The organism is Marinomonas gallaica, from assembly GCF_001639745.1.
Lineage (GTDB): Bacteria > Pseudomonadota > Gammaproteobacteria > Pseudomonadales > Marinomonadaceae > Marinomonas > Marinomonas gallaica.
In genome coordinates this window covers 1-230,686 of sequence record NZ_LTAX01000002.1, presented here as the reverse complement: position 1 = coordinate 230,686, position 230,686 = coordinate 1, and the positions used below count along the sequence as shown (strand labels likewise).

General features: G+C 46.7%; 217 protein-coding genes and 1 pseudogene (1 of these 218 cut by a window edge). 115 read left to right on the top strand and 103 right to left on the bottom strand.

The window, feature by feature from the left end:
* The 3 genes from AYW76_RS03215 to AYW76_RS03205 all read left to right on the top strand — a co-directional run.
* Positions 1–330, top strand: partial view of an AzlC family ABC transporter permease gene (locus AYW76_RS03215; RefSeq protein ID WP_067215675.1) — the 3' portion only. Its footprint begins 399 nt before the window's first position; 330 of the gene's 729 nt are visible here — the last part of the coding sequence; its start codon lies beyond the left edge, outside the window; the stop codon is at positions 328–330.
* On the top strand, positions 327–665 hold the full coding sequence (locus tag AYW76_RS03210; RefSeq protein WP_067215672.1) for an AzlD domain-containing protein: 339 nt from the start codon (positions 327–329) through the stop codon (positions 663–665). The genes AYW76_RS03215 and AYW76_RS03210 overlap by 4 nt, the downstream gene beginning before the upstream one ends.
* Before the next feature lie 138 nt (positions 666–803).
* Entirely contained in the window at positions 804–1,829 is a 1,026-nt protein-coding gene (locus tag AYW76_RS03205) for an alpha/beta hydrolase family protein (RefSeq protein WP_067215669.1), read from the top strand.
* A 92-nt stretch (positions 1,830–1,921) separates the two neighbouring features.
* Here the strand turns inward: AYW76_RS03205 and AYW76_RS03200 are convergent, their stop codons facing one another.
* Complete coding sequence (locus AYW76_RS03200; RefSeq protein ID WP_156489012.1) at positions 1,922–2,938, bottom strand: NAD-dependent epimerase/dehydratase family protein; 1,017 nt, start codon at positions 2,936–2,938, stop codon at positions 1,922–1,924.
* Between the two features lie 97 nt (positions 2,939–3,035).
* On the opposite strand from AYW76_RS03200, the gene AYW76_RS03195 reads away from it, so the two are divergent.
* The gene (locus tag AYW76_RS03195; RefSeq protein ID WP_067215666.1) at positions 3,036–3,929 is read left to right on the top strand and encodes a LysR family transcriptional regulator; all 894 of its coding nucleotides are present in this window, start codon (positions 3,036–3,038) and stop codon (positions 3,927–3,929) included.
* Positions 3,930–4,185: 256 nt separating this feature from the next.
* On the opposite strand, the gene AYW76_RS03190 is transcribed toward AYW76_RS03195, so the two are convergent.
* The 4 genes from AYW76_RS03190 to nhaR all read right to left on the bottom strand — a co-directional run bounded on the left by AYW76_RS03190 (position 4,186) and on the right by nhaR (position 8,711).
* A complete protein-coding gene (locus AYW76_RS03190; RefSeq protein ID WP_067215663.1) occupies positions 4,186–5,778 on the bottom strand; it encodes a response regulator in 1,593 nt (530 codons plus the stop codon).
* The gene (locus AYW76_RS03185) at positions 5,771–6,862 is read right to left on the bottom strand and encodes a cobalamin-independent methionine synthase II family protein (protein ID WP_197467752.1); all 1,092 of its coding nucleotides are present in this window, start codon (positions 6,860–6,862) and stop codon (positions 5,771–5,773) included. Before AYW76_RS03185 ends, AYW76_RS03190 begins: the two co-directional genes overlap by 8 nt.
* A 321-nt stretch (positions 6,863–7,183) precedes the next feature.
* A complete protein-coding gene (locus tag AYW76_RS03180) occupies positions 7,184–7,717 on the bottom strand; it encodes an RNA methyltransferase (RefSeq protein WP_067215659.1) in 534 nt (177 codons plus the stop codon).
* A 103-nt stretch (positions 7,718–7,820) separates the two neighbouring features.
* Entirely contained in the window at positions 7,821–8,711 is an 891-nt protein-coding gene (nhaR, locus tag AYW76_RS03175) for a transcriptional activator NhaR (protein ID WP_067215656.1), read from the bottom strand.
* Positions 8,712–8,837: 126 nt separating this feature from the next.
* Here nhaR and AYW76_RS03170 point away from each other — a divergent pair, with 126 nt between their 5' ends.
* Positions 8,838–9,251: an HPF/RaiA family ribosome-associated protein gene (locus AYW76_RS03170; protein ID WP_067215653.1), complete on the top strand. Its 414-nt coding sequence runs from the start codon at positions 8,838–8,840 to the stop codon at positions 9,249–9,251.
* A 170-nt stretch (positions 9,252–9,421) separates the two neighbouring features.
* Here AYW76_RS03170 and AYW76_RS03165 read toward each other — a convergent pair whose 3' ends face one another.
* On the bottom strand, positions 9,422–9,967 hold the full coding sequence (locus AYW76_RS03165; protein WP_067215651.1) for a hypothetical protein: 546 nt from the start codon (positions 9,965–9,967) through the stop codon (positions 9,422–9,424).
* A gap of 311 nt (positions 9,968–10,278) precedes the next feature.
* On the opposite strand from AYW76_RS03165, the gene AYW76_RS03160 reads away from it, so the two are divergent.
* Positions 10,279–11,097: an arylamine N-acetyltransferase family protein gene (locus AYW76_RS03160; protein ID WP_067215647.1), complete on the top strand. Its 819-nt coding sequence runs from the start codon at positions 10,279–10,281 to the stop codon at positions 11,095–11,097.
* A gap of 187 nt (positions 11,098–11,284) precedes the next feature.
* Here the strand turns inward: AYW76_RS03160 and AYW76_RS03155 are convergent, their stop codons facing one another.
* From AYW76_RS03155 to AYW76_RS03145, 3 genes are all read right to left on the bottom strand, one after another.
* Complete coding sequence (locus AYW76_RS03155) at positions 11,285–12,010, bottom strand: hypothetical protein (protein ID WP_067215642.1); 726 nt, start codon at positions 12,008–12,010, stop codon at positions 11,285–11,287.
* A 187-nt stretch (positions 12,011–12,197) separates the two neighbouring features.
* Positions 12,198–12,644, bottom strand: a complete 447-nt coding sequence (locus AYW76_RS03150; protein WP_082866078.1) for a DUF4174 domain-containing protein — start codon at positions 12,642–12,644, stop codon at positions 12,198–12,200.
* 86 nt (positions 12,645–12,730) lie between these two features.
* Positions 12,731–13,630, bottom strand: a complete 900-nt coding sequence (locus tag AYW76_RS03145; protein ID WP_067216079.1) for a LysR family transcriptional regulator — start codon at positions 13,628–13,630, stop codon at positions 12,731–12,733.
* Positions 13,631–13,727: 97 nt separating this feature from the next.
* Between AYW76_RS03145 and AYW76_RS03140 the strand changes: the two genes are divergently transcribed.
* From AYW76_RS03140 to AYW76_RS03130, 3 genes are all read left to right on the top strand, one after another.
* Positions 13,728–14,909, top strand: coding sequence for an MFS transporter (locus AYW76_RS03140; RefSeq protein WP_067215638.1), 1,182 nt, complete (start codon positions 13,728–13,730; stop codon positions 14,907–14,909).
* A gap of 30 nt (positions 14,910–14,939) precedes the next feature.
* Positions 14,940–15,743, top strand: a complete 804-nt coding sequence (dkgB, locus tag AYW76_RS03135) for a 2,5-didehydrogluconate reductase DkgB (RefSeq protein ID WP_067215635.1) — start codon at positions 14,940–14,942, stop codon at positions 15,741–15,743.
* 276 nt (positions 15,744–16,019) lie between these two features.
* Positions 16,020–16,718, top strand: coding sequence for a transposase (locus AYW76_RS03130; protein ID WP_067215631.1), 699 nt, complete (start codon positions 16,020–16,022; stop codon positions 16,716–16,718).
* 72 nt (positions 16,719–16,790) lie between these two features.
* Here AYW76_RS03130 and AYW76_RS03125 read toward each other — a convergent pair whose 3' ends face one another.
* On the bottom strand, positions 16,791–17,381 hold the full coding sequence (locus AYW76_RS03125; RefSeq protein WP_067215628.1) for a DUF1176 domain-containing protein: 591 nt from the start codon (positions 17,379–17,381) through the stop codon (positions 16,791–16,793).
* A 13-nt stretch (positions 17,382–17,394) separates the two neighbouring features.
* Positions 17,395–18,411, bottom strand: a complete 1,017-nt coding sequence (locus AYW76_RS03120) for a glycoside hydrolase family 19 protein (protein ID WP_067215625.1) — start codon at positions 18,409–18,411, stop codon at positions 17,395–17,397.
* 238 nt (positions 18,412–18,649) lie between these two features.
* Here AYW76_RS03120 and AYW76_RS03115 point away from each other — a divergent pair, with 238 nt between their 5' ends.
* Positions 18,650–18,862: a hypothetical protein gene (locus AYW76_RS03115; protein ID WP_067215623.1), complete on the top strand. Its 213-nt coding sequence runs from the start codon at positions 18,650–18,652 to the stop codon at positions 18,860–18,862.
* 180 nt (positions 18,863–19,042) lie between these two features.
* On the top strand, positions 19,043–19,447 hold the full coding sequence (locus tag AYW76_RS03110) for a hypothetical protein (protein WP_067215620.1): 405 nt from the start codon (positions 19,043–19,045) through the stop codon (positions 19,445–19,447).
* A gap of 4 nt (positions 19,448–19,451) precedes the next feature.
* On the opposite strand, the gene AYW76_RS03105 is transcribed toward AYW76_RS03110, so the two are convergent.
* The gene (locus AYW76_RS03105) at positions 19,452–19,643 is read right to left on the bottom strand and encodes a hypothetical protein (protein ID WP_067215617.1); all 192 of its coding nucleotides are present in this window, start codon (positions 19,641–19,643) and stop codon (positions 19,452–19,454) included.
* An 84-nt stretch (positions 19,644–19,727) separates the two neighbouring features.
* Here AYW76_RS03105 and AYW76_RS03100 point away from each other — a divergent pair, with 84 nt between their 5' ends.
* Both AYW76_RS03100 and AYW76_RS03095 read left to right on the top strand, forming a co-directional pair.
* Entirely contained in the window at positions 19,728–20,084 is a 357-nt protein-coding gene (locus AYW76_RS03100) for a hypothetical protein (RefSeq protein ID WP_067215614.1), read from the top strand.
* 507 nt (positions 20,085–20,591) lie between these two features.
* Positions 20,592–20,831: a hypothetical protein gene (locus tag AYW76_RS03095; protein ID WP_067215612.1), complete on the top strand. Its 240-nt coding sequence runs from the start codon at positions 20,592–20,594 to the stop codon at positions 20,829–20,831.
* 270 nt (positions 20,832–21,101) lie between these two features.
* On the opposite strand, the gene AYW76_RS03090 is transcribed toward AYW76_RS03095, so the two are convergent.
* The 5 genes from AYW76_RS03090 to polA all read right to left on the bottom strand — a co-directional run bounded on the left by AYW76_RS03090 (position 21,102) and on the right by polA (position 28,737).
* The gene (locus AYW76_RS03090; protein ID WP_067215609.1) at positions 21,102–22,562 is read right to left on the bottom strand and encodes a helicase-related protein; all 1,461 of its coding nucleotides are present in this window, start codon (positions 22,560–22,562) and stop codon (positions 21,102–21,104) included.
* A gap of 104 nt (positions 22,563–22,666) precedes the next feature.
* Positions 22,667–23,272, bottom strand: a complete 606-nt coding sequence (locus AYW76_RS03085) for a DEAD/DEAH box helicase (protein ID WP_067215606.1) — start codon at positions 23,270–23,272, stop codon at positions 22,667–22,669.
* Positions 23,269–24,717, bottom strand: coding sequence for a Hachiman antiphage defense system protein HamA (locus AYW76_RS03080; protein WP_067215603.1), 1,449 nt, complete (start codon positions 24,715–24,717; stop codon positions 23,269–23,271). Before AYW76_RS03080 ends, AYW76_RS03085 begins: the two co-directional genes overlap by 4 nt.
* Positions 24,714–25,844: a ComEC/Rec2 family competence protein gene (locus AYW76_RS03075; protein ID WP_067215600.1), complete on the bottom strand. Its 1,131-nt coding sequence runs from the start codon at positions 25,842–25,844 to the stop codon at positions 24,714–24,716. Before AYW76_RS03075 ends, AYW76_RS03080 begins: the two co-directional genes overlap by 4 nt.
* 163 nt (positions 25,845–26,007) lie before the next feature.
* Positions 26,008–28,737 (bottom strand): DNA polymerase I, encoded by a 2,730-nt coding sequence (polA, locus tag AYW76_RS03070; RefSeq protein WP_067215597.1) that lies wholly within the window; start codon positions 28,735–28,737, stop codon positions 26,008–26,010.
* Between the two features lie 350 nt (positions 28,738–29,087).
* On the opposite strand from polA, the gene AYW76_RS03065 reads away from it, so the two are divergent.
* The 8 genes from AYW76_RS03065 (at position 29,088) to znuB (ending at position 35,102) form a co-directional block, all read left to right on the top strand.
* A complete protein-coding gene (locus AYW76_RS03065; protein WP_067215595.1) occupies positions 29,088–30,050 on the top strand; it encodes a homoserine kinase in 963 nt (320 codons plus the stop codon).
* A gap of 3 nt (positions 30,051–30,053) precedes the next feature.
* Positions 30,054–30,626: a DUF1007 family protein gene (locus AYW76_RS03060; RefSeq protein WP_067215592.1), complete on the top strand. Its 573-nt coding sequence runs from the start codon at positions 30,054–30,056 to the stop codon at positions 30,624–30,626.
* A 41-nt stretch (positions 30,627–30,667) separates the two neighbouring features.
* Positions 30,668–31,300, top strand: coding sequence for a LysE family translocator (locus tag AYW76_RS03055; RefSeq protein ID WP_067033383.1), 633 nt, complete (start codon positions 30,668–30,670; stop codon positions 31,298–31,300).
* Positions 31,301–31,333: 33 nt separating this feature from the next.
* Complete coding sequence (locus AYW76_RS03050; protein ID WP_067215588.1) at positions 31,334–31,945, top strand: MarC family protein; 612 nt, start codon at positions 31,334–31,336, stop codon at positions 31,943–31,945.
* A 76-nt stretch (positions 31,946–32,021) separates the two neighbouring features.
* Positions 32,022–33,014 (top strand): nickel/cobalt transporter, encoded by a 993-nt coding sequence (locus AYW76_RS03045; protein ID WP_231872534.1) that lies wholly within the window; start codon positions 32,022–32,024, stop codon positions 33,012–33,014.
* A complete protein-coding gene (locus AYW76_RS03040) occupies positions 33,014–33,511 on the top strand; it encodes a Fur family transcriptional regulator (RefSeq protein WP_067094590.1) in 498 nt (165 codons plus the stop codon). Before AYW76_RS03045 ends, AYW76_RS03040 begins: the two co-directional genes overlap by 1 nt.
* On the top strand, positions 33,508–34,290 hold the full coding sequence (znuC, locus tag AYW76_RS03035; protein WP_067215585.1) for a zinc ABC transporter ATP-binding protein ZnuC: 783 nt from the start codon (positions 33,508–33,510) through the stop codon (positions 34,288–34,290). Before AYW76_RS03040 ends, znuC begins: the two co-directional genes overlap by 4 nt.
* 17 nt (positions 34,291–34,307) lie before the next feature.
* The gene (gene znuB, locus AYW76_RS03030) at positions 34,308–35,102 is read left to right on the top strand and encodes a zinc ABC transporter permease subunit ZnuB (protein WP_067033394.1); all 795 of its coding nucleotides are present in this window, start codon (positions 34,308–34,310) and stop codon (positions 35,100–35,102) included.
* An 81-nt stretch (positions 35,103–35,183) separates the two neighbouring features.
* On the opposite strand, the gene AYW76_RS03025 is transcribed toward znuB, so the two are convergent.
* From AYW76_RS03025 to AYW76_RS03010, 4 genes are read right to left on the bottom strand one after another with little or no spacing between them, the layout of a single operon-like run.
* Positions 35,184–35,648, bottom strand: coding sequence for a DoxX family protein (locus tag AYW76_RS03025; RefSeq protein ID WP_156489010.1), 465 nt, complete (start codon positions 35,646–35,648; stop codon positions 35,184–35,186).
* Positions 35,649–35,659: 11 nt separating this feature from the next.
* Positions 35,660–36,406 (bottom strand): HvfC/BufC N-terminal domain-containing protein, encoded by a 747-nt coding sequence (locus AYW76_RS03020; RefSeq protein ID WP_067215578.1) that lies wholly within the window; start codon positions 36,404–36,406, stop codon positions 35,660–35,662.
* Complete coding sequence (bufB, locus tag AYW76_RS03015) at positions 36,390–37,280, bottom strand: MNIO family bufferin maturase (RefSeq protein ID WP_067215574.1); 891 nt, start codon at positions 37,278–37,280, stop codon at positions 36,390–36,392. Before bufB ends, AYW76_RS03020 begins: the two co-directional genes overlap by 17 nt.
* Positions 37,281–37,288: 8 nt before the next feature.
* Entirely contained in the window at positions 37,289–37,564 is a 276-nt protein-coding gene (locus tag AYW76_RS03010; RefSeq protein ID WP_067215571.1) for a BufA1 family periplasmic bufferin-type metallophore, read from the bottom strand.
* Positions 37,565–37,798: 234 nt separating this feature from the next.
* Here AYW76_RS03010 and AYW76_RS03005 point away from each other — a divergent pair, with 234 nt between their 5' ends.
* On the top strand, positions 37,799–38,029 hold the full coding sequence (locus AYW76_RS03005) for a hypothetical protein (protein ID WP_067215568.1): 231 nt from the start codon (positions 37,799–37,801) through the stop codon (positions 38,027–38,029).
* 60 nt (positions 38,030–38,089) lie between these two features.
* Here the strand turns inward: AYW76_RS03005 and AYW76_RS03000 are convergent, their stop codons facing one another.
* From AYW76_RS03000 to AYW76_RS02985, 4 genes are all read right to left on the bottom strand, one after another.
* Positions 38,090–38,293: a zf-HC2 domain-containing protein gene (locus AYW76_RS03000; RefSeq protein ID WP_067215564.1), complete on the bottom strand. Its 204-nt coding sequence runs from the start codon at positions 38,291–38,293 to the stop codon at positions 38,090–38,092.
* Entirely contained in the window at positions 38,290–38,916 is a 627-nt protein-coding gene (locus AYW76_RS02995) for an RNA polymerase factor sigma-70 (RefSeq protein ID WP_067215561.1), read from the bottom strand. Before AYW76_RS02995 ends, AYW76_RS03000 begins: the two co-directional genes overlap by 4 nt.
* A gap of 92 nt (positions 38,917–39,008) precedes the next feature.
* The gene (locus AYW76_RS02990; RefSeq protein ID WP_067215558.1) at positions 39,009–39,461 is read right to left on the bottom strand and encodes a hypothetical protein; all 453 of its coding nucleotides are present in this window, start codon (positions 39,459–39,461) and stop codon (positions 39,009–39,011) included.
* Positions 39,458–40,015 (bottom strand): gamma carbonic anhydrase family protein, encoded by a 558-nt coding sequence (locus tag AYW76_RS02985; RefSeq protein ID WP_067215555.1) that lies wholly within the window; start codon positions 40,013–40,015, stop codon positions 39,458–39,460. Before AYW76_RS02985 ends, AYW76_RS02990 begins: the two co-directional genes overlap by 4 nt.
* 165 nt (positions 40,016–40,180) lie before the next feature.
* Here AYW76_RS02985 and prlC point away from each other — a divergent pair, with 165 nt between their 5' ends.
* From prlC to AYW76_RS02950, 7 genes are all read left to right on the top strand, one after another.
* On the top strand, positions 40,181–42,211 hold the full coding sequence (gene prlC / locus AYW76_RS02980) for an oligopeptidase A (RefSeq protein ID WP_067215552.1): 2,031 nt from the start codon (positions 40,181–40,183) through the stop codon (positions 42,209–42,211).
* Positions 42,212–42,423: 212 nt separating this feature from the next.
* Positions 42,424–42,684 carry a YheV family putative zinc ribbon protein gene (locus tag AYW76_RS02975; RefSeq protein WP_067029921.1) on the top strand — a complete coding sequence of 87 codons (261 nt, stop codon included), beginning with the start codon at positions 42,424–42,426 and terminating at the stop codon, positions 42,682–42,684.
* Positions 42,685–42,827: 143 nt separating this feature from the next.
* Complete coding sequence (locus AYW76_RS02970) at positions 42,828–43,769, top strand: ABC transporter substrate-binding protein (RefSeq protein WP_067215549.1); 942 nt, start codon at positions 42,828–42,830, stop codon at positions 43,767–43,769.
* Positions 43,770–43,771: 2 nt separating this feature from the next.
* Complete coding sequence (locus AYW76_RS02965) at positions 43,772–44,785, top strand: FecCD family ABC transporter permease (protein ID WP_067215545.1); 1,014 nt, start codon at positions 43,772–43,774, stop codon at positions 44,783–44,785.
* The gene (locus tag AYW76_RS02960) at positions 44,778–45,806 is read left to right on the top strand and encodes a FecCD family ABC transporter permease (RefSeq protein WP_067215542.1); all 1,029 of its coding nucleotides are present in this window, start codon (positions 44,778–44,780) and stop codon (positions 45,804–45,806) included. The genes AYW76_RS02965 and AYW76_RS02960 overlap by 8 nt, the downstream gene beginning before the upstream one ends.
* Before the next feature lie 14 nt (positions 45,807–45,820).
* Complete coding sequence (locus tag AYW76_RS02955) at positions 45,821–46,633, top strand: ABC transporter ATP-binding protein (protein WP_067215540.1); 813 nt, start codon at positions 45,821–45,823, stop codon at positions 46,631–46,633.
* A complete protein-coding gene (locus AYW76_RS02950) occupies positions 46,626–47,420 on the top strand; it encodes an IucA/IucC family C-terminal-domain containing protein (protein ID WP_082866077.1) in 795 nt (264 codons plus the stop codon). Before AYW76_RS02955 ends, AYW76_RS02950 begins: the two co-directional genes overlap by 8 nt.
* Positions 47,421–47,456: 36 nt before the next feature.
* Here AYW76_RS02950 and AYW76_RS02945 read toward each other — a convergent pair whose 3' ends face one another.
* The 5 genes from AYW76_RS02945 to AYW76_RS02925 all read right to left on the bottom strand — a co-directional run bounded on the left by AYW76_RS02945 (position 47,457) and on the right by AYW76_RS02925 (position 57,169).
* Positions 47,457–49,565 carry a TonB-dependent receptor gene (locus AYW76_RS02945; RefSeq protein WP_067215534.1) on the bottom strand — a complete coding sequence of 703 codons (2,109 nt, stop codon included), beginning with the start codon at positions 49,563–49,565 and terminating at the stop codon, positions 47,457–47,459.
* A 145-nt stretch (positions 49,566–49,710) separates the two neighbouring features.
* Entirely contained in the window at positions 49,711–50,241 is a 531-nt protein-coding gene (locus tag AYW76_RS02940) for a DUF3750 domain-containing protein (RefSeq protein WP_067215531.1), read from the bottom strand.
* 113 nt (positions 50,242–50,354) lie between these two features.
* Positions 50,355–52,268, bottom strand: a complete 1,914-nt coding sequence (locus tag AYW76_RS02935) for a putative bifunctional diguanylate cyclase/phosphodiesterase (RefSeq protein WP_067215529.1) — start codon at positions 52,266–52,268, stop codon at positions 50,355–50,357.
* A gap of 66 nt (positions 52,269–52,334) precedes the next feature.
* Entirely contained in the window at positions 52,335–55,358 is a 3,024-nt protein-coding gene (locus AYW76_RS02930; RefSeq protein WP_067215526.1) for a response regulator, read from the bottom strand.
* Entirely contained in the window at positions 55,340–57,169 is a 1,830-nt protein-coding gene (locus AYW76_RS02925) for a two-component system response regulator (protein WP_067215524.1), read from the bottom strand. The genes AYW76_RS02930 and AYW76_RS02925 overlap by 19 nt, the downstream gene beginning before the upstream one ends.
* Before the next feature lie 238 nt (positions 57,170–57,407).
* On the opposite strand from AYW76_RS02925, the gene AYW76_RS02920 reads away from it, so the two are divergent.
* Together AYW76_RS02920 and AYW76_RS02915 are read left to right on the top strand one after the other, a co-directional pair.
* Entirely contained in the window at positions 57,408–57,914 is a 507-nt protein-coding gene (locus AYW76_RS02920; RefSeq protein WP_067215521.1) for a glycine cleavage system protein R, read from the top strand.
* Positions 57,915–58,041: 127 nt separating this feature from the next.
* The gene (locus tag AYW76_RS02915) at positions 58,042–59,286 is read left to right on the top strand and encodes an MFS transporter (protein ID WP_067216073.1); all 1,245 of its coding nucleotides are present in this window, start codon (positions 58,042–58,044) and stop codon (positions 59,284–59,286) included.
* 38 nt (positions 59,287–59,324) lie between these two features.
* Here the strand turns inward: AYW76_RS02915 and AYW76_RS02910 are convergent, their stop codons facing one another.
* Both AYW76_RS02910 and AYW76_RS02905 read right to left on the bottom strand, forming a co-directional pair.
* Complete coding sequence (locus AYW76_RS02910) at positions 59,325–59,825, bottom strand: hypothetical protein (protein ID WP_067215518.1); 501 nt, start codon at positions 59,823–59,825, stop codon at positions 59,325–59,327.
* Positions 59,822–60,169, bottom strand: coding sequence for a DUF805 domain-containing protein (locus AYW76_RS02905; protein WP_067215516.1), 348 nt, complete (start codon positions 60,167–60,169; stop codon positions 59,822–59,824). The genes AYW76_RS02910 and AYW76_RS02905 overlap by 4 nt, the downstream gene beginning before the upstream one ends.
* Before the next feature lie 138 nt (positions 60,170–60,307).
* On the opposite strand from AYW76_RS02905, the gene AYW76_RS02900 reads away from it, so the two are divergent.
* Complete coding sequence (locus AYW76_RS02900; RefSeq protein ID WP_067215513.1) at positions 60,308–61,354, top strand: helix-turn-helix domain-containing protein; 1,047 nt, start codon at positions 60,308–60,310, stop codon at positions 61,352–61,354.
* On the opposite strand, the gene AYW76_RS02895 is transcribed toward AYW76_RS02900, so the two are convergent.
* Positions 61,351–62,247, bottom strand: a complete 897-nt coding sequence (locus AYW76_RS02895) for a DMT family transporter (protein WP_067215510.1) — start codon at positions 62,245–62,247, stop codon at positions 61,351–61,353. The two genes, AYW76_RS02900 and AYW76_RS02895, sit on opposite strands and share 4 nt — an antisense overlap.
* 192 nt (positions 62,248–62,439) lie before the next feature.
* Here AYW76_RS02895 and AYW76_RS02890 point away from each other — a divergent pair, with 192 nt between their 5' ends.
* Together AYW76_RS02890 and AYW76_RS02885 are read left to right on the top strand one after the other, a co-directional pair.
* Positions 62,440–62,721, top strand: a complete 282-nt coding sequence (locus tag AYW76_RS02890; RefSeq protein WP_067215507.1) for a hypothetical protein — start codon at positions 62,440–62,442, stop codon at positions 62,719–62,721.
* Positions 62,722–62,734: 13 nt separating this feature from the next.
* Positions 62,735–63,922 (top strand): leucine-rich repeat-containing protein kinase family protein, encoded by a 1,188-nt coding sequence (locus AYW76_RS02885; RefSeq protein WP_067215504.1) that lies wholly within the window; start codon positions 62,735–62,737, stop codon positions 63,920–63,922.
* 22 nt (positions 63,923–63,944) lie between these two features.
* Here the strand turns inward: AYW76_RS02885 and AYW76_RS02880 are convergent, their stop codons facing one another.
* The 5 genes from AYW76_RS02880 to AYW76_RS02860 all read right to left on the bottom strand — a co-directional run bounded on the left by AYW76_RS02880 (position 63,945) and on the right by AYW76_RS02860 (position 70,712).
* A complete protein-coding gene (locus tag AYW76_RS02880) occupies positions 63,945–65,267 on the bottom strand; it encodes an esterase-like activity of phytase family protein (protein WP_067215501.1) in 1,323 nt (440 codons plus the stop codon).
* Positions 65,268–65,464: 197 nt separating this feature from the next.
* Positions 65,465–66,775 (bottom strand): sensor domain-containing phosphodiesterase, encoded by a 1,311-nt coding sequence (locus AYW76_RS02875; protein WP_197467750.1) that lies wholly within the window; start codon positions 66,773–66,775, stop codon positions 65,465–65,467.
* Positions 66,776–66,902: 127 nt separating this feature from the next.
* Complete coding sequence (locus tag AYW76_RS02870) at positions 66,903–69,224, bottom strand: methyl-accepting chemotaxis protein (RefSeq protein ID WP_067215499.1); 2,322 nt, start codon at positions 69,222–69,224, stop codon at positions 66,903–66,905.
* A 163-nt stretch (positions 69,225–69,387) separates the two neighbouring features.
* Positions 69,388–69,783, bottom strand: a complete 396-nt coding sequence (locus tag AYW76_RS02865) for a DUF3465 domain-containing protein (protein WP_067216066.1) — start codon at positions 69,781–69,783, stop codon at positions 69,388–69,390.
* A gap of 92 nt (positions 69,784–69,875) precedes the next feature.
* A complete protein-coding gene (locus tag AYW76_RS02860; RefSeq protein ID WP_067215496.1) occupies positions 69,876–70,712 on the bottom strand; it encodes a phytanoyl-CoA dioxygenase family protein in 837 nt (278 codons plus the stop codon).
* An 82-nt stretch (positions 70,713–70,794) separates the two neighbouring features.
* On the opposite strand from AYW76_RS02860, the gene AYW76_RS02855 reads away from it, so the two are divergent.
* Positions 70,795–71,712, top strand: coding sequence for a LysR family transcriptional regulator (locus AYW76_RS02855; protein ID WP_067215493.1), 918 nt, complete (start codon positions 70,795–70,797; stop codon positions 71,710–71,712).
* A gap of 39 nt (positions 71,713–71,751) precedes the next feature.
* On the opposite strand, the gene AYW76_RS02850 is transcribed toward AYW76_RS02855, so the two are convergent.
* The 14 genes from AYW76_RS02850 to AYW76_RS02785 form a co-directional block, all read right to left on the bottom strand.
* Positions 71,752–72,132, bottom strand: a complete 381-nt coding sequence (locus AYW76_RS02850; protein WP_067215491.1) for an MAPEG family protein — start codon at positions 72,130–72,132, stop codon at positions 71,752–71,754.
* A 142-nt stretch (positions 72,133–72,274) separates the two neighbouring features.
* Complete coding sequence (gene ahpF / locus AYW76_RS02845; RefSeq protein ID WP_067215488.1) at positions 72,275–73,822, bottom strand: alkyl hydroperoxide reductase subunit F; 1,548 nt, start codon at positions 73,820–73,822, stop codon at positions 72,275–72,277.
* A gap of 202 nt (positions 73,823–74,024) precedes the next feature.
* The gene (ahpC, locus tag AYW76_RS02840) at positions 74,025–74,582 is read right to left on the bottom strand and encodes an alkyl hydroperoxide reductase subunit C (RefSeq protein WP_067215486.1); all 558 of its coding nucleotides are present in this window, start codon (positions 74,580–74,582) and stop codon (positions 74,025–74,027) included.
* Positions 74,583–74,716: 134 nt separating this feature from the next.
* Positions 74,717–75,784: a response regulator gene (locus AYW76_RS02835; protein WP_067215483.1), complete on the bottom strand. Its 1,068-nt coding sequence runs from the start codon at positions 75,782–75,784 to the stop codon at positions 74,717–74,719.
* Positions 75,785–75,798: 14 nt separating this feature from the next.
* A complete protein-coding gene (locus AYW76_RS02830; protein WP_067215481.1) occupies positions 75,799–79,650 on the bottom strand; it encodes a PAS domain-containing hybrid sensor histidine kinase/response regulator in 3,852 nt (1,283 codons plus the stop codon).
* On the bottom strand, positions 79,647–80,849 hold the full coding sequence (locus tag AYW76_RS02825; protein WP_067215478.1) for an ABC transporter substrate-binding protein: 1,203 nt from the start codon (positions 80,847–80,849) through the stop codon (positions 79,647–79,649). The genes AYW76_RS02830 and AYW76_RS02825 overlap by 4 nt, the downstream gene beginning before the upstream one ends.
* A gap of 171 nt (positions 80,850–81,020) precedes the next feature.
* Complete coding sequence (locus AYW76_RS02820) at positions 81,021–81,944, bottom strand: 5-oxoprolinase subunit C family protein (protein ID WP_067029999.1); 924 nt, start codon at positions 81,942–81,944, stop codon at positions 81,021–81,023.
* Positions 81,934–82,659, bottom strand: coding sequence for a 5-oxoprolinase subunit PxpB (gene pxpB, locus AYW76_RS02815; protein WP_231872533.1), 726 nt, complete (start codon positions 82,657–82,659; stop codon positions 81,934–81,936). Before pxpB ends, AYW76_RS02820 begins: the two co-directional genes overlap by 11 nt.
* Positions 82,656–83,399 (bottom strand): 5-oxoprolinase subunit PxpA, encoded by a 744-nt coding sequence (locus AYW76_RS02810; RefSeq protein ID WP_067030001.1) that lies wholly within the window; start codon positions 83,397–83,399, stop codon positions 82,656–82,658. The genes pxpB and AYW76_RS02810 overlap by 4 nt, the downstream gene beginning before the upstream one ends.
* Before the next feature lie 11 nt (positions 83,400–83,410).
* Positions 83,411–84,718: a TRAP transporter large permease gene (locus tag AYW76_RS02805; protein WP_067030002.1), complete on the bottom strand. Its 1,308-nt coding sequence runs from the start codon at positions 84,716–84,718 to the stop codon at positions 83,411–83,413.
* Positions 84,719–84,720: 2 nt separating this feature from the next.
* The gene (locus tag AYW76_RS02800) at positions 84,721–85,236 is read right to left on the bottom strand and encodes a TRAP transporter small permease (RefSeq protein ID WP_067215475.1); all 516 of its coding nucleotides are present in this window, start codon (positions 85,234–85,236) and stop codon (positions 84,721–84,723) included.
* A 68-nt stretch (positions 85,237–85,304) separates the two neighbouring features.
* A complete protein-coding gene (locus AYW76_RS02795; RefSeq protein ID WP_067030005.1) occupies positions 85,305–86,267 on the bottom strand; it encodes a TRAP transporter substrate-binding protein in 963 nt (320 codons plus the stop codon).
* Between the two features lie 94 nt (positions 86,268–86,361).
* Entirely contained in the window at positions 86,362–87,162 is an 801-nt protein-coding gene (locus tag AYW76_RS02790; protein WP_067215473.1) for a putative hydro-lyase, read from the bottom strand.
* Between the two features lie 106 nt (positions 87,163–87,268).
* Positions 87,269–88,171, bottom strand: a complete 903-nt coding sequence (locus AYW76_RS02785) for a LysR family transcriptional regulator (RefSeq protein WP_067030008.1) — start codon at positions 88,169–88,171, stop codon at positions 87,269–87,271.
* Positions 88,172–88,335: 164 nt separating this feature from the next.
* On the opposite strand from AYW76_RS02785, the gene AYW76_RS02780 reads away from it, so the two are divergent.
* The 9 genes and pseudogenes from AYW76_RS02780 to AYW76_RS02740 all read left to right on the top strand — a co-directional run bounded on the left by AYW76_RS02780 (position 88,336) and on the right by AYW76_RS02740 (position 95,966).
* The gene (locus AYW76_RS02780; protein ID WP_067215470.1) at positions 88,336–88,911 is read left to right on the top strand and encodes a DUF502 domain-containing protein; all 576 of its coding nucleotides are present in this window, start codon (positions 88,336–88,338) and stop codon (positions 88,909–88,911) included.
* Positions 88,912–88,914: 3 nt separating this feature from the next.
* Positions 88,915–89,253, top strand: coding sequence for a hypothetical protein (locus AYW76_RS02775; protein ID WP_067215468.1), 339 nt, complete (start codon positions 88,915–88,917; stop codon positions 89,251–89,253).
* Between the two features lie 216 nt (positions 89,254–89,469).
* Positions 89,470–90,785 (top strand): annotated as a pseudogene (ugpB, locus tag AYW76_RS02770) (sn-glycerol-3-phosphate ABC transporter substrate-binding protein UgpB).
* A gap of 89 nt (positions 90,786–90,874) precedes the next feature.
* Entirely contained in the window at positions 90,875–91,750 is an 876-nt protein-coding gene (gene ugpA / locus AYW76_RS02765; RefSeq protein WP_067215466.1) for a sn-glycerol-3-phosphate ABC transporter permease UgpA, read from the top strand.
* Positions 91,750–92,592 carry a sn-glycerol-3-phosphate ABC transporter permease UgpE gene (ugpE, locus tag AYW76_RS02760; RefSeq protein WP_067215464.1) on the top strand — a complete coding sequence of 281 codons (843 nt, stop codon included), beginning with the start codon at positions 91,750–91,752 and terminating at the stop codon, positions 92,590–92,592. The genes ugpA and ugpE overlap by 1 nt, the downstream gene beginning before the upstream one ends.
* 1 nt (position 92,593) lies before the next feature.
* Positions 92,594–93,670 carry a sn-glycerol-3-phosphate import ATP-binding protein UgpC gene (locus AYW76_RS02755; protein ID WP_067215462.1) on the top strand — a complete coding sequence of 359 codons (1,077 nt, stop codon included), beginning with the start codon at positions 92,594–92,596 and terminating at the stop codon, positions 93,668–93,670.
* The gene (locus AYW76_RS02750) at positions 93,667–94,395 is read left to right on the top strand and encodes a glycerophosphoryl diester phosphodiesterase (protein WP_067215461.1); all 729 of its coding nucleotides are present in this window, start codon (positions 93,667–93,669) and stop codon (positions 94,393–94,395) included. The genes AYW76_RS02755 and AYW76_RS02750 overlap by 4 nt, the downstream gene beginning before the upstream one ends.
* A 1-nt stretch (position 94,396) precedes the next feature.
* Positions 94,397–95,170, top strand: a complete 774-nt coding sequence (locus tag AYW76_RS02745) for a DeoR/GlpR family DNA-binding transcription regulator (RefSeq protein ID WP_067215459.1) — start codon at positions 94,397–94,399, stop codon at positions 95,168–95,170.
* Positions 95,163–95,966, top strand: a complete 804-nt coding sequence (locus tag AYW76_RS02740; protein WP_082866073.1) for an HAD-IIB family hydrolase — start codon at positions 95,163–95,165, stop codon at positions 95,964–95,966. The genes AYW76_RS02745 and AYW76_RS02740 overlap by 8 nt, the downstream gene beginning before the upstream one ends.
* A 52-nt stretch (positions 95,967–96,018) precedes the next feature.
* On the opposite strand, the gene AYW76_RS02735 is transcribed toward AYW76_RS02740, so the two are convergent.
* The gene (locus AYW76_RS02735) at positions 96,019–98,478 is read right to left on the bottom strand and encodes a penicillin-binding protein 1A (RefSeq protein WP_067215457.1); all 2,460 of its coding nucleotides are present in this window, start codon (positions 98,476–98,478) and stop codon (positions 96,019–96,021) included.
* A 184-nt stretch (positions 98,479–98,662) separates the two neighbouring features.
* On the opposite strand from AYW76_RS02735, the gene AYW76_RS02730 reads away from it, so the two are divergent.
* The 8 genes from AYW76_RS02730 to AYW76_RS02695 all read left to right on the top strand — a co-directional run bounded on the left by AYW76_RS02730 (position 98,663) and on the right by AYW76_RS02695 (position 111,059).
* Positions 98,663–99,541, top strand: coding sequence for a hypothetical protein (locus AYW76_RS02730; RefSeq protein ID WP_067215456.1), 879 nt, complete (start codon positions 98,663–98,665; stop codon positions 99,539–99,541).
* The gene (locus AYW76_RS02725; RefSeq protein WP_067215453.1) at positions 99,538–100,215 is read left to right on the top strand and encodes a hypothetical protein; all 678 of its coding nucleotides are present in this window, start codon (positions 99,538–99,540) and stop codon (positions 100,213–100,215) included. The genes AYW76_RS02730 and AYW76_RS02725 overlap by 4 nt, the downstream gene beginning before the upstream one ends.
* Positions 100,216–101,403, top strand: a complete 1,188-nt coding sequence (locus AYW76_RS02720) for a type II and III secretion system protein (protein WP_067215450.1) — start codon at positions 100,216–100,218, stop codon at positions 101,401–101,403.
* Positions 101,404–101,442: 39 nt separating this feature from the next.
* Positions 101,443–101,982, top strand: coding sequence for a shikimate kinase (locus tag AYW76_RS02715; protein ID WP_067030056.1), 540 nt, complete (start codon positions 101,443–101,445; stop codon positions 101,980–101,982).
* Positions 101,983–101,985: 3 nt separating this feature from the next.
* Entirely contained in the window at positions 101,986–103,083 is a 1,098-nt protein-coding gene (gene aroB, locus AYW76_RS02710) for a 3-dehydroquinate synthase (RefSeq protein ID WP_067215448.1), read from the top strand.
* Positions 103,084–103,108: 25 nt separating this feature from the next.
* The gene (locus AYW76_RS02705; RefSeq protein ID WP_067215445.1) at positions 103,109–104,701 is read left to right on the top strand and encodes an SPOR domain-containing protein; all 1,593 of its coding nucleotides are present in this window, start codon (positions 103,109–103,111) and stop codon (positions 104,699–104,701) included.
* Between the two features lie 397 nt (positions 104,702–105,098).
* Positions 105,099–109,550: a glutamate synthase large subunit gene (gene gltB / locus AYW76_RS02700; RefSeq protein ID WP_067215442.1), complete on the top strand. Its 4,452-nt coding sequence runs from the start codon at positions 105,099–105,101 to the stop codon at positions 109,548–109,550.
* An 87-nt stretch (positions 109,551–109,637) separates the two neighbouring features.
* Complete coding sequence (locus tag AYW76_RS02695; RefSeq protein ID WP_067215439.1) at positions 109,638–111,059, top strand: FAD-dependent oxidoreductase; 1,422 nt, start codon at positions 109,638–109,640, stop codon at positions 111,057–111,059.
* Positions 111,060–111,142: 83 nt separating this feature from the next.
* Here the strand turns inward: AYW76_RS02695 and AYW76_RS02690 are convergent, their stop codons facing one another.
* Positions 111,143–111,322 carry a DUF6435 family protein gene (locus AYW76_RS02690; RefSeq protein ID WP_067215437.1) on the bottom strand — a complete coding sequence of 60 codons (180 nt, stop codon included), beginning with the start codon at positions 111,320–111,322 and terminating at the stop codon, positions 111,143–111,145.
* 187 nt (positions 111,323–111,509) lie between these two features.
* Here AYW76_RS02690 and AYW76_RS02685 point away from each other — a divergent pair, with 187 nt between their 5' ends.
* Positions 111,510–111,818, top strand: a complete 309-nt coding sequence (locus AYW76_RS02685; protein WP_067215434.1) for a YrhK family protein — start codon at positions 111,510–111,512, stop codon at positions 111,816–111,818.
* A gap of 42 nt (positions 111,819–111,860) precedes the next feature.
* Here the strand turns inward: AYW76_RS02685 and AYW76_RS02680 are convergent, their stop codons facing one another.
* On the bottom strand, positions 111,861–112,640 hold the full coding sequence (locus AYW76_RS02680) for an SHOCT domain-containing protein (protein ID WP_067215431.1): 780 nt from the start codon (positions 112,638–112,640) through the stop codon (positions 111,861–111,863).
* Between the two features lie 362 nt (positions 112,641–113,002).
* Here AYW76_RS02680 and AYW76_RS02675 point away from each other — a divergent pair, with 362 nt between their 5' ends.
* The 7 genes from AYW76_RS02675 to dkgB (AYW76_RS02645) all read left to right on the top strand — a co-directional run bounded on the left by AYW76_RS02675 (position 113,003) and on the right by dkgB (AYW76_RS02645) (position 120,740).
* Positions 113,003–113,686: a P-loop NTPase family protein gene (locus tag AYW76_RS02675; protein ID WP_067215429.1), complete on the top strand. Its 684-nt coding sequence runs from the start codon at positions 113,003–113,005 to the stop codon at positions 113,684–113,686.
* Positions 113,687–113,857: 171 nt separating this feature from the next.
* Positions 113,858–114,397, top strand: coding sequence for a M23 family metallopeptidase (locus AYW76_RS02670; RefSeq protein ID WP_067215426.1), 540 nt, complete (start codon positions 113,858–113,860; stop codon positions 114,395–114,397).
* Positions 114,398–114,463: 66 nt separating this feature from the next.
* Positions 114,464–114,952 (top strand): DUF2059 domain-containing protein, encoded by a 489-nt coding sequence (locus AYW76_RS02665; RefSeq protein WP_067215423.1) that lies wholly within the window; start codon positions 114,464–114,466, stop codon positions 114,950–114,952.
* A gap of 228 nt (positions 114,953–115,180) precedes the next feature.
* Positions 115,181–116,623, top strand: a complete 1,443-nt coding sequence (xdhA, locus tag AYW76_RS02660; protein ID WP_067215420.1) for a xanthine dehydrogenase small subunit — start codon at positions 115,181–115,183, stop codon at positions 116,621–116,623.
* Positions 116,616–118,976 (top strand): xanthine dehydrogenase molybdopterin binding subunit, encoded by a 2,361-nt coding sequence (xdhB, locus tag AYW76_RS02655; protein WP_067215417.1) that lies wholly within the window; start codon positions 116,616–116,618, stop codon positions 118,974–118,976. The genes xdhA and xdhB overlap by 8 nt, the downstream gene beginning before the upstream one ends.
* Positions 118,973–119,815 (top strand): xanthine dehydrogenase accessory protein XdhC, encoded by an 843-nt coding sequence (xdhC, locus tag AYW76_RS02650; RefSeq protein WP_067215415.1) that lies wholly within the window; start codon positions 118,973–118,975, stop codon positions 119,813–119,815. Before xdhB ends, xdhC begins: the two co-directional genes overlap by 4 nt.
* Before the next feature lie 121 nt (positions 119,816–119,936).
* The gene (gene dkgB / locus AYW76_RS02645) at positions 119,937–120,740 is read left to right on the top strand and encodes a 2,5-didehydrogluconate reductase DkgB (protein WP_067215412.1); all 804 of its coding nucleotides are present in this window, start codon (positions 119,937–119,939) and stop codon (positions 120,738–120,740) included.
* 72 nt (positions 120,741–120,812) lie between these two features.
* Here dkgB (AYW76_RS02645) and AYW76_RS02640 read toward each other — a convergent pair whose 3' ends face one another.
* The 4 genes from AYW76_RS02640 to AYW76_RS02625 form a co-directional block, all read right to left on the bottom strand.
* Entirely contained in the window at positions 120,813–122,966 is a 2,154-nt protein-coding gene (locus AYW76_RS02640) for a TonB-dependent receptor domain-containing protein (protein WP_067215409.1), read from the bottom strand.
* A gap of 138 nt (positions 122,967–123,104) precedes the next feature.
* Entirely contained in the window at positions 123,105–124,445 is a 1,341-nt protein-coding gene (locus AYW76_RS02635; protein ID WP_067215407.1) for an efflux transporter outer membrane subunit, read from the bottom strand.
* A complete protein-coding gene (locus AYW76_RS02630) occupies positions 124,446–126,374 on the bottom strand; it encodes a MacB family efflux pump subunit (RefSeq protein ID WP_067215404.1) in 1,929 nt (642 codons plus the stop codon).
* Positions 126,364–127,536: an efflux RND transporter periplasmic adaptor subunit gene (locus AYW76_RS02625; protein WP_067215401.1), complete on the bottom strand. Its 1,173-nt coding sequence runs from the start codon at positions 127,534–127,536 to the stop codon at positions 126,364–126,366. The genes AYW76_RS02630 and AYW76_RS02625 overlap by 11 nt, the downstream gene beginning before the upstream one ends.
* A gap of 445 nt (positions 127,537–127,981) precedes the next feature.
* Between AYW76_RS02625 and AYW76_RS02620 the strand changes: the two genes are divergently transcribed.
* The 4 genes from AYW76_RS02620 to AYW76_RS02605 are packed head-to-tail and all read left to right on the top strand — an operon-like array spanning position 127,982 to position 131,313.
* On the top strand, positions 127,982–128,281 hold the full coding sequence (locus tag AYW76_RS02620) for a hypothetical protein (RefSeq protein ID WP_067215399.1): 300 nt from the start codon (positions 127,982–127,984) through the stop codon (positions 128,279–128,281).
* Positions 128,278–129,855, top strand: coding sequence for a PepSY-associated TM helix domain-containing protein (locus tag AYW76_RS02615; RefSeq protein ID WP_082866072.1), 1,578 nt, complete (start codon positions 128,278–128,280; stop codon positions 129,853–129,855). The genes AYW76_RS02620 and AYW76_RS02615 overlap by 4 nt, the downstream gene beginning before the upstream one ends.
* Positions 129,852–130,223, top strand: coding sequence for a DUF3325 domain-containing protein (locus AYW76_RS02610; protein WP_067215397.1), 372 nt, complete (start codon positions 129,852–129,854; stop codon positions 130,221–130,223). The genes AYW76_RS02615 and AYW76_RS02610 overlap by 4 nt, the downstream gene beginning before the upstream one ends.
* A gap of 13 nt (positions 130,224–130,236) precedes the next feature.
* Entirely contained in the window at positions 130,237–131,313 is a 1,077-nt protein-coding gene (locus tag AYW76_RS02605) for an alpha-hydroxy acid oxidase (protein WP_067215394.1), read from the top strand.
* A 35-nt stretch (positions 131,314–131,348) separates the two neighbouring features.
* Here the strand turns inward: AYW76_RS02605 and AYW76_RS02600 are convergent, their stop codons facing one another.
* The 11 genes from AYW76_RS02600 to AYW76_RS02555 all read right to left on the bottom strand — a co-directional run bounded on the left by AYW76_RS02600 (position 131,349) and on the right by AYW76_RS02555 (position 140,412).
* Complete coding sequence (locus AYW76_RS02600; protein WP_067215391.1) at positions 131,349–132,032, bottom strand: Fe2+-dependent dioxygenase; 684 nt, start codon at positions 132,030–132,032, stop codon at positions 131,349–131,351.
* A 132-nt stretch (positions 132,033–132,164) separates the two neighbouring features.
* Entirely contained in the window at positions 132,165–134,393 is a 2,229-nt protein-coding gene (locus tag AYW76_RS02595) for a TonB-dependent receptor (RefSeq protein ID WP_067215387.1), read from the bottom strand.
* Between the two features lie 183 nt (positions 134,394–134,576).
* On the bottom strand, positions 134,577–135,326 hold the full coding sequence (locus tag AYW76_RS02590; protein WP_067215385.1) for a TroA family protein: 750 nt from the start codon (positions 135,324–135,326) through the stop codon (positions 134,577–134,579).
* On the bottom strand, positions 135,317–136,213 hold the full coding sequence (locus AYW76_RS02585) for a metal ABC transporter permease (RefSeq protein ID WP_067215381.1): 897 nt from the start codon (positions 136,211–136,213) through the stop codon (positions 135,317–135,319). Before AYW76_RS02585 ends, AYW76_RS02590 begins: the two co-directional genes overlap by 10 nt.
* Positions 136,203–136,904 (bottom strand): metal ABC transporter ATP-binding protein, encoded by a 702-nt coding sequence (locus AYW76_RS18905; RefSeq protein WP_082866092.1) that lies wholly within the window; start codon positions 136,902–136,904, stop codon positions 136,203–136,205. The genes AYW76_RS02585 and AYW76_RS18905 overlap by 11 nt, the downstream gene beginning before the upstream one ends.
* Positions 136,901–137,749: a metal ABC transporter solute-binding protein, Zn/Mn family gene (locus AYW76_RS02580; protein ID WP_067030132.1), complete on the bottom strand. Its 849-nt coding sequence runs from the start codon at positions 137,747–137,749 to the stop codon at positions 136,901–136,903. Before AYW76_RS02580 ends, AYW76_RS18905 begins: the two co-directional genes overlap by 4 nt.
* Positions 137,750–137,757: 8 nt before the next feature.
* Complete coding sequence (locus AYW76_RS02575) at positions 137,758–138,198, bottom strand: hypothetical protein (RefSeq protein ID WP_067215378.1); 441 nt, start codon at positions 138,196–138,198, stop codon at positions 137,758–137,760.
* Positions 138,185–138,490 carry a hypothetical protein gene (locus AYW76_RS02570; RefSeq protein ID WP_067215374.1) on the bottom strand — a complete coding sequence of 102 codons (306 nt, stop codon included), beginning with the start codon at positions 138,488–138,490 and terminating at the stop codon, positions 138,185–138,187. The genes AYW76_RS02575 and AYW76_RS02570 overlap by 14 nt, the downstream gene beginning before the upstream one ends.
* Positions 138,490–139,299 carry a DUF4198 domain-containing protein gene (locus AYW76_RS02565; protein WP_067215372.1) on the bottom strand — a complete coding sequence of 270 codons (810 nt, stop codon included), beginning with the start codon at positions 139,297–139,299 and terminating at the stop codon, positions 138,490–138,492. Before AYW76_RS02565 ends, AYW76_RS02570 begins: the two co-directional genes overlap by 1 nt.
* Before the next feature lie 19 nt (positions 139,300–139,318).
* Positions 139,319–139,795, bottom strand: a complete 477-nt coding sequence (locus AYW76_RS02560; RefSeq protein WP_067215368.1) for a DUF2271 domain-containing protein — start codon at positions 139,793–139,795, stop codon at positions 139,319–139,321.
* Between the two features lie 11 nt (positions 139,796–139,806).
* Complete coding sequence (locus AYW76_RS02555) at positions 139,807–140,412, bottom strand: PepSY-associated TM helix domain-containing protein (RefSeq protein ID WP_067215365.1); 606 nt, start codon at positions 140,410–140,412, stop codon at positions 139,807–139,809.
* Between the two features lie 116 nt (positions 140,413–140,528).
* On the opposite strand from AYW76_RS02555, the gene AYW76_RS02550 reads away from it, so the two are divergent.
* Entirely contained in the window at positions 140,529–142,217 is a 1,689-nt protein-coding gene (locus AYW76_RS02550) for a flavodoxin domain-containing protein (protein WP_067215362.1), read from the top strand.
* 248 nt (positions 142,218–142,465) lie between these two features.
* Here the strand turns inward: AYW76_RS02550 and AYW76_RS02545 are convergent, their stop codons facing one another.
* Complete coding sequence (locus AYW76_RS02545; protein ID WP_231872532.1) at positions 142,466–144,859, bottom strand: YbcC family protein; 2,394 nt, start codon at positions 144,857–144,859, stop codon at positions 142,466–142,468.
* Positions 144,859–146,421, bottom strand: coding sequence for an NADH-quinone oxidoreductase subunit L (locus AYW76_RS02540; protein ID WP_067215359.1), 1,563 nt, complete (start codon positions 146,419–146,421; stop codon positions 144,859–144,861). The genes AYW76_RS02545 and AYW76_RS02540 overlap by 1 nt, the downstream gene beginning before the upstream one ends.
* A 133-nt stretch (positions 146,422–146,554) precedes the next feature.
* On the opposite strand from AYW76_RS02540, the gene AYW76_RS02535 reads away from it, so the two are divergent.
* The 5 genes from AYW76_RS02535 (at position 146,555) to AYW76_RS02520 (ending at position 152,312) form a co-directional block, all read left to right on the top strand.
* A complete protein-coding gene (locus AYW76_RS02535; protein ID WP_067215356.1) occupies positions 146,555–147,436 on the top strand; it encodes a LysR family transcriptional regulator in 882 nt (293 codons plus the stop codon).
* 87 nt (positions 147,437–147,523) lie between these two features.
* A complete protein-coding gene (locus tag AYW76_RS02530) occupies positions 147,524–149,107 on the top strand; it encodes an L-lactate permease (protein ID WP_067215353.1) in 1,584 nt (527 codons plus the stop codon).
* Positions 149,108–149,184: 77 nt separating this feature from the next.
* Positions 149,185–150,750: a cation:proton antiporter family protein gene (locus tag AYW76_RS02525; RefSeq protein WP_067215350.1), complete on the top strand. Its 1,566-nt coding sequence runs from the start codon at positions 149,185–149,187 to the stop codon at positions 150,748–150,750.
* Between the two features lie 19 nt (positions 150,751–150,769).
* Positions 150,770–150,934 carry a DUF2256 domain-containing protein gene (locus tag AYW76_RS18900; protein ID WP_082866070.1) on the top strand — a complete coding sequence of 55 codons (165 nt, stop codon included), beginning with the start codon at positions 150,770–150,772 and terminating at the stop codon, positions 150,932–150,934.
* 58 nt (positions 150,935–150,992) lie between these two features.
* Positions 150,993–152,312 carry an MATE family efflux transporter gene (locus AYW76_RS02520; RefSeq protein ID WP_067215346.1) on the top strand — a complete coding sequence of 440 codons (1,320 nt, stop codon included), beginning with the start codon at positions 150,993–150,995 and terminating at the stop codon, positions 152,310–152,312.
* A gap of 30 nt (positions 152,313–152,342) precedes the next feature.
* On the opposite strand, the gene AYW76_RS02515 is transcribed toward AYW76_RS02520, so the two are convergent.
* Genes AYW76_RS02515 through AYW76_RS02505 form a run of 3 tightly spaced genes read right to left on the bottom strand, consistent with a single transcriptional unit; the run spans position 152,343 to position 156,693 of the window.
* A complete protein-coding gene (locus tag AYW76_RS02515; RefSeq protein WP_067030168.1) occupies positions 152,343–153,893 on the bottom strand; it encodes a cryptochrome/photolyase family protein in 1,551 nt (516 codons plus the stop codon).
* The gene (locus AYW76_RS02510) at positions 153,890–155,377 is read right to left on the bottom strand and encodes an FAD-binding domain-containing protein (RefSeq protein ID WP_067215342.1); all 1,488 of its coding nucleotides are present in this window, start codon (positions 155,375–155,377) and stop codon (positions 153,890–153,892) included. The genes AYW76_RS02515 and AYW76_RS02510 overlap by 4 nt, the downstream gene beginning before the upstream one ends.
* A complete protein-coding gene (locus tag AYW76_RS02505) occupies positions 155,374–156,693 on the bottom strand; it encodes a DASH family cryptochrome (RefSeq protein WP_067030174.1) in 1,320 nt (439 codons plus the stop codon). Before AYW76_RS02505 ends, AYW76_RS02510 begins: the two co-directional genes overlap by 4 nt.
* 141 nt (positions 156,694–156,834) lie before the next feature.
* Here AYW76_RS02505 and AYW76_RS02500 point away from each other — a divergent pair, with 141 nt between their 5' ends.
* Genes AYW76_RS02500 through AYW76_RS02485 form a run of 4 tightly spaced genes read left to right on the top strand, consistent with a single transcriptional unit; the run spans position 156,835 to position 159,173 of the window.
* Positions 156,835–157,509 (top strand): MotA/TolQ/ExbB proton channel family protein, encoded by a 675-nt coding sequence (locus AYW76_RS02500; protein ID WP_067030177.1) that lies wholly within the window; start codon positions 156,835–156,837, stop codon positions 157,507–157,509.
* Positions 157,499–157,921, top strand: coding sequence for an ExbD/TolR family protein (locus AYW76_RS02495; RefSeq protein ID WP_067030180.1), 423 nt, complete (start codon positions 157,499–157,501; stop codon positions 157,919–157,921). The genes AYW76_RS02500 and AYW76_RS02495 overlap by 11 nt, the downstream gene beginning before the upstream one ends.
* Complete coding sequence (locus AYW76_RS02490) at positions 157,918–158,358, top strand: ExbD/TolR family protein (RefSeq protein ID WP_067215340.1); 441 nt, start codon at positions 157,918–157,920, stop codon at positions 158,356–158,358. The genes AYW76_RS02495 and AYW76_RS02490 overlap by 4 nt, the downstream gene beginning before the upstream one ends.
* Positions 158,355–159,173, top strand: coding sequence for an energy transducer TonB (locus tag AYW76_RS02485; protein WP_067215336.1), 819 nt, complete (start codon positions 158,355–158,357; stop codon positions 159,171–159,173). The genes AYW76_RS02490 and AYW76_RS02485 overlap by 4 nt, the downstream gene beginning before the upstream one ends.
* Here the strand turns inward: AYW76_RS02485 and mltA are convergent, their stop codons facing one another.
* Together mltA and AYW76_RS02475 are read right to left on the bottom strand one after the other, a co-directional pair.
* Positions 159,174–160,289 (bottom strand): murein transglycosylase A, encoded by a 1,116-nt coding sequence (gene mltA / locus AYW76_RS02480; protein WP_067215333.1) that lies wholly within the window; start codon positions 160,287–160,289, stop codon positions 159,174–159,176.
* 63 nt (positions 160,290–160,352) lie between these two features.
* Positions 160,353–160,937 (bottom strand): DNA-J related domain-containing protein, encoded by a 585-nt coding sequence (locus AYW76_RS02475; protein ID WP_067215331.1) that lies wholly within the window; start codon positions 160,935–160,937, stop codon positions 160,353–160,355.
* 88 nt (positions 160,938–161,025) lie between these two features.
* Between AYW76_RS02475 and AYW76_RS02470 the strand changes: the two genes are divergently transcribed.
* On the top strand, positions 161,026–161,706 hold the full coding sequence (locus tag AYW76_RS02470) for a zinc metallopeptidase (RefSeq protein ID WP_067216053.1): 681 nt from the start codon (positions 161,026–161,028) through the stop codon (positions 161,704–161,706).
* 43 nt (positions 161,707–161,749) lie between these two features.
* Here the strand turns inward: AYW76_RS02470 and AYW76_RS02465 are convergent, their stop codons facing one another.
* The 4 genes from AYW76_RS02465 to AYW76_RS02450 form a co-directional block, all read right to left on the bottom strand.
* On the bottom strand, positions 161,750–162,199 hold the full coding sequence (locus tag AYW76_RS02465; protein WP_067215327.1) for a GNAT family N-acetyltransferase: 450 nt from the start codon (positions 162,197–162,199) through the stop codon (positions 161,750–161,752).
* A 238-nt stretch (positions 162,200–162,437) separates the two neighbouring features.
* Complete coding sequence (gene betA, locus AYW76_RS02460) at positions 162,438–164,102, bottom strand: choline dehydrogenase (protein ID WP_067215324.1); 1,665 nt, start codon at positions 164,100–164,102, stop codon at positions 162,438–162,440.
* A 15-nt stretch (positions 164,103–164,117) separates the two neighbouring features.
* Positions 164,118–165,575, bottom strand: coding sequence for a betaine-aldehyde dehydrogenase (gene betB / locus AYW76_RS02455; protein WP_067215321.1), 1,458 nt, complete (start codon positions 165,573–165,575; stop codon positions 164,118–164,120).
* Between the two features lie 257 nt (positions 165,576–165,832).
* A complete protein-coding gene (locus AYW76_RS02450) occupies positions 165,833–166,138 on the bottom strand; it encodes an isoamylase early set domain-containing protein (RefSeq protein WP_067030215.1) in 306 nt (101 codons plus the stop codon).
* A gap of 248 nt (positions 166,139–166,386) precedes the next feature.
* Between AYW76_RS02450 and AYW76_RS19485 the strand changes: the two genes are divergently transcribed.
* A complete protein-coding gene (locus tag AYW76_RS19485) occupies positions 166,387–166,509 on the top strand; it encodes a hypothetical protein (RefSeq protein ID WP_269448090.1) in 123 nt (40 codons plus the stop codon).
* Here the strand turns inward: AYW76_RS19485 and AYW76_RS02445 are convergent.
* The 4 genes from AYW76_RS02445 to AYW76_RS02430 all read right to left on the bottom strand — a co-directional run bounded on the left by AYW76_RS02445 (position 166,506) and on the right by AYW76_RS02430 (position 169,919).
* Entirely contained in the window at positions 166,506–168,230 is a 1,725-nt protein-coding gene (locus AYW76_RS02445; RefSeq protein WP_067215317.1) for a GNAT family N-acyltransferase, read from the bottom strand. The two genes, AYW76_RS19485 and AYW76_RS02445, sit on opposite strands and share 4 nt — an antisense overlap.
* 144 nt (positions 168,231–168,374) lie before the next feature.
* Positions 168,375–168,557 (bottom strand): hypothetical protein, encoded by a 183-nt coding sequence (locus tag AYW76_RS02440; protein ID WP_067215314.1) that lies wholly within the window; start codon positions 168,555–168,557, stop codon positions 168,375–168,377.
* 84 nt (positions 168,558–168,641) lie between these two features.
* Positions 168,642–169,331, bottom strand: a complete 690-nt coding sequence (locus AYW76_RS02435; RefSeq protein ID WP_067030225.1) for a ChrR family anti-sigma-E factor — start codon at positions 169,329–169,331, stop codon at positions 168,642–168,644.
* Between the two features lie 6 nt (positions 169,332–169,337).
* Positions 169,338–169,919, bottom strand: coding sequence for a sigma-70 family RNA polymerase sigma factor (locus AYW76_RS02430; RefSeq protein ID WP_067030228.1), 582 nt, complete (start codon positions 169,917–169,919; stop codon positions 169,338–169,340).
* A gap of 175 nt (positions 169,920–170,094) precedes the next feature.
* Between AYW76_RS02430 and AYW76_RS02425 the strand changes: the two genes are divergently transcribed.
* From AYW76_RS02425 to AYW76_RS02385, 9 genes are all read left to right on the top strand, one after another.
* The gene (locus AYW76_RS02425; protein WP_067030231.1) at positions 170,095–170,544 is read left to right on the top strand and encodes a nuclear transport factor 2 family protein; all 450 of its coding nucleotides are present in this window, start codon (positions 170,095–170,097) and stop codon (positions 170,542–170,544) included.
* Between the two features lies 1 nt (position 170,545).
* On the top strand, positions 170,546–171,307 hold the full coding sequence (locus AYW76_RS02420; RefSeq protein WP_067215311.1) for an SDR family NAD(P)-dependent oxidoreductase: 762 nt from the start codon (positions 170,546–170,548) through the stop codon (positions 171,305–171,307).
* Between the two features lie 10 nt (positions 171,308–171,317).
* Entirely contained in the window at positions 171,318–172,571 is a 1,254-nt protein-coding gene (locus AYW76_RS02415; protein WP_067215308.1) for an NAD(P)/FAD-dependent oxidoreductase, read from the top strand.
* Positions 172,571–173,350 carry a DUF1365 domain-containing protein gene (locus AYW76_RS02410; protein WP_067215306.1) on the top strand — a complete coding sequence of 260 codons (780 nt, stop codon included), beginning with the start codon at positions 172,571–172,573 and terminating at the stop codon, positions 173,348–173,350. The genes AYW76_RS02415 and AYW76_RS02410 overlap by 1 nt, the downstream gene beginning before the upstream one ends.
* A 10-nt stretch (positions 173,351–173,360) precedes the next feature.
* Positions 173,361–174,623 carry an SAM-dependent methyltransferase gene (locus AYW76_RS02405; protein ID WP_067215303.1) on the top strand — a complete coding sequence of 421 codons (1,263 nt, stop codon included), beginning with the start codon at positions 173,361–173,363 and terminating at the stop codon, positions 174,621–174,623.
* A 26-nt stretch (positions 174,624–174,649) separates the two neighbouring features.
* Positions 174,650–175,174 carry a DUF2878 domain-containing protein gene (locus tag AYW76_RS02400; protein WP_067215301.1) on the top strand — a complete coding sequence of 175 codons (525 nt, stop codon included), beginning with the start codon at positions 174,650–174,652 and terminating at the stop codon, positions 175,172–175,174.
* On the top strand, positions 175,167–175,874 hold the full coding sequence (locus tag AYW76_RS02395) for a hypothetical protein (protein WP_067215297.1): 708 nt from the start codon (positions 175,167–175,169) through the stop codon (positions 175,872–175,874). The genes AYW76_RS02400 and AYW76_RS02395 overlap by 8 nt, the downstream gene beginning before the upstream one ends.
* Before the next feature lie 16 nt (positions 175,875–175,890).
* Entirely contained in the window at positions 175,891–176,430 is a 540-nt protein-coding gene (locus AYW76_RS02390; protein WP_067215295.1) for a DUF3833 domain-containing protein, read from the top strand.
* Between the two features lie 61 nt (positions 176,431–176,491).
* The gene (locus tag AYW76_RS02385; protein WP_067215292.1) at positions 176,492–176,854 is read left to right on the top strand and encodes a DUF6164 family protein; all 363 of its coding nucleotides are present in this window, start codon (positions 176,492–176,494) and stop codon (positions 176,852–176,854) included.
* A gap of 6 nt (positions 176,855–176,860) precedes the next feature.
* On the opposite strand, the gene AYW76_RS02380 is transcribed toward AYW76_RS02385, so the two are convergent.
* Positions 176,861–177,244 carry a CBS domain-containing protein gene (locus AYW76_RS02380; RefSeq protein ID WP_231872531.1) on the bottom strand — a complete coding sequence of 128 codons (384 nt, stop codon included), beginning with the start codon at positions 177,242–177,244 and terminating at the stop codon, positions 176,861–176,863.
* A gap of 96 nt (positions 177,245–177,340) precedes the next feature.
* A complete protein-coding gene (locus AYW76_RS02375) occupies positions 177,341–178,318 on the bottom strand; it encodes a DMT family transporter (protein WP_067215286.1) in 978 nt (325 codons plus the stop codon).
* Positions 178,319–178,428: 110 nt separating this feature from the next.
* On the opposite strand from AYW76_RS02375, the gene AYW76_RS02370 reads away from it, so the two are divergent.
* From AYW76_RS02370 to AYW76_RS02360, 3 genes are all read left to right on the top strand, one after another.
* Positions 178,429–179,364: a LysR family transcriptional regulator gene (locus tag AYW76_RS02370; RefSeq protein ID WP_067215283.1), complete on the top strand. Its 936-nt coding sequence runs from the start codon at positions 178,429–178,431 to the stop codon at positions 179,362–179,364.
* A 77-nt stretch (positions 179,365–179,441) separates the two neighbouring features.
* Positions 179,442–180,392, top strand: a complete 951-nt coding sequence (rlmF, locus tag AYW76_RS02365) for a 23S rRNA (adenine(1618)-N(6))-methyltransferase RlmF (RefSeq protein ID WP_067094865.1) — start codon at positions 179,442–179,444, stop codon at positions 180,390–180,392.
* A 74-nt stretch (positions 180,393–180,466) separates the two neighbouring features.
* Positions 180,467–181,186 carry a 1-acylglycerol-3-phosphate O-acyltransferase gene (locus AYW76_RS02360; RefSeq protein ID WP_067215279.1) on the top strand — a complete coding sequence of 240 codons (720 nt, stop codon included), beginning with the start codon at positions 180,467–180,469 and terminating at the stop codon, positions 181,184–181,186.
* On the opposite strand, the gene AYW76_RS02355 is transcribed toward AYW76_RS02360, so the two are convergent.
* Positions 181,183–182,550, bottom strand: a complete 1,368-nt coding sequence (locus AYW76_RS02355; RefSeq protein ID WP_067215276.1) for a DUF3482 domain-containing protein — start codon at positions 182,548–182,550, stop codon at positions 181,183–181,185. The genes AYW76_RS02360 and AYW76_RS02355 overlap by 4 nt on opposite strands.
* A 3-nt stretch (positions 182,551–182,553) precedes the next feature.
* Positions 182,554–183,780 (bottom strand): DUF2868 domain-containing protein, encoded by a 1,227-nt coding sequence (locus tag AYW76_RS02350; protein ID WP_067215274.1) that lies wholly within the window; start codon positions 183,778–183,780, stop codon positions 182,554–182,556.
* Positions 183,781–183,988: 208 nt separating this feature from the next.
* On the opposite strand from AYW76_RS02350, the gene AYW76_RS02345 reads away from it, so the two are divergent.
* Positions 183,989–185,602: a methyl-accepting chemotaxis protein gene (locus AYW76_RS02345; protein WP_067215270.1), complete on the top strand. Its 1,614-nt coding sequence runs from the start codon at positions 183,989–183,991 to the stop codon at positions 185,600–185,602.
* Between the two features lie 126 nt (positions 185,603–185,728).
* Here the strand turns inward: AYW76_RS02345 and AYW76_RS02340 are convergent, their stop codons facing one another.
* The gene (locus tag AYW76_RS02340) at positions 185,729–186,625 is read right to left on the bottom strand and encodes a LysR family transcriptional regulator (protein WP_067215267.1); all 897 of its coding nucleotides are present in this window, start codon (positions 186,623–186,625) and stop codon (positions 185,729–185,731) included.
* Positions 186,626–186,748: 123 nt separating this feature from the next.
* Here AYW76_RS02340 and AYW76_RS02335 point away from each other — a divergent pair, with 123 nt between their 5' ends.
* The gene (locus AYW76_RS02335; RefSeq protein WP_067215264.1) at positions 186,749–188,131 is read left to right on the top strand and encodes an MATE family efflux transporter; all 1,383 of its coding nucleotides are present in this window, start codon (positions 186,749–186,751) and stop codon (positions 188,129–188,131) included.
* Between the two features lie 77 nt (positions 188,132–188,208).
* On the opposite strand, the gene ettA is transcribed toward AYW76_RS02335, so the two are convergent.
* Together ettA and AYW76_RS02325 are read right to left on the bottom strand one after the other, a co-directional pair.
* Positions 188,209–189,870, bottom strand: a complete 1,662-nt coding sequence (gene ettA / locus AYW76_RS02330; protein ID WP_067094879.1) for an energy-dependent translational throttle protein EttA — start codon at positions 189,868–189,870, stop codon at positions 188,209–188,211.
* A gap of 121 nt (positions 189,871–189,991) precedes the next feature.
* On the bottom strand, positions 189,992–190,897 hold the full coding sequence (locus tag AYW76_RS02325) for a DMT family transporter (RefSeq protein WP_067215261.1): 906 nt from the start codon (positions 190,895–190,897) through the stop codon (positions 189,992–189,994).
* Between the two features lie 160 nt (positions 190,898–191,057).
* Here AYW76_RS02325 and nrdR point away from each other — a divergent pair, with 160 nt between their 5' ends.
* From nrdR to AYW76_RS02240, 17 genes are all read left to right on the top strand, one after another.
* Positions 191,058–191,534, top strand: a complete 477-nt coding sequence (nrdR, locus tag AYW76_RS02320; RefSeq protein ID WP_067030298.1) for a transcriptional regulator NrdR — start codon at positions 191,058–191,060, stop codon at positions 191,532–191,534.
* Complete coding sequence (gene ribD / locus AYW76_RS02315; protein ID WP_067215259.1) at positions 191,535–192,677, top strand: bifunctional diaminohydroxyphosphoribosylaminopyrimidine deaminase/5-amino-6-(5-phosphoribosylamino)uracil reductase RibD; 1,143 nt, start codon at positions 191,535–191,537, stop codon at positions 192,675–192,677. It begins immediately after the preceding gene.
* Positions 192,677–193,345 carry a riboflavin synthase gene (locus AYW76_RS02310; RefSeq protein WP_067215256.1) on the top strand — a complete coding sequence of 223 codons (669 nt, stop codon included), beginning with the start codon at positions 192,677–192,679 and terminating at the stop codon, positions 193,343–193,345. Before ribD ends, AYW76_RS02310 begins: the two co-directional genes overlap by 1 nt.
* Positions 193,346–193,379: 34 nt before the next feature.
* Positions 193,380–194,519, top strand: coding sequence for a bifunctional 3,4-dihydroxy-2-butanone-4-phosphate synthase/GTP cyclohydrolase II (gene ribBA / locus AYW76_RS02305; RefSeq protein WP_067030310.1), 1,140 nt, complete (start codon positions 193,380–193,382; stop codon positions 194,517–194,519).
* A 16-nt stretch (positions 194,520–194,535) separates the two neighbouring features.
* Positions 194,536–195,015: a 6,7-dimethyl-8-ribityllumazine synthase gene (gene ribH, locus AYW76_RS02300; RefSeq protein WP_067030313.1), complete on the top strand. Its 480-nt coding sequence runs from the start codon at positions 194,536–194,538 to the stop codon at positions 195,013–195,015.
* A complete protein-coding gene (nusB, locus tag AYW76_RS02295) occupies positions 195,015–195,497 on the top strand; it encodes a transcription antitermination factor NusB (protein WP_067215254.1) in 483 nt (160 codons plus the stop codon). The genes ribH and nusB overlap by 1 nt, the downstream gene beginning before the upstream one ends.
* 66 nt (positions 195,498–195,563) lie before the next feature.
* A complete protein-coding gene (gene thiL / locus AYW76_RS02290; protein ID WP_067215252.1) occupies positions 195,564–196,514 on the top strand; it encodes a thiamine-phosphate kinase in 951 nt (316 codons plus the stop codon).
* Between the two features lie 16 nt (positions 196,515–196,530).
* Complete coding sequence (locus tag AYW76_RS02285) at positions 196,531–197,016, top strand: phosphatidylglycerophosphatase A family protein (RefSeq protein WP_067215249.1); 486 nt, start codon at positions 196,531–196,533, stop codon at positions 197,014–197,016.
* A gap of 106 nt (positions 197,017–197,122) precedes the next feature.
* Positions 197,123–197,926 (top strand): hypothetical protein, encoded by an 804-nt coding sequence (locus tag AYW76_RS02280; RefSeq protein WP_082866069.1) that lies wholly within the window; start codon positions 197,123–197,125, stop codon positions 197,924–197,926.
* Positions 197,927–197,933: 7 nt separating this feature from the next.
* Positions 197,934–198,401 carry a ribosomal protein S18-alanine N-acetyltransferase gene (rimI, locus tag AYW76_RS02275; RefSeq protein WP_067215248.1) on the top strand — a complete coding sequence of 156 codons (468 nt, stop codon included), beginning with the start codon at positions 197,934–197,936 and terminating at the stop codon, positions 198,399–198,401.
* A 3-nt stretch (positions 198,402–198,404) separates the two neighbouring features.
* Positions 198,405–198,956 (top strand): DJ-1 family glyoxalase III, encoded by a 552-nt coding sequence (locus AYW76_RS02270; RefSeq protein WP_067030325.1) that lies wholly within the window; start codon positions 198,405–198,407, stop codon positions 198,954–198,956.
* A gap of 250 nt (positions 198,957–199,206) precedes the next feature.
* Entirely contained in the window at positions 199,207–200,337 is a 1,131-nt protein-coding gene (gene carA / locus AYW76_RS02265; RefSeq protein WP_067030330.1) for a glutamine-hydrolyzing carbamoyl-phosphate synthase small subunit, read from the top strand.
* Between the two features lie 17 nt (positions 200,338–200,354).
* Entirely contained in the window at positions 200,355–203,573 is a 3,219-nt protein-coding gene (gene carB / locus AYW76_RS02260) for a carbamoyl-phosphate synthase large subunit (RefSeq protein ID WP_067215245.1), read from the top strand.
* The gene (greA, locus tag AYW76_RS02255; RefSeq protein WP_067030337.1) at positions 203,573–204,049 is read left to right on the top strand and encodes a transcription elongation factor GreA; all 477 of its coding nucleotides are present in this window, start codon (positions 203,573–203,575) and stop codon (positions 204,047–204,049) included. Before carB ends, greA begins: the two co-directional genes overlap by 1 nt.
* Before the next feature lie 143 nt (positions 204,050–204,192).
* Positions 204,193–205,563, top strand: coding sequence for an Lcl C-terminal domain-containing protein (locus AYW76_RS02250; protein WP_067215243.1), 1,371 nt, complete (start codon positions 204,193–204,195; stop codon positions 205,561–205,563).
* Positions 205,556–206,122, top strand: a complete 567-nt coding sequence (locus tag AYW76_RS02245) for an Lcl C-terminal domain-containing protein (RefSeq protein WP_067215240.1) — start codon at positions 205,556–205,558, stop codon at positions 206,120–206,122. The genes AYW76_RS02250 and AYW76_RS02245 overlap by 8 nt, the downstream gene beginning before the upstream one ends.
* Positions 206,123–206,245: 123 nt before the next feature.
* Positions 206,246–206,974, top strand: coding sequence for an SDR family oxidoreductase (locus tag AYW76_RS02240; RefSeq protein ID WP_067215237.1), 729 nt, complete (start codon positions 206,246–206,248; stop codon positions 206,972–206,974).
* A gap of 69 nt (positions 206,975–207,043) precedes the next feature.
* Here AYW76_RS02240 and pgi read toward each other — a convergent pair whose 3' ends face one another.
* The 8 genes from pgi to dksA form a co-directional block, all read right to left on the bottom strand.
* On the bottom strand, positions 207,044–208,687 hold the full coding sequence (gene pgi / locus AYW76_RS02235; protein WP_067215234.1) for a glucose-6-phosphate isomerase: 1,644 nt from the start codon (positions 208,685–208,687) through the stop codon (positions 207,044–207,046).
* 30 nt (positions 208,688–208,717) lie between these two features.
* Positions 208,718–209,569, bottom strand: a complete 852-nt coding sequence (gene panC, locus AYW76_RS02230) for a pantoate--beta-alanine ligase (RefSeq protein ID WP_067215232.1) — start codon at positions 209,567–209,569, stop codon at positions 208,718–208,720.
* Positions 209,566–210,393 carry a 3-methyl-2-oxobutanoate hydroxymethyltransferase gene (gene panB, locus AYW76_RS02225; protein ID WP_067215228.1) on the bottom strand — a complete coding sequence of 276 codons (828 nt, stop codon included), beginning with the start codon at positions 210,391–210,393 and terminating at the stop codon, positions 209,566–209,568. Before panB ends, panC begins: the two co-directional genes overlap by 4 nt.
* Positions 210,394–210,396: 3 nt before the next feature.
* On the bottom strand, positions 210,397–210,882 hold the full coding sequence (folK, locus tag AYW76_RS02220; protein ID WP_067030358.1) for a 2-amino-4-hydroxy-6-hydroxymethyldihydropteridine diphosphokinase: 486 nt from the start codon (positions 210,880–210,882) through the stop codon (positions 210,397–210,399).
* A 9-nt stretch (positions 210,883–210,891) separates the two neighbouring features.
* On the bottom strand, positions 210,892–212,316 hold the full coding sequence (pcnB, locus tag AYW76_RS02215) for a polynucleotide adenylyltransferase PcnB (RefSeq protein WP_067215225.1): 1,425 nt from the start codon (positions 212,314–212,316) through the stop codon (positions 210,892–210,894).
* A 551-nt stretch (positions 212,317–212,867) separates the two neighbouring features.
* A complete protein-coding gene (locus AYW76_RS02210) occupies positions 212,868–214,289 on the bottom strand; it encodes a sigma-54-dependent transcriptional regulator (RefSeq protein ID WP_067215222.1) in 1,422 nt (473 codons plus the stop codon).
* Between the two features lie 64 nt (positions 214,290–214,353).
* Complete coding sequence (gluQRS, locus tag AYW76_RS02205; protein ID WP_067215218.1) at positions 214,354–215,235, bottom strand: tRNA glutamyl-Q(34) synthetase GluQRS; 882 nt, start codon at positions 215,233–215,235, stop codon at positions 214,354–214,356.
* A gap of 3 nt (positions 215,236–215,238) precedes the next feature.
* Positions 215,239–215,673 (bottom strand): RNA polymerase-binding protein DksA, encoded by a 435-nt coding sequence (dksA, locus tag AYW76_RS02200; RefSeq protein ID WP_067094957.1) that lies wholly within the window; start codon positions 215,671–215,673, stop codon positions 215,239–215,241.
* 169 nt (positions 215,674–215,842) lie between these two features.
* Between dksA and AYW76_RS02195 the strand changes: the two genes are divergently transcribed.
* Both AYW76_RS02195 and AYW76_RS02190 read left to right on the top strand, forming a co-directional pair.
* Positions 215,843–217,003: an aminotransferase class I/II-fold pyridoxal phosphate-dependent enzyme gene (locus tag AYW76_RS02195; protein WP_067215215.1), complete on the top strand. Its 1,161-nt coding sequence runs from the start codon at positions 215,843–215,845 to the stop codon at positions 217,001–217,003.
* A gap of 121 nt (positions 217,004–217,124) precedes the next feature.
* Positions 217,125–217,550 carry an RDD family protein gene (locus AYW76_RS02190; protein ID WP_067030378.1) on the top strand — a complete coding sequence of 142 codons (426 nt, stop codon included), beginning with the start codon at positions 217,125–217,127 and terminating at the stop codon, positions 217,548–217,550.
* A gap of 20 nt (positions 217,551–217,570) precedes the next feature.
* Here the strand turns inward: AYW76_RS02190 and lptG are convergent, their stop codons facing one another.
* Positions 217,571–218,632, bottom strand: a complete 1,062-nt coding sequence (gene lptG, locus AYW76_RS02185) for an LPS export ABC transporter permease LptG (protein WP_067030383.1) — start codon at positions 218,630–218,632, stop codon at positions 217,571–217,573.
* Entirely contained in the window at positions 218,625–219,722 is a 1,098-nt protein-coding gene (gene lptF, locus AYW76_RS02180) for an LPS export ABC transporter permease LptF (protein WP_269448091.1), read from the bottom strand. Before lptF ends, lptG begins: the two co-directional genes overlap by 8 nt.
* Before the next feature lie 145 nt (positions 219,723–219,867).
* Between lptF and AYW76_RS02175 the strand changes: the two genes are divergently transcribed.
* The 4 genes from AYW76_RS02175 (at position 219,868) to AYW76_RS02160 (ending at position 225,254) form a co-directional block, all read left to right on the top strand.
* Complete coding sequence (locus AYW76_RS02175) at positions 219,868–221,325, top strand: leucyl aminopeptidase (protein WP_067215212.1); 1,458 nt, start codon at positions 219,868–219,870, stop codon at positions 221,323–221,325.
* Positions 221,326–221,617: 292 nt separating this feature from the next.
* Positions 221,618–222,103 (top strand): hypothetical protein, encoded by a 486-nt coding sequence (locus tag AYW76_RS02170; protein WP_067215208.1) that lies wholly within the window; start codon positions 221,618–221,620, stop codon positions 222,101–222,103.
* An 85-nt stretch (positions 222,104–222,188) separates the two neighbouring features.
* Positions 222,189–224,972, top strand: a complete 2,784-nt coding sequence (locus AYW76_RS02165) for a valine--tRNA ligase (protein ID WP_067215205.1) — start codon at positions 222,189–222,191, stop codon at positions 224,970–224,972.
* Between the two features lie 60 nt (positions 224,973–225,032).
* On the top strand, positions 225,033–225,254 hold the full coding sequence (locus AYW76_RS02160; protein ID WP_067094978.1) for a cold-shock protein: 222 nt from the start codon (positions 225,033–225,035) through the stop codon (positions 225,252–225,254).
* 46 nt (positions 225,255–225,300) lie between these two features.
* Here the strand turns inward: AYW76_RS02160 and AYW76_RS02155 are convergent, their stop codons facing one another.
* Complete coding sequence (locus AYW76_RS02155) at positions 225,301–225,711, bottom strand: CBS domain-containing protein (protein WP_082866068.1); 411 nt, start codon at positions 225,709–225,711, stop codon at positions 225,301–225,303.
* Positions 225,712–225,759: 48 nt separating this feature from the next.
* Between AYW76_RS02155 and tadA the strand changes: the two genes are divergently transcribed.
* Entirely contained in the window at positions 225,760–226,296 is a 537-nt protein-coding gene (tadA, locus tag AYW76_RS02150) for a tRNA adenosine(34) deaminase TadA (RefSeq protein WP_082866067.1), read from the top strand.
* Positions 226,297–226,401: 105 nt separating this feature from the next.
* Positions 226,402–230,298: a phosphoribosylformylglycinamidine synthase gene (gene purL, locus AYW76_RS02145; RefSeq protein WP_067215201.1), complete on the top strand. Its 3,897-nt coding sequence runs from the start codon at positions 226,402–226,404 to the stop codon at positions 230,296–230,298.
* Positions 230,299–230,686: the final 388 nt, after the last annotated feature.

Here is a 230,686-nt window from a genome sequence, read left to right as displayed (position 1 = left end):
CGTTGGTACGTGAGTGCGGGCGTGATTGCATGGCTAAGTTGGATCTTAGGCACTGCCTTAGGTGCTATTGCAGGAGATGAGCTGATTGAGCGCTGGCCGTTAATAAGCGAAGTGTTACCTTTCGCGCTGCCAGCTTTATTTTTAGTGATGGTGCTGCCCCGATGCACGGATCGTCGTTGGACGATCACCATGGTCATGGCGACCAGTACGGCCATGTTGTTGAAGCTGTTTGGCTTTCCCAATATCGCCATTCCCGCTGCGGCGATTTGCGGTGCGTTGGCCTATTACGCCATTCAAGTCCGTTCTATCGATGAAGGGGGGCGATCATGAGTGGTCAAACTTGGGTCATTCTTATCAGCATCGCGTTGGGCACCTACTTGATCCGCGCGTTACCTTATCTATGGATGTCACGAAAGCTCAACAAACAATCCGCACAAGGCAAAATTGCTAGTACTCCTATTTGGCTGACGATACTTGGCCCGACCATGATTGCCGCCATGTTTGGCGCGTCCTTAGTGCCCGTTGAACCGTCTCCACTGTCTTGGCTTGCTACCGTGATTGGCTGCGGTGCAACGTATTTAGTGTGGCGACGCACCCGCTCAATGGGTTATCCCATTGTGGCTGGTGTCTTAGTCTTTGGTGCGCTGATCGTGACTTTGGGATAACTTAATGCGGTCGAGAGTCACTGGAGAGCATGCTACCGGCTTTGCTTGATCTACTGGAGCGATGAATTATAGTAAACTGGCCTATAAAACGAACTGCTAAGGATGAACATGCGTAGGGCAAAGAGATGGATTTTTTTTATGATTTTCTGCGTAATCCTTGGCCTTTCTGTAGCCCTGTTTTCCGGGCTAAACGACTTTGATGTGAGTGATGACGCTGTCCTGAATCTATCGTTTACGTCTCATCAGAATGTACTGGCCGGTTCCTTGATATTACCCAAGCATACTCGCACGCCACCGATTGCCATCATTGTGCATGGGGATGGCGCGCAAACACGCTTTTCCGATGCCAGCTATTTACCCATGGTGAACCGTTTATTAAAACAGGGGATTGGTGTGTTTAGTTGGGACAAGCCTGGTGTCGGCGAAAGCACTGGGGATTGGTTACAGCAATCCATGCAAGATCGAAGCGATGAGGTGATCGCAGCTTATAATAAGATACATTCCCTGCCGGCGCTAAAAGGCAGTCCGATTGGCTTTATAGGATTTTCTCAGGCGGGCTGGGTCTTACCCATTGTCACCAATGAAATGACGCCTGCGTTTACGGTAATCGTCGGTGGTGCGGTCAATTGGCGTCATCAAGGGGCTTACTTCACCAAGCGTCAGCTGGAAGCGCAAGGAGGGCTGAGTTCCGAGCAAGTGGTCTATCAAGTGGCGGACAATTTGACACAAAACGACGCGACCTTTGCCTCCTCTGATACCCTGGACCCGAGTCTACGGCCCGATATGGATCCGAAGCGTTTTGCGTTTGTCGCGCGCAATTATAACAGTGATGCAACCCCCTACCTTGGCACAATGCAGGGGCCGGTGTTGGCCCTCTGGGGAGCAAACGATCAGAATGTTGACCCAGCCTATAATCATGCGATCTACCAACAAATGCTACAACCGAATAAAAAGCAAAGCGCGATTATTTTACCACAAGCCACTCATGGCTTACTCAACGCAACAAGGTTTGATTACCAACTTCCCTCAGAATGGCCCCTCTGGAGCCAAGGGTTATTTATATTAATGGGGCATCATGCTTATGCCCCTAATGCTTTGGATACGATCGGGGCGTGGATAAACAAAGTGGCTCGGATAAAGAGCGTGCTTCCAGAGACTTTTTGAAAGTGTTTGCATTCGCACTGACCGTTTTAAAATGTCCGTGGATATATCTAACGTGTCTCCACATAAGTGTTAAACAGGGTGGGCCGTTAAGATCAGTCTTTATCAGCACGATTTATTAAAGTTGCAGTAATGGCTTCTTTTAATGGAGTATGTGGCTCAGCGCCAAGTAGGGCGATCAGTTTTTGATTGTCGAGGCGCAGCGGCTGTTGCCAAAGGTAACGCATTTCAAGTAGCTCTTTGTAGGTTGGATTGAACACGGAGGCTATGCAAATCATCCACCATGGAAAGGTCTGAATCCGCGGCCTGCTGCCTCGTTGTTGAGCAATGACGTCCGCTGCCGTATTGATCATTTGTTTACCATCATGATCCCAATGACCAGCCATGTGAAAACGAGCAAAATCGGGAAGATCATGTCGGCGCAAGATCAGTTGCATCATGGCTTCCGCTACGTCAGGAATATAGGCCCATTGATGGCCTATCCCTGGTTCAGCAAGATTAAATAGACGTTTACTAGTGACCCCTTTAGGCGCAATCCCTTTTTCAAACCAGCCACTGTTACTGCTTGGGCCGAAAAAGTCACCACAGCGAACCACAACACAGCGTCCTCCTTGCTGTGCAAACGCTTGTAAATTTTGCTCCATTAATACTCGTATTTCTCCCTTTTTACTGGAGGATTTTTGGGGGGTGTCTTCTTCAATGTGGGTACCTGCATGCGCGTCAAAGTTGTATATATTGCCCGGTACTAGAACGCATGCTTGATGGTGTCGTGCAGCTTGTAATGTGTTCTCAAGCATTGGTATGACAAGCGTCTCCCAGTTACGATACCCCGCAGGATTGACAGCATGCACAATGATCTGACACCCCTGACAGGCGTTGACAACATCCTCTTGGTTTAGCGCATCTCCTTGTTGCCAATCAATTTTGGCGTCTGAGGGTAAACCTGTTAGATCTCGCTTGAGTGCAGTGACTTGCCAGCCTTGCTGTAACAGCCGCTGAGTAATGGCTGAGCCAAAACTGCCCGTTGCGCCTAGTACCAAGGCTCTACTAGCTTCCAAATCATGAGTACCTATTGGGCGTGATATCGATTGTAGATGTTGTGTAGCAGTCATCTTGTTGCCTTTTTGTAGTGGTCGAATAGGACAACATTAGCTACTCTTTTAGATATATAAAATTGTCTAAAATAGCCTATCGGATATACAAAATTTTATGGATAAAACCATTAACTGGACGTTATACCACTCCTTTTTAGCCGTTATGGAGCAGGGGTCCTTATCTGGCGCCGCCCGAGTCACTGGCTCTACCCAGCCGACCATAGGACGGCATATCACAGAGCTCGAAAAAGCGCTGAATGTGAGCTTGTTTATTCGTACTCAAACAGGGTTTGTACCAACAGATGTTGCCCATGAACTATTGCCCCATGCGCAGCAGATGGCCGCCACTGCCGCATCGATTCAACGCTCGGCGCAGCGGGTTGGAGAGGGCATAAGCGGCTCCGTTCGAATCAGCGCCAGTGAGGTGGTTGGAGTAGAAATTCTCCCGCCTGTGCTTGCAAAACTCCGGCACACTTACCCTGAGTTAGTGGTTGAATTGGTCGTTTCAGATGCTCCCCATGATCTGCTATACCGAGAAGCAGATATTGCTTTGCGCATGTTTCGACCCACCCAGAACGCATTCGTGGCGCGGTTGATCGGTCAACTTGAACTAGGCTTTTATGCCCATCGAACATACCTTAATCAACATTCAGCACCGCGGACTGTCGCAGACCTGAGTCAACATACACTCCTAGGTTTCGACACAATGTCTGACTATATTCGCAACCATACAGCGGCTTTTCCAATGGCATTGGACCGTACTCTGTTTCAATATCGTTCAGACAGCAGCCTAGCTCAGCTGGCTATGCTGCGAGCGGGCGTTGGCATTGGTGTTTGTCAAAGCGGCTTGGTTGCTGACGACCCTGAAATCATTTCCGTATTGCCTGGCCAGCTCGCGCTCTCTCTTGATATGTGGCTTACCATGCACGAAGATCTAAAGCGCAATCGAGTGTGTAAAACGGTGTTTGATTTCTTAGGTGTTGCATTAGCCGCCGACTATTGCCGTTAGTACTGATGTTGAGATAAGGAATGATTAAACCAAAGCGCGAGATGCGAACAAGCAGCTGAATAGTATTAGTGAGTGAGAAAAGGAATCGAGTCAGGCAAATTGATTTACATCTGATTTCGATTATTTGATGGTTATAGATGTATGGCCTATTAATAAGACTTCGATGTTATCGCGGTGGCCTAACAAAGATTGGAATGAATCGCAGCGAGTGCAATAGACGCTTCTCAAGACGTGCTCTGTGTTCGTCTGAATTACTCTATTGATGTGGTACCTTAGACCATCTATTAAGGGCGCTCTCTAGTAGCGTTAAATTGATGGGCTTACTAACAAAATCACACATGCCTACGTCGAAACAGTGCTTTTTGTCTTCTTCGAATACGTTTGCCGTGAGTGCGATGATGGGCACATCATGAAAGGTCTCCATCTGTTTGATCTCAATGGTGGCTTGCAGCCCATCTTTAATGGGCATTTGCATATCCATAAAGATGAGGTCAAAGTGCCCAGCTTTGCATAAATTAATGGCTTCTTCACCATCTTGAGCGATGGTGATGGCGTTAACGCCTAACCGATTAAGAAAACCCTTAAGCACAATTTGATTGGTTTTATTATCCTCGGCGATTAGTACTGATAATTGCGAATAATCAACCTGTTCTGACGCATGATCATTAGCCTGTATGGGGATGGTTGGCTTTTCGGCTGCGCATTCATTCGTCTCAATAACAAAAAAGAACGTCGATCCTTTTGCAATTTCACTTTCTACTTTGAGTTCAGACCCCATTAAGGTGAGTAATTTGCTGGCAATGGTCAGCCCCAATCCCGTTCCGCCAAATTTTCTCGTAATAGAGGTGTCTGCTTGTGAAAATGCATCAAACAGCTTTTCGATATATTCTTGTTGAATGCCCATCCCTGTATCGGTGACGCTGAACGTAATACTAACGCTTTCTTTCTGCCCCTTTACGATTTCTGCAGCCAAGGTGACTTCGCCTTGATCGGTGAACTTGATCGCGTTGCCGAGCAAATTCATGAGTACTTGCTTAATTCTTGTCTCATCACCTGTGAAGATAATGTCTTCCATCTCAAACTGACTCTTGGACGATAATTTAACGCCTTTAGAAACAGCCAGTCCTCTAAATAACAATTCAAGTTCTTTCAGTAACTTACTCAACACTACTGGGCGATGTTCTAGCTCAATTTTATCCGCATCAATCTTACTTAAGGTCAGGATATCATTAATAATCACCAGCAAGCTTTGCCCAGATGAGGCGATAATATCGAGCATTTCTTTTTGCGAGTCGGTCAGAGGTGTATCCGATAATTGTGTTGCCATGCCCAATATACCATTCATTGGTGTACGTATCTCATGGCTCATGTTCGCTAAGAATTCAGATTTTACTTTAGAGGTTCGTGCAGCCGCTTGAGCCTGCGCGCTTAACCGTGAGTTTTCCTCTTCACGTTGTTTAAGTACAGAAATAGAGACTTGAAGGGCGGCAGAACGAAGCAACTCATCATTACTATTATGCATGGAAGGATGCACTTGAGACGCGATGCTCGTACTTTGCGCCATACGAACAATGTTGCCGGAAGCACTGACTTCTTGCTCCACCAAAACAGTTTGCCGATTATTGATATACTCTAAAGGTTTTTTGTTTTCGCCACGGCCTGCCCATGACAAGTCTAGCGCTCTCTCTGGCAATAAACAGGCATCGTAAATTTCTTTGGCGCTGATGCCTTTTTTCAGAAGAGACGCGGCATCAGAAAATTCCTCGGCGAAGCCCGACGTCCAGTCGAGCAAACACTGCTGATCATCAAACACGGCAAAACTACGACTGAAGGGTCGCAACTCATTCATGCAGCATTCCTTGCTCATTTGTTAATTTTTCCGCCGCCATAGCGGTTCCCAACACGCGTGCACGAATCTTAGCAAACGCCGTTTCGCGCGTGGTTGAGACATCATCGCAAAAAGGTGAAAAGCCACAGTCGTCCGTAGTCCCCAGTTGTCCTAAAGGTATATAGCGAGCTGCGAGTAACACCCGTTGGCAGACTTCTTCAGGTGTTTCAATGGCAGGGTCAATGACATCGATCACACCGATAAATGCTCGTTGATTCGGTTTTAAATAACGTGCCACGATCTTTAAGGCCCGTTCTGGATTGTCTTCCCCCGCCATGGCAATGTAAAAGTTGCCCGCTTTCAGTTCAAATAGACTTGGCAGCAGCTCAGCGTAATCCACATCCGCGCTGTGGGTCGAATCGTGATCCGCACCAGGGCAAGTATGAATGCCTATTAGTGCCCGTTCCTCTTCACTAAAGCGCACTAGCACTCGATTATTGAGCTCTATAAAAGCGTTTAATAAACCACCGCTTGGGTCCAGTTTCACGGCCAAACGCCCTTCGGTAAAATCAATTTGAACTTTATAAGCGCCAGCCTCAAAACAACCACGAATTTCTCTTTCCTGTTCATCGACTAAGTCATTTAAAAAGTCTTCTCGACTGTAATCCGGCAAGCTTTCTGCTGGGTACAATAAGCTTAGGGCAGAGATAGAAATGATAGACTGTTTGACTGGAAGCTCGGTGAAGCTCTTAGCAACGTTAAACGTTTTGTACGCGTTAAGCATAAAACGGAATGGGCCAGCTGTAAGCCGAGGTAAGCGCCGCACATGCCCATCTTTAAAGGGAATTTCGAGACCATCGGGGGCGAGATTTTTAGCCCCTTCTACAGAGTAGGTGACGAAGTTGTGAGTCTTTCGCTGTTCTCCATCACTTAAAATTGGCGAGCCAGTCAATTCAAAGGCGCGTATAGTCTGCTCAATCGCTTCCTCATAAAATGCTTCCATTTCCGCTGAGTCGATCTTACCTTCATCAAACTGCCGCTGCGCCTTCATTAATTCTGGTGATCGAGGGAGGCTTCCGATGGCTTCAGTAGGTAACAACATCATGTTTTACTCTCCTTACAAAGACCTTAATATCCAAGCAACATTCAAACTTTCTTTACAAATAGCAGTGTAGACCATTCTTTTATTATGGAGAAAGAATAAGTCTTCTGGCTGAAACGCACTTTCATTAAGAGGTAGGTGAGTCGTTGATCTTTGTGGACAAGTAGCCCAATAGAATAGCTGTATCATTTTAAACTAAACATGACTTATTCACCGTAGTTCTAAGTCATACGAGAAGTGTTGAACCTTAGAAAGAATGTCGTTTGAAGGGCGCCGCGAACGATTTTTTGTGTTGTGATTAAGCGGAATTATGGGGGGATTCTGCTAAGGGACAGTTTTACGGACCACTACGTTATTGTTCGCGTCTTTCGATTTCCGTATTAGGTCATCCCCCGCAAGCGCTTTAGAAGATTTCGCCAAACGGTCGTATAAAACAACATTTACGGATGCCGCTAAGTTCATGCAGCCGATGGTTGGCACAAACACAACGTGATCGGCAGCATCCACTACACTTTGGGCGATGGTTCCATCTTCTGGGCCGAAGATGTAGAGCGCTTTATCGGGGTGAGAGAAAGCGGGTAATGGCGTAGCACCGGGGATTAGGTCAACACAGACGATTTGAGTATCGTCGTCAACGGCATCACAAAAATTGAGCACTTCCAAACTATCAAGGTGCTGCAGCGGGATGGCATTCGACATCTTTTTCGTGTCGGTGGACATTTTCAGCGCGCGGTTGAAACGCGTCCCTGAGTACAGCACTTTATCAACCTGATAGCAGCCTGCTGCCCGCATGACAGAACCGACATTTTCGGTACTCTTTGGATTGGTTAATCCGATGGTGACAAATTCGGTTCTCATGGCTGTTGTTCTACGTCTGAAAGTTAAAATAGGCGCGCATCATAGCACTTCTAATTGTGTTGCGGCGCATTCTCTTGTTACGCCCTGTTGTCATCAATGCCGTTTAACGTAGCCATTCTTGCGCCGCGTTATTAATGGCGATCAACGCTGGGTTGGAAAGCCGACGCTCTGTAGCGATGGCAAAAAACTGCTCGCGGATCTCTTCAGTGCTGCCAATAATATCCACTTTAAACTGCTCGGAGACTTCTTGAGCAATGGCTGATGGCACAATAAATACGCCGGCACCTGCTTGACCAAAGGCTTTCATCAGCGCGCGGTCGTCAAACTCTCCTGTAATTCTTGGGTGAATACTGTGTTTCTCAAACCACTGCAATAGCTGTGCTTGAATAATGGATTGATCGCTTGGAATCAAAAACGGTGCGCCGACTAAGCAGTGTGGAAACGGTGTTCTATAATGGTCGGCCACTGAAGCTGCAGCCATAAATGACGTCCCACACTCGCCTAAAAAGTGGTTAAAGCCACGCACACCCAAATGTGGTGGAATTTGACCATCCGCAATAATTAAATCGAGTTTATGTAAGGCTAACTCGCCGAGTAGGCTTTCTAGGCTGTTTTCTTTGCATACAAATCGAACTGGGTCATCCAATGACATGGCTGGCTCAAGTAGTCGATAGGCGATGGATTTTGGCACCGAGTCAGCGATACCCACTCGCAGTAATTGTGTTCGATCGGTCGAGGCGGCGCGAACAGATTGCTCTAGCTCACTGCCAAGAGAAAAAATTTCGTCCGCATAGCTGAGTACCATGCGGCCATTATCCGTCAGTTCTAGATTGCGCCCAACCTTTGCAAATAAAGGCTTTCCTAGCTGTTCTTCGAGTAAGCTGATTTGTCCGCTGATGGTTTGTGGTGTGATGTGTAGGTGTTCGCTGGCTTTGCTGATACTGCCTTGTTTTGCTGTGACCCAGAAATAATGCAAATGTTTGAAATTAAGCATACAGCCTCCGATACATCGAAAAAAACTGATTATATTTTTAGATAATTCGATTATATCTTATGGGTTTTTGTTAGTAACGTGAAGTTTCCAACATAACTTATCCAAACATGGGTAAAGGAGAACAAGATGAAAATTAAAGTACAAGCACGTCGTTTTGCGCTTACTAAAAGCTTGAAAGAGTACGTAAAACGTCGCCTTAATTTTGCATTGGATCCCCGTGGAAATGATATTCAACAAGTGACGGTGACACTGTCGGACGTTAATGGACCAAAAGGTGGTGAGGACAAACACTGTCAGGTGCTGGTAAAAATAAGCGGCCAAAATGATGTCGTTGTCAGTGATAAACAAGCGGATATGTACGCGGCAATTGATAAGGTCGCAGGGCGTACAAGTCGAACCGTTTCTAGAAGAATAGAGCGTTTGCAAGGTAAAACGACACGACTCAAAGCGTCATTACATAAAATGAGAGCACCGAAGAAAATGCCGCGCGATATTTATGAAGAGTATGAGAATGAGTACGGCTACTATCGCCACGCATAAACTCCTCTGACGTTGCGCTATAAAAAAACAAATATTGTTATGAAGAGCACGCCTCAAAAAAGCGCGCTCTTACTTTCTAGATGGCTAACAAAGTACTTTTATTATTCTGCGTTTGGCATAGCAAGAAAGTAGAACTAATTTTTCTCAGCCCCAAGTCGCTCGACAATAATTTAGTTTATTTTATGGAATGGACGCTTATAGTCGAGTCTGGTTGGTCTCTGTAACGTCGTATCTTGGTCGTCAACGCCTGCGTAGAAAGTGCCGTTCTTAATGTAAATGATGTTGTATTCTTCAGGGTAGAAGTCGGCGCCATCGGAGTGCATAGTGCGAGAGTTCATTTCGGTGACGATAGTGCCATCATTTAGCATAATGCCATTTCCAAGCTTGAATTTGATAAGTGCTGTTGGGTTTGGTGCCTCCCGATAGGGCTGGGTGCAGCCAGCATCTATGTAGTTTTTGATGTCTGTGGTGAATTCGCTACGGCTGAAGGATATTGTAACAATATCAAAGTGCGGTGAACCGTCTACAGGCCCGCATGGTTTTCTCCAAGAGCCTTCAAGTTCACTTAGTGTCACAGTAGCGTTATATTCTTTCCCTGTATTGTTACCTTCGTTTTCTATATCGGGATTTTCATAGATGCTTTTGGGATAAGTTTCATGACCTACGCAGCCAGCCATTAGCACCGTAACTAGACTTAACAATACGAGCTTTGCCATAGCTATTTTTCCTTACAAGATTGTCTGTTTTTTGAACCCTAATATTATTGTCGCATAAGGCGAATTTCGGCAACATATATACCCCTTAGTGGAGAAAATGAGAGTCGACTCTCACCTGCTCCCCAAGCAATTGTTACATTGGTTGGTCTTGGTATACTGGTGATAGGCGCATCATCAATACTATTGCTTATTTCCTGTTTAAGTCGCATTCCAAAACAAAGCGGGTTTTCTGTTACTATTCTACACCAATTCAAAATAACACCGCTCTGGACACGCTGCTCCAGCATGTTGCTTATCAACAGGAATGAGACATGATTCACCTGCAAAACTACTTTGCCCGTATTAATTATCAAGGGCCAACCACATCAGAGCTTTCTACCTTAAAAGCCATTCACGCGCTGCATCCGGCACATATTCCTTTTGAGAACATTGATGTTCTGCTTGATCGTGGTATTAGTCTGGAGCTTGATAATATCCAGCAAAAATTAATCGATTATCGCCGTGGCGGTTACTGCTTTGAACACAACGCTCTTTTTATGCAGGTGCTCAAACAACTGGGATTTGAAGTCGAATCGTTGATGGCTCGCACCGTTTGGCGACAACCCGATAATATGCCTCTTGGCCCAAGAACCCACCAAGTTCTAAGAGTTCGAGTCGACGGCGAATGGTGGCTAGCAGATGTCGGTTTTGGTGGCATGGTGTTGACTGATCCATTGCGCTTGGACACTGATCAAGCGCAGCAAGGGCAACACGAAGCGTTTCGTTTTAAGGCACACGATCACGGCTGGCTGTTACAAGTTAATATTCAGGATGAGTGGCAAGACTTATACGATATTGGTAGCCAACCTCAGGAGCCGATTGATATTGATGTTGCAAACTGGTTCACCTCGGCGAGTCCCCAATCCAAATTTCGTCACAACCTAATGATGGCGCGGGCTACACCAGACACTCGTTATGCGCTGTTGAACAATCGCCTAACGATCCGTCCACGCAACGGTGTCGCGGAACAACGAGAATTAAATCCTGAGGAATTAGCCGCTGCGTTAGAAGAGTGCTTCGAACTAAAGGTCGAAAGCGAATGGATGCCACTGCTAGAAAGGATTGTTGAAAAAGAAATTGAGGGCAGATGAAAATAGAACCCTGTTCGTCTTCTTGATCTAGAAAGTGTGTGCCATAAGGTGTTAAAGAATCTGATATTGATGAATAGGATGTTCATCAATATCAGATTCTTTTTATAAAAGTACACGCAACAGTATTAGGTAAACCCCGTTAGAGCCAACATGGTCGGTCACCCCATATATAGGAGTTTATCCATGCTCAGATAAAACCTGCTTTACGATATAGATTCACCACATCTTGAGGGACATTTCCCCCAGCAATGCCCTCTCGCAACGACTCTAAAAAGTCGGCACCAGTGTTAACTTCGTCGTAGCGACCATCGCCAGGCTTTAACATCAGATACGCCTTGGAATCGTAATCATAGGCTAATTTAACGTCTTCGCCATAGCGGCTTTGTAAGCTATTTTCGACCTTTAACAAATCAATGCGCTCTAATGCTTGTCTTACCTGCTGCAGCAATGACTGTGACTTATTCTGAGCTAAAGGCACGCTTTCAATCGAATCACCTATAGAATGAATTCGTCCTGAGCCTTGATAAGGGGTACCCGCGGAGAAATCGGCTTCCACATACGTCGCATTCGCCTCTGCCTCTCGCCAATAGTTAGCACTTTGCATCTCAGGCGGCACGTCCCAACTAAGCCCAAAGCCATCTTGGCTATCTAACTTATGACCCGCCACCACTACGTCATAACCATTTATGCGCTCGATCTCCCAGTTGTCACGATTGACCTGACGTTCGGATGTTGCTTCGACAGGCGACGTGCTTGTTTCTTCAGCCGTATCATAATACCAAGGCTGCTGTGCGTTATTCTTTCGCTCTTGCTCAAAGTACCTAAACTCTTGTATGGGGTCGCGATCTTGTTTCGGTGTCGTCGGAAACCCCGTATTAGGCGATTGAGTATAGAGTGATCTATTGATTTGCATGGTCACACCTCCTTTTGTAGTGAATGAAACTAGCAAAATTTAGACCAAGCCTAAAAAATATTATAAAACAAAGGGATAAGGTCGAAAATAGAGTGTTGGCGGCAAAAAAACGCCAATTAAACAGGAGCTTATTGCCCGGTAACAATGATCAACAGGTCTGCGTGGTAGAGAACAGTGTCAAATAGGGTTAAGGCTCATTTGCTCCCGATTGCTTCTCTCGCATCTCTCTAATACGCATTGGCATGTGGTCGATATCACCAAATAAGCGTTTCAAATCCAACCCAGAAATGCGTTCCTTCAGGCCACCATCCTTACCAATCAGAATGACTTCATTGTCGCTAAGTGGATATTGGTTTCTTATTTGGCTTAACAAGTTTGGGCTGGTAGCACCTTTGTAGTTGGTTTGAAGTTCATTATTCGATAGCACAAACCAAATCACATCCCGATCGATGATACCGTGACTCGCTTGACGAAAAAAACCTGTCAGCTCGTCGCTATTATCCTTACTATTGGCCACTATGATACGGTTTTCCCAGAGCAAATCTTTCAGGCTCGTTATCTCATCACAGCTCGCCATGGCGGTCTGAGTGAAAGCTGAAGCGGCCAGCGCGTAGGAAATTAGGTAACGCTTCATAGGCACCTCCAAAATGGATTAATTTTCATCTGACCCCAATTGTTTCATCTGACCCCAATGTTCGCCAACGACCCCAATGTCCCTAATTATTTAGCAATGCTGAGGCTTATACGATCAGACATGTAATCTAAAAATGCCGTTATCCGGCTGGCAAGTGTGGTATTGCGATAATACACCGCATGCACGGGCTCCCGCTCATTCGGGCTAACTGTGTATTGTTCCAATACTTTGATGAGACGGCCACTCTTTAAATCTTGCATAATCATAAATTCAGATAACAAGGCGAACCCTTGTCCTGCAAGACATAATTGGCGCATGGTTTCACCACTACTGCAATGCAGAGTGGGGCGCAGGGTCACTGCAGAAGAAAGCGGCCAACGATTCAAATGAGGGGCATCGGTAAACCCCAACACCTGATGTTTTAGTAAGTCTTCTGGCACTCGTGGAGCACCGTAGCGATTAAGATACTCTGGCGATGCGACAACATGCAAAGGGCTTTTGCCAAAGTATCGCGCATGCAGATTTGAATCCTTAAGTGAACCGATCCTAAAAGCCAAATCCGTGCGGCGCTCAATCAAATCTATGATATTTTCATTTGCCACCAACTCCAGCTCTACCTGCGGATAGCGTTCACGAAAGCCTGCCACATGGGGGACTAGTTGATGCAGGATAAAAGGTGTTGCCGCATCAACTCTCAAGCGTCCCGCAGGAATGCCTTTTAGTACCTTTAATTCCTCTTCTGCAGCAGCAAGTTGTTGTAAGCCTAGACGTACTTGCTGGGTGAACTGGTGTCCTTCTTCCGTTAACTCAAGCCTTCTAGTTGTTCGGTTTAATAGTGTGCTATCCAATTCTTTTTCAAGGCGACTGACGGCACGAGACACTTTCGCCACTTGAATATCGAGAATCCGCGCAGCTGAAGAAAAGCTGCCACTATCAACTACCGTGAGAAGAATTTCGAGATCTTGGTTACGAGATATTATTGTCATTTTTGTAAAAGTAATTTGTTGTTGATGCTGTTTTTGCAAAAAATAGCATTGGGCATACTGGCACGCAAGTTCTACATAACCTTAATTGGAGATTGAAATGCCCATTGCTCTACTCGCACTGACCCTCAGTGCATTCGCGATTGGTACGACCGAGTTCGTTATTGTCGGTTTGGTACCTACTATCGCTCAAGACCTTAGTGTGTCCTTGCCCTCAGCTGGCTTGTTGGTCAGCTTGTACGCTTTAGGCGTGGCCATTGGCGCCCCGGTATTAACCGCTCTGACTGGTCGCTGGCCCAGAAAGCATGTCTTACTTTCGGTCATGACACTGTTTGTGATTGGTAATGTTCTGGCTTGGATGGCCCCTAGCTACGGCTCACTGATCACTGCCCGCATCCTTACCGGTCTTGCTCACGGTGTGTTCTTTTCTATCGGCTCAACCATCGCAACTGGGTTGGTTAGTAAAGATAAAGAAGCCAGTGCTATTGCCATCATGTTCACCGGTCTTACTGTTGCTCTGGTGACTGGGGTGCCGCTAGGCACATGGATCGGCCAAAACTTTGGTTGGCGTGCAACCTTTATGGTGGTTGCCGTTCTTGGCTTTATCGCACTGATCGGTAGTGCTATATTGATCCCTAAAAACTTAAAGCAATCAGCCCCTGCACGTATCTCACAGCAGCTTAGTGTTCTGACTCAACCACGTTTATTACTGGTCTATGCCATGACAGCCGTTGGTTACGGCGGCACTTTTACTGCCTTCACTTATCTTGCGCCCATTTTGCAACAAGTCTCAGGTTTTGATGCCAGTGCTGTAGGGCTGATCATGCTGGTCTATGGCGTCTCTGTTGCGTTCGGCAATATCTGGGGTGGCCGTTTGGCAGACCGTTTGGGACCAATCAAAGCTTTGAGTTACATCTTCACTGCACTGGCTGTCGTTCTTCTAGTGTTCACGTTTACCGCAAGCAACTCTGTGGCAGCAGTACTGACGATCTTAGTTTGGGGTGCCTTTGCCTTTGGTAATGTACCCGGTCTTCAAGTGTATGTTGTGCAACTGGCAGAGAAGTACACGCCTAACGCCGTTGATGTGGCATCTGGTTTAAACATCGCCGCCTTTAACGTAGGCATTGCTTTAGGTTCGATTCTTGGCGGCGTCATTATTGAGCGCATGTCTCTCATGGACACCGCTTGGATTGGCGCCATTATTGTTGTCATTGCACTCATATTGACTCGCTTTTCTGGATCTTTGGATCAGCGTCAAACCTCTGCTCAAGCAGCACTTTAACCCTTAGCAATACATTAATAGGAGCATTTTATGAATACGATTCCATCACTTGGTTTTGGCACCTTTCGTCTAGAAGGCGACACCGCATATCAATCCGTAAAGTCTGCATTAGAAGTTGGCTATCGCCATATCGATACCGCACAAATTTATGGTAATGAAGTAGAGGTTGGTCAAGCCATTGCTGACAGTGGCATTGATCGCTCAGAGCTGTTTATCACAACAAAAGTCTGGCTCGACAATTTAGCTACTGAGCACTTTATAAAGAGTGTTCAGGAGAGCCTAACCAAATTGCAGATTGATCAAGTAGATCTCCTGCTTATTCACTGGCCTGATGCGACTAACAAGATACCTTTAACCTCTTATCTTGATGACTTAGCTCAGGCTCAAAAACAGGGCTTAACCAAACACATAGGCGTTTCTAACTTCACCATCCAACATTTGGAACCAACCATTCAACAGTTAGGTGAGGGAGCCATATTTACCAACCAGATCGAAGTGCACCCCTATTTGCAAAATCGTCAGGTCATTGAGTACTGTCATCAACACAATATTCGTGTAACAGGCTTCATGCCTCTTGCTGTCGGCAAAGTCATGGAAGATGAAGTGTTACAATACATTGCCAAAGCTCACCAAACCTCCGTCGCGAATGTGGCGCTTGCTTGGCAATTACAGCAAGGGTTTATTACTATTCCCTCTTCCACCAAACGTGCAAATCAAGAGGCTAATTTAGCCGCATTCGATTTAGCTCTGACGAACGAAGACATGCAACGTATCGCTGGGCTTGAAGCCAACGAGCGCATTGCAAACCCTGACTTTTCTCCAGAATGGGACTAATAGAGGTCGCTGTGAAATTGGGGTCAGATGAAAATATAAAGCAATGACCCACTTATTGACCTAATAAGTGTTTGTCATAAGATGTTAACTAACCTGATATGAACAGGATGTTCATATCAGCGCCTTTTCAGTGAAATTGGGGTCAGATGAAAATATAGAACAATGATCCCCTTCTTGACCTAGAAAGCGTTTGTCATAAGATGTTAATTAACCTGATACGAATAGGATGTTCATATCAGCGTCTTTTCAGTAAAGCTAATTTCAAAGGAGTGAAATATGGCCAGGCTTCCCCGTCTTTGTCCTATTGGTATCCCTCAACACATCATCCAGCGTGGCAATAACCGCCAAGTGTGTTTTGCCAGAGAAGATGATTTTATTACCTACACACATTGGTTAACCGAGTATGCTGAACAGTTTCAGGTGAAAGTCCATGCATGGGTGTTTATGACAAATCATTTACATTTACTGGCGACGCCCATGATACAAAATGGAATTTCGTTGATGATGCAGGCGCTTGGTCGCCGCTATGTGCGCTACTTCAATTACACCTATCAACGTACTGGTACATTGTGGGAAGGGCGCTTTAAGTCCTGTGTCATTTGTGCGGAGGAGTACTTTTTTATATGTCAGCGCTATATAGAACTAAACCCCGTCAGAGCCAACATGGTCGCTCATCCCATCGACTACAAATGGTCGAGCTACCAATTTCATGCCCAAGAATCACTCGAACTGCAAAGTGGCCTTTGGCAACCACACGAGCTTTATCTCAAACTTAGCCGTCAGCAACGAACGCGAGCGAAGCGTTACCAAGCACTATTCAAATACCATATACCAGAAGAAGAGCTCGGACGTATTCGCAATGCTACCCAATCTGATATGGCACTGGGGGATGGCAGATTTAAAGAAGAGATCGAGGCGCTAACGGGAAGGCGAGTGACGCCAAAAAAGCGAGGTAGAAAACCGAGTCAGGTTTAATTTTCATCTGGTTTAATTTTCATCTGACCCCAATTGTTTTGTTTCAATTGTCCGTTCTCAATTGTCCGTTCTCTATTTAATCAGTGGCCATTGGGTTGGATCATATACTGCTTCCTTAGAGGCTTTATCATTAGATAATGGCTGGTCACTGCATGAGCGTTCTCGTCGTTTTAGTAAACGCGCTGGAGTTTGCGCATCACCTAACTGAAATACACGGTATACACCACAGTCCCCAGCTCCTCTGGATAAACTTGTAATGGCAAGTTGGTGCAAGGCTTTATTATAGTGTAAACGGCCAATGACTTTTTTAGGATCCTCTGTGCTATTTGGGTCGCCAAGCTCGAGCTGACGTACATAGTGGTCATCTGCTTGGTAGGTGTATAGGGTGTACGTCGGCTGGTAGGCTCCTGGGACACACATGACGGTTACTAGCTGCCCTTGCTGTTCTAGATCATAGGTCTCTACATCCGCTACGTAATCGCATTCTCGATCCCAACGTAATATCTTTTTCCATTGCCATTGGCTATTGCTCCAACCGTCTGGGCCAGACCAGATGTCATGATCGTAATCTTTTAGTAAGTCGAGTTGGTGGGTATCTGTCTGCGCACAGGCAGACATAGCGATGGCGCATACTAATAATAAAGGACTAAAAGGCTGTTTCATTGCGAGCTCCCGTTTAAGCAGCTGAGGCTAATAGGATAATTTCAAAGTCTTCTGCATAGTTAGCAATCGTTTGCGCTTGGTCAACGCCGTTAATCACTTTACGAGCACTTTTGTAGTCGGCTGTTACGGCGTTGATATAGTCACCGATCTTCTTGCCTGTATAGATGCCTTTTTGCATTCCCCATACTAAGCCAACGTAGGCGTTCTCTTTTTCAAGCGCTTTTTCAGGGTGTAGATAGATGCTTGCTATGGCATTGCTGATTTTAAAGCCTGTATTAAAATCAGCAGGTTTTGTTTTCGTTTTATTGGGGTAACTACCATTGCCAATTTTTTCATCAAGCCTTTGGTAGTTGTAGCCCCATGTTAGCTGTACATAGCCACGGCCATAGTATTTATTCTTATATGTTTTTTTCGTAGTTGGGTCTGTTACGGTAATTTCTTCTCCATAAGTATGCCCTGCTCCTTTGCCATATTCTTCTATCCCTCTAAATGTGTGGGCAGTTTCATGCTTAGTTGTTGCTAGCATATAGGCAAGCTCTTTAATATTATCAAGGTCCGTATCGGCTTTAGCCGTTGTTAATATATATTCAAGGCCATCTTTATTGTCTGAGGATAAGACTGCGTATTGTTTTTGGTAATATGAAATGATCTTTTGAACCGTGATGGATGATGTTTTTTTATTCGCTATTTTGCTTCTTACAAACTTAAGCCTATCATTTTTAATCACAGTCTTAGGATGGTTAAGTATGGATCTTATCGTAGAGCCACTTGGTGAAATCCAGCCATCAACGACGCTCATGCCACTGGCAATTTGGTATGCTTCAATACGTTCATTTAGATCGTTTACTATATCCCCACTAATTTTCATTTTGGCGAGAGGGGGTACGTTATCAATTTTTTCAAGGGTATAATTTTTTTCAGAAGTTGGACTTACTGTTTTATAGATGGGGATTTCATTTAACAACAGCTGCATTATTATGACATCGACAGGCTTATTAGTTTTTTCTTTCCCAACGCTTTTTTTAATCATATCTAATCCCTTTATGAAAAATCTAATCTTTGACTGTTTTTGAGAAATCATTAAAATCCAAATAATCGAGAGTGTTTATAGCACTTTTTACTTAAAGTGATCTCGAATAGCATGAAGGTTCTATGTTTTTTCATTATATTACACATCGCTGACAGTTTGTTTGACTTAATAACAGCTCATTATAGGAGAAGACGTTGGGCGGACTAATAACAATTGTTAGAACCCCGTTAGAGAATACATGGTCGCTCATCCCATCGACTACAAGTGGTCGAGTTATCGCTTTCATGCACAAGAGTCTCTGGGTCTACAAAGTGAGCTCTGGCAGTCACATGAGCTCTATCTCAAACCAGGGCATCAGCAAAGTGCACGAGCAAAGCTTATCAAGCATTATTCAAATACCATATTCCCGACGAAAAGCTTGGGCGGATTCGATTCGCTAGGCATTGGGTAACGCACGTTTTAAAGAAGGGATTGAGCAGCTAACAGGTAGGTGAGTGACGACAAGGAAGCGAGGTAGAAAACCGAGTTAGATGGATTAACTTTCATCTGGCTTCAGTTGTTTGATAAAATAGCGGCAATTTTAATAGAGAGGCAATGAAGCCTTATTCTTTAATAATACGGATATTTCAAAATGAAGATTAAGTGTCCTACCTGCGATAAAAACAGCAAAATCGAGTACTCTGAGTACATAAACTGTACTCACTGCGGTTCATCATTTTCTGGTTATTCCTTCCGAAAATTCAAAATTCCTGTCGCTATAGCCATTACATCCAGCATGATTGGTTTCGCTGCCAATGAGCGTGTAGAAGAGCTTTGGGAAGATCAAAGATATCCACTAAGTGTCGAGTATGAGTTAGTAAATCTTTGTGTTAATCAGTCGCAGTCTCTTATGTCGAATACATGGCATGCTAATAAAACTAAAATCTGTATATGTGCGATGGAGCGAACAATGAATGATGTAACACTTTCAGAGCTAGAAGAAAACGAGTCACGATTTGTGACTCGTTTGCGCTCAAATATTAAAAGCTGTAATTAAATAATTACTTTTTAGGTGGGTTATTGCCACGACCACCTCCTGATGGATTTCCGGTTGTGCTAGGACCGTTAGGCGGCGTTGCAAATTGACGGTTTGCAGCAGACATTGCACGAGCGGCAAAGCTTCCTTTCGCAACTTTGCCACCATGGGTTTTGGCTTCAACACTTTGGATACGAGCCGCGGCTTCTTTTGTCATTTTAGTAATAACGAATTCCTCTTAAGTTAATTTGATTGTGCCCCGCTGGGCACAACATCAATATAAAAAGGTGCATAGGGACAGATGGGGACAGAGACGGAAAAACTTCAGAAAGAAATCAAAATACTGCTAAAAAAGATAGGCTGGTCTCAGGCTCAATTAGGTCGAGAGCTTTATTATGAAAAGTCAGATGCCGACAATGATGATGAACTTCAACAGTGGCAAGAGAAGGTCAAAAAGCAGCTAAGTAGATCAACGACTCCAGCAGAAACATTACAAGCGTATTTGGACTTTACACTCTCGCATGGAGATGCTCGAGTGCTTCAACAGGTGAGAGGGCAGCCAGTAAAGCTTGGATTTATTTCTAATAGCTTGACAGGAGAGATTGCGAAGCTATCTAAAGAGCTTGATAGGCAGAGTAATTCAGGTAGAAGTAAGTGATCTGATTATGGAATTTCAATAGTCATTTTCAGGTTGATTTCACAAAGGCGTTAAACACTTTTTGTGGCGCATCCTCGCGGTTAAAATTGTGAAACAACCCATGCCGAAGTGGGCACAGAGCTGATTTTATCTAACTACTACCAGAATGCTTGCTACAAGCGTCGACCGAAATAGGTAAAACGAAACAGTTACTCGCCTAGTACTCCCGCACTTTCTTCTCATCCAGTATTGCCTGACTTGGCAAGAATTCGGCATGTCTAAGAAATGCTAAATACCTACAAATTCTACGATATTGAGGGTTCAGAAGCAGAAAAAGCCAGTTTCAGGTGAAACTGGCTTGCTTGACAGAGCTGAGCGTTGGATCATTTTTTTAGGTGGGTGGCCTGTTAAGATTCTTCTCGTCCAGTATTGCCTGACTTGGCAAGAGTACAGTACGCCTAAAAAGCGCTAAATCTCGATAATTTCAACGATATGGACGGTAACGAAGCATGAAAAGGCCAGCTTTAGATGAAACTGGCTCCCTTGATAGAACTGAGTACTGAATCACTTTTTAAGGTTGGTGGCCTGTTAATGTTACCAAGCATTCTTCAAATAGCACATTCCGACGAAGAGCTTGGGCGGACTCGATCTGCCATGCATTCCGATATGGCATTGGGGAACGCGCGTTTTAAAGAAGAGATCGAGCAACTAACAGGTAGGCGAGTGACGCCAAGGAAGCGAGGTCGGAAGCAGAGCCAGATGGATTAATTTTCATCTGACCCCAATTGTTCCAATTTTGGGTAAAGGGAAATGGTTTGCTCGGAGCTGAGAAATACCAGAGAAGCAAAGTAAAAACCGAGTCAGATGGATTAATTTTCATCTGACCCCAATTGTTTTGAAAAAGCGCTAAATCTCGATAATTTCTACGAAATGGATGGTAACGAAGCAGAAAAAGCCAGTTTCAGATGAAACTGGCTCATTCCTTGTAGATGAATGCTGAATCACTTTTTAAGGTGGGTGGCCTGTTAAGTTGACCTACTACATATATGTGAGTGCTTTTTTTACAAAGCCTAACTCATACTCTGATAGATGTTTATATGAAGTTTCATCTGAATTAATTAAAAACTCAATCACAGAGTCTATACTATCAATATCTTCAATTTTACTTCTATTGCTCTCTATAAACTTCTTAGCCACTTGATTGGGTATACCAAACTCTTCTAACGAATTTATTGCGGCAGGATAATAGAAATTTTCAAGTGTAGCTGCAAAAGGCTTAAAGTCGCCAAATGGATAATCAAACCTTTTAAAAATCAACTCTTGAATATCACTTACTGCATATATTATCTTTGGTAAGTTATAGTTCACTAGGTTCTTTTTAAAATTAAAAACAGCTTGAATGGAATCATCTACACTATAGGTCTTATCGCGACCATTCCAGTAGTCATAGTTTTGAGTAATTAATTCTTTATCATCGACTTTGTTTATTATATCAACCAATTTTCTATGTAATTGACTAGCAGAGCGAACTGTGCCACCGCCCATGGAGGATATATTAAAATGATCGAACAAAACATTAGACAAATGTCGTAATTCAAGAGATGTAGGATATATACCATCCCAACACATCATTCTATTCCAAGCATTAAATTTTTCGATAAGCTCTTCAGCAAAATTTATCAATTTATTGGGATCTATACCCTGATGTTTAATCAATAACGACATAGGAAGAATATTCTGATCATAGAACTTCTTGACTCTATTTTTATTTTCTTCATGAACATCTTCGCCCAAATGAAGTAATAGCGATTCAGATGCATTTTTGCTTTGAGTTACTACTGGAACATCAATAAAAGGAAGTTCAACTTGAGGCTTGTCACCAAATATATAAACGTTACCGATAAAGTGCTCAAACATTCTACCCGAACGTCCGGAAATATTATTGAACGTAAACATATCAAGCTTAGTTTTTTTTGTAATACAATCGTCATATATTACTATGTTTTTCGCATTTGTATTAACACCTTCAATTAAAGTCGAAGTACAAATCAGAATATTGATTTTCGATTCATTGAATAGATCTACAATTAAAGCGCCAACAGCTCTTGGTAGTTGAGCATGGTGATATGCAATACCATGTTTCACACCCTCAACTAAAGACCATTCGTTATGAAAGTTATCAGCCAACCATTCAGCAAGATCATCATTAGTGTCATCTGGAGTCAGTAGGCCTGCGCTCAAAAGTCGGCACATTAAAGAACTGACTCGTTGGGGCGATTTGCAATATATTACAGTTTGTTCTTTTCTTCCAATAGAAGTTAATATTGACTTTAAGATTTCATCTCTCTCAATATCAACTAGAGCGTCTTTACCCGTTGTTTTAAGAGGATGATAGAACTCATTTGTTGCAACAGTAGCGTAAGAGTCGAACTTTAGAAAAGTACATCTCAACTCCTCTTCAATTCCAGAAACTAATCCATTTATCTTAGGGCCTAACATGTAGAACCTCTTACACTTAGCGTGCAAAGCTCTAAATGCCAAATTTAGTCGGTCACATCTCTCATCGTTTTTACCAACAGGAGCCAGTTTATAGAACTCGTCGATTATAAAAAATCAACGGATTCAATACGGCTATACTCCAAAACTCTTTCTTGAGTCAGAATGAAAATATTTCTATCACTAGGTTCCTGCGATACCTGCGTAACAATTTTATATTTGTCTTTATACTTGAAAAGTTTCTTCTTTAATTCATCGATTAATGCAATTGTTGGAACGACAATTACAATATTATTGAATTCATTGCTCGCTACTAGAGCTTCAATTATAAGGCTTTTACCAAAGCTAGTTGGTGCACTAAGAATCACATTTTCACTATTCATAATACGATGAAAAACTTCCGCTTGACGAATATGAAATGTCTTGGATTCATCTTGTGGTGTTGTGAAGAGACTACGCCTAAATTTGTCTTTTGATGTGCTATTTGACTTGTCAACATATGGAAAAAGCCCTAGCTCACCTAAAATATGATCTAGGATAAATCCATTAGGCATTTCGTGTTTTCGTTCTAGTGCCCTTATAGCGACATCTTGAACCAACGCTTCATTTGAATGACCATTAAATTCATTTACTAATGACATTAAAAAATCGTCCCAGTTATAGAACGAATCATCTGCAAGCATGTGCTTTGAAGTCTGATACCAAGTACTCATGAGTTTAACTCCTCAATCAGCGAAGAATTAACTTTTTCTACATCAGAAACGGGAAAATAAAAGACTCGAAAATCAATCAAATTAACCAGTTCCTCATTAATTCCAGATTTAAGTAACCCTCTACATTCCTGTATTTTTTGTAGGAATAGATCCTTAAAGTTATCTTTTTCATAGTTAGATATAACTTCACTATCATGCATAATGAATATTGGTATGATGATTTTATCGAACCTTTCTTCTAAATCTAGGCTAGAATCAGCAAGTTTTTCTAATTTTTCTTTATGAGGCCAAGACTCATCAATTTCAGAGGTAAGCATGATCAATCTGCTCTTTAGAGCTTTGATATTAACAATGTACTCCACATTACTTACTGCTACATTAACAGCTTCTTCAATATTACTGCTTACAGATGATGCACCAATCCATAACTCTACAGTATCGAAATTTAATACTGCGTGAGTACATGAAAACGTCTTGTTATTTACATCAAAAACCTTATTCATTACCGGTATAGTTGAATATGATTCTCGAATAGCGATGTGTAAACAAAGATCTCCAATTGCGTTCAAGTCATCCGCATGATAATTAGCTCTGGCATATTTGAAAAGACCTCTTTCACTTCCTTTAAAGTTGGCCTTATCTTTATATGATAAACAATAGTCAACAATCCAATCATATACCGACTCAGTGAACTCATCTAAGTTCCATCGCTTCATTGTAAAGCCGATATCAACACCCTTGATATTTGGATGCTCGTCATTGCAGCATATGTCGTAGTTAAATGGTGATGCAGGACAAGGAGGAGCCTTATAACCAATTCCTTCCTGAGCAACTACATTTACATCACTAGCATCAACAATTTCTCGGATAGAGCTATCGTTTAGAAAATCTTTGGTCGATAAGGCATATAGTGTGTTAGTCCCCTGCTGTACAAGCAAAATACCAATACAATAATGATCATACAGTACGGGCGAACCAGACATGCCACTATATTTGCTAACAGTGTCAGACTGAGAAATCTCAAAGCTGTATTCTCGACTTGTCATGTGCTCAAAAGAGTTAGTAACTTTTACTCTAATTGGAGCTGGATAATGCTCTTTCTCAACTGGATACCCACAAGATTTCACATCACTATCTAAGTTAACGCTTGTCGCATATAGGTCGAAAGCGCTACTTGTAGTACCAGCTGGAAGTCTCAAGACTGCTATATCAATAGCTTCATTTTTGTAAACACACTCGGCTTCGATATGTGTTCCATCAGCAAAAGCATCGCTTGTTAAGTATACTTTTACTAGCGTGGCACCATCTACAACATGATTCGCGGTTAATAGTAAATCCTGAGATATTGAGAAACACGTACCTCGCTTGGTCTTCTCATCAGGAAATGAAGCATGCAAAAGGTATATACTTTCAAGCTTAAACTCTTCCAAAGCTACCGCAGTCATACTCCAACCTCACAAGAGTTCAATAACAATTTTATCATTGGGTAGTTCTCATGCAAATCAGATACAAACCATTCTGGTATGGTCTCTACGTCATAATTCAAATGAATCTCCGTTTGCGTTTGAGTATTTACTATCGCGATTCGAGCCAATGTTTCTAAATCTGGATGCCCATGTGACTTACCATTTGTACTGATCAAATACCTATCGCATTCGATTCGTCTTAGTAAATCCAAACTCGTATTATTCTGACTTCCATGATGTGAAATCTTCACTGCGTCTACCTTGATGCTGTCTAGTTGTTGTTCATCTAACCAAGACATTACAATCTGAGCATGACAATCACCTAGATAAAGTATTTTCTTGTCTTCACACTCAACCAAAAATGAAAAACTACTTTTGTTAGTTGGTGAACTATCATCATCAAAGGTAGCGTTTGCGAGAGCTTCAATACTTGTTTGTTCTGTAGAAGATATTTGATAGTTGTAGGATGACTTTTCTTGAACACTACTTGTAAACTGCTCAAAAGCGTCATAATAAGACTTGCTTAATATCTTGGGTCTTATGTTTCGCTCTTCCAGTTTTTCTTCCCAAACTTTTTTTAGTCCTGATAAAGCACTTAGATCAGGACCAATCACATTGAACTTTAACGACCCAATCTCAAATTGAGCACATTTTTCACGGTATAGAGCCTCACCCCCGACCACGTCGTTACATGTGTACCCTTTATCAAAAATAACATATGACAAAGATGTACCCTCAGAGTATCCAATGGGATCTTTATCACCAACCTCTGAGCTCTCTTCTGACAAAGCTTGCAGCTTAACATCTGTACGAGCATCGCTTTCCTCAGTCGAAATATGACCAAATAGCTGCTCTGCTCCATTGAAATAAATCCTATCAACACTAGGACAATCTGGGTGAGTCAATAGTTTGATAACCCCATTAACGTGGTCGTTATCTATATGAGTAACAATGACAGAGTCAATCTTACTTACGTGCCCAACAATCTGTTCTTTCCAACCATCAAACGACTGAGCGGTACCGCCATCAATCAGGACAAATTCAGATAGTGTTTCTATCGAAACACAATCACCATTGCCTGCTTTGTGCATTTTTACTTTAAGCATTTTTTACTGCCATAAAAATTAAATGATGACATGCTCTTACTTCGCGTTAATGTTATATAAATGATTTCAGCACTAACCATATATCCAACAATATGCTCTGGCGCCAATCGTTTTTAACTGTTGATATGAATAACGGCTGTTGATAAACACTCTTGACTATATATCAATGCGCCTCGTCCCAGTTGTTGCCAACCCCTGCCTCTACCAACAACGGCACGTCGATCTGGCTGCTATTCTGCATAATCTCGACAATCTTTTCCTGCGCGGCATCAAGGTCTTTCTCAGCCACTTCGAAGATGAGTTCATCGTGTACTTGCATGATCATTTTCACGTCGAGGTCGGTGTCGGCGAGCCAGTCGTGCATGTTTATCATGGCGCGTTTGATGATGTCGGCGGCGGAGCCTTGCATCGGGGCGTTGATGGCGGTGCGTTCGGCGGCTTGGCGCATCATGGCGTTTTTAGCTTTGATCTCGGGAAGGTACAAACGACGGCCGAAGATGGTTTCCACGTAGCCTTTCTCTTTGGCACTTTCACGGGTGTTGTCCATGTAGGTGCGCACGCCTGGGTAGCGTTCAAAGTAGCGCTGGACGTATTTTTGCGCCTCTGGGCGGCCGATGCCGAGTTGTTTCGCGAGGCCAAAGGCCGACATGCCGTAGATGAGGCCGAAGTTAATGGCTTTGGCACGGCGGCGCTGTTCGCTGGTGACCTCGTCTGCCGTGGTGTCGAAAACTTCTGCTGCTGTCGCCTTGTGCACATCTTGGTCGTGCGCAAACGCGTCCAATAATCCTTTATCTTGCGATAGGTGCGCCATGATGCGCAGCTCGATTTGCGAGTAGTCGGCCGCGATCAGCTTGTAGCCTTCGGGTGCGATAAAGGCTTGGCGGATGCGGCGGCCTTCGGTGGTTCGAATCGGGATGTTCTGTAAGTTCGGATCGGTCGACGACAAACGCCCTGTCGCGGTGATCGCTTGATGGTAGGACGTATGAATGCGTCCCGTCTTTTGCAACATCTCGGGGAGTTTGTCGGTGTAGGTCGACTTGAGCTTGGCAAGGCTGCGGTGTTCCATGATCAAACGTGGCAGTTCGTATTGCTCGGCCAGCTCTTGCAAGATCGGCTCCGCAGTCGAAGGTTGGCCTTTTGGTGTTTTCTTGATCACGGGCAAGCCTTGTTTCTCAAACAAGATGACTTGCAGTTGTTTCGGTGAGCTGAGGTTGAAGCTTTCACCTGCGGCTTCGTGGGCTTTGATCTCGATTTCTTGTAGCTTGCTGGCGATTTCAGCGCTTTGCGCGTGCAGCAGCTCAGGGTCGATCAATGCACCGGTTTGTTCCATTTTGGCGAGTACGGGGACGAGTGGAAGTTCGATGTCTTTGAGGACACTGATCAAATCGCCTTCTTTTTCCAGCTTCGGCATGATGGCTTCATGCAAGCGTAGGGTGATGTCGGCGTCTTCGGCCGCGTAAAACGCCGCTTGTTCCAGCTCGATTTGGTTAAAGGTTTTTTGCTTCGCGCCTTTGCCGGCGATGTCTTCAAAGCTCACCGTGGTGTGGCCGAGGAACTTGGTCGCTAGGCTGTCCATATCGTGGCGGGTGGCAGTGGAGTTCAGTATGTAAGACTCCAGCATGGTGTCAAACGCGATGCCACGCAGGGTAATGCCATAGTTATTCAGTACATTGGCGTCGTATTTTAGGTGTTGGCCGACTTTCTTTTGCGTGTCGTCTTCAAGCCAAGGTTTTAATTGCTCAAGTACCCAGTCGCGGTCCAGTTGCTCGGGCGCGTCTTCGTAATCATGCGCGACGGGAATGTAGGCGGCTTTGCCGACTTCGACACACACGCTCAGCCCCACGAGTTCCGCGGCCATGTAATTAAGGGAGGTGGTTTCCGTATCGAAGGCCACTAGGTCTGCGTTTTGGATTTTCTTTAGCCATGCATTGAAGCTGTCTTGATCTAAGACGGTGTCGTATTCCACGTCAATGTTGGCCGCTTGAACTGGCTCATCTGCGTTGTTAACGGTGTCGTCGGCTTTGCCGTGAGCAGGGGCTTTGTCGATGTCACGCAGCCAGGTTTTGAATTCCAGCTTTTGGAACCACTCACGTAGAGCGTCTTTGTTGATTTCTTCGTTTTTCAGTGTGTGTGGGTCAAACGGCAGCTCGACGTCGCATTTGATGGTCGCCAGTAGGTAGCTCAGTTCGGCCATCTCTTGGTTGTCTTCCATCTTTTTCTTCATGGTTTTGGAACCACGAAAGCCCAGTGCGGCGATGTCGTCCAAGCGCTGGTAGATGTCTTTGATCGAGCCGATGCCTTGCAGTAGGGCGAGGGCGGTTTTTTCGCCCACACCCGGCACGCCCGGGATGTTGTCGACTTTGTCGCCCATCAGCGCTAAGTAGTCGATGATCAGCTCCGGTGGAATGCCGAATTTGTCTTTGACGCCCGCCACGTCCATCACGGTGTCAGTCATGGTATTCACTAAGGTCACTTTATCGGTGACGAGTTGCGCCATGTCTTTATCGCCCGTAGAGACGACCACTTCGCGGCCTTCTTCGCCAATTTGCTTGGCAATGGTGCCGATCACGTCGTCGGCTTCGACGCCGTCAATGACCACAAGCGGTAAGCCCATAGCTTCGATCATGCGGTGGATTGGTTCGATCTGTACGCGCAGGTCGTCCGGCATCGGTGGGCGTTGTGCTTTGTATTCGCTGTACATCTCATCGCGAAAGGTTTTGCCTTTGGCATCGAAGATCACCACGATCGGCGAATTGGGGTAGTTATTGATTAGGCTGCGGATCATGCTGATCACACCGCGCGCCGCGTTGGTCGGTTGGCCGTCGCTGGTGGTTAACGGTGGAATCGCGTGAAAAGCACGGTATAGGTAAGACGAGCCGTCTACCAAAACCATTGGGGGAGTGCTTGTTAATGTGTCCGTAGCCAAAATAAAACCTCTGTTATAAAACGCCGTAATTGGCGTCTATTCTAGGGCGTTCAGCAGAAATTTACAGTGCTGTTTTCGGATTAGCGCGTTAATTCGCGGTTGGCTTTTTCAACGCAGCGTCGAGGCACGTCGCCTCTTGTTTGGCAAAGAAGGCACACATGAGGTGCGTTGAAGCGGCGGACAGTGGTGTATCGGGCTCGAATCGCAGCCGTTAGATGAGGTTTTTACGATAACGAATTGACCTTTTTGCACTTATTAGGGAGCATAAGCGACTTAACGCGATTACGCTTGATCTCACATAATTTTAGGTACAGATTTTGGCTGTTTACACTTCTCTCTCGGACTCTGACATGCATGGCCTTGTGGCCGATTACAACTTGGGTGAATTAGTGTCTTTTCAAGGCATTTCAGGTGGCGTAGAAAACACCAACTATTTCCTCACGACCACGACAGGTAAATACGTTCTTACCTTGTTTGAAGAGTTTGAATTTGACGAAGTGCCGTACTTCTTAGATGTGGTGTCACATCTGCAAGAGAAAGGTTTTAATGTGCCCGCCGCGTTATTTGATCAGCAAGGTGAGCGTTTGCGCGTGGTTCAAGATCGTCCAGCGATCATTGTGGATTGCTTCCCTGGCGATATCATGGATGGCACCACGGTTGAGTCGTGTCGCATCATGGGTAAAGTGTTGGCGCAGTTGCATACCGCCGGTGCGGATTTTCCGGAGCAGCGTGACAGCCATCGTGGTATGGACTGGTGGCGCAGCACGTCTAAAGCCATTGCGCCAGAATTAGAGCCTGAGCAAGCGCATTTATTGTTAGAGCAAGTGTCTGAATTTGATGACTTTATTGCGCAATACGACGACCAGCTGGCCAAAGGCACAGTGCACGGTGATTTGTTCTTCAACAACACGTTGTTTGAAGGGGATCAGCTGTCGGCGATCATCGACTTCTACAATGCCTGCCACTCTTGGTTGATGTATGACTTTGCCATCGTTGTAAACGATTGGTGTTCGGACATGACAACGGGCGAGTTGGATATGGACAAATACCACGCGTTGGTGAATGCCTATATTCATGAACGCCAACCAAATGCGGCGGAAATCATGGCGTGGCCACATATGTTAAAAATCGCGGCGTTGCGTTTCTGGTTATCACGACTTGAAGCGTGGCGCGGTGCTAAAGATGACCCAGAGCGTTTGGCGCAACAGCATGATCCAATGGAATTTCAGCGTATTTTAGAAGCGCGCGTACGTCATGTGCCGAGTCTGACGGAGAATTAATTGATGGGTCGCTGGAGTCACTTGGTTGGCGCGGGTCTTGCTCTGTTTGGTGCAAGTCAGGCGTTAGCGCATCCGCATATTTGGATCGATTCTTACTATCAAGTGAATCTATCGTCGCCGAAAGTGCAGATTCTTGAAGCCTATTGGCAATTTGATGTGTTCTCCAGTGTGGACATGCTGATGGAGTTTGATAAAAACGCCGATGGCCAATTAACCGGTGCTGAAAAAGCCGATGCGGCGACGGCGATGACGAATCTCGCGCAATACCAGTATTTTATTCGACTGCAAGTTGATGGTCGTGAGATCACGCCAGCGCAGATCGATGTGGTGGACGTGGGGGTGGTGGATCAGGCCATGACCGTTCGCCTTGGCATTACCTTGTCGGAAGACGTTGATTTACGTCGTGATACCTTGCGTCTGGGTTTTGGTGATCCTGAAAACTATTTTGCCATGGTGGTGCCGGAAGCCGGACCAATCAAATTAAATGGCATGCTGGCTGAGACTTGTACGCCAGTCGAAGCGAAGGCCGAAGAATTTTATATGGAAGGCTGGGTCGATCTTCAGTGTGATGCCTAGAGCATTGATGTCTTTTTAATCGCTGCGTACGAGGGCGTGTCATGTTAGAGCATTTTCTATGGTTGCCATTTTTGTTGGCTATTACGGTGCTAACCATGAGCCCCGGTGTGGACACCTTGTTAGTGCTGCGCAGCTCTGCTGTGGCGGGCTGGCGGGTTGGCTTTGTCTGCAGTTTGGGTATTTGCCTAGGCTTGTTTGCCCACGCGACGGTTTCAGCGCTCGGTTTATCGGTGATTTTGCTGGGATCGGCCACGCTGTTTACCGCGTTTAAATTAGCCGGTGCCTTGTATTTGGCGTATTTAGGCTTTCAGGCGCTGCGCAGTGCGTGTCACCCAAAAGGTTTAACTCTGAATGTCCCCGAGGGTCGTCAAGTGACGGCCAAAAGTGCGTTCCGTCAGGGCATTCTGTCAAATATCTTAAACCCGAAAACGATCGTGTTCTACATGGCGTTTCTGCCACAGTTTATTGACCCAGCGTATTCGGCTGTGGCGCAATCTCTGTTTATGGCTGCCCTTCACTTTATCATAGCGATGGTGTGGCAAACGTTTCTTGCGGTGATGGTTCACCGAGCAAGAGTATGGCTTGCGCGACCAAAAGTGGCGCAAGTCTTGGATGGCTTAACCGGCATATTGCTGGTGGGCTTTGGCATTAAATTGGCACTGACCCAACGCTGATCGCGTGGCGGTGCTTATTAGGTATTCCCTTATATGAGTCTGTTGATCTCCACTTGGATTAAGTTCTTTTTCCTGTTTGCTCCTTTCTTTGTGATGTCGATGTTTTTGGCTTTGACCCGTGGTCAGAGTGCCTCTGAGCGTCGTCAAGTCGCCAATAAGTCGATTATTGCTGCTCTGGCCATTGCGTTGGTATTAATGTTTTTCGGCAGTGGTTTGTTTGAGCTGCTGGGCATTACGTTGGACTCCTTTCGTATTGGCTCCGGTATCTTGCTGTTTATGTCGGCGATCAGTTTGGTGAAAGACGGTACGCGTAACCATGCGACGGGTATGCCGAATGAAGAGCGTGATGATGTGTCCGTGGTGCCGCTGGCGGTGCCGACTATCATTGGGCCTGCGACGATCGGTACGATCCTGGTCTACGGTGCCGAATTTAAAGGCTGGGATCTGGTTATCGGTGTGATGGGCTTAACCGGTGCGTTATTAACCTTAGCCGTGATTTTGTACTGCAGTTCGCTGATTGAGAAGATTCTTGGTCGCACGGGTCTGAATATCCTATCGAAAATCACTGGTTTGATTCTGGCTGCGATGGCCGCGCAAATCTTTATGGGTGGTGTCATGGGCTTTTTACACCCTGCAGCAGGATAAAAAACAGAGAATGCGTTTCCTGTGCGCTACCAGTGTTATAGTATAACAGTATGTTGATGACCTGTTGGAGTTGAGGGTGCGCATAGCGAAATGGTTAGGTGTATTTGGTCTGTTCTTTTCCAGCGTGGCGCTGGCTGCTGACCAAGTGATCGTGTTTGAGATGGGCCGTTGGGTCATGGAACAGCAGCGTGACTTTCATCGTGAACTGGCGCGTTTGGTGCAGATGCTGGCGAAAGAAGAAAATCCTGCCTTGCTGGGTAGTTTATTAGTGGCGAGCTTTTTGTACGGTGTGTTTCATGCGGCGGGGCCGGGCCACGGCAAAGCGGTGATCGCCTCCTATCTATTGGCTACTAAAGCGCCATTACGTAAAGGCATTCAGCTGTCGTTTACCTCGGCTCTATTGCAAGGCGTGGTTGCCATCAGCTTGGTTTGGGTATTGGCGCAGGTCTTAGATTTAGCAGGCAGCATTACCGAAACCACACAAGTGTTGGAGTTGGCGTCCTACGCTGCGATTGGCTTAATTGGTGTCTGGATGCTGTGGCGTCTAGCGCGCGGGAAATCGAGCTGTGGTCACGACCACAGTCAAGACGAACATGCCCATCAGCATAGTCATAGTTGCGAACATCATCATGCTGCGCCCAATCATCATGAAGCCCATCATCACGAACATCCGCATTCGTGTGGGCATGAACATGCGGGCCATCATGCACGGCTGGAAGCGCCTAAAGATGAAATTTCTACCGCCAAGCGCAGTACCCTTGCGATGGTCTCTGCGATTGGTATCCGCCCTTGTACGGGGGCTGTATTGGTGCTGTTGTTTGCCACCAGTACTGGCATTTTTAAATGGGGCGTGTTGGCGACATTGATTATGTCGCTGGGCACCGGTATCACAGTCGGGGCGTTGGCGTTGATCAGTGTATTGATCCGCGACGGTAGTTTCGCCCTTAGCCCCAGCAAATGGCGTCGTCGTCTCACCAAAATCTTAGGGGTGTTGGCTGCGTGCGCATTAATATTTATCAGTGTCACGATGATTTACAGTGACCTACAGGTAACAGGGCGGGCATTCTAATGACCGAACACAAGCATTCTCATGAGCATGTACACAATCACGATGTGTGTATTGAACAAGCATTGGAAACGGCCGAAGCGGTGTGTACTGAGCAAGGCCAGCGCCTGACAAAAGTACGTCGTCGTGCGTTGGAGCTTATTTGGCAAAGCCATCGTCCTTTAGGGGCGTATCAATTGCTGGCAAAGTTGGCAGAAGAAGGCTTTAACTCTGCACCGCCGACGGTGTATCGCGCATTGGATTTTTTAATCTCTGCGGGTCTTATTCACAAAGTGGAGTCGATGAACGCTTACCTAGGATGCGCACATGCAGACAAAGCGCACAAAGGTTACTTTTTGATTTGTGATGAGTGCCAAAATGTCATGGAGTTTGACTACCAGGACATTCATAAGACCTTGATTGCGAAAGCCGCTGAGCAGGGGTTTGAGCTGCGTTCGGATACGATTGAGCTGACTGGCTTATGCGCAGACTGTCGCGAAACAGGGTCGCAACCATCATGAGTACCCGTTTAGCCGAATTAAAAGACATTGGCATTCGTTTTGGCGATCGCCAGTTGTTAAGCAATATCAATATTACCCTGCATCAGGGTGAAATCGTCACCTTGATTGGCCCAAACGGCAGTGGAAAAAGTACTTTAATTCGTACCTTGTTAGACCTACAGCAGCCGTCTTCTGGCAGCGTGATTCGTCATAACACCCTACGTATCGGCTATATGCCGCAAAAGCTGCACATCGATCCGACCTTGCCGTTAACCGTGAAACACTTTTTGGGCTTGGTACGCGGTGTGAATAAAAAAGACATTACGCCTACGTTGAAAAAAGTCGGCATTCCGCACCTCGAAAACTCGCAAGTGCATGTGTTGTCTGGTGGCGAAACGCAGCGTCTACTGTTAGCGCGTGCGTTATTGAATCGTCCAAATTTATTAGTGCTGGATGAGCCGGTGCAGGGGGTGGATGTGAACGGCCAAATTGAGCTGTATGGCTTGATTGCCGCGATCCGTGATGAATTGAATTGTGGTGTGTTTATGATCTCACACGATTTGCATTTGGTGATGGCGCAGACGGATACGGTGGTATGTATTAATCAGCACGTGTGTTGCTCAGGGTCGCCGCAACATGTGAAAGATCACCCGGCGTACCGTGCGTTGTTTGGTGTGCCGGGAGCGGATGCTTCGTTGGCGATTTATGCCCATCAACACGATCATGTACACGATGACAGTGGTGAAGTGGTCGAAGAAGGGCATGTTCACAGCGCCAGCTGTAAACATCACGCTCATTAACGCGGAGAAGAATCGAAATGTTAGAACTGTTAATGCGCGCGTTGCTGGGCGGCTTAGGGGTCGCTGCCGTAGCCGGGCCACTGGGTGCGTTTGTAGTGTGGCGTCGTATGGCTTATTTCGGTGATACGTTGGCGCACTCGGCGTTATTAGGTGTAGCGCTGGGGTTTTTGTTAGACATTAATTTAAACCTCGCCATTGTGGTGCTGTGTGTCGGCTTGGCATTGGTGCTGGTCGCGCTACAAAAGAAACACATTATTGCGACCGATACGTTATTAGGGATTCTAGCGCATTCGTCGCTGTCGTTAGGTTTGGTTGCAGTCAGCTTCCTTGATAACGTGCGCATCGATTTGATGGCGTATTTATTTGGCGACCTATTGGCCATCAGCCAGACGGATTTGTACTGGATTTACGGTGGTGGTTTGCTGGTGATGGCGCTGTTGGTGGCATTTTGGCGGCCGTTGTTGGCGCTGACCGTGAACGAAGAGCTGGCGAAAGTCGAAGGCTACCCAGTAGAAGCCATTCGTTTATTGCTGATGTTGCTGGTCGCAGTCGTCATTGCCGTGGCGATGAAAATCGTCGGCGTGTTGTTGATTACCTCGCTTATGATTATTCCTGCTGCCACATCACGAAAGCTATCTCAGACACCGGTTCAAATGGCCACTTTTGCGGGTGTTATTGGCTGTTTGTCAGTGTGTGGCGGATTGTGGGCGTCCTATCATTGGGATACGCCAACAGGGCCAAGCGTCGTAGTCTGTGCCGCGCTGTTGTTCTTGATCGCATACACCTTGCCAACGCGTAAGATGGCGTCGTAGAAACGCGGTTAGAATCAAACAATAGACCTAAAAAACGCGACCTTGAGTCGCGTTTTTTCGTTTGAAGAGAGCAATTCAGCGTTATTTTTGACTCAGTGCATCGAGCGAGAATTTACCTGCACCGCGAGACATTATTAACAGTGCCAATGCGGCCCATGAGGCGTGTAAGGCATAGGCGCTTGGGTAGACAAAAATCTGAATGACTAGCGTCATTGCCAATATTCCGAATGCGCCTAAACGAGCGAATAAGCCTGTCAGTAGCAGGATGGGCAATACATGCTCGGCAATGGTTGCCAAGTACGCCGCTAACTCAAATGGAATAATGGGCAGAGCGTACTCGTATTCAAATAAAAACAAAGTACTGTCTTTTAACGTCGGCCAGTCGAATTCATACAAACCCGCGAACGGGTTGAATGCGAATCCCTCGATTTTGGTTTGTCCCGAAAGCCAAAAAGCAGCGGCTAATGCAAAGCGTGCTAGGAACAATACGAGTGACTCAGGTAAGCCTGAAAACAGGCGTTCAGTCGTGTTTTGGATTAAGCGCATAGCCATGACTCCTACGATTCATTAATGTCATCAAAGACTTGCCACGTCATCAATCGAGCAAGGGTTTGGCCCAAGTCGAAGCCATCGTCATCTGGTAACGCGTGGCTAAGGTTTGGGTTCTGTTTTAGGGCATTGATAAAGTGGTACTCGGCTTCACTTAGTGGGTAGCAGCAGCCGTAAAGACCGGCTTTGGTGAGCAATAAATATTCCGGTGCCGAGATCTGCAAACCCTTTAAATTGGGTTCGGGTTGTTGGTGCGCTAAATACAAGGCACCAACGGAAAAGGGGCTGTGCATGAGTTGACACTGGGCATTAAGGTGTAAGGCTAAGGCTTCTGGGTGCTGCACTTGGCTGAGTGTTTGCTGTGCTGCTTCAAGCGATAGGGTCTTGGGTTCGGCCGTATTCGTCAGCTGTAGAAGACGGTATTCCAGTTCACACAAGCTTGATAAATAGGGTAATGCTTGGGCAGGTGGAAAGTTTGCAATGAAGTCACTAAAGTTGCCGCCATATTCTGACAAGATCGGAGAAGTCGGTCGGTTTTGTTCGATGTACTCATGTGCCATCGCGTTGAAAAAGTCTTCACCCACCAACTGTTTGCACACTGGGAAGATGTCACCAAGCGCTGTTTGTAAAGACACATGGACATTGTTGCGGTAGACATTTAGTCGCTGAATACGCTCTTCTGTAGAGTGGCCTTTAATGTCATTCACTAGCTCGTCTGATTGTTTGAACAGTGCGGCGTTAAACTGGTTCTGCATGACTTTGCTCCTTTACAAGGGTGCGCAAATGATCTGCATGGCGAGCTTCTGTAAGTAATTCTGATAGGTCAGGAAAGTTGCCGTCTCGCTCAATCAGCGTTGGACAATCACCAATCAGCTCTAATGTGTGCTGATACAACTGCCATACCTCATTGGCAACCGCTTGGTCGTGGGAGTCGATTTTGAGCGACGCTTGTTCGTCTAGGGTATAACCTGCCAAATGAATCTGTTTGACCGCATGCATGGGGTAGCTCTGTAGGTATTCACACGGGCTGCGTTGGTGGTTGAAGCAGGAGACTTCTACGTTATTCACATCCAGTAATAAACCGCATCCAGTGCGTTGTACTAATTCAGCAATAAACTGTGTTTCACATAAGACACTGCTTTGAAACTCAAAATACGTGGACGGGTTTTCAATTAAGATCTGACGGTTAAGTCGGCTCTGAACCTGATCTACGTGTTGGCATAATAGGTCTAGGCGCGCTTCGGTGTAAGGTACAGGCAGCAAATCGTTTAAGAAATACTGTTGGTGAGTAGACCATGCGAGGTGTTCAGAGAACACCGCTGGATTGGTCCATTCGACCAACTTAGCGACACGTTCCAAGTGCTCAAGGTCGAGTGTCTCATCGCCACCCAATGATAGGCCTACGCCATGAACAGTGAGATCATAGTGGTTACGCACTTGTTCTAGGTAATAACGGGCAGGGCCACCGGCGCTGAGGTAGTTTTCTGCATGAATCTCAAAGAAGCCTACCTTTGGCAACTCCGCTAGGATTTGCTGGTAGTAGCTTGGTTTGAGGCTCACGCCGGTGCACTGTGCAAAGCCCGAGGGTAGTGTTTTACCCTCGGTTTGCGAGAAAGCTAAACGGGTCATAGGGTACCTTAGAAGGCTTCCAGTTTGCCGTGACCTGTTGGTGATGTTTGAGATTCCATATCCATACAAGTACCTGCAGGGACCAATTTCCAAGCGTTGCTTTGGTAGTCCTTGGTTGATGTGCCTGCACAAGAAGTACCTGGGCCAGCGGCACAGTCATTTTGACCCGCTAATGCTACGCCGTAACATTTTTCTTTATCGGCAGCTTGAGCTGGAACGGCGACTGCAGAAAGGGCCACAGCTGTACCAAGGGCTAGAGCAAGAGACGTATTTTTAGTAGACATAATTTGGATCCTCCAAAGGAACATTTTGTTAGTTACAGTCGTTAGACGCAGGCGTATATCTACTTCTTACACAAAAAATTAAATAAATTTTAAAATTATGAAAAATGTTTTTTTATGATGTTTTTATGATCGAAGTATTAAGTTTTTATGAAATAGCATAGGGTGGGGTATCGCTCTGATGACGAGGCGAGTATGGTATTTGCACGACTTAAAGATGAATAAAGGAGTACTAATATGTCTAAGCAAGAAGTAAAAGCAATCAAATCTGAAATCAAAGAGCGTAAAGAGAAGGTTGCAAAGCAGAAAGACAAAATTGCTAAGTTGAAAAAATCATTAGCGAAGAAGGCTGAAAAGAAAGTATCAAGTAAAGCGACAAGCAAAAAACCATCTGAGTCGCCAGCCAACAAATCCGCTAAAAAAGCTTCTGGTAAAAAGTCAGCTGCGAAAAAAACAACGAAAAAATAACCGTTCGTTGTCATAGAATGCCGGCAGCATAGTTCACATAGCTATGCTGCTTTTTTGTTGTTAAGTGTTATCTCCCCTCTCTTCGCGATCACTTTGTTTTACGTAACGTTGGCTGATGTCTCTAAGAGACAGCATTTGTTTACCAAACTGTCGGCAGGCTGGGCACATCGCTGTATGAATGCCTAAATTCATTTTTTCTTTGTTGGACAAAGGTCGGTCGAGTTTTTCAGATAAAAGCTGGGTCGCTTGAGTGCACTTCATCATGTATTGTTCTCCCCCTGAAACCAGTTATCTTCAAGACATTCTCGTAAACGTAATCGAGCGCGAAACAAGGTCGTGTTTAAATTGCTTACGGTCACCTCTTCGTTGTCACAAATCTCATTGGTATCCAACTCTAGAAATTCGCGCATCATAAAAAAGCGACTGTATTTAGCCGGTAACGCCTCTAAACAAGTGTCGAAAATACGCCAAAAGTGTTTACTCTCGACACCATGATCGGGTTCGTACCATTTCTGTGGACGCTCATCTTTTTGCCAATGGCCATTCTCGGTAAATAAATGATCGATCAGAGCTTCATCGTTGAGACTCGCCCCTTCTTCCAGAATACTGGCGTTGGTGTAACGTTTTTCCTTTCTCAAAATATCAATCAGCTTATTTTTGAGAATGGCAAATACCCATGTTTTTAAGGCTGCTTGGCGATTAAAACGATCAATGTTTTGATAGGCAGAGAGCATAGCATCTTGTACTGCGTCTTCTGCGAGCGCTTCATTGCGTACTTGCAGTATCGCGAATTTCAACATCTGCAAACGTAGGTCATTCATAAATTCGTTGTTATGAAAGAGCTGTCCACTAGGTTGTTTATCGGAGCGAAATAAGGCCTGTGTCATAGGAAAAACTCGGCTTGTTATTAAGAAGTTACCTAGCAATGTATCTAAGTAGACGTCACAAGCCGAGAGTTTCTTACACAAAAAGCCAAAAATTATGGGTTTAAGGCGGTAAGTATGTTGCCGAGGTGGGATTTATCGTAAGGCGGCTTGATAGAACCCGCAAATTTCCCTTCTGGATTGATAAGCAATACCTTACCTTGATGAATTGCATAGTTGTCTGCGCTCGTGACTTGGACTAAATCCTGATAAGCCGCTTGCGAAGGGGGCACTATATGGACACCAAAGGAAGCTTGCTGTGCCATTTGGCCTTGGCAAACAGCGTCACAAACTTTGGGTTGTAGGTTAATGGCCTGCCACTTTCCAGCGGTTAAGCGCTCCAGCGGCGGTACATTTCGAGGAAACTCCAGCAGTTGAATACCTAAGTTTTGTTGCGCTTCGGGCGACAGTGCAGGGTCTGCAAAGTTATTTTGGTAAGACTGAGTAGCAACCCAAAAAGCCCCCGCCACAAGCGTTACCCCAATGAATGGCGCACTTAAGCGGCTCATTTTGATTGCCCTTCCTCTGCGGCCGCTTCTGCTAAGTACTCGTCTTTGAGTTTGACGTAGTTCAGGCCGGCATATTGGAAGTATTCGATTTCTTGCTCGGACAAGGCACGCGCAGGCTTAGCGGGCGACCCTTTGTATAAAAAGCCAGATTCGAGACGCTTGCCTGGCGGCACCAGTGAGCCTGCGCCAATAATGACTTCGTCTTCAATCACCGCACCGTCTAAAATGGTGGTGCCCATGCCGACTAATACTTTGTTACCGATGGTGCAGCCGTGTAGCATGGCCATGTGGCCGACGGTAACATCGTCACCGATGTGGAGCGGGTGGCCTTCCGGCTTGTAGGTGCTTGCATGAGTGATGTGTAGGCACGAATTGTCTTGGATGCTGGTGCGTTGACCGATGCGAATGCGGTGCATATCGCCGCGAATTGCCACCAAGGGCCAAACCGAGCTGTCGTCGCCGATCTCGACGTCACCGATGATAACAGCACTCTCATCGACCCAAACACGCTCTCCAAATGTTGGCGTGTGACCACGAAATGTCTTGATAGTCATTGTCTCTTCCTTAGCACACACGGTGCAGCATTAATGAAAGCTATGGATGTGATCGTTGTTACCCCATTGAAAAAGCGCCAAGACCACATATCTTATATGTCAGTACTAAACCTATTTTTTGCAAGGTGCCGAGCATCTTGCTGACGCCAAAAAGGATACCACGATATGACACAGTCCGTATGGGATGCCACCAGCTTGCCAGAATTCTCTAAAGTTGATCCGAGTTCGGTTGCCGCTGATCTTGAGGCGTTGCTTGAAAGAAATCGCACCGACATCGAAACGGTCGTTGCAAAAAACCAGCAGCCAACGTGGGCAACGTTGGTCACACCACTCGATGAAATCCATGATCGTTTAGGTCAGTTCTGGTCACCAGTAAGCCATTTAAACTCGGTGCAAAACACACCAGAAATTCGTGAGGCCTACAACGCGTGTTTGCCTAAGCTGAGTGAATATTACACTGAACTTGGGCAAAACAAAGCGCTATATGAAGCCTACAAAGCCTTGTCTGATAGCGAAGAGGCTAAGACACTGACACCTGCACAAAGCGAAGCGCTGACACAAACGATTCGTGACTTTGAATTATCAGGTGTAGGTCTTGAGGGCGAGGCAAAGCAACGTTACGGCCAGATCAGCGCACGCTTATCTGAGCTGGGCAGTCAATTTGGTGAAAATGTATTGGATTCGACGCATGCTTGGAGCAAGGTGATTACCGATGAGGCTGAACTTGCCGGTTTGCCCGAGTCAGCCTTAGCGCAGGCAAAACAAATGGCGCAAGCCAAAGAGCAAGAGGGTTGGTTGTTCACACTAGACTTGCCATCTTACTTGCCAGTGATGAGCTACGCGGACAGCCAAGCGTTACGCGAAGAGGTTTACACCGCGTATGCTACCCGCGCTTCTGAACTTAGCAATGAAGGTAAATTTGACAACGCACCTTTGATCAGTGAAATTCTAGCGCTACGCCACGAAATGGCGCAGATCCTAGGCTTTGACAATTACGCTGAATTGTCTGTGGCAACTAAAATGGCGGAAAGCGGCCAGCAAGTCGTCGACTTTTTAGACGATCTTGCCGTGAAATCAAAGCCGTCTGCAGAGCAAGACTTAGCTGACCTGAAAGCCTTTGCCAAACAAGAGCATGGTATCGAGTCCCTGAATGCGTGGGACGTTGGCTATTACGCCGAAAAGCTGCGTGAGCAAAAATTCTCGATCTCTCAAGAAGTGTTGCGCCCTTATTTCCCAATCAACAAAGTGCTATCGGGCTTGTTCTATACCGCACAAACGTTGTTTGACGTGGACATTCGAGAAGAGTCCGGCTTCGATACGTACCACAACGATGTGCAGCTGTTTACGATCTCTAAAAACGGCGAAGACATCGCGCGTTTCTTCCTCGACCCTTACGCTCGTGAAGGCAAACGTGGCGGTGCTTGGATGGACGAATGTCGTGTGCGTCGTCGTTTAGAGGACGGCCGCTTACAGCTGCCAGTAGCGTACTTGGTGTGTAACTTTACGCAGCCGATTGGTGATCAGCCGGCACTGTTGACGCACGATGAAGTCACTACTTTGTTCCATGAATTCGGTCATGGTCTACACCATATGCTGACTCAGGTGGATGTGTCATCGGTCTCTGGCATCAACGGTGTGGCGTGGGATGCGGTCGAATTACCCAGTCAGTTTATGGAAAACTGGTGTTGGGAGCCTCAAGCGCTAGCGCACATTGCTGGTCACTTTGAAACCAATGAACCATTGCCACAAGATTTGCTCGACAAGATGCTGGCGGCGAAAAACTTCCAGTCTGGCATGCAAATGGTACGTCAGCTGGAGTTTTCGCTGTTTGATTTCCGCTTACACCGTGAATACCAAGATGGCATCCAAGTGCAAGATGTATTGGACGACGTACGCAGTAAGGTCTCAGTGAATGTGCCACCTGCGTTTAATCGTTTCCAAAACAGCTTCTCGCACATCTTTGCAGGCGGTTACGCAGCTGGCTATTACAGCTATAAATGGGCGGAAGTATTGTCAGCGGATGCCTTCTCTAAATTCGAAGAAGAGGGCATTTTCAACACTGAAACTGGTGCTCACTTCCGTGATACTATATTAGCGAATGGTGGATCACGTCCTGCAGCCGAGCTGTTTGAAGCGTTCCGTGGCCGTGAACCAAGTGTTGATGCACTGCTTCGCCATAGCGGTATTGCGGCTTAGCTTTTGGTTTTCTGGCTAGATCTGTTTCCTTTTACCTCGATGAAGGTGCATCCCTGCACCTTCGTCTTGCGTGTTCATTGATGGATGCGGTCAAAAGGAAAGCAGATCAACCTATTGGCCGTCTTTTTAGACGACTGAAAGTCTCAATCAGTAGCGGCATGATGGCGTAAACTTAGATGCATTGAGCTGGACTCTAGAAACCGAGGTTAATAATGACAACCAAACGCTTTATTGCGGGGGCAGTATGCCCACGTTGTAGTGAGATGGATAAGATTCGTGCATGGCGCGATGACGATGCTGAGAAGCAATTTCGCGAGTGTGTGGCCTGTGGCTATGAAGACGAGCAGTCGACTAAAGTCCAAGCGCAACCACAAGAGCTCGAAACTCGTGTAAATCAGCCGCACAGTTCTGCACCCGAAGCGGATACAGCGGTCATAAATTTTGTGCCAAATCCGGGTGATACCAAACACTGATACACGCCCAGCGTAAACTTGCCTAATCACGCTCTATTCGAGGGTTAGTGGCTAGATATACGGGTGAGTTGTTGAATATGATATTTGTTATCATTAACATAACGAATATCTCTTGTAACAATTCACCTTTTCTAGGCCATCGTATGAGCTCCTTTCTAAAGCGTTGTGTTGAGCGTCCAATTCTGGGCGTCTGTCTTTCTTTTTTGTTAGGGCTTCAAGGCCACGCGTTGGCCAGTAATATTGTCGTGTCGCATGCGATGGGGGACACTGAAGTTGTCTCGTCTCAGCGAGTGGTCACCTTATATCAAGGCGCAACAGATTCTACCGTGGCGTTAGGGATTACGCCTGTTGGGGTAGTGGAGTCGTGGGCACAGAAACCTATCTACCACTATTTGCGCGATGATTTAAAAGGCGCTGAGGTCGTTGGTCTTGAAACGCAGCCGAATTTGGAAGCCATCGCACGTCTCAAACCGGATTTGATCATTGGTGCTAGACTCCGTCATGAGAAAATTTACGGTCAGTTGTCACAAATTGCGCCTACAGTAATGGCGGACACCGTGTACGATTTTCAGCGTTCGTTAGCGTTGGTGGCTGAAGCGACGGGGCATCAAGCTGAAGGCGAAAAACGGTGGCAGGCGTGGCAAGCACGTACGGCAGATTTTCGTAAGCAGCTCAGCGCGCAGCAGAAAAAGTGGCCGCTAACGGCGTCGATCCTAAATGCCCGTGCCGATCACATGCGTATATACCTAGACGAAAGTTTTCCAGGTGCGGTATTAAGAGATATTGGTTTTACATCGCCTATACCAGAGCATAAGGGCTGGGGGATAAAACTAAAAACCAAAGAAGCACTGCCGAGCATTAACGCTGATGTGTTCTTTGTGTTGTTTGATCAAGAAGATGGGGCGGTACAGCAAAACTACGATGATTGGCGTCAGCACCCTTTATGGCAAGTATTAAAAGCCCCTCGAAACGGTCAGGTGTACCAAGTTAACTTTGTGAATTGGATACTCTCTGGCGGTATTTTAGGCGCCAACCTGATGTTGGATGAGTTGTCTGAGCTTTATCATCTAACGCCTGCGAGCTGATTATGTTGATTTCCTATCAAGCAGTTGGCTTACGATCTGGGCTTGTGCTGCTTTCATTGCTCGTACTGCTGCTAAGTTTTGTGGTCAGTGTGGCCTTTGGGCAATACACAGTTCCGCTTCACAGTGTTTGGGATGCTTTCTGGCAGTACGATCCGAATTCTATTGATCATGTGATCATTCATACTACTCGCATGTCGCGGGCGATTGTGGCTTGTGCTGTCGGGGCTGCGTTGGCGGTATCGGGCGTATTGATGCAAACGCTGACGCGAAATCCTCTAGCTTCGCCTGCGATCTTTGGCGTGAATGCGGGCGCTGTCTTTTTCATTGTTTTGTTCGCTCAAGTTTTTTCGGTCACAACCCTTAACGACTACATTTGGATCGCGTTTGTGGGGGCTTCACTGGCCGGTGCATTGGTTTATGGTTTAGGTTCAATGGGACACGATGGCCTATCTCCCGTGCGTATTGTCTTGGCCGGTGCGGCGATCAGTGCGTTGTTTATGTCTTTCACTCAGGGGTTATTGGTGATCGGGCAAGAAGGCTTGGACAGCGTCTTGTTTTGGGTGGCAGGCTCAGTTTCTGGTCGTGAATTAGACACGATATTACCCATTTTACCTTATCTTGGTGCGGGGCTTTTTGTGGCGTTGCTGTTGTCGCCCCATATTAATATTTTGCTGTCTGGGGACGATGTTGCCAAAGGGCTTGGGCAAAATACCCTGTTGCTAAAAGTCGCGCTCAGCGTGCTGATTATTGGTTTGGCTGGTATATCCGTCGCTTTGGCAGGGAATATCGGTTTTATTGGCTTGGTGGTTCCGCACATGGTGAGGGCGTTTGTAGGGAATGATCATAAATGGTTAATACCACTGGCGGCCGTCTGGGGTGCCAGCTTACTGCTGTTATCGGATGTGGTCAGTCGCTTTGTGTTGGCACCAGAAGAAGTGCCTATTGGCGTAGTGACGGCTCTGATTGGTACCCCGTTCTTTATTTATTTGGCACGTAAGGGGCGTAAACATGGCTAAGCAATGGGTGGTTCGCCAGCGTTGGGGGTCCTTTTCGGTGCCATACCAAGCGTTGTTGGCGTTGATACTGATTACGATGGTGATGTTGTTGGTGATGTGGGTATCACTGTGTCTGGGAGATACTTTGATCATGCCGAGAGACGTTTTGGCAACATTCTTATCGGAGTCTAGCAGCGAGTTTGCTTTTGTGGTGGAAGTTTTGCGCTTGCCGCGCTTGTTGATGGCGGCCATGGTTGGAGCGGCCTTGGCGGTGTCCGGTTTGGTGTTGCAGTCAATGATCCGCAATCCGTTGGCATCGCCCGATATTATTGGCATTACCAGCGGTGCGTCCGCCGCCGCTGTGACGTTTCTATCATTGTTTGCTGGGTTAGGCATGGGGTGGTTACCTGTCTTCGCCATCGCGGGTGCGCTGGTCGCGGCATTGGCGATTTACGTATTGGCATGGCGCAATGGCGTGACGCCCATGCGTTTGATCTTAGTTGGGATTGGCGTGTCTGCGGCCATGGGCGCGGTGACGACGCTGTTGATTGCTGTCAGTTCAACAGCAACCAGTATCACGGCGTATATTTGGCTAACCGGCAGTGTGTACGGAAGCGATTGGCATGATGTGCGTGCATTGGCACCTTGGTTGTTGGTCAGTATGCCGTTGACGCTGTGTCTAGCGCGGCGCATCAATGCACAAGAGCTCGGTGATCAGTTAGCCACTGGGCTAGGTATTTCGGTGCAGCGCTTGCGTTTAGTTTTGCTTGGTTTGAGTGTTTTGTTGGCCGCTCCGGCTGTGGCGTATGCGGGCGCTGTGGGTTTTGTTGGCTTGATTGCACCGCACATCGCGCGCCGTTTAGTGACACGTAGTTTTGGCTTATTGATGCCTGCTACCGCGATGATTGGCGCATCGTTAGTGATGTTGGCGGATCTAATTGGGCGTACGCTCTTTCAACCGTTGGACATTCCTGCCGGTGTGTTTGTGTCTGCTATTGGCGCTCCATTTTTTATTTTTCTGCTATATCGACAACGATTTTAAGTGAGCAACGCGTTATGACTACTCCGTCGAATGTCTCGCCATTGCGCTGCGCAAAGCTGACGCTTGGGTACGATAAAACCATCATCATTGATGACTTAAACCTGGCCATTGAGCCAAATCAAATTACAGTATTAGTGGGGGGGAACGGCTGTGGTAAATCGACGTTACTGAAGTCGTTGGCACGTTTGCTAAAACCCAGTTCTGGCGAGGTATTGTTGTACGATCAAAATTTGTTAGAGCAGTCTGGAAAAGCCGTGGCTCGCAAGCTGGCGATCTTACCTCAAGGGCCGACCGCCCCAGAAGGGCTGACGGTTGAGCAATTGGTGCGCCAAGGGCGTTACCCACATCAGAATTGGCTGCAAAGTTGGACAGAACAGGACGAACAGCTGGTACAAAAGGCGCTGCATGACACCAATATGCAAGACTTTGCCGCGCGTCCTATTGAAGCTTTATCTGGTGGTCAGCGTCAGCGAGCTTGGATCGCGATGGCCTTGGCACAAGATACCGAAATTCTGCTGCTGGATGAGCCAACGACTTATCTAGATTTAACCCACCAAATCGAGATACTGGATTTGCTGTTTGAGCTGAATCAAACGCAAAATACGACGATCTTAATGGTATTGCATGATTTGAACTTAGCGTGTCGGTATGCCCAGCAAATGGTGGCCGTGAAGCAGGGCAAGGTATTCTGCCAAGGAGCACCAGAAGATATTTTGAATTTCGACATGGTGAAAAGCGTGTTTGATATGGAATGTCATATCACGCAAGACCCATTATTTGGAACGCCCATGTGCATTCCATTTGGTAAGGGGCGTAAGCTTGGTTAAAGGAACCTTTACGGCGGAAGAATGGCAAGCATTGCAGGCCTATGGCTTGTCGTTGTCTTCGCCGGATGAGACGTTTGGCTCTCGTATCGATGCGGCACAACTACTCGATGATGATCACTGCTTGGCGGTGCTGGAGCAGATTGCGCCCGTTTTGGGGGCGCCAAACATTAAAGTCGCGGCGTCGTTAACCATTAAACGCTTGGCCTTTCTAGTTTTGGCCCCGACACTTTATGCCATGTCCCGTTTTGATAAGGGCTTGGACGTTTCCCTTTCTCTATGTCAGTTTGACTATCGTCTGAAAGATCGTATTTGGCAGTCTACATTGCCGCTAAAAAGCATTCACATAACACCCTTGTGTGCTGATCGTTCGGCTTGGCGTACACTCGTACTGCAGCAAGCATTTGCTGAGCATTTAACGCCGCTGGTCGAAATATTTCACCGCCTTACCCGTTCGCCGAAGCGGATCCTTTGGGAAAATGTAGCGGTACGTGTGTTCAGTATTTATGAGCGACGTGTTCTGCCTGGCTTGGAAGGCAGTCAGCGGGCGTTGGCGCAAGCGGATTATGCGTGGTTGCTGTCGCCCGATGCGAGTGCGGTTTTTGGTCTAGAGACAAACCCAATTGCTGAGTTTGATGCGGCGTTTACACAGCTTGAGCATGTGGCGGAGCCTGTGCGTATACGTCGTACTTGTTGTTATTATTATCGTGCGACGGAACCGCAGGAGTTTTGTAATAACTGTCCATTGCCTCTGCGTTTGCAACGAAATAAAAAAGCGCCTATTCGTTAAGCGAATGGGCGCTTTTTAGGTATTAAAGACGTAGGTTTAGAACTCTAAACCGTACGCCAAGGTAACGGTACGACCGCGACCTTTGAAGTAAAAGTCATCATTTTTATAAGCACTCTGCGAGTAGTACGTGAAGTAGTCCTCGTTCAGGAGATTCGCAACAGATACATTTAAGCGGCCTACAGGAAGCTGATAGCCCATTGATGCGTCAACGAGTGTGTAGCCGTCAAATTCTAACTCGTTGTCATCGAAATCACGGTCAAAGGCATGATTGGCTTGTAACATAGTGGACAGTTTATTGTTCCAGTTAGCCGTCCAAGCAAGACGTAGGCGGTTCGGTGGAATCTCTGCACCAGTTAGCTTAGTATCCACTGAACCATCGTCGTCACGATCGGATTTACCTTTGATATAAGAGTAACCAGCCTCCAGACGATGTTGCTCTGTTAGGGCTAAACCGAGAGTAGCCTCAGCCCCTTGGATTTCTTTCTTCTCGCGGCTGACCGTATACAACCCATTGTTTTCAACAATACGGCTGCCTAAGTCAGAGTTGCTTTCGTAATAGCTTATTTCGAAATCAAGGTTTTGCTTGTTATAGCGTACACCGGCCTCGTAGTTGTCAGTGATGATCGGCGAGAGATCAATCAGGGTGTCAACGTCCTGATCTGCAACGCTCACACCACGTAGCACTCGACCGACATCCGGCATACCAAAGCCTTGTGAATAGTTTGCGAACACACTGACGGAAGGGGTTAATTTAAAGACGGCACCCGCGTTGTAAACGGCGTCTTCGAATTCTGGTTGTCCGCCATTAACGGTGACGCCATTACGGGCGGCGACGGTTTGATAAGTGTCTACATCGAGCTTAGCTTTTTCATAGCGTGCACCGGCTTGTAACACAAGGCGCTCATTCGCTTGCAGTTCAAACTGAGCAAAGGGAGCGTAGTTCTGATAAGTGGTCTCCGGCACATAAGTGCGATCTGTTAGGATCAGCTTTTGACTGGTGGTGTCCTGCAGTACATCCAATCCTGTCACGACTTTAAGGCGGTTATCCAGCAGGCCATCTTTGGTTAAGCTAATTTTAGCGCCAATTTTTTTAGATTCATTTTGCGATTGATCATAGATGGTTTCTGAGGTGTTTGGGTCTTGGAAACTCCCCGATGTACTGGCCCCGTAACGGCCTTTAAAGTCTTGATGAAAAGCCTGCGCTTTAAGCTCCATACCTGCTATATCTGTGTCGGTATACACTAGGCTCGTTGTTTTAACTTCGTTAAACGGCGCTTTTCCTTCGGGGCGAGCTTCGATGGAGCTGGTCGCAATGCCATTGTCGCGGTCACCCGAAACACCACGGTAATTCATTTGCCCTTCGAGTTCGTAGCGGTTGTGTTCAAATTCTAGGTTTTGATCGTCATTGAACCAGTAGCCTATTTTACCAAACGCGTCGTAGCTGTCGGAATCTTGGATGTCACCTCGAACCGTGGCTGAGCCTACGTAATCTCCATTACCATCGATATACATGCCCTGTGTTTCACGTGTTAGGCCAACTAAGTAATCCCAGTTGCCTTTCGCCCCTTGTGCTTGGTAGCCCACTTTATAAGACAGGGTATCACCGTCAAGGCCTTCGGTTGGCATGGTCAGTTGAGCATTGATGTTCTGCTTTAGGCTGTCGGAACGATTCGACTTGGTGATGAAGTTAATAATACCCCCTGTAGCCCCTAAACCATGAATCGCGCTAGCACCATGAATCACTTCAATGCGCTCTACCATGGCTAGGTCAATGGTATGCGCCGAGCGACTTCCTTCGCGGATGGGATTGGACTGTGGCACGCCATCGACCATATATAGGACAGAACGACCGCGGAAAGTCTGGCTGCTGTTATTTAGTTTCTGCGTATTGGGCGCATAGGCCGGAAGTAAGTTAGACAGCACTTGTGAACTGTCTGAGCTAACACTCATCTGTTGCTCGATTTGTTCTCGTGTGATGACGGTAACGACTTGGACGTTATTACCTTTTTCGGTGTTCATACGACTTGATTCAATGGCGATCGGCTCAAGTTGAATGGATTGAGTGTCAGCGATGGCGGCTGATGTAATTGTTAAAGCGAACGGTAACACAGCGATACCAAACGGCATCGAGAGAGAGTAGCGCATAGGGGATTCCTCACCTAGAGTTATTTGTTACTGTTAAAGTTGGTGAGAATAGTAACGGTTATCGTTATGTTTTGTAAAACAGAACGCGGTTTTTCGTCAATAGAAGTAGAAAAAGGGTCGCATTGTAACCGTTGGAAAGGCTACGCTAGTTTGCGTAGCCACTGCCAATGGCGCTAAAGGGTAAATCGAGTTCAAGTTCTGGCACTTGTAAACCGACCCAAGCTGGAAAGGTGTTGCTGTTGGGGCCGGGGAAGACAGTGTAGTCGTTTTTCCAAGGATACTCCTGTACCGCTTGGTCTATTTTTGGAATCAGTTCGGCGGCTTTCTCGCCTTTTATCGATAAGATTTTTTCAGGCTTTGCGCCAAACCAGTATCGGTCGGGTGTAGTGGTCATGTAACTGTAGAGCGCCGGCTGTCCGCGTTTTACACGCCAACCAACCACCTCGTGGACTTTGTATTCTGATGCGTCGGCTTCTTTGGTGGCGATCCAAGTATGCACTGCAAACCAGCCGCGCCAGCTGAAAGCGTCAGCACCGTACACTTCGATGACCGCTTCAGGCTCCTGATCTGGTGCCGGCGCTATCCCTGCTGGTTCACGACTTGCGGTACGCCAATCTGAGTTAGAGCATGCGCTTAATAACGTTGCTAAGGTGGCAACGCACAGTATCTTTTTCATATCCATCTCCAAGTTTATTATCAGTTTGACAAAAAAAAGGCGCATAGCGCGCCTTTTCGAGATGGTTACAGAATTGATTCATAATCCGAACACACTTGATGATCGGTTTAGGATCAGAGTAAATGCTGCATCAGCTGTTCTTCTGATACCGGAGGTAAGAATAAGTACCCCTGTAGATACTCAATACCCATATTGGTTAATAGGCGCCGCTGTTCTTCCGTTTCGACGCCTTCTGCCACAACTTTGTAGTCAAAAGCGGAGGCGATTTGAGAAACCGCTTCTACAATGGCGCGGCCACCAGTATCCATAGACCAGATAAAGGAACGGTCTATCTTGACGTAGTCCACATCGAACTCTTGCATCACAGACAATGATGAGTAGCCAGTGCCGAAATCATCAATAGAGACCTTAATACCGGTTTTCTTAAGTCGTGCAATGTTATCAATTAGGCGCCGTTTATCGTGGGCAAAAAGGGACTCAGTAATTTCTAAGTCAAGACAATGAGCTGGAAAGTCCGTATGTTTCAACGTCGCAGCGACTTCATCAGGGAAGTCCTCGTCCAACAATTGTTGAATAGAGACGTTAACACTGATGCCCAGTTCAGGGCTTTGCGCATGCATACGTTTCCCCGCGAGACAGGCTTCACCAAGTACCCATAAACCAATAGCGCGAATAAAGCCGTACTGCTCGGCAACGCCGATGAATTCATCAGGTGGAATCATTTCATTGTCTAAGCGCCAGCGTAGGAGCGCTTCGACGGCATCGATTTTGCCTGTGTCCGTGGCAATAATGGGCTGATAAACCAAAAAGAGTTCGTGCCGGTGTACGGCATTCTCTAAATGATCTCGGAGGCGAAGCTCGCGTAGTAAGTGTTCACGCAACGATTCGTCAAAGACGCCGACACGGCCTTTCTCAGAACGTTTCTGGTTGTACATGGCCATGTCTGCACGTTGAATTAAACGATCGTGTTGGGAGCCATGCTGCGGGTAGTAAGAGATGCCAACGGTTGCACCAATGGAGAGCTTTGATCCATCGATAAGATAAGGAAACGATATGTGTGTAATTAACTCTTGAGCGTCTTCGAGCAGATGGTCATGTTGTTCAACCACTAATAAAAATTCATCGCCCCCCCAACGACACAGTAGATCGCTGGGTTCTATATTTTGCTGTATGCGTTTACTCGCCTCTCGGATGACGGCGTCGCCAGTTTCATGACCCAATGAGTCGTTGATGGTTTTGAAGCCATCAAGGTCGATAAAAAGGACGGCCAGTTGACTGTTTGGTTGAGTTTGTAGGCGATAGTTAAACTTTTCGGAAAACGCTTTACGGTTGAATAGACTGGTTAGTGGATCAATATTCGAGAGAGAGTAAATTTCTTGAGTACGCTTCGCGACTTCCTGTTCCATATGGGATAAGAAGTGGTCGTTTTGATGTTTTAGGTGTATTGAGCGCGAAGTGAACTGCGCTGCTTTATTGGCTCCCACAGCCATGACAATAAAGAAAGCAAACGTTAGATAAGATAGGGTGTCATGGAACGGCTCATCAGAGAACAGTAGCGCTATGGCTAACGGTAAAGTAATCACAGCACAGTAACTGATAGACAGCTTGCGTGAGCCCGCTAGCAGGCTGATAGCACCGCCCGCAAACGCTGCAATAATAATGCATGTGATGGCAAGTTCCGCCCAACTTCGGTCTTGTATCACAGCCAATACAGCATAAGTACTCCAAGCACTCCCTGTTAAAATCGCTCCTATAGAAAATCGACGGAAAGCTCTGCCATAGGCAAACCTATCTGCGTGTCGGGTGCGAAAGAAGAAATACAACAGATCTGCAAAGCGTAAGATGCAGATGAGTAACAGCAAGCCCCACCATAAAAATTGCACAGAACGTTGCTCATCCGCATGAGGGAATGAAAAGATCAATGTCGATGAGGTTACAAATGTGATGAATAAGCCAATGCCTAGATTGTTATAAAGAAGGCTGACAGCATCTTTTTGTTCGACTTGTGAGAGTTTTGTTGGGAGCATAAGGGTATTATTTATTCTCTTCAGGACACACAATCCAGTGTATCGATGTCGACCCAATTCTAAATGTTATAGATCTACCGATAGCGCTGCTTCAAAGTCATAACGTTCAAGGTATTTCCTAATTATATCCAATTTATCGGGAGAGTAAGTGGAATCTTGAAGTTTGTTTAGACAAATCAGTGCTTCATCGGCATCTCCTAGCTTGCATGCGTGCTGAAATTGCTGATGCAGTTCATCGCGCGTGGCTTTATCGATTTTCACTTTTGTCTGAGAAGGGCGAAGCAAATCTGCGTGTCCCTTGGTTTCTTCAAGCGAATTCTCGCAAGGTGTGAGCGTCATGAGATCGCGTAAGCTTTGACACAATTGTTGCCAAGCGACGGGTTTAGCTATGTAGTCGGAAAAGCCGTTGTTCAAAAAGTGGCGCTTTTCATGATCAAAGCTGGATGCGGTGACGGCAATAACGGGGAGTGTTTGAAGTGATGAGTGGGTGCGGATATGTTTAATCAGCGCCATGCCGTCCATATTAGGCATACGGATATCAGAGAAGACGACGTCAACGTGGGCGTTTAGGTAATCCAATGCTTGCTCGCCATCTTCGGCGAGCAACACACTAAAGCCTATTTTTTTTAGCATTTGTTCTAGCATTTCCCGGCTGAGTTCATCATCTTCGACAATAAGGGCTGTTTTAGTACTGCCTTGTGGCAGTCGCCACTGGATGTCTTTGTTTTCTAGGTGATCTTCGACGATCAGTGATACCGGTAAATCCACTTGTACTTCGGTACCCTGATTCACTGCACTGTGTAAGGTAAATGAGCCTCCCATTGCATCGGCTAAGCGTCGAGCTAATATTAAACCTAGTCCGGTACCACCATGGGTTTTGCCACTTTGGCCTTGGCTGAATGGTGAGAATAAACGATCTAAGTCGTCTTGGCTGATTCCCGGTCCTGTATCTAAAATTTGGACTTTAAGGTGTTTTTGGCGGTATTCGACGATGAGTTTTATGCTACCTCGATCGGTGAATTTAACTGCATTGTCCAGAGCATTGGATATTATTTGGCCGAACTTTGTTTTATCCAAGAAGGCATGGTCGTGATCGTTTAGCTGAATGTCACTGTGGAATGATAGGCCTTTGGATTCAGCTCGTTGGCGATGCATGGCGGCAAGTTCCTGTAGTTCTTTTTTGATTGGGAAGCTTGCTTCATTGAGTTGCAGTCGTCCTGCCTCAATTTTCGAAAGATCGAGGATGTCATTGATGAGGCCTAATAGACGATGGCCTGCTGAGTAGATCCGTTGTATTTGATGACTTGGTTCTTGGCCTAAGTTTTCTTGCTGAAGCAGTTGCGCATAGCCCAAGATGGCATTCAACGGTGTTCGAATCTCATGGCTCATATTGGCTAGAAATACGCTTTTACTCGCATTGGCTTGGTCTGCGCGATGCTTAGCTTCCTGTAATTCCTGCTGTAGCAAAAAGGTGTCTGTGATGTCTCGTGCCACAGATAAAATCCCAATGACTTGTTTATCACTGTTCACAAAAGGAGTTCGAATAATACTGAGATACGCTTTTCGTTCTGCATCAGGACAGACCCAAGTTGAGGTATGACAAAGGTTTTGTGTCTTTCTGAGCGACTCTTCTTGTTTTATCCAGATGTTTTTTTGATCGCTGGATAGGCTATCGAACAGGGATTGTTGATTGAAAAAAGTGCGATAGGCTCGATTCGCGATAGGTTCCTGTTGATCAAATAACTCCAGTACGACGAGGTCGGGTAAAATTTCAAATAACAGCGTGACAATAGCATTACTTTGCTGCTTCTCGGTCTCTATCAATTTACGGTTTGTGATGTTTTCAATCGTACCAATCAGCAACGGCTTTTTGCTGTGCTCGTCCATCGTACTGCCTTTGACTGCGAGCCAGCATGACTTGTCGCCGTTTAAGCGAAATTCGACATCGATGGGTCTGTTGCTATTTAAGCGTGCTTGGCGAAACGCTTCGTAAACAGCCTCCTGATCGTGTGGATGCGCTAGGTTGATTAAGTCATTTAGGTTTTTCGGGTGTTCTGTATCAAACGGTAGGATGTCTTTAAACGCTCTTGATATTTGGAAAAAAGAGGACTGCTTCACCATACGCCAGCCCGCCGCATTAATAGCGGATAATGATGCCTTGAAATGCTGCTTTTGACGGTTGATAAGATAGCGACTGTACCACGCATAGCTGGTAAAGCTGATGAGTAGGAGGATGATCACGGAAGACCAAATGACATAGACCCAATTGATCGAATCTTTGCTGAAGTAACTGGTGTTGTTTAAATACCAGCTTTCTGCAATTTGGTAACGTTGTTCAGGGGTTAGGGAATCTATCCAGCGGTTAAAAATACCATTGAGTTGTGGCCAGTCATTGCGAATTGCAAACGCCAAGTGTGCTTGTACAGGGAGTTGTCCTCGAATACTGAGGTGATTCTTTGCAAGCGTTTTGAGCTGGAATTGTCCTAATGCATACGTGGTGATGAGGTAATTGAACTTTCCATCTTCTAATGCAGCTAAGCCCGCCTGAACATTATCAACTTCGACAAAATACGTATCTGGATAACGTTCATAGAGGTCCCATGTATAGCCATAGCCTTTAATAATGCCAATTGGGCTGGGGCTGATGTCAGTGACATCTGTAATTTGCCCTCCAACTTTGTTGGAGATGATTACTAGATTATTACTGATGTAGGAATTAGTAAAAGTGTAATGCTCGCGTAGCGTGAGGCTGCCTAATACATCAGATAGCACATCCACTTCGCGCTTATTCGCCAGTTCTAACGTTTCACTCCAAGAGTCTGTTGGGCGAAATTCAAATTCTATACCCGTATCGTCGGTAAATTTTTTTAGGAAGGAGGACACAATACCAATGTAGTGTCCTTGGTCGTCAAAGGCTTCAAAAGGTAGCCAGTTAGGGTCCCCTGTAAAAACGATTTTAGCTGGATGCTGTTCTAGCCATTGCAGCTCCCCTTTGGAAAGCTCAAAAGATGCCACGTAGGTTGAAGCACAAATAGAAAAAGTACTAATAATCCAGCAAATAAAGGTTCGAGCTAGTGCGACTCTTCGCATACTTTTGCCCTAGTAAGGCACAGATCAACATTGGCCGCATTGAGTGGTTCAGGTTTATGGAAATGATAACCTTGCCCCCATTCAATGCCCATTGATTGATACAGATCGGCCAATCCTTGGTTTTCAACAAACTCCACAACGCATGGTTTGTTGAGTTTTTTGGCTACGTCTAAGATGGACTGCACCATGGCCATGCTGGCATCTGAGTGTTCGATTTCACGGGCAAAGATGCCATCGATTTTAATATGATCAAATGGAAAGTCTCGCAGGTAACTAAAACTGGAGTAGCCACTGCCAAAATCATCAATAGCGATGCTACAACCAAGTTGTTTAATTTGTTCGAGAATGGATGATGTTCGATGTACGTGAATAATTTGTTCGGTCTCAGTGACTTCAAAGCACAACTTACGTGGGTTAATCGCATACTTCTCTAAGGCATCTTGAATATAATCGACTAAATGCGCATCACGCAGAGTGGTTGCAGACAGGTTGAGGGCGACTTGTTCAATGAGTTGTTGCTGTACTGGATGATCACGAAGAAATTCACATACTTTGCGAATCATCCAACGATCAATATCTGCAATCAGTTGGTAACGTTCTGCGGCAAATAAAAAACTATCGGGGAACAGGATTTTTTCTTGGTCTGGTGCATAAAGGCGAACCAGTGTTTCCATTCGTATGCCGTTGCTTTGTGCATTAAGAGGACAAATCTGCTGAAAATAGACACGGAAGTGATCGTATTTTAATGCATCAATGAGTCGTAATGCCCAGTTTTGTCGTGCGTTCTGTTTGCTTGCTTGCTCGTTGTCATCGCTAAAGTAGCTAACACACTGACCGCCGGCGCGCTTAGCGCTGAACATGACCTCATCGGCCATCATCAGGACTTGATCAAAGGACGTCAGTGATTGGTCAATTTTCACGACTGCAAGGGTGGCGCCAATATCAAAATGACGCTCTCCCCAGAAAAATCTAAAACGCGAAAATTCCTCATGTAGTTGGTTTGCGATACTACTCGCTACGGAACAATCATCGGTTGGATAGACGACAGCAAAACTATCGCCACTTAGGCGTGCGACAAAAGCATTACTGCCTACAATCAGTGAAATAAGCTCGGCGGCTTCACTTAACAGTTCATCGCCAGCAATTAACCCACAGCTTTCATTGACGACTCTAAAACGAGACAGATCAACTGACATATAATAGGCTTCTTGAAAGCTGTCTTGTGGTTGGGAAATCAGCTCAACGACAAAATACTCTAAGGCCTTACGGTTGTGGGTTCGGCTAACAAAATCATGGTCAGCGAGATACTTGAGGCGATCTTGCATATAGCGCCGTTCGTTAATCTCTTCGCGCAACAATTTGTTGGTGGTCACCAATTCTGCTGTACGTTGTCGTACACGTTCTTCCAGTTCGCTATTTAAAGAACGCAGTTGCTGCATCATCTGATGTCGTTCTTTGTGATGGGTGACGCGAGCAATCACTTCGTCGGTATTGATTGGTTTGGTGATGTAATCATTGCCCCCTACTGCGAAGCCTTGACTGATGTCATCGGTGCGACCGGTCACAAATATAATAGGGGTTTCTTTAAAACGCGGATCTTTACGAAGTAGGCTACATAGATCAAAGCCACTCATGCCAGGCATCATGACGTCGAGCAACATTAATTCAGGCTCTAGTTGCTCAAGAATGGATAACGCACGTTCAGCAGACGTAGCAACAGATACCTTGCAATCTAGCGGCGCTAGCACTTTGCGCAGTACATCAATGTTGTCTGGTACATCGTCGACGATCAATACAGTAAAAGCTTTCATCTTGATCCCATCATCTTGGATAGTACTTAGAGTCGTTCATTTTTTAGGCAAAGTCTAGTAACCAAGTGTTAACAGCGTATAGGTATGTTCGCTAAAACTGGTAAGCGTAGGGGAAGGCTAGCTTTTATTGTGATTTTACTATGAGGTAGGGAAATTCCATTTCTCTGCTGACGTCAGCGGGATTACAGGTTTATACTGATCTTACAAATAAGCAGTAACAAAAGAATAGGATGGCCTTATGACACAACATTTAGTGTTAACGGTAATTGGTGATGATCGCCCAGGATTGGTAGAGGCGTTATCTCATGTTGTCGCAGAACATCAAGGCAACTGGAGTGAAAGTCGCATGGCGCACCTTGCTGATAAGTTTGCTGGGATTGTGACAGTTGAAGTACCAAAAGAGCATGAGCAAGGTCTGATCAAAGCTCTGCAAGCATTGTCTTCTGTGGGGTTAAAAGTCTCTGTTGAAGCGGCCAGTCGTCGAGCATATTCCGATGAAGTGGTGGTGTTATCTGTGATGGGGAATGATCGTACTGGCATTATTCGTGAAGTCTCCAAAACGTTGAGTAGCTTAGGGGCGAACGTTATTGACTTAAACAGCTATTGTGAACCCGCGCCGATGAGTTCAGAGATGCTGTTTAAAGCCGAGCTTGAAATTACACTGCCCAGTAACCTGAGTGCCAGAGACTTAGAGAAAGCAGTCGAACAGATTAGTAGCGACTTAGTTGTGGAGCTAGCTGAGTAAGACTGAACTGTCTACGTAAATAAGAAATTTTACTGTAATTCAGGGAAACATTGTGCTATTCGTTGCAGCATTTTTAGAACCTGTTTCAATGATTATAAGATCATTGAAACAGGTTATCTTTAAGCACATGCAACTCCCTACCACGTTCCGAGCATTATCCAACCCCAACTTTAGGCTTTGGGTGATCGGCGCCTTTATCTCAAATATTGGTTCTTGGTTACAACGCACTGCACAAGACTGGATCGTTATCTCTCAACTGACGGATCATAATGCCGCGGCGGTGGGGGTTGTGGTGTTCCTGCAATTTATTCCCCAAATCTTATTGCTTCCTATTACCGGCTGGGCGGCAGATCGGATTGACCGACGTAAGCTTCTATTGGTGACGCAACTCTCAATGGCATTTTTAGCGCTCTTGTTGGGCATATTAGCGATATCGGGCGTCATTGAACTTTGGCACGTCTATGCTTGTGCTCTTGGACTAGGCATCGTTGCGGCCTTTGACGCACCTGCTCGCCATGCGTTTGTATCCGATGTTGTGACGGAAAAGGAAGTGTCCAATGCCGTGTCTTTGAATTCCATGTCATTTCATTCTGCGCGTTTGATTGGGCCTGCTATTGCGGGCCTCTTGATTGCTGGGGTGGGTGCTGGCTGGGTGTTCGTATTAAACGTTGTGACGTTTGTTCCTCTTCTTGTTGCGTTGTATTTGCTCGGCAAACGCACGTTAGCCGGTCAACAGGAGAAAACTGAGAAAGCAGAAAGTGCCGGTTTCTTAGCTGGCTTTGGTTATCTAAATCAGCACCGTGAAATGGCAGTATTATTGGTCATGATCGCGATGGTGACTGCGTTTGTGATGAATTTCCCAGTTTATCTTTCTGCGATGACAGTGCATGTGTTTCATGGCGATGCTGGTCAATATGGTTTGTTGATCTCAATGATGGCGATTGGTTCGATTGCTGGCGCGCTTATGACGGCAAGTCGCAAGCAACCGACTTTTGGCTTTTTAGTGTGTTTACCGGCTGGTGTTGCTGTGAGCAGTACGCTGCTGGCGGTGGCGCCCAACTTTATCAGTTTTGCGATTATGATGACGGTTTTGGGCTTTAGTATTCAGCTACTGACGATCTCTTCGTTTACCTTTCTACAGTTGTCTACGGTACGTGTTTATCGGGGACGCGTGATGGCCATCGCCTTGGCAACGATGTTAGGCAGTACAGCACTTGGTGCACCATTAGTCGGCTGGATCGCAGACAGTATGAGTCCGCGCTGGTCGATTGGTATCAGTGGTGTTTCGGCTTTAATGGCGTTCGCTTTGGGCATTTTTTATTACCGCCAATATTATCTGCCGCAACAGCGTCAATCGCATGAGTCTGCGTGACGTTCCCAAAAAACGTCACGCTTACAAGATTATAGCGTCTAGTTATCAAGAGTTGCCGTGTCACAGTCAGGCTGAGACGGTTGAAAGCCAAACCAGCTGGACCAAGCCTTGCGCGGATGCAAAACAAAACCTTCGGCGAGTGTTAACCCTTGCTCAATATAAATATCTTGGTGAGCAGTTGGGTCGACTGATACGTTGTAATCCGCACTCACGGTTTTTTTACCTTGTTTCAAGCGAGTAGATACAGTGGGGTTATAGATGGTTAAGGTGATTGGGTCACCCTGACCAAATCCAATGTGCTCACCGTTGAAACCTCCTGCCACCAAGATCACCGGTTCAACCCGACAAAGTTCCCCTTGTTCATTGGTGGTGAGATAGTTACCTTCCCCTTTGATACCGTGTAGAAACGGTAAACTGCCTGTTTTTACCGAGGTAATATAAACCACCCCTAGTGCCTCATCGGGTAGACTGGTGGCAGGTGCTCCCAAAGACAGAGCACCTATAAATACGCTGATTAAGTACGTCAAAACACTGTTCATATTGGCTCTCCTCTTGGATTCAGAAGGTGCGCTCTAGGCTGGCTAGGTAGACATAAAAAGTAAATCAGCAATAACATGCCGACAATTGGAATTAAGATCACCAGTACACTCCAAATGGGCATGCCTGTGTCACGAATTCGACGCACGACAATGGCAAAAAAAGGCATGATGGTTATGAGTGAATAGAGGGCATCCAGCCAGCCGGGATTATCTGTTAGGATTTCGAGGGTGGCTATGATAAGACTGACTAACAGGCTTATCAGCATGAACATCCAGAATGCTTGACGATGGGCAACGCCTTTAAAATCGGCGTAGTGTTTAAAGGCTTCGATGTACCAATACATCCTATGACTCCTATGTTGGAAGAATGTTAAATGTCGCTCAACGCTAGCTATGGCGCGTCCTAGATCAAGATATAGGACGTCAAGGAAAACGACTTAGGACATACTGATGTCATCAGATAAACGAGGAAGGATGTAAATATGTTGGCGGTGCCTTTGCCATTTGTTGTGTCATTAATGTTGTGTGTTTTGGCGGGAAGTCTGTGGCTACAACGACGCCGCTCGACCCCCTTAGCCTGTTGGTTTTTGTTGATGTGTGCCGCAACGACCGCGGTTGTTGGATTACGTTGGACATTGGATTGGGCCGTGTTTCGGACAATGCAGCCGATATTTGCCAGCATTATTCCTGTCGCAGCGTGGTGGATATTTGCGAAAGCGTCGAGTAGTCGCAAACCTTCGTGGCGGCATGCGGTAGTGCCTATTGCGGTGACAGTCGGTTCCTTGACCTATCCGCTATGGCTACCGCCATTAGACGTCATTATTACAGGGCAATACGTCGCCTATGGTGTGATGTTGTGGTGTGCTGCTAATGATGCTGAACATCCGCCAGAAAATGTTCGACTCAGTGATTGGCAATGGGCAATCCAGTCGAAGCGTGTGGCAGGTGTTATGTTGCTGTTTTCGGCCTTGATCGATGGCGCTATGACGGTTGATTTTATGCTGACAGATGGCAAACATGCGCTCTGGATACTATCGCTTGGCCATGGATTAATGTTGCCGATTTTAGCGCTTGCGGTCATGTGCATCAGCGTGAGTATGGCCGATGATAGCGCCATAGAGCGCACCGACTCTTCGAGCGCGGACGTCTTGTCAGAAGCGATTTCACTGCCTGAGGGCTCCCTTGCTGAGCAACAAGAGGTCATGGCGCGAACTGAGTCTGTATTGCGCGAGCAGATGTTGTATTTGGACCCCAATCTAACGTTAGCAAGATTGGCCCGTAAAGCGGGGATACCTGCTCGACAAATATCCACAGCAGTGAATAAGCTGACGCAGCAAAACATTTCTCAGTGGGTTAATCAGTTTCGTATCGAGCATGCGAAAACCTTGCTAAAGCAAACAGACGATCCGATTACTCAGATCTACATGGACTCGGGTTTTCAAACCAAGTCCAACTTCCATCGTGAGTTTTCACGTATTACCGGTATGACGCCGTCTGCCTATCGTACACAATCAAAGGTTAATGATTAATCAATCTGTGATTGAGGTTTGCGGCTGAGAAAAGGCCACTTTAATCGACTCAAATACACGCCCATTAACGTCGTTGCGACGCCGATTAGCTGTAAATGAGTCAGTGCTTCATCGAACAGAAAGTAGCCTTCAATGGCGGCCAACGGTGGTACCAGCAGCATCAGCGTCGACACCTGCGAGGCTTTGACTTTACGCAGTAGCCAGACCAACAAAAACACTCCGCCACATGACAAAATCAATACGCCCCAGCCTATTAATGCGTAGGACTCCCAACTTTGCACAAACAGGCTTTCTTGCAACGTCATCATAAAGCCAAAGGCGACCACGGCTGCGGCAAGATTCTGAATCGCCATTGAGGCCAAAATGTCAGAACCTGAAATCGACATTTTTTGATAAATTGAACCGAAAGCCAGACACAAAACCCCCGCGACACCGAGTAAGGCTAACCAAGGGCTAAAGGTGGCTTCTTGAACACCCAAGTTCAGCGAAGGGCTGATGACCAGCAGCAATCCGGCAATGGCGATAAACATTCCGATGACGCCAAGTAGACTGGTTTTTTCTTTGATCAGTAGAAACGCCAAGAGTGTGACAAGAATAGGCTGTATGGAACCAATCAATGCCATCACCCCAGCGGGGAGGCCTTGTGCTAAGGCAATGTAAGCAAAGCTAAGGTAAAAACTATTGAGCAGTACCCCGGCAAAGATATGCTTCGGCCATTCTCTCTTGGGAGGGAAGGCGCGCTTAAGCGCAAGTGCAAGCACGACAAAGATCGTGCCTGCTAGCGCAAAGCGAATGGTCAAATACACATTTGGGTCGATTAAGCCAACAATGAACTTTCCGGTGATAAACCCCGTCGACCAAATGAGAACCAACAAAATGTAGATAATGAGCATCCGTGCACCTATAAGGCAATGGTGTTTGACAGTTTAGCTGGAAACTAACATGAATACTCGTTCAATAAAACGAAACTTCTTAGAGAGCCAACAGTCCACTCATCAGGTCGCAAAACAGACTCCCTATGAAAGGTGAGAAGTGGTAGCATTTGCGTCCACGAAAAATAGCGTACGACAGCAAGAGACAGAGCCATGCCAACCTATACCGTATTACAACGAAATGATCAGATGCGAGCAGAACAAGACGCCGATGTTATTTATCAGCTAGGCTTGTGTGGCTATGTGGAAATTGGCTTTCAAGACGCTGATACAGCGGAACAAGCGGTAAACGAATATCTAGCTAACAATGAGCTGCAGGATAATTACAAAAGGCCATTAGGCCTACGTTGGTTGATGTGGGTGGGTGGAGGCGCCGCATTTTGTTGGTTCACTTACTTGATCTTCTTCTTATTGCCACTAGCGTTTCAAGACTAAGCGTTAGACGGTCTTGAATACACTTGAGCAATTGCGTCGTGGCGAGTTAGCGGGCGCGACACGGCTAACATTGAAGGAAGATCTGACGGAATTTCCGCAGGAGATTTTTTCGCTGGCCGACACTTTGGAAGTGTTGGACTTGTCGGGTAATCAATTGACGAGTCTGCCCGATGATTTGTCACGCCTGTATCGGTTAAGCATCTTATTTGCCTCGAATAATCCATTCAAGCAGTTGCCCGATGTATTAGGGACAATGCCCAAGTTAGAGATGATTGGTTTCAAGTCGTGTAAGATTGAAATACTTTCTGAATACTGCCTTCCCAAGCAAACACGTTGGTTAATCCTAACGGACAATCAGATTAAAGCGTTGCCTGAAAGCATCGGCCAACTTAGTCGGTTAGAAAAATTAGCGTTAGCGGGTAACCAACTGACCGCGTTGCCGGATTCCTTTTCAAATCTGACGAATCTTGGGCTGCTTCGCATTGCCGCTAACCAGTTGGCGGCCTTTCCTGATGTGCTATTCGCATTACCTAAGCTTGCGTGGTTAGCATTCTCGGGTAATCCATTTTGCGCCACATGTGATGAACATCTGGATTTTAAACAAGTGCATACAAACGATTTTGTATTGCACGAAGTGCTGGGGCAAGGTGCTTCTGGGGTAATTTCACGCGCTTCGTGGCTTAAACCAATGTACGGTTTTGACAAGCACGTTGCGATAAAAGTATACAAAGGTGAAGTGACCAGCGATGGCTATCCACAAGATGAATTGGATGCTTGCTTAACAGTAGGGGAGCATGAACACCTTGTAAAACCACTGGCCCATGTTCATGAGCCAGACTGCGCAGCGCTTGTTATGGAGCTTATTCCAGCGGACTATTACAACTTGGGGCAGCCCCCTAGCTTGACGTCATGCACGCGCGACACGTTCACCCAAGGACAATCCTTTAGTAGGCAGCAGGCGCTATACATCATCTCGCAAATGCAGACCTTGGTGGATCATTTTGAAGCACGACAAGTGAGCCATGGTGATTTATATGCCCACAATGTATTGATTAATCAAGACCATCATATTTTACTTGGGGATTTCGGCGCCGCATCCAAATACCACCACCTAACGCCAGCACAACAATACGGAATTCGCCGTATCGAACGTCGTGCATTGCAGTATTTTGAAGAGGACGTGCTGGGGCTAGTGCGCTAGCCCCAGTAACAGACACCTTGATTTATTTGGCTTTTAAAAAGTCAGCCACATTCAAAATGATCATTTCATTATCATCTGCGCGGCCTTGTTCACGTCCTACTGAGAATGGGAAGTTATTGTCATTCGCGACGATGATATGGTTTTCGTCGATGCGGTCCACATCTTCAATAGTGACAAATGGGAAGGTAAAGGTACCGTCCATAGTGCCTCGTGGCGCGATAGCATCAGGATCCTGGATATCCATTAAATCAATGTATGCAATCTTACGCAGCACGCCATTGTCATCGGTATCATTCAAATCAACTAAGTAAATACGTTTGAATTGAGCTGGTTTTTTCGACCAACCTTCTCGTGGATCACCACTACCACCGTCTCGCTCAATAATCAGCGCTCTATGTTCGTCTATCATATTAAAATCACCAATCGCATGGTGACTCTCGTTTAATGGATAAAAGCGAACGGTGTCTTGCCATGTTTTACTGTCTACATCAAATGACAGTAGGCGTAAAACAGGAGTGCCATTAATGTTTTCAGGCTGTCCTGTTTTAGCATCATAGATCGGTTTTTCGAGCAGAGGGTAAAGGGTTTTACCATCGGCTGAAATAGCCATGCCTTCATACCCGCCGGAGCGCATGCTCATTAGTTCAGGGGCTTTAGTGCCGGGATTAGATAAGGATTTAAATGCGTTGTCTGGCGAAGCATATTGCACACCCTCTATTTCGGTCGCTATAACATCTTGTACCACGCCTTGTTTATCAACATGGATTAACCAAGGGCCGAATTCATCGCCAATCCAGTAGCCATCAGTGACGGGTTGGATGGACTCAAGGTCAAAATCTGCGCCGGTTAAATAACGTTCGGGGCTGGTTTCATCAATGATTGGAAACGGAACTTTACGGTTAGGATCGGTTAAAAAGGTTGTTTCTTGGGGCATTACGCGGCCTGACTCCCAGTCTACTTTGACTTTGTGGAACATCAGTAAGGCATCTGCTGAGTTACTTTTGGTGCCAAAACCATTATCTGTCAGAACTAGGTAATGATCGCGGTCGATCACTCTAATCCCAGAAAAGCCTTGTAACGGTTGCCCTGGAAATGGTCGAGACAGACCCGTGTGCTCATCGCTAATGGCGTACGGTTGCTCAACGCGGTGACTGTCTGGGCCTGTAAATCGGCCAGAATAATTAAAATAGCTTGAAGCTGAGTCAGGTGGAAGTACAAACGTGGCAGCAGGCAACTGTGCATGCTCCTTTAATACCGCTGAGAACTTTGTCACGTTATCAGTATCGGCGGCTAGAGTAACACTGGACATTCCTATCATTGAGATCAAACAAGCTGAACGTAGCATAAAGTCTCCTATGACTTACTGTGCAAATGATGAGCCTGTTTGATCATAAGTAATAGTTATTTAGGTTTGATGACGGCAGCCTTATTAATGATTTTAAAAGCGTCAATGCAAAGAAGAAGCATCAATGAGTATTGGTGTAATAACACGGTATTCGACGTATCGGATGCCGTGCATTGCAGTATTTTGAAGAGGAAATGCTAGCGCTGGTAAATGGCTGTGGTTTGTTGCTCATTGGTGTGGTGGTAAAAATCCACGGCCTGTTGCAGTGATAATGGATGACTTAAGTAATACCCTTGAAGGTAACGCGCTCCTAGGTTGTTTAAGGTATCCATTTCGGCTTGGGTTTCAACACCCTCACCAAGTACCAAGCAATTGGTCTCATTGGCGAAGCCAATCAATGCAGCGGATAAAGCGCGTCGACCGAGATCTTGGTTTACGTTACAAATTAAACTGCGATCGAGTTTAATTATATCTGCAGACAGTTCTAATATATGTTGGAAACTGGCATAACCAGCACCGGCATCGTCGACGGCTAAGCGTAGACCACGTTCACGAAAGGGCTTTAGATCATTGCGGAACTGGTTGTAATCGTCGATCGGCTCTCGTTCAGTTACTTCTAACACAATACGATGTAAGGGTTGATCTTTAAGCAACTCTTTAAGCTTTGGTGAGCCCACGAATTTAGGCGATATATTCAGCGTTATAAAGCAATCGTCGGGTATTTTATCGAGAGACGCTAACGCAATGTCAATGGCATACAGTTCAAGCAGCTCGCCAAACCCAGCTTGTGATGCTCTATTGAACCAGTAGTCTGGCGTGCGATAAGGCTCGATATTGAATCTCGTTAAACATTCAAAACCAACTGTCTTTTTTTGTTGGTAATCGTAGATAGGTTGAAAAACAGACGATAAGGCACCACTGCGTATCATCGATGAGACTTCTTTTCGTATCTGCTTATGCATTCTTTTACGCTGTAAATCTTTTTCGAGATTACGTGCCGCAAAAGAAGAAAAGAGCGTCAATATGGATAAATCACGTTCAGAGAGTGTTTCGTCTGGTTGCTCGTTGAAGCAGCACAGCGTGCCGTAACAAGAGCCATCACTTAGGAGAATGGGCACACCGATGTAACTGCCAATAGTGAGTTGTTTAGTGATGGGCATTTCGGCGGTGATGGAATTTTCTCGGGTATTAGGGATCAAAGATGGCAATTTATTATCGGCAATCAATTTACAATAGGTTACTTCTTCACAGTCTTTTTGCCCTGCTGCGATATTGATCTGACAACCTTCACGTTTATTGATTTGAGTAATCTCTCGAAAGCCGTTCTTAAACCGCGAAAGAAAGGCCACATCCATATTCAAATGATGCCGGATGGACTCTACCAGTAAATTGATGTCTCTATGTATGATTTCTGAACTAAGATTCTCAAGGTCTGATGGTGCAGAGAGAATACTTAAAATAGTAGAGAATGCATGCTCTGAAAACTGTGTGTTCGCTATTTTTTGCATACGTTGCATTCTCCTTAATAGGTAGTCTTGTACGATGTATGAAATGAATTTAGTATCAAAATATTCATAAAATCAAACTGTTATATAAGATCGCCACTAGGCGAGCCGTTACGCAAGTAAGTTGTGTTTAAGATTTAAAGGTAATGCATTGGCTCTTTAATGAATGGCTCAGTTGCGCAAGTTGTTGACTGGTTTGAGCAACTTGGGCTGCACCTTCGTTTGATGTTTTACCGATATGAACAATCTGATTAACGCTGCTATTTATCTCATTGGCAACGAGTGTCTGCTCTTCCGCCGCACTGGCTATTTGTATATTAACATCGGTCATGTTGCTTACATTACTTGCGACAACATCCAGCGCTTCACACACTGTTCGAGCTTGGCTCATTGTTTCTTCAGCATGCTGAGCATTGATTGTCATAGCATTAACCGCTTTTTCGCTGCTACTTTGTAGTACTTTAATAATATCATCAATTTGTAATGTTGATTCTTGAGTTCTTGCAGCAAGTGTTCTGACTTCATCTGCGACGACAGCAAAACCTCTACCTTGTTCGCCTGCACGCGCCGCTTCGATTGCCGCATTTAGTGCCAATAAGTTGGTTTGCTCTGAGATGTCACTGATTACGTTAAGAATGTTAGCAATGCGCTGACTGTCGTTGCTTAGCTGATTAATGATATCGGCGGATTGCTTAATCTCATTGTTCAAGCCTTGAAGGTGTTGCTCTGTATGCTCTAACTTATCACGACCTATTGCTGTGGCTTCATCTGCTTTTTTAGCCGACTCGGCTGCTTGCGCCGCATTACTTGCAATGTCGTTGACGGTAGCCGTCATTTGATTCATTGCTGTCGCCAGCTGTTCACTTTCGACTAGCTGCTGATGCATATTCTGTTGAGTTTGATCGCTAATGACGCCTAGATGTTTGGCTGATTCATCCACATCATTTGTCGCTCCTTTGATTTCCTTTATAACGGTATCAAACGCCTCCATAAGGCCATTGAAATTATGACTGATTTGAGCAACTTCGTCTTTACCTTGAACGGGCACTCGGATACTAAGGTCTTTTGTGTCTGCTACATTCCGTATGATGCGGTTTAGGTTCAGTATGGGTTGTACCAGTTTTCTTGAAAAAACAATCCCTATTAAGACCGCGAGTAAGCTGAAAATAGTCAGTGTGATCAGGGCGCTTATAATAATACTGTGAGTGAGATCGGTTATTGTGGCAAAGGCTTCTTCGGTGTCAATTTCACTTAATAATACCCATTTTAAACCTTTGAACTGAACTGGTGTAAAAGCAGAAATTACAGGCACATTGCGATAGTCGTTGATAATGTTATATCCGGTTTGTCCTGACAAACCTAAACGAACACTTTCAGTGTTAATCGCTTGTAAGCCAATATTACTGTTACGTTTTACGATGGCATTTACTACATCATTACTTGTGTCACCATTGCGTAGTGCTTGGCTAAAACCGTCCGCGTCTTCAATGAGAAATCGACTTACAGTGATCGCTTTGGATTTTTGATTGACCAAATACGTTTCGCCGGATTCCCCTAAACCAGACAGCTGCCAGTTATGATTACTGGTCATAATGTTGTTAATGCCGTCAATTGGCATTTGGAAGATTAATATACCCACACGTTGCCCTTTGTCGAAGATAGGACTAGCGATAAATGAAGCATAGCTGTTATAAGATGGGAGATAAGCCTGAAATTGTGTGATTGCGGACTCTCCTTGATCAAGAGACATCGCCGCTTGATAAGCTTGCGCTAATCCAGAGTTTTTGTAAGGTCCATCTTTCAATGACGTCGCAAAATCGGCTTCTTTATAGACACTGTAAACAACATCACTTGTTTCTGCGGAGACGACAAAAATGTCATAGAAGCCAAAGTGTTCTAAGAAATTACGAAAGTAGGGGTGGTAAGTGCTATGTGCTTGATCGTAATCTGTTTTTTGATCTGTAGCGTCTAGTAAATGCTTTGATCCAAGAGGGTGCTTATTAGCACTGATGTACTGTTGTTGAAGGGCAAGAGCCGAATCACTTAGCGACGTATACAAAGGGTCTAGGGATAGACTTTCGCCTGGGTTATTGTATTTGAAAGTTGTTAAAAAGGATTGTTGATAATAATTTTTAACCGCTTTAAATTGCGAGTCTCTTGATACATTGGTCTGCGAAGAATAGTTTTTATAAGCTTGAGTGAACGCCCGTGTAGCTTCAATGATTAAAGGGCTACTCGATTCAGAAAGCAGCTGATCATTAATGGTATTTAGATAGTCTTCAAGGCTCGATTTTTTGGCTTCGCGAATAGCAATGAGTCGGTCTGCCGCCGCTTGCTCTAGTGCGACCGTCGCATCTTTTTTCATTTGCATTACTAGCACTGTCGTTAGTAAAGCAAGAGATATGATGGTTGTAATGACTAGAATAAGGATTGTTTTTAGCTTGATGGACATAATACATGTCTCCATCGGTAGTGGACATGTTCCCATCATAACGTTACTGATAAGGCTGAAATGTAACGTTTGTTAGAGTGCGTTAAGTATTTTTGTGAATGCCTAAACAAATGACCTTGAATCTGATAACGATCATATTGACTTAAAGCGACTGGTGGCGACGTTAGTCATAAGTGGTGTCATTGTGCTTCAACCAACCGTGAGGATGACGACCACGTGGATCACGATGCGTCCAGTGCATTACACCCCCTTTGTTGTTCCATTCGTATTCACCGTAAAATTCAACAGTATCGCCTCTGCGCAAATTTGGAATACGTGGTGCGAGATCAATGTTGTGCGCTACCAGTAGTGTTTGCCCGCTGTCTAGCTTTAAAATAAAGCGCTGATGCTGAGAGCCTTTGGTGTCGTCTTTTAATACGTTAATGACGGTCCCACTGCCCCGAATTTGCAGGTCACTTTGCTGAGCTTGGTACGCTTGCTGCAAGCGTACATCATCTGCATAACTGTGAAATGGCCACAGGCAGAGTAACATAAAGAGAAAGGGAGCGAGTGTTTTCATGATTGGGTTGACTTGATGAATATAGATAGCCCAATAGTAGTAGATAATCACTCTAGTGAGGAAGCAAAATTCACTAGAGTGAGGTAGTGTTATTAGCCCATACGATAGAACTCAGGGAAGATGGCGTTATCAGTAGGGTGTTCACCAGGTTGAACACGGACTTCGTCAGCATTAACACTTGGGTCTGTTCCTGGACGTGGGTCCCAAATCGCATCGTCACCAAGCCAGCGAGTGGACAGTGCGAAGCGATCTTGATCGGAAGATGAGTTGCCCTGTGCGCCGTGTAATGTCCATGCGGAAAAAATCAACGCATCGCCAGGTTCAAGGTCGAAACCAATCACATCAAAGCTGTCGCGGTCGGCCTCAATATCAGGACATGGAACGCCTTCTCCTTTGCCTGTCCAGCCAGCATTGGCGCCAGATGTGCCAAACGCTTCAGGCAAATAGAACACCCTATCATTATGAGAGCCGCGCACGAATTCTAGTGCACTGCCTTTTACTGTGACAGGGGTTAATGCTAGCCAAATCGATGCGATTTGACGGCCTCTGAATGGCCAATATGGAACGTCCTGATGCCATGGTGTCGGTGCGGAAGTGTTGGCTTTTTTGATCAGTAAGTGATCAAAATAAAAACGCGAGGATTTACTTTGCATCGCTTGAGCTGCTAAACGCGCGCAGCCGGATTCTTTAGCGTAGCGATAGATCAGTTCATTTGTGCGCCATAAGTAGCGATCGGTGAACATACGACCTTGCTGGCTATCTTTGTCTGAGTCGTTGTCATTACACAATTGGCTAGGGTGATCCAGTTGGTGTTGACCAAATTCAGTCAATTGCTGAATCCATTTGGTGTCAACAGCGTTGCGTACGCATACGACACCGTCTTGATGATACTGGTCTATTTCTGCTGAGGTTAACTGGCGTTCGGTCATCGCGTTCTCCATTTTTTTTATTGTTGACCAAAATATAGCCTAGGCTTTAGTATCAGATAACCTGATTAAGTAAATATGTAGTATGGAAAATTTTGATAGTTCTTCGTTGAGTTTGAAAAATCTTAAAACGCTTAAGTTAATTTACGAGCTAGGTTCAATCACGGCGGCAGCAACAGCGTTGCAACAAAATCAGCCAACCGTTAGTTATACGTTAGAGCAGATGCGCGTGGCATTTTCGGATCCATTGTTTGTTCGTTCAGGGCGTGGCATGGCACCGACTAACCGCTGTCATGAGATTATGCCTACCATCGATGAGTTGCTGCGAGGCATGACGCGTCTATTTCAACCAACCGAGTTCGTCCCTAGTCAAGCCGATTTAGACATCAGTATCAGCTGTAATATTTACGAACTTCAGGTCATTATGCCGCCACTTGTTGAGCGACTTAGAGCACTCGCGCCGAATATTCATCTGCTGTTTGGTCAATCGAATGTGAATGGGCATAAGCAATTGCAGCAAGGCCTATGTGACATATTGCTGTCACCTGTGGAGCACGATTATGAGTCGCTGTATAAACGTTCATTATATAAGGAGCGTTATGTGTGCTTAGTGCCTTCAGGCCATGTTTTAGCTGGCAGGCCAATTAGCTTAGAAGATTATTTGAATGCGAAGCATATTGAGATTACTTACGAAGGGGGCTGGAAACCGCTTTATTTGAATCGACCTGAGCTACAAGGCGAAGAGCTTAATATTGCGCTGCGCTTGCCTTGCGCATCGAATTTTATACCGCATATGGCAGGCAACGACTTAATCGTCACTTTACCAGAGCGCTTGGCGTATTTGATCAAAGGCTCGATGCTGGTTCAGGATTGCCCATTTGAGTGTGCATTTACCTTAAACTTGTACTGGAACAAATTGACGCACCTGTCGCAGGCGCATCAATGGTTACGGCAAAACATCACCTCGATTTGCGCTGAGGAGCTTCAAGTAGGCTCTAAGTAGTTGAGGCGACATCGGAAGCCATGAAGTCAGTCATATGGGTTAGCCAACATACTTAAGCAAAATGCTGATGGCGCACACTATGAGTACGGCAAATGTCATAATCATACCGCTTTGACGAAAGATTAGCGTTTCTTTATGCTGACTCACACCGTAGGCATGGAGTAAGCGGCCAAGACACAGCGCGGCACCAAAAATATGTACCAGCACAGGCGCGCCATTCATGCTTTCATACATCCACACTAGCAGTAATGCCAACGGGATGTACTCACCAAAGTTGGCCTGTACGCGAACAGCGCGAGTTAACAGCGTTTGCTCACCATCGCCAATACCGACTTGATATTTCATACGTAGCTTAATGACACGTGCACTGAGGAACACATAAAGGAAGGCGAGCAATGCTGCATAAATAGGAGTGATCATAAGGACGTCCTTGAGTCATAGGTAGAAGGTTAGAGTACGCTTGTCATGCTTGAGTGCAAGGTTAAAGTTCGAGAAAGTAAAACATAAAAAAACCGGAATCAGTTATCTGAATCCGGTTTTTAGAGGCGTTTTCGCTGCTCCGTTAGTTACGGATCAAGTAGTCGAATGCGCCGAGAGCAGCGGTTGCACCGGCACCCATGGAGATGATGATTTGTTTGTACGGTACGTTGGTAACGTCACCGGCAGCAAACACACCGTCCATTGAGGTACGGCCGTGTTGGTCGATAACGATTTCGCCACGCTCCGTTAATTCAATTGCGTCTTTCAGGAATTCGCTGTTCGGTACTAGACCGATTTGCACGAAGATTCCGGCTAGCTCTACTGTGTGTGATTCATCGGTAGTGCGATCGGTGTAGGTCAGACCATTTACACGCTCACCATCGCCCAATACTTCTGTGGTCATTGCATTTTTGATGATGGTGACGTTTGGCAGTGACTTCGCTTTTTTCACCAATACGTCATCGGCACGTAGTGTGTCGCTGAACTCCAATACCGTTACGTGCTCAACGAGACCTGCTAGGTCAATCGCTGCTTCGATACCTGAGTTACCGCCACCAATAACCGCGGTTTTCTTACCTTTAAACAATGGACCATCACAGTGAGGGCAATATGCAACGCCTTTGCCTTTGTACTCTTGTTCACCGGGTACGTTCATCTCTCTCCAGCGTGCACCCGTTGCTAGAATAATGGTTTTACTTTTTAGTACAGCGCCGTTTTCAAGCGTTACTTCCACCAGTTCTTTTTTCTCAATGCGGGCGGCACGTTGCGTTTTCATAATGTCCACATCGTAATCCAGTACGTGTTGCTCTAGATTTGCGACCATTTTCGGGCCGTCAGTGGCTTTTACCGAAATAAAGTTTTCGATCGCCATAGTATCGGCGACTTGGCCACCAAAGCGCTCGGCAACAATACCCGTGCGAATGCCTTTACGAGCCGCGTAGATCGCTGCGGCTGCGCCAGCTGGGCCACCACCAACGATAAGCACATCGTATGGGTCTTTTTCAGATAACGCAGCGGCTTGCTTGTCGCTCGCTCCGGTATCGACTTTGTTTAGGATCTCGTCCAGTGTCATACGGCCTTGACCGAAATGTTCACCGTTAACGTATAGAGAAGGTACCGCCATGACATTGCGTTGTTCGACTTCGTCTGGGAACACACCACCGTCGATCATGGTAGCGGTCACTTTCGGGTTTAATACGGCCATTAAGTTAATAGCTTGAACCACGTCAGGGCAGTTGTGACATGACAATGAGATGTAGACTTCAAAGTTCAGCTCAGTGTCTAAATTCTTAATTTGCTCAAGCGTTTCTTGTGCCGCTTTAGATGGGTGGCCACCTGCTTGCAGCAGCGCCAACACAAGTGATGTGAACTCGTGTCCCATTGGAATGCCGGCAAAGTTTACGCGAGCTTGTTCGCCTTTAGGGCCAACTGACATTTGTGGTGCGCGGCCTTGAGGATTTTCATTCACCGACAGCGTGATTTTATCGCTGTTCAATGCTTGTATTTCAGTAGCGAGCTCTAACAACTCGTTTGATTTATCGCTGTTATTAACGGACACAGTAATCTCAATCGGATTAACGATGTTTTGAAGGTAAGTGCCCAACTGTTGTTTCATATTTGCGTCTAACATAATGTTTTAATCCGTATCGTTGAGATTGACTGATGCAGTGTGCCTATAAATTTCGGGCGAGAGAGGTCAGCACCTGTCTTTTTGAGAGAAGAGGGAGGTGTGAGGTACCTTGGCTCGAAAATTATCGTGGGCTTTTAACGCCTTGCGTTGGAAGGCAAAGCCCGATGTTGGGCGCTAAGCGCCCAACAAAGGAAGAGGCGTCTTAGATTTTGCCTACTAGGTCTAGAGATGGAGCAAGTGTCGCTTCACCTTCTTTCCATTTAGCTGGGCAAACTTCGCCTGGGTGCGCTGCAACGTATTGAGCTGCTTTTACTTTACGCATTAGGTCTTCAGCGTCACGGCCGATGCCTTCTGCAGTGATTTCCATTGCTTGGATCGTACCTTCTGGGTCGATCAAGAACGTAGCGCGGTCTGCAAGGCCTTGACCTTCACGTAGAACGCCGAAGTTACTAGTGATCGTTGCAGTTTGGTCACCTACCATGTAGTAGTTGATTTTGCCGATCGCTTCAGACGTGTCGTGCCAAGCTTTGTGACAGAAGTGAGTGTCAGTCGATACAGAGAATACTTCTACACCCATACCTTTTAGTTCGTCGTATTTGCTTGCAAGGTCTTCAAGCTCAGTCGGGCAAACAAACGTGAAGTCTGCTGGGTAGAAGAAGAACACGGCCCATTTGCCTAGCACGTCCTTTTCAGAAATCTCTACGAATTCGCCTGCTTTAAATGCTGTTGCGTTGAATGGCTTGATTTGAGTGTTAATCATGTTTATCTCCTAAGTAAGTGTGTGTTCGCTGTTTGCGTTACCAACAGTGTCTATAATATGGGGACGATGTGACGAAATGAAATTGTGTTTTACTAAAACTAAGATAAAAAAAAACTATTAGGAATTAATAAAAGCTATTCGTCAGGATATTGCGACCGCACTTCCGTAATCTGAACCTTCAAATCTAAAGCAATCTCGGTAAGCTTGGGATCAAAGTGTTTGCCGCTTTGCTCTTGAACATAGTTGAAGGTTTGCTCGGTGGACCAAGCATTTTTATAAGGACGTTTTGAAAGCAGCGCATCGATCACGTCGGCTAAAGCCACGATGCGGCCTTCTAGAGGAATGTCGTCACCTTTTAAACCCGCAGGGTAACCTTTTCCATCCCAGCGCTCATGGTGTGTTAGAGCAATAGAGCGAGCCATATCAAATAATGGATCGCCTTCGACGGACAAAATCTCAGCCCCAAATAACGTGTGCTTTTTCATTTCTTCCCATTCATGCTGGTCCAGCTGTCCTGGTTTGAGCAAAATCGCATCGGCAATACCGATCTTGCCGACATCATGCATCGGTGAAGCATGGAAGATGCGTTCGACCCACTCAGGATCATCAACATATTGTTCGGCGATTAAGCGCGATATATGACTCATACGAATGACATGAGCGCCAGTTTCGTTGTCTTTATACTCAACGGCGCGACCTAGGTGGTGGATAATACGTAGCTTGCTGGCCTGCAGTTCTTTCGTGCGTTCTCTTACCATTTCTTGAAGCTGGCGGTTTTGGTTGTATAACGCTAGTTGATTACGGATACGTGCTCGGACTAAAGGCGGACTAATAGGCTTGACGATGTAGTCGGCGGCGCCGAGCGAGAAGCCTCGTTCTTCATCAGAAACATCATGCTTGGCCGTGACAAAAATAACCGGAATATTGGCAGTAGTTGGGTCTGCTTTTAATAGACGACAGACTTCGTAGCCGTCCATATCAGGCATCATTACATCAAGCAAGATTAAGTCTGGTTTCGGAGATTTTTGCGCAATGGCTAGGGCTTTAGGGCCATTGAGCGCTACTTTAATGCTGTAATCTTCCCGTAGCGATGCAACCAGAACGTCAATGTTTTCTGGAATATCGTCCACGACTAATAATGTGGGTTTTTGTCGTGTTTCAGCGTCCTGCTTTGAGGCATGACTTACATCGGTTTCTACCATTATGAATAACTCACTCAATCTACAATACGTGCTTTTAGAGCATCCAAGTGTTTTGCCGCTCTTTCAAAGTCATAGACGTTGACGGCATTGCTGATGGCACCCATCAAGTCCTTTTCTTCTACGTTTTTAAACTGTGGTACGAGCGATTCAGCAAGCTCGCGTGATTCAGACAGATTTTGTTCTATATAGTCTGCCAGTATTCCAAGCTGTTTACGCTTATCAACATTATTGATGAACTCGATATTTGTGTCAGAGACGACTGTCTCACTCACTTGGTTTTGCCACGTATCCAATGTGTTAAGAATAGTCTTTAATTCGGCGTTTACGCCAGCAATGGTCTCTGAAGATGGGTCATGTTGTTCCATTTGGGCTTCTAGTTCCGCGGCCAATGTCGCTAACGAATTCATGCCAAGCGTAGCCGCTGTTCCTTTTAGCGTGTGCGCTAGACGAGTCGCATCTTCGTACTCTTGATGCTCTAAATGATGACTTAGTTGCATCGAAAAGTCGGCTTGATTGACTCTAAATCGCCCAAGCAATTGAATGTACAAGGCTAAGGTTTGAGTGTGCTGTAACCCCGTGACTGTATCGATGTTAGTTGAGACCGGCAGTTCAGTTGTGTGAATCGTGTGTGTTGGCGCTTCAATGCCCACAACCGTTATCTCAGCGTTTACTTTTTCAGTAGGCATCCAGCGGTCCATGGTGCTAAACATGCGCTCTAAATTTATCGGTTTGGCTATGTGGTCGTTCATGCCAGCGTTAATGGCTCGAGTAATGTCTTGCTGCAGAACGTTTGCGGTCATGGCGATGATCGGGAGTGTCGCATACTCTGGTTTTTGTCGGATGATACGTGTGGCTTGATAACCGTCCATGACTGGCATCTGGCAGTCCATCAAGATCATATCGAATGCATTGTTTTCTAATTTAGTCAGTGCATCTTGGCCGTTGACGGCAATGTCTACTTTTATGTTTTGTTGCGAAAGCAGTTCTACCGCCAACTCCCGATTGATCTCATTGTCTTCTACCAAGAGTATGGAGGCGCCGTTTAGATTGTAGTAGCTCGTTACCGGTGATGGAGCGCTCAGCGTGTCTTGCCCTGTTAGGCGTTCGATACCGAGGCTCTCAGCGATGGTGTCAAATAAGCTAGAAATAGTGATGGGTTTGGTTAAGAACCCAGCAATATCCACGTTAGAAGCCGCTTGTTTGACTTTATCCAGTCCATAGGCGGTCACCATAATCATGGTTGGCAATTTAAGGTTGTGTACATGACTGATTCTACGGCAAGTTTCGACACCGTCTAATTCAGGCATTTTCCAATCGACCAGTACCAGCTCATATGGCGCTTTATTTTGATCGGCGAGAGCGATCATTTCTAATGCTTCGTAGCCATCAGCCGCTTCATCGCAAATCAGTCCAATACCTTCAACACAGCTTTTTAAAACATCGCGGGCCGTGTCGTTGTCATCAACAATCAATACTCTAGTGATGTCCAAAGAAGAGTTGCCATAACACAGTGGGATTTCGTCTTCGACTCGATCCAATACAACAGTGAAATGGAAAGTGCTACCGCCACCGTCTTGGCTTTCCAGCCAAATTGTACCGCCCATTAATTCGGCCAGTTGCTTAGAAATGGCTAAGCCAAGACCGGTGCCACCAAAGCGTCGAGTGGTTGAGGAATCTGCCTGTGAGAAAGAGTGAAACAGATGCTTTTGGTTCTTTTCACTGATCCCGATGCCCGTATCGGAGACAGAAAAATGTACTTCCATCTTGTCGGCCATGTGTTTTACATAGCGAGCACGAATGACAATTTCCCCCTGTCGGGTGAATTTAACGGCATTGTTACCCAGATTCAGTAAAATTTGGCGCAGTCTCGTGGCGTCTCCTTGGAAGACCTGTGGTAAATGCGTGTCGATATCAAACACCAGTTCAAGATCTTTCTCATCGACTTTAATGGTCAAAATATTGGCCACTTCGTTGAGCACGTCCTGTAAATAGAACGGCTCTGTTTCTAAATCTACTTTGCCTGCTTCTATTTTTGAAAAGTCGAGGATGTCATTAATGATACCAAGCAGAGATTCTGCTGAGCTTCGAACATTTTGTATGTAGTGGTGTTGGCGATCATTTAGGCCAGATTTCAAAGCAAGGAAGGACATGCCAATGATGGAGTTCATGGGGGTGCGAATCTCATGACTCATGTTGGCAAGAAAATCACTTTTTGCTCGGCTCGCTTGCTCCGCTGTTTCTTTGGCTTCTTGCAGTTCTTGGGTTTGCTCTGCAATTTCTTCTTCCAATTTACGTTTATAAGATTGCAAGGACAGTTGATATTTATGGCGTTCAGAGATATCGCGCCACGTGCAGATGATCGCCGGACTGTCATCGAGAACAACGGAGATCATGGTCATGTCTGCATAGACCAGTTCGTTGTCTAAGTCTTTAAATACCCATTCTTGATAAAAGTGTCCTTGTTCGAACACTTGTTCTTCTAATAGCGCCAGTTTATTTAGTGATTGCTGCCCATCGGACTGTGAGAAAGGTGACAAGTCACTCATGTTTAGCTGCAATAACATGTCTGTAGAAGGGTATTTCAGGGTGCTGGCGGCGGCATCATTACACTCAATAATAGCGTGGTCTCTAACAATCCAAGCAGGATCAGGGGACGATTCAAACATTGAACGAAAGCGGTCTTCACTTTCTAGAAGTTTGGATAGCTGGCGCTTTACACGCTTAGAGATGGCCCAAGATAAAAGTATGATTACGAAGACGGTGATGCCGCTGATCCATAAAATTGAGGTGCTTAAACGCGTCAGTTGCTCTTCAATTTGTGTCTCTAGGTTGTGAGTCTCGAATTGCACCGATTCACTGATTTGATCAATAAAGCGGGCTAAAGGTGAAAAAATGGCTTCTACTTGGTTATTGATTTGTTTGCGTTGCGTTTCCAGTGCGATTAACGCGAATCGTTCACCAAACAGACCACCAGATCCCAGCTCAAGGTTGTATAAATCGTTAATGTAGTGACCTTCACCATAAAGTAAGTTTTTAAGATCACTCGACTCTTTAGAGAGTGCTTTATAGTACATGGGGAACTGGAATTCGGTTTGAGAAATGGCATAGTCGAGTCGCTCAAATGTTGGCGATACTCGGTTATTAAGTTGATCATAGAGCATCGATTGCGTTGCTGTGAACGGTAAACTACTGATGACCATTTCCAACGTCAGAATGTCTTCGACTGTTGTCGTTAAAGAGCCCTCAATCGCATTCGAGCGAAGTGTCATATACTCTTTGCTAATCGCACTTTTATCCGCCGCTTGTTCTGCATTGCGGTATTTAAAGAGTAAAACACCTTCTTGTAGGCGTGAACGGCTATTCAGCGCTTTTAGTAGCGTTGCAAGCGCACTGGTTTTTTCTTGTGCACGCGTCAGTAGGTTGTTGCGCTCTGAGTTTGTTAGAACCTGTTTTTGGGCATCAAACCAGATGTTGACTTGGCTGTTTAACTCCTCGATTTGCTTTCCACGCGCTTGCAGAGCACGTCCTAGTTTAGCGATCTCTGAATTCTCTTGTGCAGACTGAATCAGCATACTCGTGGCACTTTTAAAGCGGGATTCAAGGTTTTGGTCTAAATACTCTAGATTAGTGTCTTCTAGCAGTGCTTGACGAAGGCGATTGCGCTGGGAGGGTACGACCTCACGTAGTTTTGACACGGCGCCTAACATGGCGGCTTGTCGGGCTCGCAGGTTTTGTTGTTGATCACGAAGGTCTTGAGCTGTACTAATTAAAATGGAGGCCCCAATGATAATCGACAAAAGACTAAACAGTGCCAAAAGCCACACAAGTGGCGTTACTGAAGACTGTGCTTGTCCCGATTTACTCATAGGCTACCTCTTATAAACTCATACGGTAATGTGTCTCCGCAATAAGTGTGCCCAGTTTTATGGTTTTTTAATTCTAACCAAATAGGTAGTTCAGTTTGACTCAGCAGAGTGTTTTCGACCACGTGTTTTTCGGTGTTTTTATGTAACCGTTGATATTGCGTTAGATAGCTTAGGAACTCTGCTCGAGTGGGGGCTCGGCTTGGGCGGAAGTACAATAACACTTGTTCAACTTGTCGTACCGCAATATAGCCTTCTAAAATGGCAGACGTTGGCGTTTCGGTGGAGCCATATCGCTCAAAATCCACTAAAAAATCTTTAACGAGAGGGTCGCTTAGATCGTTATGACACGGATGAAGCTGGGTTGATAAAATTTTTGCCTGTGTATGCTTGATCCGCTGACTTAAGGCGTCATGACTGACAAACGAAAGGGCCGCATATAACGGTGATACGCCATTTTCGTCTAATGAAGTTATAAAGTCAGCCGCAGCGGGATAGGTGCTGATTAAGAAAATTACTTTGGGTTGTGGGATGTGGGTCAAAATTTTTGCGGTGGCTTCCTCCGTTGATGGGTTATTACGCGTATAGCCGACTCGCAGAATATCACTGGAATTTTCAAGACCGTAGTGCGCTAGAGCTTTCATTAGGCTGCGCACAGTGATCTCTCCATAGCTGTCTTTTTGCGCGAAGATGGCCATATCACTCGGCGCAATATTGAACTCTTGAGCAACGACCTTTGCCAGTGAAGCAACCTCCCTTTGATAGCTGGCGCGATGGGTAAATATTAACGAACTCACGCCTCTACTTTTCAGCATACTGCTGCCTGTAAAAGGCGATATAAGAGGGAGCTGAAGTTCTACTAACGTGGGAATGGCCGCTACAATGGTTGGTGTTCCAACGCTGCTGATTAAGCCTACGATATTATCGTCTTCAACCATTTTCTCAATAATTGGAACGGTACGAGAAGGCTCATAACCATCGTCTTTTGCAATAAGAGAGACGGTGAAAGGCAGCTCTTTGTTGGTATTTAAGCGTTTTAAGCCAAGCTCAATTCCGTTCATTAGCTGATGGCCGAGCAGCGCGCTGGGCCCGGATAAAGGGCCAGTGAAGCCTAAGCGGATATCTTCTGCTTTGCTGATAAGCGGAATACAGAGCAGTGTAATGATCGAAGTAGCCGCAAACAAAGCGTTATAAACGCGCACAAAAAACTCCTCAAGGTAAGGATGGGGGCAGTATGTCAGTAAACGTTAAGAGGCGATTCCTTTCACATGCGATAGCTCAAAGTCTAGTTTAGAAAAAAATTATGTAAATCTCGGCTGTTAATATGTCATGTATTGTAAGGAGATGGGATTAAAGAGAGGCAGGCGCTAGAATTAGCGCCATTGATTGATTCGTGACATTTGTAAGTGTCGCTCGCGTTCTGCTTGGTCAATCGTCATAAAACGGAAGCCGATTTTATCCCCAGGCTTTTTCTGTGCCAGCAATCCTCCAGAAATACTCGTAACACAGCCAATTTTTGGGTAGCCACCGATGGTCTGTCGGTCTTTGAGTAAAACGATGGGATTGCCATCACTGGGAATTTGAATCGCACCATAGGCGATGCCTTCAGAAATGATACCAGGCTGATCTTGGCCGACGGCTTGCCCTTCCAACCGATAACCCATGCGATCACAGTTTTGGCTAAGAGTGTAGTCGCTGTTAAAGAAGCGAGCACGGTCTAGCCCAGAAAAACGAGCGTATTGATACCCTGTGACGACATCGATCTCGACTTGCTCATAGTTGGGGATGGCCAATCTAGGCAAGTGCCTTGGCGTATGGTTTGAAGTCGCGTGAAAGGGCAGTAAGTCGCCTTTTTGAACCTTGCTTCCCTTGCCATCAAAGCCTCCTAAGGATTCACGCATGACGGTAGCGACACTACCAAGCACCGGCGCCGCCAGAAAACCGCCTTTGACCGCCAAATACGCTCTCAAGCCGAATTTAGATTGTTGAAAATGGATCACATCCCCCGCTTTGATTTCATAAGTTTGCCACGGCATAGCCGCTTCGCCGTTGATCGTCGCCTCTAGGTCCGCCCCTACAATGGCAATGCTAGTCGGCTGTGTTGCTTCCAATGAGAGCATGCCAAACGTGATTTCCAGTTGTGGCGAATTATCTGGGTTATCCAATAGTGCATTGCCCCATCGAAAAGCGACTTCATCCATAGGGCCGCCCGAGGTAACCCCTAAATGCTGGTAGCCATGTCGCCCGAGATCTTGCAGCAATGTCAGCATGCCAGGCTTTAATACCTTAAAAGCCATCGAAATTACCCCCTTGTGCTAAAAACTCTTCTTTGGTCATTGGCTCAAAGCGAACGTTATCTCCCGCTTTGATTAGCGCTAAGCTGTCACTTGCCCAGTCCACTAAGGCAATAGGGGTGCGCCCGAGGATTTGCCACCCTCCAGGCGTCACACTTGGATAAACCGCTGTTTGACGCTCAGCGATGGCCACACTGCCGAGAGGGACTTTTAGACGAGGTGTTGTCTTGCGTGGCACATGTAAGACTTCAGGCGTATTGCCTAGAAAGGCAAAGCCAGGTGTGAAGCCAATGGCGTAAGCTCGATACGTCGTCGTGCTGTGGAGGCGTATCACTTCCTCTATGTCTAGCTGACAATGCGTTGCGACGTCCTCTAAGTCTGGTCCGACCTCAGGGCCGTAGTACACCGGGATAACGACTTCCTGGCTGGCACGATTCCCTGCACTGGACCAATCGATAGAGGCCAAAACTCCTTGTAGGGCTTTCTGAATTGCAAAACGGTCAAAGCAGCCGGTATCAAATACCACCAACAATGTGGTGTATGATGGAATGAGGTCAATAATACCCTCAAGCTCGCGAAGTGCGGTGGTCACGAGACTGATCTGATCTGCCACCGCATCACTGATGATGTTTGAAAACTGTAGTAAGCACGCTTGATCGCTCACTAGGCTGATTTCAATAGAAGTGGCTGCGGCAGCAGATGCTTGATTATCCATCATAAGGCACTGGCACCATCAACTACTTGGCGGATACGCTGGACGGCTTCTACGGCATGAGCGCCATCACCATGGACACAAATAGTGTCGGCCAGAATCGCTAATAACTGACCGGATTCAGTGGTTAACGCGCCTTGCTCGCTAAGCTGCAGGACTTGTTGCTCAATCAAGTCAAAGGTCTGATGTACTGCACCGCTTTGTTTGCGTGGAGTGAGGCGGCCTTCATCCGTATACAAGCGATCGGAGAAAGCCTCGAACCAAAGTGCTAACTGGTATTTTTCCGCCAAGGCTTTAACTTGATCGGACTCTGGAATGGCCATCACCATCAGAACCAGTGTCGGATCCAGCTCGCTGACGGCTTGCATTACGGTTTCTAGGACAGAGAAATCCGCCATCATAGTGTTGTAAAGTGCACCATGTGGCTTCACGTAGGCGACCTGAGTCCCGTGCGCTCTACAAATACCCTGAAGTGCCCCCACTTGATATTGAATAAGGGATTTAAGCTCTGTTGGCGCAATGTCCATGTTACGGCGACCAAAACCCACCAAATCAGGATACGCTGGGTGCGCGCCAATGGTGACATTATGTTGTTTCGCAAGCGCCACGGTTTTGGCCATGGTCAGAGGGTCCGAAGCGTGGAAGCCACAGGCAATGTTCGCTTGATCAACGTAGGGCATGATTTGCTCATCCATGCCCATTTTCCATGTACCAAAGGCTTCGCCCATATCACAGTTTAATTTCATAATAGCCTCCGTTAGCGTTGCGACATCGTGGTGGGTAAGTACGTGACGATTTCAGGAAATAGGGTAACCAATGCGATCGCTAATGCGATCAACAAAAAGAAAGGTAAAGCAGCACGAGCAACGTAAAGAATATTCTTCCCAGTAAGTGCTTGAATGACAAATAGATTAAATCCGACAGGTGGCGTGATCTGCGACATCTCCACAACCAGCACGATGAAAATACCGAACCAAAGTAGATCAATACCCGCAGCATCCACCATAGGCAGAACCACTGCAACCGTCAGTACCACAACGGATATCCCGTCTAGGAAGCAGCCCAAAATCACAAAAAACACGGTTAGATAGAGAATCAGCTCCATAGGTGACAGGTTCATGCTGCCAATCCATACCGCTAATTCTTTCGGGATGCCTAGGAACCCCATAGCAAGGGTTAGGAAGTGAGCACCAATTAAAATAAAGGTGATCATACAAGCGCTTTTTACCGCTCCCATTAGGCTTTCCATGAAACTACTCACGTTAAGAGAGCCTGTCACCGCGGCGATGATCAATGCGCCAGTGACACCAATGGCAGCAGCTTCTGTCGGCGTGGTAATACCACCATAAATCGAGCCCAATACGAAGCCGATCAACCCCATAACTGGGAGGAGTTGTTTGAGCGCTTTAAAGCGCGTATTCCAGCTTATATGCTCAGTCTTTGTCTGAGGTAATTCGTCTTTATGCAGTAACCCCCAAATCATGGTGTAGCCCATAAATAATGAAACCAATAATAAGCCTGGCAGTGCTCCAGCAATGAATAAGCGCGCAATCGATACTTCTGCCGCGACGCCGTAAACGATCAAGATAATAGACGGTGGAATTAAGAGTCCCAACGTACCAGAGCCAGCCAATGTGCCGATCGCCATACGCTCGCTGTAGCCTTGCTTTTTAAGCTCAGGCAAGGTCATACGACCAATGGTAGCCGCTGTTGCAGCAGACGATCCGGAGACTGCTGCAAAAATACCGCAGCTCAGTATGTTAACGTGGAACAATTTGCCTGGCACCCCACTTAACCATGGAGAAAGGCCTTTAAAAAGATCCTCAGATAATCGCGTTCGGAAAAGGATTTCTCCCATCCAAATGAACAGCGGTAGAGCTGTTAGCGACCAAGATGTACTCGCCCCCCATGAAGATGTCGAGAATAACAACCCGATTTGATAGTTCTCGGAAAGAATCAGTCCCAAACCACCGATAAAAATTAGGGTGAAAGAGACCCAAACTCCTAGTGCCAGCATGGCCAGCATGCCGACCGCGAGGATAATAGAAATAAGTGTTAAATCCATGGTTATTCCTCCAATGAAAGTTCGTCTTCATGACGAATATAGTGTGGGGATTGACCACGAATCGCACTGAGCCAAGCGTCCAGCACAGCAAGTACTAAGGCAATGGCGCCTAGGGCGACACTCAGTTGAGGAATCCATAAGGGAACAGGGATGTAGCCATATGACACTTCTTCATAAATGTAAGATTCGTACACCATGTAGCAGCAAGCGTAGGCGACAAAGGCGCTTAGGATCAGACCTAACGTCAGTACGAAGGCTTCTTGTACTTTACGTGGGCCTTGGTTGAGGCGTTGAATCAACAATGTGACCCGAATATGTCCGCCTTCATGAAAGGTGTAGGCCAAGCCAAAAAAAGTAGAGGCTGCCAGAGCGTAGCCAGCAAAGTCCTCGGCGGAAGGAACGATAAAACCAAATAAGCGCCCCACAATTTGGGCAAGTAGTAGAACGGTAATGATGACGATACATAGGCCTGAAAGCCATCCCGACATTCGATAACAGGTGTCTTTGAAATGTGTCATGGTGCTCTCTTCTTGAAGAGTGTCTCCCTCTGAAGCATAGAGGGAGACTCAGGTTGCGCGAGAAACGCTTATGGCTGGTAACGATCTAGGATGGCACCCACTTCTTGTGGATCTTCGGCTTTCCACTCGGAGACCATGGTATTACCAATCGCTTGAAGTTCTTTGATTAACGCATCGGATGGATCGGACACATTCATACCGTTGTCGATTAACTTCTGCTTGTCGCTCGCAGCGCGCTCTGCAACTTTTTCCCAGCCCAGTGCTTCAGCATGTTTTGCCGCGTCTAGGATGGCTGTTTGAGTGTCTTTATCTAAACGGCGGAAAGCACGTTTATTAACAACGATAATGTTCTTGGGAATCCAAGCTTTCACATCGGTGTAGTAGTTCACGTAGTCCCATGCTTGGCTGTCGACACCCGTCGAAGGGGAGGTGATCATGGCTTGAATAATGCCAGTACTGAATGCTTGTGGAATGTCGGGTACTTGGATCGTTGTCGGTGTTGTACCCATTAGATCAGCAAGGCGAGACGTAGATGGGCTGTATGCACGCATTTTAGAGCCTTCAAGGTCACTTAGCTGTGCCACTGGCATCTCCGTGTAAAGGCTTTGAGCCGGCCATGCGACCGCGTAAAGCAGTTTCATACCGCGCTTATCCAGTTGTTTTTCAACAGCTGGTTTAGCAGCTTCCCAAAGTGACTTCGCGTCCTCGAAAGACGTGGCTAGGAAAGGGATATTGTCATGTTTAAAGACTGGGTGCTCGTTACCCAAAATACCTAAGAATACTTCCCCAATTTGTACTTGGCCGGTTTTCACCGCACGTGGGATTTCCGTGTGTTTCACTAGAGAGCCCGCTGAATGCACGGTAATGTCTAATTCACCCTCGGTTTTGTCTTTGATTTCCTCAGCAAAACCGTAAGCAATTTGAGTCGGCAGGTTGCCGTCACCATAAGGTGTTGGCATGTGCCATTTATCCGCTATTGCAGAGGTAGAGAGTAAGCTGCCGAACACTAACGCTGTTGTGATTTTTTTCATTGTTCCTTGTCCTTTCAAAGTGAAGGGTTAGATTTATTTTTTGATTATGAAAATCGCCATGCAAAGTTAGGGCATCTGCACGGTAAAGCAGACACTAAAAGACCGCTAAGTCAGTGTCGAGAATATCAGTGACCAGCATCTTACCGGGAGCATGGGTGATACAGATCGGCGGTTTGGCATTACGAATTGCCAATTGCGGTGTCACACCACACGCCCAAAAAACCGGCACTTCGCCTTCACGAATGCTGACCGCATCGCCGAATTCTGGTTGGGTTAGGTCATTGATACCGATGGCTTCTGGGTTGCCAAAATGTAATGGCGCACCATGGGCCTTAGGAAAGCGTGTCGTAATTTGAATGGCACGAATCGCTTCTTTTGGTACGTAAGGACGCATGGTTACTACGGTATTGCCGTAAAAGCGTCCTGCAGGCGTTGTGGCGATATTGGTCTCAAACATAGAAACGTTAACACCTTCCTCAATGTTACGAGGGGTTAAACCAGCTTGGGACAAAGCGTGTTCGAAGGAAAACGAGCAACCTAAGACAAACGCGACCATGTCGTCTTGCCACAGCGCTTCGATATCCGCTCGACTTTCTACTTTTTCACCGTTGCGATAGACATAGTACTCAGGAATATCGTGACGCATATCGATGTCTTCCCCCAGCATAGGCATGCGGTAATTGCCGACTTCTGAAACACCGATCAAGGGGCAAGAGACAGGGTTGTTCTGACAGAACAGTAAAAACTCATTTGCGTAGTCTGCTGGTAGAATCACCACATTACCTTGCATCGCTCCCGTTGCTAGACCGCTAGTCGGGCCGGTGTGGTCTTTACGACGTATCGCTTGGCGGAGTGCTGAGGTCTGTTGCAACAAGGTTAACGATGACTGAGACATGATTGCTTTCCTAATTTTTATCACAGTTGGGTTGAATCAAGAGTAGAAGCACACCCTATAAAAAGTCTAATCGTGTTTTTTTGGCCTTTTTGATCAATTTTTTTTATCAAGTGTTCATTTGGGCGTATTCATTGGCGGTTTCAACAGCGATTTTCGCGGCGACTTCAGCGATGGGGTTAAACGGCTCGTCCGAATAGGATGCGGTGAATTTTAGCTCTGATGGCGTCCAAATGGCGCGAATGCGTTTGAGTGTTCCTGCTTGCAGAGCGTCTTCAATCATGACATCTGGCATGGTAGCAACGCCTACCGCATCCAGCGCTAAACTGCGACAGGCAGCGAGCGAGGTAGATGCAAAAAAGTGCGCTGGAGGCCCTTCTAACTCTCTGAATTTCTGAGAGATTTCAGCGTAAGGTTTACTGTTTCGGGCATAGGAGATGATTGGCCAAGGAGCCAGTTCTTCGAGATACAGCAAACGGTCAGGTAAGTTAAGCATTGGGCTGGCCACCCAAGAAAGTGAGAAGGTACATAAGTCTAAGTTGACAATACTCGGGTCATTAATGGGCCCCATTAACAGCCCTAAATCAATAGAGCGGTCTTTGATTCCTGCCGAGAGTACGGTGGTGATTTCGACAGTAAGTTCTACGTCCAATTTGGGCATTTCATTGTGCAATCGAGATAAAAACGTCGATAGCCATGTGTGGGCAATGGTTTCCGAAACGCCAATACGAATCACCCCCGAATAAGCGGTTGTACTTTCTGCTCGTTTACGCAGCTGTTCCGATTGGTATAAAATTTTCTCAACGTAAGGCAGTAAGTCTTTGCCTTTAGCGGTTAGAGCGATCGGGGCTGAGCCAACTTCTCGCTCAAAGAGTTTCACCCCCAGTTCGGATTCCAGGGCTGAGATACGTGCAGAAATAGCGGGTTGCGTAGTGTGCATGCGTTCGGCTGCTTTACGAAAACTGCCAAGTGAGGCGACCCAAACAAAAGTCTCTAAGCGTTTGTAATTCAATGAACTTCTCCCTTATACCTGACACAGCAGAATAACGGGCTTTAAACCTCTAAGCCAGACAAGTGTGATGCTCTTTCCTATGTTATTGCCGAATCATTGCGTCCAACTCTCTATCTATGCTGGTACGGGTTTTGTATGCTCTGTTATTCCTAATGGAGCGCAAAATGAACAAACTGATTTCCTTAATATTAAAAGGCTTGGTGGCCGTTTTACCGATTGGCCTGACGGTGTATTTTATCTATTGGTTGTTTACCACGGCCGAGACATTGGTACGCCCACTGGTATTGTTAGTATGGCCAGTGGATTACTATTTTCCGGGGCTCGGAGTGTTAACCTGCCTAGCTGGCTTGGCACTGATCGGCTTGGTAGTGAACTTTTACGGCGTTCGCTACCTAATGAAAGTAAGCCACAGAGTGTTTGAGAACATTCCCTTAGTAAAATCGATCTATGGGGCGCTGCAAGACATGATGACAGTATTCAGCCTGTCGAATAAAACTGAGCAGCAAAGTGTCGTGTCCTTGGAGATTCAGGGTATGCAATTGATTGGTTTTGTGACTGGCGAGAAAATGGGGCAGCGTTTGTTTGGTGATCAAAACTTAGTTGGGGTCTATTTACCTTTGAGTTATCAGATCGGCGGAATGACAGTTTATGTTTCACGTGAAAAACTGACGCCGCTGGATGTCACGATGGAAGAAGGCATGCGCATAGCCGTAACCGGTGGCGTACAATCGAAGAAATAAATTATGATGCAATTAGAACAACTGACGGAATTACTAGAAGAAAAAGGCTATCCGGCCAAGTTAAAAACCTTTCCGCGACGCATATATGTTGGCTCGCTGGGCTCTTTCTATGGCGTCACCATCGTTCAGAATGACAAGACGGGCGCGCTAAAAGTGTCGTATCAACCTCTCATTTTGATCATTGGCAGCCTATTACTGATTTACAGCTTTATTGTCAGTTATGGCAATGACGATATGTTATCAGCCTTAATTGGTATTACGGCAGCATCGGTCATTGCTAACTTCGTTAAATCACGACAGAAAAAGCAAGAAATTGAAGCGCTACTGCGAGATTTCGCATAATTTGAATGAGCAGTAAAAACCCGCAATTAGCGGGTTTTTTTATGTCTGAAAAATATTTTTTGTTTCATTTGAATGTTTTTTAGGTTTCATTTGAATTTTTTTTAGGTTTCGTTTGAGTGTTTTGCCATCAAAGTGACATATATTTGTCGTAATGTACCCCTCGTTTGATGTTCTTTATTCTTCCAGATTTTAGTTTTGATACGAGGGTTACGTACCATTAATAAGTTAGCTTTAGTTTCTACAGCAGTTGGTTTAGCTGTGTCAGGATCAGCATTTTCTGCAACACAAATTGAATGGTGGCATGCAATGGGTGGTGCCAATGGTGAAAAGGTTGTATAGATCGCTGAGGCGTTCAATCAGGCACAAGATGCATATGAAGTGAAGCCGGTATACAAGGGTAATTACACTGAAACAATGACTTCTGCGATTGCCGCATTTCGAGCGAAGCAGCAGCCAGCGCTGGTTCAAGTATTTGAAGTGGGGACTGCCAGCATGATGGCGGCAGAAGGTGCGATTTACCCAGTATACAAACTGATGCGCGAAACAAGACAGCCATTCATCCAGGACGATTACCTAAGTGCTTTCACGGGTTAAGTGCTGTCACGGGTTATTACACGGATGAAGATGGCAATATGCTGTCGATGCCATTTAACAGCTCGACGCCAGTGTTGTACTACAACAAAGAGCAATTTGAAAAAGCTGGCGTGAGCGCACCGAAAACGTGGCAAGAAATGCAAACGGTCTCGCAAAAACTATTAGACAGTGGTGTCGAGTGTGGTTTCACAACGTCTTGGCAATCATGGATTCAATTAGAGAACTTCAGCGCACGTCACAATATTCCGTTTGCCACACAGGCCAACGGTTTTGCCGGAATGGACACAGAGTTTGTCTTTAACCGTCCTGCTCAAGTCGCGCACATTGAAAAAATGCGTGAATGGCAGCAAAACGGCATTTTCAGTTATGGTGGCCGCCGTAGCGACTCTGCGCCAAAATTCTATAGCCAAGAATGTTCAATGTTTATGGGCTCTTCAGCGGGTTACGCTGGTATGAAACGCAATGCCTCGTTTGACTTTGGTGTAGCACAGTTGCCTTACAATGCCGAGCAAATCGAGACACCACAAAACACGATTATCGGTGGCGCATCATTATGGGTGCTACAAGGTAAAAGTGAAGAGCAGTACCAAGGTGTCGCCACTTTCTTAAACTTCCTATCGCGTGCCGATATGCAAGCTGATTGGCACCAATTTTCAGGTTACCTGCCGATCACACAAGCGGCTTATGAGCTGACCAAAGGGCAAGGCTTTTATGCGGCAAACCCTGGTACAGACGTCGCGGTAAAACAGATGACTTCTGTTGAGCCGACAGAAAACTCTAAAGGCTTGCGTTTGGGTAACTTCGTTCAGGTCCGTGACATCATCAATGAAGAGCTAGAAGCCGTGTGGGCGGGTGATAAAACCGCTCAAGTTGCATTGGATGCGGCTGCTAAGCGTGGCAACGCTTTGCTACGTAAGTTCGAAAAAGCAAACGACTAGTCATCACGGCCTCTCTATGAGATAGCCTCCCCTACAGTGGGGAGGCTGTTATTGCGTGTCTTCTGTTTAGTGACTGGTTGAGTCTTTTTATGTCGGTGTATTTTCCTCAAAAACTTCTGCCCTATCTGCTGCTGATGCCGCAGTTAGTGGTGACGGCTATCTTCTTCTTATGGCCCGCAGGACAAGCGGTTGAGCAAGCGTTTTATCAAGAAGATGCCTTCGGTTTAAGCCGTGATTTTGTTGGCTTAGATAACTTTACTGAGTTGCTTACTAGCTCAGAGTATTTCGCATCACTCAAAACCACCATGGTGTTCAGCTTTTCGGTGGCTTTTTTAGGCCTTGCGGTGGCACTTTGGCTCGCAGTCATGGCGGATCGGGTGATTCGTGGCGCGATGGTGTACCAAACTTTGTTGATTTGGCCTTATGCCGTGGCCCCCGCATTGGCGGGTGTATTGTGGTGGATTTTATTCGATCCAAGCATGGGCCCCATGGCCTTACTATTAGAATCCATCGGTATCGATTGGAATCACTTTGTGAATGGCGATCAGGCGATGATATTGGTGGTGATTTCTGCCACGTGGAAACAAATCAGTTACAACTTCTTATTTTTTCTCGCTGGTTTACAGGCCATTCCTCGGTCTTTGATTGAGGCCGCGGCGATCGATGGCGCAGGCCCGAGCAAACGATTTTGGGACATTGTGTTTCCATTGTTATCGCCCACTACTTTCTTCTTATTGGTGGTTAATTTGGTGTATGCCTTTTTTGAAACGTTCGGTGTGATTGATGCCACCACGCAAGGAGGGCCTGGGCAAAGTACCACGACCATGGTCTACAAAGTCTTCAACGATGGGTTTGTTGGTCTGGATTTGGGCAGCTCTGCGGCACAATCTGTTGTGCTAATGGTCATTGTTGGGCTGATGACGGTGGTGCAGTTTCGCTATATTGAACGTAAGGTGCAGTACTAATGATTGAAAACCGTCCTTGGCTGACCGGTTTCAGTCATCTCGTTTTGATTCTAGGCGTGTTAGTGGTCGCATTGCCGGTCTGGGTGGCGATTGTCGCCTCTACTGATCCTGCCAACGCCTTTGGTGTTGGCCATATTCCGCTGTGGTTTGGAGATCAAGCGTTCGCTAATTGGCATCAGGTGTTGATTGGAAAAGAGGGACAGGCTTCGCAAGTGCTGCGTATGACCTTGAACTCATTGATCATGGCGCTTGGTATTACGTTTGGCAAAATTGCGATTTCGTTGTTCTCTGCCTACGCGATTGTATTTTTCCGCTTCCCATTTCGCGGCTTGGAGTTTTGGGTGATCTTTTTTACCTTGATGCTGCCTGTAGAAGTCCGCATTGTGCCGACCTATGAAGTCGTCGCCAATCTTAACTTACTGAATAGCTATACCGGTCTAACGCTGCCACTTATTGCCAGTGCCACCGCTACCTTTCTGTTTCGTCAGTGTTTTATGAGTATTCCCGGGGAATTAGTCGAAGCTGCGCGCATTGATGGCGCAGGCCCCATTCGTTTCTTCTTCGATATTTTATTGCCAATGTCGCGCACCAATATTGCGGCGCTGTTTGTGATTTTGTTTATTTATGGTTGGAACCAGTATTTGTGGCCGCTGATCGTGACCACGGATGATGCTTACTACACGTTGGTGATGAGCGTGAAGCGTATGCTGTCCGTGCCAGATGGCGATATTGAGTGGAATAAAGTCATGGTGTCGACGTTGCTGGCGATGATTCCACCAGTGCTGGTCGTTATTGGCATGCAGAAGTTATTTGTGAAAGGTTTGGTAGACGCGGAGAAGTAAAGTGTCAGATTTAGTACTTAGAAATATCGGTAAAACATACGCCAACGGCTACCAAGCCATCCCAAGCATCGATTTAACCATCGAAGAAGGGGAGTTTATTGTCTTAGTTGGTCCGTCTGGTTGCGGTAAATCAACCTTGTTACGCATGGTTGCAGGACTTGAAAGTATCAGCCAAGGCGATTTACTGATTAAAGGGGATCAGGTCAATCACAAAGAGCCTGCAGAGCGAGACATCGCAATGGTGTTCCAAAATTACGCTTTGTACCCACATATGTCGGTCTATGACAACATGGCCTATGGCTTAAAGAATCGTGGTGAGCCAAAATCAGAGATTGAAACCAAAGTGAATGCCGTCGCGCAGATGCTGGGGTTGGAAGAGCTACTCACGCGTAAACCTCGACAGCTGTCTGGTGGACAGCATCAACGTGTGGCCATGGGACGCGCGATGGTACGTGACCCTAAGGTGTTTCTGTTCGATGAACCTTTGTCTAACTTAGATGCTAAATTGCGAGTGCAGATGCGCGTTGAAATTCGTGAGTTACAGCGTAAATTAGGGACGACGACTTTGTATGTGACCCATGATCAAGTGGAGGCGATGACCCTCGCGGATCGATTGGTGGTGCTAAATAAAGGCCATGCCGAGCAAGTGGGTACTCCCATGGCGTTATACGAACGTCCAGCCTCGACATTTGTGGCGCAGTTTATTGGTTCACCGTCGATGAATCTTATCCCCAGTTCGATAGAAAATGGGGTTTTGCAGTTAGGTGTGGACAGTCAGCTAGCTTGTCCACAGTTTTCCACGGATAAAGTCATGTGGGGCATTCGTCCAGAACATGTGGATATCGTACCCTTGCAGGACGCCGACTTGAGCCTACAGGTAAAAGCCGTCGAAGCGCTGGGCGCAGAAACATTGATTCATGGCTCGGTAAAAATCAGTGAAGATAAGCAATACCCATTTGTGGTGCGTTTGTCGGGTAATCACGCACCAGATATTGGGCAGCCCATTGGTTTAAGAGTGCCACAACAGGCGTGGCATGTATTTGATGCAGAAACAACGAAGAGGATTGAACCACTATGAAGTTGACCAAAGTGATGGGGCATCGTGGTGCGGCATTATTGGCGCCTGAAAATACCCTTGCCTCGATCCGAGCCGCCGCTGCGACGGGGGTAAAGTGGGTGGAGATTGATGTGTATCCCATTGCTCAAGGTGGCTTGATCATTTTTCACGATCATACTTTAGAGCGCTGTACGAATGGCTTTGGAAATACATTAGAAGCGAACTTGGAAACAATGTTGTCACTGGATGCCGGTTCGTGGTTTGGTGCTGAGCACGATGGTGAAAAAGTACCCACCCTTGAGCAAGCCATTGATTGCATCCAAGCACTCGGACTTGGTTTGAATCTGGAAATCAAATACGAAGACGCCGATGTGGAGCGGGTTGTACCGCCTATATTAGCCATGCTGTCAGAACGTTGGCAGGATAACGACAAATTGATGATTTCAAGTTTTAACTACGAGGCTTTACAGATCTGTTATCGCGAAGATAAACAGCGACATCTTGGCTACTTAGTTGAAGACGTGCCGAGTGATTGGCTGCTTAAGCTGGCAGCTATTGAAGCCTTTAGTTTGAATTGCTATTACGCAGTACTCACTGAGCAACAGGCTCGTGCCGTGAAGTCCGCGGGCTATAAGTTGTTGTGCTATACAGCCAATGAAGCGCATCTTGTCGAGCGGCATTGGGACTGGGGAATGGACACGATCATCACCGATGATCCAAATCAGTTCATGCACTTGGAGTCGTAGTTTGAACCTAAATGAACGTCAGCAGCATATTTTAAATTGGGTACAGCAATGCGACTTGCTACCAGTAGAAGAAATGGTTGAACGCTTTGGTGTGTCTTCGCAAACCATTCGTAAAGACATTAATCAGTTGGCGGAAAAACATTTAGTGCGTCGTCAACATGGTGGTATTGCCCCCGTATCGACGGCAGAGAATCTGTCGTTTGCCAATCGTCAGTTTTTGAACAGCGATGCGAAGCAGTTGATCGCAGCGCAGGTAGCAGATGTTATTCCAAATGGTGCCTCGGTATTTTTGGGCGTGGGGACCACCGTCGAATTTGTCGCTAAAGCGTTGCTGAAACATCAAGACCTAAAAGTATTTACCAATAATCTTACGGTGGCGACTATCTTTGCGCTGACACCGCAAACGTCTGTTCATATGACCGCGGGAAGTATGCGTCATCGTCATTGTGACCTAGTTGGGTCAGACACCATTGAAAGTATGCGTAAGTATGTCTTTGACTATGGCATTTTGGGCTGTGGTGGGTTGCATGAGCGTTTTGGTGTGCTGGACTTTGATCCAGACGAAGCCAATTTAAGTCGAACGTTGATTGAACAAAGTCGCCATGTTTTATTGGTTGCGGACCAATACAAATGGGGGCGAAAAGCCAGTGCACGGGTGGCGGGTTTTGAACAAGTCGAAATGCTGTTTACGGATGATATTTCAGCCCCACGACAACAGCTACTTGAAGCGCAAGGGGTGCGTTTAATATCAGCAAAGGAGGCGACAGGTGAGTAACAGCCCGCAGTCGTTAGAGTGGTTGGACGCCTCTGTATTGCGGCAGGTGCGATACCTTTTTACTGACTTTGATGACACGTTAACACTGCATGGCCGCTTACCTGCAGTGACGTTACAGGCACTATACGATCTTGAGGCGGCGGGCATACACGTGATTCCGGTTACCGGTGGTTGTGCCGGATGGTCAGATATGATGGTTCGAGTCTTGCCGATTGCGGGTGTCATCAGTGAAGGGGGTGGGGTGTTTTTACAGCCGAGTCAGCGTTCAGTGCAGTACCATTATTTTAACGATGAAGCCGCTATGCGCGCACAGCAGGCCGAATTGCTGGCGCTGATACAGCCTCGATTGAAACGATTTTCTGCCCTGTCATTGACGAAAGATCAGCAGTTTCGACTAACCGACGTAGCGATTGATTATGCGCAGGACATCGTTCCACCGGCGACTCAAGAAAAAGAGGCATTGCTAGCCGATTTGCTGACTCTTGGATTAAATGCAAAAGCCTCTTCGATTCACATTAATATTTGCCAAAAAGGGGTGGATAAATACGCGATGACTGAGCGTGTTTTAACCGAATTCTTTGGTGTTTCTAGCAAGGCGGCAAAAGAATGCGTGCTGTATGTTGGCGATGCGCCTAATGACGAAAGTATGTTTGCTCAGTTTCCGCTAAGCGTTGGGGTGGCTAATATCGCCCCCCATTTGGATACGTTGACCCATTTGCCTCGTTTTATTACCAATGGGGCTGGGGGCGCTGGGTTTGCGGAGTTGGCTGAAAAAGTGCTCACCAGCCGTCCATAAAAAAACGCTGCATCATGCAGCGCTTTTTATAGATCTAGAAACCTAGATTTGATTAGAACAAGTTCTCGATAGCGATGTTACTGGAGGGGGCTTGTTCAGACGATGAATTGTTCTGCGTATTGCTGCCTGCTTGTTCAGAGCGAGCGCTCATGCGTCGTTCGGGCACATGGTCTTTACGGAACATTTCAAACATGGCATTTGATTGCCCCGGTAATGCACGCTCGCCTGTATCCGGATCAATTCGCACGGTAACCAGTGATGAGGGCTTGTTGACGTAGCTGGCGGGGGTATCTGCTAACGCCGCGCGCATGTAGTTAATCCACGTTGGCAAAGACGCTGACCCACCCCATTCTCCACGGCCTAGTGGCGACATATCGTCAAATCCAGTCCAAACCGACGTGACAATGTCACCGTTGAACCCAGAGAACCAAGCATCACGTCCGTCATTGGTTGTACCTGTTTTACCGGCAATGTCACTACGTTCCAGTACACGAGCACGACGTCCAGTGCCATAACGAATCACGTCTCGCATAATGTCGTACATGATATAGGCAATGTCACTGTCGATGACTCGGGGGGCAACAGGGAGCTCGATCACACCGCTGTCCGTATCAAATAACCCTTTGTTGGGGGCATCAGGATTGTCGATATCATTTTCTAGCATTGTGCAGTCGCTACACACCGTCATTGGCTCAGCTTGGAAGACGATTTCACCTGCACGGTCTTCAATACGATCAATCAAGTAAGGCTGGACACGATAGCCACCATTTGAGAAGACAGCGTAGCCTGTCGCAATTTGCAAAGGTGACAAGTTTGCGCTGCCTAAAGATAATGATAAGTTGCGTGGTAGCTCATTGGGATCAAAGCCAAAGTGCTTAACGTATTCGAGCGTTGGGCGGATGCCCATTTCATCAAGTAAGCGAACCGATACGACGTTTTGAGAGCGGTATAAGGCTTGGCGCAAGCGTGTTGGGCCATAAAATTTACCGCCGTCATTGGTCGGGCGCCAAGCGCTGGCTAAGTTACTGTCATGGAATACTACAGGCGCATCATTGATCACCGAAGCGGCTGTGTAGCCGTTGGCTAACGCGCTGGCATAAATAAATGGTTTAAAGTTAGAGCCCGGTTGGCGCTTAGATTGCGTGATACGGTTAAACTTGTTGCTGAAGTAATCAAACCCACCCACTAAAGATTCAATCGCTCCATCTTTGCTGTCCAAAGAAATTAAGGCACTTTGTACGGCAGGGGATTGCGCTAGACGCCAAGTTGTATTGTCATCTGGACGCAGTTGAATGATGTCGCCAGCGACCAATACATCGTCAACTGTTTTAGGGTTTTTGCCATGGTAGTTTTCATTGATGTAGGGTGCGGCCCAGCTTATGCCATCAAAGGATAAGTCGAAGGTGCTGCCATCTTCTAGGCGAAGCTTCGCATTGGTATCTGTTGTTTCAAGCACAAGAGCAAGAGTCCAGCTCGGAATATTGCTGAAGTTTTTAAAGACGTCTTGCTGTTCTTCTAGTGTCGCGGAGACTAAATTGGTACGAGTGTCTAATGTGCCGCGGTAACCATGGCGCTCATCGTACGCCATCACGCCATCGTAGACGGACTGATTGGCGTTGTTTTGACGTTCTGAATCGATGGTGGTGTAGACCACCAAACCTTCGGTGTAGAGTTTTTCTCCGTAGCTTTGGTACAGTTCATGACGCACCATTTCAGCCACGTAATTGGCTTCAATGTCGGGTTGAATGCCGTAGTTCTCAGCCGTCACCGGCGCTTCAACAGCATTTTGATAGGCCTCTTTCTCGATCATTCCCAGTGTTAGCATTCGTTGAAGAATCCAATTACGGCGGATCAAGGCGCGTGAAGAGTTCGCAACTGGATTATAGCGTGAAGGCGCTTTCGGTAAGCCTGCGATCATGGCGTATTGTGCCAACGTCAATTCGTCAAGATGCTTACCATAATAGACTTGGGCCGCCGCTTCGAAGCCGTATGCACGTTTACCCAAGTAGATTTTATTCATATAAAGCTCAAGAATGTCATGCTTAGACAGTTCTTGTTCCAACTTCAATGAGATGAAAATCTCGGTAAACTTACGCATGAAGGTCTGTTCAAAAGACAAGAAGTAGTTTCGCGCTACTTGCATGGTGATGGTACTACCACCACTTTGAATCTCCCCCGTTGAAACCAATTGATACGCGGCGCGCAATAAGCCAACAATATCGACACCAGGATGATGATAGAAGTTGCTGTCTTCCGCGGCCAATACGGCATTCTCTAAATCATGCGGAATGTCTTCATAGCGGATTGGTGAACGGCGTTGTTCGCCAAATTCGCCAATGAGCTTTTCATCTCGCGTATAAATACGCAATGGGATCTGCAGCTCAATGTCTTTCATTTCCTCCTTGGTCGGAATGCTGTCTTTCACCTGTTGATAAACACCATAGGTAATGCCAACAGTTGCCAAGGCGCCAAGAAGGGCAAGGATAAAGAGTATTTTGAATGTTTTGGCCATGATCGGTCACTGGTTATTTTGTGTTCTGACGATTATACCTGACTTGTGTTGACCTTGGTGGCTTGTGGGGCTGAATTTTCATGTTATCTTGTTGTAAAGATATGGCGCTGATTGCATAAGTAAGTTCATAATCGCGTCATCATCAAAAGCTATGGATGGCTTTACTATTTTCATGGAGGGAACCATGCATTTTCTCGCGCGACCGTATTTATTGGTTTGGCGGCAAGACCACTGGCAATCATATTATTGCAAAGACTACTTTCACTGTAATACTCAGGCAAACCAAAGGGATGCATTGTCAGTTGGTAATGTATCTATTGATGATGCGTTAAAGCAGTTGGCTGAATTGTTACCCTCGCATGCCTCTAAGCCTGTGGCTGTTCTGTTGCCAGATCATTGGTTGGAGAGCGATCAATTTGAGCTGGATACAGAGTTACCCCAATCACTGTATCTGATGGCGGCTCATACTCAAGCGAGCAATGTCACTCGACACGATGCTCAGCAGCATACGCTCAGTTATGTGGTGATTGCTAAAAGCGATCAATCGTTATCCATGTATGTCGCAGTGTTACTTAAAAAATACCATGAGATTTTTCAACAGCTTGGTATTAAAAAGGTATTCAGCGAGCGCGCTATTCAGGTGAGTAATGCTCACTCATGGCGGGTCCTTCGCTCTGTTATGAGACCGTTCTCATCCTACCAAAAAGATTATCTTGAGCGTCGTGCAGAACGAAATTCACGAATGGTACTGGTCGCATGTATTGCTTTGGTGGCGCTTTCAGGCATTTGGGGGAGCGTAGTGATTCGCAATTTAACACCAAAATCTGTGGACACATTTAAGTGGCCTTGGCCAAGTGTGGGGCATCATCAAACCCATGTGGTGGATAGCTTAACTCAATTGCGTACTCTGCCTGTTAATGTTCGGCTAGACGACATGTTAGTCACTGAGGATAAGGTGCATGTGACGGTTACGGGAAATTCCAGTGATGTTCAAGTATGGCAAGAAAATTGGCCCGATAGATTACCGCCACTTGAAGTAACTATGAGTGAGGAAGTGCTATGAAACAAAACATCTTTCAGTCTTTTTCCTCGCCTAAGTATTTGAAATGGTGGCTGGTAGTTGAGTGTATCCTAGTGGCTTGGCTTATTAATGTGCTGTGGCAATACAAATTAGAACGCCAAGTGGCGATAGATCGTTATCAGCATCAAGAACAGCAGTGGCGCACTATTGCGCATTCTCTCAACATGTTACCGCAAGATTTTCCGGTGACACTGCTGAAACAAAATGACACCGTCATTGGTATGCACATGGTTGCGTCCATGTCATTACCTCAGTGGTCGACGGTGCTAGAAGCGATACAGCAGCGTTTTTGGTTAACGCCGGAAACGGTCGTATGGCAGCGTCATAATGAGCAATGGCGAGCTGATATTCGCTGGCAGCTGCTTCGTCCAAGCACATTAAAACCCGAAATAAATATCCTACCTTTTGAGCAACGAGCCTATCGGCCCCATTCCGGGGAATTAATCAGTACTGTTCACGGTGCGAGTTCCGCGGCCTTGATTAAGGTGAATCAAAAAGAACTGTGGCTACACGAAGGGCATTGGTCACCAGAGCTCCAAGCCACACTTGCTCAGATCGATCAGGACTTCGTGATTTTGCAAAGCGCGCAAGGACTCACCCAGAAACTGTACATGACGGGATTAAACACACTGGAGCAATCACAAAAGGAATACTAAATGCAGTCACTCAAAACATGGATGGTTTTATGTGGGCTTTATTTTACGAGTATGACGGTTCAGGCTCTAGACGTGTTTGTCCGCCAACAGCCGCTACAACAAGTGTTACCTCAGCTTGCGGCTGAGTTAGGGACCAGTGTGGTAATTGACCCCAATATTGATGCGGATATTACGCTGTCTATCCGAGACGCCAATTGGCAGCAAATACTCAGTGCTGTGGCACAACAGCTAACATTGTCACTCAGTTGGCAAGACGAGATTGCGATTTTGACGCAGAGGCAAGAGGGGGCTTTAGCCTCAATGAAAAGTGAATCAAGTGACGAAGAATGTGCCGATCGCATTTGGCATTTGAAACACGCAAAAGCTGGGCTGGTAGGAGAGCATGTAAAGCAGTTCTTCACGGGAATAAAAGTCATTGTAGATGCCCGAACCAATGCCATTATGACCCATTACTGTGGCACCGAAGAGGTATTAGGCAGCGCTATTGTCTGGCTAGACAGTCCTATGAGACAGATTGAGATTGCGGCTGAAATCGCGCAAGTCAGTGATTCAGTACAAGAGCAGCTGGGTGTTAACTGGCAAGCACGATTAGTCGATCAAGTGGACAGTGGTTTGATTTCTAATGTGGACTTAGGAATTGCGTCGGCACCCATCAGCGTGGGGCTGTCCGGCGTTAGTGGCAACCTAAACTTGTCGGCGACATTGGATTGGCTTGAACGTAATGGCTCCGCGAATATTATTGCGCGGCCGAAAATTGTGACCTCAGAAGGGCAGCCTGCACGCATCGAGTCAGGTACCGAAGTGCCTTACCAAGTCATGGATGATGAAAACTTAAGTGTGGAGTTTCGTCAGGCGGGGCTGGTGCTGGAGGTAACGCCAGAGGTAAAAGATGCGACCACATTGCTGTTAAACTTAAAGATACACCAAGATTCGGTTGGGGATATGGTTAATGGTGTCCCAAGCTTAGAAACCAATCGAGTTCAGACGCAAGTGGAAGTCAGCAGTGGCGAAACTCTAGTATTAGGAGGTATTTTTAGAGAAGAAAAGTTGGTAACGGTCAGCAAAGTTCCCGTGTTAGGGGACGTGCCATTATTGGGGGCGTTGTTCCGTCAGCGGACTGAACAGCAAGAAAAGAGGGAACTACTTGTATTTATTACGCCAAAACTGCTAAAAATGTCGGTAAACTAGGCAGTAGCCGAAATACAGTTAACTTCGAAGTACTAAAACATGATTAACGCCCCGACTATTATCTTAGTGGGTCCAATGGGAGCGGGTAAAACCACCATCGGACGCCTTCTGTCGCAACAGTTAGACAGAGAATTTTACGACTCTGATCGGGTAATTGAAGAGAATGCCGGTGCAGACATCCCTTGGATCTTTGAAAAAGAAGGTGAGGAAGGTTTTCGCCGCCGTGAAACTCAAACCCTACAAACCATGCTAGAAGCGGATCAAACGCCCGTTGTCTTAGCAACGGGTGGCGGTATCGTCATGAAAGACGAAAACCGCGATATGCTGAAACATCAACCCTTAGTCGTGTACCTTTTTGCTTCGGTGACGCAGCAATTACAGCGTACCTCTAAAAGTAATCATCGCCCATTATTAAAACAGGGGAACCCTAAAGATACGCTGACGCGTCTATTTACGGTGCGAGACCCTTTGTATCGAGAAGTGGCTTCTGTCATTGTTGAAACCGATTCTCGTCATCCTAAAACCGTTGCTAATAAAGTAATGGACGCGATTAAAAAGCATTTAGCTGCGGAGGCTTAAATCATGCGCACACTTACCGTTGATCTTGGAGATCGCTCTTACCCGATATACATAGGCGCGGGTATCCGCCAGCAGAAGCAACTGTTTAGTGATGCCATTGCTGGTAAGCAAGTCATGGTTGTGACCAATACCACTGTGGCAGAACTTTACTTAGCCGATGTAATAGCAGTATTGGGTGATGACTACCAAGTGGATACATGCATTCTGCCTGACGGCGAACAGTATAAAACACTGGAAACGTACGAACGCATTATGTCTTCGTTGTTAGAAGCGAAACATAACCGCACGACAACAATCATCGCATTGGGTGGTGGGGTGGTAGGTGACATGGCCGGTTTTGCGGCGGCGACGTATCAGCGTGGCGTGCCATTTATCCAAGTGCCGACGACCTTATTATCACAAGTCGACTCTTCGGTAGGCGGCAAAACCGGTGTCAATCATCCGCTTGGCAAGAATATGATTGGCGCTTTTTATCAGCCGCAAGCGGTGATCATTGATACGGATACGCTGAAAACATTGCCAGAGCGTGAGTTATCAGCGGGCATGGCCGAGGTCATCAAATACGGTTTGATCTGTGATGCCCCATTCTTTGCATGGCTTGAAGAGAATGTTGACGACTTAATGACACTAGATGGTGAGAAAATCACCCACGCTATTTATGAGTCTTGCTTCGCTAAAGCTCGAGTAGTAGCGCAAGATGAAAAAGAAGGTGGCATTCGTGCTATCTTGAATTTGGGCCACACATTTGGCCACGCGATTGAAACAGAAATGGGCTATGGTCAATGGCTACACGGAGAGGCGGTCGGTGCGGGTACGGTATTAGCGGTCGACCTTTCTTGGCGAATGGGCAATCTGACTGAACAAGATGTTGAGCGCAGTGTCCATTTATTGGCCAAAGCGAAATTGCCAGTGTTGCCGCCTAAAGGCATGACACGGGAAGCGTTTATTGCACGTATGTTACTAGATAAGAAAGTATTGGATGGGAGCTTGCGTCTAGTACTGTTACAGTCATTGGGTGAAGCCTACGTTACATCAGCCTTTTCCATGGATGATTTCAACGGCTGTTTAGACGATGCTATTGAAGCGGCAAGTGCCCAATAAATAACCCTAAGACTTGAGGACACCTATGGCGGAGCCAAACTTTCAGTTTAATCTGGAGGAAGCCTTAGATCAGCAACCTAAAGTGATGCTGAGGAATCCGTTTGGCTCAAATGACACTCAAGTCTTCTTTTCTAGCGAAGAGCGTAACCAGCAATTAGGTATGCTGGAGCATCTAAGTCGATATTCCAACTTGTTGTCAGTAATACGCGGTGCCAGTGGCAGTGGTAAGACGCGCTTTTTACAGGAGTTTATTCGACTGCAGAATGACACGGCTGTGATTAGCCATGTGAAAGCATCGATGTTGATGACCGCCGGTCAATTGTTGCAAGCCATTTATGCAGACTATGCGGATGTGTTAGACAGCAGTAATGCTGGTACGTCGTTTGGTCCGCTGTTGAAGTTTGCACATGAAACGGAAGTCAAAGGACAAAAGGCCATTATCTTGATTGATAATGCCCACGAGCTAAACACGGATGCTGTGACAATGTTGATGGACATGATGTCATTGGCGACAGAATCTCAAGAAGTCCCTCACGTAGCATTGTTCACAGAACACTCCTTAAGTCGTAATTTAGACGCCTATCAAAAGAGTCGTTACGAGCAACTTAGTCATGAGCTGAAATTAGAGCCATTTTCGCTGGAGCAAACACGTGCTTATATGCTGCACCGTGTTCGTGCAATTGGTGGCGGTATCAACCTGCCATTCAGTGATAAACAGGTTAAAAAGATATTCCAGCAGTCAGAAGGTCAACCTGGCGGCATCAATAAAGCCGCTTTAGCAATGATGGGCGATGCCACTGCAGCGCAATCATTGGGCAAAGAAAAGCGCGCAGGCTTTAAGTTTAAAGGTGGGTGGTCGTTTGGTTTTCCGATTGTCCATATGGCTTTAATGTCTATTATTATGTTGGGTATTCTAATCGCGGTGATCTTTAGTGATGGAGACGACGATACGCCGGTTACGAACACCACCAGCATTGCGCCGATTGCACAAAATGCTCCGCGTCAAGCCAGTTCAGAAACCATTGCCCGAATTGAAGCGATGCAGCGCCAAATTGGCCAAGAGTCTCCTGTGTCATTACCACCGGTTCCTGCTGAAGCGTTACAACCGAATCAAGTTAAAAACGCTAATCAATCCAACAATACCTCTACGCCGACGTCTAATATCGCCACCGCTCCGATTCGTTTAGCATCACCAGAACCTGCCAATCAAACAGAGCCACAGCTATCAACGCCTATTTTGCAAACAGAGGCGTCTAAAGTGGAGCCTGAACCAGAGTCTATACCGTTACAGCAAGCAACCAGCGCGGATCCATTTGATAAGACAAAAGAGTGGTTAGAACGAAACCCCAATCGTTATACCCTACAATTACTGGGAACTCACAATAAAGACACGGTGCAGGATTTTATTCGCGATCAAGGCAGTTTGGGCGCGTTTAGTTATTTTGAGTCGCTGCATAATGGCCGAGCTTGGTTTGTGGTGGTGTACGGCGAGTATCGTAATCGCAGTGAAGCCATTGCTGCGGTAGAGAATCTGCCGAATGGGCTGCGTAGCTTGAATCCTTGGGCTCGCAGTGTGCGTGGTATACAGCAGGATATTCGGAAAGCTGGCGCGCAATAAGTAAAAAATATGGTCGTTAAAGGTTAAAAATACCCAAAATAATGGTTTTTTCGTCTAGTTTTTCGCAAGAAAATGTGAAAAAAGTAAAAAAAACCATATTTGACTGAATAACCCTCAAAGCCAGTGGATTTTTCTGCCCCGTTATCAGCAAGCCATAGATAATTCTCCTTTACCATGAGAATGGTTTTCATCTAAGCATGGTTTGCTGTGTTTCCTGTCTAAATAATGATCTGGTCGATTTGAGTGCCCCCCCATCGCGGAGTAGTATGATTCCACGTTTAAATGGTTAGGTGAGTCTATAACAACCATTTCACAAGCACTTCTGATGCTTGTCTACCTAACTGTATTTGAAATTATCGAATGAAAGTTTTCTATATTTAACTGTGGGAGTTGGTGTATGAATGCAGGTCTTTATCGTCCTGGCGAGTTCAAAGACAACTGTGGGTTTGGCCTAATCGCTCACATGGAAGGCACGTCTAGTCACGACCTTCTCAAGACCGCCATCGAATCTTTAACCAGTATGACACACCGTGGCGGTATCGCTGCGGACGGCAAAACTGGTGATGGCTGTGGTCTGTTGATTCAAAAACCCGATGCGTTTCTTCGCGAAGAAGCACAATCACTTTTCAATCACGTCTTTTCGGATTTGTACGGTGTCGGCATGGTCTTTATGGACCAAGACGAAGCGCTGGCGCATGAACAACGTGATTCATTAACCAAAGCACTAGAAACCGAAGGGTTGAATGTAGTGGGCTGGCGTGACGTGCCAGTGGATCCTTCATGCTTAGGTACTATCGCATTAGATTGCTTGCCTCGTATCGAACAAGTGTTTGTAGACAGCAACCGTTTGGATGCGCGCACGTTTGCGACACGCCTTTTTGTTGCGCGCCGTCGCTGTGAGATCGAGCTTGCGCACTATGAAAACTTCTACATCTGTTCATTGTCTGACAAAGTATTGGCATACAAGGGCTTGATGATGCCCGTTGACTTGCCAACGTTTTATAAAGACCTAGGTAACGAAAAACTTAAAACGGCCATCTGTGTTTTCCACCAACGCTTTTCAACTAATACACTGCCGAAATGGCCGCTTGCTCAGCCATTCCGCATGTTGGCGCACAATGGCGAGATCAACACTATCGAAGGTAACCGTAATTGGGCGATTGCACGTGGTAACAAACTGCGTTCGCCATTGTTACCGGAAATACAAGAATTAACGCCTGTTGTTAACCTCACTGGTTCTGACTCGTCTTCTATGGACAATATGTTAGAGCTGCTAGTGACCGGTGGCATGGATATTTTCCGTGCCGCTCGTATGATCATTCCACCAGCATGGCAAAACGTTGAAAACATGGATCCAGAACTGCGTGCGTTCTACGAGTACAACTCGATGCACATGGAGCCATGGGATGGTCCTGCTGGCCTTGTAATGACCGATGGTCGTCATGCGATTTGTATGCTTGACCGTAACGGTTTGCGTCCAGCTCGTTGGGTTGTGACGAAGAATGGTTACATCACGCTTGCTTCTGAAATCGGTACTTATAACTACAAGCCTGAAGACGTTGTATCAAAAGGCCGTGTGGGTCCAGGTAAGATGTTGGTAGTCGATACTCAGACAGGCCAAGTACTGCATACAGATGATATCGATAATAAGCTAAAGGCCGCTCACCCATACAAAAAATGGTTGAAGCAAGAAGGTTTGCGTATCGAAGCGTTGCTGCAAGAGCATTCAATGGAGTTCGTTCCATTTACTCGTGAGCAAATGTCAACGTATCAAAAGATGTTCCAGATTTCTTTTGAAGAGCGCGATCAAATCTTCCGTCCGCTAGCGGAAAGTGGTCACGAAGCCGTTGGCTCTATGGGGGATGACACGCCGATGGCCGTCATGTCTAGCCAAACGCGTCCAGTGACAGATTACTTCCGCCAGAAGTTCGCCCAGGTGACCAACCCACCCATCGACCCACTACGTGAGTCTGTTGTTATGTCGCTTGAGACATTGATCGGTGTGGAACGTAACTTGTTCGAAGAGACGCCAAAACACGCGAACCGTATTATTTTATCGTCGCCAGTATTGTCGGCACGTAAGTACAGCCGTCTGTTGGCAATGGATGATCATCGCTTCCGTTTGGTGCGTTTGAATACAACGTACAATCCAGAAGAAATCGGTCTAGAGCAAGCGATCCGTAACCTACAAATGAGTGCGGAAGAAGTGGTGCGTAACGGTGCGGTAATTGTTGTCTTGACCGACCGAGAAATTGAAAAGGGCCACTTGCCAGTACCCGCGCCGATGGCGGTTGGTGCGGTGCATCACCACTTAGTCGAAGTGGGTCTACGCTGTGATTCAAACATCATTGCGGATACGGGGTTTGCCCGTGATCCTCATCAATTTGCGGTATTGCTAGGCTTTGGTGCTACAGCGGTTTACCCCTACTTATCTTACCGTTTGATCAATGACATGATCGATAAAGGTGAAGTATTGGGCGATCCAATCATGTGCCATCAGAAATACCGTAAAGGTATTAATAAAGGCCTGATGAAGATTATGTCTAAGATGGGGATCTCGACCGTTGCTTCTTACCGTGGAGCACAGTTGTTCGAAGCGGTTGGTTTAGATAGCAAAGTCGTTGATCTGTGCTTTAAAGGCGTACCAAGTCGAATTCAAGGTTCTACGTTTGCCGATTTTCAGCGTGAGCAGAAGCTTATTGCTGACAACGCTTGGAAAGCACGTAAGCCAATTAACCAAGGCGGTTATCTTAAATACGTACATGGTTCTGAGTACCATGCGTTTAACCCTGAAGTGGTTCGTAATCTACAAGCATCGGTTACCAGCGGTAAGTTTGAAGACTTCAGCAAGTACGCTGAACTTGTAAACAGCCGCCCAGCGTCTATGCTGCGTGACCTGTTTGCATTGAAAGATGATATTAAAACGGTTGGCCTAGACAAAGTTGAATCGATTGAAAGCATTCTGCCGCGTTTCGACTCTGCGGGTATGTCTCTGGGGGCTTTGTCACCAGAAGCACACGAAGCGTTAGCACAAGCGATGAACGAATTGGGCTGTCGCTCAAACTCTGGTGAGGGTGGTGAAGACCCTGCGCGTCACGGTACAGAGCGTCGCTCTAAAATCAAACAAATCGCCTCTGGCCGTTTTGGTGTGACAGCAGAATATTTGGTCAATGCGGAAGTGCTGCAAATTAAAGTGGCACAAGGTGCGAAACCGGGTGAAGGTGGTCAGCTACCTGGCGGCAAAGTGAACGGCTTAATTGCTCGTCTACGTTATGCGGTTCCGGGCGTGACTCTGATTTCACCACCGCCGCACCACGACATCTATTCGATTGAAGATTTAGCACAGCTAATTTTCGACTTGAAACAAGTGAACCCAGAAGCCTTAGTGTCAGTGAAACTGGTTTCTGAACCGGGTGTTGGTACGATTGCAGCGGGTGTTGCGAAAGCCTACGCGGACTTGATTACCATCTCTGGTTACGATGGTGGTACAGCGGCTTCGCCAATTACCTCTATTCGTCATGCTGGCTCTCCTTGGGAGCTTGGCTTGGCCGAAGCGCAACAAGCGCTTCGCTCAAATGATCTTCGTGGCAAGATTCGTCTACAAACAGACGGTGGTCTAAAAACTGGCCTAGACGTTGTTAAAGCAGCAATCCTAGGTGCAGAAAGCTTCGGTTTTGGTACCACGCCAATGGTGGCAATGGGCTGTAAGTTCTTGCGTATCTGTCATCTAAACAACTGTGCGACGGGTGTTGCAACGCAGGACGAAAAACTGCGAGAAGAGTACTTCATCGGTACCGTGGAAATGATTAAGAATTTCTTCCGCTTTATGGCTGAAGACACGCGTCAGTGGATGGCGAAGCTGGGTGTGACCACGATGGCCGATCTGATTGGCCGTACAGATTTGTTAAAACTGCTTCCTGGTGAAACAGAGAAACAAGCTAACTTAGATTTGTCGCCAATTCTGAATAATGACGCGATCCCTGCGGATAAGCCGCAGTACTGCCAAGTGCCGTTTAACCCGCCGCATGATAAAGGCCTACTGGCTGAGAAAATGTGGGCAACGGTTCAACCTGCAGTAGAAGAGAAAGAGGGTGGTGAGTTTACGTTTAACGTAACGAACCAAGACCGTTCGATTGGTGCGCGTTTGTCAGGCGAAATTGCTAAACGATACGGTAACCAAGGCATGGTTGATAACCCGTTGACGTTGAAGTTGACCGGGACTGCAGGTCAGTCGTTCGGTGTGTGGAACGTCGGTGGTCTTCACATGTACTTAGAAGGTGATGCGAACGATTACGTTGGTAAAGGGATGACCGCTGGTAAGTTGGTTGTGCGTCCACCTAAAGGTTCTGAGTTTGACTCAAAAGACTCTGCGATCATTGGTAACACCTGTCTGTACGGTGCAACGGGCGGTAAATTATTCGCGGCGGGCACGGCGGGCGAGCGCTTTGGTGTACGTAACTCTGGCTGTCATGCGGTTATTGAAGGCGCAGGCGATCACTGTTGTGAATACATGACCGGCGGTCTGATTACGGTACTGGGTAACACGGGTTACAACTTCGGTGCCGGTATGACCGGTGGCTTCGCTTACGTGTTGGATTTAGACCGTACTTTCGTAGACAAGTACAACCATGAGTTAGTTGAGATTCAGCGCGTAGGCACTGAAATTACGGAAGAATACCGTTCACACCTACGCAGTGTGATCGAAGAGTATGTTCGTGAAACTGATAGCGAGTGGGGCCGTGAAATCCTAGAAAACTTCTACGATTACATCGGTAAGTTCTGGTTAGTGAAGCCAAAAGCGGCCAGCCTTGGACAGCTATTGGCAAATACTCGTCAGCGTCCAGAATAAGCGACTTGGTTTTAGAGAAGGCTCTAACCCAGTTTGACCCATTTGAAAGAGTGCCGCGCCGAGCGCGGCCACAGGAGATAGCAGCTTATGTCTGAGCGCTTGAACAACGTATTTCAATTTCTTGAAGTAGATCGTAAAGATCCAAAGAAAAAACCACTGCTGACACGTAAGTCTCAGTTCGTGGAAATTTACCGTCCATTCGAAGAAACGAATGCGAAGCATCAGTCTCACCGTTGTCTTGAATGCGGTAACCCATACTGTGAGTGGAAGTGTCCAGTACACAACTACATTCCAAACTGGTTGAAACTGGTATCGGAAGGTAACATTTTAGAAGCCGCGGAGTTGAGTCATCAGACCAACTCACTGCCGGAAGTATGTGGTCGCGTGTGCCCACAAGACCGCTTATGTGAAGGGGCTTGTACACTGGGTGAAGGTGGCTTCGGTGCGGTAACAATCGGTTCTGTCGAAAAATACATTACTGATACGGCGTTTGCATTAGGCTGGCGTCCGGACATGTCCAATGTGGTACCGGTTGATAAAACGGTTGCCATTGTAGGGGCCGGCCCTGCTGGCCTGGCGTGTGCAGATATCCTTGTGCGTAACGGTGTTAAGCCAGTGGTATTTGATAAAAACCCTGAGATCGGCGGTCTATTAACGTTTGGTATCCCAGAGTTCAAACTTGAAAAGTCTGTCATGACACGCCGTCGTGAAGTATTCGAAGAAATGGGCGTTGAGTTTGTGCTTGGCACAAGCGTAGGTGACGACGTACCGTTTGAGCATCTGCTAGAAGAGTATGATGCCGTATTCCTCGGTATGGGCACGTACAAGTACATGAAAGGTGGCTTCCCGGGTGAAGACTTACCTGGTGTGCACGACGCTCTAGATTTCCTAATTTCGAACGTGAACCATTGCTTAGGCTTTGAAGAAAGCGAAGATGACTTTGTTAGCATGAAAGGCAAACAAGTTGTGGTGTTAGGTGGTGGTGATACGGCGATGGACTGTAACCGCACATCGATTCGCCAAGGTGCTAAGACCGTATCGTGTGCGTATCGTCGTGATGAGGCGAACATGCCAGGTTCTCGTAAAGAAGTGCAAAACGCTCGTGAAGAGGGTGTGCAGTTCCTATTTAACCGTCAGCCAATCGAAATCGTAGGTGACGGCAAAGTAGAAGGTATCAAAGTTGCGGAAACACAGCTGGGCGAGCCTGATGAAAATGGTCGCCGCCGTCCTGAGATCATCGAAGGCAGTGAGCAAATCATTCCTGCTGACGTGGTATTGGTCGCGTTTGGTTTCCAACCTAGCCCCGCACCTTGGTTTGAAAAGTTCGGCATCGAAACAGATGCAAGTGGTCGCGTTCTTGCACCCAACAAGGGTCAGTACATGTTCCAAACAACCAACGAAAAAATCTTCGCCGGTGGTGATATGGTTCGTGGTTCCGACCTTGTTGTGACGGCCATCGACGAAGGCCGTAAAGCAGCGGAAGGCATTATGGATTTCTTAAAAGTTTAACTGTTCGTCATGTGACTCACTAATAAGTGATGTCTCATCTAAGCCTCTATCTTCGGATAGAGGCTTTTTTTTACCCATACAATTTATTTCTTCCGTTCTGCTTCGAGCTTCTGGATTTCTTTGTATAACGCTTCTGCCTCTTCGGTGATCATAGCGTAACCTCGAATATCGCCATTACGCTGAGCCTGAAGCCCTTCTTCCAGTTTTGCAGAGTATTGCTTCTGTAGCACTTTCAATGGATCAGATTTGAATAAACCAAACATATATGAGCTCGTATTTTTAGGGATGTGCTAATGCATACGCATGAGAGTTGAAAGCCGATGACCCCATTTTGCATTCTAAACATGGGCTCCTCACTTTTTCCCTTTAATTAAATCAATCCCTGCTCGATGTGCCCCCACCCGTTTTGTTAGGCTAAGGTCAAAGCGTTTTAAATATAAGGAACAAGCTGTGCAACTTAATACCAAGGAACAAGAGCATTCGTTAGAAGTGGAAATCGGTAGTGATCATATTGTGGTACAGCGGCGCTATGATGTGGCGGGTGCAATCAATGACCTGCTTATTGCAATATGGTTTTTAATTGGCAGTTTCTTTTTTTTGAGTGAGTCTTTGACGTATAGCGGTACATGGCTGTTTATCGTTGGCAGTGCTCAGCTGATGGTCAAGCCAATTATTAAGTTAGTGGGCTTTGTACATGTAGGGCAAATACATCCACAATTAAAACGTCGTCGCGAAGAGAAGAAAGTTAGCAATAGATGAGGCATTTGCAGGCGGGATTCCTGCAAATGCCATGTGGCTAGATTAAATACGGTTTAGTAATTCCGACTTCTTAGCATTGAATTCATCTTGCGTTAGTACGCCTGCTTCGAACAACCCACCCAGTTTTTCGAGTAAAGCAAAGATTTCGTCACTGCTAGCCGAAGTTTGGGGGTTATTCACTGGCTGCGAAGTATTGTAGTCAGGCTGAGCGTTAAACGCAGGCTGTTGGCTTGGCTGCGCAAAGTTAGTTTGTGGTGCGGGTTTGGACGGCTGTGAGCCATTACCTGAGACCACTGGCAAGCTGTCTACCGATACGCTACCGAACTGGCTACTAAACGTCAGTGATTGATTACCGCCTTGTTGTTGGCTGACACCACCAATGTTGTGGTTCAAGGTGTCGTAAACCGTTACTGCACCGTTCATTTCAACGGCTAATCGGTTAGGGAACACCGCGTAACGAAGGTTGTTTTGAGCGCCACTGCTGAATGGTTGTCCTAGATTAGCTGGCCACCACTGACTGCTACCTGGCGTACCGGCTGGAATAACTGGAAAGACAGTCGTATTGACCAGTGCGTTTGCTAATTCATTGCACAGGTTGTCGACAGTGTTTTTTAGACCATAGTTGAACATATCGCCAACCATGGTCATGCCGCCACGCATCCATTGACCGGAACCGCCCAGCTCTGGGCAGTTAAACTGAGCCATGCTGCCTGAGCCATTATTGACAGCGACCAACATGTGTACGACAGCGTCTTGACTCAGTCCGTAGCGGTTAGAAACATCGTTGACGAGCTGTTGTCCGGCGGTAGTGAGTTGTTGCATGATTGTATCCTACGGTTGCGTCTGTCCTTGATAGAATGCTTATAAGCATTCGCACTGAGAAAGATGGCGTGGGTGAGTTGTGGCTGGGTAATGTCACAATCTTAATGGGGATGATAGTGATGCATTGTGACACATTGGCTACTTCAGGTGTTGATTATTTGATCAATGTTGGCTGTTTTAGTTTTTAAACTTCCACTATTTACTAAAAATGGGTTTTGCTGTGAGTAAACTGCGCTGTAAGCGCGGCTTGTGGATTCCTATTTCAAGAACTTGCCTGTACTGTTAATTCACTGGGGGTCATTCCCCCGTCATGAAAGCGTGCTTATAGTGCGTGAAAAGACCGTTTAAACAGGGAGCGAAACATGGGTAAGGTACACTTTGTGGGTGGCGAAAAAGGTGGTGTGGGGAAATCAATGACAGCGCGATTATTGGCGCAATATTACATTGATCACGAACTGCCTTTTTTAGGGTTTGATTGCGATGCCTCGCATGGCACTTTTTCACGCTTTTACAATGACTTTGCCTCAACCGTTGTGATTGGCGAAGAAGACAGTCTTGACGGTTTACTCGAAGCGATGGAAGAAAATCCTGATAAAGACTTAATCATTGATTTGGCGGCACAAGCCGCTAAACCGTTAGGGGAATGGATTGACGAAACCGATGTGTTTGGTCTACTCGATGAAATGGATTACCAAGTGTGCTTATGGCACGTGATGGATGACGGTGCAGATTCAGTCGTGCTGCTGGATCGTTTGTTAGAGCGTTATCAGCAACCTGAACTTGAATTCATTGTGGTACAGAACCTAGGGCGTGGTACTGACTTCTCGCGTTTTCAAAAGTCAGAAACGTACAAAAAAGCCGAAGCTCGTGAAGCCTTTATTATTGAGTTACCTAAGCTGCAAAGTAAGTTGACGCAGAAAATCGACTTTAACAACAGTAGCTTTTGGTCGGTGGCTAACAATCGCAGTTTGATGAACATTGCAGAACGTCAACGCATGAAAGTATGGCTACGTAACGCTTACGATCAGCTAGCATTTCTAGAGTAATCGCTTCGATCAACTTTTTAATACTACTTAGAGCACCAACAAAGTCGTATGTTGTCGTGCTCTGAGTGAACGCTTTCAAAGTAAGACCACAGTTCTTCTTTATTTCGACTTGAGAACCTTGAGCTCTCTTGCGATGGTTAATACACAGCTTAATGGAGGAGTTGCGCCAATATGAAGAAGACATTACTTATCGGTGGCGTCTTGCTTGCCAGTGCCGCTGGTGGTATTTGGCACGCCAATCAAAATTGGTCTGAACCCAAAGTCATGCCTGTCGTCGGGGCAACCGCTAGAGATTGGCACCCTGAAACGTTTTGGTATGAACCATGGGGGGCTTCTTTGGTACATAAAGGCATGGATATTTTCGCTGAACGTGGCACACCTGTGGTTGCGGCTACCCATCATATTATTATCTCTGAAAATGATAGCCCTCGTGGTGGCAAGAATATTTGGGCATTAGGGCCCAACTGGCGTTTGCATTATTACGCCCACCTAGATTCTATTGCAGAAGATCTGGGCTGGTATATCGAAGCTGGTACACAAATAGGTACGGTTGGCAGTAGCGGTAACGCGAAAGGCAAACCGCCGCATTTACATTACGGTATACGTAGCATGATTGCCGATGACTCGCGGATTGATGATTCCACCCTTGGCGAACAAAAAGCCTATTGGTTAAACCCTATTGAATACCTTGAGCCAGTCATAGTAAATTAATGAAAATGGTTGTCATTTTTTATGATGATACCGCGATCTAAACGACTGATTACAAGGACTTAGGGAATGAAAAAACGCATTTGGACGACCGCTTTATGGATAGGGTTAAGCAGTTCGGTGATGTATGCACAAGAAAACGCTCCAAGTCCTACCGTTAATGAATTGATGAGCGTCATGCGCATGCAGGACTCCATGTCATCAGGCTTTGATGCAATGTTACCAATGATCGATGCCTTATCAGATCAATGGCAATTAACGCCTGAGCAAGAGCATACATTAAAAGGCATTTATCGCGACTGGTTTAAAAACGATTTTGATCAAGAAAGCTTAATAAACAAAATATCATTAGAGTACGATAAGGTTTTCACTGAAGCTGAAATGCAAAAAATGATCGCTTTTTATGAAACTCCGACAGGACAAAAAGTATTAGACAGCTTGCCTCATCTGACGCAGTTAGGAGCACAGCTGGGGATGCAAGAAGGCCAGAAGAAACAGCACCTACTTGAAGAAAAGATTCGCGTATTTTATGAAGAAAATGTTGAGTCTCAACCCTAATCTGCTCGACACTTCTGTGACTCCCTTCCAATGATTTCCTGCCAAAACTAACCGATTGGTTAGTTTTGGCAGGAATCCTGCTACATTAGAGATATACACTTGATTGCCTCACTCATTAAACTAGAGGCGCAATCATGACTTTTCTTGTAAAGAACTTAATAAAAAATAATGGGTTACTATAGTGAGCCTCGGCTTATTGAGCTCGCCGGATGAGGAGTTGCGGAAACTATGATCCGTTTTTTGCTGAATGATCAGGACATAAACGAAGAGAACTGTGCACCGGATACAACAGTACTAGAGTATCTACGCACCAAAGTAGAACAACGCGGCACGAAAGAAGGCTGTGCGTCTGGGGATTGTGGTGCGTGTACTGTTGTGCTGGCGGAAGCAACGAATGGTCAGCTGCGCTATCAAACGGTCAACAGCTGCATTACTTTGCTGGGCAGCTTGCACGGCAAACAATTGCTGACGGTTGAGCACTTGAAAGAGCAGGGGGCTTTACATCCGGTGCAGCAAGCCATGGTCGACTTGCATGGCTCCCAGTGTGGTTTTTGTACGCCAGGCTTTATCATGTCACTGTTTGCGTTATACAAAAACTGTGACCAGCCGACCCGTGCAGATGTGGAAAACGCCTTAGCAGGTAACCTTTGTCGTTGTACTGGGTATAGGCCAATTATAGATGCAGCGCTTAGCCTAGCGGGTAAAGGCGCTTCAGATATTTTTACTAAGAGCGAAGCGTCTACTTATTTGCGCCTGACAGGCATTCTAAAGCAACACCCAAGTGGCTTTATTGAGCATGGTACACGCCGTTTTTTGATTCCTACAAACGACGACGAATTGTTAGCACAGCTACAGCGATTTCCGGATGCGAAACTGGTTGCAGGCGGTACCGACTTATCATTGAGCATTACCCAGCAACTACAGCAGCCTGAAACCCTTATTTATTCTGGACGAGTACAAGAACTCATGCAGATTGAAGAAAGCGCCAGTACCCTTAAGATTGGTGCAGCGGTTACTTACAGCGCGATGCAATCCTCATTACATAAATACTTTATCAGCTTTGCCGATATGCTCGAGCGCCTCGGATCGTTACAAGTCCGTAATCAAGGCACGTTAGGCGGCAATGTGGCCAATGCTTCGCCTATAGGGGATACGCCGCCTGTATTGTTAGCATTGGATGCAACGATACACGTGCGTAGTCCAAATGGACGTGAAACGTTCCCGATCAACACCTTCTTTACTGGCTACCGTCAAACAAAGCTGCCCGCGTCAGGTTTTATTGAGTCGATTGAAATTCCGTTACAGCCCGAATGTCAGCTTTATGTGTATAAAATTTCTAAGCGTTTAGACGATGATATCTCTGCGGTCTGCGCGGCGTTTTCGATTGCATTAAAGGACGGGAAAGTGAACGACGTACGCCTTGGCTTTGGCGGCATGGCGGCCACACCAGCGCGAGCATTGAAAGCAGAGCAAGCGCTCATCGGTCAGTCATTTACCGAACAAGGCATTTTGGCGGCGCAAAAAGCGTTGGCGGAAGATTTCAGCCCAATTGATGACGTACGCGCGAGTGGTGCGTACCGTCTAAAAGTGGCACAGAATCTTCTCCTGCGCGCGGTACTCGAACAAGATAACCCGACGCACGAAGCGTTGGAGGTGGTGCAATATGCGTAATCTAAAAGCCAGCGGTAACACTGCTATTCAAACAAGCAGTGCGACTGGCGTGGCTCGAAAGCATGAAAGCGCGACTAAGCATGTGTCTGGAGAAGCGATTTATGTCGATGACATGCTTGAGCCGCGCGGCACTCTTTTTGGCGCGGTTGGCTACAGCCCAATCGCAAAAGGTCGAATTACCTCCTTGGACTTGTCGTCTGTCCGTCAAGCCGAAGGAGTGGTGGATGTCTTGCAGCTGGAGGATATTCCGGGGCATACCGACATTGGCGCAGTATTTGGGGGAGATCCGATCCTGACATCGGATGAAATCAAATACCAAGGCCAGCCAATCTTTGCAGTGGTAGCGCAAAGTGAGTTGCAGGCGCGACGCGCGGTCAAGCAGGCCAAGATTGAGTTTGCCGAGCAAACACCGACGCTGGATGTGGTTGAAGCCTTAAACACTCAGCAGTTTGTTCGACCTTCTCACTTTATGACTCATGGCGATGCGAAAACCGCATTAGATAATGCGCCAAAGCGTCTAAAGGCTGAACAGCATGTGGGCGGGCAAGAACATTTTTATTTAGAGGGACAAGTAGCATTGGTGATACCGGCGGAAGACGGCGGTATGTTGGTGTACAGCTCGACTCAACATCCGAGTGAAGTGCAAAAGTTGGTCGCAGAAGTGCTCGGTGTGCCAGCTAACCGTATTACCGTTGATATGCGCCGTATGGGCGGCGGGTTTGGCGGCAAAGAAAGCCAAGCGGCGGCGTGGGCGTGTATGGCGGCGGTGCTGGTAAGTAAAACCAAACGCCCAGTAAAGCTACGATTGCCTCGAACAGACGACATGACCATGACGGGTAAGCGCCACCCGTTTTATAACACCTATGATATTGGCTTTGATAAAGATGGCTTAATTCAAGCAGCGGACATTATGGTAGCCGGAAACTGTGGCCATTCTGCTGACTTATCAGACGCGATTGTGGATCGCGCGATGTTCCACGCTGACAACGCGTATTACTTAGCCAATGTCAGCATTGCGGGTCATCGCTGTATGACTAACACCGTCTCACACACCGCTTTTCGTGGTTTTGGTGGCCCACAAGGGATGATGATCATCGAGCGAGCGATGGACGATATCGCTCGCGCTGTAGGCAAAGATCCGCTTGATGTACGTAAGCTCAATTTATACGGTGATGCCGGCCGTGATACGACGCCGTATCATCAACTCGTTGAGCACAATGTGCTCAACGAGTTGATTGAACAATTAGAGCTCAGCAGTGATTATCGTGCGCGTCGATCAGACATCAATGAATGGAATAAAAACAGCCGGATTCTGAAACGCGGTTTGGCATTGACGCCAGTGAAATTCGGGATTTCTTTTACCTTACAGCATCTCAATCAAGCGGGCGCCCTGATTCATATTTACACCGATGGCAGTATTCAAGTGAATCATGGTGGTACTGAAATGGGCCAAGGCCTGCATACCAAGATTATTCAGATCGTTGCCGAAGCGCTAGCCATCGATGCAAACGAGATTCACATTACTGCGACGCGGACGGACAAAGTCCCCAATACGTCCCCTACAGCCGCATCCAGTGGCACCGATCTAAATGGACAAGCTGCTAAAAATGCAGCTTTAACCTTAAAACAACGTATCTGTGAATGTGTTGCGGAGCATAAACAGTGTGACCTCGATACGGTGTACTTTGCTGACGGTCGCGTGTATTGGGGTGACCAAAGCGAATCCATGAGCTTTACCGATGCGGCATTATTTGCCTATGAAAACCGGGTTTCCCTCTCAGCAACGGGATACTACAAAACCCCAAAAATTTGGTATGACCGAGACAACGCGAAAGGTCGTCCATTTTTCTATTTTGCCAACGGCGCCGCGGTCTCGGAGGTTGTCGTCGATACCTTGACAGGCGAGTATCGCGTCATAGGCGTGGACATCTTGCACGATGTAGGACGCAGCTTAAATCCCGCAGTCGACCTAGGCCAGATTGAAGGCGGTTTTATTCAAGGCATGGGCTGGCTAACAACGGAAGAGTTGAAATGGAACCATCAGGGCGCGTTGATCAGCAATGGCCCAGCCACGTATAAAATCCCCGCTATCAGTGATACGCCAGAGCGTTTTAATGTAGCGTTGTTTGAGCGAGACAACGATGAAGAAACGGTCTATCACTCTAAGGCCGTAGGTGAGCCGCCGTTTATGTTAGCGATTTCGGTTTGGTCGGCTTTGCGCGATGCGATATCCTCACTGTCGGACTACGCCATCAGCCCACCATTAGACACCCCAGCAACGCCAGAGCGAGTGCTTAATGCCATTGAAGCAACACGCCAGCAGGCGCAAGAGATAAAAGAGAGCGCCTTATGATGAAGTCTTGGACGGACGTTGTTGCAACGCTTCAGCGTACCGGAGAAGCGTATGTACTCGTCACGGTTATTGGCACGCGTGGATCATCCCCTAGAGAAACAGGTAGCAAAATGGTGGTCACCGCTGAGCACAGTGATGACACTATCGGCGGCGGGCACCTAGAGTATAAATCGATTGCCAAAGCCCGAGAGCTATTATTGACACAACAGGATTGTCAGCATATCGAAGAGTACCCGCTTGGGGCCACATTGGGCCAATGCTGTGGTGGAAAAGTGACGGTGTTATTCGAGCACTTTGCTGAGCGTGGTAAAGATGTTTGGGTATTTGGCGCTGGCCACGTATCCAAAGCGATGGTGCCACTATTAGCCGAGCTGCCTTTGCGTGTGCATTGGGTGGACAGCCGTGAAGAACAGTTTCCAGAGTACATTCCGAGTAATGTTGAGCGATGTCTTACCGATGACCCTGTTGGAGAACTAAAACGCGCCACCGCAGGCAGCTACATGCTGGTGCTGACGCATAATCATCAACTGGACTATGAATTGACTGAAGCCGCGTTAAGACGCGGTGACTTAGGTTTTTTGGGGGTGATCGGATCTGACACGAAAGCGTTGCGTTTTCGTCAGCGTCTATCGCATCGTCAATTTGATGGGGCTGCCATCGACAAGATGACCTGCCCAGTGGGTCTTGAACAAGTGCCTGGCAAACGTCCGATGGAAGTTGCCGTCTCTATCACAGGTCAGCTTATCGCTCTCTATCAGGCCGAACAACCAGCCTCTTTGGTACAAAAAGCCATTGATTGGCAGCAACTTAAGCGCTCCTTAGAAACAGAAGAAGTATAGATTATGTCGGCTTTCACTTAGGTTGCGTCTTTCTTGCAGGAAATAGACAGGGCGTGGTGGTTATTATAAGGCTTATTAATTCATGACATAGACAGCTAATGACAGTGAAAAGGAGAGCTTTATGAAAATGCCAAATTTAGGTATGGGGACATTTCGTTTAGAAGGTGACGAAGGGTATCACTCTGTGAAAATGGCGCTTGAAGAAGGTTTTCGACACATTGATACGGCGCAAATGTATGGTAATGAAGCCGAAGTAGGCCGAGCAATCGCTGACAGTGGTATTCCTCGCGATGAATTATTTGTCACCACTAAAGTGCATATGAAGAATTTTGCCCAGCCAGACTTTTTGCCAAGTGTTAAAGAAAGCTTAGATAAACTGCAATTAGAGTATGTCGACATGCTTTTAATCCATTGGCCGTCACCGGCTAATGGCGACAACATGGATGTCTATCTCGGTGAGCTAATGAAAGCGCAAGAACATGGTTTGACGAAAAGTATTGGCGTTTCTAACTTCACCATAGAGCTATTAGAAAAAGCACAAGCTTTATTACCTAATGGTATTTTGGCCAACAACCAAGTAGAGATTCATCCTTATTTACAGAACAATAAGTTGCGGTCTTACTGTAACCAAATGGGCATTCATGTGACGGCTTATATGCCATTTGCAGTAGGCAAAGTGCTTAAAGATGAATCGTTGCAAGCCATTGCTGATAAACATAATGCAAGTGTCGCTCAAGTCATCATTGCGTGGGCTTTGCAACAAGGTATCACGGTGATTCCATCTTCCACTAAACGTAAAAACCTGCAAGATAATCTGGCTGGACCGCTGCTTGCACTGGATACAGAGGACATCGATAAGATTGCGACGTTAGATTGTGATGATCGTCAGGTCGACCCTGATTTTGCACCGCAGTGGGACGAATAAGGAAGAAAAAAAAGAGCAGCCAATCAGGGCTGCTCAAAACAGAAAGAAAACGGTTTGCTAACCAGAGTGAATCTAGAAGCGGTAGTTTAGGCCTAGTTTGATATTTCGGCCTGTATTTAGGCTTGGCTCTGTTGTTTCGCCGTTGCTTAAATTCGTGCTGTATGAGCCTTTGCTGTAAGCTTTATCGGTAATGTTACCGATGCGAGCTTGGACATTAAAGTTCTCAGTGAAGGCGTATGAAGTGAATAGACCGTACACGGTGTAGCCTTTATATTCGGTACGGCTAGCGCCACCACGTCCTTGGGATTCGTAGCGGCGACCCTTACGGTGCTGCATATCAATCCCAACACGGCCTTTTTGATCATCAAAATAGGTACCCAAAGTTGTGCTGACAGAACGTGGTACGAGGTTGTTATTCTGTGATTTTGAACCATCGTCTTCGACAGAGTAGCCGGCCATGTCCTGCATAGAGAAATTAGCAAACAAGACATTACTGTTGTAAGACGCAGAGAGTTCCCAGCCATAGACTGCTGCCTCGTCGTTGTTGATGTATTGTTTAACAGGATGATTAATGTCGTCGACTTCGTTGTACCAAGTTCCCAAATCACTGTTGTAAAGTTGGTCTTTCAAATCGTTGTGAATGTAGTTCACTTTCGAGGTGAGGTGGTCGTTGGCGGTGAAAACATTGGCCCGCTCAAACACCACGCCGAGCTCGGTATTTAAAGAGGTTTCCCCCGTCAGATCTGTATTCGGAATCGTACACCAGCTGCCATGGCCGATCATACAGCCAGAGGCGTTGCCTGTTTCGTAGATGCCGTCGCCATTGGCATCGTTACCGCGAAAGACATCTTGTAGAAAGCCCTTACCATATACCTCATAAATGGCCGGTGAGCGATAGCCTGTGCCGACTAACGCGGTCAAGCCTAAACCTCGCGCTGCGGTGTTTTCAAAAGGTTTCCATAGGGCGGATACTTTCGAGTTGAATGAGTCTTCGGATTCAAAGTCATCGTCGCGCATTTTGGCTTCAAACGTATCGTAACGCAGGCTGCCAGAAAGCTGTAAATTGTCACCAATTTCAATGGTGTCGCTGGCATAGGCACCGATTGAGGTGCGTTCCGCTTTATTTGGGTTGCCTTGCTCATCTGTATAGGCTAGGCGAATGTCGTCAAATGTATAATCCGCGCCATAGCGGACAGAGTGGGTCGTATTAGAGGTTGGGAAGAAAACGCTGGTGTTTTCTATTTCGGCATACGTGGTGGTCACGCCGCCGGTATTGCGCCAATCCCCCGTCCCCTGATCGCTCTTTAAATCGCTTTTTGCTCGGCTAATACGTGCTTTGAAATCGACTAAATCATTGCTGGCCGGGTTGTAAGCGTACTCGGTCGCAAGTGTTTGATCTTTGAGTTTTTTGTTAGGGTAGGTGATTTCGCCGCTACCGCTGGTGCTCGTTTCGTCGAATTTCTTGTTGTTTTCCATGAAACTGGCTTCGATGCGCGTTGCTTCATTTGGGGTGGCTACGCCTTTGATTAAATAGCTCAGATCTTCCGCACCGGTGTCCGCTTCAGTGATGCCGTTGCCGTTTTCATAATCGTCCGTATCGCGCGCCGAAATTGTGGCATTGGCGGAGAACTTATCACTAAAACGGCGAGCCACATCGGCGCTGATGCCATCCGATTGTCCATTCGTTTCGTGGCGGTAGCGTAGATTAGCTCCCCAATCACGACCATCGCGAATAATGTTTTCAGGATCTTTGGTTTCCAGCAGAACAAGACCGCCGGTTGAGCCGTTGCCATAGGTCGCGCCTGCCGCACCAGGAATAACCGTAACGGACTGATACATATCCATATTTAGCCAAATAGTATCGCGGTCATTACTGGGCTTGTGCATGATTTGACTGCGGTTATTAGGCGCGCCTTCAACACGAACACTGACGTTGTTACCTGACTGACCGCGGATGGTAATGCTACTGCCTCGAGCCCCGTTTACTTCGTCTACGATAACACTTGCATCGCCCGCTAATGCCTCTGCCAAGGTTGACGCTTGGCGTGCCTGAATATCCTCGGCTGTAATGGTACGAGCGCCTTCAACGGCTGTGACTCGTGGCGCAGCTGTCGTTTGAATTTCCGTATTCGCTTTACCTTCCACTATTAAGGTATCAAGCTTTTCATCCGCATAAATTGTGCCTGAAGCAAGCGCAACAGCGATGGCAACCAACGAGCGTTTCATGTTCGTTTTATCTCCATTATCAAGGTGGTTTGTAAGCTAAGTGCTTACAAATGTCATAATGCAGAGATAATGTCATATTGATAATGATATTTAAACGCTTTCGATAGTCATTATCATTTAATGCAAGGAACGCTTCGTTTACAAAACCGGAACACTGCCGTTTGCTTGATATAAAGCAGTGATGGCCTGTAAGACCGTAAGCTTATTGGCAACGAGAGATTCTTCGGCACTGTAGAGACTGCGTTGAGCACTGATTAGGTCGGATTTATCGCTGACACCTTCCTGCCATTCGTATTCAATAATGTCGGTTTGTTGCTCAAGGTTCTGGTAAGACGCCTGTTGGTAACGATAGCTGATCAGGCTTTGTTGATAGCTGCTTAGATTATCTTTTACCTCTTCAAGGGCTGTGCGCACAGTATTTTGGTAATTAAACCGAGCGATGATCTCATTAATGGCCGCACGCTGTTCGTTCAAAGAACGTGCGCCACCATCATACAAAGTCATACCGATGGATTCGGATAAGGCAACCGCCCATTGCTCTGCTAAATCATACAAATCCGACGGTCGTAGACTGAGGCTAATGGACAGATTCGGCCAGCGATCTAGCTCGGTAATGGTAGTGCTTAAAAACGCTTGGCGGACACTGGCTTCAGCCGCTTTTAGATCAGGCCGTTGACGAATCAGCTGTGCTGGTTGGTTCAGAGCCACTTGTGGTACGTTGATATCTGATAGCAATGTATTGGGGGCGTACTCAATCCATTGGTCGATGCCACTCAGCAGCGCTATGGTTCGAGCTTGATCCGCTTGCTGCAGCACTAAGGTTTCGGTGCGCTCTTCAAGACTTAGAATGGTACTCTGTTGGCGTAATAGGTCACTCTTGGATACGACGCCTGCATCGTGTTGTAGCGTGTACAGTTCTAAACTTTCCCGAGCTGAGGCGAGGTTTTTTTGCGCGATGGCCAAACGCTCTTTGGTGGCTAAGTAACTAAAATACTGACGAATAATGTTCGCTGTTAGACTGATCTGGGCGGCCTCCAAATCCCATTGGCTGACTTTGGCAGAGAGCGCGGTCTGATCTTCTTGGGCTTGTAGTTTGCCCCATAGATCCCACTCATAACGTGCCGAGAAGGACAGCCCTTCGGAGCTTTGATAGTGCTGTAAATCATCAGTAGATGTGGATTGGGATGCACTGAGGATCCCACTGGCACTCACGCCTTGGTTAGCGCGTTCAAGGTCTAAGGCGAGTTGGGCGCTGCGTAAACGCTGTGTGGCGATCTTAAGATTCCAATTATAGGTAAACGCCTGTTCTAGTAAAAGGGCTAAGTCAGGGGAGCCAAAGCTCAGCCACTGATCTGGGGTAAACGCACTGTAGGCATATTGTGTATCTGCCATCGCGGGTGTTTCCGGCGTTTGATAGAGCTTTTGGCTGGCGCAGCCGGTTAATAGCAACGCGCAGCAGGTGCAGATTAAAAACTTCATTTACTCCTCCGCCAGAGCATCAATAGGATTGAGGCGTGACGCCTTGCGAGCTGGGGCGTGGCCAAAAATGAGGCCGACTAAAAATGCTGAGGCGAACGCTAACACTGCTGGCTGCCATGACAGTGCAATGGCAATATTAAAACGTGCGATCAGTAGGGCAGCACCAACACCCAGTAAAACGCCAATGATGCCGCCGCTGCAGCATACAACCAGTGCTTCAATATTGAACTGGCGCAAGATGTCTTTGGGCTTGGCGCCCGTCGCCAGTCGTAAGCCGATCTCACGTCGGCGTTCGGTAACGCTCACCAACATAATGTTCATGACCCCAATGCCGCCGACTAACAAGGAGATCGCCGCGATGGAACCAAGTAGCATGGTCATGGTATTTTGTGTTTCTGACACCGCTTCGATTAGTGAGGCAGTATTAAAAATACCGAAATCTTTCTTGCCGTGGCGCTGGATTAATTGTTGACGAATGCTTTCCTCTACAGCGGAAAGGTCTTCGCCGCTTTGCACTTTTATGGTTAAACCGCCAAGGTAGCGTCCGGAAAAAACACGGGTTAAACCTGTTTGGAGCGGAATCAAGACCACTTCATCGTTGTTCATCCCCCCGGAAGACGCCCCTTGTTCAGTGAGTATGCCTATGACTTGATAGAGCGAGTTTTTCATCATGACATAGCGACCGATGGCGGTTTCATTTGGGAACAAAGAGTCGGCAATGGTCGCGCCAATGACAATCACAGGCGCTTTTTCTTGATTGTCTTGTTCGTTGAACATGACGCCTTGAGCAATTTCCCAGTCTCGTACTTGTAGATAGTTGGGAGTGGTTGCCATGATTTTACTGCGATAGTCGCGATTGAGGTAACGAATGGTCGAGCGTCCTTCACGTTCTGGAGCAATACCGACCAGCTCTGGAAGCAACGCTAACGCGTCGACATCTGCCAATGTTAGGGTCGCAATGTCTCCCGAGTTGCGCATGTTTGCACCGCCAGGGCGTAGCAGTAATAAGTTAGTTCCCATTGATTCAATGCGGTCTATGACTTGCTGTTTACCGCCTTCACCTATAGCCATCATGGCAACGACAGCCGCGACGCCGATCACCACGCCTAGAAGCGTTAGTAGGGTACGAAACCAGTTGGCATACAAGGCTCGAAACGAAATGCTGACCGCTTCGCTGATCGCAATGGACGGCAGGTCGCTTAATGTTTCGTTGTTAGTCTGTGTACTGTATTCACGGCTGCAACCATTATCAGAAAGGATTTTGCCATCCTGAATGTGAATCTGACGCTTGGCTTTAGCAGCGACCTCGGCGTCATGGGTGATCAAGATAATAGTCACCCCCTGCTGGTTAAGGTCACCGAGCAGTTCTAATACCTGTTCACTGCTTTTTGAGTCCAGAGCGCCTGTTGGTTCGTCAGCTAAAATAACCTCGGCGCCATTAATGAGCGCTCGAGCAATAGAGACTCTTTGTTGTTGACCACCTGATAGCTCAGTAGGCTTATGATGTTCACGCCCTTCTAGCCCCAGTTTTTGCAGTAACGCTATAGCATTCTGATAACGCTCGGATCTTGATGTATTAGCATAAAGTGCAGGCAGAGCGACGTTTTCTTGGGCGCTGAGTGCGGGTAACAGTTGATAGCGTTGAAAGACGAAACCGAAAGTTTTCAAACGTAAGGCGGCTAGCTGATCGACGTTCAGCTGACTGACGTCGTGGCCATTGATGAAATAGCGCCCTTCGCTGGCGGTGTCCAGACAACCGATGATATTCATCAACGTGGATTTGCCAGAGCCGGACTGGCCCATAATAGCGACAAACTCTCCTTCCTCAATGGTAAGTGAGACGTCGTCTAGCGCTTTGATTTGCGCATCACCGTTGTGGTAGCTGCGATGGATGTGTTCAACAGCAAGTAATGGGTGTTTAGATGCCACGCGGACCTCCCATGCGTGGACGGTTGTTCGTTAATGACGAGGCAGACCCCTGGTGAGCTCTATTGCTCTTTCCGGCAATGACGTCATCACCTTCACGCAGGCCTGAAATGAGTTCGATATGGGTACGGTTTTGAATGCCAGTCTTGACGGCGACAGTCTGACGTTCCCCTTTGGGGCCTGGAACAAATGCCACGGCGCCGTGCGGGCGTTTTGCGATGCTGGCTAATGGTGCCATGAGAACATCGTTGGCGGCCGCTTCAATGAAAAACACCTGTGTACTCATGCCATCCATTAGCTTGCCTGTGCGATTATCGACGTCGACTAACACTTGGTATAACACCACATCGTTGTTTACCAGTGGGGTTGGTAAAATAGTATTAACGGTAGAGTGGAAGTAGCTATTAGGATTACCCAGTGTCGAAAAGCGTACAGGCATTTCTTCACTGAGTTTATGAATGTCCGCTTCAGATACCGCGGCTCTGAGTGTCATCTGTTTTAAATTCGAAATGGTCATGAGCGTTGGCGCACTTTGGTTAGCATTCAGCGTTTGTCCAACGCGTACTTTAATGCTGGTCACAGTGCCATCAATGGGCGCATAAATACGGCTGTATGACAGTGTGGCAATATCGCCATCTAAAGCCGCTTTGCTGGCTTTTATTTGCGCCTCAATCGCGGCGATTCGTGCTTTTAAAATCACAATGTCGGTTTCAGCGGATTGCAAGGCATCATCACTGACGGCACCACGATTATGAAGGCGTCGGTCGCGCTCGATACGGGTATTGGACAGTGTTAATTGTGCTTCCAGCTGGGCCAACTGAGCTTTTTGGTTTTCCAAGCTGGCTTGAGAGCGATTGACATCAATTTCAAATACGGTGGCATCGATCTCGGCCAAGAGCTGTCCCTGCTTTACCTCGTCACCTTCTTTGACGTACAGCTTTTCAATCTGCCCTGATACCTGCGCGCCAACATCGACATAATTAGACGGCTCTAGTGTTCCTGTTCCTGCGACGCTGATTTCAATATTGCCTCGGGTGACTTGCTCTTTTAACCAGTTTTGATCCTCCCCTTGCTGGTCTTGGTAATACCACCAAGCCGTTGCGGCAGGGATGCTAAATGCAATGAGCAAGATGCACAGTTTTAGCAAAGGGCGGAGTCGTATCATAAGTGTTTACTCACGTTTGATTAGGCAGATAGTAGGTGTTTGACGAGGAAGTAGTAGCGCGAAGTATGGTTACAAAATATCAAGATTATGTAAATACAAATGATAATGGTTATTGGTAAATCTATGTAAATCTTGTACTTTACAGTGGGCTTTTATGAATAATGGGCGGCGTCTGGTGCGCTTGCTTATAAGATGACAAAAAAACGGACGCATTTGCGTCCGTAAAAGGCTTTTGTCTATCAGGAATCTCGCAGCAAAATGCTTAAGAGATGATGTGCTGTTTCAAACACAAGATCTATCGTAACGCTTTACAATTGATTTTGTAAATAATAATTATTATCATCTGTTGGCTTTGAGTTGCTTGTTTTGTGTGCAATCTGCTGTTTTGACAGTTCAGTTGAGCGTGCTTCATTTTATGGAAAATCATTATTAAGGCGACAGTGTTATGTCGAATTGGATGCATGGGCGTCTCCCATGGCCACGTTTATTAGTCGTGGCGCGCGTGGTGATTGCTTTAGTTGGCGGTTATAGTTTGGCGGCGATATTGAGTATGGTCGCAGCAAAGTACTCAAATTTAGAAGTACGTGAATTGCGCTCGTTGATCTACTTGGTGTTCTTCTTGCTTTATCCTATCGCTATCATTTGGTTGTTTTCGATTAACAGTCATCGAAAAGCTTTACTCACTACTTTGATTGCAAATGCTTGTGCTTGGATGAGCTTATATGCGTTGGATGGTTTATCGTGAAAGGTCCATTACGTAAAACCATGACGTGGCTGCATACTTGGAGCAGCATTTTATTAGGATGGTTGCTGTTTGCTATTTTTCTGACGGGCACCTTGTCTTATTTTCGCATGGAAATCAGCCACTGGATGACACCCGAAGCACATGTGTCCGTGCCATCAGAACAGAGTATGAGTATTGCCGCCAAGCGTTTAGCAGAAGTCGCCCCTGACGCCGAGAGTTGGAACATTAGCCTACCGAGTGAACGCAGTAATACATTAGATTTAAGTTGGCGTAACCCTGGTGATAATCAGCGTCGTCGTGGTCCGATGGAGGTGCTAGATGCAAGTACAGGGGAGCAGATCAACGTAAGAGAAACCCGCGGCGGTGACTTTCTCTATCGTTTTCACTTTGAACTGTATCACTTACCGCGAGGGGTCTCGCGAACACTCGTTGAAATCGCTACCTTGGCGATGTTCATTGCGCTGATCTCCGGCATTATTATGCACCGCAAGATTTTCAGTGATTTCTTTATGTTTCGGACCAAAAATCGTTCATTAGGTTGGTCGGATGCGCATGCGGTCACGGCAGTATTAGCACTACCATTTCACCTGATGATTACCTTCTCTGGTTTGATTTTGCTGGCGTCGACCTTGGTGTTTTGGGGTGGCGATATAAACCGAGGTGGCAACGGTGGAAATCAAGGGCGCACTACCGATGTTGTCGAAGCGATGCCTGTTGAGCGTTTGCCACTGCCTGATTTAACTCGAATGTTAGATACCGCTGAGCATGAGCTGGGCGCTAAAGTAAGCTTTTTATTGGCGAACAATCCCATGACACGTGACGCTGAATATCTTTTCTACTCATCTGAGCGAACATCTCTTTTAGGCAATCGCTTTGGTCAAACCATTGCCTTGGATTACGATGGCAATGTTCGCGAGGCGACGGGGATGTTTGCTCCGACGGACGCAAACGTCAGTGCGGTTAGTGCCATCAATGGCGTGCTGAGAACACTTCACGAAGCGCGTTTTGCCGATACCTTTGTGCGCTGGCTATTTTTCATTGCGGGCGTGTCTGGCACTTTAATGGTCGGCACGGGCTCGATTCTTTGGGCAACCAAGCGCGCTAAACGCCAAGCAGGGCAGTTTGGATTTGAGCTGGTGCATACACTGAATATTGCCAGCATTGCTGGCCTTTGTGGCGCTGTCGCAAGTTATTTCTGGTTAAACCGTGTGCTACCGGCGGATATGTTGACGCGTCAAAGCTGGGAGATTAATGGCTTTTTTATTGTCTGGTTGATTGCTTTGTTGCACGCGGCGATTTTCCGTCATCGAAATGCTTGGCAATGGCAACTTTGGGTCTCTGGTGGGCTATTTGCTTTGCTGCCAGTGTTAGATCAATTTACCTCCCCTGTTGGGCTTTGGGGTGCCATTGTAGACGGTGATGTGTTGCGCTTGAGTTTTGATGGGATGTGCCTAGTAATTGGGGGGATCTTGTTGTCATCTGCGGCGTACTTGCGGAAAAAGAGTCAGCTAGTCATGGCACCTAACACGTCTTCATCTAAGACAATCACAGAGCAGAAGGCGATCACCTCATGATGATAGCGTTGTCATTTTTACTCAGCTTTTATGGCTTTCTGCATTTCGCTATGTCGGTTAAGAAGCATCATATGGACATTTATAAAGGCTGGTACCAAGCCAAACCTTTAAGTCAGCGCGAATATTGGGTCATGCAAGCCATTGCTTGGTTGGCGATGACGGCATCCTTTTATTGTGCCGTCGTCATATGGGGCATCGGCATTGGTTCGATGGCTTGGCTTATGTTGATCACGGTATCCGCTCTATTAGTGGTTGCGCTGTTTAGCTATCGTTTACAATGGTTTAAATGGCTATGGCGCTATACCTGCTTAGGGCACAAGTTTGCACCGCCTGAGTTAAAGTCATCCATCGATCATCGGTCCCGTTAACAAGAGTTGTAGTATGAATCCAATTCCAACAGATGTGTGCTGCCTTGCTGATTACGAACGTCATGCGCAGACCATTTTGTCTGAGCCAACTTGGGCCTATCTATCTGGGTATTCGATGGATGGCTTCACTCATCAACGTAACCGGACAAAGTTAGACGAAGTGCTTGTGCAGCAACGTATTCTGACGGAAAGTCTAGGGCAAGGTGACTGTCGTCAGACCCTATTCGGCACCGAGCTGAGTATGCCACTGCTGATCGCACCATTAGCGTACCAAAAATTAGCCAGCTCGATGGGCGAGTTAGGTAGTGTGCAAGCAGCGGCAGCTCAAGAGGTAGGCTTTTGTTTATCGACTTTGGCAAGTTCGACGATTGAACAGGTTGCCGATGTGGCGCCGCAGTCAAAGCGATGGTTTCAGTTATACTGCCAACCCAGTTTAGACGACACGCTGACACTCATACGACGCGCAGAGTCGTCAGGTTATCAGGCCATTGTTGTGACGGCCGATGCGCCGATTAATGGTGTACGCAACGCGGAACAAAGGGCAGGATTTGAACTGCCCGATGGAGTGCGTGCGGTGAATCTTGATGGCTTACCGCAGGCAGCGCAAGGCGATTCCGTGTTTGCTTGTTGGATGGGGCAAGCACCGGACTGGCAAACGCTCGCTTGGCTACGAGAACAAACGAGCTTGCCGATTTTACTGAAAGGCGTCATGCATCCTGCAGACGCGAAATGTGCTGTAGAGCTTGGCATCGACGGTTTGATTGTGTCGAATCATGGTGGTCGAGTTCTGGACAGTCAGCCTGCGACTATTGAGGTGTTGCCCGCCATTCGTGCGGCTGTGGGGGCGACGCTTCCTGTGCTGCTCGACAGTGGAATTCGCCGTGGTAGTGATATTTTTAAAGCAATCGCGTTGGGGGCTGACGCTGTCTTATTAGGGCGTCCAGTATTTTATGCTCAAGCCGTTGCTGGGCCGTTGGGCGTTGCTCACTGTTTGCGTATTCTTCGAGATGAGCTAGAAGCAACCATGGCGTTGTGTGGTTGTGCGACCGTTCAGGACATCAACCAAGACTGTCTTTACACAACTTTTTAGCCTACTTCCTCTCCTATGATGTGTGGTGTCAGACCCTAGTTGGTCTGGCTCCATTGACGTAGCAAATTGTGGTACACCCAGATCAAGTTTTGAATGCGTTCGTCGTCAGGCATGTCTGTTCTAAGTGATTGAATGGTTTGGTCTAACTGATGCAAGGTACGGCGCTGTTCGTTATCGCCAACCAGACTTTGTAACCAAAAGAACGAACTCACACGGGCGCCTTTTGTCACCGGGTTGACCCGATGGATACTGGTTGATGGATAAAGCACCATATCGCCTGCCGGAAGCTTTATCTGCTGTGTGCCAAACGTGTCTTCAATGACCAGTTCACCGCCTTCATATTCATCTGGATCGCTGAAAAACAAGGTCATTGAAAGATCTGTGCGAATCTTGACGGGCGTATTGGGCACCTGACGAATGGCATTGTCCACATGAAAGCCAAACTGGCCGCCGCCTTCGTAGCGATTGAACATGGGCGGAAAAATTTTGGCCGGTAACGCGCTGCTCATAAAATCTTCCCGTTGGCCAATCGTCTGTAAAATAAAATCTCCGAGCTTGCGTCCGAGCGGGTCCTCTTGGCTCAGTTGCAAGTTGGACTTTTGCTGGTGTGAAGCATTGCCAGCGGTCAACTTACCGTCTTGCCAATTGGCCTGGTCCAGCGCTTGACGAATGTCTTTCACTTGCTCTGGTGTCAGAACATTTTTTAGGTGCAATAGCATGATGTCGAACTCATATTGAAGGCGTTATAAAGTGTAGAAACGGCAAAGCAGCCGTGTAGAAGTAACACGACTGCTTTGCAAGAACGAAGAAAGGGGAGTGACTTCGCTCTTATTTGATGCCGAGAATGCGACTTAGAAGTCGTATTTTACAGACACTTTTACATTACGTGGATTGCCAGGTTTAAAGTGCCCTTTGGCGCTGTAATCGGTCGCGTAACGTTCGTCAGTTAAGTTGCTGACGTTTAGTTGAGCCGACAGGTTTTCTGTAAAGGCATAACCTGCCATAGCGTTCACTAGCGTGATATCACCGGTGGTGAAGTAAACTGTGTTACGACGCCAGAAATCGTTGCCAGATTGGTATTCTGCACCTGCACCGAGTGTCAGTGGGCCAGAGGCATAGGTCATCCATAGGGCCGCCGAGTCATCTGGTGCAGCCGTAAGACCGTTACCTTCGGCTTCTGGATTACTGTAGTTCTCCGTTACTTTTGCATCTTGGCGCGTGTAACTTGCAGTAATGGCCAGTGCGTCCGTGAGTTGGCCAGTTGCGGACAGCTCGAAGCCTTTGCTTTCTTGCTCACCTGATGTAGCGAGCTGCTCGTCGATGGTGTCATAGACGTCTTTCGTTGTTCTGAACACAGCGGCGCTCAACAATAGGCGGTCGTCCAGTAGTTCCCATTTTGTACCCAGTTCAGTGGTCATCGACTCAAGTGGATCAAGCGATGTGTATTCGCTCACTTGTTCAGCGTTACGGCCATTTAATGATAGGTTGTTACCATTAGGTTCTTGGTTGTTAGCTACCGATAGGTAGATACTTCCATTGCGTGTCGGTTTGAAGTTGATCGATGTATTCCAGCTGAATAAGTTGGCATCAGACGACGCACTGACTGAGGTAGCGCTGTCACCACGACCAACGTTTTGCGTGCTGTCGACGTCGTAGTTTTCAAGACGCGCGCCAGCGGCAACTTGCCAATGTTCATTTAACGTAACGGTATCGTGGAGGTAGGCGGCTAGGCCATTGGCGGTCGCATCTTTTGAGTAGCCATCGATACTGTAGTTACCAGTCGCTGTAATCTCACCTGGATTCAGTGGGTTATACGACTCTTTTGAGTAGCTGTAACCGGATAAATCAACGTTCGGTGTCTTCTGGCTTTCGCGATACGCTTCAGCGCCAATGACGATGTCATGGCGCACATTCCCCATGTATTTTTCGCCAATGAAATCAAGTTGAGTCACTAACAGTTGGTTTTTGCTGAAATCTGTTTTTGGGAAAACTAAGCCGTAATTCCCCGTATAATCTGGGTTGTTACGGTCGCCTAAGTTCTCAGGCCAAGGGCGGTGAATGATGGATTTTGTTTCGGTCTCGCCAAAGCGTGTTTGACTGCGTAGGTTCCACTCTGGGCTCAACTTATGGTTGATAATAGCGGTCACAACGGTGGCATCGAGTTCTTCAAAGTCACGACCTTTTACGCCGTAGTAGTTACTCCAGTATTCTTCGGGCAACGTGCCTTCTGGAATACCCAGTGCTGCACTGGTTTGTTCGGTGATGAAAGGCAAGCCGATGACAGGCGTGTTGTCCTGTTTTGTGTGTAGGAAGTTAATCGTGAAATCCGTATCTTCACTCAGTCGTTCAAAGTAAGACGGTGCAATGGCGTAGCTTTTGTATTCTTCTTCGCCATTATCCCAGTAGTCGCCACCTTGTTCTGCCATGAGGTTTAAACGAATCGCACTGTCTTCAGACAAAACTTTGTTAAAGTCACCTGTTAAGCGTTTGGTATCACCTTCGTCGTATGAGGCGTTGATGCTGTTTTTGTCGCCTCGAAGATGCGCGGCTTTAGAAACTAGGTTTACCGAGCCCCCAGCAGAACCTTTGCCATAGATCGAGCCATTAGCGCCTTTTGCTACTTCAACTTGTTCGATGTTGAACGTATCGCGGCTGTAGCCCGCGACATCACGGATGCCATCAGAGTAAATGCTGCCGTTGGCATCGAAACCACGAATGGTGACATTGTCAGAGGTATTGACGTTACCGCCACCGCCTTCACCTGCACCAAAGGTTGAAACACCAGATACATTACGCAGTGCGTCTTCTAATGAAGTGACTCCTTGGTCTTCCAATACTTGCTCGTTCACAACGTTAATGGTTTTTGGTGTATTGACCATTTCTTGAGTGAACTTAGGGCTTGATGGCGCTTCTGCTTTGTAGCCTTTTTCAGAGCTATCAATGACTTGGATACGATCCAATGCAACTTGGTTATCGGCAGCAAATGCTGGCGCGCTCATTAATGCTAGAGCGGAACCTACAGCGATTGCGATCGGAGCCACTTTGAATGGCGTAGTATTGTAAGAGTTTGAGTTCTTCATCGAGTTATTCACACCAGTAATGTTTTAAAAATAGAGGCTACATATAATTGAGAAGCAAATGCTAAATGATAATTGTTACTATTGGTAGGTATTTCTTACAATTTCTTTGTGTAATCTGCATAAAAAAGACGATTTTGACAGAGGAAACGAGAGTAACCTCTGTCAAAGAGGGGTGAAGTAAGGTTAAGGAGTCGGTAGCTGAGTCAAATTGTCTTGCCAGCGACGGATAAAGTCGCGTTTGCTATAGCGACTAAAGTCATCGATTTGCCAAGTATTTTCACCCGCTTTGGTATCGATGATAAGAGTTTTCAAGTTGTCTACTTCATCCAAATCAAGCGTTGGTAGCATTAAGCCTTGGCTAAACGGCGAGACGGACGCTTTAGCATCAATTAGCGCATCAAAGCCTGACATTAGTAGCGCGTCGTCGATATCCAACGCCAGTTGACGCAAAGCGGTGCTAGTGGCTCGGAAATTACGGTTAATTTGCTCGGCTTCATCTGGCCACAGAGCAATCAAGTCGCGTTTTAAAATCCCCAGCATAAGCAGGGCATTATTCGTGTTTAGCCAAAAGTACTCATCAGGCTGTTGAGTCGCCACGCGCTCGCCAGCGGGGATCAGAGCTTGGGCAATATCGATTGGCACAATGTGTATATTACGACTGCGTAAGGGCTTGTAGAACGCCAGTTCAGGTCGAAGTGAACTAATATTCACAATGGCATCGAAGTGGGGCATTGGCTCGGTCTCATTACGGTTGAGCCAGCTAGGGATACGGTTAATCGGCAGTCGTGTTGGCGGTAGGTAAGTGACTTCAATTTCCGTATTTTGCAATAATGCTTGGCTCATGCTGTGAGTGATGGGCGCTACCGTTGCGACGTTAGCGGCCACAGCCCAATGAGTCATTAACAGTAAAAAACTAGAGAGTATTACGCGCATGCGGTGGAGCCTCCTTTACGCAGAGAGTAAATAGAAATAGCGACGATGAACCAAACACAAGCGACTAAAATAATCGCAGGACCGGTGCCAATGGCCCATTTCATATGCATGGGCAGCAGCACACCGACTAACGCGCTGGTGGTGGCAATCAAAACAGAGAGTCCCACCATGCCGCGTAAATCCTGAGCAATGAGGCGAGCACTGGCCGCAGGTATCAACAGTAAGGCACCCACTAAAATCGCACCGATGATTTTTACAGCGGCAACCGTCACTAAGGCAATTAACAGAACAAAGCCGTAATCGTGCAGGGTGACTGATATACGTCGAGACTGGGCAATATCAGGGCTTAAGGCGTTTAAAAAAGCATGGTTGGCGCTAAACCATGCCAACCCCATGACGACCAGAGTAATGGCGGATAAGATAATTAAGTCGTAAGCAGAAGCGGTCAAAATGGAGCCAAACAACACTTGCTCGACTAAGTGTGCATTGATTTTTTTCGCGACGAACATCAGCAGAGCGGCCCCCAGCGCTAACGCAAACGCCAAAAATACGCCGATGAGCGCATCATAAGGTACAGTCGTTCGGCCGCGCACCCATTGAAGAGTCAGTGCAAATAAAATCGAAAAAGCAAACAGGCTAATCCAAGGCTCGGTCACAGGCTCTCCCATTAAGATGCCAATAGAGACGCCAGTCAACGCGCTGTGGCCGACCGCTTCGGATAAAAAGGCAAGGCGCTTTACCACCACTAAGGTGCCTAATAACCCAAGCAACGGGCCGATCATCAGGCAAGCTAGAAACGCATTGACCACGAAGCCATAGCCAAACATGCTTGGTAATAAACCACTGTCTACGAGATGGGAAAATGCCGAATGAATACTAGCTAGCATGACGAAGACCTATCATCGGCACTTGTAGGGACTGTAAAACGGAATTGGGTTCGCCGTGCGCCTGAAGTGTGCCATCTATCCAAGACAAGCTATCGCAGTATTGTTGTAAGATTTGCCAATCGTGTTCGATCATAATAATGGTGCCGCCGTCGGCTTTAAAATTCATCAGGATTTCTAAAATCTGCTCGCGACCGTATTTATCCACACCGGCGAGTGGTTCATCGAGCAGTAAAACATGGGGGCGATTAAGCAGAGCGCAGGCCAATAAAACGCGTTGTCGTTCACCTGAAGATAAGGTGCCGAGACGCTTACTGAGTAACCCTTGAATACGTACTTTTTCAACTACGGCCGCGATTTTTGGATCCCCTTTAAAGCGAAGCCACACTGGACGCTTGTCACAATGCATACGTAAAAAATCGAGAGCAGTCACGGGTAACGAGGCATCAAAGGGAGACAGTTGCGGCATATAGCCAATGGCATCACGACCTTCTGGCCAATGCAGCTCAATAGTGCCTGAATGATTGTGTAAACCTGCGATGGCTTTAAGTAACGTGCTTTTGCCGCCGCCGTTGGGGCCCGCAATGCCATGCCAAAGTCCGCCATCTAATGACAAGTCCATAGCGCTGAGTAATGTCATACCTTTTACGGCTACCGTTAGGTTAGCCAGATGTAAGCTTGGGCCTTTGATCATTGCAGTGCCTCGGCAAGCTTGGCGAGGTTGTTGCCCATCTCACGTTCGACTTGGTCTTTGCTGTAGTCGCCGTGTGTCATGTGGCTAAAGTAATAAACCTTTATGCCGGTTTCCCGTTCGATCAAATCGACATAGCGGTTTTCCATGTTCAGCTCGGTAAATAATACATCAATGTTTTGCTTACGGATGGTATCGATGGTGTCTTCTAACTGAGAGGCTGTCGGTGACACACCGTGTGCCGGTTCAATGACGGCCGATACCGTCAATCCGAACTCTTGCAGTAAATAGGCGTACGCCCCATGGGTACTGGCAATTCGAAGATTGCTAACGTCTTTATCCAGTAGGGCTTGTTGCACGGGCGTTTTCAGCGCGCGCAGCGTCTTGGCGTAAGCCAATGCATTTTTGAGGAAGTAGGTTTTATTATCAGGGTCCAACTCACCTAAGGCTTTGGCAATGGTGTAGACCTGACGAATGCCGGCGTCGATAGAGACAAAAGAATGTGGGTTTACTTTTTCATCGTGACCAATCAAGGGCACATCTTTATTGGCATAGATTACGGTTAGATTGTCAGGTTGAAGACGGTCAACGGTATTGGTAGCAAATAGATCATGTCCAATGCCGTTCACAACCAGCGCATCAAGGCTGTTTAAACGCTCGATATCGGCGGGACTGAGCTGATAATTATGTGGATTGAAACCAGCTTCAACTAACGGTAGCACATCGCCACGATCGCCAAGAATGTGGCTAACATAGGAATAGTAAGGGTGCAAAGTGATGCCCACTTGCAGTCGAGCGCTTGCGTGTGTGCTGATCAAGACAAGTAGGCTGAGCAGTAAATATCGCATGGAAAGTCCTATTGGTTAAGCGAGTGCCAAGTAAGCGGTGCATGACAGTCTGCGGGCTGGTCTGTTACGGCCCAATGAGCATCCCAAGTGTCGTCATGGCGTTCGATGATAAACAGGTATTGTCCCTGTAAAAGCGTGAAACAGCGCTCTTCTTGTTGCTGAAAACGTTGCCCGTTGAGTGCGGGCAGAGGCAGATCACCTAGCTGATAAGGCTCTGACAACATGCCCGCTTCTTCAAGTAGAGTGATTTCTTCGATAGCATTGCTGATTTGTGTGGCCATATTGCTTAGTGAAGTAGGCAATTCAGGCACGGTTTGTCCGTCGGCCTTTTGAATAAGCGACAATAAAGTCATTGCTGTCGCTATGATGGCCGCGCAGATCAGCAGAAAATTGCGCGTTTCCCCGCGGCCATTGGCAGGTAAAATCACTTCAATCTCAGAACTCGGCATAGTCAAACTCTGCCGGATCTTCGTGCCCTGGATCGAACATTAGATAATATTCGCCGTCAGGTTGTGGCAAGCGAATTTGTCCTGCCTTATCGGTTGTGAGTTGCGTCAGCAGCTCTTCATCGTAGCTGCGTACTTCAACGGTTTCACCGTAAGCAAGCGAACCATCGCTGTAGGCTGCGGTGCATCGCACCTCTTGCTGTAGCAGTACACAATCGAGTGTTGGGTAGTGGGCCATGGCTTTGCTCGAAAGCAAAGCCACTAGGCTACCCATGAGTAAGGTAGCTTTGGTCATTATTCGTATACCACTTCAAAGGTGTAAAACACGGTGTAAAAGGCTTTATCTGCGTTGTCGCCTGCTTCGTCACTTTGGTAACCAAAAGTAGCGGCGTAACGCCCGGCGTTTTCAAATTCGACACTGGCCATGCCTTTAGCGTCAGTTTTAAGTGTAATAGGCTCTAATTCACCATTATAGAGACCGGCTTCAGCTTTAATGGTGATGTCCACGCCCTCTACGGCTTTGCCATCTAACATGGCTTGAAACTCAATTTCTTCACCATTGATGTAATCGGCTGGATGCGTCACAGGAATGATTTCGAACCCTTCATTTGATGGCTCTAGTACTGCATTAGTAGGCATTTTTGCCGTTACGAATGACATGCCATAACGGTTCATTTTCACCGTTTCGATGTTTTTCGCATCCGCTGGAATTTGGTCTTGTACTTCCGCTCGAGTACCACGTAGGCGTTTGTGAGTGTCACGTTTACCAATGGTGTAGCTTGTCATGTACATCGGCTCAGTGCTGCCGTAGACGATTTTGTAAGTGCCATCGGTTTGCATCGGCAAATCAAAAGAGGTACGAGAAGCACTTTTGACGACGGTACCAATGTTGCGAATAGGTTTGCCATCTGCGCCGTATACATTGATGTTATCTACGCCAACAGGCTTATCAAAGCGAAACACACCGTGGGAAGCGGAGATATCGACTGCAACCGTCGCAGGTGCTTTTGTGATTATGGATTTTGATGGCATGATCATCAGTTCGTGAGCCATTGCACCGCTTGCTGCTAATAAACCTAGAGCGCATAAAGTCGCTTTAAACATAAGTATTCCTTAAATGTGTTTAGTTAATCGTAATGAGAATGTCGCCCAGCTCATCTTCGGCGGGAATGCGGTACTGTTGGTGGCCATCCGTTGTATCAATTTGGGTTTTCATTAAAGAGCGGCCTCCGTTTTCGCGGGCCGCTTCGAAATATAAGGTGAAAGTGTCCCATTCATCGTTGATCTCAAAGGTTTTGCTGTATTGCCCTGGCCCTTTTGTCGCGCCGGTTAAACCGTCCATTTGATGATCGTAGCGACCGATCTTGCGCCACCAGCGGCGTAGGTCGGATAACCATTTGTCTTTCTCACCCTGTAGGTGCCAGACCAATAGGTGCTCAGCATTACGACCATTTTCGGCCCAGATCGCCACGTAAGGTTTGGCGTAACGCTCGGCATCAGGTTGTGGAATGTTGAAAGTCACATCCACTGTGGTGGCGTGCGTGATGCTCGCCATACCGAGTGTGGCCGCAAGCAGCGTTTTATTAACTAATGAGCGCATAAAGCTCTCCTTTAATGCATCAAATAAACAGCCATCACCATGACCACAGAACCCAAACTCACCCAACTAAGGGTGGTGGTTCGTTGCAAGGTGTTGGCCAATAAAAGCCACAGGCCAGACAGACAAAAGACCAGCATACACAGGCCGGCAATGTCGGATAACCAAAGCCAAAACCCATTAACATGTTTGCCGCGGTGCAAATTGTTGAGCATTTCCAAAAAGGGCAGGTGACGTATAAACACCTCTGCAACAGCCTCTTCGGGATACACTTCTACGGCATAGCTGCCTTGAGGCCCGTCTAAATGCAGTAGTAATAACTGCTCATCCAATGCCCACGTGATTTCTATGTCTACGCCATGAATCGCGTATGTTTGATCTAGCCACGTCAACACGCTCAATGCGGTATAAGTAGATTCATGGTCCCACTCTAACTCTGACAACGTACTCGGTAAGTCCAGAGTTTGGCTGGATTGATCTGTGGCGCCTAAATTCCAATTGCCGTGATTCAGTAACACTCCCGTTAACGCAAAAAAAATCATCAGCAGTAATACAGGCGCTGCGCTGTAAATATGTAGCCAGCGAGCCCAGCGATTTAGTGCAATAAAAGGGCGTGTCATAAACGGAAGTAATCTTATTTGTAAATTATTCGCCAATGATAATCGCTATCATTAATAATATGCAATATAATACGAATAATTATCAGATAGATTTACATAGGTTTACGGAGAGAACGGTGTCTTGGTGGTTTACAAAACTTATTCAGCAGTTAAATCGCATGATGTATATGGCCGGTGGGGTAGCATTGTTTATCTTGCTGTATGTGTGGAGCGTGCTCAGTGCCAGCAAGACGGTTGAGGCTCCGCTAGAGGCTCGTATTCCCGAGCATCCGCTCTTTTCGTTAGCTGAGCACTCGGTCTATCGGTTTAGTCATAATTTGGTGGCACAAGTGGATCATGATGTATTGGGGTATGTTTTCTCGACGCAAGAGTGGTATTGGTTAAAAGGACTTTCGTTAATCAGTCAGTGCCTGTTATGGGGAGTGATTGTCATAGGTCTGCTGGCATTAACGTCAGCCCCCATACGACGTTATGGCTTTTCCATGGTGCTTATGGCGGCTGTAGTATTGAATTCCCGTGTGTTTGACTTAGATAATCAGGCTTCCATTCACCCTTGGTGGGCATTATTTCTCATTATAATGCCGATGCTCGCCGTGTACGTTGATATTAAAAAGCAGTTGCCAATGCGGCCAGGTCAGCGACTGGCACTGATTGCCTATGCCAGCCAAACCGGCAGCGCGAAACGCTTGGCTGAGCAGTTGCATGAAACGGCTCAGTCTTTGTTGGACGTGCGTTGTATGTCGCAGTTAACAACACAGCAGTTATTGAGTTATCAAAAAGTCTTCTTTGTGGTGAGCACTCAGGGCAATGGCGATGCGCCCGATACCGCACATAGCTTTTTACGAGACATAAAGAAACAGACAAAGAGCAACATCGACACCGAGTTCAGTGTATTGGCACTGGGTGATCGTACCTATAATACGTTTTGCGCCTTTGGTCACCAGCTCACTGACTTGTTGCGTCAAAAGGGTTTTAAATTAGCCTTGCCGACGCAAGAAGTGGATCGAATGGATGTGTCGGCTGTCGATCACTGGTGGCAGCAAATTTGTGGTCGATTGGGGATTGTGAGTGATACCGTTTCAATGCAGTACGACACGTTTACGGTGGTGAGCAATGAATGCTTGAACCCCATGCAGACACATCGTCATGTTCATCGAATTAGGCTGTATTGTTCAGGTGCTCGCTATCGCGCAGGAGATCTGCTGGCGGTACAGGCAGATGAGACGAATGAGCCTGAACGCCTCTATTCGATAGCCTCTTATGAAAAAGACTATGTGGAGTTGTTAGTACGACGGCATTTGCGCTCAGATGGTCACGTTGGTCTAGTTTCCGGTAGATTGAGTGCCATGGAATCAGGCGACCTTGTTAAGGCCAGTATTCGGGAGCATGAAGCGTTTCATCTGGTGGATGATGTGCCCTTGATCATGATTGGTGCAGGAACAGGATTAGCGCCGTTCGTGGGCTTTTTAAAACAGAAACAAGCATGGCAAAGTCAGACGCCTAGTTGGTTGATCTTTGGTGAACAATACGCGCAATATGATGACTATTTTTCCCACGATCTTAAAGCACTGAAGCATTCTGGTGTTCTCACTCGAATGGACTCAGCGTGGTCTCGACCAGATGGCGACTATGTACAAACACTTTTGAAAAGGCATCAAGCAGAAGTTCGTCAATGGTTAGCGCAGGGGGCGCATATTTATGTCTGCGGCAGTCGTGAAGGGTTTGGTAATGAAGTCTGTCATACGTTACAGCAGATCCTTTCAGACACCTATTTTGAAACGCGTTTGCACACGGATTTGTATTGATCGACGAAGAAAGACTGACATATTGCAAAAAAAAGCGGATGACAAAGCATCCGCGCAAACTCGGTTTTGTATTACCTAATCGGTTACAGATCAAATCTCTTCATCGAGCAGGTAAGATCGGAGCAATGCGTCCGATGAGCTAATTATAAACGATTATTTGAAAAAGTTAATGTAAAAACAAGAATTGTTCTCATTAGAATAATTTATAGGTCTAACTGAATTGATCCTAGACCTAAATCGGCAACAGGCTAATCCTGTTGCCAAGCCCCTTGATAGAATCGACTGATGCTCTGTTCATCCCACTGGAATACATAAAGCCACTGATTGTCGATCAGCTGCTGCAGTAATTCATGTTTGGCGACGATGGACTCGATGAACGGCTTGGGGGCACGGATGTACACGGCTAAGCGTTGCGGTGTATGCATCCATTGTTGGCCATCGTGCAACGACTGCATGGCAAGACCGACGCGTAGGTCGCCGCCATTGCCCTCAAACACACCAATATGATCGCCCACGGCGTTATGCAGAACTTTATTACCACTGCCAAACTTAAAGTTATCGGTGGTGGATAAGTTGTATTGCATATTAATCCAATGTGTCACCAGCATCGGTGCTGTCATAAGACGCTCTAAGATATCAGCGTCAGAGTCTTGTTCGAAATCATAATCATGCAAAAAGCTACGGCCGTTTAAATCCAGGTTTCGAGTGTACTGACGCGGTGCGATGATAAAGGCGTTGTTGTCCGCCAACCCCCATTCAGGGCGTGTTTGTGACCAGTCTTTGGCACGGCGCAAATACGCAGCATTACGCTCTTCTCTATCCATGTTGAGTAACGCTTGATCCACTTTTACCGCGCGTTCTTGTTGCGCTAAGTAAGTCGCTTGCATGAGCCAGTCAACGACCGTTGGATCGTTGACCTCGTTGTAGCAGGTAATATGATCTGTAATAGTATTGTGCAGCGCAGCCACAAACTGGGTTTGATCCGGAATGGAATAGCCCATCGGTTTCAGCGCCTCGCGCACTTTGAGATTGTTCAGTAACTGAGCCAAAACACGGACGTTGATTTCACCGGTTTGACCGCCACATGCGCCGCATTCCAAACCAGCACTTTGTAAGTTATTACAGCTGTGACTCCCGTGGCCCACAAGGAGAATTGTACTGGAAAAATGACGCAACCCCATGGTATCCAGCACACCTTTGGCGAGTTCGGCTTGGTCTTGAATGTCCAGTGTTCGACCTTGGCGAGTCAGGGTCCAATGGCTGCCGTGCGTCGGTGATAAAGCATGAGAGGTATCGCCTTTTAGGTTTTTCTTAAACAACTTAAAGGCGTACCACCAGCCCATGGACTCCACCATAGAGAACGTTCCTGCAGCGGCGTTGCCCCAACGGTTCCAGCTAGCAGACCGGTTGTCTTGGGCCAGTTTTTCTTCGTCTGCCTGGCTTTCAACGACTCGAATAGCAGGGGGTAAAAGTCCTGGTAACTGTGGGCGTGCGACTTGCGTACCGGCTTGCTCGTATTCGATAGGCAGACCAAAAAAGCCAGCAAAACCATATGTTTCAATGCTGCTACTTTGTTGTTCCAGTGCTCGACGATACACTTCTGAGCGTACATCAATGCAAAAGATCGCCTGCATAGCTGGCGTATCAGGAAGGTTGGCATTGACGTCGATTAACTGCTGTTGAAGTGCTTGTTGCTCACTGAGTTCTAATGCTCGTGCCCAAATACGTGGGATCGCCAGGGCTTCGCTGTGTTGTTCACGCAGTTCATTTAAATGGTGCGATTGTTGTTTCCAACGTTCCGCTAGGAGGCCAAAGTCTTCAGGGCTGCGTTTTTCTAAATAGCGCCAAACGACTAATTCCCATGCGAGTTTAATGGCTAGCAAGGAGCGTACATCATCCTGTTGTTGTCCTACTTTTTCTGCTTCAAAAGCGCGATACGCCAAATAAGAGCCCCAGCCATTAATGTCGAGCAATAAGGCTTGTCCGTATTCAGCTAAGGTACTTTGAGGAATATGGAGTGTAGTAATTGCTTCAAAAAAGAGTGCTTCTTGATCTTCTGGAAGTGCCGCGAATTCTTGTTCTAATTTGGCTTCCGACATAATAATCGCCAAACCACGATCCAAGCGCGATACCTGTAACCAATGCTGGTAAAGATTGAGTGACTGCTGGCGATATTGACGCTGTAGCATGGGGCGCTGCTGTTGGTAATGGGCGGCACAGAACTGACTGATTTGGTGAGTGATCTCATCGTGCCATGACATTTTATGATGGCTACGGGTCAAGTCGGCCCAATCAGCAATGTTACGCCAACTCTGGACACGGGCAGTCTCTTTACTCAAATACATGATCAGCGCTTCAGCCGACATGTGGACCCCGTATTCACTGGCTGCTTGCAGTAAACAATCATTTTGAATGCGACCTTGCTCATACCATTCTAAGTAGGTAGAGACAGGCATATGGCAGCGAATTCCTGCCAAAGTGGATACTTCGGTTGCCACCTTATCAAATGGCTGGCCAACGTTGTTCCACAGGGGATTAACCGCAATCATTCGATCTAAAGGCCAATTAGGTGCCAAGCATTGCGTCGCTTTTGTAATGGCTGCTTGTTGCGACTGAGTTAAAGAAGAGTGCGTCGTCATCATTATTTTTTCCAGCCTTTTGACAGATTAGGGAACAGCAACGCTACGCCATGGTGCTTGGCTTTAGAGTGTGCCGGGAGGGTCACAGGCCAGATTTTTAACGTGACTTTGGTAAACCACTCATCTAAATAAAGGCCTGCGAATAAGGTAATCGAGAAGCGACGTGTCCAACCTAAATGGGCGTAGTACCGAAGGCCGACGGCTAAGACGAACAATATGATAAACAAAGCGCATGCCCAGATATCTGCCAAGCTAAATGCCTGATTGGTGTGCTCAGCGACGTGACCAGATAGAAGCCAGCCAGTGGCTGTTTTTAATCCGCCGTATAAGATCGACAGTGCCAACGCAATCCCTGCTAAGCGTAGTAAAGACGAAGGCTGTGGTACGCTGCGCCATTGAGCAATCAGCAAGGTCAATGCTATTGCCATTAATAACCAAGGGCTAAAGGGGCCTTGATATCCCCAAAGCCAAATAGACAGGCCGACAGCGACCCCACTAAATACGAGCCCCGCTCCCCAAGCCAAGGCGTTAGGCGTTTCATCCGGCGCAATTTTGCGTAACAAATATTCGTGTACCGCGTTGCTTGAATTTAAAAAGGCATGAGCTTTATAGACCGAGTGCGTCATTAAATGTAGAACGGCTAATTCGTACAGGCCGAGAGCACACTCTAAAAGCATCAAGCCCATTTGTGCACTGGTAGACCAAGCGAGACGCACTTTGACACTGATTCGGGTGGTCATGATCAAGGCACTAAATAAAGTCGTTAACCCCGCAACAATCAATAGTAACCAAATCGCAGCGTTGCTTAGATGAAGCAGTGGGTAAAATGCTAATACAAGGTAGCCACCTAAATTAATGATGCCTGCGTGCAGCAAGGCACTGACGGGAGTCGGGGCCTCAACGACTTGCATTAACCAGCCATGCACTGGTAACTGCGCGCACTTCATTAGTGCCGCCATGGCAATTAAGCAGGCTGCGATCTGCTCTGTAAGTGACAGCGTTCCCTGCATCTGACTCATCAGTTGAGTTAAATACCAAGTGCCATGTTCAAGATAAAGTAGCGAAAAAGCCGTCAACAGGGACAGTTCAGCGATACGCGCAAGGATAAACTTCTTATGGGCTGCAAGAATGGCGCGAGGACGTTCTGGGTAGAAGGTAAGTAAGAAGTGCAGTCCTAAACTAATGCCTACCCAGCCAGCCCAAAACGTTAGTAAATGGTTGCTGCTTAAGGTCAGCGTGACGGCCGATAACGTTAGCATCAGCCAGCGATAATATTGCGCCACACGGGGCTCACCGGCCATGTAATGTTGTGAAAACTGCACTAAAATCCACGCCATAAATACGACTAAAACCAGCATTAAGGCGCTTAATAGTGAACCATGAAATGGGGCGTCGGGGCTTGGTGTAATGAACAACCAGGAGGTAAGAATAGCGATGAGCAAACATGGCGCAAGACGAGCGCCCCAAAGTGCAATGCTTGCCGCATGATCACGTAGTTTGGGTAAACCACATAAAACCCCTGTTACAGCAAACAGAGCAGGCAGTAAAAAAGTCATGAAGGTCATTTTTTCGTCTTACCTAGCCAATAAATGAAAGTTGGCGTCAGTATGCAGAGAGTTTAAAGTTAATAAAAATACATATATTCTAATAAAACGTTCTGTTTTGGTTATGTATTTGCAACGCCTAAGAGGAAGCTTCATGGCGCGTCTTAATTATCATCACCTGTATTATTTTTGGCGTGTCGCCAGCATCGGCCATTTAACACAGGCCGCTGAGCAGTTACACGTTTCTCAATCCGCTTTGTCTGCTCAAATCAAACAGTTGGAAAGCAAAATAGGCCAACCGTTGTTTGAGCGCGAGGGACGTCGTTTAGTGCTAACGGATGTGGGAAAACGGGTGCAACTTTATGCCCAAGATATTTTCTCCACTGGTGAGGAACTAGAGCAGTTTTTGAAAAGTGGTAATACCCATCACACGCACCTGAATATCGGGGTTGAAACCCACTTGTCGCGTAACTTTATCGAAGCGTTTATAACGCCTTTATTTGATGACCCAACGGTGACGTTTTCATTGTATGCACGCACCATGGGGGATTTGATGGATGGCTTAATTAACCACGAGCTAGACATCGCTTTAACCAACCGCGCAATCGCTAACGATGTGCACGGCGTGCTGTGGCAAAATCAATTGGTGGCGCGCCAGTCTGTGGCCATTGTTGGACCTTATGGTGAGCAGCCCAAACAGTCTTTTCCCCAAGGCTATGAAGATAAGAAGTGGATCCTCCCTGGGCGCAATATGGGCATACGCTCGATGTTTGAGTCGTTTTGTGCCACTCAACAATACCGTGCAGACATCAAAGCGGAAGTGGACGATATGGCGATGATGCGTTTGTTGGCGCGCGATAGTGGTTTTTTATCCGTCATGCCACCTGTGGTGGTAAAAGATGAGATCGAAGCTAAAAAACTTCAAGTGTATCAGGCGCTTCCACAGGCCTATGAACATTTCTATGCGATCTTATTACCGCGTAAATTCATTCCGGAAGTGCTGCTGCATTTGCTACGCAGCCAACAATTAGAATGACAAACTCACTGATACTTTGATACGTGCACTGTATATTGCAAGAGTATGGCTGTGATAATGCGAGCCTGGTAAATTCGGAGAACGTGTATGGATACCTTGGTTGCTGTTTTTCCAGTGGTTTTCCTTGTCTGGAGTATGACAAAGAAGCACCCATTGGCGGCGCACGTGGCGTTGCCATTAACCGCGTTGATTGTTGCGCTACTGCAAGAGTTTTATTTTAATGCCGAGTTACTGACGCTTGCAGCCAATGCTGTGGCAGGCAGCATGGCGGTGCTAACGCCGATTTCAATTGTCGCAGGTGCGATTTTGTTAAACCGTGTATTGGTGCTGTCTGGGGCGGAAGATGTGTTGCGACAATGGCTTGAAAGCATCAGTCAAAATGCTGTGGCGCAGATTATGATCATCGGCTGGGCGTTTGCTTTTATGCTTGAAGGCGCCTCGGGTTTTGGAACGCCTGCCGCCATTGCAGCGCCGATTTTAGTCGGCTTGGGGTTTCCCGCCATGCCTGTGGCTTTGTTAGCACTGGTTATGAACAGTGTGCCAGTCTCTTTTGGTGCGGTTGGAACACCTGCGTGGTTTGGTTTTGCTGCGCTCAATCTGAGCGAGTCAGAGCTGCTGGAAACGTCCCAGTGGACAGCTTTGATTCATCTCGTAGCAAGTCTGTTTATTCCCGTGATTGCACTGCGTTTTCTAGTCAGTTGGCAAACCATTCGCGCTAATCTTCTGTTTGTTCTGATCAGTGCGTTGAGTTGTACACTGCCTTATTATTTATTGGCGCAGGTGAATTATGAGTTTCCGTCGTTAATTGGGGGCGCGATAGGGTTATGCGGTTCGATCATAGCAGCGAAATATCGTATTGGATTGCAGCCTGAACCCAATAAATCGACCCTAACTTCTCCCGAGCCTTTGGCTACAAGCGCCATTCTTAAAGCATTGTCACCGTTTTTGTTATTAATCGTGATTTTGGTGGTGACGCGCATTCAGCAGCTGGGTTTGAAAGGCTGGTTAAACGAGGGCAGTCCATGGCTTACTTTCGGAGATGTTCAGATCAGCCAAGCGTTGATCGTCACTTGGTCTTCGATCCTTGGGACGGATGTGTCATGGTCTTATAAAACCCTATATGTGCCCGCCTTGATTCCATTTGTCCTGACGGTGCTGGTGTTAGTCCCCGTCTTATCGTTGAGCCAACGTCATCTATTTCAGGCCGTCGAAGAAACATGGCAGCGTATCAAGTTCCCCATTTTGGCACTGATGGGCGCGCTGATGATGGTGAACTTCATGATGCAAGGAGGAGATCAAGCACCGATTTTTATCATTGCCAATACGTTAGCCAGTACGATGGGGGCGAATTGGAGTTATGTTGCAGCGCTGCTGGGGGCATTGGGCTCGTTCTTTTCGGGCTCAGCAACGGTATCGAATCTTACCTTTGGTGGTATTCAATACAGCATTGCCGAGCAAACTCGTTTGCCGATTACACTGGTGCTGGCTTTACAGTCGGTGGGGGCATCCATGGGCAATATGATTTGTCTGAATAATATCATCGCGGTCTCGACGATCTTGGGTATTAAGAATCAAGAGGGCGCTATGATTAAACGCACCATCGTGCCGATGCTGGTGTATGCCGCTATTGCTGCGGTGATGGGTAAGCTGATTCTTATCTCTCTAATATAGAAAGCGAGTCGCTTTGTCGCTATGCTGTCGGCAAAGTACGTTGGGTACTGTTTCGTAGTAGGAAAGTGTTTGTCGTTATGGAATTTATTTGGATACTGTTTGCGTTCATATGTGGCTTAGCCGTTAAGCTGGTCAATTTACCACCGCTGATTGGTTTTTTGGCGGCCGGTTTTATTCTGAACTTTATGCAGGTGCAGCCTTCGAGTGTGTTGGAGCATTTGTCAGACCTAGGCATCACCTTGATGCTGTTCTGTATCGGTCTGAAGCTGCATGTTAAGGACTTGTTGAAGCGAGAAGTGTGGGCATCGACCTTAGGTCATATGGGCGCTTGGACAATTCTATTAATTGGCTTAGTGTCGCTACTGGGACTGGCTGGCTTACAAGCGTTTGAAGTGTTGTCATTGCGAACGGCAGCGCTGATCGGCTTTGCGCTTAGCTTCTCTAGTACGGTATGTATCGTTAAGTTGTTAGAAGACGCGGGTGAGATGAAAACACGCCATGGGCAACTGGCGCTGGGCATCTTAGTCATGCAAGACATCGTTGCGGTGGTGTTCCTCGTCTTGGCAACGGGTCAAGTGCCGTCTCTTTGGGCGATTCTGTTGTTCGCGCTGATTCCACTGCGTCCGGTATTGGGCCGCTTACTGGATCTATCTGGCCACGGAGAAATGCTGCCACTGACTGGGCTTTTCTTTGCATTAGGGGGTTATGAGCTATTTTACTTGGTGGGTGTCAAAGGTGACTTGGGTGCCTTAATTTTGGGTATTTTATTAGCGTCTCACAGTAAATCATCGGAGCTGAATAAATCGTTGATGAACTTCAAAGATTTATTTTTGATCGGCTTCTTTTTGTCGATCGGTTTCAGTGCGTTACCGACATGGGAAATGGTTGGACTAAGCTTGATCCTTACCGTTCTCCTGCTCGCAAAGTTTGTCTTGTTCTTCTATTTTTTCAGCAGTTTACGCTTACGCGGCCGTACCTCATTCCTTGGCGCTTTGGCGCTGTCAAACTACAGCGAGTTCGGTTTGATCGTTGTCGCGTTGAGTGTCGAAGCAGGCTGGATTGTAAAAGATTGGTTGGTGATTTTAGCGCTTGCTGTGTCGTTCTCATTTGTCATTACCAGCGTGCTCTATCGCAAGGCACACAGCTACTTCCGTCGTTATAAAGATACCGTGCGTCGTTTCGAACATACCGTGCCGTTGCCTGAGGATTGCTTTGCGCAGCCCAAAAATATGCAGGTGCTGGTTGTCGGTTTAGGTCGAGTGGGACGCGGCGCTTATGAATCGTTAACGGGCATGATGGAAAATGGTGTTGTTGCCGGTATGGATGCGGATCAGTTCCGTATTAAGAAGATGCAAGGTGAAGAGCACAACGTATTCTTCGGCGACGGTGAAGACGTGGATCTATGGGAGCATTTAGATCTGAGCAATGTACGATTGATTTTGCTGGCATTGCCGTCTGCGGATGACAGCGTTAACGTCGTTAAACAGCTACGCAGTACGGGCTTTAATGGCCAAGTGGCGGCGATTGCCCGTTATCAAGATGAACGTGAATACATGCTAAATGCAGGTATTGATAACGTGTTTAACTTCTACACCGAAGCCGGTACGGGGTTTGCGGAAGAAAGCTTGGCGTTGATTCGCTAGGCTTCGTCTTTTTATTGCTATGCATAAGAAGGTTCATTTACCTACAAAGGTTTGTCCTGTTTGTCAGCGGCCGTTCACTTGGCGTAAAAAGTGGGCGTCTTGCTGGGAGGATGTAAAGTACTGCTCTGAGCGTTGCCGCCGTCAGCGAGTCAATCTAGCAAAAAGCGGGGAAAGTTCGTCGTAGTGTCACGCTTATCTCGTATAATGTGGCGCTGATCCCCTGTCATCTTCCAAGGAGTCCCATGCAATCCTCTGCGCACTTAGCGAAACAACTCTTCTCAATGACCTGGCCGATGCTGTTTGGCATTTTGTCGATCATGAGTTTTCAGCTTGTCGACAGCGCTTTTATCGGTCAGCTTGGGGTGTTGCCATTGGCTGCTCAGGGGTTTACCGCGCCGATTACGATGATCTTTATCGGGCTGCAAGTCGGGCTAGGCATTGCTACAACCTCTCTAATTGCACGGGCGTTAGGTGCCTCTGAAACACGTTTTGCGAAGCAACTTGGCGGCCTTGTGATTGTGCTGGGGGCAGCAGGAATCTTCATTGTCTCGTTGTTCGTTTGGTTCTTTCGTGACGCCGTTTTGGCTATGTTAAGTGCTCCGGAAAGTGTTTCACCTATTATTGATGCTTATTGGGGCTGGTGGCTGTTTAGTACATGGCTAGGGGCGATGATCTATTTCTTCTACAGCATTTGTCGTTCTAACGGTAATACCATGTTGCCAGGGATCGTCATGGTGGTCACTAGCTTATTAAATATTGCCTTAGACCCCGTATTTATTTTTGTGTTGGACATGGGCATTGTGGGCGCAGCTATCGCTACCATTGTCTCGTTTACAATAGGCATTCTGATCATTGTGCCAAAATGTATGTCGAGTCATTGGCTTACGTTTGAGTTTGATGATCTGCATATTGCGCAAACCCTCGCTAAAATCGGTCATATTATGGGGCCTGCAATGGTTAGCCAGCTATTACCACCGCTGTCCTCGGTACTGGCAACGAAATTGTTGGCGGGCTTTGGTACCGCGGCGGTTGCGGCTTGGGCGGTCAGTTCTCGCTTTGAGTTTTTTGCCATCGTAACTGTACTTGCATTGACGATGACATTGCCGCCAATGGTCGGTCGTTTTTACGGTGCGGGTAAGTTTGAAGAAATCAAAAAGGTGATCCGTATTGCCGTTGTGTATGTGTTGGCGTTTCAAACGTTAGTCGCGCTATTGGTGTGGTTCACGGCCAGCGGTATTGCAGGTTTGATGTCGAGTGATGAGCAGGTCATCGAGATTGTGACTTGGCATTTATATTGGGTCCCAATCAGCCTTGGCCCATTGGGAATTTGCATGATGATGGTGTCAGCCTCCAATGCCTTAGGTAAGCCTTACAAGGCATTATGGATGTCAGCACTGCGTTTGTTTGCGTTCTTCCTACCCTGCTTGTGGATCGGCGGTCAGATTGGTGGCTTATGGGGACTGTTCATTGGCGCTACGCTTGCTAATGTCTTTGCGGGTATCACCGCATGGTGGATTTATCAGTCAATGTTCAAAACCGCGTGTGAAGCCAAGGCGGCCTAAGACCTCTGGATGAATATTGAGCCACTGTGATTACAGTGACTCAATATTGTCTAAACACCATTGAGCACGTTCCATGGTGTCGTCTTGTAGGGCTTTGTCTTGTTTATCCCAGTTTCCGTAAATCATGCCGATGCGTGGGTTGTTAAGCAGACGGTCGCGGTGTTTAAGCATGAAACGCCAGTACAGACTATTAAGCGGACAAGACTGTTCGCCCACTTTTTCTTTGACGTTGTAATGGCATGAAGCGCAGTAATCACTCATTTTTTGAATGTAACTACCACTGGCAGCATACGGCTTAGAAGCCACCCAGCCGCCGTCGGCAAATTGACTCATGCTGCGTGTATTGGGTAACTCAACCCATTCAATGGCATCTACATAAATGCCCAAGTACCATTCGTCGACTTGATCCGGTTCGATGCCTGTCAGCATGCAGAAATTGCCCGTGACCATCAATCGCTGAATATGGTGGGCGTAGCCATACTCCAGTGACTGGCCAATCGCTTGAGCCAAGCAATTCATCTTGGTGTCACCGGTCCAGAAATACTCTGGCAAGTCTCGATCTGCGCCGAGGGCATTCTGCTCATGATAGTCGGGCATGTTGATCCAATACATGCCGCGTACGTATTCTCGCCATCCCAATATCTGCCGAACAAACCCTTCTACTTGCGCTATGTCGATGTCTTTACGATAGCGGTAACTTAAGACGGCGGCTTTGATGACATGATTGGGGTGCAGCATTTTCGTATTGAGTGCAAACGACAAGCGGGAGTGATAAAGGCTCCAACTATGAGGTGTTTTGTCGGTCATCGCGTCTTGAAAACGGCCGAAGTTTGGGAGCAAGTGATCACAGAAATACTGCAACAGGGTCAAGGCATCATGACGGCTTACGGGCCACAGTAGTTTTTCGTGGGCCTTGCCGATGTAAGCAATGTTATGACGATCAATGCGTTCTAAAAGGTGTGTGACATCGTGACTGAACAGCAAAGGTTCTGGAATGTGTGCCATATCTTTTTGTTTGAGTTTTTGTCGATTGGCGTTGTCATAATTCCATGTGCCGCCTTCTGGTGAGTGATCATCGTCCATCAATACATTAAAGCGCTGGCGCATTTTGCGGTAGAAGTGCTCCATGCGAATGATGCTTTTGGCTTTGAAATGCTTCGGAATCTCATCAAATGGCAGCATAAAATGCTCAGTATCGGTCAGCGACACTGACATCGGTGCGTGAGTCGCAATGCTTTGATATTGCATCATTATGCGATATTCATCAGGACGTAAAAGCTCGATTCGACGCACGCCTCGTTCTTTAGCCAAGCCTAAGATAAGCGACTCTAAGGTTTGCCCTTGTGTGTCATCAAGGGTTAAATATTGTACATGATGGCCCGCATCCATAAGGGCATTGGCGAAGTTCTCCATGGCCAAAAAGAACGCACATAGCTTCTGAATATGGTGCTTCACGTAAGTGGCTTCGGGGTGCAGCTCGGCGATTAAATGCAGTACCCCGGGTTCGGGTTTACGGAACCAGCGGTGAGCCGCATTGAGTTGATCGCCTAAGATAACGCGTAACGTATGGTATTCGCTCATGATGGACGGCCTTTACGACGGGAAGAAGTTCGAACATGAGTATTGAGAATGCGTTGCTTCTCTTGTTGTACGAATGTGGACTTACGAAATCCCCATAAACGATCACGGGCTGCTTTAGCCGCCTCCGCTAACGGGACGATTGGGCTAGGGTAATCGTGGCCAATTTGGCATTGATACAAGGTTTCCTCCATTGCGGTCATTTCCCAAGGTGTATGAATCAGCGGGTTTGGAATCTGCGCAAGTTCAGGTAGCCAGCGGCGTAAAAATAGGCCGTCAGGATCTTGGTCTTGCGACTGCTTCACTGGATTATAAATGCGTATTGTATTGGCGCCAGTGATGCCCGCTTGCATTTGAAACTGAGGGTAATGAATCCCTGGTTCAAAATCCAAAAATAATCGCGCCAAATGATGTACGCCTAGGCGCCAATCGATGTTGAGATGATGGCATAAAAAGCTCACCAGCATAGCGCGCATGCGAAAGTTAATATAGCCAGTAGAGTGTAAAGCACGCATACACGCATCCACCATAGGAACGCCTGTCTGTCCTGTCTGCCAAGCAACCAAATCCTGCTCTACCTGTGCGTCTTGGCGATAGGGAAAAGCATCATAACCACGATTTACCGGACGCCACTCCATAGCATGCTCGCTTTCAAATTTCTGCATAAAGTGACAATGCCAATGCAGCCTGGAACTGAGTGCAATTAATGTGCGTCGCCAGCCTTTGGTATGCCAACGAGCCAATACGTCCTGATAGACCTCTCGCAAGCTGATATTGCCCCAAGCGAGATAGGGGGATAAACGTGTGCAGGCATTGCGACTGGTGAGAGGACTGGATAGTTGACGGTAATAATCCTGTCCACGGCCTTCATAAAAGCTGCGCAATGTTTGCCAAGCGAGGGTTTGGCCTCCCGTTTGAACGCCTCTTTGCGGTGTTTGCCATGTGCTGTTCGGCGTAAAAGTAGGGTCTGAAGTGACTGGGTACCAATCTACGTTTTCAAGATCCGGTGATTCTATCGGTGCACGCATCACTTGCTGCCAAGCTTTATCCCAATGTTGGCGATTGTTTAAAGTACGAATCACCGCGCCCGATGGGCTTTCATGCCATGTGACATCGTGCGCTTGGCACCAAGCATTAACAGCTTTATCCCGTTCAAAAGTGAGGTTAATGCCAATTTCTTGTGAACTGTAGAGCTGAGTGAAACCGGTAATTTTATGTAAAGCAGAGAATGCGTTTAAGGCATTCTCTTGTTTGATCAAAAGGCTTGCCCCGTACACTGACAGCTGCTCTTGTAGGTCTTGCAGTGACTGCCATACAAAGCGCCAATGGCGTTCATCGTAATGGGGATCGTTAATGAGTTCAGGCTCAAACAAATACAGCAAAATCAGTGGTTGTCCACTGCGACACGCTTGATTGAGAGGCGAGTGGTCGGTTAAGCGTAGGTCACGCTTGAACCAGACCACAACTGGAGAAGGCGAGGTGCTCATTGTTTCGGCGCAATGGGCCAATCCGCCGCATCAACGGAGTCGAGTTGTTGATCACATTGATGACCGCCCCAGCGCTCAATAAAGTGATGTTCAGGATCGTACATTTGGGTTTGTTTATTTAGATTGAAATGGCGACCACCACGCGGGTCGGCTCCTACACCTGCAATGTATTGCCAATTTCCCCAGTTGGATGCCACATCAAAGTCGACTAATTGAGATTCAAAATAAGCAGCACCATAGCGCCAGTCGATACCAAGATCATAGATTAAACAGCTGGCAACGAGTTGACGACCACGATTACTCATATAGCCCGTGCTATTAAGCTGTTTCATGCAAGCATTCACGATCGGATATGGGGTATTACCTTGGCACCATTTCTGAAACCGTTCTGCGTAAAAGCTGCCTTTTGACCCCTGTCCGCGGATGCCTTGCCCACGGAACAGGTCTTTACCGTAGCGCGTGCCATACCAGTGAAAATATTCTCGCCATAACAGTTCAAAGAATATCCAGTAGGTTGAGTCGTTGGCGCAGTGGTCGCGTTCGTACACATCTAAGCAGGCTTTGATCTGACTGGGGGATATACTGCCTTGGGCAAGCCATGGCGAAAATTTAGTGGAATGCTCCCAGCCGTCTAACGCATTACGTGTTTCTTTATAATGACTTGCCAATTCAGTGGCGAAGTAATCACTGAGCTGAGTCAGTGCGGCCAACTCGCCGCCATTGAATAAAAGCTGCTCTTCACGTTGGCGTACCACCCAAGGCGTGAGGCCGGGCAGTACGAAAGACACCTGCGGGGGTAAAAATTGCACTTCGGGGGCAGGTGGTAGTAATTCACTCAATTCGACGGCTTTACGGAATTTTGAAAACGAATCAGGCAGTTCCTTTGGTGTAAATGGTAGATCCTTGGGTTCAAATAACGTCAAGCCATGGTGCAATTGGAATTGAATATCAGGGAAATCAAATATAAGCTGATTGAGTGATTTTTGTTCATACCAGCCTGGGTGATGATTGCGATATACATGAGTAATAGGTAACTCATTGAAAAGTATTGGAAAAATCTGAAGGGCTTGTTGTTCACTGACAAATAGGCTGTGGCCCATTTCCGCCAGACTGGATGCGAGATCGTCGAGCCCATCTTGAAGAAAGCGTTGACGCTTGTGAGAAGGGGCTGCAAAGTTATTTAACGGAGTGTGGCCTGGCAGCGGTGTATTACAATAAATACAGATCAATTGCTCCACTTCGTGGCTGGCTTGCCATAGCATGGCTTGATCTGAAGTGCGTAAATCGTTACCAAACCAAACGACACCAATGCTCATAATGCTCTCCTTTTATCGATAGCTTTTGTACGCAAAAAACGCGGATTTGGATTGCAACAAATTATCGAGTAAATTCTTGTAAATGTAGGTGAGAATGAATATCATTGTCTAATTACTGTTATTTCTTCTCTGGAGCGTGCAATGAATAGCACAATGGAACAAATCAAAGACTTCCTAATCGTAGGCGGCCCTGTTGTATGGATTTTATTAGGGTTCTCTACAATCGCTGTGACGATTTTCTTCGTCAAGCTTTGGCAACTAGCCATGCTTCGCGCGGAAAGTCGTAAAACGGTCGATAAAGCCTTAGATGCTTGGCGTGCGCGTGACATCGATGGTGCGTTAGCGATGCTCTCTGACAAGCGTCCAGTAGAAAGTATAGTTGCTTACAGTATGGACGCCATGCGTCAGGCAAACCGTGAAGTAGCGACCATTCGTGAAGAAGCGGAGCGTCGAGCACTGAACACATTACACGATCTGCGCTCATTTTTGCGTCCATTGGAAATCATTGGCTCGTTGAGCCCATTGTTGGGCTTATTGGGTACGGTATTGGGTATGATTACTGCCTTCCAGCAAATGGAAGGGGCAGGCGCTCAAGTCGATCCATCGGTGTTATCAGGTGGTATCTGGCAAGCCTTGCTAACAACCGCTGTCGGTATTGCTGTCGCGATCCCTGTTGTGGCAATGCATGCATGGTTGGAGCGAAAAGTTGAGCGTGTTGCGCACAACATGAACGATGCCGTGACTCAGGTTTTTACATCAAAGGAAGGTGAGCGCCTTGCAGCAGTCGCTGCGCGCGAGGTGTTGCATGCCGCTTAAGCTCGATCAGCCTCGTAAGAAGCAGCTGATCAGCCTGACACCGCTTATTGATGTCGTTTTTATCTTGTTATTATTCTTTATGTTAACGTCTTCGTTTGTCGCATGGCGAGTCTTGGACACGCCACTCTCTGCGCCCCAAGCGGAGGTGATTCCCGAGCAAGATCGACAGGACCCTGCAATGTTTGAGTTGCGTGCCAACGATGGTTTAGTCTGGTTCGATGGGCAGTCTATCGCCGTTGAAAACAGTGAGCGTATTCGTTCAATCGTTCAAGATAATCAAGGTCGCTTATTTGTGCTACAAGCCGAAGACAGCGTTTCGTTGCAGTCTTTGATGACATTAGCCGATCAACTTAAGCTTCAGGGAGCAGAGAAGCTCTCCATTGCCAATGCGTTTAGCGAAACTCAACCATGAATATCGATCAAAAATTTATTGCCCAGCGAAATCGCCAAGGGGGGGATGATGGTGTCATACCTCTAATCAACGTTGTCTTTTTAATGTTGATCTTTTTTATGGTCGCTGGACAAATTCAAAAATCGGATCCGATCAAAATAATCCCACCAGATTCGATTAATGAACAGCGCGCAGAGTCCGAGCCAAATGTGTTGTTAGTGGTCGGTCAAGAGGGTGACATATACTTAAATGATGAGTCTGTGTTGCTAGATCAGATTGAACCGCGTTTAACGGATCTGTTTGATCGCGCGCCAGCGCCAGACTCGTTTTGGGTACAAATTAAAGCCGACGGTGATCTGAGTATTGAAACACTGCGACCTATTTTTTCTAAAATCCGTGCATCAGGCTTAACGAAAGTCAGCGTTGCAACGCAACTTGGTCACGGAGATGAGGAATGAAGAAAAGTCATTGGATCGTTGCTAGCAGCTTAGCCGTTTCGTTACACGCTGGGGCTTTTTACGGTGTTTTCCTGCATAACCAAGATGAGTCAGGTAGCCTTGCTGCAGGCGAGCAAGGGGTTGAGTTTGATCTCGGCATGCTAGGTGACATGGGAGTTAAGCAAAAGACTGTGGTAGCGCAGGCAGAAATGCCACCAGAACCAGAGATCGAACCCGAACCGGAGGTTGAGCCAGAGCCAGAAGTCGAGCCTGAGCCAGAAGTTAAACCTGAACCTGAAGTAGAGCCAGAGCCTGAAATTGAACCGGAGCCCAAGCCGCTTCCAAAGCCTGAGCCTAAAGTTGAGGTAAAGCAAAAAAGTGAGATCATCGCGCCTAAGTCTGAGCCAAAACCGAAACCAAAACCGAAACCGAAACCAGAACCTAAGCCTGTTGTTGCCAAACAAGTAACAGCAGATAAAACGGTGGTGCAACAAAAAGCCACGACAGGTCGAGCCAAAGCCGCATCGAATGGTGGTGCGGCGGGTGCTACCGCCGATTATTACGCTAAATTGGCCGCCAAACTTGCCAGCAATAAACGTTACCCGCGAGCGTCCAGACGTCGTGGGGAAGAAGGTGTTGTAACCGTCTCCTTTACTGCGTTTCCAAATGGTGATGCGCGTCGCATTGCGATTGCCCAAAGCTCAGGGTCGAAACGATTGGATAAAGCGGCCATTGAAATGGTGAAACGCTCGCAACCTCTGCCAGCGTTTACCTTAGAAATGGGAGGTGAGCCCCTTGATATCACGCTCCCAGTACAATTCCAGTTGCGTGACTAATCAGTGTTTGGCCGAGCGTGGTAGTAACAGCCACACTCGGCCAAAATGCTTAAGTTGACCCGCATGGAAGTGAGCGGCTTCGCCGATCCCTTGATACCAATCGATGTGCCCTGGCCCTTTAATCGCACCGCCTTTGTCTTGAGCTAACAGCAACCGAAACTCATGGCCGACTAACTCGCCTTGTTCGTCTAATGTTGGCACTTCGCCCAAGAGAATACTGCCGAGAGGTATTACACGGGGGTCGACCGCGACTGAATATAAAGGGGTTAAAGGCACATTTGCAGCCCCTACCGGAAGCGTTAATCCTTCACTAAAGAAAAGATAGCTTGGATTAGTCGACATGACTTCACGCATTTTGTCTGGGTGTTGCGCGAGCCAATCACGGATGGCTTGAGCGGACATGTCTTCTCGCGCTATTTCATTTCGCTCAATGAGGACTTTGCCAATACTGCGATAAGCATGGCCGTTAACGCCTCCCCAAGACAATAGGCGGCGCTCACCGTCTTCGAACTCCACCATGCCCGAACCCTGCACGTGCAAAAAGAAGTTATCCACTAGGCTTGAGGTGTAAGCGATTTCAAGATTCTGATTGTCCAACGCGCCTTCAAAGTCGATCTCTTCACGGGAGGGTAGAGGCTCTCCTTTGGCTCGGTTTGGTTTGCGATACAGTGGGAAACGATAATGCTCATCAGGCTGATGACGTACTTCCATTACGGGCACGTAATAACCTGTGATTTGCACGTTGCCACGCTGGTCTTGTCCCGAAATTTGGTGCGCTGTTAACGCGGGCGAGTAAGTCGGGTGATTTAGCCACGTGTCGATTTCTTCGGCGGTGGCACGTAAATCATCTCGGCTAACGGTCAAATTATCCAGTTCATAGTTTTGTGCTGAAATACGATCTAAGTAACGAATCTGTTGCTGCAGGCCATTAATAAACGTGGCGTCAGGGTAGGGAAGGCCCGGAGGTAAACGTTCGCTTAGGTACAGCTCGTCACGCTTAGGCGCCTGTTCATTACGGCCGTTATTTGGGAAATCATTCGACGAATCAATTTCACGATTGCTACAAGCCGATAAAATTAACAGAGGTAGCAGTAAAAGTAAGAATTTTGGTGTCATAGTAACAACGCGTTGGGTGTAAGAACGATAAGACAGAAGAAGTGCGTTATTAGTTCACTCAAGTTAATGCATTAAGCATTCATAGGCTTGGCGCAGACTAATAAATAGCTCGGGGTCGCCGCCATGATCAGGGTGAGCATCATGGGCTAGCTTACGATATTGACGTTTAATCGCGTCCTTATCATCAATCAAGTCGCTGTCTAATGCCAGCGTCTTTAAGGCATCTTTACGCTCATCCGTGTTTACGATGCCGTTGTAGAAGCTGTCTAATAAACGCTCGACATCTTCTTTTTCGGTGCTGACGTATTCGTCCCAATCAGAGTAATAGGCCGCTAACTTAGCATCTGCACTTTGAGTGAGAGTAGTGGCGTTTGAACTGGCCTGCGCGGGTGGGTCATAGAGTAGATTAATGCGCATGCCGGTGATGATCAGTGAGACTTGCTCTTCTTGCCATAGACTTGTTTGTAACTGATAGAGTGCATTCATAATCAAGAAGTGCTGGCGAAACAGCTGTAAGTTAGGATCGTCAGCCAATTTATTCAGCATGGTGTGTTTGTTTTTTAACACTTTTAGCAGATCGTATTCGGAAATACCGTCAGAATGTTCGCGTAATAGCGCTAGAATATCGGGAATAAGTGGATTTCTCATAGCGTTGCTCCATGCTTTGCTTACTAGTGTAGGCGACGCCATTTGCATGGGTCAAAGTGAGACTTGTAATCAAGAGGTTAAAATACGAATGATAGTTTACATTCTGTTACTTCTGGTGTTGATCGCCATTTTTTTTGGTCCCCAGCTATGGGTCAAAAAAGTACTGAAACAACATCAGGCACCCCGTCCAGATCTCCCCGGTACAGGTGGGGAGCTGGCACGACATTTATTAAAACGTTATGAATTACAAGATGTTAAGGTCGAGGCGGCCGAAGAAGGTAAAGACCATTACGATATCCAAGCGAAAGTCGTACGCCTTAGCCCTTATGTGTTAAACGAACGTTCACTGACTGCTGTGGCGGTGGCAGCGCACGAAGTCGGTCATGCCATTGCCCATCATCGCCAAGAAACCGTTGCCCGTCTCAGAACACGTTATTTGCCTTATGCCATGATGATCCAGCGTCTGGCCGTGATTATGTTGTTTGCATGGCCGATTGTCAGCGCTGCGTTACGTCTACCTTACACACCTGTGCTTCATGGTGTGGTGATTGTGACCTTGGGGCTTGTAACGGTGTTTGTGCAATTAGCAATTTTGCCAGAGGAATGGGATGCCAGCTTTAACAAAGCTTTACCGATGCTGACCAAAGGCCGCTACTTACCGAGCCAAGACATTCCTAAAGTGCGTCGTATCTTGACGGCCTGCGCCATGACGTATGTGGCTTCAGCGTTGATGAATATCTTATTGTTCTGGCGTTTACCAAGGCGCTGAATTATGAAAGATAAGTGTCACTGCCCAATTTCCCTGTACTTGTCTATTTAGGCAATGTGATATCCATAGGTTGGTAAACTAACCCTGCGATTTCGTTTATGTCATCGCAGTCAATAAAACCGTATTTTTGATACGCGGCGATGGAGGAGAGCGAAGCGCTGACCGTTACTTTTGGGCTGTGGGTCAGTAATAACAAAGCATCGAGTAACTGAGTGCCAATGCCATGTCTTTGATGATCAGGCCTAACAAACAGCATGGACACGTGATGACCTTCGCGTAACTCCGCGACACCGACTATTTCATCGTCGCTCAACGCCACCAGCATATTGGTATCTTTGCTCATCCGCTCGAAGAAAGCGTCAGACGCTGCTACCTTGGTAAACGTCGCGATGCCTTCCTCTGACAGGGACTCGGCAACCGATGCCATAAACGCTTCCATGCAGACCGCACTAACGGCTTCTAAATCTTCTATCTGTAATGTCCTTATCTGCATCAAATGGCTCCTTTAAAAGTGATGTTCTAATCATTACAGCTTTCTAAGCAGACGCCAAAGTATTTTCAGTATGTGCGTAAAGTAAAAATTGGCTTTGGTTGTAGGGCAAAACCTCAGAGGTAGTTCTAGGCATTAATCCCCAACCGGAGTTTGGTTTAACTATCTTAGGCCGATGGGAGTTGTGGCGAAAAAAAGGCCTCCGAGGAGGCCTAAAAAGGAGTAACGCTGGGTTCAACAACTAGCGTTGTTGAGTTTGGTACTCAGGGTGAATCCATACTGGCACGTTGGCTGATGGCAGTAGGGTTTTGCCTAAGATCATGTCGGCTGCCCGTTCTGCGACCATGATAGTCGGTGCATTAAGGTTGCCGTTTGGAATGGTTGGAAAGATTGACGAGTCGACCACGCGTAAAGACTCGACACCACGCACGCGACACTCGTCATCCAGCACGGCCATGGCATCGTCATCCGCGCCCATCTTACAAGTACAAGATGGGTGATAAGCACTTTCCACGTTCTCTTTTACCCAACGATCAATCTGTTCGTCGGTTTGAACATGGGCGCCAGGTTGAATCTCTTCACCACGATAACGATCCAATGCTGGTTGATGCAGCAGCTCACGCGTTAAGCGAATCGTATCGCGCCAGTCCTGTTTATCCTGCTCGGTGCTGATGTAATTAAACTGAATGCGAGGGTTTGCTTCAGGATCCTTACTTTCAATCCAAATTTTACCACGGCTTTCTGGCTTGTTTGGCCCCACGTGTACTTGGAATCCGTGGCCGTCCACCGCCGCTTGTCCATCGTAGCGCATCGCTGCAGGTAAGAAATGGTATTGAATGTTTGGCCACTTCAAGCCAGCACGAGAGCGGATAAAACCACAGGATTCGAAATGGTTTGTTGCGCCGAGGCCATCTTTAAACAGAATCCAGCGTGTGCCGATTAAACCTTTACTGATTAAGCCGAGTTTGCTGTTCAGAGACACTGGCTCTTTACACCAGTATTGGAAGTAGACTTCCAAGTGATCCTGAAGGTTTTCGCCTACGCCCGGTAGGTTATGAACAACCGGAACATGAGCGTTGTCGAGAACAGTTTTCGGACCAATACCTGAGCGTTGCAAAATGGTTGGTGAACCAACAGAACCGGCACTGAGAATCACTTCTTTGCTGGCTTTGCTATGAACGGTGTTGCCGTTGTAACGGTACTCTAAGCCGACAGCACGTTTACCTTCGAATGTGATACGCTTGGTCAATACGCCAGTAAGTAGCGTTAAGTTCGGACGTTTCATAGCACGGCGAAGGTAGGCATTTGAAGTCGATGCACGTACACCATCTTTGACGGTCATGTGCATGGGGCCAAAGCCTTCTTGACGGTAACCATTGTAATCGTCAGTGGTGCCGTATCCCGCTTCTGCACCCGCATCAATAAAGGCTTGATACAGCGGGTTCATGGACATGTCGTTACCGTTGTTGGTCGACAATGGGCCATCACCACCGCGGTATGTATCAGCGCCCCCTTTCCATGTTTCAGCACGCTTGAAATACGGTAGAACGGTTTGATAATTCCAGCCTTTGGCACCGTGCTCTTCCCACTCATCGAAATCGCAAGCGTGGCCACGTACGTAAACCATGCCGTTAATTGACGATGAGCCACCTAACACTTTACCGCGAGGGCAATGCATTTCACGCCCGTCTAAAGCCGTTTCTTTATCGGTGTGGAACTGCCAAGCGTATTTGTCGGTATTCATAGGGTAAGACAAAGCCGTTGGCATCTGAATAAAGATGCTTTTATCAGAGCCGCCCATTTCGACGAGCAACACTTTATGTTCACCGCTTTCTGTCAAACGATCTGCTAAGACACAACCAGCAGAGCCAGCGCCAACGATGATGTAATCGTATAAATCGTTCATGTTACCTCCCGCTCGTTAGTAAGGGCTTGGAATATCCGTCATTGAAACCAGCACGCTCTTGACTTGAGTATAAGCATGCAGAGTCGCTAGACCGTTTTCACGACCGATACCAGACTCTTTGTAACCGCCGACAGGCATTTCGGCCGGGGAAGCGCCCCATGTGTTGATCCAGCATATACCCGCTTCAAGTTGTTTGATGACGCGGTGTGCACGGCTGATGTCTTTGGTGAAGACGCCTGCGGCTAAACCGTATTTTGTGTTGTTAGCGCGTTGAATGACTTCTTCTTCGTCTTTGAAGCTCAAGACTGACATCACTGGGCCGAAGATTTCGTCACGTACTTGTGGCATCTCATCAGTACAGTTGATAAAGACGGTGGGTTTTACAAAAGCACCGTTTTCACAGCCATTCTCAGTGTAGCGTTCACCACCACACAAAAGGGTCGCACCAGCTTCTTTTGCAGCCGCCACATAGCCCAATACTTTTTCCATGTGGTCTTTGTGAATCAATGAACCTACTTGTGTGTCCATATCCATTGGATCGCCAATAATCATGGCTTCTGTGCGCTGCTTTAGCTCAGCGTTAAAGGCTTCTAACATGTCTTCGTGGACAAATACTCGAGTACCATTGGTGCAGACTTCGCCTTGGGTATAGAAGTTCGCCAACATAGCGCCTGAGACAGCTTGATCAACCGGCATATCAGGGAAAACGATCAGGGGTGACTTGCCGCCCAGCTCCATCGTGACTTCTTTAAGCGAAGAGGCTGCTGCTGCCATGACTTTTTTACCGGTGCCGACTTCACCCGTGAAAGACACTTTGTCGATCTCCGGATGGTTGGTGATCAGTTGGCCTGTGCGAGCATCGCCTTGAACCACATTGAATACACCGTCAGGAAGACCTGCTTGAGTGAACACTTCTGCCAGTTTATAAGCGGTCAGTGGAGTTTCTTCGGACGGTTTGAAAATCATCGCATTACCCGCTGCTAATGCGGGGCCTGATTTCCAGCAGGCGATTTGAATCGGATAGTTCCAAGCACCGATACCTGCACAGATGCCGAGAGGTTCTCGACGCGTGTAATAGAAGCTGTCTGCATCCAGATCTTGGAAGTCGCCTTGGATCTTATCGGCCAGACCTGCGTAATATTCGATCACGTCGGCCCCCGTTTGAATATCAACCACAAGTGCTTCTTGCAGTGGCTTACCTGTGTCTAATACTTCTAATTTGGCGATGTCGTCGTTTTGTTCGCGTAACAAATCTGCTGCACGTTTCAAGATACGACCACGTTCAATACCACTCATGGCAGCCCAAACACGTTGTCCTTCTTTGGCAGAATCAATGGCAGCCTGCAGCTCTTTTTCCCCCGCAAGATCAACCGTTGCCAGCAACTCACCCGTTGCTGGGTTGTAAGTGTCAAACGTTTCTCCTGTCGTTGAAGTAACGTAGCGGCCATGAATGTATTGTTGCTTATGTGCCATGTTTCACCTCTCAAAGTCTGAAAATCGTGTTCATAAATGGATGTAAATGAGATGCTCGATGTTACATAGCGTATGGCTATGTTTTTATTAAATGAGCGTTTAATAAAAACATTGTACATAAATTGAGTGATTTTGAAATCCATAGAAGAAAAAAAAGTATGGGAATAGGCAAAAGGGAAGGTTCTGAAGCGATTAAGGCCACAAAAAAGGGCCACTGTTTTGTAAACAGTGGCCCTTAGGAACTGTTGAAAGTGCGATTATATGTCTAATACACAATTATGATCTGGACCGATAGGACTTTGTGCATAAGCATCCGCGTTGTCATCGTTTAACCAGATGGTGCCATCTATCAAATAGCGGAATTGATATTGCTTGTCTTTTTCAAGGTTTACGGTGGAGGCAAACACACCTGATTTCTGTTTACGCATTGGCGTTGCTAATTCATCCCAACCATTAAAGTCCCCGACAAGATAGACTTTTTTGGCGCCGCGCAATTGTTCGGCGGGCAGGGCAAACTTCACTTTGCATTGAGGTTTGGTCTTTAAATAGGTTTTTTCGATCATCTTCAGCTCCTTGAGTCCGCGACAGGGTTCTCGTGACTTATGCACATCCGGCTTGTTTGCAAGCAAGTCTTACGCCAATGGGGACAAATATAGGCGTTATCCCCAGCTTACCTTGTTTTTACGCTCCTATAACCGATTGTACATAACTTGAGCGCTAAAAATGAGGGCATATTGTTCAAACTGTGCACAATTTCTTGGCCCTGGCGACTAATCTTAAATGAGTAAGGCAACAATAAGAGGAGGTCTTTATGGAATTCGCTCACATTGTTTTACTGGTACTCGCCGCTGCCTTGGTAATTAAACTTGGTTACTTGTGGCACATTAAGCATCGACGTCAAAGTCATCGACACTCAAATCATCATGACTCTTAAGCAATGTTATTGGCTTCCAAATAACGCTTACGCTTACTGTCTTTGATTTTTTCTAGATCGACTAACACAAGACCATCAACACAGTAGCCAAAGCTAGCATCGACGCCAAAGTCTAGGAATCGAACGCCGTCGTCCTCGCACAGTTCACTGTACTGTTTGAACAGTGTTGGGACGGCTGCGCCAAGATTCCCCAACTGTTCTTTTAAACTACGAAAATCTTCTTCGTAGCAGTCACCATTAAAATAACTCTCTACCAGTTGCTTGTGCTCAGTAGGGATAGTGTATCGATTATAGGACGCGGCAAGGTGCTCCTTATCGGCGAAGTACGTACGGTAAAAATGCACGATCATATCTTTGGCAAGCGGTGGGAAGTTACCACTCAAGCTCACTGGACCAAACATGTAACGTACTTCTGGATGTTTAACCAGATAAGCACCAATGCCATACCATAGGTAATCGAGGCTACGTTTGCCCCAGTATTTGGGCTGCACAAAGCTGCGACCGAGTTCGATGCCTTGCTCAAAATATGGCTCCATGTCACAGCTATAGCTGAATAAAGTGCTGCTGTAAATGCTGTGATCTGTGCCTGATTTTAAGTAACGGTAAACCTCTCCAATACGATAAGCGCCCACAATTTCCAATGCTTCTTCGTCCCATAGGACTAAGTGGCGATAGTATTGATCGTATTTATCTAAATCTTTTTGCTCGCCAGTCCCTTCGCCTACTTTACGGAAAGCGATTTCACGTAGGCGGCCAATTTCTTGCATCAAGCTGGATTCATGCTCGTATTCGACCAAGTAAATTTGCTTACAGTCTTTGGTCGAGCCTAAGTGTTCGGCACGTTTTAGCTCCAGTTTTAACTGCTGACGATTCTGTGGATGTGAGATGGTTTTCTCTGTCTTCAGCAGAGGCTTACGGCCTTTGGCGATGCGATACAGGTGTCGCTTCACAAGTTTGTTTTTTTCTTTAGTACTAAGGGGGAGTTTCGCGAGCTCCTGAATCGGAATCGGTTCACCTACTTGAATAGGGATGCGACGGTTGCGCTGGCGAAACATTTCGTTTGCGAGTTGCATCGTAGATAACGGACGATATACCCATGAACTGGTGTAAAACATCATGGAGTTACGGCCGCCGATGTGGACTGGCAGAATTGGGCTGTTAGTTTTTTCAGCGATCTTAAGGTAGCTGGAGTTCCATTTTAGATCTTTGATGCCACTTGGCGATAAGCGCGAGACTTCCCCAGCTGGGAAGATAATCACGCATTCTTCTCGGTGTAAGCAATCCATGATGGCTTTGAGTTGCTTACGGCCCGTTTTGCCACCCATGTTATCAACCGGTAGAACTAATCCTGTTAAAGCGTCAAAGCCAAGCAGTAGATCATTTGCAATGATTTTAACATCACTGCGGATTTCACCGATTAAACGCAAGATAGCCAAACCGTCTAATGCACCAAGAGGGTGGTTCGCGACAATTAAAGAACGGCCAATGGCAGGAATGTTGCGGCGGTCAACTTGGCTGGCTTGATAGCCAAAGTTAAAGTGATCCAAAACTCGGTCAATGAACTCAAAGCCTACGCAGTTACCGTTCTGCTCAAGGAATTGGTTGACTTCATTCTCGTGAAAAAGACGTTTTAAAAAGCTTAATGTAGGCTTCGTGATAAGAGGGCTCTTATCTAGAAAACCGGGTGCTTTGTTAGAAATGATTTGTTCGACTTGTAACACGATATAGCTCCGCTAACCTTTTGATGTCTCTTAGTCAGGCTAGGGAGTGATGGTGACAGCAGGGTGACGATTTTGTGTCTGGTTGATGACAAAGTGATCAGTCAAACAGCAAAAAGCCGATCAGGGACCGGCTTTTAAGAAGTGTTACGCTTTTGGCTTACTGTTGCCAAGCGTAATATGGCGTGAGCCTTTGTAGTTCGCTTGACCGCTTACGCCTTGGTCAATTTGTTCGATGTGGCCACCACGAGCCAAAAACTCTTCCATTTGTTTTTCGATTGTCGCAGATGTTTCCATTGGAACATCGGCTTGTTTCTTTTTCGCAGCCATGGTGTATTCCTTTTTTTAATTAGATTAAGTTGTAATCATATCAAATTTCGGCTACGAAGGCTTTAGTTAATTTTTTCGACGAACTTAGGCTCCATTTAGTGCATTATTTGGATGAAAATGGCGCATTATTGGATTTAGCAAACGTGTCACCCAACCCGTAAATTCGATGGGGGAATCAAGTATAATCAAGCAGATACACTCTTCATCTTTGGTCACACGAGGCTGATGCTTGTGATTATGGTCGCGACTAATGAAGTCGCCTTCACGGTATAAACCATCTTCATCTGAGAACGCGCCTTTCAATACGATGGTCACTTCGTTACCCGTATGAGTGTGGCTTGGCAGGCGAGCACCTGCTTTGATTCTAGACAAAGCAATCTGAGGCCCACCCGCTTCGTTACTAAGCGTTGCCAATTTGAAAGAGGGCGTCAGATACATCCAATTAAGTGCATTGAACCCTTTTGGTATCAAGCGGCGCAATGAAGCAGGAATGTGAGAAAATACATCCTTATCTTCTTGTTGCTTGGCTTGGGTAACGTCGGCTTGGTTGATCGCCGCCATCACATTGCTTTTTAGCTGTGCCATATGATCTTTGCTGACCGTGTCAGTTTGGCTAGCAAACAACTCGGCGCCAACCATGTTTAGGCGTTTAACTTGTTCACGACACTTTGGGCATTGATCAAGGTGCACGGAAACACCCAGAGCGTGAGCTAGGGAAAGTGAACCTGAAGAATAATCGGTCAAAATGTCGATAGTTGGGTGGCAGCTAAGCATAAACGACTACCTCTTAATAATTACGGATAACTTGTTCAACGCAAGGCGAACACGAGATTTAACAGTACCTAAAGGTAGACCGAGTTCTTCAGAGGCTTCTGAGTGGCTTTTCCCCTCTAAATAAACCTTTGCAAGCACTTGTTGCTGATCATTAGGAAGCTGCTTTAAACCGTCACGAACTCGTTCTTGGTCGCGTTGCTGTTGTGCTTCTCGAAATGGGTCCGCATTTTCATCGGCCATTTCACTCCAGAATTCTTCTGGATCAATGTCGCTTTGGTAGCGACCATTTTTACGCATGTAATCAATTCGTGCGTTGCGGGCGATGGTGAAAATCCATGTATTTAATGACGCCGTCGCAGGGTTGTATAAATGCGCTTTGTTCCAAATTCGGATCATCACTTCTTGCGCGATGTCATCCGCCATTAAGTTTGCACCCGGCTGTGCTGACAAGCAAAAAGCTCGTATGCGCGGTGCATAATGATCAAATAGCCTCTCTAGAGCTCGCGTATCGCGGGCGACGGCTACTTGTGTCATATCTTCTAACAAAGCATTTTTGCTATCGTTAATCGTTTCTGAAACTGTGTTCATCCTAGGGCTCCAAACGTGCACGTGGGTCAGTCTGGGTGTGGCGAAAGACTCTCGCAAAATTGTTATACGGTTAGATCTTTGTACTGGATCAGTGATCTGAAGTTTTTTTCATAACGTATCTGTTTATATCGGACACAATTCAATCACTAATGGTAAAGCTCTTAGGTGCATCTGTATGCAAGCAAACGACACAAATTCAAAACAAGCTTTAATCGAACGCTTTAAGGCGTTTTATAAAGACGTAAAACATCCCAAACTGGATGCTATTGGAGATGTGTATGCAAGCAATATCAAGTTCCGTGATCCGATCCATCAGGTGCAAGGGCTTGCTGAACTTCATGCTTATCTTTCTGAAACGTGTGAAAGTGTGGAAAGTGGTCGGTTTGAATTTCTCGACCAACTTGTTGGGCAAGATAAAGCCTATATCAAATGGAACATGTATTTTTGTCATCCCAAATTGGGGAAAGAAACCCATGTCGTGCGTGGTATGTCGCAAATACAGTTTGACGATCGTATCTACTATCATGAAGACGTCTACGACATGGGGCAAATGATTTACGAGCACGTACCGGTTGTCGGTTGGGCCGTCAAACGCTTACGTCAGCGATTAGCCACGGAGGGATAATATGAGCGCACAAGACGAACATAAGAAAACGATTTGGATTACTGGCGCAAGCTCTGGTCTTGGACTCGCCCTTGCCAAACACTACTTGTTATCAGGCAATAAAGTCATTGTATCAGCACGTCGAGAAGGATCATTAAAGCAATTAGAGCAACTCTATCCTGATGAGTTATCGTTCATCGCGTTTGATGTAACGAAAGAGTCGGATGTTGAGTCTGTTAAAGAAGCTTTAGAGGCGAAAACGCAGCATTTGGATTTGGCGATTTTAAATGCCGGTACTTGTGAATACTTAGACATTGATGAGCCAGATTGGGGCTTGTTTGAACGTGTCAATCAAGTGAATTACATGGGCATGGTGCGATCCATTCAAGTGTGTTTGCCGCTACTGAAAGCCACATCAAATTCTCATCTGGTTGGGGTGAGTTCTCAAGCGGTGCAGGCTCCGTTTATTCGTTCTGAAGCCTATGGTGCGAGTAAAGCCGCGGTACGTTACTTACTAGAATCATTGCGTTTGGATTTAGCGCCTGACGATGTGGCGGTTAGTTGTATCTTACCGGGCTTTATTGATACACCTCTGACCCAACGTAATGATTTTGATATGCCCTTTATTATGTCGCCAGAACAGGCGGCCCAACGTATTGAAAAAGCCATTGCTAAGCGCGTTTATGAATATGCATTTCCGAAGCGTCTATCCGCTGTACTGGCAATGGCTCGACTCTTCCCTAAACTTTGGTTTAAGTACAATTCGCGTGAGCGCTCCGAATAAGGATTAAGGTATGAAGGTTGCCATTATTGGTAGCGGTATTTCAGGTTTAACGGCCGCCTATTTGTTACGCAGTGAACATGATATTACAGTCTTCGAGCGAGACAGCCGTATTGGCGGACACACGGCTACGAAAGTGGTCGATGATCAAGGGATTGAGCGCCATATCGATACCGGCTTTATTGTGTACAACGATTGGACCTATCCAAACTTTATTCGTCTGATGAAAGAATTGGTGGTGGCGACTAAACCCACTGAGATGAGCTTCAGTGTGAGCTGTGAACGCACCGGATTAGAGTATGGCGGTAATAATTTAAATACGCTGTTTGCTCAACGTAAAAACCTTATCAATTGGTCTTTTCTGACCATGCTCAAAGACATTATGCGGTTCAATAAAGAGTCTGTGGCAGATCTTGAGTCAGGTCGAATCGATGCCAGTATTACCTTGGGCGACTATTTGAAGCGTCAAGGCTACGGCGATACATTCGCTAGTCACTATTTGATTCCGATGGGCAGCGCTATTTGGTCGGCGACACTGCAGGAAATGATGCAGTTTCCGTTGTTATTCTTTGTACGTTTCTTTAAAAATCATGGCTTATTAAGTGTCAGTAACCGCCCTCAATGGCATGTGATTAAAGGCGGTTCCAGTGCCTATTTAGAACCGTTGACGAAAACGTTTAAGAATAAAATCCGTTTAAACAGTGATATTCAAAAAGTCGTGCGCACGCCGGGCAACGTCACCTTGCACTTTGAAGACGGCAGTGCAGAGACGTTCGACCATGTTGTATTTGCTTGTCATAGTGACCAAGCGTTGGCGTTATTAGGGGATGATGCATCGCAAAACGAGCGTGACATTCTTGGCGCGATTCCTTACCGCAACAACGAAGTCGTGTTGCACACGGATACTCGATTATTGCCGAAGGCCAAGTTAGCCTGGTCAAGCTGGAACTATCATTTGGGATCAGACCAAAGCAAACCAGCGACCTTAAGTTACAACATGAATATCTTGCAAGACATTGAAGGTGCTAGCCAAACGTACGTTGTGACGTTAAATCATACGGATGCCATCGATCCAACGAGTATCAAAGGTCGCTATCAATATGCTCACCCAACGTTTACGTTAGAGGGAATTCGAGCACAAGAGCGTTGGAAAGACATCAACTTCGGTAACACATGGTTCTGTGGCGCGTATTGGCGCAATGGTTTTCATGAAGATGGCTGTTGGAGTGGTGTGCGGGTCGCGCAAGCCTTAGGAGTAAACTGGTAATGTCTGATCATTGGGCGAGTGCACTGTATACGGGGCAAGTCCGTCATCGACGCTTCTCGCCTAAAACGCATGCATTTACTTACACGGTGAGCATGATTTACTTTGACCTTGATGAAGTTGATCAATTGCTCTCTTTGACCCCTTGGTGGTCGGCCAAACGTTGGCGCCCAGCTCGCTTTGTCAGAAGTGATTACTTTGGTGATGCCAAAAAGCCCCTTAAGCAAGCGGTGTTAGACGAAGTGAACGGTCGTCTGGGGTTAGCGCTCGATGGCCCCGTACGTTTGCTTACTAATGCACGTTATTTCGGTTATTTAATTAATCCCATTTCTGTTTATTACTGCTTTGATGAGCAAGAGAAGTTACAGGCAATGATGCTTGAAGTGACGAACACACCTTGGCAAGAAAAGGTGGCTTACGTTATTTCTTGTGATCCGAAGCGCGCTGTTCAGCGTACTCATATAGACAAAACAATGCATGTGTCGCCATTTCACCCGATGGATCATTTTTACGATTGGCGTAGTAATGTTCCGGGTAAGAAACTGGCCATCCACATGCAAAACAAAGAACATCACGGTGAACAGAATTGTGTGTTTGACGCCACCCTAGCTTTGCGCCGAGAGCCCATTAATCAGGCCAGTCTCAATGCTAATTTGTATCGTTACCCATGGATGACTGCGAAAGTCGCATGGGGAATATATTGGCAAGCACTCAAGCTGTTTATAAAGCGTGTCCCTGTACAAGATCACCCAAAGCACACCTTGGGGCATTCTTCAGATTAAGGAGTTTTCAATGGGTAACTCAGTTAGCGTCGGTTTACGAAAAAAGGCTACAAGCCGCCAAGGCTTTGTTGAGAAGGCAGCGAAAAAAGCCGTTCTGAAATTACTGCAACGTCTAGAAGTAGGGCACCTTGTTCTAGAAGACGGTGAAGATAGCTACACTTTTGGTCAAAACCTCGCTGAAGCTGAGTACCATGCTCACATTACAGTATATGACCCACAGGTCTACCGAGATGTGTTTACCAACACCAGTATCGGCGCGGCAGAAGCGTATATGAAAGGTTATTGGGGGACGCAAGATCTAACTGGCGTTATTCGATTAATGGTCGCAAATTTGAACCTCATTAACGAAGCAGATGCTAAAAGCCCAATTTGGAAACGTTTGGCCACTAAAGCGTTTCACAGCTTAAATGCCAACACCAAGGAAGGCTCGCGCAAGAATATTTCAGCGCACTATGATTTGGGTAACGACTTCTTCAAACTGTTTCTTGATCCAACCATGATGTATTCGGCAGCCATTTACCCATCGGAAGAAGCATCGCTTGAAGAAGCAGCGGTGCATAAATTAGATCGTATTTGTCAGAAATTAGACCTAGGTCCAGACGACCATCTACTCGAGATTGGTACTGGTTGGGGGGGGATGGCGATTCACGCCGCCCAGCATTATGGTTGTCATGTGACGACCACGACGATTTCACAAGAGCAATACGACTACGCGAATGCGAAAGTGAAGCAGTTAGGCCTGCAAGATCGCATAACCCTGTTGTTAGAAGACTATCGAGATCTGTCTGGCCAATACGACAAATTAGTGTCTATTGAGATGATTGAAGCCGTAGGTCATGAGTACTACGACAGCTACTTTGAAAAGTGCAGTTCATTACTTAAGCCTAATGGGCTTATGGCGATTCAGGCCATTACGATTGCCGATCAACGTTATGACTATGCGCGTAAATCCGTTGATTTTATCCAGCGTTATATTTTTCCTGGTGGGTGTCTGCCGTCGAATGCAGTGATCGCCGATAAAATTGCCCGTAAAACCGATATGCAAATTGTTGCGATTGAAGACATCACCGAGCATTACGCCGACACTCTGGCCGATTGGCGTGAGCGTTTTCATAACGCAATGGACAGTATCAAGCAGCAAGGCTTTGATGATGTGTTTTGTCGAATGTGGGACTACTACTTCGCTTACTGTGAAGGTGGGTTCCGCGAACGTGCGATCAGTACTGGGCAGTTTGTTTTTGCCAAGCCTAGCTATCGCTTCCCTCGCCGTTAGTTGATGTTTCAACGGAGGCCAAAGCCATGATGAAGTCTCTGCTGAATGCCGCTAATTTCCAGTTGTTATGGTTTGCCTGCATATTAGGGGGCGACAACTGGGCTGTGGCGGCCATTGTGTTGTATTTGGTCGTACATCATTACTTCTTTGTTGAGTCCGTATCAGAATGGTGGGTCATACTGCTATTTGTGGTTTTAGGCGTATTCATCGACGGCGCGTTGATCTTTGATGGATGGCTTGTTATGCCTCCCTCGATTTGGACATTCCCTATTCCACCACCATGGCTTCTGGGGCTTTGGGCTGGGGTCGGCTCATTATTCTTTCATTGTTTAAGTTGGGGACTTACGCGTCCTTGGCTATTGAGTATTGGTGCTGCTGTCTTTGCCCCGCTCAGTTACTTTCTGGGTGCAGATTTAGCAGAAGTGTCATTAGGACGCTCTAGTATCGCAACCTGGGCATTAATGGCGTTTATCTGGTTCTGGTTAATGCAGGTAGGCGTTTTTGCAACGCGATTAACGATACGACGAAATGGACGAACACATCATGTTTAAACAATACGCAGTCATTGCGTTGACGTTATGCTGTACGCAAGTCATCGCACAAGACTTTAAAACAGTCATCGGTGAAGCCTTTGATACGCAATCAAACGAGCTATTGTACGTTGAAAAGCATCGTTATGTGCAGGGTGATAAGCACGAAGTAAAGTATTACGATCCGCAAGGCAAATTGTTTGCTCAGAAGCTTTTAAACTACGGTGATTACGAACAAGCGCCCGAGTTTGAGCAAACCAATGATCTACGTGGTGAGTGGATAAGAGTCACCGAACAAGGCTCAAAAATCAAAGTCGAATACCGTGAAACATCCGATGCGGTCGTGTTTGATAAGCGTTTTGATGTGAGCGATGACTTATTGGTGGATGCGGGCTTTGATCGCTATGTCAAAAAGCATTGGAACGAGCTGGTAAATTTAAAGCAGAAGCGTTCGATCGATTATCTTGTGCCGAGTCGGCTGACGACAGTGGGATTTGACGTCAGTAAAGTGGATTGCTTGGCAGGGACCGTTGAGCCTGCTGTGTGTTTCCAAATTGCGCCAACGTCATGGTGGGTTTCCTTAGCGGTGGATCCTATTACAGTAGCCTACGACCCAGACAGCCATAATTTATTGCGCTTTAATGGTCGCGGCAACATCGCCAGTGCCTCAGGCAGTTATCAGACCGTAGACATACATTATCAATACCCAAACGTTGAATAATTTATAGGAAGGTCCCATGTTACGACTGTTTGCCATGCTGTTTACATTGGTTTTATTGAGTGGTTGTTCATCAACCGCAGTAGAGGAATACGCAGCGAATGAACCTGAGTTCGATGTGCAAGAATTTTTCCAAGGTGACTTAGTTGCTCATGGGGTGTTGAAAGATCGTGGTGGCAAAGTCACGCGTTACTTTACGGCCGACTTAAAAGGCAGTTGGGATGACGGTGTCGGTACGTTAGAAGAATGGTTCGTTTTTGACGATGGTGAAAAACAAGAGCGTATCTGGACATTGGTACCCAACAACGATGGAAGTTATACCGCAACAGCGGGCGATGTGATTGGCGAAGGCAAGTTGGTTACCTCAGGTAATGCGTTGTTTATGAAATACGTTCTTCGAGTGCCGTACGATGGCGATACGATTGATCTGAATGTGGATGATCGTATGTATTTAGTGACGCCCGATCATTTGATAAATGAATCGGTCTTGACCAAGTTTGGCTTTGAAGTGGGGTCATTAACCCTAAGTATCCGCCAACGTGCTCATGCAATGGAATAACGACTTTTAAACGACGATCTGCTAGTCTTCGCGCTTTAAGGATCTGAGTTGAGGGTAGCTTGTGGCGCAGTTGGTTTTTCGTTTAAAGAATGTTCCTGAGCAAGAGGCGGACGATGTTCGTGAGCTTCTTGAAGAGCATGGCATTGACTTCTACGAGACCAGTGCTGGCCGTTGGCAAATCTCTATGGCGGGCATTTGGGTGCGCGACAAAGAGCAAGCCGCGACCGCTAAAATGCTGATCGCTGAAGATCAAGCAAATCGAGCATCACGTGCTACACCGATTAGCGCGCGTGATTGGATTGCTGGTTTTTTAACGCATGCACGACAAAACCCAGTAGAGTTCCTTTTTACGCTAGTGGCTTTGCTGCTGGTATTGTCTCTGAGCTTGATTCCCTTTTATGTTGGCAAACACTTAGCAGGCTAAACCTTTTCAAACAGGGATACAGGTCTTTTGAGCTTTAAGCAGAGTCTGCATCACAATCCGACGAGTGATCACGCCGATGAGACGACCGTCTTCCACCACCGGGAAAATTTTCGGTTTGTCTTCCATCATCAGTTTGGCAACTTGCATGACCTGCATGCTCGGTGAAACGGACAAGACTTGTTCGTGCATCACACTTTCCACATCCGCAAGGCTATGGCAGTAATAGACAGCTTGGCTGAGCGGTTCGAGCAGATCTTGTTCTGACACAAAACCAATAACGTGATCATAGCGATCAGTGACCGGTGCACCGCTGAGCTTATGACGTGCCAGTTGTTCGGCGCAGTCGTCAATGCGGGTGTTTGAATAAACATGAAACGTGTCACGCGACATGACGTCGCGTACACATAAAACATCGAATTTCATAAGCGATCCCCCAATTAACAATGACTATACCTTCAGTGTAGTGGGGGATTTTCGTTTTGCGAGTTAGGCTGTCGAGGTTTCTAGTGATTCGAGTTTGGCTTGACGTTTATTCAATGCGGCGGTGATAAACTGCACACTAATGGCCGCTCCAACAACTAACGCCATACCAAACAAACTTAGTGCATCGGCGTGGGCAGATTGGATCACACCTTGCCATAATCCAATCTGCACACATGCCTCTGTGATAATAAACGCAATCACAGGCGTTAGGGCAATGGCGGCACTGACTTGCACCGTTTGCCAGTAGCCCATGGCTTTGGCCAGAGACCCGTACGCCACTAATGTATTCAAACAACAAAATGCTGCAACCCAGAATTCGAACTGGTTCATAGAAAGTAATTCGGATGGCTGACTAAAGGGCAACATCACCAACATAGCGTAGACATAGATGCCTAATAAAATGTTTGTGGGCGACAGCTTGCTGAACAAAGCTTTTTGCAATAACGCATACAGACACCATGCCATGGCCGACATCATAACGATTAAGAAGCCAGTCAAAATGGTATTAGGGTCGCCAACGGCCTTACCTTCTAAAACAGGGTGAAAGAAGGTCAGCATACCGACTGCTAACACGGCGAAACAAGCCCATTGTTGCAAACGCACTTTTTCTTTAAAGAAAACCAAACCACCTAATGCCAAAAATAGCGGCGCTACTTGGAAACTAAGCTGAGCGGTACCTGGATGCAGGTAGTCCAAACTCCATGCAAAGCTACTGTAGTTGATGATCAATAAACTGCCTGCGGCGAGCAGTGTTACCCAGTCTTTACGGGATAGAGTGAGAAACTCTTTGAGCTTGCCTTGCTGAATTTGCCACGCGAGTAAGACTAAAGCTGCCACAGAGAAACGCAGCCACGTTAGCGTCACGGGATCAGAGAAGTCACCAGAAAGTTTTAGAGCAATAGGCAATGTGCTCCAAAACAGCACGCAGAGGCTACAAAAGAAGAGCCCGTATAAAAACTGTTGGCGGCTGGTGAGTGGCATGACCTGATCCTTCTGTGAGGCAAAACAATAAGGATTAAAGAGTGGGCTAGTTTTGGATTTTTATCCAATGCATAATACTTTTAATTATTATTCGTTTTATGGAAAATGCTATGCTGTCATCCGCGATGATGCACTTAGATATCAAAACGCTAACCGCTCTGTTGTACTTACTTGAAGAGCGAAATGTAGGGCGAGTGGCTACCAAACTGTATCTAAGTCAGCCTGCCATGAGCCGTACGTTGAGTCGTTTGCGTGAAGCATTCGACGACCCTTTGTTCATACGAACCAATAAGGGCATGTTGCCGACGACGAAAGCGCTGGCGCTAGAAATGCCATTACGTCAAATACTCGAACAAATGAATGGCTTAAACAATGAACGTGAGTTTGATCCGCGTAAGTCGGAGCGTGTGTTTCGTTTGCAGACGTCCCATTATCAAGCCCAGGCTTACATGCCTACCATCGCGGAGCGGTTTTATCAGCTGGCGCCGAATGCGTCGCTTGAAACCAGCTTGGTAACCGAAAACAGTTTATTGCGAACTGAAAACCAGACCGTCGATGCGGTATTGTGCAGTGAGTATGTGCAGCTGCCATCACGCTTCGATAAGCACGTTTTAGGGCAGGAAAAGTTCGGCTGTATTATGTCTAATCATCACCCTTTAGCAGATCAAGAGCAGATCAGCTTGGACGAGTTTTTGTCGTATAATCACGTTCTTGTCACTTTAGGTGGCAGTACCCAAGTCTACAGCGAATCGGCGCTAGGTGAGCGAGCAAAAGAGCGTTGTTATACATTGCGCACGCCGTATTTCATGTCGGCTTTAGAAGCGGTTGGTAAAACTGAGCTATTGTTTAGCACTAGCCAGTTACTCGCATTGCGCTTTCAGGATCAGTTTGGTTTGATGATTAAGCCATTGCCTTATGATTTCCCCCCAGTGAACTATTATTTGTCATGGCCTTCAGAGCAAAGCCAAGATCCTGGCGGAATTTGGCTTAGAAACCTGTGTTCTGGTGTCGTTCAAGATATGATCCCGTACCCTGTTGCGCAGTAGTATTTGTTAGTTCGTGTGAAAAGCCTTTAAAATAGAGCTCTTAACGCAATGTATACACCAATTGGCTAACATAACGCATGTCGAAAAAAGAGCATAAGCTAAAGCTACATCCTCGTAACCCTCACCGCGCGCGCTACAACTTCTCGTTGTTGGCTGATTCGTGCCCTGAGCTTGCGCCTTATATTCAGCTAAACCAATACGACAGTCAGACGATTAACTTTGCCGACCCGAATGCGGTAAAAGCGCTAAATAGAGCATTACTGAATCATTTTTACGGGGTTCTGTTTTGGGATATTCCTGAAGGGTACTTGTGCCCACCCATCCCTGGTCGTGCTGACTACATTCATTACCTCGCTGATTTGTTAGCGGACAGCAATGAAGGCCAAATACCACGTGGACGCAATGTGCGAGCATTAGATGTCGGTGCTGGGGCTAATTGCGTGTATCCGATTGTTGGCTCACAAGAATACGGCTGGCAGTTTGTTGGTACAGATGTAAATCCGATTGCTATTAGTGCCGCACAAGCGGTTGTCACTGCAAACCCTTGCCTTAAAAAGCGCATTGTTTTACGTCAGCAGATCGATGCGCAGAAGATTTTTGATGGCATTTGGCAAACAGAAGATCTGTTTGATGTGACATTATGCAACCCGCCGTTTCACAGCAGTGAAAGTGCGATGGCGTCTGAGAATAAGCGCAAGTGGCGTGGTTTAAAAGGCGAGTCGAATAAAAGTACGCTGAATTTTGGTGGACATGGACCTGAATTATGGTGCGAAGGTGGCGAAGCCGGCTTTATCACTCGCATGATCAAGGAGAGCGTGTCTTATAAAGATCGTTGTTTCTGGTTCACCAGCCTGGTCGCTCGTAAAGAAAATCTGCCCGCAATCTATCGTGCCTTAGAATCAGCTGGTGCGGTACAAGTGAAAACCATAGAAATGGCGCAAGGACAGAAGATCAGTCGATTTGTTGCGTGGAGCTTTTTGGAGCCCGCGCAAGTGGATTTTTGGCGTGACACACGCTGGCGCAAATAATCGTCTCATTGTTTCGTTAGACGTACAGTCTATGAACTAAAATAAAAAGGTTGGCGCGATAAAAAGGTGTACTTATGATCGCATTAGTCCGGTTAGTGGTTTTGTTTTTTTTAATCCTGCTGGTCACCGCAGGTGGTTTAATCATGTGTCTATTTTTAGGGCGTTCAAAAGACCGCGTGTATTTCATCGCCAAAGCGTTTGCGCCGGTTGCTCGACTGTTTGGGTTGCGTGTTCAGAAGCATGTTTCATACAAAACCCTGGATGTGAAACAAGGGGTTTATATTGCGAATCATCAGAATAACTTTGATTTGTTTACGTTTTCTCATGTGGTGCCGCATGGCACGGTTACTGTCGGTAAAAGTTCGCTTAAATGGCTGCCATTTTTTGGTTGGTTGTATTGGGCGACGGGTAATTTCTTAATTCAGCGCAATGATCGTCACAAAGCCATCGCGACGATAGGTCAAATCGTTGAGAAAATGAGCGACACAGGGTTATCTATTTGGATGTTTCCAGAAGGTACGCGCAGTCGTGGACGTGGCTGGTTACCTTTTAAACGTGGCGCATTTTATGCTGCGATACAAGCAGGTGTTCCGATCATCCCCGTTGTTTGTAGTTCCACCCATAATAAGGTCAAACTCAATCGCTTTGATAACGGCCACGCCAAAGTAGAGGTCATGGATCCGATATATACAGATGGCCTGACAGAGCAGGACATTCCTCAATTAGTCAGTCGTTGCGAAGCTCTTATGCAAGCGAAGCAACAAGAGCTTGATGATGCGTTAGCGCTGCTTTAATCCGCCTTTGCATCGTTGGGAATAGCGTGTTCTATCTCTTGCTGTAACTCAGTGATCAGGGGGTGGTTTGGGAGCAGTTGCTGCTGGTGCCATTCGGTTCTTTGAAGCAAGCGACGAAACAGCTTTTCTAGACGCGCGACTTCTTTTGTATTAACCATGGTTTCGGCTTCGCCACGGTAAGCTTGCTGTGCAGCGTGACCACGATGATGCAAATGCGAAATAAGCTGACAACCGCGCCACATCAAGGCTGTTAAACTATTGGGTGTGAGAGCGAGAACAGAACGCTTACGTAATTTGTTAAGTAGGGTGGTTTTAAACGAGCGCCCAGTTTGCACGCCAGCACCTAAAATGGCCCCAAGTGTGGTCGCCGTTCCTAGGGTAAGTCCTGCACTCAATATATCAATACCCGCACCTATCGCAGCACCTGTGACGGCACTTGTGCCGGTATTGATGCCCCAGCTTTTTAGCGTATTTGTGTCGAAAAGATCTTGTTGCCATTGGCCTTCTTGCAGCGCCAAATCATTCAATGCGACATCCTGATCACGAAAGTCGTAGAGTGTTAAGCATTGCGCGATGAATGCTTGTTCTTGTTGTCGAATGCTATTTTCAAACTGTTGGGTTTCTTTATTGGTGGGTGTTTGGGCTTGGCAAATGTATTGCGAGGTCGCACAGTGAACCAGCATTCTAGCGAGCGCATCTTGTGCGGATTGTAGACGTTGTTCTGCGTCCTGTTCGCGTTGCTTCATTAGGGCTTGTAATGTGTTGTAATGATCGGGCGCTAAGCTTTGCAGGGTTTGATAGAGCTTACGCTCATCGGCCAAGTAAAACGCCACGGTATCGTAACGTACATGGGCATGAAGTTGTCGCTCTGCCAAGCATTGGCGCCAAGCTTGCTCATGGTTGTGTTCTGCGTCACAGAAATTCAATATCGGTACGATGGGCTTGTTGGCACACGCCAGAATGGACAGTTCATCAAGATACTTACCTAAAGGCGCTTGGCGCAGATCAATCACATAAAGAATGATGTCGCACTGTTTCAGTTGATTGAGGATTTTAAATTCTTGATCAAAGTCTGCTTGTAAAGCAGCGTCTTGTGTAACGTTTGTTAACCATTGATCGGGAGTAAGCGTCTTATAACTGGGGGCTGAACGAGTCATCCAAAGACCAATGGAATCTTCAAATCCTGGTGTGTCGATCAGATCCAACACTGGCACCTGATTCAGCGTCAGCGCAATTTTTTCCACATGGCGTGTGGTACCGGAATAGTTTTGGATATCACCAAAACCATGATCGCGAATCATGGTCCTTATCAATGATGTTTTACCGGTATTCGCATGCCCCACGATAAGCAATGAAATAGGCATCGGTTAATCCTTTAAATGAATGATCTTATGTGGCGCAATTGCTCGTTCTTGTAATGCTTGGTTCCACACTTGAACGAATGCATTGCCATGTAAGTAAAACGATTCAGTTGTCGCATTGGCCTGACGTAAAAAACGTAAACTGCCGCGGTCAGGACTGATGTCTGCATCAATGATAATGGCACGATGATCACTTGGATGCTGGAGGTATGCCTGTTGTTGTTCTGCATTGTTAAGCGAAGCGGCATTACATCCGTTTAATGCATCAGTGGGAACACTCTTACTCCATTCAAACAAATAACAAATCTGATCAAGCGTTGTTGAGCGCTGTTCGGCGGACTCCAGCGGTCGAGGTGGCGCTATTTTTGAGTCAGATTGATTTGTAGGCGCTGGATCGACAATTTGGCTGCTTACTTGAGCCGTGATTGGTTTGTTCGAAGTGTATGAATGCCATACTGCGGTGCGTTTTTGGTGGTATAGGATGTGACTAAGAGCAGCCAACATGAGGCGAAGTAAAACGCCATAAATAAACACGCAGGCCAGTATCCAGATGGCCCAAGTTTTACGCGTATCCTCTGGTTGTTGGTCAATGCCTACTTGGCTGAAAGCGATATCGGCGGCACTTGGTGCAGGGAAGCCAAGCCAACTGGGGAGCGTGCTAATGCTTTGAGTTAGACTATGAAAATCCTGTTGCGTCAGCAATGTGGTTTCCCAGATAAAATGTACTTGATGGGTCATCAGGAACAATACAGCACTGAGTAAGCCGCCCAATAGGTAGCTTGTCCAGCAACAATGCAGCAAGCGAGCGACGCCCCACGTTCCAGCAGAGGAGCTAAAGCGCAGCGTTAAAAATGCCTCAATGACCTCTTTGGGGAGACGCATTGTCCGCCCCAGTTTACTTAATAAAACATTGAACCAATGGTGGTTCGCGGAAACGTTAGTTCTTTTTAAACAACCGATTAGCCAAATAAACAGGCTGAGGAAATGTGTCCCTAGCAGTATGAGTAACAACCAAAAAATATTAAGTTGTTGCTGATCGTTGCTATTAAAGGCAATCGGGGCGGCCATAGCGCCGAGTAAACCAAACAACGCTATGAGCGCAATTTGCAAAGAATTGGCGAGACTTACGACTTTAGTGTAGCTTTCTAAGAGAGAAGTACTTGTTATCTTAGCCGAGGTATTTTGCTTTAGGCTCTGCAAAATCGCCTGTTGTTCTCTTTTTTTCAGTGTCATTAACAGATATCCCAAACAAGTGTATTCACGACTTGGCTCTTTTTTGTTAGTGATGTGTATCAGCGGAGTCTAACAATGTGTGTAACGGTTTGGCGAATTGTTACTTATAAAGCGTAAACTGTATGCAATTGTTAAAGAGAATTGCTCCTTTAATTGGCGCTACATTACTATCAAGCTATTCAAGTGAATAGATAAGGTTGGATCCGTTATGCGTTTAAACTCCATTCGTACCAAAGTGACCGCGCCGATAGCGTTGCTGGCCATTATACTTATAGCCGTGTTTTTCTCATCTATGTCAATCATTGATATAGGTAAAAATCATATGGAAAAGCAAGCTGAAGCTTACTTTGCTGCAAGCAGTTTAGTGTTAAATGCTGACCGCGATATTTATCAAGCGTTAGTGGCACGTAAAAATCTAATCAATGGTCAAGGTAGTGCCGCCGATAACTTGGCGGATTTCAAAGACAACGCGCAACAGGTAGCGGATCGCTTCCAAGCCTATCGTAAAGCGCTCGCCAGCGAACCTCAGCTTGTTAAACAGTTTTCCAATTTTGATGCGCTGTTTAAAAAGTGGAAAGCGGATGAAGCAACATTGCTCAATCAGGCACAGTCTGGTCAAGACTTCAGTACCGCGATGGCTACAGCGGATGCGAGCTTTTCAGCGATTCGTGATGTGTTAGATGTGGCGGGTGAAGCGGTTGATAACCGAGCACAAGAGGCCCAATTACAAGCCGAAGAAAAAATTGACAGCCTTAAATTTATAGAGATGATTTTTATTATTATCGCGCTACTGATTGCTGCGGGCTTTGGTTATGTTGTGCCAAAACGTTTACATTATCGCGTGTCGAACTTAGCGGCTCGTATCAAAGAAATTTCCGAAGGTGATGGTGATTTAACACAGCGTATTAACTCGACAGCAAAAGACGAATTAGGTGATTTGGCGCAGGAATTTGATGCCTTTGTTGAGCAACTACGTGGCATCATTAGCAGTATTCGTGAGCAGGCGCATTCACTTGGCGGCATGACCTCGGATCTTAATCACGCCTCAGATCGCACCGCTAGCGTAACCACTACGCTTGTCAACGCGTCTAACTCTATTGTCAGTGCTGCTCATGAAATGAGTATGTCAAACCAGCAAATGGCAGGTGTAGCACACGATACAGCCAGTGAAGCACAGAAGTCCAGTGAGTTGACGAATCAGGGTATTAAAGCGGTAAATAACTCCCAGTCGGCGATCGACAGTTTGGTAGGTGATATTGAGCAAGCCCTTTCACGTGCAACGGAACTTGAGAAAAGCTCGGAAGCCATTGCATCGGTGCTTGAAGTCATTCGCAATATCGCAGAGCAAACCAACTTGTTGGCATTGAATGCAGCGATTGAGGCGGCGCGTGCAGGTGAGCAAGGTCGAGGATTCGCTGTGGTTGCCGATGAGGTACGTACACTGGCAACTCGTACTCAAGACAGCACCAATGAAATTGAATCCATGATTGATCAGTTGAAAGTCAACGTGCAGGATTCATCGCGTGCGATCCAAAACAGCCGTAACAATGCCGATACTACGGTATCGAACTTCGACGAAGTGATTCGAATCTTTGGTTCCCTTGAAGAGTCGTTTGCTAAAGTTCAAGAGATGGCAGCGCAAACAGCGCAAGCCACCCAAGAGCAGTCCACTGTCTCTGGCGAAATCAATGAAAACCTATCTTCTATGCAAACGCAGACAGATGAAGTGCAGGCGGTTTCTGACTTGGTTCAATCGCAATCTAAGCAAATCAGTGATTTGTTCGAAGAATTAGATCGTCAAGTTGGTAGTTTCAAAGTGTAAGCTTCATTAATGTTTTATCGATCTAACAAGAGCCGTCTATTAAATAGACGGCTCTTTTATTTTGCCATCAAGGGAGATAAAACATTTAAATAGGATAAAGGATGACATATACGACAACTATTCTCCTCACATACCCTTGCCTTGTGGGGGCGTTGACATCAGTTGGCGCGCTTGTTCAATAATCCAATCTGTTAGTTTGGACGTGGGGTTTTCGATCAAGGTAACAATGCCTACTTCCATATAATGCTCAGATAGCGCATCGCTCGTAACAATTTTGATTTTCTCATAAAACCACTCAGCACTGGCGATGTGCTCAGGCACAATAGCCCAGCCTTGGTTTTGCGTTACCAGTTCACAAATCAGATAATAACTGTCTATATCCCAATGATCGGGGCTTAAAGGTTGTTCGCGATTTTCTCCTGAACGATTACATAAGACAAATTGACGATATTGTTGTAATTGCGCCAAACTTAAGGTGTTTTTTTCAGCTAAAGGGTGCGCATTACTGACAATAAGCACCTTTTTTAAGGTGCCAAGTGGGTGTAACTGTAATTTAGCAGGCAATACATGGTTGCTGATCATCAGGCCTATGTCTGCATTTCGTTGTGCGATAGCGATGGCGATATCATCTTGGGAACCATTCGTAATAACCAAATGGATATTGGGAAAGGCATCGCCTAATTGGGAAAAAATGCTATGCACGTTTTCCAGAGGCAGGGCTTCGTCGATGGCCATTCGCAACGAAATGGGCTCTTGTCCCGCTGCTGTTAAGGCTCTGGATTCTAACCGCAAACATTGGGTGAGTACTGCTTGAGCATCAGGCAGTATTTCTTTGCCTAATGCTGTCAGCACGGGGAATTTCGAGCCTCGATCAAACAGTTCAAACCCTAAGTCTAATTCTAGGTTGGCAATAGCGCTGCTGATCCGAGACTGCGCTTTATTTAACTTTCTTGCTGCTGCAGAAAAGGAGCCTAATTCGGCCGCGGTCACAAAGGCAAGCAGTTGATCTAATGTCCAATTCATATCATCACCCAAGAAATAATTAATAACGAGGCCTTACCTATCCTATAAGCGGATGGTAACTAACTTTCTTATATCTCAATTTGTCATATTATTCGCCTACTTTTACATAAAGGAGAGGGCGTAATGTCAGCAGAAACATCAAGCGAGATGCCCAAATCAGTCGCGCGAGCCTTTTGGCGCTTCGCGATACCTTCTATCGTCGCGATGTTGGCCAGCGGTTTGTATCAGGTCATTGATGGTGTCTTCGTCGGTCAGTATGTCGGTAGCGAAGGTTTAGCCGGTATCAATATGGCAATTCCATTATTGGGCTTGATCATGGGTTTTGGTCTGATGATTGGTATGGGCGGTGGCAGTGTTATGTCCCAATATCGTGGTGAAAAGAATCTTTTCGCCACTCAAACGACGCTAACCTCAGCTTTGTATTTAGTCATCGGCATAGGGCTGTTAGCATCTGTGTTGTTTATCATGTTTGGTGAGGGCGGCCTGCACCTACAAGGAGCAACGGGAAACACCTTGACGCTCAGTTGGCAGTACGTTGAGATCATGTCTTATGGTGCTTTTATTTCGATTGGCGCCAGCGCCATGCCGATGTTGGTGCGCAATGACGACAGCCCTAATTTATCTACGCTGTTTATTGTGGTGGGTGCGCTTTTAAATATCGTCTTGGACTACGTCTTTTTGGGGCCGTTAGGTATGGGATTGAAAGGCGCTGCAATCGCGTCTTTGATCGCTCAGTTCGCAACCTGCGTTTTGTGTTTAAGGTATTTCACATCGCCAAACGCAAAAACCGTTTTATCGTTTGGCCAGTTTGATTTCTCTATTGCGAAGCGTGTAGTGCAACTTGGCTCATCGAACTTGGTTATGTTCGTCTATCTGAGTTTTATCATCGCTCTGCATAACTGGATGTTTTTGGAGTATGGCAATACCACTCAGCTTGCAGCGTTTGCCATTGTTGGTTATTTGGCCGGTTGTTATTACTTCTTTGCTGAAGGTCTCGTCAGTGGCTTGCAACCGCCTGTTAGCTTTTATTTAGGGGCGAAACAATACCAACGAATCATCCAAACAGTGACGTTAGCGTTCTCTGTGACGTTCGGCTCCGGTGTGCTTGTCGTCATGGTGTTAAATCTATTCCCTGAATTCTTTATTGTTTTTTTTGCCAATGCCGATGACGCATTGATTGACGCGACTAAAGTCGGAATTCGTTTGCATTTGATGGCGCTGTTTCTAGACGGCTTCTTATTTATGGCATCGATTTACTTTGTCGCCGTGGGGAAAAGTGCCCAAGCCTTGTTTGTCTCAGTCGGCAACATGATCGTGCAGCTACCGTTTTTGTTAATCTTGCCGCATTTTTGGGGAATCGAAGGCGTATGGTTGGCCGTACCGTTATCAAATGTTGCCTTCACTGCAATCGTATTGCCAATGCTATTGACGAACTTGAAAAACTTAAAGGCGCAGCATCACAATGAAAATTCAAACGACATGACGCTGACGAATCATCTTAGTTAGCCTGTTTGCTTATGATCAATAAAAAAGCCGCTTCGTTTGAAGCGGCTTTTTGGTTTTCAAGTGATAAGTCGAAGCAGTTACGCGTCGATACGCTTGTATTTGATACGCGTTGGTGTGGCGTCTTTACCGGTACGTGCTTTGTAGTCGGCTTCGTATTCTTGGTAGTTACCTTCGAAGAATACGGCTTTTGAGTCGCCTTCGTACGCCAAGATGTGCGTTGCGACACGGTCAAGGAACCAACGGTCATGGGAAATCACAATCGCTGCACCTGGGAATGCCAATAGGGCTTCCTCTAGGGCGCGCAGTGTTTCAATGTCCAAGTCGTTGGTCGGTTCGTCCAATAGCAAGACGTTGCCGCCTTCTTTCAGAAGTTTGGCTAGGTGCAGACGGTTACGCTCACCACCAGACAAGTGTTTCACAAGCTTCTGTTGATCAGAGCCTTTGAAGTTAAAGCGGCCGATGTAAGCGCGTGATGGCACTTTCCAGTTGTGAACGGTGATGATGTCCTGACCGTCTGAAATTTCTTCAAACACAGTATTATCACCGTTTAGTTCGCGCATTTGGTCAACGTATGCCAGCTGTACGGTATCACCCAAGGTCACGCTACCAGAATCCGGTTGTTCCGCGCCTGAGATCATTTTGAACAGTGTTGATTTACCCGCACCGTTACCGCCGATAACCCCGACGATCGCGCCTGGTGGTAGTGTCATGTTTAGGTCTTCGATCAACATGCGACCATCAAAGCCTTTCGAGACGTTTTCGATCTCAATGACTTTGTTACCAAGACGAGGTCCTGGCGGAATGTACAATTCGTTGGTTTCGTTACGCTCTTGGAATTCTTTCGAGTTCATTTCTTCGAAACGCGCTAGACGTGCTTTGGACTTAGACTGACGACCTTTCGCATTTTGGCGCACCCACTCAAGCTCAGACTTGATGGCTTTGTTGTGCGAGGCTTGCTGCTTCGCTTCCATCTCAAGACGGGCATTTTTCTGGTCTAGCCAAGAAGAGTAGTTGCCTTCGTATGGAATACCGTGACCACGGTCGAGCTCAAGGATCCAGCCGGCGGCGTTATCAAGGAAGTAACGGTCGTGGGTGATCGCTACCACAGTACCTGGGTAATCCTTCAAGAAGCGTTCTAACCACGCCACAGATTCGGCATCCAAGTGGTTGGTTGGCTCGTCGAGAAGGATCATGTCAGGCTTGTCTAGCAATAGACGACATAGGGCCACACGACGACGCTCACCACCGGATAGATGCGCTACGCTTGATTCCCATGGTGGTAGACGCAATGCATCGGCCGCCACTTCTAAAGCGCGCTCAAGGTTGTGGCCGTCTTTAGCCGTAATCAGGTTTTCAAGTTCGGCTTGCTCTGCCGCCAGCGCATCAAAATCGGCATCTGGGTCAGCGTAGGCAGCGTATACTTCATCAAGGCGAACCAAGGCATCTTTTACGTCTGCAACAGACTCTTCCACGATACCACGAACGTCTTTTGTCTCATCTAGCTCAGGTTCTTGAGGCAAGTAGCCGACTTTCAAGCCTGGCATAGGGCGAGCTTCACCAATGTATTCTTGGTCAACGCCGGCCATGATGCGAAGCAGTGTCGATTTACCTGAGCCATTTAAGCCAAGTACACCAATTTTTGCGCCAGGGAAAAAAGACAGAGAGATGTCTTTTAGAATCTCGCGTTTTGGCGGTACGACTTTGCCAACGCGGTTCATGCTGTATACAAACTGTGCCATAAGGTTATGTCTGTCCTAAGTTGTTAAGTGAAAAAGAGAACGCTTTACCAACGCTTCGATCGGGGGCGATAACACCCGAGAAGGTGGTGTAAAATTGGAGCTAAGCATAGCACAACAACGCTTAATGCAGAATAATTCCCATCGCGCCAAATACAACTAACAAGGCACCTAACCACGCACCCGGCGCGGGGCGTTGTTTGGTCGTCAGCCATAGTCCGGGCAATATTAAGACAGGAACGGTAGCTGATAATGTTGTTACTAGGCCGACGTCCGCATTTGCGACGCCCCATACTAAAACGCTCATACCAATGACCATGCCAATGGTCGCCACCACCGCTAAACGTAACCAAAGATTAAGAGGGAATTGTTGCAAAGGAGTGTTGCCTTGAGGCATCCGTTTGGAAAAGTACAAACGATAGGCGATTAACAGGCATAGGGCGCTGGCGCTGACACGAGCGGCAGATGCCACCACAGGATCAACGCCAGCTAATAGTGCAGGTTTAGCGAGTAATGCGCCACTTGCCTGGCACAAGGCCGCGATCAGAGCGATGCTGACGGCTAAGCCAAGTGAACCCTTGGTGCTTTCCCACGCGTGGGTCTGGCCGCGTTTGCCAAATAAAATGGCAATCATGACGCCAATTAATACGACCCCACAACAGAGCAATTCGACAATAGATAATGTCTCATCTAAGAAAAGCCACGCCAACAAAATAGAGAAAGGTGCGTTCATGGCAAAGAGAATGCCCGCACGTCTCGGCCCAATTCTGTTAACTGCGCTAAATAAGCAGTTATCGCCAATGAAGATACCAATGACGCCGGATAAAATGAGAAGTGGTAGGTAGTCCCCCAGTGTGTCCCAAGAAACAAAACGCCACAGACTTATTGAGCACAATAGTATGGCGGCAAGGGTTATACGACAGGTATTAAATCGAAACGTGCCCATGCTTTCGATTAAGCGGGGGGCCATCAAACTGGAAATGGTCCAGCAGAGTGCAGCAACGAGACCGGATAACTCTGCAAAAGGCATTCAAAGGCTCCGTTTTGAAAATATTAAGCGAGTGGGCTAAGTCAGTTAAACAGGTCGATGAGTAGCCAATAAGTGTCGGGATTGGTATTATTTGTTGTCACTACCAGCCATTTAAAACTGGCATCCATCGTACGAAATTTTCCCAATCATTGGAACCAGTATGCGTTGTCCTTTTTGTGGTACTCAAGATACCAAAGTCCTAGACTCTCGATTAGTCTCTGAGGGTGCACAAGTCCGCCGTCGTCGTACTTGTGGCCACTGCCAAGAGCGTTTTACCACCTTTGAAGTGGCCGAGCTTCAAATGCCGAGGTTGATCAAAAGTGATGGCAGCCGTGAGTCGTTTGATGAAGATAAATTACGCTCCGGTATTGTTAAAGCCATTGAAAAACGCCCTGTCAGTGTTGAAGCGATCGAAACTGCGATCACCCGAATCAAAGAGAAGCTACAAGCCACAGGCGAACGTGAATTACCGTCTCGCATTATTGGTGAAGCGGTAATGGAAGAGTTAAAGCGTCTTGATCAAGTGGCGTATGTGCGTTTTGCTTCTGTTTATCGAAGTTTTAAAGATATCAGTGAATTCCGTGAAGAAATTGAGCGCTTAGAAAACAGCGCGACCACCCCCTCTGAGGAGAAATAAATGGCACAGCAAAATCATCAAACGTATATGGCTCGTGCTGTGCAATTGGCGCGTAAAGGGTTATACACGACCCATCCAAATCCTCGAGTCGGATGCGTCATTGTTAAAAATGATCAAGTGATCGGTGAAGGCTTTCACCTGAAAACCGGAGAGGGGCATGCCGAAGTTCAAGCGTTGGCGAATCTGACGGAATCTGCATCAGGTGCCACAGCGTATGTCACATTAGAGCCATGCAGTCATCACGGTCGCACACCGCCTTGCGCCGAAGCGTTAATTAAAGCGGGCGTGACGTCTGTTGTGTATGGCATGCAGGATCCTAACCCTGAAGTTGCAGGCAATGGACTGAAAATGCTTGAACAAGCCGGTATCGAAGTCATTGGACCCGTTATGGAAGCGGAGTGTCGTGGCTTGAATCCAGGTTTTATCAAACGCATGGAAGAAGGCTTGCCGTTTATTCGGGTGAAGTTGGCCATGAGTGTTGATGGTCGTACAGCGATGGAATCCGGCGAAAGTCAATGGATCACGGGCCCTGCGGCGCGCCAAGACGTACAACGTTTGCGAGCGCAAAGCTCTGCGATTGTCACAGGCATTGGTTCGGTCATTGTGGATAACCCAAGCATGACGGTACGCATCGATCCTAACGACCAAGAGGCCGATACAAAAACAGTACGTCAACCACTTCGCGTTATTTTAGACACCGCGCTGTCGATTCCGCCGGAATCGAAGATTCTCTACCCAACCAACGAAGTGTTGGTGTTTTGTGATGAAGAAGAAATTGAACCGGATCATCTGAAAACGTTACAAAAGAAAAAAGTCGATGTGCGCTTTTTGCCGCTTGCAGACGATGGGCGTTTAGACCTTGTTGAAGCGATGGGGCAACTAGCCGATGACGGAATCAATGAAGTACTGGTTGAAACTGGTGCGGTCTTGGCTGGTGCATTCTTAGATGCTGGTCTCGTCGACGAACTTGTCATTTATATGGCGCCAAAGTTACTGGGCTCTGAAGCTCGTCCTTTGGTCAGCTTGCCGTTAGAAAGCATGTCGGATGCTGTTGACCTACACTTGTTAGATATGACGAAAGTTGGTCAAGACATCAAGTTAGTGTACCAGCCTCAATACCGTGATGAGGGTGAAGACGCGTAATGTTTACAGGCATCATTGAAGGGTTTGGGCGAGTCGCTCAGTTGCAGAGAAAAGGTGGTGATTTAACGCTCAAGATTCACGCCGAGTCATTAGACATGAGTGATGTGAAGCTAGGCGATAGCATTGCAACGAATGGCGTGTGTTTAACGGTGACGCGTTTGGAAGGTGCCAGCTATTGGGCGGACGTATCCTCAGAAACGTTGGCCCATACTACATTAGGGCATTGGCAGGTTGGTCAAACAGTTAACTTAGAAAAAGCACTGCAGCCGATATCGCGTTTAGGTGGTCACTTGGTGAGTGGGCATGTGGATACGATTGGGGAAATTTGTGCAATTTGGCCTGATGCACGCAGTATCCGTTATCGTGTCAAAGTAATGCCTGAATTAATGCGCTATATTGCACTTAAAGGGTCAATTTGTGTGGACGGTATCAGTCTAACTGTGACAGCGCTCGAGGCACATGAGTTTGAACTCAGTATTGTGCCTCATACCGCGGATGGAACAATTATGTCGGCTTATACTGTTGGAACAAAGGTTAACGTGGAGGTGGATCAAATCGCACGCTATTTAGAGCGATTGATTGCACCACAATCCGCACCTGCGCCCAGCAAAGAATCGACGCTGAGCGAGGCGTTTTTGGCTGAACATGGGTTTATGGGGCGTCGATAAGGACGCTCTAAATCGAATTTAAAGGTGAAGTAGCATGGCAATCAATACCATTGAAGAAATCTTGGCAGACATGCGTCAAGGCAAAATGGTCATCCTGATGGACGACGAAGATCGTGAAAATGAAGGTGACCTGATTGTACCAGCGGAATGTATTACTCCTGAAATCATTAACTTCATGGCGGTTCATGCCCGTGGTTTGATTTGCCTAACGTTAATGCCAGAGCGTTGTGCACAGCTGAACTTACCCTTGATGGTTAACCAAAATGGTGCGGCGTTCAGTACCAATTTTACATTGTCTATTGAAGCCTCTGAGGGTGTGACAACGGGGATTTCCGCAGCGGATCGTGCCTTGACAGTGAAGCGTGCGGTTGCCGCCAATGCGAAGCCGTCTGATATTGTCCAGCCTGGGCACGTTTTCCCGTTAATGGCGAAGCCTGGTGGCGTATTATCACGAGCAGGTCACACGGAAGCGGGTTGTGATTTAGCGCGTATGGCGGGCTATGAAGCCGCCTCTGTGATTATTGAAGTGATCAATGACGATGGCACCATGGCACGTCGTCCAGATTTAGAAAAGTTTGCCGAGAAACATGGCATAAAAATTGGTACAATTGCCGACCTGATTCATTACCGCACACTGAACGAAGCGACGGTACAGCGTGAAGCTGAACAAACGATCAAGACGGAAGTGGGCGAGTTTAATCTGATCACCTACCGTGACACGGTACAGGGCCTCAGCCATATGGCTTTTGTGAAAGGTGATATCTCTCCTGACACTCCGACGGTGGTGCGTGTACACGTGCGTGACCCTGCCCGTGATATTGCTGGGATCATCTCAGATGAAACTGAGCAAAAGTGGTCAATGTCAGGGGCGTTAGAATATGTAGCCAAAGAAGGCTCAGGTGTCGTGGTATTAGTCGATACGTTAGATCGCCCGAGTGATTTAGCGGAGAGTTTTGCGGCGACACTGAACCCGCCTGCGGGCAAAGGTTCGGATAAAAGCGGCTCAGGTACGTACTTGACCGTTGGGACGGGGTCTCAAATTCTACGTGATCTAGGTGTGGGCAAAATGCGCTTACTTAGTTCACCACGAAAATTCTCTGTCACAGGATTTGATTTAGAAGCCGTGGAATTTATTCCATACAAGGGCACGCCTGTTAGTGCCGATCTAGTTTAAAGTTTAGAGGCAAAAAATGAGCGATATTAAGACTTACGAAGGTCATTTCGCAGCACCTGGAGCAAAGTTTGCTCTTGTCGTTGGCCGTTTTAACAGCTTCATCGTTGAAAGTTTAAAAGAAGGCGCCATCGATACCCTAGTTCGCCACGGTATCAAGAAAGAAGATATCACAGTGATTTACGCACCTGGTGCGTTTGAAATTCCTGTTGTTGTGAAGAAAGTCGCTGAACAAAACCAATACGATGCCATCATCGCGTTGGGGGCCGTGATTCGCGGTGGCACACCTCACTTCGAATACGTTGCGGGTGAATGTGTGAAAGGTTTAGGTCAATTGGCACTGCAATTCGGTATTCCTGTATCGTTTGGTGTGTTGACGGTTGATACAATTGAACAAGCGATCGAGCGAGCTGGTACGAAAGCCGGTAACAAAGGCGGTGAAGCTGCCTTGTCTGCTCTAGAAACCGTTGCTGTATTACGTAATTTGGAAGAGAAATAATGAGTGATCAAGAACAGGCTAAAAAGCCTAAAAAACCTTCTCGCTCACAAATGCGTAGCGCGTCTCGTTCTTTTGCCTTGCAGGCGCTTTATCAGTGGCAAATGAACCAATCTTCTGTGAACGAGATCGAAGCTCAGTTCGCTGTGGATCATGAAATGTCTACGTGCGATAAAACGTACTTCCGTGAGTTGGTCTACGGTGTATCGTCGAAAGCCAAAGCACTGGATGCGTTATTTGAGCCGTTCTTAGATCGTTCCCTTTCTGAGTTGGATGCCATCGAGTTGGCAACATTGCGAATTGGTAGCTTTGAATTGTCTGAGCGCTTAGATGTGCCTTACCGAGTAGCGATCAACGAAGGTGTTGAGTTAGCTAAATCGTTCGGTGCAACCGAAAGTCATAAGTACGTAAACGGTATTTTGGACAAATTGGCACAACGAGTGCGCCGCGAAGAAATCGCAGCACGTCGGAACGTTAACAAGTAAGCCAATTACTGTATCGAGAAAAGCCATCCTTTGATGGCTTTTCTTTTATATAGCCTAGGAAATGCTATGCAAGAGTTTGAGTTAATTCGCTCGATCTTTCAGTCCTCAATGATGGCCAATACGGAAGGGCGTCACGATATCCTTCTGGGGATAGGTGATGACTGTGCTCAGGTGCAGGTACCGGAAGGTCAGAGTCTCGTTTTTTCTATGGATACCTTGGTTGAAGGGCGTCATTTTCCATTTGATGCTGACCCTGTCGATATTGGTTATCGTGCTGTCGCGACCTGCGTTAGTGACCTTGCGGCGATGGGCGCTAAACCCGCCTTTTTTACGCTTGGCTTAACCTTGCCAGAATCTGACCCTCAATGGTTGGCTGGGTTTGCTGAAGGTATGGCGGAATTAGCGGAGCCAATCGGCTTGTTATTAGTCGGTGGAGATACGACCAAAGGGCCATTAACGATTACCTTGCAAGTGCATGGCTATGTAGAACAAGACTTAACGCCGCGTCGTAGCCAGGCTCAAGTGGGAGATGATATATACGTCACAGGAACATTAGGTGATGCGGCCGCTGCAGTGCCTATTGTGACGGGGGAGCTGCATGTAAATGCCGATCGTTTTGATCATTTCTATGAGCATTATTGGCGTCCGACGCCACGCTTAATTGCTGGCATGGCGCTCAAACGAGTAGTGCACAGTATGCTGGATGTTTCTGATGGTATTGGACAAGATCTACAGCATATTACGCGAGCATCAGGTGTAGGGGCTCGAATTGATATCAATGCGTTGCCGATATCGGATGTACTGTTAGCATGGCAACCTGAGAATGCACGCGTATTAGCGTTAACGGGCGGCGACGACTACGAGCTGTGTTTTACTGCACCGCAAAGCGCACGCGATGAGATTCAGTTAATCTTGCAGACCTTGCATTTACCTTGCACGCGTATTGGTGAAATAACCGAATCAGGTTTTGATGTAGAAGGCTTTGACGGTGAAGCGTCTGGTTGGCAACATTTTTAATATTCAGAGAATCGTTATGGCTGATAAGCATCCTGTGCCGGATACAGTTTGGCGCAACCCCATACATTTTTTAGCATTTGGCTGTGGCTCAGGCACTGTTGACAAAGCGCCAGGCACCTTTGGTACGTTGGCGGCCATTCCTTTGTATTTGTTGATGCAGGATTTGGCCGTTGGTGATTACTTTATTATGCTGATGGTAACCGCATTGGCAGGCATCTATATCTGTGGCAAAACATCCTCAGACCTTGGTGTACATGATCATGCCGGTATTGTATGGGATGAATTTGTTGGTTTTTGGATCACCATGTGGATGGCACCAGAGGGGTGGAGCTACATCATTTTAGGCTTCATCTTATTCCGCATTTTTGATATTTGGAAACCTTGGCCAATTTTACTTGCAGACAAGCATATTCATGGTGGCTTTGGCATTATGTTTGATGACATATTGGCCGGTATTATGGCGTTCTTTGCGCTGCAGGGTATTGTTAAGCTTATCGGCTAGTACCTATATAAAGCATGAAGAGCCAACGTTATGTTGGCTTTCTTTGTTTGGCACCCTTCACTGCAAGTGCGTATAATTCCCTTCATTATTGATCTATTAAGGTGCTATGAACTTGTCCCGTGAATTGTCACATCATCAAGCCTTCCAAACGCACAGCCTAAATGAGTTAGGCGTGGTGAGTTGGATGCATGGCACATCACCTGTTCATGGCGAGGTTTTTCGCTCGCCGCAGCCTTGGCTGCGTGCTGACGGTGTGCAAACGATTGCGCCTGCTGTCGACGATGGGGCTTCTTTTAGATCCGTTGAGCCGCCTGCACTGGCCGTTGCGCCGCAGCAGAAAGACGCATCAGTCGCAGATTTACGTCGTCAGCTCGGTGCGGCGCCTGAAGTGATTGTAGAAGACCTTCAGCCCATAGAAGAGACGATAGCTGTTCCTACTGTGGCGTTGCCTGAAACGGTACAAGGCTTGCCTACTTCCGTTCAATTAAATGGGTATTTGTTGGCGGGACGACTGTTGCTGTTGACGGATTTGCCGCGCTCATTTAACGAGCCTGAAGCATTAGACAAACTGGCGATAAGCCTTGCTAAGGCATTGTTGAAACAAGATATTAGTGATTGGAGCAGTGGACAGTTTGTTTGGCCTGGGAAGTTAAAAAACCGTTATCTAATTGGGCGAAAAGATTGGGCTCTTGGTGGGTTTGAGCAATTCTTGAGTAATCAGCTTGCAGGACAAACCCCGCAATGGATCATTTTAGCGGGTGAGCAATGTAGTCAGTTCTTTGAGACCTTGCCTGATGATCATGCTTTAAAACTGATGCCAAACGCTAAAGTAGACAGTCTACCGCAGATGTTGCGCATTCCTGAGTTGCGTAAAGAGGCTTGGAAGATCATGCAATCGAGCTTTCGCTAAGGTGTATATGACGAATTCATATGTGTTGCGCGAGGCAACGTTATCTGATGCTGAGGCGATTTGTGCGTTAGAGCGCTCATCTGACCCGCATCCTTGGAGTGATAGCTTGATTAGGGAGGCGCTCCAGAGTCGACAGAACTGGGTGTTGGCGTGTACTGAAAGACCGCATCTTGTGGGCTGGTTAACGGCTTCTGTTCTGTTTGACCAATCTGAACTAGAGTTAGTAGTCACCGATGCCTCGAGACGCCGCCAAGGATTAGGTAAACGATTGTTGCGGCAATGGTTAGCTTGGGCGCGAGAACAAGAATGTGTAGAAGGTTTGTTAGAAGTGCGTGAATCGAACCAAGGCGCGATCGCTTTATATCAGCAGTTTGGCTTTGAACAGGTTGGTTCACGTAAAAACTATTACCCATTAGCTGGGGGCGGTCATGAACATGCCGTGCTCATGACATGCAAACTGAAAGAAGAGAGATAGTTCATGACGACAGTACTGGTACCGATTGCCAACGGCAGCGAAGACATTGAAGCGATCACCATTATCGATGTGCTACGTCGTGGTGGTGTCGATTTGACCGTAGCAAGCGTACATGAAGAGAAGCAGGTCAAGGCCGCCAATGGAACGAATATCGTTGCTGATGTGTTGTTGACGGATGTAGCTGAGCAAATGTTTGATGCTATTGTTCTGCCTGGCGGTATGCCGGGTGCTGAGCATCTACGAGACAGTCAGTTATTAATTGATATGCTGGAAAAACATGATATCCAAGATGCCCTTTTAGCCGCTATCTGTGCATCACCAGCCGTTGTTTTTGGAACACATGGTTTTGTCGTAGATAAACAAGCGACTTGTTATCCTGGGTTTGAAGAGGGTTTGACGGGGGCAGAATACATTGCCGACCAACCTGTGGTAATGGATGGTAATGTGATCACTGGGCAAGGTCCCGCAATGGCAATGGCGTTTTCTCTGGCGGTTCTAGCGAACTTAGAAGGAATTGAGAAAACACAAGAAGTGGCGCAAGGCTTGTTGTGTTAAAACACTTAATCTTGTCTAAATGGTCAATTGAAAAGTCGTAAATATCGACAAACTTTATAGTTTGCGGTTGTGTTTTGTCTGGACGAAAATACCATATCAGAGTAAAATTGATCAGATTTATTTAGTCGCGGCAACTCATAAAAAGCAGTAGTTATGGCGACGACATCAGCGAAATTTTATGAAAGCGAGGTGGGCCACGAGTTTACCTCGCTTTTTTGCAACCTAAAATAGGCTTTAACGGGAGGTTCCTTTGGCAACATCAGCGATTCTTGCTCTGGAAGACGGCACGATATTCAGAGGGGTGTCGATCGGGGCAGATGGCTCCTCAACCGCAGAGGTTGTATTTAACACCTCTATGACCGGTTATCAAGAAATTCTTACCGACCCTTCCTATGCTCGACAAATGGTCACGTTGACCTACCCACATATTGGTAACACTGGCGTTAACGCCGAAGACGAAGAGTCTAACCAAATTTGGTGTTCGGGCCTGATTATCCGTGATTTACCTCTACGCTCTAGCAGCTGGCGTCAACAAGAGACGTTAGATGACTACCTTAAACGTAAAGGCGTTGTAGGTATTGCGGACATTGATACACGTAAACTTACGCGTATTCTACGTGAGAAAGGTGCTCTAGCTGGCTGTATTATGGCTGGTGATAGCATTAACGAAGAGGAAGCTGTTGCACAAGCACAAGCTTTCCCTGGTTTGAAAGGCATGGATTTAGCCAAAGAAGTGACCACTGAAAAATCTTACGAGTGGACTGAGTCTACGTGGGATTTAGTAAAGGGTCACACAACACCTAGCGAATTCCCATTCCACGTTGTGGCGTATGATTTTGGTGTTAAAACGAACATTTTGCGTATGCTGGTTGAGCGTGGTTGCCGCTTGACAGTGGTACCTGCGAAAACACCGGCGAGCGACGTGCTAGCCATGAACCCAGATGGTGTTTTCTTGTCAAATGGCCCAGGTGACCCAGAGCCATGTGATTACGCAATCAATGCGATCAAAGAAATCCTAGAAACTGAAATCCCCGTTTTCGGTATTTGTCTAGGGCACCAACTGCTTGCATTGGCAAGCGGTGCTCAAACCGTAAAAATGAAGTTTGGTCACCATGGTGCAAACCACCCGGTGCAAGACATCAAGTCTGGCCGTGTCATGATTACCAGCCAGAACCACGGTTTCGCAGTCGATGAAGCGACGTTGCCAGCGAATCTTGAAGCGACTCACAAATCTTTGTTCGACAGCTCTCTTCAAGGTATTGCGCGTACTGATAAAAAAGCGTTCAGCTTCCAGGGGCACCCTGAAGCGAGCCCTGGTCCACATGATGTGGCACCATTGTTTGATCAGTTCATTGACAACATCAAAGCAACGAAAGCCTGAGCGAGAACGAGAAGACTATGCCAAAACGTACTGACATAAAAAGCGTCTTAATCTTGGGTGCTGGCCCGATTGTTATCGGTCAGGCCTGTGAATTTGACTACTCAGGTGCACAAGCCTGTAAAGCCCTTCGTGAAGAAGGCTTCCGAGTGATTCTAGTTAACTCGAACCCTGCGACCATCATGACCGACCCTGTTATGGCGGACGCAACGTACATCGAGCCGATTGAATGGCAAACGGTTGAGAAAATCATCGAAAAAGAGCGTCCAGATGCGGTTCTTCCGACCATGGGTGGTCAAACAGCATTGAACTGTGCGCTGGATCTTGAGCGTCACGGCGTTTTGGAGAAATACAATGTTGAGATGATTGGTGCGACAGCGGATGCGATTGATAAAGCAGAAGACCGTCACCGTTTTGATGAAGCAATGAAAGCCATTGGTCTGGAATGTCCACGTGCTGGCATTGCACACAACATGGAAGAAGCGTTGAAAGTACAAAGCGAAGTTGGTCTTCCTTGTATTATTCGTCCTTCTTTCACTATGGGTGGTACCGGTGGTGGTATCGCTTACAACATGGAAGAGTTTGAAGAAATCTGTACGCGTGGTTTGGATCTTTCGCCAACCAACGAACTTCTCATCGACGAATCTTTGATCGGTTGGAAAGAGTACGAGATGGAAGTTGTTCGTGACAAAAACGACAACTGTATCATTGTCTGTGCCATCGAAAACTTCGATGCCATGGGTGTTCACACCGGTGACTCGATCACAGTTGCGCCTGCACAAACGTTGACAGACAAAGAATACCAAATCATGCGTAACGCCTCTTTGGCGGTATTGCGTGAGATCGGTGTCGAAACAGGCGGTTCGAACGTACAGTTCGGTATGGACCCAGAAACAGGTCGTCTTGTTGTTATTGAGATGAACCCACGAGTATCACGTTCATCTGCATTGGCTTCGAAAGCAACGGGCTTCCCAATTGCAAAAATCGCTGCGAAATTGGCGATTGGTTACACCCTTGATGAGCTGCAAAACGATATTACGGGTGGTCTAACACCAGCGAGCTTCGAGCCTTCAATCGACTACGTTGTAACGAAAATTCCGCGTTTCACTTTTGAGAAATTCCCAACGGCAAACGATCGCCTAACGACGCAAATGAAGTCGGTAGGTGAGGTGATGGCGATTGGTCGTACGTTCCAAGAGTCGATGCAGAAAGCATTGCGTGGTCTTGAAACAGGCTCTGATGGCTTCAATCCGCAGCTTGATCTTGAAGATGACGCAAGCAAAGAAATTTTGCAGCGTGAGCTGAAAGCACCAGGTGCCGATCGTATTTGGTACATCGGTGATGCTTTCCGTGCTGGTATGAGCATGGAAGAGATTTACGAGCTTACGGGTGTTGATCCATGGTTCTTGGTGCAAATCGAAGATCTGATTAAAGAAGAGCAAGCGCTGAAAGTGACGGGTCTTGCTGAGCTTGATTACGACTACATGCGCCGCCTAAAGCGCAAAGGTTTCTCTGATGCACGTCTAGCAGCATTGCTAGATGTAACCGAGAAGTCTCTTCGTGAACGTCGTTACCTTGTAAACGTACATCCAGTGTACAAGCGTGTTGATACTTGTGCCGCAGAGTTTGCCTCTAACACTGCTTACATGTATTCCACATACGAAGACGAATGTGAAGCTGCGCCGAGTGATAAAGAGAAAATCATTATCCTAGGTGGTGGTCCAAACCGTATCGGTCAAGGTATCGAGTTTGACTACTGTTGTGTACACGCAGCGCTAGGTTTACGCGAAGACGGCTTCGAAACCATCATGGTGAACTGTAACCCTGAAACGGTATCGACTGACTACGATACGTCTGATCGCTTGTACTTTGAGCCAGTCACGCTTGAAGACGTACTTGAGATCGTTCGTAAAGAGAAGCCAACAGGTGTGATTGTACAGTTTGGTGGCCAAACGCCGCTTAAAATTGCGCGTGCTCTACAAAACGAAGGTGTGCCAATCATCGGTACCACACCAGAAGCGATTGACCGTGCCGAAGACCGTGAACGCTTCCAAAGCATGATCCAGCGTTTAGGTTATAAGCAACCTAAAAACGCGACGGTTCGTTCTACGGAGCAAGCGATTGTGAAAGCGGCTGAGATTGGTTACCCACTGGTTGTACGCCCATCGTACGTACTGGGTGGTCGTGCCATGGAGATCGTTTATAACGAGAAAGAGCTGACGCGCTACATGACGTCGGCAGTGAAAGTGTCTAACGACAGCCCAGTATTGCTTGATCACTTCCTTAACTCAGCGATCGAGATCGATATCGATTGTATCTCTGACGGTAAAGAAGTCGTGATTGGCGGCATTATGCAGCACATTGAGCAAGCGGGTGTTCACTCTGGTGACTCAGCTTGTTCATTGCCGCCTTACTCATTGCCTGCGGATGTTCAAGATGACATTCGTGCGATGATTAAGAACATGGCGCTTGAGCTAGGCGTTATTGGTCTGATGAATACACAACTTGCTGTGCAAGACGGTGAAATCTACGTGATCGAGGTGAACCCTCGTGCATCTCGTACGGTTCCATTTGTTTCTAAGTGTATCGGTCGTTCACTTGCACAAGTAGCGGCATTGGTTATGGCAGGTAAATCACTTGCTGAACTAGGCTTTACGGAAGAAATTATTCCTAGCTACTACAGTGTGAAAGAAGCAGTCTTCCCATTCAACAAGTTCCAAGGTGTTGACCCAATTCTTGGCCCTGAGATGAAATCTACGGGTGAAGTGATGGGTGTTGGCGATACGTTTGCTGAAGCCTTTGGTAAAGCTGTGTTGGGTGGCGGTACGGTGTTACCGACGTCTGGGAATGCGTTTATCTCAGTACGTGACCAAGACAAGCCGGGCTCTGTGGATGTGGCAAAACGCCTTGTTGGATTAGGCTTCAAACTGATTGCAACGGGTGGTACAGCTAAGTACCTAACGGAGCACGGTGTCGAAGTTAAGAAAGTAAACAAGGTAAATGAAGGTCGCCCACATGTTGTCGATATGTTGAAAAACGGCGATATCAGCTACATCATTAATACAACTTCTGGTACGCAAGCGATTGCGGACTCTTCGGTTATTCGTCGCACAGCATTGCAAGGTAAGGTGTGTTACACCACAACCCTAGCGGGTGCAGAAGCAACTAGCCTGGCGATCAGTAGCCAAGGCGAAGAGATCAAAGTCAGAAGATTACAAGATTTGCATACGGGGAAATAATGAAAAAAGTACCTATGACGGTTGAAGGCGAAGCGCGTTTACGCGCTGAGCTTAACCATCTTAAATCAGTTGTTCGTCCACGTGTGATTGCTGACATCGCGTCTGCACGTGAACATGGCGACTTGAAAGAAAATGCTGAATATCACGCAGCTCGTGAAGAGCAAGGTTTTTGTGAAGGTCGTATTTCTGAGATTGAAGGTAAGCTATCGGATTCTCAAGTCATCGATGTGAAAGCGATTGCCCATACTGGCAAAGTGATTTTCGGTACAACGGTAACCTTGTTTAACGTTGATACAGAAGAAACCGTTACTTACAAAATCGTTGGTGATGACGAGTCAGATGTGAAAGCGAAGATGATTTCTTATGCATCACCTATCGCAAAAGCGATCATTGGCAAAATGGAAGGCGACGAAGTTGTTGTAAAAATTCCAGCTGGTGAAGTGGTTTATGAAATTGAAACGGTAAAACACATCTAATTTAGATGTGTTTTCGCATAATCAAAAAACGCTAAGAGGGAGACTTCTTAGCGTTTTTTTGTTTTTATAAGTCAATATATCGTAAGATTCGCCGTTAAGTTGTATCACTGGCAATCTCAATTTACTCAATACGGAAGCGTCCTATGCAGCGACTATTTCTAACTTTATTTTGTGTGATCGCGCTCTCTGGTTGTGGCGAAGCAGAAGAGGGTGGTGATACCGGTGATGGCGGCGATGTTGAAACGCCTACGACACCGACAACCCCAACGACACCTGAGGAACCAACGACACCAGAAGAACCTACAACACCAGAGGAGCCGACGACACCTGAAGAACCGACGACACCAGAGGAGCCTACAACACCAGAAGAGCCTGTAGATCCTGTTGATTATACCGTCGATACAGCCTTGCAAGCACCGGTGTCATTGGTTGCGGTCGCAGCAAATCAGCAAGTTGTACTGCGTTGGAATGAAACACCGAATGCTGGCGCTTATACGGTTTATTACTCTACCAATGAAATTACCGCGGACAGTAATTTGGCGGACTTGTTGATCGCCGTAGACAGTCTAGAGGCGACGACCTACACCTCTCCTGAGGCGTATTTATCCAATGGCACGCCTTATTATGTTGCGGTGGTTGCTAAAGAGTCATTGGCTTCCACGACTGTGAGCGGCTTTAGTCCGATTAAGGTGGTTACTCCTCAAGATAATGGTGTGAATGCGGCTGATTTAGCTCAGGTGCGGGAGTTAAACGATACAGGGTCTCGTTTTGCGGTAAGTTCAGACACTCATCAAGAGACATGCGAAAGGGGGGATCGGTTAGCATCGGGTCAAGATTGTAGTTTTGGTCGTGATGTAGACTCCATGGCAAATGGTGATGAGGATGGTATTGCAGGATTTAGTTTCAGTAAGATCGGAGATGATGGCAGCGTATTAACGGCCGATTCTGAAGAGTGGCATTGCGTATTGGATAATGTAACGGGCCTTATGTGGGAAGTGAAAGAAGCAGGAGACAGTGCTCGTGGTGGCACTCTTAGCTCAGGTTTACACGATGCGGATGATGCATTTACCTGGTACGAGCCGTCGTTGAGTGGGTCAGGTGTAACCGAAGGGACGCAAAGTAATGTAAATTCACCAGATACTTGTTTCGGCTATAACGATGTAGATGGCTTCTGCAATACTTCTGACTTTGTGGCTCGCGTGAATCTTGAGAATCTATGTGGTTTCAGTGATTGGCGTTTACCTACTTCAAATGAATTATTGAGTATTGTTTATTATGGTCACAACTTTGCTCGTCGTTCAACGATTGCATTAGATACAAATTACTTCCCAATGTCGGATGACACACTAGTTGATAGTTTTTGGACCACGTCGCCTTATTACGATGATTCCAGTCGAGCATGGCGTGTTTATTTACGAGATTTTCGTTCGAATGGACAGCTGCTTGGTGTAGTGGATGGCTTGTCTAAAGGAACCAGTGTTGGTGTCATGTTAGTAAGGACGGCCCATGAATAAGTTAACGTTACTCTTAATCAGCTTTTTTTTAGGAAGTGCTTACGCGGCTTGCAGTACCTCAACCATCGATCCAACAGCGCCTGCTTCGCGTTTCACGGTTAACGAAGAGCAAGGTGTTGTGACGGATCATGCTACGGGGCTTATGTGGAAGCGTTGTGTGGAGGGATTTTCTGGAGCGGATTGTCGCACAGGAAGTCCTCTGCAAACGACTTTTGTTGGTGCCGTAGAGCATATCGACTCGATTAACGAGAGCGATGGCTTTGCAGGTTTTGATGACTGGCGTTTACCGAATGTAAAAGAGTTACGCAGTATTGTCGAAGAGCAATGTACTCGTCCGTCTCAAAATGAAGATGTTTTTCCGTTAAAAAATACTGAGGCGGCGGATGACTCGGCAACACTTAATAGTATGGTGCTCTTTACTTCAACGCCAACGTCTTATTACGATGCCGACGATACCTATGTTTGGGCAGTGAGTTTTTCAACGGGGATTTTGGAGAGAACCTCAGTTGGCGAATATAACTACGTCCGTTTCTTCCGGTTGGTGCGAGACGCTCGTTAAGGTTAGGCATATGCGCAAAAAAGCATTACTTCTTGCGGTTTAGTGTGTGAGAAGTCGTACTTTTTAAGGTCAATAATGGGTGTCTGAATGCAAATTAATAAAATTTAAGCAGAGGACACTGTTATGCGCCAATCACTTCTCGGTAAAAATGCGGCGATTACTGGCGCTGCATCTGGCATCGGCTGGGCCAGTGCAAAAGCAATGTTGGAGTCTGGTGCCACGGTTGTGTTAGTGGATCGTGATGCAGGCGCTTTAGAGCGGGTTTGCAAGGATTACGATAAGGCAAAGCCTTTAGTTATGAACTTGCTTGATAGTGATGCCTGTAAAACGTTGATGCTCCAAATTCTAAGTATGATCGAAGGGCCTCTTGATATTTTTCATGCTAATGCGGGTTTATATGTTGGAGGGGATCTGGTGGACTCGGATCCCGATATGATCGACAGAATGCTGCATCTAAACATTAATGTGGTCATGAAAAACGTGCGCGATGTCATTCGCCATATGGCCCCTCAAAAAACGGGTGACATTATCGTTACTAGTTCCTTGGCGGCGCATTTCCCAACACCATGGGAGCCGGTTTATGCGTCTTCAAAATGGGCAATTGATTGCTTTGTGCAAACAACGCGTCGACAGGTATTTAAAGATGGTTTGCGGATTGGTTCTGTATCACCAGGTCCTGTGATTACCTCTTTATTGGATGATTGGCCTGAAGAGCAGTTAGAGGCAGCGAAAGCGTCTGGAAGTTTGGTTGAAGCCAGCGAGATCGCTGAGATTATTTTATTTATGTTAACGCGGCCTCGAGGAATGACCATTCGAGATGTGGTTGTCATGCCAACAAACTTTGATTTATAGGAAGACATTGATGAGAAAAGGGCCGTCATAAAATGACGGCCCTTTTTAATTTATAGCGTTTAAATACATTTATTGTGCGTCTTTAAAGGCCATGATCAAGGCTTGAGTGGAGGCATCTAATTGCTGATTGTCAGTTTCATTAACAAGGCGATTATAGATGTCTGTGCCCAATACTTTGCCTAGCTCAACGCCCCACTGGTCGAACGAGTTAATGCCCCAAATTGTACCTTGAACAAAGGTACGGTGTTCGTATAGGGCTATTAACGAACCCGTTGTGAACGGAGTAAGTTGCTCGGTAAGTAGAGTGTTACTTGGGCGGTTACCCGGAATCACTTTGTGCGGTGCAATCTCTTCGACTTGAGTTTCACTTGCGCCCGCATCACGTAACTCTTGCTTTGCCTGCTCCAAGCTTTTGCCGACCATTAAGGCTTGCGCTTGGCTGACGCAGTTTGCAAACAGCTGTGCGTGGTGATCAGCAACGGGGTTATGTGTTTTCAAGGGCGCAATAAAATCGACTGGAACAAGACGTGTGCCTTGATGTAATAACTGATGATAAGCATGCTGACCATTTGTACCAGCGCCACCCCAAATAATGGGGCCTGTATCGGTCGCCACGCCTGAACCATCGACTAAGTTCGCTTTGCCGTTACTTTCCATATCCAGCTGCTGAATATGCGCAGGCATGGCGCGTAAGTAATGATCATAAGGGATCAAGGCGTGAGTTTGAGCGTTGTGAAAGTTACTGTACCAAACGCCTAATGCGCCCATGATTACCGGAAGGTTTTGATCAAAAGGTGCTGTTTCAAAGTGCTTGTCCATGGCGTGAGCGCCATCCAGTAACTCATAAAAATGATCCATGCCGACGGCGACAGCAATTGGCAGTCCGATCGCAGACCAAAGTGAGTAGCGTCCACCCACCCAGTCCCACATAGGGAAGATGTTTTCTTCAGCCATACCAAAGTTAACGGCTTTTTCGACATTCGAACTTACCGCAGCAAAGTGCTTTTTAATATCCGTTTCAGGTACGCCCTGATCAAGACACCACGCACGTGCCGCATTGGCATTGTGTAAGGTTTCAAGCGTGCCAAAAGACTTAGATGAGACGATGAATACAGTGGTTTCAGCATTCAGTCGTTTGAGCTTATCTGTGATGTCTGAGCCATCGATATTGGCGACAAAGTGTACATCGATATCATCGTGTTTGTAGGGTGTTAACGCTTCAGCAACGACCTTGGGTCCAAGATAGGAACCACCAATGCCGATGGATACGACGTCGGTGATTTTCTTGTCACTGTAGCCGCGCCATTTACCACTGTGTAGCTGAGAAACGAATGTCTCCATTTGTTTCAATGTACTGCGCACTTCATCCAGTACGTTCACACCATCAACCATTAGAGTTTCTTGAGCTTTGCTAGCACGAAGGGCGACATGTAACACAGAACGGTTCTCTGTGTTATTAATAGGCTCGCCATTAAACATGCCTTCAATGGCTGGTTTCATACCTGCTTGCTCTACCAATTGTAGTAGCAGTTTTATGGTGTCGGTGTTTGCTCGGTTTTTAGAGTAGTCTAATGTCCACCCTGCAGCGGATGTTTTGAAAGACTTGGCACGTGTCGCGTCGTCAGCAAATAGCTCAGTCATATGTACCGAAGCCATGTCCTGCTGATGTTGTGCCAGTGCTTGCCACGCGGTTAGTTGCGTTGGTGAGCTCATGACAATCTCCCTAGGTTGAGTGTAAGAGTATTACGGCAGTTCAACAGTTATATTGTCGATCAACCGTGCTTTGCCTAAATAGGCGGCAACTAGGATCACTAGTTGCTTCTCTTTCTCTGATGGTGTTAGTAAATCGTGTTGTGCACGTATTTCAAAGTAGTCACGCTCAAATCCCACTGCTTCAAGCTTCTGTAGAGCTTGTTCGCAAATGTCAGCGTAGCTTACGTGACCTTCTAAGATGCTTTGCTTTGCCCATAGAAGGGTTTGGTAAATGGTCGGCGCGATGCTGAGTTCTTCAGCGCTTAAGTAACCATTGCGTGAGCTCATAGCAAGGCCTGATTCAGCTCGTGCAATGTTTACACCAATGACTTTGACATTTGAGCTTAAGTCGCGAGCCATGTCTTCAATGACTTTTAATTGTTGAAAATCTTTGTTACCAAATATCGCACAATCAGGCATGACGATGTTAAAAAGTTTTGTGACGACGGTAGCGACACCCACAAAGTGTCCCGGGCGTGTTGCACCACATAGAATATCAGATAAACCAGTCACTTCGATTTGAGTTTGGCTGCGTTTCCCGTCAGGGTACATTTCCAATGCCGAGGGCGCGAATAAATAGTCGCAAGTATTGCTCTCTAGCAATGCCTGATCTTCTGTTAGCGTACGAGGGTAGCGTTCGAGGTCTTCATTCGCTGAAAATTGCATCGGGTTAACGAAGATAGAAGCGACGACGACATCTCCTTCTTGACGAGCTCGACGAACTAAATCCATGTGCCCTTCATGAAGATTCCCCATGGTAGGAACAAAGGCAATACGTTTGTCTTGTAGGCGTTCGCTTTTTAAAGCTGTGCGAAGTTCAGCAATCGTGTGAAATGTTTTCATGCGTCAAATGTATGCTCAGATGCAGGGAATGAACCGTTTTTAACCTCTTCAACGTAAGCTGAAAAAGCTTGCTCGATGGTACGACCGTTGGTTAAAAAGTTTTTTACGAAACGTGCCGGACGGCCAATATTAATCCCCAGCATATCGTGCATAACCAATACTTGGCCATCTGTATAAGCGCCTGCGCCAATGCCAATAACGGGGACGCTAATGGCATCCGTTAGGATTTTACCGAGTGCGGCAGGGATGCATTCGTACAGCAAGATATCTGCGCCAGCCTCTACTAATTCTAACGACTCTTTCAGGATAAGATCGGCAGCGGCTTGGTCTTGGCCTTGAACCTTATAGCCTCCCAGCTTGTGCACGGCTTGCGGCGTTAAGCCAAGGTGTGAGCAAACCGGAATGCCGCGTTCAGACAGTAAGCGCACTGTATCTGCGAGCCAGCTACCGCCTTCAAGCTTAACCATATTAGCACCTGCTTGCATCAGTTTAGCGGCGTTGTCGAGTGCTTGATTTGGGGAGCTATAACTCATAAAAGGCATGTCGGTCAGTATGAAAGCATGGCTGTTACCGCGTTTTACGGCGGCTGTGTGATAACACATGTCGTCAATGGAAACCGGAAGCGTGCTATCTTGGCCCTGTACTACCATGCCTAATGAGTCACCCACTAAAATCGTTTCCACACCCGCTTGATTCATGGCATGGGTGAAGGTGGCATCGTAGCAAGTAAGGCAGGTGAATTTTTCACCGTCCTGTTTCATTCGTTGTAGTTTAGAAAGGGTGATAGGGCGAGTGGGTTTCTTCACTGACGTGTCTGAGTACATAACTTACGCTTCTTTTATTGCTACCAAGTCACTGGTATCAAGTTGACTGACATGCTCTGCAACAGTTTTGCCATTATGCAGTAGCAGCTCTGGCGCTAGATCCAGCAAGGGACGGATCACGAACCCGCGTTCTAGCATAAAAGGATGGGGTACGGTCAGGCGTGGAAGCTCTATGGCGTCCTGGTTGAATAGTAGTATATCCAAATCGAGGGTACGAGGCCCCCAATGGCGCTCGCGAATGCGGCGATGTGCTTGTTCTATGCTTTGCAATAAATCGAGCGTAGCAATGCCATCGAGCTCCGTATTGAAATAGGCGACGGCATTAATGTAATCGGGTTGGTCTTGGGGACCAACTGGCTTGCTTGAGTACAATGATGAGCAGGTGAAATTGTGAATATCACTGTGCTTTTGTAGATCCTCTAATGCGCTTTTCAGCTGCGCCAATGGGTTGTCTAAATTGCTTCCCAGTCCGATGTATACATGGTTCATTACGCTGATTTACTCTTCCGGTGTTTGCTTTGCATTATTTTTACGACGGCGCGGGCGACGGCGTTTCGGTTTTACACCATCGGTTTTGCGTTCGTCGGCTTTGTTAATGAGGTCGCGTTGCTGATTTTCGGGTGCTTGCTGAAAGTTGGTCCACCAGTCGCCCAATCCACCCATTTCTGTTCCGCTTTGTTCGCGAATTAATAGAAAATCGTAAGCGGCACGGAAGCGAGGATGGTGCAAAAGTGTTAAGGCACGCTTGCCATAGCGTTTAGGTAAGCGGAACTGCAAATCCCAAATTTCACGCATCGGGGTAGAAAAGCGACGCGGTATCGCCGTCGAGGCCACTTGATTATCTAACACCATGGTGGCAGCTTGATGCAGTGCAGGCATTTCAGGCAAACCTTGCTTTTCAAACTCTTCGTGACGAAGTGACACACTTGGCCATAATAGGATAGCGTATAAGAAGTAAGGTGCCGTACTGCGACCACTTTGGATACGCTGATCAGTATTGTTTAGACCTTGTAAGATAAAGGCTTCAGGATCGATGTCTTTACGGTGCCAGCCACTCTTGAGTAGAGCATCCGTGTCAGGAAATAAATATTTGAATAAACCGTATTCACGCAGCAAGGTGTATGTAACGGCGCCATAGCCGCTGCCTAATAACTTCAGCACTTCTTCAAATAAACGAGCGGGTGGGATGTGATCCAATAGGTGCGCCATTTCTTTGATTGGCGCGGCTGTTTCCGCTTCAATCTCAAAGTTTAGCTTGGCGGCAAATCGGATCGCGCGCAACATACGCACGGGATCTTCTTGATAGCGCTGGCGAGGATCCCCAATGATGCGTATTTGACGATTAGCAATGTCTTCTAGGCCACCGCAGTAATCGTTAATCGAGAAATCTGCGATGTTGTAGTACAAGGCATTGAATGTAAAATCACGACGCTCAGCATCTTCTTCGATGCTGCCGTAAACATTGTCTCTTAGGATGATGCCATGTGACGATTTGGCCGTATCTTTGTCTTTCAAAGACTTTTTCTGGTCCATCTCTGCTGGCTGTTGTGCAGCAGTATTGGCGCGGAAAGTAGATACTTCGATCATTTCCCGTCCATAGGTGACATGGACAAGTTTAAAGCGGCGACCAATTAGGCGTGAATTCGAAAACAATGCATGAGCTTGTTCTGGGGTGGCGTTAGTCACCACATCGAAATCTTTAGGCTCAATGTCTATGAGATGGTCTCGGATACAGCCACCCACGAGGTAGGCATCGAATCCTGCTTCATGTAATCGGTAAAGAACTTTCAGCGCGTTGGGGCTGATGTTCTTTCTCGAGAACGTGTGTTTGTCTCTGGGAATTTCCAGAGGTAGTTTTCGAGACTCGTCTGAGCCAAAAAGGGAAGTCGCTTTACGAACCAAAGACTTAAAACCTGCAAGCATTATATAAATAATTCAACTATTGATGGGTTTGAATATTCTACACGGGTGAGATGGAAGTTACACGATAAACAAAGAAGGAATACAAAGGAATACGATAAGATGGGGTAATAATAAGAAAGGGTATTGCAGAAAAAAAGCGAAAATAAAATAATCGCTTTGGATACATGAAGATACTAGTTCCGAAAACAAAGTTCGTGCTGCTTCTGCAGTTCTACTCAAGTTTTATTTTTATTATTGCAATGTCTTCATCGCCTAAACGGCTTGCATATCTAAAAAAATCAATTATCCAAAGCGATTTTTCCATCCGTAGTCTCAAATTTTATTTTTGTTTTAAGAGACTACGGTGTTCCTTATGTTTTATTTTTATTTGAAGGAACGTTTACAATGATTAACTTATTTTTATTATCGTCAATCTTGTTATCGTTGTGTCATATATAAGGCATTTGTTGTGCCACTTTTTACAATATACTGAAAAGTAAGGATTTTTTCGTAAAGTTGTGCACTTTGTTTACGATTTTAGTCGGGCTTTTTGGGTAGTATGGTATCAAGTGTTACTTTTGTTCTGTTACTTTTCGTGGAATTTTGAGTTTTTGACGCCGTTCCCAAAGACTTTTTCGGGATATGCCCAGAGATTGTGCAAGCTGTGTTTCGGTCATTTTATGTTGGTGCGTCAAGACAAAATGCTTGAAGTAATCATCAAGAGTGGAACCTTCGATCACGAACGCTGAAGGGGTATCGGAAGCGGCGTCATTATGCTCTGTCTTTGTTACGATTGCATGACCTTCCCTGTTCTTTAACTTGAGGTTGTGAGCATCCAATTTTCCCTCGGGGCTAAGAATGACTGCACGCTCTAAGGCGTTTTCTAATTCGCGTACATTGCCGGGCCATTGATGTGAACGTATTGCTGCATCAAATGTTTTGGTGTATCGCGGTAGCGCTTTGTCATGCTTCTTGCAGGCTTTTTCAAGCAGTACCTTAGCGATGAGGGAAATGTCTTCACCACGCTCCCTTAGAGCGGGCACGGATAGCTCCATCACGTACAGGCGGTAATATAAATCTTCACGGAACATGCCGTTTTGCACCATCTGCAAAAGGTTTCGGTGTGTTGCGGTCACTAAGCGGATGTCGACATGGCTTGACGTTACCGCGCCGACTCGACGAATTTCGCCTTCCTGTAATACTCGTAATAGCCGTGCTTGGGCTTCAAGTGGTAACTCACCGATTTCATCTAAGAATAGAGTCCCTTCATCGGCGGCCATAATAAGCCCATCTCGTGCTGATACCGCGCCAGTAAAGGCGCCCTTTTCATGACCAAAAAGCTCTGATTCGATAAGATTTTCGGGGATGGCAGCACAGTTGACACTGATGAGTGCGTTATTTTTGCGCTTAGATAAATTATGGATCGACTTGGCCACCAGTTCTTTACCCGTACCAGACTCACCATGAACTAGGACTGTGGCATCTGTTTTGGCAACTTTTACAAGTTCATCAAACAAAGTGTGCATGGCGGGACTGTTGCCAATAATGCCGCTTTCTGGAGAGCCGAGTTTAGGGGTGCTAGGCGAAGTTTCACTCGACGCGAATAAGCTGATGTTCTCCGGTGTGGTGGGTGATTGAATACTTTTGTCTTGTTTAGGTTTTTCCAGTGCTGCGATCACTTGCGCTAAGACGGTGTCCGAATCGGTAGGCAGTGGAATAAAGTAGTTCGCGCCCTTTGACATGTATTCAATGGCGGCATTTAAGCTTGGGCGTTGATCAAAAATAATAAACGTTTGATGTTTTATTTTAGTTAAGGCGTCGTCTGGGGCAACGTCTGCATCAATCAGAAGTAGCTCGAAGTCATCCAATTCGTAATGCTTAATGGCTTGGTCGATTGATTGGCTAATATTGACGTGAAAACCATTTCGGCTTAACCAGCGATCCACTTCTTTTAGTGGTGAGTGATCACCGCAAATCACCATAACATGATACATTTTTGTCACCCCTTGTAACTTGGTGTCACGATTATACTCACTTTTAGCAGGGGTGCGAGTGCGGCTATTGGATGAGGTGTTGGTCTGTATCAAGCAATGCAAGGTTTGCTTGGGATAGTTGCGTAGGTTGCCAGTGCTCAGTTGCCCAAGATAGCAATTGTAGCAACGAGTAGTCCCGAGGGGCGTCTTTAAAACCTAGATAATACAATACCCGTAGTAGAACCTGTCGCTCCCCATTTGGAATGGCTTTAGCATGATTTTGTTTACTTATTTTATCGCCGAATTCATTCACAATAAGGGGTAAGTGCATCATAGCTGGTGCTTGCCAACCAAATTGTTGGTAAAGCCAGAGTTGTTGACCGGTGGTGTCTAATAAATCGGCACCGCGTACGATATGGCTAATGTGTTGCAGGTGGTCGTCTACCACTACCGCTAACTGGTAAGAAAAGTAGCCATCTTTGCGTTTTAATACTGGGTGATTCGATGGTTGGCTAATATCAAAATATTGTTTGCCTTGTATAGGGTCACAATATTCGTAGCGGCCGACTTCACAGAATGCGCGCCATGAGTGAGGATGGTTCATATCACATTGGCATTGATTTGGGTGTAGTCCGCTATTGGCCTTTAAAGAAGCGCGGGTGCACTGACAAGGGTAGGCTAGGTTTGATGTAATGAGTTGTTCTAAGAAGTGTTGATAAAGGCTTTGGCGGTCGGATTGACGCACTACATCCTCATCAGAAATAAGATGATAACTGGCTAATGTATCGAGAATAGCTTGCTGAAAGGAGTCTTGGCAGCGAGTGCCGTCGACATCTTCTAGGCGAATTAACCAAGTACCTTGTTGTTGGCGAGCATCTAAGTAACTCGCAACGGCACTGAGCAAAGAGCCGAAATGAAGCGGGCCGGTAGGCGATGGTGCGAACCGGCCGCGATAAGCATTGGGCATGGTTTAGTTGCCGATTTGCTTCTCTTTTATTTCAGCAAGTGTTTTGCAATCGATACACATGCTTGCAGTAGGGCGAGCTTCAAGTCGACGGATGCCGATATCAATGCCACACTCATCACAGAAGCCGTAGTCGTCTTCGTTGATACGCTCGATGGTTTGGTTGATTTTTTTAACCAATTTACGCTCACGATCTCGAGCGCGTAACTCTAGGCTAAACTCTTCTTCTTGGCTGGCGCGATCGTTTGGATCAGCGTAGTTCACCGCTTCTTCTTGTAAGTTGTGAACGGTGCGATCAACCTCTTCCATCAGGTTTTGCTTCCAGTTGAGAAGGATGCTTTTGAAATGCGCCAATTGTTTTTCGTTCATGTACTCTTCACCGTCCGCCGCAACGTAAGGTGTAAAGTCTTTCATCAATGATTCAGGATTTTTACTTGGCATAGTCTTGCCTCACTTCCCAGGTGTTCCTTGTGGTAACCTGTTTACATTAAGTTAAAGTGGTTTAATTTTTCGGGCGGAAAGTTATCAGATAATCCGAGTTATAACCACATTTTTTGCGCAAAAAACGTTATTCTTTTCCAAGCATATTTACGGACGTTAGAGATTTAGTATGCAGACATTAGCAAAACGCGTCGAACAAATAGCCCCATTTCAAGTGATGGCAGTGATGGCGCGAGCAAAGCAATTACAGGCCGCGGGTCAGGATGTTATCCACCTAGAAGTTGGTGAGCCTGATTTCAGTGCTCCGCAAGCGGTCAATGAAGCGGGCATTGCGGCGATCAACGCAGGCAAAACCGGTTATACCTCTGCGACAGGATTACCTGAGTTGAGGCAATCGATCAGTGAGTTTTATTTACAGCGTTATGGCGTTGACGTGAGCTCAGAGCGTATTGTCGTGACGCCAGGCGCGTCAGGCGCTTTGTTATTGCTAAGTTCGCTGATGGCGGAAGTGGGTTCAGAGGTGCTCATGCCAGACCCTTGCTACCCTTGTAATCGCCATTTTTTATTACAAGTGGGTGCGACTGCTCGTATGTTGGAATGTTTCAGTAAGAACAACTTCGAGATTGATCTTGAGCAGCTACAAAGCGAATGGCGTGATCAGACAACAGGGTTGTGGTTAGCGTCTCCGGCCAACCCAACCGGCTCAGTGTTGTCTCAGGAATACGTACAGCAAGCGTGGTCGATTGTTCAGCAACAGGGTGGCCATTTGTTGGTGGATGAAATTTATCAAGGATTGGTATTTGAAGGGCACGATTTTACTGCGTTAAGCATCAGTGATGATATTTTTGTCGTGAACAGCTTTTCAAAATACTTCGCGATGACGGGTTGGCGCTTAGGCTGGATTGTGGTGCCAGAGTGGGCCATCGAAGGCGCAACAAAACTGGCGCAAAATTTATTCATCTCTGCGTCATCTGTTGCGCAATATGCGGCACTTCGAGCCTTTGAGCCAGATGTGCTGGCAGAGTGTGAAAGTCGTCGTCAGACCTTAGCGAAACGTCGCCTTACCTTAATAGATGGTTTGAAGCGATTGGGATTGCCTGTTGCGTCAGCGCCACAAGGCGCGTTCTATGTCTATGTTGATGTGTCGTCGATTACGACAGATGCAATGCAATGGTGTTTAGATTTGTTGCAACAAGAGTATGTTGCACTGACGCCAGGTGCGGATTTTGGACACAGAGAGGCGCATAAGTATGTACGTTTTGCCTATACCTGTGATTGTGATCGAATTGAACAAGCTTTGCTGCGGATCGAGCGGTTCATGGCATCTTAAGGCGCTTTTTATTGACCTTAATCGTGTTCTTTTTAGGTTTTGGAAAACCTCCTTTTAAAGCGCGTTATTACTCTGCATTATAGTTGACATCAAAATTTGTGTGTTTGGGTATAGGGTTGGTATGCGTAAAGTTCAGCTTTGGCGTCGTTTGGCGGCCGCTTTTTATGATGCTCTTTTATTGATCGCGTTGTATTTCATCGTAGGTTGGATTGCGGTGATGTCTAACGATGGTGAAGCGGTGGAGAGTTTCTGGATGTTTTGGTTGTTGCTATTGATTGCGTGGGGCTTTTTCTTCAAATTTTGGCGGTATCCTGGTCAAACTTTGGGAATGCAGGTTTGGAAATTTCGTGTTGTACAAGAGAGCGGCGCGCCAATTACTGCACGTCAAGCGACAGCACGTTATGTCTTTGCGTTAGTGTCTTGGGCATGTTGTGGGTTAGGGTTTCTGTGGGCGCTAATCGATAAGAACCAACAAACATGGCATGACAAAATGTCTCAGACGCGGTTGGAATTTATTGATCATAAGCAGCGCAGCCAAGATTCTTAATGGCTGCGCTGCGCGTCAAATTAATGGCGACGTTTTAGCAGGTATAAACCGATCATAAAGCATATAAGTATCGGGATTAGGATGCCCAAAAGTGGTGGTAACGAGCTTACAAGGCTGAATCGTCCCGTGATGTATAGGCTGTTTTGGAAGGCCAAGCCAATCAATACGCCAGAGAAAATACGCCCCCCCATAGTAGACGAGCGCAGTGGCCCAAATACCGTAGAAATGGCCACAATCACGAGTGCCAACGAAGATAAAGGTCTAAAGACTTTACTCCAGAAGGCGAGTTCATAATTCCCCGCGTTAAGTCCTTGTTCCTTTAAAAAAGCTGAATACTGATACAGCTGAGTAAGCGAAAGGCTGTCCGGTTCTTGTGTGGATAAATACAAAAAATCGGCCTTTAGCGAAGAGGTCCACTCTTGGCTTTTTGTGTTGCTTACTTCAACTTTAGTATCGGTAAACGTTGAAGTCTGGATGTTTTGTAGTTGCCAAGTGTCTTCAGAAACTTGAGTGGCACGCTTTGCCGCATGGATGGCGCGTAACTGATCACCTTCGCGATCGTAAATGGTAATGTTGTATAAATTACCTTCGCGATCTGCGGCATCAATATAGATATAGTCGCCATTTGTTTTAAGCCAGCTACCGCCAGTGATGGCGAAATCTTGGTTGACGCCAACTTGAAGCTTATCCACAAGATTGGCTTTTTGTTCTGCGATAGGTGATACAAATTCCGCAACCAATAACCCTAGTACAGCCAGAAGTAAGACTGGCTTACAAGCGGCAAAACCTAGACGCCATAATGGGATACCCGCGGCGCGCATAACGGTAATTTCAGAGGTGGACGCTAAGGCTCCGAGTCCGACTAAGGTGCCAATTAGAGAGGAAACAGGTAAGTATTCCGCTAGCTTTCCTGGGATACGTAGTCCAAGTACTTGGATTAAAGTGCCGGCAGTGTATTGATCATTTATCTTTTTTACTTCTTCGATAAAGGTAATCGCAAAGTCCAGTCCTAGTAAAACAAACGCCACCAAGCAGACGGCCAGTAATACGCTCATGCCAACGTAGTGGTCAAGTTTACGCATGGCGGCTCTCCTTGTTCTTAGGCAGTTTCGCGGACTTGCGCGAGAAGGCTTGGTTGAAGAGCAGGAAGGTGTAGGTGCCTATCAGCAAGAAGATGGCGTGCACCCACCATAAACCTAATTGTGCTGGAATAATCTGTTTTTCTAACGCCGTGCGTCCCCAGATGAGCAGGCCCAAATATGTGATAAGCAAAATAATAGCGGGCAGCATTTTAAAGAAACGTCCTTGTCTTGGGTTCACTTGACTGAGCGATAAACCAATAATGGCCAGTATCGGCACAATGATGACGAGGCTGATGCGCCATTGTAATTCTGCAATTAATTTTGGGTCGCTGGACTGCAACAAAGACAGCGTTGGCTGAGCTTCCTCTGCCGTAATATCTTGCATCGGGCGGTCTTCAATGCGGATAGCATAGGTATCGAAGGTCGTTAAGCTGTAGTTTCCGGTGCCGGGTGTTCCTTCATAACGTACGCCATCTTTAAGAACCAAGTACTGTAATCCGTCGTGTTCAGCAAAACGCACTAACTCACCGTAGCGTGCTAAGGTTTGAGTTGGGATGCGCTGATTTGATTTGATGGTCGTGTCTGAAATAAACAGATTTTCCATCCAGCCTTCATCGGCGGTAAAATTTTCGATGTAAGTGGCTTTTTGTCCTGAGCCCTCAAACTTTCCCGGCTGTAAAAAGTCGAAAGCGGTGAGCTGGCTTTGGGAGCGAGTCATTTCTTGAGCTTTATACTCAAACGTTGGAGACACCCAAAAGTTTATGGTGGCCGAGATGGCTGTCACAAAAAGTGCAATACCTAAGGTGTAGACTCCAAGCTTTACTTTGCTGACGCCACTGGCGAATAGAATCGACATTTCATTTTCGATGTACAGTCGGCCGTAAGCCAAGAGTAAAGAAAGGAAAAAAGCTAATGGCAAAATGACTTGAATAAAACTTGGCACATGGAGTCCCAAGATAATGAACAGAAAGTCAAAGCTCATTTTTCCTTCTGCGACACGTCCCAAGTAATTGACGATGCGTCCACTTAAAATGACAAGAAGTAAGATGAGCGTCACCGCTGCGGTTGACACCAACACTTCTTTAGCCAAGTATCTGAATAGTTTCAAAGGAACCTCTACTGGAGTTCTAGCGTGACTTCAGGCGATCGCTACTGTTTTAAAGCGGCCAATATTATCTCGATAGTTGCCGCAGGTAGCCAGTATTTTAGAAAGATTATTGAATTGGATGGGAAATATGAAAACACAATTGTTCAACAATGCTGCTGATGTGCAAGCTGACCTGCTTGTTGTATTCGTTCCGAGTGAAGGTGAATTACCAGCAGCAACCGCACAGGCAGATGAAAAAGTACAAGGCCAGATTACAGCGCTGCGCGAACAAACCGTTTTCAAAGGCTCTGTGGCACAAACGTTGCTGCTGCCAAGCGTTGTAGAAGGTCAGCCAGCTCTGTTGTTGGTTGGCACTGGTAAAGATGCGTTGTCGGATATGAATGTTAAAAAAGTGGCGGCTGCAGTAGGTACTCAAATCAAGTCCCTGCCATATGCTAACGTCGCGGTCGCTGCGAGCGGCTTGTCAGTTAAAGATCGTGATGCTGACAATATGACGACTTTGTTGGCGCAGTGGCTAAATGAAGCGTTTTATGAATTCCTTGGCTTTAAGCAATCGGATGCTGAGAAAGTGAGTAAAGTGGAAACTTTGCAAATCGAAGGTACGAACGAAGATGCCTTGAAAGTGGGCGTAGCAACAGCGTCAGGTTCTGCGTTCACTCGTCAATTGGGTAACTTGCCGGGTAATGTGTGCACGCCGGCTTATTTGGCCTCCAAAGCGCAGCATCTTGGTGAAGAATTCGGTATTGATATCGAATTGCTAGATGAAACCAAAATGGATGAGCTTGGTATGCACTGTTTGCTGTCGGTTGGACGCGGCAGTGATCAGCCAAGCTACTTGATCGTGATGCACTACCGTGGTGGCAAAGAAGATGAAGCGCCGCATGTCTTATTAGGTAAAGGCATTACCTTTGATACGGGTGGTATCTCATTGAAGCCTGGTGCGAAAATGGACGAAATGAAATACGACATGTGTGGTGCGGCCAGTGTATTTGGCACGATGAAGGCGATTTGTGAACTCAAACCCGCATTGAACTTTACCGCAGTGATTGCGGCAGCGGAAAACATGCCAAGTGCACGTGCTACGAAGCCTGGCGATGTAGTGCGTACAATGTCGGGTAAAACAGTGGAAGTATTGAACACCGATGCGGAAGGGCGCTTAGTGTTATGTGATGCATTGACTTACATTGAGCGCTTCAAGCCTCAGTCAGTGGTTGACATTGCGACATTGACGGGAGCTTGTATTGTGGCCCTTGGTAGTGTCAATTCAGGTATGTACGCTAATAAGCAAGACGTAGCGGATGCTTTGAAAGCGGCTGGCAGCGACGCCGCAGACAAACTTTGGCAGATGCCATTGGATGAAGAGTATCAGCAGCAGTTAGATAGCAACTTCGCCGATATGGGGAACATTGGTGGACCAGAGGCCGGTTCGGTAACGGCGGCTTGCTTCCTTTCGCGCTTTACAGAAAGTTACCCTTGGGCGCACTTGGATATTGCTGGCACAGCTTGGACAGGCGGGGCAGCGAAAGGTGCGAGCGGTCGCCCTGTAGGTTTGTTGACTCAATATTTATTAAGTAAAGCGAACTAGAGCTTCTTAGTGAATAAAGCCCTGTAAGTTGTCATGCTTGCAGGGTTTTTTGTTTGCTAATGAATTTGAACTTTGCTCTTGGCGATGAAAAGTGATGAAATCGCCAAACTGTATCTTGTTAGGTTTTATTGGCGGGTATAGTTTAGTGTGATTGTCGGCGCGTATCGTTAGGGTGGACTTTTGCCCAGTTCAGTGCGAAAGTTGTACAACTTGAACGTTTCCTATCGGAAAAATTTAGACTGAAATCAGTCTGGATTTAGTACGATACACTTAGGTTTGGTTGTGATTTTTTATGTCTGATGTGCTTTCTGATGCTCAAATGTTTCTGTCTGAGCCGGACGAAACAGTCCTAACAGCTGCGTTACGCAATAAAGATGATATTCCTATCTTGATGGATATCGTCGGTGCAGACGATGCAGTAACTCCCATTAGTCAGGAAATGCACCTGAAGAAATCTCTATTCTCTGATGAAGCGGAGACGCAAAAGCCGACGCCTACCTTTAAGTACGAAGCGCCTGAGAAAAAGACCAAATTCCAATACGAACCACCTGAAAAAGGTGCTGAGTTTAACTACGAGCCGCCCGAAGCGATAACTGAGACTGTCTCCGACTCTGTCAGTCAAACGGTTGAGCATGTGGCCACTGCCGTGCAACCCAATACGGCAGGTAAAGATCAATCTCAACTTATTGCGGATGCTGTTAAAAGTGTGCTCGAGCGCAGATTGCCAGAATTGGTTGCAGAAGTAATGATGGAAATCTCAAGACACGATGATCCTTAGGTGTTACGTGACTTTCTCGACCACTGTGTAAACGTTATAATCCCCTCAACTTTATTTTGCCATCCAAGAGCTTTAAGACACCATAATGGAAAAGACTTACCAACCTCAAAGTATCGAACAGCCTATTTACACTCGCTGGGAAGAAAACAACTATTTCGCACCAAGCGGTGATGGCACGCCATTCTCCATCATGATTCCACCGCCAAACGTCACCGGTAGCCTGCATATGGGGCACGCATTCCAGCACAGTTTAATGGATGCCATGATTCGTCGTGCACGTATGCAAGGCAAGCGCACTTTGTGGCAGCCAGGTAGTGACCACGCGGGCATCGCGACACAAATGGTTGTTGAGCGCCAATTGGCTGCGCAAAACCAAACACGTACTGAATTAGGTCGTGAGAAGTTCCTTGAAAAAGTATGGGAATGGAAAGGTCAGTCAGGCGGCACGATCTCTGATCAAATGCGTGTATTAGGTGACTCTGTCGATTGGACTAAAGAACGTTTTACGATGGACCCAGGCATGTCTGCTGCGGTTCAAGAAGTGTTTGTACGTCTTTATGACGAAGGCATTATTTACCGTGGTCAGCGCTTGGTAAACTGGGACCCTAAACTGCACACAGCCATTTCTGACCTAGAGGTATTGTCAGAAGAAGAAAATGGCTTCATGTGGCACTTCCGTTACCCTCTAGCGGATGGCGTAAAAACCGCAGATGGCAAAGATTACATTGTTGTTGCGACGACGCGTCCTGAGACCATGCTAGGTGACTCCGCCGTTGCGGTTGCGCATGATGATGAGCGTTACTCTGACTTAGTTGGTAAAGAGATTGTGTTACCGCTTGTTGGTCGCCGTATTCCAATTATCGTAGATGAATACGTTGATAAAGAATTTGGTACAGGTTGTGTGAAAATCACACCTGCCCATGACTTCAATGACTATGAAGTAGGTAAACGCCACGATCTGCCAATGCTTAACATCTTTACAGACGATGCGGCGATTAACAATGAGGCACCAGAGAAATACCGTGGCTTAGATCGCTTCGAAGCACGTAAAGTGATTGTGAAAGATTTCGAAGCGCTAGGTCTGTTAGAGAAAATTGCCGACCACAAACTGAAAGTACCGCGCAGTGAGCGCGGTAACACGGTCGTTGAGCCGTACCTAACCAAGCAGTGGTATGTGGCGGTTGAAACGTTGGCGAAACCCGCGATTGAAGCCGTTGAAAATGGTGATATCCAATTTGTACCAAAGCAATGGGAGAACACTTACTTCTCTTGGATGCGTGATCTACAAGATTGGTGTATCTCACGCCAACTTTGGTGGGGGCATCAAATCCCAGCTTGGTATGATGCTGATGGTAAGTTCTACGTTGGTCAAAGCGAAGAAGATGTACGCCAAAAATACGACTTAGCAGCGGATATAGAGCTGGTTCAAGACGAAGACGTACTGGATACATGGTTCTCTTCCGCATTGTGGACGTTTGCCACACAAGGCTGGCCAGAAAAAACAGAAGACTTTGAGCTGTTTGCGGAATCAGATGTTCTGGTAACAGGCTTTGATATTATCTTCTTCTGGGTCGCGCGTATGATCATGATGACCCTGAAGTTTACCGATAAAGTACCTTTCAAAACCGTGTACATCACGGGTCTTATCCGTGATGAGCGTGGCGACAAAATGTCCAAGTCTAAGGGCAATGTGATCGATCCGTTGGATCTGATTAACGGTATTGACCTTGAATCGCTGGTTGCTAAACGCACTTATGGCATGATGCAGCCTCGTTTGGCTGAGAAAGTTGAAAAGAATACTCGCGAAACGTACCCAGAAGGCATGCCTTCTTACGGTACTGACGCACTGCGTTTCACGTTGTGTTCATTGGCGTCTGGTGGTCGTGATATCAAGTTCGATTTGAACCGTCTGGAAGGCTACCGTAATTTCTGTAACAAAATTTGGAACGCAACACGTTACGTATTGATGAATACGGAAGACCAAGATTGTGCGCAAAATGGTGCAGAAGTTGAGCTTTCATTAGCCGATAAATGGATCATCTCGCGCTTACAGCACGCAGAAGAGGCGGTGAACAAAGCGTACGACACGCATCGTTTTGATCTAGCAGCTCAAGCTATTTATGAGTTCATGTGGCACGAGTACTGTGATTGGTATCTAGAGTTGTCTAAGCCTGTGCTGTGGGATGAGAACTCAACGCCAGCACAATTGGCCGGTACGCGTCGTACACTGGTTCGCGTTCTGGAAGCCTTCATGCGTTTGGCGCACCCGATGATGCCATTTATTACCGAAGAAATTTGGCAGCGTATTGCGCCATTGGCGGGTCAAACGGGTGAAACCGTTATGACGCAGGCGTACCCTGAAACGGATGAAGCGAAGAAAAATGCCGAAGCCGAAGCCGATGTTGAATGGCTAAAAGGGGTTATCGAAGGTGTTCGTAACATTCGTGGTGAAATGAACATCGCTCCGTCTAAGCCTCTAGAAGTGTTTTTCCGTAATGGTTCTGAGCAAGACAAAGTGCGTATGGAAGCGAACTTAGCGTTCCTACAGAAGCTTGCGAAAATCGAATCCGTCACTTGGCTTGAGGCCGGTGCTGAGGCGCCGATGTCAGCGACAGCCTTGGTCGGTGAGATGGAAGTGTTGGTGCCTATGGCTGGTCTGATTGATAAAGAGGCTGAGCTTGCTCGTCTACAAAAAGAAATCGATAAAGCCAGTAAAGATCTACAACGCATTGAAGGTAAGTTAGGTAACGAGTCATTTGTTGCTAAAGCTCCTGAAGCGGTCGTAGAGAAAGAGAAAGCAAAGTGTGAAGACTTGAAGTTGGTTGTTGCTCGACTTGAAGAGCAAAAGGCTAGCATCGAATCTCTATAAAGTGACAGTTGCCTCACTGTGACCAGTGGGGCAACTGGCTAAAGTAGCAAGAGGTGGTCAATGGCAGAACGGTTATTTGGCAAAGTGCGATGGTTTAACGACACCAAAGGTGTGGGTTTTATTAAGCGTGATGGTTTTCCAGATGTATTTGTTCACTATAAAGCCATTCTGTCAGATGGGCATAAAACGTTGAAGAAAGGCCAGTCGGTGAGTTTTGATGTCATCCAGACAGACTTTGGGACACAAGCGACCGAGGTGAAACTCGAGAAACGGCCACTCTAGCCTCTTATAAAAAACCAGCTGATTCAGCTGGTTTTTTTATGTCTGTTTAAAGCATGCTGTGAGCCAGTTTGACAAAGTCGACAGGGCTTAAGATGCCGACCAACTTGCCGTTCTCGACTACCGGCAGGCTGCCGTATTTATTTTCAATAAAGAATTCAGCTGCGGTTTTTAGTGTCATGCTAGGGTCAATGGACAAAGTGTCCTTATTCATGGCATTGCGAACGGGTGTTTGCTCTTCTTTCTTATGCAGCTGCAGAGTACCAAATTGGCTGACAAGGTAAAACGCATGTTTAAGATATTCTCGTTGTGTCAGCATACCTAGGCAATGACCGTCATCGTCAATAACGGGTAGGTTGCGGATATTTTTTTCTGACATCAAGGCCTTCGCGGTGGCGAGGGAGTCACTCTCTTTTAGAGTAACCAAATTTGTAATCATTAAGTCGGCGACAGTTTGCACGCTTCGAACTCCTTGTATAATAGTTGTTATGAGTCTAGGAGATAATAAATGCCAAGCGCAATAGATAATAGTCAGTGCTTACTAGAGAAAGATGAATTTTGGATGGCTAAAGCGTTGGAATTAGCGCAAGAGGCGGCCGCTGAAAGCGAAATTCCAGTGGGTGCGTTGGTTGTATTGAATGATGAAATCATTGGCCAAGGTTTTAACTCCCCGATTCACACCTGCGATCCAACGGCGCACGCGGAGATCCAAGCTATTCGTGATGCTTGTCAAAAAATGAATAACTACCGCCTACCCGGTGCGACGTTATACGTCACTTTAGAGCCATGTTCCATGTGCGCAGGAGCCATTATTCACAGTCGAGTGGCGCGAGTTGTTTACGGAGCGACTGAACCAAAGAGTGGTGTGGTGGAAAGTCAGCTGTCTTTTTTTGACAGCAGTTACCTAAATCATCGTGTGGAAAGTCTGGGTGGGGTGCTGGCTGATCAAGCCAGTGAGCAACTTTCAAACTTTTTTCAGTACCGCCGTGAGCAAAAAAAGCGGTTAAAACAACAGGCTAGGGAGCAAAGTGTACGTGATGAGTGAGGAAAGTGTTGATAATGCAAAGTCTGTACTGGCTTAAAAACACTTCAATGATTTAAAATGTGCGCAAATTTTTCCCCAAAACCACCATATGAGGCAAAACTCGACATGCTGACTCTGCATGGTTCCGCAGCGCTTTCTGCGTTTCGCAAAGCTAAGCTTTTAGCCGGTCTAAAAGATCTGTATCCATCTATCACAGATATCGATGCCCAATTTCTACATTTTGTTGAATTGAAATCAGAACAGGCGCTGACTTCAGATCAACAAAACGTGCTAGAACAGGCTCTGACTTACGGGGCTAAGTCTGCGCCGATTCAAGTATCTGATCACTACGTATTGGTAGTTCCACGTCTTGGTACCATCTCTCCTTGGTCTTCAAAAGCAACAGATATCTTGCATAACTGTGGTCTTGAGCAAGTTGAGCGAGTAGAGCGTGGTGTTCAATATTTTATTCACTCGAATGCTGCATTGACTGATGAGCAACGTAATGAGGTTGCTGCGTTACTGCATGACCGCATGACCGAAAGTGTTTTGTTAGATTTAAACGCTGCACAAAACATGTTTGCTCACGCAACCCCAAAGCCAATGACCAGTGTTGATGTTTTAGGTGGTGGTCGTGCTGCATTGGCTGACGCCAATCAGAAGCTTGGTTTGGCGTTGGCGGAAGACGAGATTGACTACTTAGTTGAATCTTTCCAAGAGCTAGGCCGTAACCCTAACGATATTGAGCTGATGATGTTTGCCCAAGCAAACTCTGAGCACTGTCGTCATAAAATTTTCAATGCGTCTTGGACGATCGATGGCGAAGAGCAAGAACGTTCTTTGTTTAAAATGATCAAAAATACCCATGAGCATAATCCAGATGGCACCTTGTCTGCTTACAAAGACAACGCGGCTGTTATGGAAGGCCACAAAGCAGGTCGCTTTTTCCCTAATCCAGAAACCAAAGAATACGACTTCTCACAAGAGAACATCGATATTCTGATGAAAGTGGAAACGCATAACCACCCAACAGCGATTGCGCCTTTCTCTGGTGCTGCAACAGGGTCAGGTGGTGAAATTCGTGACGAAGGTGCAACGGGTATTGGTTCAAAACCCAAAGCAGGTTTATCTGGTTACACGGTGTCGGATTTGAAGCTTCCTGGCTTTGAACAGCCATGGGAAAGTCATTACGGCAAACCAAGTCGTATCGTGACACCATTGGACATCATGATCGAAGGCCCTATTGGTGGCGCGGCGTTTAACAACGAGTTTGGCCGTCCTAACCTGCTAGGTTACTTCCGTACCTTTGAGCAAAAAGTTCAAGGTCCAACAGGTGACGAGGTACGTGGTTACCACAAGCCGATCATGTTGGCCGGTGGTCTTGGTAACATCCGTCGTGAGCACGTTGAGAAAGATGAGATCCAAGTTGGCTCGAAACTGGTTGTGCTAGGCGGTCCAGCGATGTTGATTGGTCTTGGGGGTGGTGCTGCCTCATCGATGGCTTCTGCGGACGGTAACGAAGACTTAGATTTTGCATCGGTACAGCGTGGCAACCCAGAAATGGAGCGTCGTTGTCAGGAAGTGATCGACCGTTGTTGGCAACTTGGTGACAAAAATCCGATCAGCTTTATTCATGACGTGGGCGCGGGTGGTTTGTCAAACGCTTTGCCAGAACTTGTTAAAGATGGCGAGCGTGGTGGTAAGTTCGATCTACGTAAAGTATTAAACGATGAACTGGGTATGTCACCACTGGAAATCTGGTGTAACGAATCGCAAGAGCGCTACGTGATGGCAATCCCTGCTGACCGCATTGATGAGTTCGCAGCGATCTGTGAGCGCGAGCGTTGTCCGTTTGCTGTGGTGGGTGAAGCGAAAGAAGAGTTACATCTAGAAGTAGAAGACCCTCACTTCAACAACAGCCCTGTCGATCTACCGATGTCCGTTTTATTTGGTAAAGCGCCGAAAATGCATCGTGAAGCCACAAAAGCTGATGTGAAAGGCGATGACTTTGATGGTTCTGAATTGGAGTTGGCGGAAGCGGCTAAACGCGTACTAACCCTACCAACGGTGGCATCAAAGAGTTTCTTGATTACCATTGGTGACCGTACCATTACTGGTATGGTGGCGCGTGATCAAATGGTCGGGCCTTGGCAAGTGCCTGTGGCAGATGTTGCGGTTACGACGTCATCGCTAGACACCTATAAAGGTGAAGCGATGACGATGGGTGAGCGCACGCCTGCGGCGCTATTGAATGCTCCTGCTTCAGGGCGCATGGCCGTTGGTGAAGCGCTAACGAACTTAGCCGCAGCGAAAGTGACAAAGCGTAGCCACATTAAGTTGTCGGCAAATTGGATGGCCGCTGCAGGCCATGCAGGTGAAGATGAGAAACTGTATCAAACTGTGAAAGCAGTCGGTATGGAGCTTTGTCCAGCATTGGATATCGCCATACCAGTGGGTAAAGACTCGATGTCGATGAAGACAGTATGGAAAGAAGATGGCGAAGAAAAAGCCGTTACCTCTCCATTGTCTTTGGTGATTTCTGCGTTTGCGCCGGTAGAAGATGTTCGTAAGACTCTAACACCTGAGCTTAAGCAAGCAGAGAGCCAATTGATCTTGCTAGATCTTGGTGCTGGCCAAAACCGTTTAGGTGGTTCGGTACTTGCGCAAGTCTTTAACAAAGTCAGTAACGCAACACCTGACGTAGACAGTGCAGCTGCGCTTGCTGGTTTCTTTGATACCACTCAAGCACTTAATGGTGAAGGTAAATTGCTTGCCTATCATGACCGTTCCGACGGTGGTCTATTTGCAACCTTGACAGAAATGTCGTTTGCGAGCCACATCGGTCTAGATGTAGATCTAACCAATGTTGCAAAAGACAAAGCGTCTCTAGCGGCTTCTTTGTTCAACGAAGAGCTAGGTGCCGTGATTCAGGTAGCCAGCTCTGATGTTGATGCCGTACTAGCGGCTTACCAAGGCGCAGGCGTTTCAGCAACTGTCGTAGCAACACTAAACGATAGCGATACGTTGAACTTTGCGTTCCAAGGTGAGCAAGTGTTGTCGCAAGATCGTGTGACGTGGCAGCGTACTTGGTCTGAAACCAGCTACCGCATCCAAGCTCTACGTGATAACCCAGAATCTGCTCAGCAAGAGTTCGATAACTTACTGGATGCGAAAGACCCAGGTCTATCAGCTAAGCTAAGCTTTGATATTAATGCCGACGTTGCAGCGCCTTACATCAATACGGGTGCGAAGCCTCGTATGGCAGTTTTGCGTGAGCAGGGTGTAAACGGACAAGTGGAAATGGCGGCAGCCTTCCATAAAGCGGGCTTTAACCCAGTTGACGTTCACATGAGTGATATCTTGTCAGGCCGTACATCACTTGAAGAGTTCCAAGGTCTAGTGGCGTGTGGTGGTTTCTCTTACGGTGACGTATTGGGTGCCGGTGAAGGTTGGGCGAAGTCCATCTTATTCAACAGCCGTGCTCGCGAGCAGTTTGAAGCCTTCTTTAACCGCCAAGAGACGTTCTCTCTGGGAGTGTGTAATGGCTGTCAGATGCTGTCTAACTTGCATGACTTGATTCCAGGTGCGCAAAATTGGCCTAAATTTGTTCGTAACCAATCGGCTCAGTTTGAGGCACGTTTTGTTCAGGTAGAAGTGAAAGAGTCTAACTCTATCTTGCTAGCTGATATGGCGGGTTCAGTCATGCCGATCGCGGTTGCGCACGGTGAAGGGCATACAGAATACCGCGATGATGCACACAAAGCGATTCTTCAAGCCAATGGTCAAGTGGCTCTGCAATATGTAGATCACTATGGTCAAGCAACTGAACGCTACCCATTCAACCCGAATGGTTCTGCGGAAGGTATTACTGGTCTAACGTCTGAAGATGGTCGTGTGACTATCATGATGCCTCACCCAGAACGTGTTTACCGTGCGGTACAACACAGCTGGAAGCCAGAAGGTTGGGAAGAGCAAGGTCCTTGGTTACGTTTGTTCCAAAATGCACGCAAATTCCTAGGCTAATCTTCTAGCTTTAAGAATCGAAAAGCCCGCTGCTTGTATAAGCAGCGGGCTTTTTCGTTTCTAGAGCAATGTTATGAGTGGTGAGGTTTTAAAAACGACGTCTGCTTAACCACATAGGTCAAAGGTGATTGATATTTGACCGTCTAAGTATTTGTTTGTGTGTTTATTGATCAGTTTTGGCGCTATTTAAAAGAATAATGCGTTTTTATTAAATTAATTTAAAAACCGCTTGCGCTGAAAATTTAGATGCGTATTATACGCCTCCACTGACACGGACAACGCTTCACAACAACGAAGCAGAACGCGTCAGACGCTCTTTAAAATAGATAATCAGATAATTTGTGTGGGCGCTCGCTGGAGACTTCTAAAAATTTTGAAGTCTTAAATG

Coding starts and splice junctions, on each gene's coding strand:
- AYW76_RS03210 (WP_067215672.1), top strand. CDS start 327: ATGAGTGGTCAAACTTGGGTCATTCTTATCAGCATCGCGTTGGGCACC.
- AYW76_RS03205 (WP_067215669.1), top strand. CDS start 804: ATGATTTTCTGCGTAATCCTTGGCCTTTCTGTAGCCCTGTTTTCCGGG.
- AYW76_RS03200 (WP_156489012.1), bottom strand. CDS start 2,938: ATGACTGCTACACAACATCTACAATCGATATCACGCCCAATAGGTACT.
- AYW76_RS03195 (WP_067215666.1), top strand. CDS start 3,036: ATGGATAAAACCATTAACTGGACGTTATACCACTCCTTTTTAGCCGTT.
- AYW76_RS03190 (WP_067215663.1), bottom strand. CDS start 5,778: ATGAATGAGTTGCGACCCTTCAGTCGTAGTTTTGCCGTGTTTGATGAT.
- AYW76_RS03185 (WP_197467752.1), bottom strand. CDS start 6,862: ATGATGTTGTTACCTACTGAAGCCATCGGAAGCCTCCCTCGATCACCA.
- AYW76_RS03180 (WP_067215659.1), bottom strand. CDS start 7,717: ATGAGAACCGAATTTGTCACCATCGGATTAACCAATCCAAAGAGTACC.
- nhaR (WP_067215656.1), bottom strand. CDS start 8,711: ATGCTTAATTTCAAACATTTGCATTATTTCTGGGTCACAGCAAAACAA.
- AYW76_RS03170 (WP_067215653.1), top strand. CDS start 8,838: ATGAAAATTAAAGTACAAGCACGTCGTTTTGCGCTTACTAAAAGCTTG.
- AYW76_RS03165 (WP_067215651.1), bottom strand. CDS start 9,967: ATGGCAAAGCTCGTATTGTTAAGTCTAGTTACGGTGCTAATGGCTGGC.
- AYW76_RS03160 (WP_067215647.1), top strand. CDS start 10,279: ATGATTCACCTGCAAAACTACTTTGCCCGTATTAATTATCAAGGGCCA.
- AYW76_RS03155 (WP_067215642.1), bottom strand. CDS start 12,010: ATGCAAATCAATAGATCACTCTATACTCAATCGCCTAATACGGGGTTT.
- AYW76_RS03150 (WP_082866078.1), bottom strand. CDS start 12,644: ATGAAGCGTTACCTAATTTCCTACGCGCTGGCCGCTTCAGCTTTCACT.
- AYW76_RS03145 (WP_067216079.1), bottom strand. CDS start 13,630: ATGACAATAATATCTCGTAACCAAGATCTCGAAATTCTTCTCACGGTA.
- AYW76_RS03140 (WP_067215638.1), top strand. CDS start 13,728: ATGCCCATTGCTCTACTCGCACTGACCCTCAGTGCATTCGCGATTGGT.
- dkgB (WP_067215635.1), top strand. CDS start 14,940: ATGAATACGATTCCATCACTTGGTTTTGGCACCTTTCGTCTAGAAGGC.
- AYW76_RS03130 (WP_067215631.1), top strand. CDS start 16,020: ATGGCCAGGCTTCCCCGTCTTTGTCCTATTGGTATCCCTCAACACATC.
- AYW76_RS03125 (WP_067215628.1), bottom strand. CDS start 17,381: ATGAAACAGCCTTTTAGTCCTTTATTATTAGTATGCGCCATCGCTATG.
- AYW76_RS03120 (WP_067215625.1), bottom strand. CDS start 18,411: ATGATTAAAAAAAGCGTTGGGAAAGAAAAAACTAATAAGCCTGTCGAT.
- AYW76_RS03115 (WP_067215623.1), top strand. CDS start 18,650: ATGGTCGCTCATCCCATCGACTACAAGTGGTCGAGTTATCGCTTTCAT.
- AYW76_RS03110 (WP_067215620.1), top strand. CDS start 19,043: ATGAAGATTAAGTGTCCTACCTGCGATAAAAACAGCAAAATCGAGTAC.
- AYW76_RS03105 (WP_067215617.1), bottom strand. CDS start 19,643: ATGACAAAAGAAGCCGCGGCTCGTATCCAAAGTGTTGAAGCCAAAACC.
- AYW76_RS03100 (WP_067215614.1), top strand. CDS start 19,728: ATGGGGACAGAGACGGAAAAACTTCAGAAAGAAATCAAAATACTGCTA.
- AYW76_RS03095 (WP_067215612.1), top strand. CDS start 20,592: ATGAAACTGGCTCCCTTGATAGAACTGAGTACTGAATCACTTTTTAAG.
- AYW76_RS03090 (WP_067215609.1), bottom strand. CDS start 22,562: ATGTTAGGCCCTAAGATAAATGGATTAGTTTCTGGAATTGAAGAGGAG.
- AYW76_RS03085 (WP_067215606.1), bottom strand. CDS start 23,272: ATGAGTACTTGGTATCAGACTTCAAAGCACATGCTTGCAGATGATTCG.
- AYW76_RS03080 (WP_067215603.1), bottom strand. CDS start 24,717: ATGACTGCGGTAGCTTTGGAAGAGTTTAAGCTTGAAAGTATATACCTT.
- AYW76_RS03075 (WP_067215600.1), bottom strand. CDS start 25,844: ATGCTTAAAGTAAAAATGCACAAAGCAGGCAATGGTGATTGTGTTTCG.
- polA (WP_067215597.1), bottom strand. CDS start 28,737: ATGGTTTTGGTAGACGGCTCGTCTTACCTATACCGTGCTTTTCACGCG.
- AYW76_RS03060 (WP_067215592.1), top strand. CDS start 30,054: ATGGGTCGCTGGAGTCACTTGGTTGGCGCGGGTCTTGCTCTGTTTGGT.
- AYW76_RS03055 (WP_067033383.1), top strand. CDS start 30,668: ATGTTAGAGCATTTTCTATGGTTGCCATTTTTGTTGGCTATTACGGTG.
- AYW76_RS03050 (WP_067215588.1), top strand. CDS start 31,334: ATGAGTCTGTTGATCTCCACTTGGATTAAGTTCTTTTTCCTGTTTGCT.
- AYW76_RS03040 (WP_067094590.1), top strand. CDS start 33,014: ATGACCGAACACAAGCATTCTCATGAGCATGTACACAATCACGATGTG.
- znuC (WP_067215585.1), top strand. CDS start 33,508: ATGAGTACCCGTTTAGCCGAATTAAAAGACATTGGCATTCGTTTTGGC.
- znuB (WP_067033394.1), top strand. CDS start 34,308: ATGTTAGAACTGTTAATGCGCGCGTTGCTGGGCGGCTTAGGGGTCGCT.
- AYW76_RS03025 (WP_156489010.1), bottom strand. CDS start 35,648: ATGCGCTTAATCCAAAACACGACTGAACGCCTGTTTTCAGGCTTACCT.
- AYW76_RS03020 (WP_067215578.1), bottom strand. CDS start 36,406: ATGCAGAACCAGTTTAACGCCGCACTGTTCAAACAATCAGACGAGCTA.
- bufB (WP_067215574.1), bottom strand. CDS start 37,280: ATGACCCGTTTAGCTTTCTCGCAAACCGAGGGTAAAACACTACCCTCG.
- AYW76_RS03010 (WP_067215571.1), bottom strand. CDS start 37,564: ATGTCTACTAAAAATACGTCTCTTGCTCTAGCCCTTGGTACAGCTGTG.
- AYW76_RS03005 (WP_067215568.1), top strand. CDS start 37,799: ATGTCTAAGCAAGAAGTAAAAGCAATCAAATCTGAAATCAAAGAGCGT.
- AYW76_RS03000 (WP_067215564.1), bottom strand. CDS start 38,293: ATGATGAAGTGCACTCAAGCGACCCAGCTTTTATCTGAAAAACTCGAC.
- AYW76_RS02995 (WP_067215561.1), bottom strand. CDS start 38,916: ATGACACAGGCCTTATTTCGCTCCGATAAACAACCTAGTGGACAGCTC.
- AYW76_RS02990 (WP_067215558.1), bottom strand. CDS start 39,461: ATGAGCCGCTTAAGTGCGCCATTCATTGGGGTAACGCTTGTGGCGGGG.
- AYW76_RS02985 (WP_067215555.1), bottom strand. CDS start 40,015: ATGACTATCAAGACATTTCGTGGTCACACGCCAACATTTGGAGAGCGT.
- prlC (WP_067215552.1), top strand. CDS start 40,181: ATGACACAGTCCGTATGGGATGCCACCAGCTTGCCAGAATTCTCTAAA.
- AYW76_RS02975 (WP_067029921.1), top strand. CDS start 42,424: ATGACAACCAAACGCTTTATTGCGGGGGCAGTATGCCCACGTTGTAGT.
- AYW76_RS02970 (WP_067215549.1), top strand. CDS start 42,828: ATGAGCTCCTTTCTAAAGCGTTGTGTTGAGCGTCCAATTCTGGGCGTC.
- AYW76_RS02965 (WP_067215545.1), top strand. CDS start 43,772: ATGTTGATTTCCTATCAAGCAGTTGGCTTACGATCTGGGCTTGTGCTG.
- AYW76_RS02960 (WP_067215542.1), top strand. CDS start 44,778: ATGGCTAAGCAATGGGTGGTTCGCCAGCGTTGGGGGTCCTTTTCGGTG.
- AYW76_RS02955 (WP_067215540.1), top strand. CDS start 45,821: ATGACTACTCCGTCGAATGTCTCGCCATTGCGCTGCGCAAAGCTGACG.
- AYW76_RS02945 (WP_067215534.1), bottom strand. CDS start 49,565: ATGCGCTACTCTCTCTCGATGCCGTTTGGTATCGCTGTGTTACCGTTC.
- AYW76_RS02940 (WP_067215531.1), bottom strand. CDS start 50,241: ATGAAAAAGATACTGTGCGTTGCCACCTTAGCAACGTTATTAAGCGCA.
- AYW76_RS02935 (WP_067215529.1), bottom strand. CDS start 52,268: ATGCTCCCAACAAAACTCTCACAAGTCGAACAAAAAGATGCTGTCAGC.
- AYW76_RS02930 (WP_067215526.1), bottom strand. CDS start 55,358: ATGCGAAGAGTCGCACTAGCTCGAACCTTTATTTGCTGGATTATTAGT.
- AYW76_RS02925 (WP_067215524.1), bottom strand. CDS start 57,169: ATGAAAGCTTTTACTGTATTGATCGTCGACGATGTACCAGACAACATT.
- AYW76_RS02920 (WP_067215521.1), top strand. CDS start 57,408: ATGACACAACATTTAGTGTTAACGGTAATTGGTGATGATCGCCCAGGA.
- AYW76_RS02915 (WP_067216073.1), top strand. CDS start 58,042: ATGCAACTCCCTACCACGTTCCGAGCATTATCCAACCCCAACTTTAGG.
- AYW76_RS02910 (WP_067215518.1), bottom strand. CDS start 59,825: ATGAACAGTGTTTTGACGTACTTAATCAGCGTATTTATAGGTGCTCTG.
- AYW76_RS02905 (WP_067215516.1), bottom strand. CDS start 60,169: ATGTATTGGTACATCGAAGCCTTTAAACACTACGCCGATTTTAAAGGC.
- AYW76_RS02900 (WP_067215513.1), top strand. CDS start 60,308: ATGTTGGCGGTGCCTTTGCCATTTGTTGTGTCATTAATGTTGTGTGTT.
- AYW76_RS02895 (WP_067215510.1), bottom strand. CDS start 62,247: ATGCTCATTATCTACATTTTGTTGGTTCTCATTTGGTCGACGGGGTTT.
- AYW76_RS02890 (WP_067215507.1), top strand. CDS start 62,440: ATGCCAACCTATACCGTATTACAACGAAATGATCAGATGCGAGCAGAA.
- AYW76_RS02880 (WP_067215501.1), bottom strand. CDS start 65,267: ATGCTACGTTCAGCTTGTTTGATCTCAATGATAGGAATGTCCAGTGTT.
- AYW76_RS02875 (WP_197467750.1), bottom strand. CDS start 66,775: ATGCAAAAAATAGCGAACACACAGTTTTCAGAGCATGCATTCTCTACT.
- AYW76_RS02870 (WP_067215499.1), bottom strand. CDS start 69,224: ATGTCCATCAAGCTAAAAACAATCCTTATTCTAGTCATTACAACCATC.
- AYW76_RS02865 (WP_067216066.1), bottom strand. CDS start 69,783: ATGAAAACACTCGCTCCCTTTCTCTTTATGTTACTCTGCCTGTGGCCA.
- AYW76_RS02860 (WP_067215496.1), bottom strand. CDS start 70,712: ATGACCGAACGCCAGTTAACCTCAGCAGAAATAGACCAGTATCATCAA.
- AYW76_RS02855 (WP_067215493.1), top strand. CDS start 70,795: ATGGAAAATTTTGATAGTTCTTCGTTGAGTTTGAAAAATCTTAAAACG.
- AYW76_RS02850 (WP_067215491.1), bottom strand. CDS start 72,132: ATGATCACTCCTATTTATGCAGCATTGCTCGCCTTCCTTTATGTGTTC.
- ahpF (WP_067215488.1), bottom strand. CDS start 73,822: ATGTTAGACGCAAATATGAAACAACAGTTGGGCACTTACCTTCAAAAC.
- ahpC (WP_067215486.1), bottom strand. CDS start 74,582: ATGATTAACACTCAAATCAAGCCATTCAACGCAACAGCATTTAAAGCA.
- AYW76_RS02835 (WP_067215483.1), bottom strand. CDS start 75,784: ATGGTAGAAACCGATGTAAGTCATGCCTCAAAGCAGGACGCTGAAACA.
- AYW76_RS02830 (WP_067215481.1), bottom strand. CDS start 79,650: ATGAGTAAATCGGGACAAGCACAGTCTTCAGTAACGCCACTTGTGTGG.
- AYW76_RS02820 (WP_067029999.1), bottom strand. CDS start 81,944: ATGGCTTTTAAGGTATTAAAGCCTGGCATGCTGACATTGCTGCAAGAT.
- pxpB (WP_231872533.1), bottom strand. CDS start 82,659: ATGATGGATAATCAAGCATCTGCTGCCGCAGCCACTTCTATTGAAATC.
- AYW76_RS02810 (WP_067030001.1), bottom strand. CDS start 83,399: ATGAAATTAAACTGTGATATGGGCGAAGCCTTTGGTACATGGAAAATG.
- AYW76_RS02805 (WP_067030002.1), bottom strand. CDS start 84,718: ATGGATTTAACACTTATTTCTATTATCCTCGCGGTCGGCATGCTGGCC.
- AYW76_RS02800 (WP_067215475.1), bottom strand. CDS start 85,236: ATGACACATTTCAAAGACACCTGTTATCGAATGTCGGGATGGCTTTCA.
- AYW76_RS02795 (WP_067030005.1), bottom strand. CDS start 86,267: ATGAAAAAAATCACAACAGCGTTAGTGTTCGGCAGCTTACTCTCTACC.
- AYW76_RS02790 (WP_067215473.1), bottom strand. CDS start 87,162: ATGTCTCAGTCATCGTTAACCTTGTTGCAACAGACCTCAGCACTCCGC.
- AYW76_RS02780 (WP_067215470.1), top strand. CDS start 88,336: ATGAACAAACTGATTTCCTTAATATTAAAAGGCTTGGTGGCCGTTTTA.
- AYW76_RS02775 (WP_067215468.1), top strand. CDS start 88,915: ATGATGCAATTAGAACAACTGACGGAATTACTAGAAGAAAAAGGCTAT.
- ugpA (WP_067215466.1), top strand. CDS start 90,875: ATGTCGGTGTATTTTCCTCAAAAACTTCTGCCCTATCTGCTGCTGATG.
- ugpE (WP_067215464.1), top strand. CDS start 91,750: ATGATTGAAAACCGTCCTTGGCTGACCGGTTTCAGTCATCTCGTTTTG.
- AYW76_RS02750 (WP_067215461.1), top strand. CDS start 93,667: ATGAAGTTGACCAAAGTGATGGGGCATCGTGGTGCGGCATTATTGGCG.
- AYW76_RS02735 (WP_067215457.1), bottom strand. CDS start 98,478: ATGGCCAAAACATTCAAAATACTCTTTATCCTTGCCCTTCTTGGCGCC.
- AYW76_RS02730 (WP_067215456.1), top strand. CDS start 98,663: ATGCATTTTCTCGCGCGACCGTATTTATTGGTTTGGCGGCAAGACCAC.
- AYW76_RS02725 (WP_067215453.1), top strand. CDS start 99,538: ATGAAACAAAACATCTTTCAGTCTTTTTCCTCGCCTAAGTATTTGAAA.
- AYW76_RS02720 (WP_067215450.1), top strand. CDS start 100,216: ATGCAGTCACTCAAAACATGGATGGTTTTATGTGGGCTTTATTTTACG.
- AYW76_RS02715 (WP_067030056.1), top strand. CDS start 101,443: ATGATTAACGCCCCGACTATTATCTTAGTGGGTCCAATGGGAGCGGGT.
- aroB (WP_067215448.1), top strand. CDS start 101,986: ATGCGCACACTTACCGTTGATCTTGGAGATCGCTCTTACCCGATATAC.
- AYW76_RS02705 (WP_067215445.1), top strand. CDS start 103,109: ATGGCGGAGCCAAACTTTCAGTTTAATCTGGAGGAAGCCTTAGATCAG.
- gltB (WP_067215442.1), top strand. CDS start 105,099: ATGAATGCAGGTCTTTATCGTCCTGGCGAGTTCAAAGACAACTGTGGG.
- AYW76_RS02695 (WP_067215439.1), top strand. CDS start 109,638: ATGTCTGAGCGCTTGAACAACGTATTTCAATTTCTTGAAGTAGATCGT.
- AYW76_RS02690 (WP_067215437.1), bottom strand. CDS start 111,322: ATGTTTGGTTTATTCAAATCTGATCCATTGAAAGTGCTACAGAAGCAA.
- AYW76_RS02680 (WP_067215431.1), bottom strand. CDS start 112,640: ATGCAACAACTCACTACCGCCGGACAACAGCTCGTCAACGATGTTTCT.
- AYW76_RS02675 (WP_067215429.1), top strand. CDS start 113,003: ATGGGTAAGGTACACTTTGTGGGTGGCGAAAAAGGTGGTGTGGGGAAA.
- AYW76_RS02670 (WP_067215426.1), top strand. CDS start 113,858: ATGAAGAAGACATTACTTATCGGTGGCGTCTTGCTTGCCAGTGCCGCT.
- AYW76_RS02665 (WP_067215423.1), top strand. CDS start 114,464: ATGAAAAAACGCATTTGGACGACCGCTTTATGGATAGGGTTAAGCAGT.
- xdhA (WP_067215420.1), top strand. CDS start 115,181: ATGATCCGTTTTTTGCTGAATGATCAGGACATAAACGAAGAGAACTGT.
- xdhB (WP_067215417.1), top strand. CDS start 116,616: ATGCGTAATCTAAAAGCCAGCGGTAACACTGCTATTCAAACAAGCAGT.
- xdhC (WP_067215415.1), top strand. CDS start 118,973: ATGATGAAGTCTTGGACGGACGTTGTTGCAACGCTTCAGCGTACCGGA.
- dkgB (WP_067215412.1), top strand. CDS start 119,937: ATGAAAATGCCAAATTTAGGTATGGGGACATTTCGTTTAGAAGGTGAC.
- AYW76_RS02640 (WP_067215409.1), bottom strand. CDS start 122,966: ATGAAACGCTCGTTGGTTGCCATCGCTGTTGCGCTTGCTTCAGGCACA.
- AYW76_RS02635 (WP_067215407.1), bottom strand. CDS start 124,445: ATGAAGTTTTTAATCTGCACCTGCTGCGCGTTGCTATTAACCGGCTGC.
- AYW76_RS02625 (WP_067215401.1), bottom strand. CDS start 127,536: ATGATACGACTCCGCCCTTTGCTAAAACTGTGCATCTTGCTCATTGCA.
- AYW76_RS02620 (WP_067215399.1), top strand. CDS start 127,982: ATGTCGAATTGGATGCATGGGCGTCTCCCATGGCCACGTTTATTAGTC.
- AYW76_RS02610 (WP_067215397.1), top strand. CDS start 129,852: ATGATGATAGCGTTGTCATTTTTACTCAGCTTTTATGGCTTTCTGCAT.
- AYW76_RS02605 (WP_067215394.1), top strand. CDS start 130,237: ATGAATCCAATTCCAACAGATGTGTGCTGCCTTGCTGATTACGAACGT.
- AYW76_RS02600 (WP_067215391.1), bottom strand. CDS start 132,032: ATGCTATTGCACCTAAAAAATGTTCTGACACCAGAGCAAGTGAAAGAC.
- AYW76_RS02595 (WP_067215387.1), bottom strand. CDS start 134,393: ATGAAGAACTCAAACTCTTACAATACTACGCCATTCAAAGTGGCTCCG.
- AYW76_RS02590 (WP_067215385.1), bottom strand. CDS start 135,326: ATGCGCGTAATACTCTCTAGTTTTTTACTGTTAATGACTCATTGGGCT.
- AYW76_RS02585 (WP_067215381.1), bottom strand. CDS start 136,213: ATGCTAGCTAGTATTCATTCGGCATTTTCCCATCTCGTAGACAGTGGT.
- AYW76_RS18905 (WP_082866092.1), bottom strand. CDS start 136,904: ATGATCAAAGGCCCAAGCTTACATCTGGCTAACCTAACGGTAGCCGTA.
- AYW76_RS02580 (WP_067030132.1), bottom strand. CDS start 137,749: ATGCGATATTTACTGCTCAGCCTACTTGTCTTGATCAGCACACACGCA.
- AYW76_RS02575 (WP_067215378.1), bottom strand. CDS start 138,198: ATGCCGAGTTCTGAGATTGAAGTGATTTTACCTGCCAATGGCCGCGGG.
- AYW76_RS02570 (WP_067215374.1), bottom strand. CDS start 138,490: ATGACCAAAGCTACCTTACTCATGGGTAGCCTAGTGGCTTTGCTTTCG.
- AYW76_RS02565 (WP_067215372.1), bottom strand. CDS start 139,299: ATGTTTAAAGCGACTTTATGCGCTCTAGGTTTATTAGCAGCAAGCGGT.
- AYW76_RS02560 (WP_067215368.1), bottom strand. CDS start 139,795: ATGCGCTCATTAGTTAATAAAACGCTGCTTGCGGCCACACTCGGTATG.
- AYW76_RS02555 (WP_067215365.1), bottom strand. CDS start 140,412: ATGACACGCCCTTTTATTGCACTAAATCGCTGGGCTCGCTGGCTACAT.
- AYW76_RS02545 (WP_231872532.1), bottom strand. CDS start 144,859: ATGATGACGACGCACTCTTCTTTAACTCAGTCGCAACAAGCAGCCATT.
- AYW76_RS02540 (WP_067215359.1), bottom strand. CDS start 146,421: ATGACCTTCATGACTTTTTTACTGCCTGCTCTGTTTGCTGTAACAGGG.
- AYW76_RS02535 (WP_067215356.1), top strand. CDS start 146,555: ATGGCGCGTCTTAATTATCATCACCTGTATTATTTTTGGCGTGTCGCC.
- AYW76_RS02530 (WP_067215353.1), top strand. CDS start 147,524: ATGGATACCTTGGTTGCTGTTTTTCCAGTGGTTTTCCTTGTCTGGAGT.
- AYW76_RS02525 (WP_067215350.1), top strand. CDS start 149,185: ATGGAATTTATTTGGATACTGTTTGCGTTCATATGTGGCTTAGCCGTT.
- AYW76_RS18900 (WP_082866070.1), top strand. CDS start 150,770: ATGCATAAGAAGGTTCATTTACCTACAAAGGTTTGTCCTGTTTGTCAG.
- AYW76_RS02520 (WP_067215346.1), top strand. CDS start 150,993: ATGCAATCCTCTGCGCACTTAGCGAAACAACTCTTCTCAATGACCTGG.
- AYW76_RS02515 (WP_067030168.1), bottom strand. CDS start 153,893: ATGAGCGAATACCATACGTTACGCGTTATCTTAGGCGATCAACTCAAT.
- AYW76_RS02510 (WP_067215342.1), bottom strand. CDS start 155,377: ATGAGCACCTCGCCTTCTCCAGTTGTGGTCTGGTTCAAGCGTGACCTA.
- AYW76_RS02505 (WP_067030174.1), bottom strand. CDS start 156,693: ATGAGCATTGGTGTCGTTTGGTTTGGTAACGATTTACGCACTTCAGAT.
- AYW76_RS02500 (WP_067030177.1), top strand. CDS start 156,835: ATGAATAGCACAATGGAACAAATCAAAGACTTCCTAATCGTAGGCGGC.
- AYW76_RS02495 (WP_067030180.1), top strand. CDS start 157,499: ATGCCGCTTAAGCTCGATCAGCCTCGTAAGAAGCAGCTGATCAGCCTG.
- AYW76_RS02490 (WP_067215340.1), top strand. CDS start 157,918: ATGAATATCGATCAAAAATTTATTGCCCAGCGAAATCGCCAAGGGGGG.
- AYW76_RS02485 (WP_067215336.1), top strand. CDS start 158,355: ATGAAGAAAAGTCATTGGATCGTTGCTAGCAGCTTAGCCGTTTCGTTA.
- mltA (WP_067215333.1), bottom strand. CDS start 160,289: ATGACACCAAAATTCTTACTTTTACTGCTACCTCTGTTAATTTTATCG.
- AYW76_RS02475 (WP_067215331.1), bottom strand. CDS start 160,937: ATGAGAAATCCACTTATTCCCGATATTCTAGCGCTATTACGCGAACAT.
- AYW76_RS02470 (WP_067216053.1), top strand. CDS start 161,026: ATGATAGTTTACATTCTGTTACTTCTGGTGTTGATCGCCATTTTTTTT.
- AYW76_RS02465 (WP_067215327.1), bottom strand. CDS start 162,199: ATGCAGATAAGGACATTACAGATAGAAGATTTAGAAGCCGTTAGTGCG.
- betA (WP_067215324.1), bottom strand. CDS start 164,102: ATGAACGATTTATACGATTACATCATCGTTGGCGCTGGCTCTGCTGGT.
- betB (WP_067215321.1), bottom strand. CDS start 165,575: ATGGCACATAAGCAACAATACATTCATGGCCGCTACGTTACTTCAACG.
- AYW76_RS02450 (WP_067030215.1), bottom strand. CDS start 166,138: ATGATCGAAAAAACCTATTTAAAGACCAAACCTCAATGCAAAGTGAAG.
- AYW76_RS19485 (WP_269448090.1), top strand. CDS start 166,387: ATGGAATTCGCTCACATTGTTTTACTGGTACTCGCCGCTGCCTTGGTA.
- AYW76_RS02440 (WP_067215314.1), bottom strand. CDS start 168,557: ATGGCTGCGAAAAAGAAACAAGCCGATGTTCCAATGGAAACATCTGCG.
- AYW76_RS02435 (WP_067030225.1), bottom strand. CDS start 169,331: ATGCTTAGCTGCCACCCAACTATCGACATTTTGACCGATTATTCTTCA.
- AYW76_RS02430 (WP_067030228.1), bottom strand. CDS start 169,919: ATGAACACAGTTTCAGAAACGATTAACGATAGCAAAAATGCTTTGTTA.
- AYW76_RS02425 (WP_067030231.1), top strand. CDS start 170,095: ATGCAAGCAAACGACACAAATTCAAAACAAGCTTTAATCGAACGCTTT.
- AYW76_RS02420 (WP_067215311.1), top strand. CDS start 170,546: ATGAGCGCACAAGACGAACATAAGAAAACGATTTGGATTACTGGCGCA.
- AYW76_RS02415 (WP_067215308.1), top strand. CDS start 171,318: ATGAAGGTTGCCATTATTGGTAGCGGTATTTCAGGTTTAACGGCCGCC.
- AYW76_RS02410 (WP_067215306.1), top strand. CDS start 172,571: ATGTCTGATCATTGGGCGAGTGCACTGTATACGGGGCAAGTCCGTCAT.
- AYW76_RS02405 (WP_067215303.1), top strand. CDS start 173,361: ATGGGTAACTCAGTTAGCGTCGGTTTACGAAAAAAGGCTACAAGCCGC.
- AYW76_RS02400 (WP_067215301.1), top strand. CDS start 174,650: ATGATGAAGTCTCTGCTGAATGCCGCTAATTTCCAGTTGTTATGGTTT.
- AYW76_RS02395 (WP_067215297.1), top strand. CDS start 175,167: ATGTTTAAACAATACGCAGTCATTGCGTTGACGTTATGCTGTACGCAA.
- AYW76_RS02390 (WP_067215295.1), top strand. CDS start 175,891: ATGTTACGACTGTTTGCCATGCTGTTTACATTGGTTTTATTGAGTGGT.
- AYW76_RS02380 (WP_231872531.1), bottom strand. CDS start 177,244: ATGTCGCGTGACACGTTTCATGTTTATTCAAACACCCGCATTGACGAC.
- AYW76_RS02375 (WP_067215286.1), bottom strand. CDS start 178,318: ATGCCACTCACCAGCCGCCAACAGTTTTTATACGGGCTCTTCTTTTGT.
- AYW76_RS02370 (WP_067215283.1), top strand. CDS start 178,429: ATGCTGTCATCCGCGATGATGCACTTAGATATCAAAACGCTAACCGCT.
- rlmF (WP_067094865.1), top strand. CDS start 179,442: ATGTCGAAAAAAGAGCATAAGCTAAAGCTACATCCTCGTAACCCTCAC.
- AYW76_RS02360 (WP_067215279.1), top strand. CDS start 180,467: ATGATCGCATTAGTCCGGTTAGTGGTTTTGTTTTTTTTAATCCTGCTG.
- AYW76_RS02355 (WP_067215276.1), bottom strand. CDS start 182,550: ATGCCTATTTCATTGCTTATCGTGGGGCATGCGAATACCGGTAAAACA.
- AYW76_RS02350 (WP_067215274.1), bottom strand. CDS start 183,780: ATGACACTGAAAAAAAGAGAACAACAGGCGATTTTGCAGAGCCTAAAG.
- AYW76_RS02345 (WP_067215270.1), top strand. CDS start 183,989: ATGCGTTTAAACTCCATTCGTACCAAAGTGACCGCGCCGATAGCGTTG.
- AYW76_RS02340 (WP_067215267.1), bottom strand. CDS start 186,625: ATGAATTGGACATTAGATCAACTGCTTGCCTTTGTGACCGCGGCCGAA.
- AYW76_RS02335 (WP_067215264.1), top strand. CDS start 186,749: ATGTCAGCAGAAACATCAAGCGAGATGCCCAAATCAGTCGCGCGAGCC.
- ettA (WP_067094879.1), bottom strand. CDS start 189,870: ATGGCACAGTTTGTATACAGCATGAACCGCGTTGGCAAAGTCGTACCG.
- AYW76_RS02325 (WP_067215261.1), bottom strand. CDS start 190,897: ATGCCTTTTGCAGAGTTATCCGGTCTCGTTGCTGCACTCTGCTGGACC.
- nrdR (WP_067030298.1), top strand. CDS start 191,058: ATGCGTTGTCCTTTTTGTGGTACTCAAGATACCAAAGTCCTAGACTCT.
- ribD (WP_067215259.1), top strand. CDS start 191,535: ATGGCACAGCAAAATCATCAAACGTATATGGCTCGTGCTGTGCAATTG.
- AYW76_RS02310 (WP_067215256.1), top strand. CDS start 192,677: ATGTTTACAGGCATCATTGAAGGGTTTGGGCGAGTCGCTCAGTTGCAG.
- ribBA (WP_067030310.1), top strand. CDS start 193,380: ATGGCAATCAATACCATTGAAGAAATCTTGGCAGACATGCGTCAAGGC.
- ribH (WP_067030313.1), top strand. CDS start 194,536: ATGAGCGATATTAAGACTTACGAAGGTCATTTCGCAGCACCTGGAGCA.
- nusB (WP_067215254.1), top strand. CDS start 195,015: ATGAGTGATCAAGAACAGGCTAAAAAGCCTAAAAAACCTTCTCGCTCA.
- thiL (WP_067215252.1), top strand. CDS start 195,564: ATGCAAGAGTTTGAGTTAATTCGCTCGATCTTTCAGTCCTCAATGATG.
- AYW76_RS02285 (WP_067215249.1), top strand. CDS start 196,531: ATGGCTGATAAGCATCCTGTGCCGGATACAGTTTGGCGCAACCCCATA.
- AYW76_RS02280 (WP_082866069.1), top strand. CDS start 197,123: ATGAACTTGTCCCGTGAATTGTCACATCATCAAGCCTTCCAAACGCAC.
- rimI (WP_067215248.1), top strand. CDS start 197,934: ATGACGAATTCATATGTGTTGCGCGAGGCAACGTTATCTGATGCTGAG.
- AYW76_RS02270 (WP_067030325.1), top strand. CDS start 198,405: ATGACGACAGTACTGGTACCGATTGCCAACGGCAGCGAAGACATTGAA.
- carB (WP_067215245.1), top strand. CDS start 200,355: ATGCCAAAACGTACTGACATAAAAAGCGTCTTAATCTTGGGTGCTGGC.
- greA (WP_067030337.1), top strand. CDS start 203,573: ATGAAAAAAGTACCTATGACGGTTGAAGGCGAAGCGCGTTTACGCGCT.
- AYW76_RS02250 (WP_067215243.1), top strand. CDS start 204,193: ATGCAGCGACTATTTCTAACTTTATTTTGTGTGATCGCGCTCTCTGGT.
- AYW76_RS02245 (WP_067215240.1), top strand. CDS start 205,556: ATGAATAAGTTAACGTTACTCTTAATCAGCTTTTTTTTAGGAAGTGCT.
- AYW76_RS02240 (WP_067215237.1), top strand. CDS start 206,246: ATGCGCCAATCACTTCTCGGTAAAAATGCGGCGATTACTGGCGCTGCA.
- pgi (WP_067215234.1), bottom strand. CDS start 208,687: ATGAGCTCACCAACGCAACTAACCGCGTGGCAAGCACTGGCACAACAT.
- panC (WP_067215232.1), bottom strand. CDS start 209,569: ATGAAAACATTTCACACGATTGCTGAACTTCGCACAGCTTTAAAAAGC.
- panB (WP_067215228.1), bottom strand. CDS start 210,393: ATGTACTCAGACACGTCAGTGAAGAAACCCACTCGCCCTATCACCCTT.
- folK (WP_067030358.1), bottom strand. CDS start 210,882: ATGAACCATGTATACATCGGACTGGGAAGCAATTTAGACAACCCATTG.
- pcnB (WP_067215225.1), bottom strand. CDS start 212,316: ATGCTTGCAGGTTTTAAGTCTTTGGTTCGTAAAGCGACTTCCCTTTTT.
- AYW76_RS02210 (WP_067215222.1), bottom strand. CDS start 214,289: ATGTATCATGTTATGGTGATTTGCGGTGATCACTCACCACTAAAAGAA.
- gluQRS (WP_067215218.1), bottom strand. CDS start 215,235: ATGCCCAATGCTTATCGCGGCCGGTTCGCACCATCGCCTACCGGCCCG.
- dksA (WP_067094957.1), bottom strand. CDS start 215,673: ATGCCAAGTAAAAATCCTGAATCATTGATGAAAGACTTTACACCTTAC.
- AYW76_RS02195 (WP_067215215.1), top strand. CDS start 215,843: ATGCAGACATTAGCAAAACGCGTCGAACAAATAGCCCCATTTCAAGTG.
- AYW76_RS02190 (WP_067030378.1), top strand. CDS start 217,125: ATGCGTAAAGTTCAGCTTTGGCGTCGTTTGGCGGCCGCTTTTTATGAT.
- lptG (WP_067030383.1), bottom strand. CDS start 218,632: ATGCGTAAACTTGACCACTACGTTGGCATGAGCGTATTACTGGCCGTC.
- AYW76_RS02175 (WP_067215212.1), top strand. CDS start 219,868: ATGAAAACACAATTGTTCAACAATGCTGCTGATGTGCAAGCTGACCTG.
- AYW76_RS02170 (WP_067215208.1), top strand. CDS start 221,618: ATGTCTGATGTGCTTTCTGATGCTCAAATGTTTCTGTCTGAGCCGGAC.
- AYW76_RS02165 (WP_067215205.1), top strand. CDS start 222,189: ATGGAAAAGACTTACCAACCTCAAAGTATCGAACAGCCTATTTACACT.
- AYW76_RS02160 (WP_067094978.1), top strand. CDS start 225,033: ATGGCAGAACGGTTATTTGGCAAAGTGCGATGGTTTAACGACACCAAA.
- tadA (WP_082866067.1), top strand. CDS start 225,760: ATGCCAAGCGCAATAGATAATAGTCAGTGCTTACTAGAGAAAGATGAA.
- purL (WP_067215201.1), top strand. CDS start 226,402: ATGCTGACTCTGCATGGTTCCGCAGCGCTTTCTGCGTTTCGCAAAGCT.